At 50.7% G+C, this 226,600-nt stretch carries 240 protein-coding genes, 9 tRNA genes, 1 other RNA gene, 1 riboswitch and 1 other annotated feature; of the genes, 211 read left to right on the plus strand and 39 right to left on the minus strand.

Annotation, left to right across the window (positions count from 1 at the left end; all coding sequences use genetic code 11):
- The 13 genes from FYJ52_RS00005 to FYJ52_RS00065 form a co-directional block, all read left to right on the plus strand.
- The coding region (locus tag FYJ52_RS00005) for a transposase (protein ID WP_154575218.1) at nucleotides 1-518 on the plus strand (518 nt) is incomplete at its 5' end.
- 263 nt (nucleotides 519-781) lie between these two features.
- Entirely contained in the window at nucleotides 782-1,312 is a 531-nt protein-coding gene (locus FYJ52_RS00010; protein WP_235901438.1) for a GNAT family N-acetyltransferase, read from the plus strand.
- Between the two features lie 138 nt (nucleotides 1,313-1,450).
- Nucleotides 1,451-1,600 (plus strand): 50S ribosomal protein L33, encoded by a 150-nt coding sequence (gene rpmG / locus FYJ52_RS00015; RefSeq protein WP_154575219.1) that lies wholly within the window; start codon nucleotides 1,451-1,453, stop codon nucleotides 1,598-1,600.
- Between the two features lie 27 nt (nucleotides 1,601-1,627).
- Complete coding sequence (gene secE, locus FYJ52_RS00020; protein WP_235901439.1) at nucleotides 1,628-2,125, plus strand: preprotein translocase subunit SecE; 498 nt, start codon at nucleotides 1,628-1,630, stop codon at nucleotides 2,123-2,125.
- Between the two features lie 18 nt (nucleotides 2,126-2,143).
- Entirely contained in the window at nucleotides 2,144-2,680 is a 537-nt protein-coding gene (gene nusG / locus FYJ52_RS00025) for a transcription termination/antitermination protein NusG (RefSeq protein ID WP_154575220.1), read from the plus strand.
- Between the two features lie 121 nt (nucleotides 2,681-2,801).
- Entirely contained in the window at nucleotides 2,802-3,227 is a 426-nt protein-coding gene (rplK, locus tag FYJ52_RS00030; RefSeq protein ID WP_154575221.1) for a 50S ribosomal protein L11, read from the plus strand.
- A gap of 84 nt (nucleotides 3,228-3,311) precedes the next feature.
- Nucleotides 3,312-4,001 carry a 50S ribosomal protein L1 gene (rplA, locus tag FYJ52_RS00035; RefSeq protein WP_154575222.1) on the plus strand — a complete coding sequence of 230 codons (690 nt, stop codon included), beginning with the start codon at nucleotides 3,312-3,314 and terminating at the stop codon, nucleotides 3,999-4,001.
- A gap of 58 nt (nucleotides 4,002-4,059) precedes the next feature.
- Nucleotides 4,060-4,182 (plus strand) — a sequence feature (ribosomal protein L10 leader region).
- 58 nt (nucleotides 4,183-4,240) lie between these two features.
- On the plus strand, nucleotides 4,241-4,771 hold the full coding sequence (gene rplJ, locus FYJ52_RS00040) for a 50S ribosomal protein L10 (protein ID WP_154575223.1): 531 nt from the start codon (nucleotides 4,241-4,243) through the stop codon (nucleotides 4,769-4,771).
- 51 nt (nucleotides 4,772-4,822) lie between these two features.
- The gene (gene rplL, locus FYJ52_RS00045; protein WP_456238972.1) at nucleotides 4,823-5,203 is read left to right on the plus strand and encodes a 50S ribosomal protein L7/L12; all 381 of its coding nucleotides are present in this window, start codon (nucleotides 4,823-4,825) and stop codon (nucleotides 5,201-5,203) included.
- A gap of 152 nt (nucleotides 5,204-5,355) precedes the next feature.
- The gene (locus FYJ52_RS00050) at nucleotides 5,356-6,015 is read left to right on the plus strand and encodes an NUDIX hydrolase (protein WP_154575225.1); all 660 of its coding nucleotides are present in this window, start codon (nucleotides 5,356-5,358) and stop codon (nucleotides 6,013-6,015) included.
- Between the two features lie 36 nt (nucleotides 6,016-6,051).
- Nucleotides 6,052-6,318, plus strand: an RNA gene (ffs, locus tag FYJ52_RS00055) — signal recognition particle sRNA large type.
- A gap of 170 nt (nucleotides 6,319-6,488) precedes the next feature.
- The gene (locus FYJ52_RS00060; RefSeq protein ID WP_154575226.1) at nucleotides 6,489-7,652 is read left to right on the plus strand and encodes a 1-propanol dehydrogenase PduQ; all 1,164 of its coding nucleotides are present in this window, start codon (nucleotides 6,489-6,491) and stop codon (nucleotides 7,650-7,652) included.
- Between the two features lie 115 nt (nucleotides 7,653-7,767).
- Entirely contained in the window at nucleotides 7,768-9,921 is a 2,154-nt protein-coding gene (locus FYJ52_RS00065; RefSeq protein ID WP_154575227.1) for an ATP-dependent helicase, read from the plus strand.
- Here FYJ52_RS00065 and lspA read toward each other — a convergent pair.
- On the minus strand, nucleotides 9,904-10,365 hold the full coding sequence (lspA, locus tag FYJ52_RS00070) for a signal peptidase II (RefSeq protein ID WP_154575228.1): 462 nt from the start codon (nucleotides 10,363-10,365) through the stop codon (nucleotides 9,904-9,906). The two genes, FYJ52_RS00065 and lspA, sit on opposite strands and share 18 nt — an antisense overlap.
- Before the next feature lie 150 nt (nucleotides 10,366-10,515).
- On the opposite strand from lspA, the gene hisS reads away from it, so the two are divergent.
- From hisS to FYJ52_RS00115, 9 genes are all read left to right on the plus strand, one after another.
- Nucleotides 10,516-11,763, plus strand: a complete 1,248-nt coding sequence (gene hisS / locus FYJ52_RS00075; protein WP_154575229.1) for a histidine--tRNA ligase — start codon at nucleotides 10,516-10,518, stop codon at nucleotides 11,761-11,763.
- Nucleotides 11,764-11,766: 3 nt separating this feature from the next.
- Nucleotides 11,767-12,948 carry a THUMP domain-containing class I SAM-dependent RNA methyltransferase gene (locus FYJ52_RS00080; protein ID WP_154575230.1) on the plus strand — a complete coding sequence of 394 codons (1,182 nt, stop codon included), beginning with the start codon at nucleotides 11,767-11,769 and terminating at the stop codon, nucleotides 12,946-12,948.
- Nucleotides 12,938-13,753: a 23S rRNA (guanosine(2251)-2'-O)-methyltransferase RlmB gene (gene rlmB, locus FYJ52_RS00085; protein WP_154575231.1), complete on the plus strand. Its 816-nt coding sequence runs from the start codon at nucleotides 12,938-12,940 to the stop codon at nucleotides 13,751-13,753. The genes FYJ52_RS00080 and rlmB overlap by 11 nt, the downstream gene beginning before the upstream one ends.
- Entirely contained in the window at nucleotides 13,740-14,312 is a 573-nt protein-coding gene (locus FYJ52_RS00090) for an NYN domain-containing protein (protein ID WP_154575232.1), read from the plus strand. Before rlmB ends, FYJ52_RS00090 begins: the two co-directional genes overlap by 14 nt.
- 250 nt (nucleotides 14,313-14,562) lie before the next feature.
- On the plus strand, nucleotides 14,563-15,366 hold the full coding sequence (locus FYJ52_RS00095) for a transketolase (protein ID WP_154575233.1): 804 nt from the start codon (nucleotides 14,563-14,565) through the stop codon (nucleotides 15,364-15,366).
- A gap of 26 nt (nucleotides 15,367-15,392) precedes the next feature.
- Entirely contained in the window at nucleotides 15,393-16,328 is a 936-nt protein-coding gene (locus tag FYJ52_RS00100) for a transketolase family protein (RefSeq protein WP_154575234.1), read from the plus strand.
- Nucleotides 16,329-16,400: 72 nt separating this feature from the next.
- Complete coding sequence (gene fsa, locus FYJ52_RS00105) at nucleotides 16,401-17,057, plus strand: fructose-6-phosphate aldolase (RefSeq protein ID WP_154575235.1); 657 nt, start codon at nucleotides 16,401-16,403, stop codon at nucleotides 17,055-17,057.
- 119 nt (nucleotides 17,058-17,176) lie between these two features.
- Nucleotides 17,177-17,261, plus strand: a tRNA-Tyr gene (locus tag FYJ52_RS00110).
- 2 nt (nucleotides 17,262-17,263) lie between these two features.
- Nucleotides 17,264-17,339 (plus strand) — tRNA-Thr (locus tag FYJ52_RS00115).
- Between the two features lie 144 nt (nucleotides 17,340-17,483).
- Here the strand turns inward: FYJ52_RS00115 and FYJ52_RS00120 are convergent.
- From FYJ52_RS00120 to FYJ52_RS00140, 5 genes are all read right to left on the minus strand, one after another.
- On the minus strand, nucleotides 17,484-18,563 hold the full coding sequence (locus FYJ52_RS00120; RefSeq protein WP_154575236.1) for a tyrosine-type recombinase/integrase: 1,080 nt from the start codon (nucleotides 18,561-18,563) through the stop codon (nucleotides 17,484-17,486).
- Between the two features lie 289 nt (nucleotides 18,564-18,852).
- Nucleotides 18,853-19,830 (minus strand): DUF3644 domain-containing protein, encoded by a 978-nt coding sequence (locus FYJ52_RS00125; RefSeq protein ID WP_154575237.1) that lies wholly within the window; start codon nucleotides 19,828-19,830, stop codon nucleotides 18,853-18,855.
- A gap of 110 nt (nucleotides 19,831-19,940) precedes the next feature.
- Nucleotides 19,941-20,360: a type II toxin-antitoxin system HicB family antitoxin gene (locus tag FYJ52_RS00130; protein ID WP_154575238.1), complete on the minus strand. Its 420-nt coding sequence runs from the start codon at nucleotides 20,358-20,360 to the stop codon at nucleotides 19,941-19,943.
- A gap of 33 nt (nucleotides 20,361-20,393) precedes the next feature.
- Nucleotides 20,394-20,591 carry a type II toxin-antitoxin system HicA family toxin gene (locus FYJ52_RS00135; RefSeq protein ID WP_154575239.1) on the minus strand — a complete coding sequence of 66 codons (198 nt, stop codon included), beginning with the start codon at nucleotides 20,589-20,591 and terminating at the stop codon, nucleotides 20,394-20,396.
- Nucleotides 20,592-20,893: 302 nt separating this feature from the next.
- A complete protein-coding gene (locus FYJ52_RS00140) occupies nucleotides 20,894-21,511 on the minus strand; it encodes a LexA family protein (RefSeq protein ID WP_205960703.1) in 618 nt (205 codons plus the stop codon).
- Between the two features lie 164 nt (nucleotides 21,512-21,675).
- On the opposite strand from FYJ52_RS00140, the gene FYJ52_RS00145 reads away from it, so the two are divergent.
- Entirely contained in the window at nucleotides 21,676-21,918 is a 243-nt protein-coding gene (locus FYJ52_RS00145) for a DUF739 family protein (protein WP_154575241.1), read from the plus strand.
- 236 nt (nucleotides 21,919-22,154) lie between these two features.
- Here the strand turns inward: FYJ52_RS00145 and FYJ52_RS00150 are convergent, their stop codons facing one another.
- Nucleotides 22,155-22,517: a DUF2513 domain-containing protein gene (locus FYJ52_RS00150; protein ID WP_154575242.1), complete on the minus strand. Its 363-nt coding sequence runs from the start codon at nucleotides 22,515-22,517 to the stop codon at nucleotides 22,155-22,157.
- 204 nt (nucleotides 22,518-22,721) lie between these two features.
- Nucleotides 22,722-23,408 carry a hypothetical protein gene (locus FYJ52_RS00155; protein ID WP_154575243.1) on the minus strand — a complete coding sequence of 229 codons (687 nt, stop codon included), beginning with the start codon at nucleotides 23,406-23,408 and terminating at the stop codon, nucleotides 22,722-22,724.
- Between the two features lie 53 nt (nucleotides 23,409-23,461).
- On the opposite strand from FYJ52_RS00155, the gene FYJ52_RS00160 reads away from it, so the two are divergent.
- The 14 genes from FYJ52_RS00160 to FYJ52_RS00225 all read left to right on the plus strand — a co-directional run bounded on the left by FYJ52_RS00160 (nucleotide 23,462) and on the right by FYJ52_RS00225 (nucleotide 30,806).
- Nucleotides 23,462-23,731 (plus strand): hypothetical protein, encoded by a 270-nt coding sequence (locus FYJ52_RS00160; RefSeq protein WP_154575244.1) that lies wholly within the window; start codon nucleotides 23,462-23,464, stop codon nucleotides 23,729-23,731.
- Between the two features lie 14 nt (nucleotides 23,732-23,745).
- Nucleotides 23,746-24,045, plus strand: coding sequence for a hypothetical protein (locus FYJ52_RS00165; RefSeq protein ID WP_154575245.1), 300 nt, complete (start codon nucleotides 23,746-23,748; stop codon nucleotides 24,043-24,045).
- Nucleotides 24,042-24,215: a hypothetical protein gene (locus FYJ52_RS00170; protein WP_154575246.1), complete on the plus strand. Its 174-nt coding sequence runs from the start codon at nucleotides 24,042-24,044 to the stop codon at nucleotides 24,213-24,215. Before FYJ52_RS00165 ends, FYJ52_RS00170 begins: the two co-directional genes overlap by 4 nt.
- Nucleotides 24,216-24,433: 218 nt before the next feature.
- Nucleotides 24,434-25,396 carry a YqaJ viral recombinase family nuclease gene (locus FYJ52_RS00175; RefSeq protein WP_235901441.1) on the plus strand — a complete coding sequence of 321 codons (963 nt, stop codon included), beginning with the start codon at nucleotides 24,434-24,436 and terminating at the stop codon, nucleotides 25,394-25,396.
- A 4-nt stretch (nucleotides 25,397-25,400) separates the two neighbouring features.
- Nucleotides 25,401-26,267, plus strand: a complete 867-nt coding sequence (locus tag FYJ52_RS00180) for a recombinase RecT (RefSeq protein ID WP_154575247.1) — start codon at nucleotides 25,401-25,403, stop codon at nucleotides 26,265-26,267.
- Nucleotides 26,268-26,279: 12 nt separating this feature from the next.
- The gene (locus tag FYJ52_RS00185) at nucleotides 26,280-27,185 is read left to right on the plus strand and encodes a DUF4373 domain-containing protein (protein ID WP_154575248.1); all 906 of its coding nucleotides are present in this window, start codon (nucleotides 26,280-26,282) and stop codon (nucleotides 27,183-27,185) included.
- Nucleotides 27,186-27,198: 13 nt separating this feature from the next.
- Complete coding sequence (locus FYJ52_RS00190; protein ID WP_154575249.1) at nucleotides 27,199-27,756, plus strand: replicative helicase loader/inhibitor; 558 nt, start codon at nucleotides 27,199-27,201, stop codon at nucleotides 27,754-27,756.
- A gap of 10 nt (nucleotides 27,757-27,766) precedes the next feature.
- Nucleotides 27,767-28,180 carry a hypothetical protein gene (locus tag FYJ52_RS00195; RefSeq protein ID WP_154575250.1) on the plus strand — a complete coding sequence of 138 codons (414 nt, stop codon included), beginning with the start codon at nucleotides 27,767-27,769 and terminating at the stop codon, nucleotides 28,178-28,180.
- A 71-nt stretch (nucleotides 28,181-28,251) separates the two neighbouring features.
- The gene (locus FYJ52_RS00200; protein ID WP_205960704.1) at nucleotides 28,252-28,398 is read left to right on the plus strand and encodes a hypothetical protein; all 147 of its coding nucleotides are present in this window, start codon (nucleotides 28,252-28,254) and stop codon (nucleotides 28,396-28,398) included.
- Between the two features lie 358 nt (nucleotides 28,399-28,756).
- Nucleotides 28,757-29,038 (plus strand): hypothetical protein, encoded by a 282-nt coding sequence (locus FYJ52_RS00205; RefSeq protein ID WP_154575252.1) that lies wholly within the window; start codon nucleotides 28,757-28,759, stop codon nucleotides 29,036-29,038.
- A gap of 100 nt (nucleotides 29,039-29,138) precedes the next feature.
- Nucleotides 29,139-29,507 carry a hypothetical protein gene (locus FYJ52_RS00210; protein WP_154575253.1) on the plus strand — a complete coding sequence of 123 codons (369 nt, stop codon included), beginning with the start codon at nucleotides 29,139-29,141 and terminating at the stop codon, nucleotides 29,505-29,507.
- The gene (locus FYJ52_RS00215) at nucleotides 29,494-29,973 is read left to right on the plus strand and encodes a hypothetical protein (protein WP_154575254.1); all 480 of its coding nucleotides are present in this window, start codon (nucleotides 29,494-29,496) and stop codon (nucleotides 29,971-29,973) included. The genes FYJ52_RS00210 and FYJ52_RS00215 overlap by 14 nt, the downstream gene beginning before the upstream one ends.
- Entirely contained in the window at nucleotides 29,951-30,577 is a 627-nt protein-coding gene (locus FYJ52_RS00220) for a hypothetical protein (RefSeq protein WP_154575255.1), read from the plus strand. Before FYJ52_RS00215 ends, FYJ52_RS00220 begins: the two co-directional genes overlap by 23 nt.
- Complete coding sequence (locus tag FYJ52_RS00225; protein ID WP_154575256.1) at nucleotides 30,570-30,806, plus strand: hypothetical protein; 237 nt, start codon at nucleotides 30,570-30,572, stop codon at nucleotides 30,804-30,806. Before FYJ52_RS00220 ends, FYJ52_RS00225 begins: the two co-directional genes overlap by 8 nt.
- 150 nt (nucleotides 30,807-30,956) lie before the next feature.
- Here FYJ52_RS00225 and FYJ52_RS00230 read toward each other — a convergent pair whose 3' ends face one another.
- Complete coding sequence (locus FYJ52_RS00230) at nucleotides 30,957-31,154, minus strand: hypothetical protein (RefSeq protein WP_154575257.1); 198 nt, start codon at nucleotides 31,152-31,154, stop codon at nucleotides 30,957-30,959.
- Nucleotides 31,155-31,573: 419 nt separating this feature from the next.
- Here FYJ52_RS00230 and FYJ52_RS00235 point away from each other — a divergent pair, with 419 nt between their 5' ends.
- From FYJ52_RS00235 to FYJ52_RS00255, 5 genes are all read left to right on the plus strand, one after another.
- Nucleotides 31,574-32,632: a DUF4417 domain-containing protein gene (locus FYJ52_RS00235; protein ID WP_154575258.1), complete on the plus strand. Its 1,059-nt coding sequence runs from the start codon at nucleotides 31,574-31,576 to the stop codon at nucleotides 32,630-32,632.
- Entirely contained in the window at nucleotides 32,619-32,906 is a 288-nt protein-coding gene (locus FYJ52_RS00240) for a hypothetical protein (RefSeq protein WP_154575259.1), read from the plus strand. Before FYJ52_RS00235 ends, FYJ52_RS00240 begins: the two co-directional genes overlap by 14 nt.
- Before the next feature lie 8 nt (nucleotides 32,907-32,914).
- The gene (locus FYJ52_RS00245) at nucleotides 32,915-33,316 is read left to right on the plus strand and encodes a hypothetical protein (RefSeq protein ID WP_154575260.1); all 402 of its coding nucleotides are present in this window, start codon (nucleotides 32,915-32,917) and stop codon (nucleotides 33,314-33,316) included.
- A gap of 133 nt (nucleotides 33,317-33,449) precedes the next feature.
- On the plus strand, nucleotides 33,450-33,872 hold the full coding sequence (locus tag FYJ52_RS00250) for a hypothetical protein (RefSeq protein WP_154575261.1): 423 nt from the start codon (nucleotides 33,450-33,452) through the stop codon (nucleotides 33,870-33,872).
- An 18-nt stretch (nucleotides 33,873-33,890) separates the two neighbouring features.
- Complete coding sequence (locus FYJ52_RS00255; protein ID WP_154575262.1) at nucleotides 33,891-34,277, plus strand: DUF6883 domain-containing protein; 387 nt, start codon at nucleotides 33,891-33,893, stop codon at nucleotides 34,275-34,277.
- Between the two features lie 215 nt (nucleotides 34,278-34,492).
- On the opposite strand, the gene FYJ52_RS00260 is transcribed toward FYJ52_RS00255, so the two are convergent.
- Nucleotides 34,493-34,630: a hypothetical protein gene (locus FYJ52_RS00260; RefSeq protein WP_154575263.1), complete on the minus strand. Its 138-nt coding sequence runs from the start codon at nucleotides 34,628-34,630 to the stop codon at nucleotides 34,493-34,495.
- A gap of 117 nt (nucleotides 34,631-34,747) precedes the next feature.
- On the opposite strand from FYJ52_RS00260, the gene FYJ52_RS00265 reads away from it, so the two are divergent.
- The 39 genes from FYJ52_RS00265 (at nucleotide 34,748) to FYJ52_RS00455 (ending at nucleotide 68,594) form a co-directional block, all read left to right on the plus strand.
- A complete protein-coding gene (locus FYJ52_RS00265) occupies nucleotides 34,748-35,185 on the plus strand; it encodes a helix-turn-helix domain-containing protein (protein WP_154575264.1) in 438 nt (145 codons plus the stop codon).
- Nucleotides 35,172-36,413: a PBSX family phage terminase large subunit gene (locus tag FYJ52_RS00270; RefSeq protein WP_235901443.1), complete on the plus strand. Its 1,242-nt coding sequence runs from the start codon at nucleotides 35,172-35,174 to the stop codon at nucleotides 36,411-36,413. The genes FYJ52_RS00265 and FYJ52_RS00270 overlap by 14 nt, the downstream gene beginning before the upstream one ends.
- Before the next feature lie 3 nt (nucleotides 36,414-36,416).
- Nucleotides 36,417-37,883, plus strand: coding sequence for a phage portal protein (locus FYJ52_RS00275; RefSeq protein WP_154575266.1), 1,467 nt, complete (start codon nucleotides 36,417-36,419; stop codon nucleotides 37,881-37,883).
- Nucleotides 37,883-39,562 carry a phage minor capsid protein gene (locus FYJ52_RS00280; protein ID WP_154575267.1) on the plus strand — a complete coding sequence of 560 codons (1,680 nt, stop codon included), beginning with the start codon at nucleotides 37,883-37,885 and terminating at the stop codon, nucleotides 39,560-39,562. Before FYJ52_RS00275 ends, FYJ52_RS00280 begins: the two co-directional genes overlap by 1 nt.
- On the plus strand, nucleotides 39,528-39,773 hold the full coding sequence (locus tag FYJ52_RS00285) for a hypothetical protein (protein WP_154575268.1): 246 nt from the start codon (nucleotides 39,528-39,530) through the stop codon (nucleotides 39,771-39,773). The genes FYJ52_RS00280 and FYJ52_RS00285 overlap by 35 nt, the downstream gene beginning before the upstream one ends.
- 66 nt (nucleotides 39,774-39,839) lie before the next feature.
- Nucleotides 39,840-40,403 (plus strand): ParB/Srx family N-terminal domain-containing protein, encoded by a 564-nt coding sequence (locus FYJ52_RS10000; protein ID WP_205960707.1) that lies wholly within the window; start codon nucleotides 39,840-39,842, stop codon nucleotides 40,401-40,403.
- A complete protein-coding gene (locus FYJ52_RS10005; protein WP_205960708.1) occupies nucleotides 40,390-41,022 on the plus strand; it encodes a DNA-methyltransferase in 633 nt (210 codons plus the stop codon). The genes FYJ52_RS10000 and FYJ52_RS10005 overlap by 14 nt, the downstream gene beginning before the upstream one ends.
- 48 nt (nucleotides 41,023-41,070) lie before the next feature.
- Nucleotides 41,071-41,775 (plus strand): hypothetical protein, encoded by a 705-nt coding sequence (locus FYJ52_RS00295; RefSeq protein WP_154575269.1) that lies wholly within the window; start codon nucleotides 41,071-41,073, stop codon nucleotides 41,773-41,775.
- On the plus strand, nucleotides 41,772-41,957 hold the full coding sequence (locus FYJ52_RS00300) for a hypothetical protein (RefSeq protein ID WP_154575270.1): 186 nt from the start codon (nucleotides 41,772-41,774) through the stop codon (nucleotides 41,955-41,957). Before FYJ52_RS00295 ends, FYJ52_RS00300 begins: the two co-directional genes overlap by 4 nt.
- Nucleotides 41,958-42,135: 178 nt before the next feature.
- Entirely contained in the window at nucleotides 42,136-42,519 is a 384-nt protein-coding gene (locus tag FYJ52_RS00305; RefSeq protein WP_154575271.1) for a hypothetical protein, read from the plus strand.
- Between the two features lie 15 nt (nucleotides 42,520-42,534).
- Entirely contained in the window at nucleotides 42,535-43,539 is a 1,005-nt protein-coding gene (locus tag FYJ52_RS00310) for a type II toxin-antitoxin system antitoxin SocA domain-containing protein (RefSeq protein WP_154575272.1), read from the plus strand.
- 136 nt (nucleotides 43,540-43,675) lie between these two features.
- A complete protein-coding gene (locus tag FYJ52_RS00315; protein ID WP_154575273.1) occupies nucleotides 43,676-43,924 on the plus strand; it encodes a crAss001_48 related protein in 249 nt (82 codons plus the stop codon).
- Nucleotides 43,925-44,105: 181 nt separating this feature from the next.
- The gene (locus FYJ52_RS00320) at nucleotides 44,106-44,441 is read left to right on the plus strand and encodes a hypothetical protein (RefSeq protein WP_154575274.1); all 336 of its coding nucleotides are present in this window, start codon (nucleotides 44,106-44,108) and stop codon (nucleotides 44,439-44,441) included.
- 275 nt (nucleotides 44,442-44,716) lie between these two features.
- A complete protein-coding gene (locus tag FYJ52_RS00325) occupies nucleotides 44,717-45,352 on the plus strand; it encodes a phage scaffolding protein (RefSeq protein ID WP_205960709.1) in 636 nt (211 codons plus the stop codon).
- 6 nt (nucleotides 45,353-45,358) lie between these two features.
- Complete coding sequence (locus FYJ52_RS00330) at nucleotides 45,359-46,252, plus strand: capsid protein (RefSeq protein WP_154575276.1); 894 nt, start codon at nucleotides 45,359-45,361, stop codon at nucleotides 46,250-46,252.
- Between the two features lie 10 nt (nucleotides 46,253-46,262).
- Complete coding sequence (locus FYJ52_RS00335; RefSeq protein WP_154575277.1) at nucleotides 46,263-46,400, plus strand: hypothetical protein; 138 nt, start codon at nucleotides 46,263-46,265, stop codon at nucleotides 46,398-46,400.
- Nucleotides 46,387-46,797, plus strand: a complete 411-nt coding sequence (locus tag FYJ52_RS00340; protein WP_154575278.1) for a head-tail connector protein — start codon at nucleotides 46,387-46,389, stop codon at nucleotides 46,795-46,797. The genes FYJ52_RS00335 and FYJ52_RS00340 overlap by 14 nt, the downstream gene beginning before the upstream one ends.
- Nucleotides 46,775-47,101: a DUF6751 family protein gene (locus tag FYJ52_RS00345; protein WP_154575279.1), complete on the plus strand. Its 327-nt coding sequence runs from the start codon at nucleotides 46,775-46,777 to the stop codon at nucleotides 47,099-47,101. The genes FYJ52_RS00340 and FYJ52_RS00345 overlap by 23 nt, the downstream gene beginning before the upstream one ends.
- Nucleotides 47,098-47,427: a minor capsid protein gene (locus FYJ52_RS00350; protein WP_154575280.1), complete on the plus strand. Its 330-nt coding sequence runs from the start codon at nucleotides 47,098-47,100 to the stop codon at nucleotides 47,425-47,427. Before FYJ52_RS00345 ends, FYJ52_RS00350 begins: the two co-directional genes overlap by 4 nt.
- Entirely contained in the window at nucleotides 47,424-47,858 is a 435-nt protein-coding gene (locus FYJ52_RS00355; RefSeq protein WP_154575281.1) for a chloramphenicol resistance protein, read from the plus strand. The genes FYJ52_RS00350 and FYJ52_RS00355 overlap by 4 nt, the downstream gene beginning before the upstream one ends.
- A gap of 1 nt (nucleotide 47,859) precedes the next feature.
- Nucleotides 47,860-48,387 carry a hypothetical protein gene (locus FYJ52_RS00360; protein WP_154575282.1) on the plus strand — a complete coding sequence of 176 codons (528 nt, stop codon included), beginning with the start codon at nucleotides 47,860-47,862 and terminating at the stop codon, nucleotides 48,385-48,387.
- A 74-nt stretch (nucleotides 48,388-48,461) separates the two neighbouring features.
- The gene (locus tag FYJ52_RS00365) at nucleotides 48,462-48,824 is read left to right on the plus strand and encodes a hypothetical protein (protein WP_154575283.1); all 363 of its coding nucleotides are present in this window, start codon (nucleotides 48,462-48,464) and stop codon (nucleotides 48,822-48,824) included.
- The gene (locus FYJ52_RS00370) at nucleotides 48,821-49,459 is read left to right on the plus strand and encodes a bacteriophage Gp15 family protein (protein WP_154575284.1); all 639 of its coding nucleotides are present in this window, start codon (nucleotides 48,821-48,823) and stop codon (nucleotides 49,457-49,459) included. Before FYJ52_RS00365 ends, FYJ52_RS00370 begins: the two co-directional genes overlap by 4 nt.
- The gene (locus FYJ52_RS00375) at nucleotides 49,434-50,306 is read left to right on the plus strand and encodes a hypothetical protein (RefSeq protein ID WP_154575285.1); all 873 of its coding nucleotides are present in this window, start codon (nucleotides 49,434-49,436) and stop codon (nucleotides 50,304-50,306) included. The genes FYJ52_RS00370 and FYJ52_RS00375 overlap by 26 nt, the downstream gene beginning before the upstream one ends.
- A 201-nt stretch (nucleotides 50,307-50,507) precedes the next feature.
- Nucleotides 50,508-51,077: an NUMOD4 motif-containing HNH endonuclease gene (locus tag FYJ52_RS00380; protein WP_154575286.1), complete on the plus strand. Its 570-nt coding sequence runs from the start codon at nucleotides 50,508-50,510 to the stop codon at nucleotides 51,075-51,077.
- Nucleotides 51,078-51,529: 452 nt separating this feature from the next.
- On the plus strand, nucleotides 51,530-55,393 hold the full coding sequence (locus tag FYJ52_RS00385; protein WP_154575287.1) for a peptidoglycan amidohydrolase family protein: 3,864 nt from the start codon (nucleotides 51,530-51,532) through the stop codon (nucleotides 55,391-55,393).
- The gene (locus tag FYJ52_RS00390) at nucleotides 55,383-56,315 is read left to right on the plus strand and encodes a phage distal tail protein (protein WP_154575288.1); all 933 of its coding nucleotides are present in this window, start codon (nucleotides 55,383-55,385) and stop codon (nucleotides 56,313-56,315) included. Before FYJ52_RS00385 ends, FYJ52_RS00390 begins: the two co-directional genes overlap by 11 nt.
- Nucleotides 56,316-60,458 (plus strand): Gp37-like protein, encoded by a 4,143-nt coding sequence (locus FYJ52_RS10270; protein ID WP_154575289.1) that lies wholly within the window; start codon nucleotides 56,316-56,318, stop codon nucleotides 60,456-60,458.
- Nucleotides 60,459-60,461: 3 nt separating this feature from the next.
- On the plus strand, nucleotides 60,462-62,327 hold the full coding sequence (locus FYJ52_RS00400) for a DUF859 family phage minor structural protein (RefSeq protein WP_154575290.1): 1,866 nt from the start codon (nucleotides 60,462-60,464) through the stop codon (nucleotides 62,325-62,327).
- Nucleotides 62,328-62,339: 12 nt separating this feature from the next.
- On the plus strand, nucleotides 62,340-62,789 hold the full coding sequence (locus FYJ52_RS00405; protein WP_154575291.1) for a hypothetical protein: 450 nt from the start codon (nucleotides 62,340-62,342) through the stop codon (nucleotides 62,787-62,789).
- 1 nt (nucleotide 62,790) lies between these two features.
- Entirely contained in the window at nucleotides 62,791-62,910 is a 120-nt protein-coding gene (locus FYJ52_RS10185) for a CD1375 family protein (protein WP_268892563.1), read from the plus strand.
- Between the two features lie 2 nt (nucleotides 62,911-62,912).
- A complete protein-coding gene (locus FYJ52_RS00410; protein ID WP_154575292.1) occupies nucleotides 62,913-64,142 on the plus strand; it encodes a hypothetical protein in 1,230 nt (409 codons plus the stop codon).
- Between the two features lie 9 nt (nucleotides 64,143-64,151).
- Nucleotides 64,152-64,553, plus strand: a complete 402-nt coding sequence (locus tag FYJ52_RS00415) for a hypothetical protein (RefSeq protein ID WP_154575293.1) — start codon at nucleotides 64,152-64,154, stop codon at nucleotides 64,551-64,553.
- 17 nt (nucleotides 64,554-64,570) lie between these two features.
- Complete coding sequence (locus tag FYJ52_RS00420) at nucleotides 64,571-64,873, plus strand: hypothetical protein (protein ID WP_205960710.1); 303 nt, start codon at nucleotides 64,571-64,573, stop codon at nucleotides 64,871-64,873.
- A 126-nt stretch (nucleotides 64,874-64,999) separates the two neighbouring features.
- Nucleotides 65,000-65,296, plus strand: coding sequence for a type II toxin-antitoxin system RelE/ParE family toxin (locus FYJ52_RS00425; RefSeq protein WP_154575294.1), 297 nt, complete (start codon nucleotides 65,000-65,002; stop codon nucleotides 65,294-65,296).
- A 14-nt stretch (nucleotides 65,297-65,310) separates the two neighbouring features.
- A complete protein-coding gene (locus tag FYJ52_RS00430) occupies nucleotides 65,311-66,363 on the plus strand; it encodes a helix-turn-helix domain-containing protein (RefSeq protein ID WP_154575295.1) in 1,053 nt (350 codons plus the stop codon).
- A 67-nt stretch (nucleotides 66,364-66,430) separates the two neighbouring features.
- Nucleotides 66,431-66,754, plus strand: a complete 324-nt coding sequence (locus FYJ52_RS00435) for a phage holin (RefSeq protein ID WP_154575296.1) — start codon at nucleotides 66,431-66,433, stop codon at nucleotides 66,752-66,754.
- Entirely contained in the window at nucleotides 66,751-67,797 is a 1,047-nt protein-coding gene (locus tag FYJ52_RS10070; protein ID WP_235901445.1) for a peptidoglycan-binding protein, read from the plus strand. The genes FYJ52_RS00435 and FYJ52_RS10070 overlap by 4 nt, the downstream gene beginning before the upstream one ends.
- Nucleotides 67,798-68,396: 599 nt before the next feature.
- Nucleotides 68,397-68,594 carry a DNA-binding protein gene (locus FYJ52_RS00455; protein WP_154575297.1) on the plus strand — a complete coding sequence of 66 codons (198 nt, stop codon included), beginning with the start codon at nucleotides 68,397-68,399 and terminating at the stop codon, nucleotides 68,592-68,594.
- Between the two features lie 210 nt (nucleotides 68,595-68,804).
- Here the strand turns inward: FYJ52_RS00455 and FYJ52_RS00460 are convergent, their stop codons facing one another.
- Nucleotides 68,805-72,230 carry an EAL domain-containing protein gene (locus FYJ52_RS00460; protein ID WP_205960711.1) on the minus strand — a complete coding sequence of 1,142 codons (3,426 nt, stop codon included), beginning with the start codon at nucleotides 72,228-72,230 and terminating at the stop codon, nucleotides 68,805-68,807.
- 288 nt (nucleotides 72,231-72,518) lie between these two features.
- Between FYJ52_RS00460 and FYJ52_RS00465 the strand changes: the two genes are divergently transcribed.
- Nucleotides 72,519-73,538, plus strand: coding sequence for a DUF4373 domain-containing protein (locus FYJ52_RS00465; protein WP_154575299.1), 1,020 nt, complete (start codon nucleotides 72,519-72,521; stop codon nucleotides 73,536-73,538).
- On the plus strand, nucleotides 73,535-74,077 hold the full coding sequence (locus tag FYJ52_RS00470; protein WP_154575300.1) for a replicative helicase loader/inhibitor: 543 nt from the start codon (nucleotides 73,535-73,537) through the stop codon (nucleotides 74,075-74,077). Before FYJ52_RS00465 ends, FYJ52_RS00470 begins: the two co-directional genes overlap by 4 nt.
- Here FYJ52_RS00470 and FYJ52_RS00475 read toward each other — a convergent pair.
- The gene (locus tag FYJ52_RS00475; protein WP_154575301.1) at nucleotides 74,043-74,441 is read right to left on the minus strand and encodes a helix-turn-helix transcriptional regulator; all 399 of its coding nucleotides are present in this window, start codon (nucleotides 74,439-74,441) and stop codon (nucleotides 74,043-74,045) included. The genes FYJ52_RS00470 and FYJ52_RS00475 overlap by 35 nt on opposite strands.
- Before the next feature lie 156 nt (nucleotides 74,442-74,597).
- Here FYJ52_RS00475 and FYJ52_RS00480 point away from each other — a divergent pair, with 156 nt between their 5' ends.
- The 13 genes from FYJ52_RS00480 (at nucleotide 74,598) to FYJ52_RS00540 (ending at nucleotide 87,998) form a co-directional block, all read left to right on the plus strand.
- A complete protein-coding gene (locus FYJ52_RS00480; RefSeq protein WP_154575302.1) occupies nucleotides 74,598-75,350 on the plus strand; it encodes a hypothetical protein in 753 nt (250 codons plus the stop codon).
- Nucleotides 75,351-75,540: 190 nt separating this feature from the next.
- Nucleotides 75,541-76,989 (plus strand): chromate transporter, encoded by a 1,449-nt coding sequence (locus FYJ52_RS00485; RefSeq protein ID WP_154575303.1) that lies wholly within the window; start codon nucleotides 75,541-75,543, stop codon nucleotides 76,987-76,989.
- A 43-nt stretch (nucleotides 76,990-77,032) separates the two neighbouring features.
- Entirely contained in the window at nucleotides 77,033-78,682 is a 1,650-nt protein-coding gene (locus FYJ52_RS00490) for an adenylyl-sulfate reductase subunit alpha (RefSeq protein ID WP_154575304.1), read from the plus strand.
- A gap of 3 nt (nucleotides 78,683-78,685) precedes the next feature.
- Nucleotides 78,686-79,000, plus strand: a complete 315-nt coding sequence (locus FYJ52_RS00495; protein ID WP_154575305.1) for a 4Fe-4S dicluster domain-containing protein — start codon at nucleotides 78,686-78,688, stop codon at nucleotides 78,998-79,000.
- A 35-nt stretch (nucleotides 79,001-79,035) separates the two neighbouring features.
- The gene (cysD, locus tag FYJ52_RS00500; protein ID WP_154575306.1) at nucleotides 79,036-79,935 is read left to right on the plus strand and encodes a sulfate adenylyltransferase subunit CysD; all 900 of its coding nucleotides are present in this window, start codon (nucleotides 79,036-79,038) and stop codon (nucleotides 79,933-79,935) included.
- Nucleotide 79,936: 1 nt separating this feature from the next.
- Nucleotides 79,937-81,586, plus strand: a complete 1,650-nt coding sequence (locus FYJ52_RS00505) for a sulfate adenylyltransferase subunit 1 (RefSeq protein WP_154575307.1) — start codon at nucleotides 79,937-79,939, stop codon at nucleotides 81,584-81,586.
- Nucleotides 81,587-81,602: 16 nt separating this feature from the next.
- The gene (locus FYJ52_RS00510; RefSeq protein ID WP_235901447.1) at nucleotides 81,603-82,505 is read left to right on the plus strand and encodes a LysR family transcriptional regulator; all 903 of its coding nucleotides are present in this window, start codon (nucleotides 81,603-81,605) and stop codon (nucleotides 82,503-82,505) included.
- A 272-nt stretch (nucleotides 82,506-82,777) separates the two neighbouring features.
- Complete coding sequence (gene pdxA / locus FYJ52_RS00515; RefSeq protein WP_154575309.1) at nucleotides 82,778-83,794, plus strand: 4-hydroxythreonine-4-phosphate dehydrogenase PdxA; 1,017 nt, start codon at nucleotides 82,778-82,780, stop codon at nucleotides 83,792-83,794.
- 18 nt (nucleotides 83,795-83,812) lie between these two features.
- Nucleotides 83,813-85,159: a four-carbon acid sugar kinase family protein gene (locus tag FYJ52_RS00520; protein ID WP_154575310.1), complete on the plus strand. Its 1,347-nt coding sequence runs from the start codon at nucleotides 83,813-83,815 to the stop codon at nucleotides 85,157-85,159.
- A 58-nt stretch (nucleotides 85,160-85,217) separates the two neighbouring features.
- Nucleotides 85,218-86,303 (plus strand): 2-keto-3-deoxygluconate permease, encoded by a 1,086-nt coding sequence (locus FYJ52_RS00525; protein WP_408003665.1) that lies wholly within the window; start codon nucleotides 85,218-85,220, stop codon nucleotides 86,301-86,303.
- Between the two features lie 35 nt (nucleotides 86,304-86,338).
- Complete coding sequence (locus FYJ52_RS00530; RefSeq protein ID WP_154575311.1) at nucleotides 86,339-86,902, plus strand: YcxB family protein; 564 nt, start codon at nucleotides 86,339-86,341, stop codon at nucleotides 86,900-86,902.
- Nucleotides 86,903-86,929: 27 nt separating this feature from the next.
- On the plus strand, nucleotides 86,930-87,715 hold the full coding sequence (locus FYJ52_RS00535; protein WP_154575312.1) for a DeoR/GlpR family DNA-binding transcription regulator: 786 nt from the start codon (nucleotides 86,930-86,932) through the stop codon (nucleotides 87,713-87,715).
- Between the two features lie 115 nt (nucleotides 87,716-87,830).
- On the plus strand, nucleotides 87,831-87,998 hold the full coding sequence (locus FYJ52_RS00540; protein WP_154575313.1) for a hypothetical protein: 168 nt from the start codon (nucleotides 87,831-87,833) through the stop codon (nucleotides 87,996-87,998).
- On the opposite strand, the gene FYJ52_RS00545 is transcribed toward FYJ52_RS00540, so the two are convergent.
- The gene (locus FYJ52_RS00545) at nucleotides 87,995-88,327 is read right to left on the minus strand and encodes a hypothetical protein (protein ID WP_154575314.1); all 333 of its coding nucleotides are present in this window, start codon (nucleotides 88,325-88,327) and stop codon (nucleotides 87,995-87,997) included. The genes FYJ52_RS00540 and FYJ52_RS00545 overlap by 4 nt on opposite strands.
- A gap of 472 nt (nucleotides 88,328-88,799) precedes the next feature.
- Between FYJ52_RS00545 and FYJ52_RS00550 the strand changes: the two genes are divergently transcribed.
- From FYJ52_RS00550 to FYJ52_RS00590, 9 genes are all read left to right on the plus strand, one after another.
- Nucleotides 88,800-90,266, plus strand: coding sequence for an anthranilate synthase component I family protein (locus FYJ52_RS00550; RefSeq protein WP_154575315.1), 1,467 nt, complete (start codon nucleotides 88,800-88,802; stop codon nucleotides 90,264-90,266).
- Nucleotides 90,263-90,838, plus strand: a complete 576-nt coding sequence (locus FYJ52_RS00555) for an anthranilate synthase component II (protein ID WP_154575316.1) — start codon at nucleotides 90,263-90,265, stop codon at nucleotides 90,836-90,838. The genes FYJ52_RS00550 and FYJ52_RS00555 overlap by 4 nt, the downstream gene beginning before the upstream one ends.
- Nucleotides 90,839-90,848: 10 nt before the next feature.
- Nucleotides 90,849-91,868, plus strand: a complete 1,020-nt coding sequence (gene trpD / locus FYJ52_RS00560; RefSeq protein ID WP_154575317.1) for an anthranilate phosphoribosyltransferase — start codon at nucleotides 90,849-90,851, stop codon at nucleotides 91,866-91,868.
- Nucleotide 91,869: 1 nt separating this feature from the next.
- Nucleotides 91,870-92,655: an indole-3-glycerol phosphate synthase TrpC gene (gene trpC / locus FYJ52_RS00565; RefSeq protein ID WP_154575318.1), complete on the plus strand. Its 786-nt coding sequence runs from the start codon at nucleotides 91,870-91,872 to the stop codon at nucleotides 92,653-92,655.
- 1 nt (nucleotide 92,656) lies between these two features.
- The gene (locus FYJ52_RS00570; protein WP_154575319.1) at nucleotides 92,657-93,280 is read left to right on the plus strand and encodes a phosphoribosylanthranilate isomerase; all 624 of its coding nucleotides are present in this window, start codon (nucleotides 92,657-92,659) and stop codon (nucleotides 93,278-93,280) included.
- A gap of 19 nt (nucleotides 93,281-93,299) precedes the next feature.
- Nucleotides 93,300-94,490: a tryptophan synthase subunit beta gene (gene trpB / locus FYJ52_RS00575; protein ID WP_154575320.1), complete on the plus strand. Its 1,191-nt coding sequence runs from the start codon at nucleotides 93,300-93,302 to the stop codon at nucleotides 94,488-94,490.
- The gene (gene trpA / locus FYJ52_RS00580) at nucleotides 94,483-95,274 is read left to right on the plus strand and encodes a tryptophan synthase subunit alpha (protein ID WP_154575321.1); all 792 of its coding nucleotides are present in this window, start codon (nucleotides 94,483-94,485) and stop codon (nucleotides 95,272-95,274) included. Before trpB ends, trpA begins: the two co-directional genes overlap by 8 nt.
- A gap of 107 nt (nucleotides 95,275-95,381) precedes the next feature.
- Nucleotides 95,382-96,545 carry an Mbeg1-like protein gene (locus FYJ52_RS00585; RefSeq protein WP_154575322.1) on the plus strand — a complete coding sequence of 388 codons (1,164 nt, stop codon included), beginning with the start codon at nucleotides 95,382-95,384 and terminating at the stop codon, nucleotides 96,543-96,545.
- 111 nt (nucleotides 96,546-96,656) lie between these two features.
- Entirely contained in the window at nucleotides 96,657-96,932 is a 276-nt protein-coding gene (locus FYJ52_RS00590) for a helix-turn-helix domain-containing protein (RefSeq protein WP_154575323.1), read from the plus strand.
- Between the two features lie 123 nt (nucleotides 96,933-97,055).
- Here the strand turns inward: FYJ52_RS00590 and FYJ52_RS00595 are convergent, their stop codons facing one another.
- Complete coding sequence (locus FYJ52_RS00595; RefSeq protein WP_154575324.1) at nucleotides 97,056-97,280, minus strand: hypothetical protein; 225 nt, start codon at nucleotides 97,278-97,280, stop codon at nucleotides 97,056-97,058.
- A gap of 302 nt (nucleotides 97,281-97,582) precedes the next feature.
- Here FYJ52_RS00595 and FYJ52_RS00600 point away from each other — a divergent pair, with 302 nt between their 5' ends.
- The 5 genes from FYJ52_RS00600 to FYJ52_RS00620 all read left to right on the plus strand — a co-directional run bounded on the left by FYJ52_RS00600 (nucleotide 97,583) and on the right by FYJ52_RS00620 (nucleotide 101,713).
- The gene (locus FYJ52_RS00600) at nucleotides 97,583-97,804 is read left to right on the plus strand and encodes a FeoA family protein (protein WP_154575325.1); all 222 of its coding nucleotides are present in this window, start codon (nucleotides 97,583-97,585) and stop codon (nucleotides 97,802-97,804) included.
- 27 nt (nucleotides 97,805-97,831) lie between these two features.
- A complete protein-coding gene (gene feoB, locus FYJ52_RS00605) occupies nucleotides 97,832-99,997 on the plus strand; it encodes a ferrous iron transport protein B (RefSeq protein WP_154575326.1) in 2,166 nt (721 codons plus the stop codon).
- A gap of 64 nt (nucleotides 99,998-100,061) precedes the next feature.
- Nucleotides 100,062-100,271 (plus strand): FeoB-associated Cys-rich membrane protein, encoded by a 210-nt coding sequence (locus tag FYJ52_RS00610; protein ID WP_154575327.1) that lies wholly within the window; start codon nucleotides 100,062-100,064, stop codon nucleotides 100,269-100,271.
- 384 nt (nucleotides 100,272-100,655) lie between these two features.
- Nucleotides 100,656-100,865 carry a FeoA family protein gene (locus FYJ52_RS00615; protein ID WP_154575328.1) on the plus strand — a complete coding sequence of 70 codons (210 nt, stop codon included), beginning with the start codon at nucleotides 100,656-100,658 and terminating at the stop codon, nucleotides 100,863-100,865.
- A 302-nt stretch (nucleotides 100,866-101,167) separates the two neighbouring features.
- Nucleotides 101,168-101,713 carry a DUF3793 family protein gene (locus tag FYJ52_RS00620; RefSeq protein WP_205960712.1) on the plus strand — a complete coding sequence of 182 codons (546 nt, stop codon included), beginning with the start codon at nucleotides 101,168-101,170 and terminating at the stop codon, nucleotides 101,711-101,713.
- Nucleotides 101,714-101,787: 74 nt separating this feature from the next.
- On the opposite strand, the gene FYJ52_RS10275 is transcribed toward FYJ52_RS00620, so the two are convergent.
- Nucleotides 101,788-103,080 (minus strand): LCP family protein, encoded by a 1,293-nt coding sequence (locus FYJ52_RS10275; protein WP_205960713.1) that lies wholly within the window; start codon nucleotides 103,078-103,080, stop codon nucleotides 101,788-101,790.
- Between the two features lie 468 nt (nucleotides 103,081-103,548).
- Here FYJ52_RS10275 and FYJ52_RS00630 point away from each other — a divergent pair, with 468 nt between their 5' ends.
- Nucleotides 103,549-105,021, plus strand: coding sequence for a hypothetical protein (locus FYJ52_RS00630; protein WP_154575331.1), 1,473 nt, complete (start codon nucleotides 103,549-103,551; stop codon nucleotides 105,019-105,021).
- 115 nt (nucleotides 105,022-105,136) lie between these two features.
- On the opposite strand, the gene FYJ52_RS00635 is transcribed toward FYJ52_RS00630, so the two are convergent.
- On the minus strand, nucleotides 105,137-106,414 hold the full coding sequence (locus FYJ52_RS00635; RefSeq protein WP_235901449.1) for a glycosyltransferase family 2 protein: 1,278 nt from the start codon (nucleotides 106,412-106,414) through the stop codon (nucleotides 105,137-105,139).
- A gap of 243 nt (nucleotides 106,415-106,657) precedes the next feature.
- On the opposite strand from FYJ52_RS00635, the gene FYJ52_RS00640 reads away from it, so the two are divergent.
- Together FYJ52_RS00640 and FYJ52_RS00645 are read left to right on the plus strand one after the other, a co-directional pair.
- Nucleotides 106,658-107,293: an ECF transporter S component gene (locus FYJ52_RS00640; RefSeq protein ID WP_154575332.1), complete on the plus strand. Its 636-nt coding sequence runs from the start codon at nucleotides 106,658-106,660 to the stop codon at nucleotides 107,291-107,293.
- A 66-nt stretch (nucleotides 107,294-107,359) separates the two neighbouring features.
- Entirely contained in the window at nucleotides 107,360-109,075 is a 1,716-nt protein-coding gene (locus tag FYJ52_RS00645) for a DEAD/DEAH box helicase (RefSeq protein WP_154575333.1), read from the plus strand.
- Nucleotides 109,076-109,110: 35 nt separating this feature from the next.
- On the opposite strand, the gene FYJ52_RS00650 is transcribed toward FYJ52_RS00645, so the two are convergent.
- The 3 genes from FYJ52_RS00650 to FYJ52_RS00660 form a co-directional block, all read right to left on the minus strand.
- Entirely contained in the window at nucleotides 109,111-109,485 is a 375-nt protein-coding gene (locus FYJ52_RS00650; protein WP_154575334.1) for a desulfoferrodoxin family protein, read from the minus strand.
- Between the two features lie 142 nt (nucleotides 109,486-109,627).
- Complete coding sequence (locus FYJ52_RS00655) at nucleotides 109,628-110,197, minus strand: DUF5662 family protein (protein ID WP_154575335.1); 570 nt, start codon at nucleotides 110,195-110,197, stop codon at nucleotides 109,628-109,630.
- A 13-nt stretch (nucleotides 110,198-110,210) separates the two neighbouring features.
- The gene (locus FYJ52_RS00660) at nucleotides 110,211-111,569 is read right to left on the minus strand and encodes an MATE family efflux transporter (RefSeq protein ID WP_154575336.1); all 1,359 of its coding nucleotides are present in this window, start codon (nucleotides 111,567-111,569) and stop codon (nucleotides 110,211-110,213) included.
- Between the two features lie 248 nt (nucleotides 111,570-111,817).
- Between FYJ52_RS00660 and FYJ52_RS00665 the strand changes: the two genes are divergently transcribed.
- From FYJ52_RS00665 to FYJ52_RS00740, 16 genes are all read left to right on the plus strand, one after another.
- Entirely contained in the window at nucleotides 111,818-113,626 is a 1,809-nt protein-coding gene (locus FYJ52_RS00665; protein ID WP_205960714.1) for an acyltransferase family protein, read from the plus strand.
- Between the two features lie 250 nt (nucleotides 113,627-113,876).
- Nucleotides 113,877-114,572 (plus strand): F0F1 ATP synthase subunit A, encoded by a 696-nt coding sequence (locus FYJ52_RS00670; protein ID WP_154575338.1) that lies wholly within the window; start codon nucleotides 113,877-113,879, stop codon nucleotides 114,570-114,572.
- A gap of 73 nt (nucleotides 114,573-114,645) precedes the next feature.
- Nucleotides 114,646-114,870 (plus strand): ATP synthase F0 subunit C, encoded by a 225-nt coding sequence (atpE, locus tag FYJ52_RS00675; protein ID WP_154575339.1) that lies wholly within the window; start codon nucleotides 114,646-114,648, stop codon nucleotides 114,868-114,870.
- A 53-nt stretch (nucleotides 114,871-114,923) separates the two neighbouring features.
- A complete protein-coding gene (locus tag FYJ52_RS00680; RefSeq protein ID WP_328598743.1) occupies nucleotides 114,924-115,349 on the plus strand; it encodes an ATP synthase F0 subunit B in 426 nt (141 codons plus the stop codon).
- On the plus strand, nucleotides 115,333-115,851 hold the full coding sequence (locus tag FYJ52_RS00685) for a F0F1 ATP synthase subunit delta (RefSeq protein ID WP_154575341.1): 519 nt from the start codon (nucleotides 115,333-115,335) through the stop codon (nucleotides 115,849-115,851). The genes FYJ52_RS00680 and FYJ52_RS00685 overlap by 17 nt, the downstream gene beginning before the upstream one ends.
- A 4-nt stretch (nucleotides 115,852-115,855) precedes the next feature.
- Entirely contained in the window at nucleotides 115,856-117,370 is a 1,515-nt protein-coding gene (atpA, locus tag FYJ52_RS00690; RefSeq protein ID WP_154575342.1) for a F0F1 ATP synthase subunit alpha, read from the plus strand.
- Between the two features lie 5 nt (nucleotides 117,371-117,375).
- Entirely contained in the window at nucleotides 117,376-118,266 is an 891-nt protein-coding gene (gene atpG / locus FYJ52_RS00695) for an ATP synthase F1 subunit gamma (RefSeq protein ID WP_154575343.1), read from the plus strand.
- Between the two features lie 7 nt (nucleotides 118,267-118,273).
- The gene (gene atpD, locus FYJ52_RS00700; protein ID WP_154575344.1) at nucleotides 118,274-119,671 is read left to right on the plus strand and encodes a F0F1 ATP synthase subunit beta; all 1,398 of its coding nucleotides are present in this window, start codon (nucleotides 118,274-118,276) and stop codon (nucleotides 119,669-119,671) included.
- 12 nt (nucleotides 119,672-119,683) lie between these two features.
- A complete protein-coding gene (gene atpC, locus FYJ52_RS00705; RefSeq protein ID WP_154575345.1) occupies nucleotides 119,684-120,082 on the plus strand; it encodes an ATP synthase F1 subunit epsilon in 399 nt (132 codons plus the stop codon).
- A 93-nt stretch (nucleotides 120,083-120,175) separates the two neighbouring features.
- Nucleotides 120,176-120,835: a histidine phosphatase family protein gene (locus tag FYJ52_RS00710; RefSeq protein ID WP_154575346.1), complete on the plus strand. Its 660-nt coding sequence runs from the start codon at nucleotides 120,176-120,178 to the stop codon at nucleotides 120,833-120,835.
- Nucleotides 120,836-120,844: 9 nt separating this feature from the next.
- Complete coding sequence (locus FYJ52_RS00715) at nucleotides 120,845-121,882, plus strand: PhoH family protein (RefSeq protein WP_154575347.1); 1,038 nt, start codon at nucleotides 120,845-120,847, stop codon at nucleotides 121,880-121,882.
- The gene (gene ybeY / locus FYJ52_RS00720; RefSeq protein ID WP_154575348.1) at nucleotides 121,869-122,384 is read left to right on the plus strand and encodes an rRNA maturation RNase YbeY; all 516 of its coding nucleotides are present in this window, start codon (nucleotides 121,869-121,871) and stop codon (nucleotides 122,382-122,384) included. The genes FYJ52_RS00715 and ybeY overlap by 14 nt, the downstream gene beginning before the upstream one ends.
- The gene (locus FYJ52_RS00725; protein ID WP_328598731.1) at nucleotides 122,381-122,737 is read left to right on the plus strand and encodes a diacylglycerol kinase family protein; all 357 of its coding nucleotides are present in this window, start codon (nucleotides 122,381-122,383) and stop codon (nucleotides 122,735-122,737) included. The genes ybeY and FYJ52_RS00725 overlap by 4 nt, the downstream gene beginning before the upstream one ends.
- Before the next feature lie 22 nt (nucleotides 122,738-122,759).
- Entirely contained in the window at nucleotides 122,760-123,665 is a 906-nt protein-coding gene (gene era / locus FYJ52_RS00730; RefSeq protein WP_328598732.1) for a GTPase Era, read from the plus strand.
- Nucleotides 123,666-124,421 (plus strand): DNA repair protein RecO, encoded by a 756-nt coding sequence (gene recO, locus FYJ52_RS00735; RefSeq protein WP_154575350.1) that lies wholly within the window; start codon nucleotides 123,666-123,668, stop codon nucleotides 124,419-124,421. It begins immediately after the preceding gene.
- 23 nt (nucleotides 124,422-124,444) lie between these two features.
- Nucleotides 124,445-125,821, plus strand: coding sequence for a tripartite tricarboxylate transporter TctB family protein (locus tag FYJ52_RS00740; protein ID WP_154575351.1), 1,377 nt, complete (start codon nucleotides 124,445-124,447; stop codon nucleotides 125,819-125,821).
- A 77-nt stretch (nucleotides 125,822-125,898) separates the two neighbouring features.
- On the opposite strand, the gene pepD is transcribed toward FYJ52_RS00740, so the two are convergent.
- Entirely contained in the window at nucleotides 125,899-127,332 is a 1,434-nt protein-coding gene (gene pepD, locus FYJ52_RS00745; RefSeq protein ID WP_154575352.1) for a beta-Ala-His dipeptidase, read from the minus strand.
- Between the two features lie 116 nt (nucleotides 127,333-127,448).
- Between pepD and FYJ52_RS00750 the strand changes: the two genes are divergently transcribed.
- From FYJ52_RS00750 to FYJ52_RS00770, 5 genes are all read left to right on the plus strand, one after another.
- Nucleotides 127,449-128,051 (plus strand): HdeD family acid-resistance protein, encoded by a 603-nt coding sequence (locus FYJ52_RS00750; RefSeq protein ID WP_154575353.1) that lies wholly within the window; start codon nucleotides 127,449-127,451, stop codon nucleotides 128,049-128,051.
- A gap of 18 nt (nucleotides 128,052-128,069) precedes the next feature.
- On the plus strand, nucleotides 128,070-129,179 hold the full coding sequence (gene mnmA / locus FYJ52_RS00755) for a tRNA 2-thiouridine(34) synthase MnmA (protein WP_154575354.1): 1,110 nt from the start codon (nucleotides 128,070-128,072) through the stop codon (nucleotides 129,177-129,179).
- A gap of 12 nt (nucleotides 129,180-129,191) precedes the next feature.
- Nucleotides 129,192-130,241 (plus strand): NUDIX domain-containing protein, encoded by a 1,050-nt coding sequence (locus tag FYJ52_RS00760; protein ID WP_235901451.1) that lies wholly within the window; start codon nucleotides 129,192-129,194, stop codon nucleotides 130,239-130,241.
- Nucleotides 130,242-130,323: 82 nt separating this feature from the next.
- On the plus strand, nucleotides 130,324-130,854 hold the full coding sequence (locus tag FYJ52_RS00765; protein WP_154575355.1) for a macro domain-containing protein: 531 nt from the start codon (nucleotides 130,324-130,326) through the stop codon (nucleotides 130,852-130,854).
- A gap of 24 nt (nucleotides 130,855-130,878) precedes the next feature.
- A complete protein-coding gene (locus tag FYJ52_RS00770) occupies nucleotides 130,879-131,547 on the plus strand; it encodes a GDSL-type esterase/lipase family protein (protein WP_154575356.1) in 669 nt (222 codons plus the stop codon).
- Here the strand turns inward: FYJ52_RS00770 and FYJ52_RS00775 are convergent.
- Nucleotides 131,533-132,207, minus strand: coding sequence for an HAD family hydrolase (locus FYJ52_RS00775; protein ID WP_154575357.1), 675 nt, complete (start codon nucleotides 132,205-132,207; stop codon nucleotides 131,533-131,535). The two genes, FYJ52_RS00770 and FYJ52_RS00775, sit on opposite strands and share 15 nt — an antisense overlap.
- Nucleotides 132,208-132,289: 82 nt before the next feature.
- Here FYJ52_RS00775 and FYJ52_RS00780 point away from each other — a divergent pair, with 82 nt between their 5' ends.
- The 5 genes from FYJ52_RS00780 to FYJ52_RS00800 all read left to right on the plus strand — a co-directional run bounded on the left by FYJ52_RS00780 (nucleotide 132,290) and on the right by FYJ52_RS00800 (nucleotide 136,960).
- Nucleotides 132,290-132,727 carry a PaaI family thioesterase gene (locus FYJ52_RS00780; RefSeq protein ID WP_205960716.1) on the plus strand — a complete coding sequence of 146 codons (438 nt, stop codon included), beginning with the start codon at nucleotides 132,290-132,292 and terminating at the stop codon, nucleotides 132,725-132,727.
- Between the two features lie 14 nt (nucleotides 132,728-132,741).
- Nucleotides 132,742-133,908, plus strand: coding sequence for an aldo/keto reductase (locus tag FYJ52_RS00785; protein ID WP_154575359.1), 1,167 nt, complete (start codon nucleotides 132,742-132,744; stop codon nucleotides 133,906-133,908).
- 152 nt (nucleotides 133,909-134,060) lie between these two features.
- Entirely contained in the window at nucleotides 134,061-135,386 is a 1,326-nt protein-coding gene (locus tag FYJ52_RS00790) for a ClC family H(+)/Cl(-) exchange transporter (protein WP_154575360.1), read from the plus strand.
- A 33-nt stretch (nucleotides 135,387-135,419) separates the two neighbouring features.
- Nucleotides 135,420-136,763, plus strand: a complete 1,344-nt coding sequence (locus FYJ52_RS00795) for a cation:proton antiporter (RefSeq protein WP_154575361.1) — start codon at nucleotides 135,420-135,422, stop codon at nucleotides 136,761-136,763.
- Nucleotides 136,764-136,873: 110 nt separating this feature from the next.
- Nucleotides 136,874-136,960, plus strand: a tRNA-Leu gene (locus tag FYJ52_RS00800).
- Between the two features lie 58 nt (nucleotides 136,961-137,018).
- On the opposite strand, the gene FYJ52_RS00805 is transcribed toward FYJ52_RS00800, so the two are convergent.
- Both FYJ52_RS00805 and FYJ52_RS00810 read right to left on the minus strand, forming a co-directional pair.
- The gene (locus FYJ52_RS00805; protein WP_154575362.1) at nucleotides 137,019-137,594 is read right to left on the minus strand and encodes a shikimate kinase; all 576 of its coding nucleotides are present in this window, start codon (nucleotides 137,592-137,594) and stop codon (nucleotides 137,019-137,021) included.
- A 54-nt stretch (nucleotides 137,595-137,648) separates the two neighbouring features.
- Nucleotides 137,649-138,404: a type I 3-dehydroquinate dehydratase gene (locus tag FYJ52_RS00810; protein ID WP_154575363.1), complete on the minus strand. Its 756-nt coding sequence runs from the start codon at nucleotides 138,402-138,404 to the stop codon at nucleotides 137,649-137,651.
- Between the two features lie 90 nt (nucleotides 138,405-138,494).
- On the opposite strand from FYJ52_RS00810, the gene FYJ52_RS00815 reads away from it, so the two are divergent.
- Nucleotides 138,495-140,867 carry an HAD-IC family P-type ATPase gene (locus tag FYJ52_RS00815; RefSeq protein WP_154575364.1) on the plus strand — a complete coding sequence of 791 codons (2,373 nt, stop codon included), beginning with the start codon at nucleotides 138,495-138,497 and terminating at the stop codon, nucleotides 140,865-140,867.
- A gap of 26 nt (nucleotides 140,868-140,893) precedes the next feature.
- A complete protein-coding gene (locus FYJ52_RS00820) occupies nucleotides 140,894-141,409 on the plus strand; it encodes a hypothetical protein (RefSeq protein ID WP_154575365.1) in 516 nt (171 codons plus the stop codon).
- A gap of 69 nt (nucleotides 141,410-141,478) precedes the next feature.
- On the opposite strand, the gene FYJ52_RS00825 is transcribed toward FYJ52_RS00820, so the two are convergent.
- Nucleotides 141,479-142,222, minus strand: a complete 744-nt coding sequence (locus FYJ52_RS00825; RefSeq protein WP_205960717.1) for a TVP38/TMEM64 family protein — start codon at nucleotides 142,220-142,222, stop codon at nucleotides 141,479-141,481.
- A 288-nt stretch (nucleotides 142,223-142,510) separates the two neighbouring features.
- On the opposite strand from FYJ52_RS00825, the gene FYJ52_RS00830 reads away from it, so the two are divergent.
- From FYJ52_RS00830 to ribH, 19 genes are all read left to right on the plus strand, one after another.
- Nucleotides 142,511-143,260: a nitrogenase iron protein NifH gene (locus FYJ52_RS00830; RefSeq protein WP_154575367.1), complete on the plus strand. Its 750-nt coding sequence runs from the start codon at nucleotides 142,511-142,513 to the stop codon at nucleotides 143,258-143,260.
- Nucleotides 143,257-144,570, plus strand: a complete 1,314-nt coding sequence (locus FYJ52_RS00835) for a nitrogenase component 1 (RefSeq protein ID WP_154575368.1) — start codon at nucleotides 143,257-143,259, stop codon at nucleotides 144,568-144,570. The genes FYJ52_RS00830 and FYJ52_RS00835 overlap by 4 nt, the downstream gene beginning before the upstream one ends.
- Nucleotides 144,567-145,601, plus strand: coding sequence for a nitrogenase component 1 (locus FYJ52_RS00840; RefSeq protein ID WP_154575369.1), 1,035 nt, complete (start codon nucleotides 144,567-144,569; stop codon nucleotides 145,599-145,601). The genes FYJ52_RS00835 and FYJ52_RS00840 overlap by 4 nt, the downstream gene beginning before the upstream one ends.
- Nucleotides 145,594-147,936, plus strand: a complete 2,343-nt coding sequence (gene hypF / locus FYJ52_RS00845) for a carbamoyltransferase HypF (RefSeq protein WP_154575370.1) — start codon at nucleotides 145,594-145,596, stop codon at nucleotides 147,934-147,936. The genes FYJ52_RS00840 and hypF overlap by 8 nt, the downstream gene beginning before the upstream one ends.
- 20 nt (nucleotides 147,937-147,956) lie before the next feature.
- Entirely contained in the window at nucleotides 147,957-148,169 is a 213-nt protein-coding gene (locus FYJ52_RS00850; RefSeq protein WP_154575371.1) for a HypC/HybG/HupF family hydrogenase formation chaperone, read from the plus strand.
- Nucleotides 148,166-149,236, plus strand: a complete 1,071-nt coding sequence (gene hypD, locus FYJ52_RS00855) for a hydrogenase formation protein HypD (protein ID WP_154575372.1) — start codon at nucleotides 148,166-148,168, stop codon at nucleotides 149,234-149,236. Before FYJ52_RS00850 ends, hypD begins: the two co-directional genes overlap by 4 nt.
- The gene (gene hypE / locus FYJ52_RS00860; protein ID WP_154575373.1) at nucleotides 149,233-150,249 is read left to right on the plus strand and encodes a hydrogenase expression/formation protein HypE; all 1,017 of its coding nucleotides are present in this window, start codon (nucleotides 149,233-149,235) and stop codon (nucleotides 150,247-150,249) included. Before hypD ends, hypE begins: the two co-directional genes overlap by 4 nt.
- A gap of 11 nt (nucleotides 150,250-150,260) precedes the next feature.
- A complete protein-coding gene (locus FYJ52_RS00865; protein WP_154575374.1) occupies nucleotides 150,261-150,521 on the plus strand; it encodes a TM1266 family iron-only hydrogenase system putative regulator in 261 nt (86 codons plus the stop codon).
- Entirely contained in the window at nucleotides 150,518-151,285 is a 768-nt protein-coding gene (locus tag FYJ52_RS00870) for a nucleotide-binding protein (protein WP_154575375.1), read from the plus strand. Before FYJ52_RS00865 ends, FYJ52_RS00870 begins: the two co-directional genes overlap by 4 nt.
- Nucleotides 151,279-152,613 carry a nitrogenase component 1 gene (locus FYJ52_RS00875; protein WP_154575376.1) on the plus strand — a complete coding sequence of 445 codons (1,335 nt, stop codon included), beginning with the start codon at nucleotides 151,279-151,281 and terminating at the stop codon, nucleotides 152,611-152,613. The genes FYJ52_RS00870 and FYJ52_RS00875 overlap by 7 nt, the downstream gene beginning before the upstream one ends.
- The gene (locus FYJ52_RS00880) at nucleotides 152,610-153,785 is read left to right on the plus strand and encodes a nitrogenase component 1 (protein WP_154575377.1); all 1,176 of its coding nucleotides are present in this window, start codon (nucleotides 152,610-152,612) and stop codon (nucleotides 153,783-153,785) included. The genes FYJ52_RS00875 and FYJ52_RS00880 overlap by 4 nt, the downstream gene beginning before the upstream one ends.
- Nucleotides 153,772-154,965 (plus strand): [FeFe] hydrogenase H-cluster maturation GTPase HydF, encoded by a 1,194-nt coding sequence (hydF, locus tag FYJ52_RS00885; protein ID WP_154575378.1) that lies wholly within the window; start codon nucleotides 153,772-153,774, stop codon nucleotides 154,963-154,965. The genes FYJ52_RS00880 and hydF overlap by 14 nt, the downstream gene beginning before the upstream one ends.
- Nucleotides 154,949-156,016, plus strand: coding sequence for a [FeFe] hydrogenase H-cluster radical SAM maturase HydE (hydE, locus tag FYJ52_RS00890; protein WP_154575379.1), 1,068 nt, complete (start codon nucleotides 154,949-154,951; stop codon nucleotides 156,014-156,016). Before hydF ends, hydE begins: the two co-directional genes overlap by 17 nt.
- A 21-nt stretch (nucleotides 156,017-156,037) precedes the next feature.
- The gene (locus FYJ52_RS00895) at nucleotides 156,038-156,541 is read left to right on the plus strand and encodes an NAD(+) diphosphatase (protein ID WP_154575380.1); all 504 of its coding nucleotides are present in this window, start codon (nucleotides 156,038-156,040) and stop codon (nucleotides 156,539-156,541) included.
- 17 nt (nucleotides 156,542-156,558) lie between these two features.
- Entirely contained in the window at nucleotides 156,559-157,638 is a 1,080-nt protein-coding gene (thpR, locus tag FYJ52_RS10315; RefSeq protein WP_205960718.1) for an RNA 2',3'-cyclic phosphodiesterase, read from the plus strand.
- A 61-nt stretch (nucleotides 157,639-157,699) separates the two neighbouring features.
- A riboswitch (FMN riboswitch) is annotated at nucleotides 157,700-157,816 on the plus strand.
- Nucleotides 157,817-157,891: 75 nt separating this feature from the next.
- Nucleotides 157,892-159,007: a bifunctional diaminohydroxyphosphoribosylaminopyrimidine deaminase/5-amino-6-(5-phosphoribosylamino)uracil reductase RibD gene (gene ribD / locus FYJ52_RS00905; RefSeq protein ID WP_235901453.1), complete on the plus strand. Its 1,116-nt coding sequence runs from the start codon at nucleotides 157,892-157,894 to the stop codon at nucleotides 159,005-159,007.
- A 21-nt stretch (nucleotides 159,008-159,028) separates the two neighbouring features.
- On the plus strand, nucleotides 159,029-159,682 hold the full coding sequence (gene ribE / locus FYJ52_RS00910) for a riboflavin synthase (RefSeq protein ID WP_154575382.1): 654 nt from the start codon (nucleotides 159,029-159,031) through the stop codon (nucleotides 159,680-159,682).
- Nucleotides 159,683-159,708: 26 nt separating this feature from the next.
- Nucleotides 159,709-160,983, plus strand: a complete 1,275-nt coding sequence (locus tag FYJ52_RS00915) for a bifunctional 3,4-dihydroxy-2-butanone-4-phosphate synthase/GTP cyclohydrolase II (protein ID WP_154575383.1) — start codon at nucleotides 159,709-159,711, stop codon at nucleotides 160,981-160,983.
- Between the two features lie 34 nt (nucleotides 160,984-161,017).
- The gene (gene ribH, locus FYJ52_RS00920; protein ID WP_154575384.1) at nucleotides 161,018-161,485 is read left to right on the plus strand and encodes a 6,7-dimethyl-8-ribityllumazine synthase; all 468 of its coding nucleotides are present in this window, start codon (nucleotides 161,018-161,020) and stop codon (nucleotides 161,483-161,485) included.
- A 62-nt stretch (nucleotides 161,486-161,547) separates the two neighbouring features.
- Here the strand turns inward: ribH and FYJ52_RS00925 are convergent, their stop codons facing one another.
- The 3 genes from FYJ52_RS00925 to thrC all read right to left on the minus strand — a co-directional run bounded on the left by FYJ52_RS00925 (nucleotide 161,548) and on the right by thrC (nucleotide 165,019).
- Nucleotides 161,548-162,420, minus strand: coding sequence for a phosphoribosylaminoimidazolesuccinocarboxamide synthase (locus FYJ52_RS00925; protein ID WP_154575385.1), 873 nt, complete (start codon nucleotides 162,418-162,420; stop codon nucleotides 161,548-161,550).
- 108 nt (nucleotides 162,421-162,528) lie between these two features.
- Nucleotides 162,529-163,467, minus strand: a complete 939-nt coding sequence (gene thrB / locus FYJ52_RS00930) for a homoserine kinase (RefSeq protein WP_154575386.1) — start codon at nucleotides 163,465-163,467, stop codon at nucleotides 162,529-162,531.
- Nucleotides 163,468-163,504: 37 nt separating this feature from the next.
- Nucleotides 163,505-165,019: a threonine synthase gene (gene thrC / locus FYJ52_RS00935; protein WP_154575387.1), complete on the minus strand. Its 1,515-nt coding sequence runs from the start codon at nucleotides 165,017-165,019 to the stop codon at nucleotides 163,505-163,507.
- Nucleotides 165,020-165,153: 134 nt separating this feature from the next.
- Here thrC and FYJ52_RS00940 point away from each other — a divergent pair, with 134 nt between their 5' ends.
- Nucleotides 165,154-166,398: a homoserine dehydrogenase gene (locus FYJ52_RS00940; protein WP_328598733.1), complete on the plus strand. Its 1,245-nt coding sequence runs from the start codon at nucleotides 165,154-165,156 to the stop codon at nucleotides 166,396-166,398.
- Nucleotides 166,399-166,409: 11 nt separating this feature from the next.
- A complete protein-coding gene (locus FYJ52_RS00945) occupies nucleotides 166,410-167,621 on the plus strand; it encodes an aspartate kinase (RefSeq protein WP_154575388.1) in 1,212 nt (403 codons plus the stop codon).
- Between the two features lie 58 nt (nucleotides 167,622-167,679).
- Here the strand turns inward: FYJ52_RS00945 and thyX are convergent, their stop codons facing one another.
- A complete protein-coding gene (thyX, locus tag FYJ52_RS00950) occupies nucleotides 167,680-168,450 on the minus strand; it encodes an FAD-dependent thymidylate synthase (RefSeq protein WP_154575389.1) in 771 nt (256 codons plus the stop codon).
- Between the two features lie 82 nt (nucleotides 168,451-168,532).
- Here thyX and FYJ52_RS00955 point away from each other — a divergent pair, with 82 nt between their 5' ends.
- On the plus strand, nucleotides 168,533-169,090 hold the full coding sequence (locus FYJ52_RS00955) for a M48 family metallopeptidase (RefSeq protein WP_154575390.1): 558 nt from the start codon (nucleotides 168,533-168,535) through the stop codon (nucleotides 169,088-169,090).
- 91 nt (nucleotides 169,091-169,181) lie between these two features.
- On the opposite strand, the gene FYJ52_RS00960 is transcribed toward FYJ52_RS00955, so the two are convergent.
- Genes FYJ52_RS00960 through FYJ52_RS00975 form a run of 4 tightly spaced genes read right to left on the minus strand, consistent with a single transcriptional unit; the run spans nucleotide 169,182 to nucleotide 172,103 of the window.
- A complete protein-coding gene (locus tag FYJ52_RS00960) occupies nucleotides 169,182-169,661 on the minus strand; it encodes an S-ribosylhomocysteine lyase (RefSeq protein ID WP_154575536.1) in 480 nt (159 codons plus the stop codon).
- A gap of 9 nt (nucleotides 169,662-169,670) precedes the next feature.
- On the minus strand, nucleotides 169,671-170,216 hold the full coding sequence (locus FYJ52_RS00965; protein WP_154575391.1) for a Holliday junction resolvase RecU: 546 nt from the start codon (nucleotides 170,214-170,216) through the stop codon (nucleotides 169,671-169,673).
- Between the two features lie 21 nt (nucleotides 170,217-170,237).
- Entirely contained in the window at nucleotides 170,238-171,182 is a 945-nt protein-coding gene (locus FYJ52_RS00970) for an RluA family pseudouridine synthase (RefSeq protein WP_154575392.1), read from the minus strand.
- Nucleotides 171,183-171,185: 3 nt separating this feature from the next.
- Complete coding sequence (locus tag FYJ52_RS00975; RefSeq protein ID WP_154575393.1) at nucleotides 171,186-172,103, minus strand: class II fructose-bisphosphate aldolase; 918 nt, start codon at nucleotides 172,101-172,103, stop codon at nucleotides 171,186-171,188.
- Between the two features lie 143 nt (nucleotides 172,104-172,246).
- Here FYJ52_RS00975 and FYJ52_RS00980 point away from each other — a divergent pair.
- The 6 genes from FYJ52_RS00980 to FYJ52_RS01005 all read left to right on the plus strand — a co-directional run bounded on the left by FYJ52_RS00980 (nucleotide 172,247) and on the right by FYJ52_RS01005 (nucleotide 176,992).
- Nucleotides 172,247-172,322: transfer RNA gene (locus tag FYJ52_RS00980), tRNA-Thr, on the plus strand.
- Nucleotides 172,323-172,396: 74 nt separating this feature from the next.
- On the plus strand, nucleotides 172,397-172,825 hold the full coding sequence (dut, locus tag FYJ52_RS00985; protein WP_154575394.1) for a dUTP diphosphatase: 429 nt from the start codon (nucleotides 172,397-172,399) through the stop codon (nucleotides 172,823-172,825).
- Nucleotides 172,822-173,793: a hypothetical protein gene (locus FYJ52_RS00990; protein WP_154575395.1), complete on the plus strand. Its 972-nt coding sequence runs from the start codon at nucleotides 172,822-172,824 to the stop codon at nucleotides 173,791-173,793. Before dut ends, FYJ52_RS00990 begins: the two co-directional genes overlap by 4 nt.
- Nucleotides 173,794-173,963: 170 nt before the next feature.
- Complete coding sequence (garR, locus tag FYJ52_RS00995; RefSeq protein ID WP_205960719.1) at nucleotides 173,964-174,854, plus strand: 2-hydroxy-3-oxopropionate reductase; 891 nt, start codon at nucleotides 173,964-173,966, stop codon at nucleotides 174,852-174,854.
- A 2-nt stretch (nucleotides 174,855-174,856) separates the two neighbouring features.
- Complete coding sequence (locus FYJ52_RS01000) at nucleotides 174,857-176,278, plus strand: four-carbon acid sugar kinase family protein (protein WP_154575397.1); 1,422 nt, start codon at nucleotides 174,857-174,859, stop codon at nucleotides 176,276-176,278.
- A 21-nt stretch (nucleotides 176,279-176,299) separates the two neighbouring features.
- Nucleotides 176,300-176,992, plus strand: coding sequence for a cyclase family protein (locus FYJ52_RS01005; RefSeq protein WP_154575398.1), 693 nt, complete (start codon nucleotides 176,300-176,302; stop codon nucleotides 176,990-176,992).
- A gap of 33 nt (nucleotides 176,993-177,025) precedes the next feature.
- Here the strand turns inward: FYJ52_RS01005 and FYJ52_RS01010 are convergent, their stop codons facing one another.
- Complete coding sequence (locus FYJ52_RS01010; protein ID WP_205960720.1) at nucleotides 177,026-177,688, minus strand: GntR family transcriptional regulator; 663 nt, start codon at nucleotides 177,686-177,688, stop codon at nucleotides 177,026-177,028.
- Nucleotides 177,689-177,776: 88 nt separating this feature from the next.
- On the opposite strand from FYJ52_RS01010, the gene FYJ52_RS01015 reads away from it, so the two are divergent.
- The 21 genes from FYJ52_RS01015 to FYJ52_RS01115 all read left to right on the plus strand — a co-directional run bounded on the left by FYJ52_RS01015 (nucleotide 177,777) and on the right by FYJ52_RS01115 (nucleotide 192,848).
- Complete coding sequence (locus tag FYJ52_RS01015) at nucleotides 177,777-177,989, plus strand: hypothetical protein (RefSeq protein ID WP_154575400.1); 213 nt, start codon at nucleotides 177,777-177,779, stop codon at nucleotides 177,987-177,989.
- 247 nt (nucleotides 177,990-178,236) lie between these two features.
- The gene (locus FYJ52_RS01020) at nucleotides 178,237-179,256 is read left to right on the plus strand and encodes an ABC transporter substrate-binding protein (protein WP_154575401.1); all 1,020 of its coding nucleotides are present in this window, start codon (nucleotides 178,237-178,239) and stop codon (nucleotides 179,254-179,256) included.
- Nucleotides 179,257-179,391: 135 nt separating this feature from the next.
- Nucleotides 179,392-180,420, plus strand: coding sequence for a FecCD family ABC transporter permease (locus FYJ52_RS01025; RefSeq protein WP_328598734.1), 1,029 nt, complete (start codon nucleotides 179,392-179,394; stop codon nucleotides 180,418-180,420).
- Nucleotides 180,420-181,196 carry an ABC transporter ATP-binding protein gene (locus FYJ52_RS01030; RefSeq protein ID WP_154575403.1) on the plus strand — a complete coding sequence of 259 codons (777 nt, stop codon included), beginning with the start codon at nucleotides 180,420-180,422 and terminating at the stop codon, nucleotides 181,194-181,196. Before FYJ52_RS01025 ends, FYJ52_RS01030 begins: the two co-directional genes overlap by 1 nt.
- Before the next feature lie 271 nt (nucleotides 181,197-181,467).
- Nucleotides 181,468-182,712: a DNA polymerase Y family protein gene (locus tag FYJ52_RS01035; protein WP_154575404.1), complete on the plus strand. Its 1,245-nt coding sequence runs from the start codon at nucleotides 181,468-181,470 to the stop codon at nucleotides 182,710-182,712.
- Between the two features lie 31 nt (nucleotides 182,713-182,743).
- On the plus strand, nucleotides 182,744-184,123 hold the full coding sequence (locus FYJ52_RS01040; protein ID WP_235901455.1) for a Mur ligase family protein: 1,380 nt from the start codon (nucleotides 182,744-182,746) through the stop codon (nucleotides 184,121-184,123).
- A 13-nt stretch (nucleotides 184,124-184,136) separates the two neighbouring features.
- Nucleotides 184,137-184,871: a type 1 glutamine amidotransferase gene (locus FYJ52_RS01045; protein WP_154575405.1), complete on the plus strand. Its 735-nt coding sequence runs from the start codon at nucleotides 184,137-184,139 to the stop codon at nucleotides 184,869-184,871.
- A gap of 29 nt (nucleotides 184,872-184,900) precedes the next feature.
- Entirely contained in the window at nucleotides 184,901-185,644 is a 744-nt protein-coding gene (locus FYJ52_RS01050; protein WP_154575406.1) for a class I SAM-dependent DNA methyltransferase, read from the plus strand.
- Nucleotides 185,645-185,726: 82 nt separating this feature from the next.
- Nucleotides 185,727-185,802 (plus strand) — tRNA-Val (locus FYJ52_RS01055).
- Between the two features lie 19 nt (nucleotides 185,803-185,821).
- Nucleotides 185,822-185,898: transfer RNA gene (locus tag FYJ52_RS01060), tRNA-Asp, on the plus strand.
- Nucleotide 185,899: 1 nt separating this feature from the next.
- Nucleotides 185,900-185,975 (plus strand) — tRNA-Phe (locus FYJ52_RS01065).
- A gap of 9 nt (nucleotides 185,976-185,984) precedes the next feature.
- Nucleotides 185,985-186,059 (plus strand) — tRNA-Gly (locus tag FYJ52_RS01070).
- 11 nt (nucleotides 186,060-186,070) lie between these two features.
- Nucleotides 186,071-186,145: transfer RNA gene (locus FYJ52_RS01075), tRNA-Cys, on the plus strand.
- Nucleotides 186,146-186,216: 71 nt separating this feature from the next.
- Complete coding sequence (gene ruvA, locus FYJ52_RS01080) at nucleotides 186,217-186,834, plus strand: Holliday junction branch migration protein RuvA (RefSeq protein WP_154575407.1); 618 nt, start codon at nucleotides 186,217-186,219, stop codon at nucleotides 186,832-186,834.
- A 9-nt stretch (nucleotides 186,835-186,843) separates the two neighbouring features.
- Nucleotides 186,844-187,896: a Holliday junction branch migration DNA helicase RuvB gene (gene ruvB / locus FYJ52_RS01085; RefSeq protein WP_154575408.1), complete on the plus strand. Its 1,053-nt coding sequence runs from the start codon at nucleotides 186,844-186,846 to the stop codon at nucleotides 187,894-187,896.
- Nucleotides 187,883-188,923, plus strand: a complete 1,041-nt coding sequence (gene queA, locus FYJ52_RS01090) for a tRNA preQ1(34) S-adenosylmethionine ribosyltransferase-isomerase QueA (protein WP_154575538.1) — start codon at nucleotides 187,883-187,885, stop codon at nucleotides 188,921-188,923. The genes ruvB and queA overlap by 14 nt, the downstream gene beginning before the upstream one ends.
- 7 nt (nucleotides 188,924-188,930) lie before the next feature.
- Nucleotides 188,931-190,067, plus strand: coding sequence for a tRNA guanosine(34) transglycosylase Tgt (tgt, locus tag FYJ52_RS01095; RefSeq protein ID WP_154575409.1), 1,137 nt, complete (start codon nucleotides 188,931-188,933; stop codon nucleotides 190,065-190,067).
- Nucleotides 190,060-190,500, plus strand: coding sequence for a preprotein translocase subunit YajC (yajC, locus tag FYJ52_RS01100; RefSeq protein ID WP_154575410.1), 441 nt, complete (start codon nucleotides 190,060-190,062; stop codon nucleotides 190,498-190,500). Before tgt ends, yajC begins: the two co-directional genes overlap by 8 nt.
- Nucleotides 190,501-190,520: 20 nt before the next feature.
- Complete coding sequence (scfA, locus tag FYJ52_RS01105) at nucleotides 190,521-190,667, plus strand: six-cysteine ranthipeptide SCIFF (protein WP_154575411.1); 147 nt, start codon at nucleotides 190,521-190,523, stop codon at nucleotides 190,665-190,667.
- 60 nt (nucleotides 190,668-190,727) lie between these two features.
- Nucleotides 190,728-192,110: a thioether cross-link-forming SCIFF peptide maturase gene (scfB, locus tag FYJ52_RS01110; protein ID WP_154575412.1), complete on the plus strand. Its 1,383-nt coding sequence runs from the start codon at nucleotides 190,728-190,730 to the stop codon at nucleotides 192,108-192,110.
- Nucleotides 192,111-192,401: 291 nt separating this feature from the next.
- Nucleotides 192,402-192,848 (plus strand): GTP pyrophosphokinase, encoded by a 447-nt coding sequence (locus FYJ52_RS01115; RefSeq protein WP_328598735.1) that lies wholly within the window; start codon nucleotides 192,402-192,404, stop codon nucleotides 192,846-192,848.
- 49 nt (nucleotides 192,849-192,897) lie between these two features.
- On the opposite strand, the gene FYJ52_RS01120 is transcribed toward FYJ52_RS01115, so the two are convergent.
- Nucleotides 192,898-193,782 (minus strand): LysR family transcriptional regulator, encoded by an 885-nt coding sequence (locus FYJ52_RS01120; RefSeq protein ID WP_154575414.1) that lies wholly within the window; start codon nucleotides 193,780-193,782, stop codon nucleotides 192,898-192,900.
- Nucleotides 193,783-193,885: 103 nt separating this feature from the next.
- Here FYJ52_RS01120 and FYJ52_RS01125 point away from each other — a divergent pair, with 103 nt between their 5' ends.
- From FYJ52_RS01125 to FYJ52_RS01135, 3 genes are all read left to right on the plus strand, one after another.
- Nucleotides 193,886-195,640, plus strand: coding sequence for an ABC transporter ATP-binding protein (locus FYJ52_RS01125; RefSeq protein ID WP_154575415.1), 1,755 nt, complete (start codon nucleotides 193,886-193,888; stop codon nucleotides 195,638-195,640).
- 4 nt (nucleotides 195,641-195,644) lie between these two features.
- On the plus strand, nucleotides 195,645-197,390 hold the full coding sequence (locus tag FYJ52_RS01130) for an ABC transporter ATP-binding protein (RefSeq protein WP_154575416.1): 1,746 nt from the start codon (nucleotides 195,645-195,647) through the stop codon (nucleotides 197,388-197,390).
- A 192-nt stretch (nucleotides 197,391-197,582) separates the two neighbouring features.
- Nucleotides 197,583-198,119 (plus strand): ECF transporter S component, encoded by a 537-nt coding sequence (locus FYJ52_RS01135; protein ID WP_154575417.1) that lies wholly within the window; start codon nucleotides 197,583-197,585, stop codon nucleotides 198,117-198,119.
- A 67-nt stretch (nucleotides 198,120-198,186) separates the two neighbouring features.
- On the opposite strand, the gene FYJ52_RS01140 is transcribed toward FYJ52_RS01135, so the two are convergent.
- From FYJ52_RS01140 to FYJ52_RS01160, 5 genes are all read right to left on the minus strand, one after another.
- The gene (locus tag FYJ52_RS01140) at nucleotides 198,187-199,989 is read right to left on the minus strand and encodes an ASKHA domain-containing protein (RefSeq protein ID WP_154575418.1); all 1,803 of its coding nucleotides are present in this window, start codon (nucleotides 199,987-199,989) and stop codon (nucleotides 198,187-198,189) included.
- Nucleotides 199,990-200,104: 115 nt separating this feature from the next.
- Entirely contained in the window at nucleotides 200,105-202,237 is a 2,133-nt protein-coding gene (locus FYJ52_RS01145) for a heavy metal translocating P-type ATPase (RefSeq protein WP_328598736.1), read from the minus strand.
- A 38-nt stretch (nucleotides 202,238-202,275) separates the two neighbouring features.
- The gene (locus FYJ52_RS01150) at nucleotides 202,276-202,602 is read right to left on the minus strand and encodes a hypothetical protein (RefSeq protein ID WP_154575419.1); all 327 of its coding nucleotides are present in this window, start codon (nucleotides 202,600-202,602) and stop codon (nucleotides 202,276-202,278) included.
- 197 nt (nucleotides 202,603-202,799) lie between these two features.
- Nucleotides 202,800-204,782, minus strand: coding sequence for a sodium-translocating pyrophosphatase (locus FYJ52_RS01155; RefSeq protein ID WP_154575420.1), 1,983 nt, complete (start codon nucleotides 204,780-204,782; stop codon nucleotides 202,800-202,802).
- A gap of 157 nt (nucleotides 204,783-204,939) precedes the next feature.
- On the minus strand, nucleotides 204,940-206,325 hold the full coding sequence (locus tag FYJ52_RS01160) for a glycine--tRNA ligase (protein ID WP_154575421.1): 1,386 nt from the start codon (nucleotides 206,323-206,325) through the stop codon (nucleotides 204,940-204,942).
- A gap of 247 nt (nucleotides 206,326-206,572) precedes the next feature.
- Between FYJ52_RS01160 and FYJ52_RS01165 the strand changes: the two genes are divergently transcribed.
- The 18 genes from FYJ52_RS01165 (at nucleotide 206,573) to FYJ52_RS01250 (ending at nucleotide 226,589) form a co-directional block, all read left to right on the plus strand.
- Nucleotides 206,573-208,294, plus strand: coding sequence for a Na/Pi cotransporter family protein (locus FYJ52_RS01165; RefSeq protein WP_154575422.1), 1,722 nt, complete (start codon nucleotides 206,573-206,575; stop codon nucleotides 208,292-208,294).
- 77 nt (nucleotides 208,295-208,371) lie between these two features.
- Nucleotides 208,372-209,316, plus strand: a complete 945-nt coding sequence (locus FYJ52_RS01170) for a P1 family peptidase (RefSeq protein ID WP_154575423.1) — start codon at nucleotides 208,372-208,374, stop codon at nucleotides 209,314-209,316.
- A gap of 74 nt (nucleotides 209,317-209,390) precedes the next feature.
- The gene (locus FYJ52_RS01175; protein WP_154575424.1) at nucleotides 209,391-211,064 is read left to right on the plus strand and encodes a formate--tetrahydrofolate ligase; all 1,674 of its coding nucleotides are present in this window, start codon (nucleotides 209,391-209,393) and stop codon (nucleotides 211,062-211,064) included.
- A gap of 2 nt (nucleotides 211,065-211,066) precedes the next feature.
- Nucleotides 211,067-211,912 carry a bifunctional 5,10-methylenetetrahydrofolate dehydrogenase/5,10-methenyltetrahydrofolate cyclohydrolase gene (locus tag FYJ52_RS01180; protein ID WP_154575425.1) on the plus strand — a complete coding sequence of 282 codons (846 nt, stop codon included), beginning with the start codon at nucleotides 211,067-211,069 and terminating at the stop codon, nucleotides 211,910-211,912.
- A gap of 22 nt (nucleotides 211,913-211,934) precedes the next feature.
- Nucleotides 211,935-212,585 (plus strand): cyclodeaminase/cyclohydrolase family protein, encoded by a 651-nt coding sequence (locus tag FYJ52_RS01185; RefSeq protein ID WP_154575426.1) that lies wholly within the window; start codon nucleotides 211,935-211,937, stop codon nucleotides 212,583-212,585.
- 14 nt (nucleotides 212,586-212,599) lie between these two features.
- Nucleotides 212,600-213,346, plus strand: a complete 747-nt coding sequence (gene larB, locus FYJ52_RS01190; protein WP_154575427.1) for a nickel pincer cofactor biosynthesis protein LarB — start codon at nucleotides 212,600-212,602, stop codon at nucleotides 213,344-213,346.
- 120 nt (nucleotides 213,347-213,466) lie between these two features.
- A complete protein-coding gene (gene rsmH, locus FYJ52_RS01195) occupies nucleotides 213,467-214,426 on the plus strand; it encodes a 16S rRNA (cytosine(1402)-N(4))-methyltransferase RsmH (protein ID WP_154575428.1) in 960 nt (319 codons plus the stop codon).
- 2 nt (nucleotides 214,427-214,428) lie between these two features.
- A complete protein-coding gene (locus FYJ52_RS01200) occupies nucleotides 214,429-214,917 on the plus strand; it encodes a hypothetical protein (RefSeq protein ID WP_154575429.1) in 489 nt (162 codons plus the stop codon).
- Nucleotides 214,918-215,044: 127 nt separating this feature from the next.
- Nucleotides 215,045-217,351, plus strand: coding sequence for a penicillin-binding transpeptidase domain-containing protein (locus FYJ52_RS01205; protein WP_328598737.1), 2,307 nt, complete (start codon nucleotides 215,045-215,047; stop codon nucleotides 217,349-217,351).
- 24 nt (nucleotides 217,352-217,375) lie between these two features.
- Nucleotides 217,376-218,737, plus strand: a complete 1,362-nt coding sequence (locus FYJ52_RS01210) for a UDP-N-acetylmuramoyl-tripeptide--D-alanyl-D-alanine ligase (RefSeq protein ID WP_154575431.1) — start codon at nucleotides 217,376-217,378, stop codon at nucleotides 218,735-218,737.
- A 38-nt stretch (nucleotides 218,738-218,775) separates the two neighbouring features.
- The gene (gene mraY / locus FYJ52_RS01215; protein WP_154575432.1) at nucleotides 218,776-219,744 is read left to right on the plus strand and encodes a phospho-N-acetylmuramoyl-pentapeptide-transferase; all 969 of its coding nucleotides are present in this window, start codon (nucleotides 218,776-218,778) and stop codon (nucleotides 219,742-219,744) included.
- Between the two features lie 25 nt (nucleotides 219,745-219,769).
- The gene (gene murD / locus FYJ52_RS01220) at nucleotides 219,770-221,146 is read left to right on the plus strand and encodes a UDP-N-acetylmuramoyl-L-alanine--D-glutamate ligase (protein ID WP_154575433.1); all 1,377 of its coding nucleotides are present in this window, start codon (nucleotides 219,770-219,772) and stop codon (nucleotides 221,144-221,146) included.
- Nucleotides 221,146-222,333, plus strand: coding sequence for an FtsW/RodA/SpoVE family cell cycle protein (locus FYJ52_RS01225; protein ID WP_235901459.1), 1,188 nt, complete (start codon nucleotides 221,146-221,148; stop codon nucleotides 222,331-222,333). Before murD ends, FYJ52_RS01225 begins: the two co-directional genes overlap by 1 nt.
- Entirely contained in the window at nucleotides 222,330-223,451 is a 1,122-nt protein-coding gene (murG, locus tag FYJ52_RS01230) for an undecaprenyldiphospho-muramoylpentapeptide beta-N-acetylglucosaminyltransferase (protein WP_154575434.1), read from the plus strand. Before FYJ52_RS01225 ends, murG begins: the two co-directional genes overlap by 4 nt.
- A 25-nt stretch (nucleotides 223,452-223,476) precedes the next feature.
- Nucleotides 223,477-224,262: a cell division protein FtsQ/DivIB gene (locus tag FYJ52_RS01235; protein WP_154575435.1), complete on the plus strand. Its 786-nt coding sequence runs from the start codon at nucleotides 223,477-223,479 to the stop codon at nucleotides 224,260-224,262.
- Nucleotides 224,263-224,473: 211 nt separating this feature from the next.
- Nucleotides 224,474-225,592 carry a cell division protein FtsZ gene (gene ftsZ, locus FYJ52_RS01240; protein WP_328598738.1) on the plus strand — a complete coding sequence of 373 codons (1,119 nt, stop codon included), beginning with the start codon at nucleotides 224,474-224,476 and terminating at the stop codon, nucleotides 225,590-225,592.
- A 7-nt stretch (nucleotides 225,593-225,599) separates the two neighbouring features.
- A complete protein-coding gene (gene nrdR, locus FYJ52_RS01245) occupies nucleotides 225,600-226,052 on the plus strand; it encodes a transcriptional regulator NrdR (RefSeq protein WP_154575436.1) in 453 nt (150 codons plus the stop codon).
- 3 nt (nucleotides 226,053-226,055) lie between these two features.
- The gene (locus tag FYJ52_RS01250; protein WP_154575437.1) at nucleotides 226,056-226,589 is read left to right on the plus strand and encodes an NUDIX hydrolase; all 534 of its coding nucleotides are present in this window, start codon (nucleotides 226,056-226,058) and stop codon (nucleotides 226,587-226,589) included.
- Nucleotides 226,590-226,600: the final 11 nt, after the last annotated feature.

The raw sequence follows: 226,600 nt of genomic DNA on the forward strand, positions 1-226,600 counted from the left end.
AAGGCATCCCGTCACTTCCAGCGAATCAAACTACCAAAATGCTTGTAGAAGAAGCAGCTGATGTGCTGAAAAGAGCCAATGAGGCTCTGATTAAAATAATAACACGAATTAAAACAATCGCCAAGAGTCTTCCTGAATATCAGGTTGTACGAGATATGGGTGGAGTCGGCGACACACTGGCACCGCGTCTGATCGCCGATATCGGCGACGTCAGACGATTTAAAAGCGCCAAAAGTCTGGTCGCCTACGCCGGAATCGACACACCGCCGTACCAGTCCGGACAGTTCATAGGAACGAGACGGCACATCTCCAAAAGAGGATCATCGGCCATACGAAAAACCGGCTACGAAGTCATGCGCTCACTCAAATCACACGCAGAGCCGAAGGATAACGCGGTTTATCAGTTCATTCTCAAAAAAGAAGCTGAGGGCAAACCGAAGAAAGTCGCCAACATAGCCGGGCTGAACAAGTTCCTAAGAATTTATTACGCCCGTGTGATGGCCGTTTACGGCTGCTGATCGCGGTTCAAACAAATATTTCTTTTCAGATCGGGTTCACGTCCGGTCTTTTTGTGATGCAGGAAATCAGCATTAAATTATTTTTATTTTACGCTTGACTTTTGTTAGCAGGTTTTTATTAGGAAGCGTCTCATTTTGAAATCGTCTTAATGGGGATTCTGCGCCAAAAGCGTTGCGCGGCCGGGCACTTTTGGGTATACTAAAGCATAAATTTCAATGACAGATTGGATCAGTTGATTGACGATAGAAAGAGAAACACAAAAATGATGCATGCAGCAAACACAGAACCAGCGGCCGCCCCAGTAGGGGTCCGCCTTTTTCGCCCTGAGGATGAACCGGCGATTCTCGATATTTTGAACCAGTCTATCGTCGAGCGCAAGGTGACGGCGCAGCTCACGCCGGCGACCATGGCGGCGCGACGCGGATGGTTCGCCATGCACAGCGCGAGACGCACGCCGCTTTTCGTCGCAGAATCAGGGGGCGACATCCTCGGCTGGATTGCCGTGACGTCTTACCGCGGCGGCCGCGAAGGCTTTTTAAAGACCTGCGAGCTCAGCTATTACCTGGACCGCCATTGCCGCCACCAGGGCATCGGCTCTCAGCTCATGGCCCACGCGCTGGAGGCGTGCCGGGATCTGGGCTACCGCCACGTTTTGCTGATCATTTTCGAACACAACCTTCCGTCCCAGGGGCTCGCACATAAATTCGGTTTTTCCCTTTGGGGACGCTTCCCGAATATCGTCGATATCGACGGCCAGATTCAGGACTGTCTGCAGATGGGGCGGGATCTGTAAAAAATGCAAAAAAGGCTTGATCTTTCGGGCCCGCGTTGCTATAATAAATTCATAAAGGCTTTCCGCCTTTTTTTATTGTGGGCGAAAAGCGTAAAACCACGAAAAATCAAGAGTCAAACCATACACGGAGGTCATCTGATGAGAACTAAAGTCACATTAGCCTGTACAGAATGCAAACAGCGCAATTACGATACGATGAAGAACAAGAAGAACAATCCGGATCGCATCGAATTAAAGAAATATTGCCCATTCTGCAAGAAACACACGTTACACAAAGAAACACGCTAATTTCGCGTAATCGAGAGCACGCAGATTATGGCGAAAAAGAAAAAGAACAGACAGGAACGCCGGGCTGAAGAAGCCCGCCGGACTGAACTGGCGCAAAAGGCAGAAGCCAAAGCTGCAGAAAAACAGGAAGCCAAGATGGAAGCCGCCCGCGCCCGCGCCATGCAGCGCGAAACCGGGCAGAAGGCAGACACCACTGCAACCACCCATGAACCGGTGAAGGCGAAGGATCCGAAATCGTTCGATTACGACGAAAAGGCCGTTGCGAAAGCTTCTAAAGAAAAACGTGCAGCCAAAAAAGCCGCTGTCAAAAAGGAAAAGAAGCAAAAGAAACCCGGCTTTTTCAGAAGAATCGGGATCTTTTTCGGCGAAGTCGGCGTAGAACTGCGCAAGGTCAACTGGCTGACTCGGGACGAGCTGGCCCGCTCTAGCGGCGTCGTTTTCGGCATTGTCGCGGTTTTCACCCTGCTGACTTGGCTGGTCGACAGCGGTTTCGGCGCACTGGCCGCATTTTTCCTGGGACGATAACCCAGAGGGAGGCAACAGATGGAATACGAAAACGCAGATCAGCCGCAGTGGTATGTTGCCCATACCTATTCGGGATACGAAAATAAAGTCAAGGACAGCATTGAAGCGACCGTCGAACACCGCAACATGCAGGATGTGATCTTTGAGGTTCAGGTGCCGGTTCAGGACGTCGTCGAACAGAAGGACGGGAAGAAAATTGTCAAGGAAAAGAAACTTTTCCCCGGCTACGTCATCGTCAAGATGTTCATGACCGACGAATCCTGGTACGTGGTGCGCAACACCCGCGGCGTCACCGGTTTTGTCGGCCCCGCGTCCAAGCCCGTGCCACTGTCTGAAGACGAATTGAGAAAGCTCGGCATCCGCCGCACTACTTATAAAGTCGATTTTGAAATCGGCGACAAGGTGAAAGTGCTGTCCGGACCATTTGAAAGCTTTGCCGGCGAAGTCACTGACATTAACGCCGAACAAGGCCGCCTGACAGCCAACCTGGAAATGTTCGGACGGGAAACGCCGACCGAATTGGAATTCGACCAGGTCGAAAAAATTAACGCATAATTTAAATTGTTTTATTCGCTCTTTAACAGGGCGTTTAAATATAACACTTAAGGGAATCCATTCTTCAACCTTACACATTTTGACCGATCTTCAGGATCGAGACTAAAGAGGAGGTGTCACTATGGCTAAAAAAGTAATCGGACTGATTAAACTTCAGATCCCGGCAGGCAAAGCGTCTCCAGCGCCGCCAGTTGGGCCGGCTTTAGGCCAGCACGGTGTCAATATTATGGGCTTCTGTAAAGAATTCAACGCGAAAACAGCGGATCAGGCAGGGATGATCATTCCTGTTGTTATCACCGTTTTCCAGGATCATTCTTTCACGTTCATTACCAAAACACCACCTGCAGCCGTTCTGCTTAAAAAAGCGGCAGGCATCGACAAAGCATCTGGCGAACCGAACAAGAACAAGGTCGCTTCTGTGACCATGGATCAGGTTCGTGAAATCGCTCAGACCAAAATGCCGGACTTAAACGCTGCTGATTTGGACGCAGCTGCCAGCATGGTTGCCGGAACTGCACGTTCAATGGGCATCACTGTCGAAGAATAACATATAGATTAATTCATTTTTAAAGATTTTTGAAGAAGAACCTTAAGTGGGAGGATTCAATCCGTTATGACCACAGGAGGAAAGATGAAAAAAGGTAAAAACTACCAGGATAAAGTGAAGACTTACGACAAGTCTGAACTCTTTGATCTGGATGCCGCTGTGGCTCAGGTCAAAAAAATGGCAACTGCCAAATTCGATGAAACCATCGAACTGCACGCACGCTTAGGCGTCGACTCCCGCCACGCTGACCAGCAGGTCCGCGGCTCTGTCGTTCTCCCGAACGGCACCGGGAACACCGTCCGCGTTTTGGTTGTCGCAAAGGGCGAAAAACTGAAAGAAGCGGAAGAAGCCGGCGCAGATTACTTCGGCGAAGACGAAATCATCGAAAAGATCCAGAAAGAAAACTGGTTCGACTTCGACGTGTTGATCGCAACACCGGATATGATGGGCAAGGTCGGCCGCTTGGGCCGTATCCTCGGGCCGAAGGGCCTTATGCCAAACCCGAAATCCGGCACGGTCACCATGGATATCGCTAAAGCCGTTCAGGACACCAAGGCTGGGAAAGTGGAATACCGTCTGGACAAGGCGAACATCATCCACGTTATCATCGGCAAGGCGTCGTTCACCGAAGAACAGCTGACTCAGAACTTAGACGTTCTGCTTGACGCATTGAAAAAGGCAAAACCGGCTGCAGCAAAAGGCCAGTACTTCAGAAGCGTCACCCTCGCTTCGACCATGGGCCCTGGCGTCAAGATTAATCCGGCAAGAATTTAACGAATCGGCTTGACATCCGAAAGGGTTTTTGATAATATACTCAAGTCTGAAATAGGCAAAACAGAATATCATTCATCCATAGACAGCAGGGACTGTGTTTAAATATCCTGCCGAGGGTGTCGCAAGCACGAATACAAGGGCTTTCTTCACCTGGGTGAAGGAAGCCTGATTTTTTGACAGCAAATGTCAGAAAGCCTTCTGCATCTGATTTTTGTAAAAATCTAAAAAAGGAGGAGAATATGCCCAATCTGGAAGCAAAAAAAGCGCTGGTCGCTGAAATTGCGGAAAAATTAAAAGCATCACAGGGTACAGTCGTCGTTGACTACCGCGGCCTTAACGTCGAAGAAGTCACCGAACTGAGAGACAAAGCCCGTGAACAGGGAATCGAATACAAGGTCTACAAGAATTCGAGCCTGCGCTTTGCCGCAAAAGAAGCGGGACAGGAAGGCCTTTTGGAATCCTTAAAAGGACCGTCCGCCATTGCGTTTTGTGAAGCGGATCCCATCGCTCCGGCTAAATTAATGTCGGATTTCGCGAAGGATCACGAAAACCTTGAAATCAAATCCGGCGTCGTCGACGGCAAAGTCGTCAGCGTCGAAGAAATCCAGGCACTCGCAAAACTCCCGAGCCGCGAAGAACTCGTCGCGATGACATTGAGAGGTCTCAATGCACCGATCACTGGCTTCGTCAACGTGCTCAACGGTACGATCAAGGGATTGGTCGTCGCATTGTCTGCGATTGCCGACAAGAAAAAAGAAGAAGCTGCATAAGCGGTTTCCGCGGAACACGAAGTATTTTAATTTAAATCAATTAGGAGAAATATCATGAGCGAAAAAGTAGAAAAGTTAATTGAAGACGTTAAAGCCTTAACCGTTCTCGAATTATCAGAATTAGTATCTGCATTAGAAGAAGAATTCGGCGTCAGCGCTGCTGCACCTGTCGCTGTTGCTGCTGCACCGGGTGCTGCTGGTGGCGAAGCTGCTGCTGAAAAGACTGAATTCGACGTCGTCCTGAAGGAAGTTGGCGATCAGAAGATCAAAGTCATCAAAGTTGTTCGCGAACTGACAGGTCTCGGCCTGAAAGAAGCAAAGGCTCTGGTTGACGGCGCACCGAAGACTGTCAAAGAAGGCGTTGCTAAAGAAGAAGCTGAAGAAATGAAATCCAAGATCGAAGAAGTCGGCGCAACCGTCGAACTCAAATAATTCGGTTTTGTATAACATCTTTAATCAAGGGACCTGCCTGCGGGCGGGTCTTTTTTTATTGTTTTTACTTGGTTCGTTCGTAAAATTACAGGATATTTCCCGGAAAATATTTTATAATAGGTAATAAACAATTTGTACAAGGAGGCCGGCAGATGGCAGACAGAGACAATCCGACGCGGGAGAGCGATCAGATCGAACCGAAACAATGGGTGAAATGGGCGCAAACGCTGCAGGCAGAGGCTCAGAGCGGCCTGGCCTATGCGACCAATCCCTTTGATATCGAGCGCTACGAAAGACTCAGAGACCTCTCGGTGGAGATCATGAATACCTACACCGATGCGGGGATGGAAAAGGTGCGCACGATGTTTGCGAATGAAACGGGATATCAGACGCCGAAAATTGACGTGCGCGGCGCGGTGGTGAAAAACGGAAAGATCCTTCTCGTTCAGGAAAAGCTCAATGCAGACCGCTGGTCATTGCCCGGGGGCTGGGCCGACGTGGGTCTCTCCCTTAAAGAAAACATCGAGAAGGAAGTGCGCGAGGAGGCCGGACTTGAGGTGAAAGCGACACGCCTCGTCGCGATTTACAACTGGCTGAAGAGTTATGTGGACGCGCCTTTTTCCATGTACAAGATGGTCATGCTCTGCGAGCCGGTGGGCGAGGGGCATTTCGTCGATAATGCCGAAACGGAAAACGTCGCCTACTTCAGCCTCGGGGAGCTGCCGCCGCTGACACGGAAAGTCAGCCGGGATTTGATCGTCCGTTGCCTCTCCGCCTCAAAGGATTGGGACCACACCCCCTACATTGAATAGGCTTGACAAGGCAAAGCCCTTTCGTTTATAATGACATCGCACTAGACGGGGAAGTAGCGGCTCCCTGTAACCTGAAATCCGCTATAGCAGGGTTGAATTCCCCAATGCGGGAACCGTGCTCGATGCCCAGTTAGCGAGTAAGTGGCGTTGAAGGCTGGACTCTGCGCAATAAGACCCTGTGAATCCTGTCAGATCCGGAAGGAAGCAGCAGTAAGCAGGCAACCTTATGTGCCGCAGAACCATCTGGCCCGAGTTAACTGCTCGATGGACGGTCGAAATCGGTTTTCAAAGCGGGGTGTGCTTTTTTTGTGCCTGCAAGCACGCGGATACAAAACGGACAAAAATGAGCAAATTATTGTCAACGTGTTTTATTCCCTCGGGCTTCCTGTTATAATTTATTTGGATTAAGCTGTGATAAACGTTATCATCATGGTTCGCCATGATGCTGTGTTCTCAAAATAAAGGGGGTAGCTATGAGCAAAATGAATACCGTCCGCGGATTTCAAGTGAAACCGCAAATTTGGTACGGTATTGGATCCTTAAAAAAACTCGCGGACTTTGATTATCAAAAAGTCTGCATCGTAACCGATAAAGACATGGTAAAGTTTGGCCTTTTGGACATGGTGACGGATATTCTCGACAAAGCCGGTGTGACCTATCACATCTTTGACGATGTCAAACCGAATCCGACGTCCGATATCGTCGAAAAAGGCGTGGCCCATATGCTGACACAGCGCCCGCAGGCGCTCATCGCTTTGGGCGGCGGCTCGTCGATCGATACCGCCAAGGGCATCATCTATTACACCAACAATTTCAAACGGATTTTCCTCGACCCGCAAGTCGTTACGAATCCGCATTTCATTGCGATTCCGACAACCGCTGGGACAGGTTCTGAAGTCACGGATTACGCCGTCATCACCGACGTGGACACCGGCACGAAGATTCCGCTGAGCGAATCGATGATGATGCCGGATACGGCGATTCTCGCCCCGACGTTGATCGAATCCGTGCCGGCCGGCGCCACTGCTGCGACAGGAATGGATGTCCTGACTCACGCCATCGAATCTTACGTCTCCACGGGAAACAACCCGTTCTCGAGATGCTACGCGTCCAAGGCGACCGAACTGGTGTTCAAGAGCCTCAAGGCCTGCTACGATGACGGCCACGATCTCGAAAGCAAGGCCAGCATGCAGATCGCCTCGACGATGGCCGGCATCGCGTTTAACAGCGCGGGCCTCGGCATGGCGCACGCCATTGCCCACACCATCGGCGCCCAGTACCACATGCCGCACGGCCTGGCCTGCGCCATCGCGCTGCCATACGTCATTTCCTACAACGGCATTGACGCCCGGGCCGAACACCTTTACGAACGGCTGCTGCACGCCATCGGCGTCCACAAGGACGAAGGGCGCACGGCTTCGGCCACCTTTGTCAGAATGATTGTCAAGCTGATGAAGTCGATGAATCTGCCGATCTGCCTCGACGAAAGCCGTTCGGATACGTCCGATTACGACGAAGTCCGCCCGACGTTAATCAAGAAGGCCATGGCCGACGCGACGCTGAAGACCAATCCGGTTCAGCCGAGCGAAGACGATATGGGCAAGATCCTCGATCTGGTCTGCCACGGCGTCTTCTAAAAACGGTTCAATTCATCCTTTTATTGGGGTTCGCCCTGATAAAAGGATTTTTTTGTGTTAAAATGGGAGTTCAAGCCCGAAGCATTTAACAGTCAATTGAGAAAGGAGGCGCAGGATGAGCCACATTGAAGAAGTGGATCGATTTTTGAAAAACGGCGGCATCGCCCGGCCTTTGGCTCTGGGAGAGCAGCAGCTGGAAGCGGCGGCCCGCACCGAGGGGCAGACCCTTTTGCTCGCTGTGCCAGGCAGCGGCAAGACGACGGTCGTCATTTGCCGCCTGGCCTACATGATCGGCGCCCTCGGGGTGGACCCGGACACCATCCTGACGCTGACCTTTTCTCGCTCGGGGGCAGCTGACCTTTCGGCGCGTTACCGGGAGCTCTGCGGGACGGGCCTGGCCCGGCCGCGGTTCTCGACGATCCACAGTTTCGCGCTGTCGGTGATCCGCACCTACGAGCAGATGTACCAAAAGAAAGCCTTCGACGTCCTCGAGGACGGGGGCCAGATCGTGCGCGAGATCTACCGGGAGCTTTACCATTCCTGGCCAACGGACAGCGACATGTCGGACATTCAGTCGGCGCTGTCGCTGATTCAAAACAAGATGCTCACCCGCGGTGAGATCGCCGAGGTCAAGGCCGGGGATTTGCCTGTCGAGAAGCTTTTCGGTGCTTACAGCCGCTACAAGCGCCGCCGTCACCTGATGGATTTCGACGACATGCTCGTCTACGCCTATCGGCTGCTCAAAAAGCACAAACGGCTCCTGGCCCATTTTCAAAACCAATACCGTAGTCTCAACATTGACGAAGCCCAGGATACCTCGACGCTGCAGTTTGCGATCATCGGTCTCTTGGCCGGGAAGGACGGCAATCTGCTCGTCGTCGGAGACGAGGACCAGAGCATTTACGGTTTTCGGGGGGCGAGCCCCAAGGCCCTCCTGCAGTTCAAGAAGCGCTACCCCAAGGGGCGGGTGCTGCTCATGGAGACGAATCGGCGCTCGACGGCCGATCTGGTGGCCGCGGCAGACCGGTTCATCCGGCTCAACAAAGAGCGTTACCCGAAACACATGGTCACCGAAAACCCCAAAGGGCTGCGCCCGGTGCGCCGGGTGGTGAGCTCGGTGGAGGCCCAATACAATTACCTCGGGACGGCGGTGCGTCAGGAGGGGAAGAACACGGCGATTCTCTACCGCAACAACGATTCGGCGATCCCGCTGATTGATCGGTTCGAGCGGGAGCATCTGCGCTACCGCCTCAAGGAGCATAGTCCGCTGTTCTTTTCCCATTTTGTTGTGCGGGACATCGCGGATTTCTTCGCCCTTGCCCAAGACCCGACGAATTACGAGGTGTTCACGCGGATTTATTACAAGATGGACTGTGCCATCTCCAAAAAGCAGATGCAGCTGGTGGGCCGCAAAGCGCCGGAGACCTCGGTGTTCGATGCTCTTTTGGCCCTGCCCGATGTGGCGGACTGGATGACCGAGAAATGGGCTGACGAGGCCGAGGGCTTCGAGCGGCTTTCGGCCATGTCCCCCGGCCCCGGCGTGCATTTCATTGTCGACGAGCTGGGCTACCGGGAGCATCTGGCCTTTCGTGTGCATAACGGCTACCGGGAGGAAACCCTGGTGCAGAAGCTCAACATTCTTCAGATTCTTGCGAGCCGAGAGGCGACCCAGACCGCGTTTTTTGCCCGCCTGGACGCGCTGAAGGCGATGATCGCCCACCACGAGGTGGATCATACCGGCGCGGTGACCTTGTCGACCATCCACTCGAGCAAGGGCCTGGAATTCGACAAGGTCTATCTCATCGACGCGGTGGAGGGGGAATTCCCGTCCCAGGCGGCTCTGGAAGATTCGGAAGAGGGGCGGACCCTTTTCAACGAGGAGGTGCGCCTGTTTTACGTCGGGGTGACCCGGGCGCGCACCGAGGTCGAGATCGTCAGTGTGCGCGGGCGGAAGGAGTCCCGGTTTGTGCCGGTGTATTTAGGCGAAAAGAAGCGGAAAAAGAAAGCAAAGCCCAATAAAAAAACGCCCATCGGGGCGGTGCGGGCGGCCATGGACCGGAAACGGGATTTGAAGCGCCTGCGGGACGGCAACGTCGAAAAGGCGAAGCGCTGGCGCCAGGGCGATCATCTGGTGCACAAAAAATTCGGGACGGGCACCATCGTGAAAATCGACGGCCCGACGGCGGCGGTGCTTTTCGCGGGCGAGCGCAGCCCCCGGCAGATCGATTTGGCCATCTGCGAAGGGCGCCATTTAATCCGGCGCGTTTAGGGAGCGGATCACGACCTGAATCATGATCAGGATGCAGCCGACGACGACGAAACAATCGGCGACGTTGAAAATCGCGAAGCCGATGAGCCTGAAATCGAAGAAATCGACGACGTAGCCGAGGCGGATCCGGTCGATCAAATTGCCGATGGCGCCGCCGATGACCAGAGCAAAAGCGGTGTTGAGGGTGAGATACCCCCGGGTTTTGGGCAGCTTCAAAAACAGCCAGATGAGCACGGCGATCAGCGCCGAGGTGAGCGCGATGAGAAAAACGGATTTGCCGGCGAAAATGCTGAAGGCGGCGCCGTTGTTTTCGATATAAGTCAGGTGGAACACCCGCGGAATGATGGGCACCGTCGTCACAGGAGCGAGAAAACGCACGGCCAGCGCCTTGACGATTTGGTCGAGGGCGACGCAGACGGCGATGACAATGGCGTAAGACAACATGGGAAGACCTCCTTGTTCGTCAGTTTTTTAGCGGTTTCAATCGCCCGGAGCGGGCGTAAATCCTTTCGGGTTTATTGAAATGCTCTGGATAAAATGATACACTAGCAACAGTCAAAAACCAATACTTTTTAGAAGGAATGCAATACAATTATGGAAAAAATATCATCAAGCCCGGTTCGCGGCACCCGCGACATTCTCCCTGAAGAAATGCGCGTGCGCGACGAGCTGGAACACACCATTGCGGGCATTTACCGTGCCCACGGCTTCTCTCGCATTGAAACGCCGGCGCTCGAAAACATCGATCTGCTCCTCGGCTCCGACGGCGGCGACAATTTAAAGATGCTCTTCACCGTGCTCAAGCGGGGCAAGAAATTTAAGCCGACGGCTGAGTCGACCCCGCACGATCTTTGCGATCAGGGGCTGCGCTACGACTTGACCCTGCCGCTGTCCCGGTTTTACGCCAACAACGCCGACCATTTGGAAGCGCCTTTCAAGGCGATCCAGATCGGCAACGTCTTCCGCGCGGAACGCCCCCAGAAGGGCCGTTTCCGCTCCTTCAAGCAATGCGACATCGACATCATCGGCGACCCCAACGTGACGGCGGAAATCGAGCTCATCAACACCACGGCGACGGCGCTGATGGCGGCGGGCTTCTCCGATTTTACGATCAAGGTCAACGACCGGCGGCTGCTCACCCAGTTCATCATCCAGGCGGGCTTCAAGGCCGAAGATGTGGGCTCGGTGTGCATCTCTTTGGACAAGGTGGACAAAATCGGCACCGACGGCATCAAGGCGGAGCTGGTGGAAAAGGGTTACGACGCCGGGATGATCGACCGTTTTGTCGACGCGGTGGCGGACGTCAATCTGGACAACGTGGGCGACAAGGTGGACGCGCCGGAAGCGGTGGCGGATCTGAAACGGGTGGTCGACACGATCACGCGATTGGCTCAGGGCCGCTACAACATCGAATTTGACTTCAATTTGATCCGCGGCATGGGTTATTACACCGGCGAGGTCTTCGAAGTGCGCTGGGGCGATGTGGGGTATTCCATTGCCGGGGGCGGCCGCTACGACAACATGATCGGCAAGTACATGAAGCAGTCGGTGCCGGCGGTGGGCTTCTCCATCGGGTTTGAACGCATCGTCGGGCTTCTCATGGAACGGGGCACCCACAAGCAAGGCGGGCGCAAGCGCGTCGCGCTGTTCCACCAGAAGAACGCCGACATGGTCGACGTGATCGAAAAGGCCGATAGCTTAAGAGCTGAAGGCTACGATGTCAATTTGATCGTCGAGAAGAAGAAGGTGGGCAAGCAGATTAATCATTGCGAGGAACAGGGCTACGCCGGGTTCATGGTTTACGGCCGGGATACGGATATCCGCTTCTTCGACGGTGAGTAAGGGATGTTTGAACTCATTGCGACGACGGCCTTCGGACTGGAGAGCGTCGTCAAGCAGGAAATTAAAGATTTAGGCTACGCGATCACGGCGGTGGAGGATGGCCGCGTCCACTTCGAAGGGGACGCGGCGGCCATCGCCCGGGCCAATCTCTGGCTGCGCTGCGCCGACCGGGTGCTGCTCACCGTGGGGGCCTTCCGCGCGGTGACTTTCGACGAGCTTTTCGAGAAGACCCGTGCCTTGCCTTGGGAAGACTATATCCCGCGGGACGGGGCTTTTCCGGCGGCGAAGATTTCGTCGGTGAAGTCTCAGCTTTTCAGTAAATCGGACGGACAGCGCATTGTTAAAAAGGCGGTGGCCGTGCGCTTGGGTGAGGCCTACGGCCTTCGCCAGCTGCCGGAGACAGGCGCCGCCTACCCGATTTTCATCAAGCTGCTCAAGGACCAGGTGACCTTGGCCATCAACACCAGCGGGGAGGGGCTTAACAAGCGGGGCTACCGCGCCCACGGCAATGGCGCGCCCCTTAAGGAGACGATGGCGGCGGCGCTGGTAAAGCTGTCCCGGTGGCGGCCGGACCGCTTCTTTTTGGATCCGCTGTGCGGCTCTGGGACCATCGTCATTGAGGCGGCCATGATCGGCCGCCGTCAGGCGCCGGGGAGAAACCGCCATTTCGACGCCGAGGCTTGGCCTCTCGTCGGGAAAAACCCTTGGGCACAGGCCCGGGAAGAGGCGGCAGACGTCCTCGCGAAGAGCCCGTCTTTTCGAGTGTTGGGCAGTGATATCGATCCGGCTGCCCTCAAACAGGCACGAACCAACGCGGCGCTGGCCGGGGTGAGCGATTATACGGCCTTTCAGCGCCTGCCGGTGCAGCAGGTGCGCACCCACCGGCGTTACGGCGTCATTGTGACCAATCCGCCCTACGGTGTGCGCTTGTCGGATCAGCCGGCGGTGGCCAAACTCACCCGGGAGATGGGCACAGTCTTTCGGGCGATGCCCGACTGGTCCTATTTCATTTTGAGCGGCTACGAAGATTTTGAGCGGGATTTCGGCCAGAAGGCGACCAAGAACCGCAAGCTCTACAACAGTATGATTAAAACGTATTTCTACCAGTATTACGGCCCATTGCCGCCGAGAAAGGGACGCCTTCAGGCGATGGCCGGAGAAAGGGAAACAAGCCATGAAACATGACAAGGGCAGCCGCCCGCGCAAAAACCACAGAGGCAGCGCCTGGAGTGAGGCGCCGGCGGAAAACGACGGCTTTGTGATCGTCGGGAAAAACCCCGTGCGTGAGGCCCTCCGGGAGGGGCGGCAGATCGACCGCCTGGACGTGATGAAGGACAACCGCGACCACGTCCTCGGGGATATCGTCGCCCAGGCGAAGAAGCGGGGCATTGTGGTACGCTCGGTGGAAAAGCAGAAGCTCAACCAGATCGCCAGGGATGCGGGCTTTGAAAACACCAATCACCAGGGGATCGCCGCGATGATGGCGCCCTTTGATTACGTGAGCCTCGACGCGGTGCTCAGGCCTGAGGAAGACCAGCTCATCGTGATCCTCGACCACATTCTCGATCCCCACAATTTCGGGGCCATCGTGCGCTCGGCGAATTTGTGCGGGGCGTCGGCGGTGATCTTCCCAGACAGACGCTCGGCGTCGGTGACGGCGGTGTCCATGAAGGCGTCGGCCGGGGCGATGAACGCCACGGCGATGGTGAAGGTGGCCAACCTCACCCAGGCCATTGAGACCCTCAAGGACGCGGGCTTCTGGATCGCGGCGGCGGACATGGACGGTCAGCCATACGACAAGCTGGATTGGCGGGGGAAGATGGCCCTGGTGGTCGGCAGCGAAGGCGCCGGGGTCAGCCCCAATGTGAAGAAGCACTGCGACTTCATCGCCTCGATCCCCAATTACGGGACAGTGGATTCCTTTAACGCCTCGGTGGCGGCCGGGGTGCTGCTCTGCGAAGCGGCCCGTCAGCGCCATGGCGGTCAGTAAGCCGACCCTCATCGTCGACGGCTACAACGTGATCCATGCCCGGGCTGATGGGGCGAACCGCCCGGTGGGTGACTTGGAGAGCGAGCGGGATTGGCTCATCGCTGCGGTGGCGGATTACAGCGGCTACCGCGGGGTCTCGGCGGTGGTGGTTTTCGACGCGTACAACCGCAAGGATCTCGAGAACCGGGAGACCACGGTCAGCGGGGTGCAGGTGGTGTTCACGAAGTTTGGCGAGACGGCGGATACTTACATCGAGGCGCTGGTCTACGCGATCATGGGCAGCCACCCCGAAGCGCGGCGGAGCCGCCGCAACCGCCGGGTTGAGGTGGTCTCGTCGGACAGTGCGGTGCAGCAGCTCGTCCTCGGGGGCGGCGCGACGCGGATGTCCGCCCGGGAGTGGCTGATCGATGTCAAACGGGTGAAAAGGCGCTCAGCCCACCTGAAGCAGGAGAAGGTGCCGGTGCAGCACAACCGCCTGTCGGAGACGGTGAACGCCGACGTGCACGCGACGCTCGACGCGATGCGCAAGTCGGACGTGGCGGTGAATCAGAAAAAATGACGCCATGGGACAAGGCCTTTAAATTTGCTTAAAGGCCTTATTTTTGTGTTCGTTTGATCCTGCGGGGATGTGAACAAAACGTTTTCTCGGGTCAAATATGAAATTATGTAAAAATACGAATTTCTTGCACATTGGCGTGGACAAGGGAAAAACAGCGGTGTATAATACAAATAAAAGTTGTCAGGGTTTACTGAACTGAAATAATGTAACAATGTAAAAACCCAAAATTGTGAGATTAAAGGAGATTTTTATGGAAGATCTGAAAGCCATTGCTAAAGAAATCCGTCGCGATATCGTCAAAAGCATTGGAAAAGCGGCTTCTGGCCATCCGGGCGGCTCGCTGTCGGCTGTGGAAATGCTGACCCTTTTGTATTTTGAAAAGATGAATGTGGATCCGAAGAACCCGACCAAGGCTGACCGGGACCGCTTCGTTCTCTCTAAGGGCCACGCGGCACCGGCTCTTTACGCGACACTGGCGAACCGCGGCTTTTTCCCGAAGGAAGAGCTGGACCACCTGCGTCAGGTCGGTGCGAACCTTCAGGGGCATCCGTCGATGCACACCCCGGGCGTCGATATGGCGACTGGCTCTCTCGGCCAGGGATTTTCCACGGCGGTGGGCATGGCCCTCGGCGCAAAGCATCAGGGCGCCTCATGGCACACCTACGCGATCCTCGGTGACGGCGAAATCGAAGAAGGCATCATCTGGGAAGCGGCGATGGCGGCTTCCAATTACGGTCTGTCCAATTTGACGGCCTTCGTCGACAACAACAACCTGCAGATCGACGGTCAGGTTTCCGACGTCATGAACCCGTACCCCATCGATGAAAAATTTGCGGCTTTCGGCTGGAACGTCATCAACGTCGCGGACGGGAACGATATTGACCAGCTCAGAGCGGCCCTCGATCAGGCCGAAGCCTGCACGGACAAGCCGTCAGTGCTCGTCTGCAAGACAGTGAAGGGCAAGGGCGTTTCCTTCATGGAAAATGAAGTCGGCTGGCACGGCAAGGGACCGAATCCGGAACAGGTCGAACAGGCCCTGAAGGATTTGGCGTAATCGGGTTCCAACGAGGAGAGTAGAACATGGAAAAAATCGCTACAAGAGAAGCATACGGCAAATACCTTGTCGAATTGGGCAAGAAGAATCCGAAAATCGTCGTGTTCGACGGGGATTTATCCGGCGCGACGAAGACCTCGTATTTTAGAGACGCTTTCCCGGATCGTCATTTTAACGCCGGGATCGCTGAAGCGGATTTGATGGGCATGGCCGCCGGGATTTCGACGACGGGCCTGATCCCCTTCGCGTCGACCTTCGCCATTTTCGGAGCGGGACGCGCCTTTGAAATCATCCGCAACAGCATTTGCTACCCGAATCTGAACGTGAATATCTGCTGCACCCACGCGGGGCTTTCCGTTGGGGAAGACGGCGGCTCTCACCAGTCGGTGGAAGATATCGCCCTGATGCGCGTGCTGCCGAATATGCACGTTTTCGTCCCGGCTGACGCGGTGGAAACCCGCCGGATGCTCGACGCGGCGCTGACCATTGACGGGCCGGTTTACATCCGCCTGTGCCGTCTGGCGACCAACGTCGTCCTGCCGGAAGATTACGAATTTGTTCCGGGCAAGGCTGTGGAACTGAAGTCCGGCGCGGACGTGACGATCATGGCGGTCGGCCTGATGGTCGAACGGGCCTTGGAAGCGGCGGAAGCCCTCAAGGCGGAAGGCATTAACGCCCGCGTGCTCAATATGGGCTCCATCAAACCCATCGACCGCGACGCCATCGAAGCGGCGGCGAAGGAAACCGGCGCCATCGTCACGGCGGAAGAACACTCGGTCATCGGCGGGCTCGCCGGTGCGGTTTGCGAAGTCCTCGCGGAAACGACGCCGTGCCCGGTGGAAAAGGTCGGCATCAACGACGTCTTCGGCCAGTCTGGCAAGGCGCCGGAAGTCCTCGAAGCTTACGGCCTGACGGCGGATCACATCGTCAAAGCCGCCAAGGACGCCATCGCCCGCAAATAATCCGTTAAACCCCCGGCAGCCGCCTGAGAACGGGCGGCCGCCTGTTTATTTAAAATTAAGAGGAGTGACATTATGAAATTTTTTCTCGATACTGCGAATGTAGATGATATCCGCCGCGCCAACGACATGGGCGTGATTCAAGGGGTCACGACCAACCCGTCGCTGATCGCCAAGGAAGGGCGCGATTTTAACGAAGTCATCAAGGAAATCACCTCGATTGTCGACGGACCGATTTCCGGCGAAGTCAAGGCGACGACTACCGACGCCGAAGGCATGATCAAAGAAGGGCGCGAAATCGCCAAAATCCACCCGAATATGGTTGTCAAGATCCCGATGACCGAAGAAGGGCTGAAGGCGACGAAAGTCCTGTCCAGCGAAGGCATCAAGTGCAACGTGACCTTGATTTTCTCACCGGCGCAGGCGATCCTCGCGGCGCTGGCCGGTGCAGCTTACGTTTCCCCGTTCCTGGGCCGTCTCGACGACATCGCAACGCCTGGGATCGAATTGGTCCAGACCATTGCGGAAGTGTTCGAAGTTCAGGGCATCGAAACGGAAATCATCGCGGCGTCCATCCGCAACCCGATCCACGTGGTCGACTGTGCGGCAGCCGGCGCGGATATCTGCACGATCCCTATGAAGGTCGTCGAACAGATGACCCATCATCCGCTGACCGATATCGGCATTAAGAATTTCCAGCGGGATTACATCGCGGTATTCGGCGACAAGTAAGGCAAAAACAGCCTGGATCTCCAAAAGAAAACAGGGCCGGCGCACGCCGGCTCATTTTTTTTAAAATTGTCCTTGACTTTGAGGATGATTTTCGGTAAACTATAGAAGTTCTCAAGTGAGGGGAAATGCCCGAGTGGCTAAAGGGGGCGGACTGTAAATCCGTTGACTTAGTCTACGATGGTTCGAATCCATCTTTCCCCACCATTGCTATTGTAGCTCAGTAGGTAGAGCACCACCTCGGTAAGGTGGGGGTCACCGGTTCAAATCCGGTCAATAGCTCCAGTGAAAATAACGCCCGGATGGCTTAAATCCGGGCTTTTTTATTGATTTTTTCAAGGCTGAAATTCAGGTCTCTAAAAATAGAAAAACCGGAGATTTCATGCTTTTTTTGTACTTTCATTCGTATATTTTTCGTAAATTGTCGTACTAAATCGTAGGGAAAATGATGCGCGATTTGAGATCATCCACGGTATCATGAACATAAATTTTCCGTGTCAGCTCCAGGCTGCTGTGGCCCATCACTTTCGCGATGGCCTCGAGCGGGGTATGGAATCGGTACAGCATGGTGCCGTAGGTGTGGCGAAGCTCGTGAAGACTCAAGACGGGATAACCTGTTTCGTTTGAAAAATCTGTGATGAATCGATGATAGTCACGCCGCGCGTAATTTTTCGGATCGGTGTGATCGCTCTGGCCGTGACCGACGACACACGGCGATTTCCTTTCAGTGGCAGCTAGAAAATCGGCGGTTTCAGTGTCAATGGGGATTTGTCTGACAGCGTTTCGCGTTTTGCCTTGTGTGATAATCATGCTGCCATCTTTAAACGTGACGGCGCGCCGAACGTTTATGATCTTATTTGGCAGGTCAATATCGCTCCAGCGAAGTGCACAGAGTTCACCGCGGCGAAGACCGGACTTGAGAATGATAAATGGTCCGAGTCCGTCTGGATGCATTTTGGCGAAGGCGATGCATTTAAAGTACGCCTCCTCGTCGTAGGCCTGCTTTTGTTTTGGCGGCTTGCCATATTTTCGGATGTCGATAAAAGGCGTTTTGACGATGAGATCGTTTTGAATGGCGTAATCAAAGGTATTTTTTAGAATGTAATAGAGCTTGTCGATGGCCCATTTATTCCGCCCTCTGTTGGCGACAAAGAATTTCTGAATATCGGCCTGTTTTACCTTGGCGATCGGCTGATCCTCAAAATAGCGCGTGATAATCTTTAAGCTGTATTCATAAGTCTGAGTATAGGTTAGATCAGAGACAACGGGGCGCTTGCAGTTTTCCATCCAATGCTCACAGACGGCGGCGAGCGTCTCATTTGATTCGGCGATCAGCTCTTGATTGAGCATGAAAGCCTTGTATTTTTCGTCGATTTGTTCTTCAGCGCGGCGGCCGCGGCCGTAAAAGCTGTGATAGATTTTTTTCCCGGTCATCGGATCCACGCCGATGACTTTTTTGCGCTCGATCAGGCCGGTTTCTTTTTCACGTTTGGTTTTTGTGCGTCTCATGGTATCATCCTTTCTGCTTCAGTTCGGGCAGATTTTGCCCGAGGTTGAAATACTTTGGATCAGATGATACAATGAATATGCTAGTTTGTTGGATCATCTGATCTGACCGATTATTATTTTCCACCCGTCTCTGTGTTGGCGCGCAGAGGCGGATTTATTTTTCTTAAATCAATTGATTTTTCATGGAAAATTGTTATAATATATGTAAAGTTAACTTGTGAAGGAACAACACTGGGTCCCAGAATGGGGTAAGCGATGTTATCGCCGAGCAATTCCTATGTGCCTGGGGTTAACTTTTTTTCTTTGATTTTTTTAGACTTGCAACGAATTTGTCAGGATTCTTTTTTATTTCTTCTACAATGAAATCTACGAATTGTTGAGAATATGTATAACTTTTTAATTTTCCAATAACGTGTTTATACGCGAATTTTTTATTAGATTTAACATCATAGAAATCCATAATTAAATTAAGAATATATGAATTAAATCCTTTTTCATAATCGATTCGAATGTTTTCACGTTTTAATCGATTAGAAACAATTGAGATTACAGTATTATACGAGAGCTTGTGAGTATTTGAAGGGTCTTTCAGATCTTTGACGATAGTGACTTTGTTGTCGGATTGATTTGCAATGGATACGGTAAAGTCTGCATCTTTGCGTTTTTTTGTTATATATAGATTTTGTTTAAAATTGATTGAGAATTTGTCAGAATGGTATTCTTTTTCTAAAGCCTCAAGATCATTCGTTTGTTGGATGAATTTTTCTGCAATTTCTGGAGGATATTTTGCTTTTACCTCTTGATTTGTCAACGGGTCAATATTAACGGAAAGTGTTAAAAAGTTTGGAGCAATATAATCTGAAATATCGATATGATGAAACCGGAGCATTTCATTGGCATAGTTAAGTACACATGCTTGAAAAAGCGGGACATACTTAAGTTCATAGTCTTCAGTGATGTAATGTGTACTGATATTTCGCAGTTCGATTATTTTTTCGAGATTTTGCCGAACGCGGGTCGCTTTGTCTGAATATATTCTGCGAATGGTTTCTTCTAAACTAATTGTCCGATCGGGTTTATCTTTGTAATAAATTGATATGTCTCTTTTGATCAGCTCGGCTTTTAGCATTAGTTCCCATGCGTTTACAATAAAGAAGCTAAATCCCTCTACACGGTATTTTATAGTCGGCTTATTATAAACTTCAAGACCGAGAATAAAGGCTTCGACGCTTTTCTCAGTCAGTCTCTTGATTTCTTCAGTTTTCATTTAGTCACCTTTTTTCTTGTTTCTCCTTGCGTAAATTTACTCATTTTTACTCACGCGCCCACGCGAGGCGCGACTATAACGTTTTGTTGACCTCAACAAAATGTTCGAGGTTATGCCCGTTTCCTTTCATCCGAATTTACATCTAGATAATCCATCAGAGCACTTTGAAAGACTTTTGAGAAATTGACGCCTTCTTCATCAGCTTTGGACGCGAGCCAAGCGGGAAGTGAAAGCGTCTTTTTAACGTAACGTGTTTTCATTTTGTCGCGGATCGTAGGCATGAAAACTTCGATCAAAACCGGAACTTCATTTTTTTCGAGATGAATTTTATCGATCGGTGTCGGGTCGGGAATAGGTTCATCGTCCTGCTCCATTCCCCATAGATGCAGCCCCATCGCTTCTTTCGCGTTTTTCATGGCTTCTTCTGTCGTCTGTGCGCAGGGCAGACACCCGGGAAGATCAGGAAACGAAATCGAAATGCCGTCGTCGTCATAGTGGAAAACGGCGATATATTCATATCTTTTTTTCATATTTTTCTCCCTGTATAGATGATTGCTCAGGGCTTACTTGAATTTCAGCCCTGATTGTTTTTCAATGCTTTTTAATGTGGCCATCGGAATGTCTTTGACGGGATGGGTAAGGGTTACTCTTCCTTTTTTCGTCGGATGCTTGAATTGGTGATGATCGCCGATACATCCCACTTCATACCAACCGTCTTTTTTCAGTATTTTGAGCACTTCTCTTGATGAGTAACTTTTCATTTTTCCCCCTTTCATGACATTATTATAATACATAATTTATTACGTGTCAACATTGAAAGTAAATAATTTATTATGTATTAAAGATTTTGCAGCAGTTATATTTCTTGGTTCTCCTTGCGTGAATTTACTCAAGAATTACACATTTACTCAAGATTTACTCAAGTTAATTGAGTTTTCCCGAGTTAATTGAGTTTTCCCGCGCTGCATTTCCGCAGCTGTTGCATTTTCCCACCACCTCACGGCGTCCTGATCTGCTGGACGACGGGCCCGAGGATCTGGATCGGCGCGTCGCTGGGGCCGTTCTAGTCAATTTTATGATAAACGCCGACGAGCAGACCGACGACGTAAAGATCGACATAATCCACAATGATCGGTTTATATTCTTTATTACAGGGTTGTAAGATGACGGTTTTGCCGTCGCGGTACAGCTGCTTAAGAGTCGCCGAATCTTCTGCACCAAAAACGACGGCGTATATCTCGCCGTCGATCAGCTCAAAGTCTTTCTGTAAAAATGCAATGTCGCCGTCATATATGCCAGCGTCTATCATAGAATCGCCGTGTACTATTAAACAGTAATCGGCTTTAACAGATTGGTCAATGAAAAACATGCCCTTGAAATTTTCCTCGCCATATACGCCGTCGCCCGCACATATCTCGCCCAAGATCGGAATGGGAATTGCACCAGGGGTGATGATATTAGAGGGGATGCAGCGTTTGTGCTCATAACCCATCAACCAAGCAGGACTTACATTTAAAGCTTGTGCTAACCGATCAATTTTATCTTGTTTAGGTTCATATTTTCCGGTTAAATAGTCAGAAATAGAAGATGCCCTTATACCGGATTTTCTCGATAATTCCGCTGCTGTCATATTATTTTTTTCCATTAACATTTTTAACCGGCTTATTAATTTTTCCTTCATAATAATTATTTCTCCTAATGATGATGGCTTTATTATATACGGAAAAACGGACATAATCAACGAAATATTTAAAAATCATACAGAAAACCGTTGACAAAGCAAAGGCAAAGCGGTAATATAATTTTAGAAATACGGAAAACCGTAAAGAAAGGGATGATAAAATATTGAAATACGATTATTCATACTTAAGAGGGTTTATTAAACAACATTTTGGCAGGAACCAAGATTACGCTGATTACCTTGGAATTAGCGCAACATCACTATATGATCGGTTATCTAATCGAACGCCATTTAGTCAAGATGAAATTGATAAAACCGCACAATTCGATGATTTGTCTGGAGATGACTTAATGCGTCTTTTTTTTACCAAGGAAAATACGGAAAACCGTACAACACTTGCAAAATAAAAGCTTAAGAAAATGTACAGATTGAGACGTTCTTGAAGAAGTGAGGAGGAAACGTAATCAAAATAGCAATCATTATACTATCAATCACTACGATCATATCCGTGTTGCGCTGGCTTAACTGGAAGGTCGCAACAGCCGCACTGTTCTACTATATGGAACAGAAAAAATACACGTCCCCGGATAATGAAGAAATGAAGACGTGTATGGCTTGGGTTATGCGGATGATGATTAAAGACTTATTTCATTGCCAATGAATTAATCGCTTGAATCAACGCCGGAATTGAATTAATTACGGCTTCAGGCAATTTTGACTTAATCTTGGCCCATACTGTTTTGTCGCGAATTTTATTTATAAATTGGTGGCCTTCACTTGTCAAATCCATTATTCGACTAATACCTGGGACGCTCATATTAATGTACGTGTAAATTTGGCATTCAATAAGATTAGCTTCCGAAAGCTTTAAGCAGGTATAAGTCAATTCATCTTCGGAATATTGAGGATAAGCGTTCAACAAATCCGGTATTTCGAGAGTTTGACCAAATGAAAGACCTTCAATGCATAGCAGAATATCGCGAACGCAATCGTTATTAAGTTTCATATAAGTACCTCCCTTCTATAAGATTTCACCCATTTTGATGATATCAACATTATAGCATTGTGGGGGCGCATAAAAATAGGCCGACAAAAGGACGGCCTGTAAAAATTAATGATTATGAGGAGGAAGGATGACATTCGAGATATTTAAATGGATTTACTGTACGGCGTGCTTAATCATCAGCTTTATCGCCTTGATCCACAGCTATCAGTAATGAAAGCCGAGATGGTTTTTATCCCGATCAGCAGCTTCTTGATAAGACGTTCCAAGAATCGGTCGTGTTTTCTTGGCTAACTCAGCCCATCCGGTAACATTACAGACTCGGAATTCGGAACGGAAGGATTTGAAATTATCCTGGCAATACGGATTACGTCTTGCAAATGGGGGCTTTTTCATCGCGACGCAAAAAGAAACAGCAATGTGCTGAGTGTCTTCGCCGGCACGGACGAATAAATCCCATTGCGTGACTGCATTCGCTTTAAGAACGCCACTTATTCCCTCCGGCATGTGATGAACAGAAGGAAGCAGCGGATTTGTCTGATTTTCGCGATAGAAAATCATATCGCGAAAGCGGGGAGGCATGCTTCTTCTGGTAACCAAGGGAAGCAGCTCATGAGTATCGGCATCTATTACGACGAGGTCGAAATAGCCAATATCAACAGGGGATGTGTTAACAATATCAATACTGAAGTTAATGCCATAGCCGACAGCAGATTCAGGAATAAAATGACCGCTGGTGTCATTGCAGTAAACGGCACTATCGAGATAATAATCGATCTGATCGTTGAAGAATACTCGATAACGCTTGCTCGTACGCCAAAAAGACAAGATGGAAAATATCAACGCAATTGTTGAAAGGATGACAGGAAAATACTGGGTAATGAAAATCTTCACAATAAAGACCTCCTGGGTTTTTATCCATTATAGCAGACTAGAAAGGAGAGCGAATGAACGAATTCACAGATATTGTATACGACAATTTGATCGCCGGTAAGGCGTGGGAACGATGCGAAAAATACATTGAGGATTACAATGATCTGTCGCTGCTATTTGATGAACTTTATGAATCTTTTATCACAGCAGCCAACACTATCGATAGTGATATCGCACCGATGGCGGTCGAAATGATCGATGAAATTTTCGATCAGATCGACACTGAAGAGGTTTTAACGAGCGCGATTGATAAGTACCGGATATTACATCCAAAACAACAGTAAGGAAGGAGAACGGCATGAAAGTTACGATTGATCTTCCAGACAGCATCGCCAGGCGGATCGATGAACTCACATCGCTTGTGGAAGCCAATGACAAGCGCAATTACATTCGGACAGAGGACGCCGCACGGTTCTGCGGAATGGATGCGGAATCGTACAGAAACGCGGCACTTCGGGGCGCGGTTCCATTCGCGATTGCTTACCGAAAAACGGCAGGCGCAAACGCCTGCGTTCGGACGGCGATCTTGCCCTTCTATTTATCCATGATGAATATCAACGGGCAGGACATTATCAATGCGATGGGGGTCGCAAAATGAAACGAAAAGTTTTGCGCTTTATGGATTTTACAGCCATTATGACGCTGTTAATCGGCGCTTCGGCTGCAGACTGGTCGCCGATCGGAATCGTTGCGGCCATGATCCTGATCCCGTGTGGGTACATCTGGGTTAGGCAATGGGCAGAAAGGAGCATGAATGAAAGAAATTAGCATGAAAAAAGCCGCGGCCGTAAGGCCCGCGGCAAGAACGTTTAGCAAGTCTATTTTAGCCCCTTCAAGGGGATGCGTCAAGCCCAAATCCTCCTTCTTTAAAATTGATGATAAGCATTAAATACACACACTTCAGATCATTTGTATAAGTCCAACGATAACGATAGATAACGATATAAATGGGCTTGACGCATTTTTATTTAGAGAAAGCAGCAAACATGAAAAAAAATATCAACGCAATTGATACCCGGGACATGACCCGGGAAGAATGGCTCAAAGCGCGGCTCATCGGCATCGGCGGCAGCGACGCCGGAGCCATCGCCGGGCTGAATCCTTACCGCTCACCGGTATCCGTCTGGGCGGATAAAACCGGGCGGACGAAGGACAGCCCTGACAACGACGCCATGCGCATTGGCCGCGATCTGGAAGATTATGTCGCCAGGCGGTGGTGTGAGGCCACCGGGAAGAAGTGCCACCGCCGCAACGCGATCCTGGTCAATCCAGATTATCCGTGGATGTTAGCCAATGTGGACCGCATGGTCACCGGTGAGGACGCAGGCCTGGAAATCAAGACGGCTTCGCCTTTCGCAGCTGATCAGTGGAAGAACGGCGAGATTCCGCCGTCCTATGAAATCCAGTGCCTGCACTACATGGCTGTGACCGGCGCCAAGCGCTGGTATCTGGGAGCACTCATCTGGCCTCATATTGAAACCCGGGTGATCGAGCGGGATGAGGACGAGATCCAGACCCTGATCAAGATCGAGCAGGACTTCTGGAATGATTACATCGTCCCGAACGTGATGCCGCCGGCAGACGGTTCTAAGGACTGCGGCGATTTTATCGCGACCCTCTACCCTGAGGGCGAAGCCCAGGAAACGCCGACTGATCTATCAAAATTCAAGGACAGCTTCGCGCGGATCCGCGAGATCGACGCGCTGGCTGATCGACTGAAACAGGAGAAGGAAGCGATTAAGCAGCAGATTCAACTGGAGATGCAGGATAACGAAACCGGCATCTGCGACGGCTGGAAGGTGTCCTGGAAGAACACAAAGCCGAGGGAAACCCTCGACACCGGAAAACTCAAAAAGGAACACCCGAAACTGTACGGCATGTTGTTCGACCGGTACAGAAAAACGGGCAAATCGTCCCGCAGATTCACGATTAAGGAAATGGAGGTCTAAACATATGGCTGTAAAGGATGCCCTCGAAAAAAGGGCAAATCAGAGCGCACAGGGTGCAAGGCATGCGCCCCAAAGCATTAAGGACTGGATCAAGGTGATGGAACCGGCGATCAAGAAGGCGCTGCCTTCGGTGATCACGCCGGAGCGGTTCACCCGAATGGTGATGACCGCAGTTTCAAGCAATTCCAAGCTGGCAGAATGTACCCCGGCGAGTTTTTGCGGGGCGATGATGCAAGCGGCACAGTTGGGCTTAGAGCCTAACACGCCATTGGGTCAGGCGTACCTTATCCCATACCGCAATCACGGCAAACTGGAGTGCCAGTATCAGACCGGCTACAAGGGGTTAATCACGCTGGCGTACCGCTCTGGGCAGTTTAAAAGCATCTACGCCAAGGAAGTGTACGCGGCGGACGAGTTCAGCTACGAGTACGGCCTGGAGCCGCACCTGAAGCACATCCCTTCGACCGATCTCGACCGCGGGGAGGTTGTGTATTATTACGCCGTCTTCACGCTGATCAACGGTGGTTTTGGCTTTGAAGTCATGAGTAAGGCGGCAGTGGACGCCTTCGCCCGGAAATACTCCCAGGCGTACAAGAAAGGGTATACCAGTCCATGGCAGACCAACTTCGATGAAATGGCAAAGAAGACCGTACTCAAGCGCGTGCTGAAATACGCGCCGCTGTCCACGGAGTTCGTCAAAGAAGTCAGCGCCGATGAGACGATCAAGACGACGCTGGACGCCAATATGGTTGATCTGCCGGATGAAACACAGTATGAAATGGTTGATGAGGAAGAAGAGGATTCCTCGGCTGAAAGCAGCCAGGAAGAAGCTACGGTCGAACAGACCGTAATTGATGCAAGGTTAAAGTAAAGGTTGAAGTAAATGGCAAGACCGCAAAAAGAAGGACTTGATTACTTTCCTCTTGATTGCGGGTTCTTTCGGGATAAAAAAGCCAGGCTTGTTAAGGCAAAGTTTGGTGCAAAAGGCTTAGTGGTTCTCATTCATGTGTTCTGTGAAATCTATGAGAACCACGGCTATTATATGACTTGGGATGAAGACGACTGCCTCATGATGGCGGAAACTGTCGGTTGCGGCGCTTCACCCGAGTTGGTGTCGCAGGTTATTGAATTCTCGGCTGCGCGGTCACTGTTCGATTACACACTTTTCAGTCAGGAACAGATTTTAACCTCCAGAGGCATACAAAAGCGTTTTATTAAAAGTGCCTCAAAACGCGACAACATCCGTATGCGCAAAGACCTGTTTTTGCTGGATGAAAAAGAGATTCCGAAAGGGTCTCTGGTTAAGCTCGACTTTTTTTCGGTTTCCGGGGAGAAAACCCATGTTTCCGAACCGGAAACGTCAGTTACCGGAGAATCAATCCCTAAAGCAAAGGAAAGTAAAGTAAAGCAAAGTAGAGTAAAGAATATATATATGTCGGACAAAGCCGACATTGCAGGCGCTGACGCGCCGCACTTCGATTATCAACTCTATGCTGATTACTGGAATCATCACGTCGCAGAACCAACAGGGATCGCAGCAATCAGAAAAGCAGACAAGTGGAGCAGTACCCGCAAAAAGAATCTGAGAGCCAGAGTTAAAGCAGAAGGTGCTAAGACTGTGATCGCTGTTTTCGATCTGGTTAGTGCATCCGATTTCCTTAGCGGACGGAGCGGTAAATGGCAGGCTGATTTTGATTGGGTCCTCAAAGATGGGAACTTTCAGAAAATTATCGAGGGTAAGTTTAATAACCGGAACAGCCCGATCATGAAACATTTTACGATAGATTAGCACGAGGTGAGATATGAATAAGTTAGAGACAGGCCGGATCATGAAGATGATCAAGGCTGCTTATCCTAATTTCGATACAAACGGAGACGCTAAAGACATCACGGCGCTCTGGGCGTGGCGGTTCAAAGATGTGGACTTTAAGACCGTCCTTGAAGCTGTTGGCGACTACATCGACGGTGATCACGCTTTCGCGCCAACAGTTGGTGAGATTAAGACGATTATTAAAGGCAAGCAGCCCAAACTATCGGCGATAGATGGATGGCATGAGATTGAAAGGGCGTTAAGGGACTCCCTGACTAACGCAGAGAAAGAATTTCGTAAGCTTTCTCCGCCGGTTAAGGCTTACGTTAAAGACCCGCAGACGCTCAGGACCTTAGCGGGGTGTGATATGTCAGGCCGGTATTTCGCCGATTATCAGGAGCGCTTCTTCAAGCTCTTCTCTGCCATGCAGGAAGACACGACGCCAGACTATCCGGCACTGAACAAGCCAGAGAAATCGGTGATTGCAGAGAACAGCCGCGCGGATCGGCTGATCGAAGGCATGGCCGATCATTTTAAGATGCCAACGTGAAAGGAGAACCATGAGCAAGCAAGAGAACCCGATCCAAGCCACGAACTTAAGAGCCGTAAGCCGTGACTTAAGAGGTATCAAGGCTCGACACCCTTATACAGCGGAATCGATCGACCAGGCCGTGAAGGTCTTGGAATTTATGGACAAGCAAAAGCGCATGCGCCTTGGGCCCAAGCTTTTGATCAACGGGCTCAAGATTCCATTGATGCCGCATAGAACGTCAAAGACGTTTAAGACCGAAAATGGCATTTATTACGAGTCTGATACGATCAAGGGACTCACGTTCTACATCAACCGCCAAAAGGGCCATATCGGCATTTTTGATAGAAAGAGCGGCATTCTTGAAGTTGACTTTGACCGGCTGCCAGCATTTATCTCTGAGCTATTGGATATTGATTACATGTATGTGGATAAGGAGGATTAATTGTGGACAATTGGGTACAGTTTAGGGATTTAGAGATCAACGAGATGTTCATACACGATGGGAGCATCTGGATGAAAACCTATGAGCGAGCAAGACAGGAAGGCGGGGCGCTCAACGCCTTCGATATGCGTTTAACGTCAGCAAACTTCAAACATTTTGACGATGATGAGGCGGTGCTCACTTACAGGCCGAAGATGAGAAGAAAAGTGATGGCTTGAGATGAATAAGACAACCGCCGCCAGCGCTGGGCACTGAGCTAGCCTTATAGCAAGAAAGGAGGGAAGATTAATTAATTTCGGAATTTTTAAGTTAGTGAATGGGTTACGTCAATTATTGAGTCAGTTTCAACTGTTCGGAAAATCCGAACAGTTAGCAATATAGGGCGAGCGAGCGAATCCGGCTTTAAGTATTCAATATTAGTTTGTGATGGAAATGAATGCTGGGCAAAAGAGCAGCGGGAATAAATATGTCTGGAGAAAGTGGACATAAGAACCTCTATTTATAATTTCGTGTCATTTTCGCAAATCTATGATTCGCGCAGCGCCCAGCACTGACGGCGGTTGAGAGGAGATTAAAATGATTACTTTACAGATGTTTGACACACGAGAAGATTTATGCAAACTGACCGGGCTTAGCGAAGATGCCTTGTGGGATAAAGGATTTGAGCCCGAGGATTGGGACGTCGGATTTTGCAGTGACCAGGCGCTAACTTATACCGAATTCGATAAAGATTGCGGAGAATGGGAAGAACCGGTCTCAGGTGCTTACTGGTTGGTTCGTCAGATGGAAGATTATTGCATTGGCTATGATTGTGTAAAATTCGGCGGGAAGTACTATTACATGGTACATCACGCATAGGGGAACATTATGATTTTTATTTTATTTTTTGTTGTGCTGCCGGCGCTGATCGCGGCGGCGGTATCGCTGATCATATGCGAATGTGAAAAGGACAAGCGAGATGAAAAGAAGCTTTAATCGAGATGAGTTTGTCGGCAGTTTAGACTCTAGGCAGAAGGGCGCCCGCTATGAGCGCGAACTGGCTCGGAAGTTCCGCGCCGAAGGATACGACGCCCGCCGCGGGCAGCAGTACTGCGGCGCCAACGGGGACGCCGACGTCGTCGGTTTGCCCGGGATCCACGTCGAAGCGAAGCGCGTGGATCGGCTGCAGCTGCAAAACGCGATGGATCAGGCGGTCCGGGATGCCAGGCCGGGAGAGCTGCCGGCTGTTTTTCATCGGAAGAACAATTGTAAAACATTGGTGACGATGCGGATCGACGACTGGTTTAAGATTTATCGTGAGTGGGAGGCAGGAAATGAAGTTGATTGATAGCGACAAGTTGATTCGCGAGTTATATAAAGAATGGAGGAAAGCGAGCGACTTTGCAGATAGACGTGATAAAGAAGTTCAAATCTATGAAGACTATTGTTCTGGCTATGCCGACGCAATGGAAAGGGCAACTTTAAAAACTCTTACAGCGCCGATTGTTAGGGCCGCGCCCCAATGGATAAAGACAAGCGACGCGCTCCCGCCTGATTATTGTTATGTTGCTTTTTGCGCGAGAGAAGAGCCGATCCCAAGATTTGGATTTTTTGACAGAAAAGTGTTGTCATGCAGTTGGGATGAAAGAAAACCGACGTTTTTTGCGTTGGGCTGTTATGACATTGCAGGAACGCTCAAGAAATTTAATGCTGATGAGGTGGAATGTTGGCTCCCGGTTGAAAATCCACCAACTGGCTATTTCACACATAAAGCTTACATGGGATATAGAGATGATGAAATGGAAAAAAACTAAAGAAGAACTGCCGCCATTAAATAAGCCTATCCTGTTTAAAAACGAAAAAGGCGGAATTGTCTTAGGCACGCTGAGGACTGACACTAGAACAAGGGCACTATTATTTTATAGTTTTGAAAGTGAATGGCCGTATTTCATCGATGATGTTCAATACTGGCTATTGATTCCAGAACTACCAAAGGAGGGCGATGATGAATCTGATAAAGGCCCTTTAACTGACAGAAGAAGAGGAGAAGAAAGCATGAGACTCATTGACGCGGACGCACTTTGGGAAGAGATGGAAAAGCTTCAGAATCTCGATGGAAAGTTTGCCAACAGCTTTACAAATTCAGCTGGGCACAGATCGATCGAATTTGATCGATTGAGAGATTACATTGACAATGCGCCGACGATTTCAGAAGGAGAGAGGGGGAGCGATGGCGACGAGCAGGACGATCAGGGAGGAACAGGCATACATCCGGGATCGACGGAAATTTCTGACAAAGAAGCGCGAGAGGCTGATCGGCAGCGCCGGGCCAAACAGCTACGGGAAAGGGCAATCTTATGGGGACGCCGATGCGATCCGAGCCGATCATCATCAGGAAGCGGAAAGCGTGATGACTGAGCTGATGCGCGTCAATCGTGATCTGAAGGATCTGCGCAAATATGAAAATGATTTGAATAACCATTTGGACACAATTCATGCCATCGTCATGAGTAACAATGATCTCAATTTTAAAATCCGTGTCTTACACGATATCATTGGCCTAAACCTTCGGGAAGTAGCGGAGGAACTGGACATGTCTTATGACTATATCCGGCATGTGTCGGCAGAAATGAATGAAAAAAATTAAAATAGCACAGTTAACACCACAGTCAAGTTGAAAAATGCTGATAAAATTTTTATAGGGGAACGACTACAGATAACATTGTCTTAAATTTACCTCCCCCAATGGAGCCGGGCAGGCTCCATTTTTTATGGCAAACACATAAAAAAGCCACGGTTAATCCGTGGCTTTAGGCTGAATGATAATGCGATGGTGCTCTGAATCGATGATCTTTTCAAGCTCGACAGGTTCATCATCATTCGGTGGGATAAGGCCGCATTCACGCGCTTCAGCTGTTCCGATATTCACGGAGTAACTGGTGACGTAGCCTTTCCCATTCTTCTTTTTGGAGAGCCGGATCGGCTTTGATTTCATGTTAATCATCCTTTCTGCGTTTAAGTACGTTTACGAGATTGTAAACTGAAATGCAAAGCGCGACGATACTGATAATAAGAGCTAATTGTTGCATATTGTTCGACAATGATTTATAATTTAAGCAAGATATTCGGGGGAAGGGATGAGCTTCCCCCGTCGGCTATTTGCCTTTGTCATTAACCTGAAAGATAGCGACGATGAGGTTGATCACAGCTGTTATCAGGCTAATGACTTCGCTTAAATGAATTTTCATTGCCGATGCCTCCTTTCCTTTAGGATGATTATATTATAGCGTAACGCTAACGATTTGTAAAGGGTCTGGGGGTATTTTTATTACAAAATAATCGAATCAATTATTGCAAAACATCGGGAGACCGGTGTTTTTTTCATGCCTGAAAATGGGAAGAAAAGGGATAACCATGAAGATTGAAAATATGAACATTTACCAAGTCAAACCTTATGCAAACAATCCGAGAATCAACGACGAAGCCGTCGAATATGTAGCCAATTCTATCAAGCGCTTTGGCTTCCGCTCTCCAATCGTAGTGGATAAAAACAATGTGATTATTGCAGGACACACCAGGTTTAAAGCTGCACAACGATTAGGGTTGACTCAAGTCCCGGTGATTTGCGCCAAAGATTTGACCGACGATCAAGTGAAAGCGTATCGATTGGCGGACAACAAATCGGCAGAGATCTCAAAATGGGATTTTGAGAAATTAGATATCGAGTTGGACGACATCGATATGGATATGTCACAATTTGGATTTGATGAGATGCATTTTGATCTGGACCTGAAAGATTCAGGAGGCGATATTGATCAAGAAGACGAAGATGATGGCTATTATGGCGACGCCCGGGAAAATACATACAATCAGTACAACTTGAATGATTATGATCCGAATCGAACAGATGGGCGTTTTAACATTCCAACTTTAGCGCCGATTGATTATATGCCGGACGAATTATTAGGTTTCAATTACGCCACAGGGAGCGACGAATACGAAAAAGGCGTTCATTTTTTCATCGACGATTACCAATTTGAACGCTTATGGCGTCAGCCCAAAAAATATTTTGAGATTCTATCACGATTTGACTGTATGTTGACGCCGGATTACAGCCTTTATCTGGATATGCCTATGGCAATGAAAATCTGGAACGTGTACCGAGCGCGGATGCTCGGGCAAATGGCACAAGATCGGGGCATCAAAGTGATCCCGACACTCATGTACGCTGAACCAGACACTTATCAGTTCTGTTTCGACGGGCTGCCGAAACATAGCACTTATGCGACTTCAACAGTTGGCGTAATTCGGGACGAGGAAGCTAAAACCATTTGGATCGAAGGCATGGAAGCGGCAATCAAACGGCTTGAGCCGAAGAATTTACTCATTTACGGGTCCCCGATTGATTTTAATTACGGCGATATTAACGTGAAACACATCGAAGCGAGGAAATTTGAAAATGGTAAAGATTGATTTACAGTTGTTTGGAGGACGCGGAAGCAGCTCAGGGCGTAGACATTCTGGGGGGGCATTAGCTGCCTTTAAAAGTAATGCAAAACAATTTAATAATGCTATCCACGAAGGCCGAAAGAGATCAGCTGCGATTGTGGAATACACAGATTTGTTTGGGAAAATACATAAACGTTACTGGAACGGTGTCACTTATACTGACCGGAAGTCGTCGTTATTTACAAATGGTGATAGATATGCTCATAAAGGTGTGTATCAGGCAAAGTACAAAGAATAGGCAAAGCAATGGGTGGAAGAGGTGCGAGTAGCGGGATATCAAAAAAAGGAAATAAATATGGTTCTCAATACAACACGATACGGAAAAAAGATAAAAAGCCGTTACAAGTAGGTAACATCAAATTCATTGCTAAAAATAATCGGCAGTCAGAAACGTTGATGGAAACCATGACTAAAGGCCGTGTTTATGTTACTGTTGCCGGTAAAAATGTTTTGAGAATTACAATGTTTGATAAAAATAATCAGCGTAATAAAGTTATTGAGAAGGATCATCGAACAGGAAAGTGGCATGTGCACCATGGCTATTTGCATCGAGAATACAGTGAGAAAAAACACGACCCATTAACGCAAAACGATAAAGCGTTACTTGACAAAGTGTTGAGAATATGGAAAAATGATGAAAAGGGATAAGCGGCCGAACCGAAATCCAACGAGTATAGTGTCAAGTCAGGGAGCACGCACGAAAGTGAAGTCCGGGTCCAAATCCCGGTACGAGGGGAAGAGATGCAGCGATGCGTCTCTTTTTTTATTAGGAGGAATTGAAATGGGTGGAAGAGGAGCAAGCTCCGGAAAAAAAGGTAGGAGTAATGGCGGATCAGGATCTTCAATTGAAAAGTTAACTGCGCGAATCGAACGGTTGCAAAAACGAGAAGAGAAATTGGAAGCACAACAAAGAGCGATTTATCGCGCTTCATGGAACCCTTTTAAATTACGAATGGAAGAAAATGCTTATCAGAAATGGTTAAAACTTGGAGATCAGCAACGTGCATTTAGGAAAAAAAGAGCAGAATTAACGGAAAAACGTGCCGAACTCAGACGGCAAGCTGAAGAAAAAAATCAGTCACCGAAGAAAAAGCTTAATGGTTACGGAGAAGCCACAAGTCGAGATATTACCTCAACCACTTATGAGAGAGCACAAAGAAGGCTGCAAAGAGATGTTGCAAATTTTATTGGCCGAAATAGATAAGTAAAGGCAGTATCATCTATGGGTGGACGCGGTGCGAGTAGTTATCGGGTTATCAAACGGTTGAAAAATTACCAAAGAGCAACTATCCCGAGGCATAAAATGACAGATTATTTATTAAATCCTAATGGAGATAAAAATAAAGCTGATTTCTTTAAAACCTTGGGCTATAATATGAAAAATAGAGAGCGGTTGAAAAAAGATATTTTGGCAAAATTGAAAATGAACAAAGCGCTTTCTTATGGGAAAAATATAAATGGCGATGAAGTTTTTCAAGTTAACATGCTTTTAGGCATTAGTAAAAAGCGTATGGTGGCAACTGGATGGGTTATTCCAAAGGGGAGTAAGGCGCCAAGACTTGTGACAGCGTACCACAATAAAAAACTGAAAGGCAGATCAAAACAGTGATTTTTCATCTTCATGATAAGGTAAGAATAAAAGAAACTGGAGAGATAGGTTTCATAGTCTGGGTCAGTGACAGTTTAAAAGATGATTGTTATCTTGTAGAAATAATGGGCAGAAATGAAATGCCGAAATTTTATGGAGAAAACCAAATTGAAATTGTTCAAACTTTTGAGGAGTGGAACAAATGAGAAGGAGCAAAATGATGGCAGTGTTAAGGATCAAATATGTTCTAAAGAATCAATTGCTTTATCAAAACGCTCTGCGGATATTCCAAGGCAAGACATACAATCAACATCTAACACTTCATCATCATGCGATTTGAGATAATCACAAATCTGTTGTTCGGTATGGTTCATAACCTTATCCTTTCCATTTGATTTCACTACGGAGATAGTGATGAAATCATTGTAGCACAGGAGAAGTTTAAGCACTCGGAAGCGGGTGCTTTTTTTGTATTCAAAAATGGGTGAAATATGGCCAAATCAATCATGAAAGAATGGACAGACGAAGCCCATTTGACACTTTTGAAAGAGTGTAAACGCAAGGGCATGACGGATGCCCAAATTGCAAAAGAGATTATTGGAATCAGTAACACGACTTTATACAGTTGGAAAAAGAAGAATGTGAAGATTCTGAATGCCTTAAAAAAGGGCAAAGATTTTTACGAAGCAGAAGCGGTTTTCACGCTGATCGACACCTTTAAAGGGCATTACGTTGACGAAGAACGCGAAGAAATCTGGGCAGACGGCGAGGGCAAGCTCACGTCCAAGCACAAAGTGGTCACCAAGCGATGGATCGAGCCCAACATGACCGCCATCATCTTCTATCTCAAAAGCCAGGCGGGGTGGCGGGATAAAGCTCTAGTACAAGTAAATGATAATGAGGAGGTGCAAATCGTTGACGATATCTAAGTTGAGATTGAGCGAGATGATCAGCCCCGCCTTTTACGACATGCACCGCGACATCAAAAAACACGGTCATCAGGAATATGTACTCTATGGCGGCAGAGGCTCGACTAAATCATCTTTCATCTCAATCGAAGTGGTCCTGCTGATCAAAAAGTATGAAAACCTGCACGCCGTCATCTTAAGAAAAGTCGGCAGCACCATCAGAACCTCGGTATTTAATCAATACTTGTGGGCCATTGACGAGCTTGGTCTCACATCAGAATTTAAAGTCACCAAAGCCCCGCCAGAGCTCACGCGGCTGAAAACCGGCCAGAAAATCATGTTTTTAGGGTTGGATGATCCACAGAAATTAAAATCGCTTAAAGTGCCCTTTGGCTATGTCGGCATTTTGCACTTTGAAGAATTGGACCAATACGCCGGGCCGGAAGAAGTCCGAAATGTTGAGCAGTCTGTACTTAGAGGCGGAGATGCCTTTTATTCTTTTAAAAGCTTCAACCCGCCCATCACGATGAGTAATTGGGCCAATCAATACGTGCAAACGCCAAAACCGGACTGCATGCTCAACCATTCCACCTATCTCACCACACCAGCGCAATGGCTTGGGCAAAAATTTATTGACGATGCGGAATTTCTTAAAGAAAAAAACGAACGGGCATATAAGCACGAATACTTAGGCATTCCGACTGGGACCGGTGGCAACGTGTTTGAAAATGTGGAAATCAAGGCGATTACAGACGATGAGATCAAAGGATTCGACCGCATTTTCAAGGGCATTGACTGGGGGTGGTATCCGGACCCCACCGCCTTTGACGAAATGTATTTCTCAAGCGCAAAGCGGGAGCTCTATATCTTCAAAGAGCTGCACGTGAATAAGATGCGTTCAACTGATGTAGCAGCCAATCTCGAAAAAATCGGCGTCAACAAGTATGAGCGGATCACAGCAGATAAAGAGTTGGAAACCATAGCCGATTTCAGATCGTGGGGGTGGAACATGCGCCCGGCGGTAAAAGGGCCGGGTTCCATCACATATGGGATGAAATGGCTGCAATCTCTCAATAAAATCATCATCGATCCGATAAGATGCCCACACACCAAAGAAGAATTTATTAAGTATGAATATGAGCGAGATCGGAACGGCGACGTTATTTCTGGTTATCCCGACAAGGATAATCACCACATTGATGCCGTTCGTTATGCACTTGAGCAATATTGGAGCAGACGAGGACAATAGACCATGTTTGACAGATTAAAATCATTGATACAGGGGGTATTTGGGAATATGATCGGCCGGCAGGATATTCAAAACGCGTTTCATATCGACGCAGCCATGACCACAGAAATGGAAAACGCGATTGCGTTATGGGCTGCCGCTTATCGCGGCGAAGCACCTTGGCAGCTAGAAAGCAACGCTAAATCCCTAAACTTACCCGTCAGCATCTCAAAAGAGATCGCGCGGCTTGTCACTGTTGAATTCTCTTCAGAAGTCTCGAATGATCCATGGTTGAACGAACAATATCAAAAGGTCACCGCGCAGCTGAGAAACCGCATTCAGCGCGGCATCGCCTTAGGCGGAATGATCTTCAAGCCCTATCTGATTAATGGCGAAATTGCCATCGATTATGTGCCAGAAGGCTATTTTGTGCCGACGCGATACAGCTCGACCGGCGAGATCACAGGGCTTGTGCTGCCAGAGTATAAAACCATCGGCGAATATACTTATACACGGCTCGAACATCACGAATTTGACAAACAAGCCAAAACGTACACCATTGAAAATAGAGCGTACAAAAAGTATCAAACCGCAGCAGATCACATTTTAGGGACGCCGTGTGCCTTAACTGATGTTGAGGGCTGGGCAGATTTACAACCCAAAAGTACGTATACGAATGTTTACGCCCCGTTATTTTCGTACTTCCGGATGCCGGGAGACAACATTATCGACAGCGTAACCCCACTCGGCGTGTCGATTTACGCCGATGCGCTGCCGCTCATTGAAGATGCAGACCGGCAATATTCAAGAATTGACTGGGAATACACCGCAAAAGAAGCCGCAATCGACGTCGACCGTTCAGCCATCATGCAGGATGCAAAAGGCCGGCCCATTTACCCGGCTGGAAAAGAGCGACTGTTCAGAACGTTAGACTTCGGAACCGGTATCGGCGATACCTATCACGTATACGACCCGCCGATTCGCGACGCGTCTCTATACAACGGCCTCAACGAAATATTAAGACGCATTGAATTTTCCTGCTGCTTGGCTTACGGGACACTTTCAGATCCCAATGATATTGAACGGACAGCGACGGAAATCAACTCCAGCCGTCAGCGCTCATTCTCTCTTGTCAAAGATACACAAATGGCCTTACAGCGAGCACTTGAAGGGCTGATCGAGGCCATCAACTGCTGGGCGCAGATCGGCGGTATTCAGCGTTACAATCCCAAGCTGGAAATCACGTTCAATTGGGATGATTCCATTGTCATTGATAAGCAAACCGAATTAGCTGCCATGCAGGCTGATGTGGCTGCAGGGATTTTGAAACCGGAGCTGTATCTTATGAAAAAATATGGGGTCAGCGAAAAAGAAGCCCTTGACATGATGCCGGAGAAAGAAAATCCAATCGAAACGCTTTTGCAAGGGGCAGAAACAGAGGCCGAAGGCAAGCCGCCCGACGAAAACAAAACGAACGGATCTGAAACCTGATGTTATACCCAAAAGATTTAGACCGACTGACCGAAAGCATCTACGATGAGAGCTTTGAGGATTACTGCCTGAAGAAATATGCAAAAGTTCTCTCACAGGCCGACACCATTACAGATGAACAGATCATGCAGGCCGCCAACGAGGTCAAAGCCGAAGCCGACCGGAGAAAAAGACAAACCGAGCGCAACACATTATCCGCCTTGTGTGCGCTTTTTTTGTTGTCCAAAAAACGGGACAAGAAACTTTACCAGGCAGCAGAAAAAGCGGGTACCATCACCAAAGTTGACGGGCAGTACAAGAAAGTCCTGGCACAGGATGAGCTTGTGGGCACCGTCACAGGTGAGACGATCCCTTCAAACTTCAGCCGCATTACCAAGCAAGAGCTCAGGACGGTTATCGCCCCCTCTTATAAAACCGCCAAAAATGGGATTGAAGCAGCTTATCAAAACGTGGGGTATCAATCCCATGTGCGTTATGGGAAGGTGGAATATAAGCCCGTATACAAAGCGTATGCGGACGCCGTGGCCATCGCCAGAAGACAGGTACAATCCGGGGTGAAGGCGTACGAGCAGGCCATCAGTGAGGCGATTGATGCGTGTGAAGGGCTTAAAGCCATTCAATACGATTCCGGCGTGAATACGTCCATTGAAGCGGCGGTGCGACGGGCTGTTATGACCGGCGCCAATCAAATGGCTCAGGACATGAATGACAAAAGTATTGAAGCGCTTGGCGCGGAGTACGTTGAAGTCTCTGCCCATGAAGGTGCGAGACCGTCCCACGCTGAATGGCAGGGGAAAGTTTATAAGATTCACGGACGGGATAAAAAGCACAAGAACCTCTATGAGGCCACCGGACTCGGCACTGTCACCGGTTTGCTCGGCGCTAACTGCCGTCATACCTATTATCCATTCTTTCCAGGCATTTCAGAGCCGGTATACTCTAAAGAGGAATTGGCGAGCCTTGATCCGCCACCGGTTACATACAACGGCAAAACCTATTCCTATTACGAAGTCACCCAGCGTCAGCGGGCCTATGAACGTGCGATCCGCAAGACCCGCAAGCGGATCATGATGAAAGAAGAAGCTGGACTCGATCTGACGAAAGATAAGGCGCTGCTTCAGAAGCAGATGAAAAATTATAAAGTCTTCTCCAAGGCCACAGGCCAGTGGGCGAAGTGGGGAAGGACGAGAGTAGGGAAAGTAATGAGCAAAACAACCAATAATATTGTCGTTTCTGGCGCAAGAATTACAAATCCTTATAGCAAGAAGGCACAAGCATTTGCGAACTCTTTCTATTCTGAAATCATGAAAAAATCAACAGACTGTAAAAAGATTGCTGATAGGCTGGGCTATCCCGAAGAAGATATTAAATCTATCAAAAACTATTTGTTTTCTGGTGAGCCAAGATGGTATAATGAATTTACAGGAAAGATGGAGCCATTCATTCCCGATTGCGCGATTGCGCAAAGTTGGCAGCGCCTTGCAGAAGGTAAGGAAAAGGATATTAAGCAGCATGATCGAACACTGATCAACCATGAAATGCTTGAGATGAAAATAAAAAGAGAAAATCCAGGAATTGATCATACGGTGGCGCATGAAATGGCGAGTACTAAATACAATTATTCTAAGGAGTCTGGAGAGTATTATGATTCGCTTGCTAAACTTAAAAAAAACAGGTGATTTAATCACAGGTGATTATTGCTATGAGGACAAAAACGATATTGGCAATTTTCAGTATAATATCAAAAATGACAGCTATGATTCCGTGAAATATAACGCTCAGGACGAAAAATATAATGCCGCATATGGTTTTGGAAGAATCATTCAGATCTTGCGGCAAATGGTGAAATACAACAGGTATCCCGACCATATGGTTTATATGTGGTATTGACAGTAAAGGAGACTTATAAGCACTCAGAAATGGGTGCTTTTTTAGTGCAATGAAACAGGAGAGCACATGGAAAAGTTAAAGATTGAATATTTGCCAGTTGATGATTTAGAACCGTATGAAAACAACACACGTCGTCATGAGGATTATGATGTGGAGCAGATCGCGACAAGCATTAAGAAGTACGGCTTTGACGATCCGATCGGCATCTGGAGCGACCACAACGTCATTGTGGAAGGTCACGGCAGGCTGGAAGCGGCAAAACGCCTCGGCATGGCAGAAGTGCCGGTTATCCGCCTTGACCACTTGACTGATCAAGAGCGCCGGGAATATGCCATTATGCACAACAAAACGGCGGAGCTGTCAAACTGGGATTTTGAAGCACTGGACATGGAACTGGAGGATTTGGATTTTGGCGATTTTGAGGTGGATTTCGGAGATTTCTCTTTTGACAACAATGAGGCAAATGTTCAAGAAGATGAGTTTGATGAAGAACTACCAGAAGAACCTAAAACAAAACCCGGCGATATTTATCAACTCGGCAGACATCGTTTGATGTGTGGTAATTCCCTTGATATAAATAATGTAAAGAATCTCATGGGGGGGGGCGAAAGCCGACATGTTCTTAACTGATCCACCCTATAATGTGGATTATACTGGCAAAACTAAAGACATGTTAAAAATTGAAAATGATAAATTTGAATCTGACAATGCTTTTAGGCAATTCCTCCGAGACGCTTTTTCAAATGCAGACAGTGTTATGAAGTCTGGTGCTGTCTTTTATATCTGGCACGCCGATTCAGAAGGATATAACTTCCGAGGCGCTTGCAAAGATGTTGGCTGGCAAATCAGGGAGTGTTTGGTATGGAATAAAAACGCTTTTGTCTTAGGCAGACAAGATTACCAGTGGAAACACGAACCATGCCTTTACGGATGGAAAGATGGTGCACCCCACTTGTGGACGTCTGATAGAAAGCAGGCAACCGTAATAGATTTTGACCGGCCAAATGTATCTAATTTACATCCGACGATGAAACCCATCGGTTTGTTTGATTACCTCATAAGAAATAATACTAAAGATCGGGATATTGTGCTTGACCTGTTCAGTGGAAGCGGAACGTCGATCATGGCTTGTGAGCAAAACGAGCGCGTGGCGTATGGTATGGAATGTGATCCAAGATACGTTGATGTCACTGTCGAACGTTGGCAAGAATTCACTGGCGAAAAAGCTAAATTGATTAGACGAACATGATGACGCACATCACAAGCGAAATCTGGCGACAGTGGCTGAAATGACAAGGTGCTGATCGAAAAACAGATGCGCCAATGCAAAGTCTTCTCCAAGGCCACAGGCCAGTGGGCGAAGTGGGGAAGGACGAGAGTAGGGAAGAACAATACAAAGAACACTATAAGTGTGAATATGCCAGCTTATTTAAATCAAGTCAGAGGATCGAAGAAATTCCAAGGCGATTTCACGCAGTATTTTAAAAGCGAATTGAGCAGAATTCCAAAATTACATGCCGATGCGCTGCAGAATTATGTAAAAGAAATCAGGGTAGTTGATGAAAATGAACCATCACGATATAATAGAAAAACAAGGATTCTATATCTTAAAGCCACCGCCGGAAAAGGTGATTTGACACACGAACTCGGTCACGCCCTTGAAACGATGCTTGAACTTTACAACGATCCTGAATATAAAAAAGTTAGAGATAGCGGGCTGTCTGAAAAAATAAGTGTCTTTTCCAAGGAGATTAAAACGGAAGTCCGAGAAGGTAATCGAGAAATCCGGTATCTTGATAACGAAAAATTTCTATCAACCTATCAGGGATTTATTAACAAAGTTGATTCGCAGGGAAACGAATGGATAACAAAAGATGGAAATCTAAATACCAATGTTTTAATTGAATATTTTTCGGAAGGGTATCGTTATTACTGCACGAATCCTAAATTATTAAAGAAAAAGGACAAAGCTTTGTTTGATTTTATTGCGGGGATATCATGAATAAGAAAGCATATGAAGAAGCACTGAAAACAGATTCCGCTTTAGAACTTGTGCGTATTATGTATAAGAACGGTTACAATTTGCCGGAAATTAATCAATGGCCAAAGGAACTTCGAGAAAGATATGAGAATTTAACAGCGCACCTTAGCAATGATTTTAATATCGTTAAGGAATTTTTCTAGGTATAATAAAGTGTGAGAATATGAAAAAGAAGGAGATAACTCATGAATGAAGAGCTGCGATAGACAAAAATTGAAGCATTTGTGACTTTTCGTAAAAAATCTTAAATCAATGATAGAATATTTACAAAATCCAATCATTTTATTATAATATCCATAGAAAAATAAATTGGAGACTTTCTTGATCGGCAAAAACGAAGTCAAGCAATATTTATTAGTTGTATGTGAACTGGTTCGCAAAGGCCAGTACCATATTGAACGCAATGAAAACAGAGAAGCAAATGACGCATTGTTTCTCAATTATCTGATTGATGAACGGAAAGCGGCGGAGATCATCACACAGCTTGAAGTTAATGATTTTTGTGGACGTGTAGAAGACCGTTCGCTTCAGTCGAGCGAAATGTTATATATATTTGGCAGAAATGTGACGCTTCAAAAACGATTTGAAGATGGTTTTGACGAGGTCGAACTTTATATCAAACTAAAAAAGACCAAGAACCATTTTGTGGTTGTCATTTCTTTCCATGAAAGCAAATATCCGATGGAGTATTATTTTGAAAAATGAGAAAGGAGAATCGCGATGAATAATAGAAAATATACATTTTGTTCGTTTTGCGAAAATGAAGTCTCTTATTCTCTTCAAAAGAAAACTGTTAAAAGAACAATCCGAGGAAAAGATTACCAATTCGTTATTACCGAAGCGTACTGTGATAAATGTGGTTGCCAAGTTACGCCACGCGGTTTAATTGATCAAAATGTTAGAGAAATAGACACACAATATCGGAAAGAAGAAGGTATTGTTTCAGTTGATGATATTCAAAAGTTATCTGATGTTTACAATATTGGGAAAGAACCATTATCATTAGCGCTTGGTTTCGGAAAGGTAACGATTAGTCGTTATCTTGACGGTCAAGTTCCATCAAAAGAATATTCTGATGTAATACGTCGTGCACTCGCTTCGCCGAGTTATATGAAAGAAATGCTTCAGGCGCATAAAGAAAGTATCAGTCAGATCGCTTTTGAGAAGTCGGAAAGAGCAATTAATAATCTTATGCTGACGGCAAAAGTGCCAGAAAAAACGCGTAACGTGATCACTTGTATTTTTGAAAAATTAGAAGAAATTACGCCGTTATCTCTTCAGAAATTATTATATTTCGTTCAAGGTATTTCGCTTGCGACAACTGGGCTGGCAATTATTGAAGAAGATTGTGAAGCATGGATTCATGGCCCCGTTTTTCCAGATGTTTATAATTTATTTAAGAATTTCAAATATAATCCGATTGATGATGAGAGATTTCCGTATGTTAAATGGTCTGACGGGCAACTAAATGATGTTGAGAAACAGATCATTGACTTGGTTGCCAAAACGTTTGGACAATACAGCGGAAAAGCGCTTGAGGGTATAACGCATAAAGAGATACCATGGATAAATGCTAGACGTGGTTACGCTTCAGATGAACGATCGAATGAAATCATAAGTAAAGAGCAGATAAAGCAATATTTTTTGCAGGTGTATGATAATTTTGATATGTTGTCAGTTGAAGGTATCAATCATTATATAGCTCATATGCGGAAATCGGCATAATATTAAGATAAAATAGCATCGCTTAGGCGGTGCTTTTTTAGTGCCTGAAAGGGCTTACCAAGGGCTTAGTAAGGGCTTACCAAGGGCTTAGTAAGGTGTTACCAAGGGCTTAGAAAGAGGTTGAAAGGAAGAAAAAATGAAAGAATTAAAAGAAACAATTGCGGACATGACTAGCACAGATTACAGAAGACGTATGGCAGCAGAATACAATCAGTTGAAAATCCGAGTGGAGAAACTTGAAAACATGCTTGATGATTTGGACGCAGGGACACTGCCATTTACGCCAAGATGTCCACGCAGTCTGTTATACTGTCAGTACCGCGCTATGTTGAAATATTTGAATGCACTGGAACTCCGCGCAGCGGTAGAAGGCATTATGCTATAACAAGGCAGGATAACAGGAGAATTATGAAACTATTCTTTACAATTGTCGGCGCCATTCTAGCGGCCGACGCCATTAAATCGCTCATTACGCTGGCTATTGCCGCAATTGTCACATTAAAAGATTGAAATTTCACAACGCTGAAAGGCGTTTTTTTATTGTTTACAAATAAGGAGAAAACACGATGACATTGAGCCCAGGCCGAATTTGTGCTGCTATGAGTTGTTTTTCGTTCAAAGGATTAACCGATGGCATGAGAGGATATGCTTGGGAGCAGAAACAAGCCAATACTCGATTAAAAAATGTATTTGATGAAGGAAAGATCGTAAAGCCACGCACAGTTAAAAAGCTCAAGAGGCAAAATGTATATCAAAAGTCTTGCGAGAGAAAACGTGAGAATAGGGTATTTGACACCCTCACAGATTATACACGACTAAAGAAGGAGCGGGAATATGGGTACCTAAAAGAAGCCGGATTAGGAGACATGGCAGACTATTTTGATTGTGATCCACGGCGATAAGGAACTCAGTAAGAAAAATGATAGAGAAGGACGCATAACCATTTTAACCCTGACGATTTTAATTAAATCGTCACAGTTACGAATTTAACCGCGACGAAATTAACCAAAACGTCGTGGTTTTTTATTGCCCTGAGCATGGCGGTTAAAAGGCTTCGTCCTGTCACATGACGTTAAACCGCGTCACATTTTCGGCTTGGCGCAAGCCGGTTAACATGCGCTCCGATAAGTTGTGGAGTGAACCACGGTTAAAAAATCGATTCGGGAAAGGAAGATTTATGGCATTAAAGGACATCTTAACTAAAGCATTTGACGGCCAGGCATTGACACAGGATCAGTTTGAAAAGGCGCTCGAAAAACAGAATGCGAAACTGTTTGATTTGAATGACGGTGAATTTATCGCAAAAGATAAATACGATCGCAAAGTCAATGAGCTGAAAGACACGCAGAAAGAAACGCAGGAAGCGCTTCAGAAACAGCTCGATGACGCCAATAAACAGATCAAAGCGTTTAATGACATGGACATTGACGGAATTAAACAGGCCACAAAAGATTGGGAAGAAAAGTACAATACCGATACCCAGGCGCTTAAAGACCAAATGGCAGCGCGAGAAAAAGAATACGCGGCGCGGGATTATTTGGGACAGTATCAATTCACATCCGATCTGGCTAAAAAAGCGGCTTTGTCTGAATTTCTTGCTCAAGATTTCAAATATGACGGCGGTAAATTTTTAGGTGCCGACGATTATATGAAACAGATGCAGGAAACGCAGCCCGGCGCATTCGTCAAAGAGCAAACGAAACAAGATGGCCCGCAAGCCGCGTCAGCGCCCACCATGACAGAGGATACAGAGGGCGTAAATAAAGGCGGCGGCTTTAATTTCCACTTCACAGGTGTAAGAAAAACGAGGTAATGACTTATGGCAGTTAATTATGCAGAACAGTATGCACAGGCATTAGCGAATGCTTTTCCAAATGTGTTGCATTTCGGTGCGCTTTATAACACAGAAAACAATTCGCAGTACAAATTTATCGATGCAAATACGATAAAAGTTCCGGTTGTAAAAACAGGCGGCCGTGTAGATGGTACGCTTGATAAGATTGAATCCTTCACACGTAATTATCAGAATGAATGGGAAACCAAGACGCTTGATAATTACAGAAAATGGAAAACACTTGTACCACCTGAAGATATTCAGTTCTCTAATCAGGTGTTGTCCATTCAAAATATCACAAAGTCGTTTAATGAATTTCAAAAATTTCCTGAAATGGATGCCTATTGTGTCTCGAAAATTTATGCGGATTGGGTGGCACAGTCCAAGACAGCGTCGACGACCGCCTTAACCGTTGACAATGTATTATCAGAATTTGACAAGATGATGCAGGCTGAAACCGAAGCGAACACGCCTGAAATGGGGCGGATCCTCTATGTCACGCCGCAGACGTCAACACTGATCAAACAGGCAAAAGAAGTCACACGGGCGATCGATATCAAGGACGCAGGGACGTCAATCAATCGCCGCGTCACAGACATTGATTTGGTACAGGTGGAAGTCGTTCCCTCTGAATTGATGAAAACCGCTTATGACTTTACGGCCGGTTATAAAGTGGGCTCAAGCGCGCAGCAGATTAATATGATGCTGATTCATCCGCAGGCTGTCATTACACCGGTTGCCTATACGTACAGCCAACTCGATGCGCCGTCCGCCGGATCCGAAGGTAAATATCTGTATTACGAAGAATCTTATGAAGATGTCTTCATTCTCAATCAGAGAGCGGACGCAATTCAATTTAACGTCACAGCGACTGCTTAAGGGGTGAAAAATGATTCATGTAATCAAAGCCAATAAAGAACTCACAATCAATGAAAGCGAGCTCGATTATTACAAAAGCCGGGGATATGAAGAAATAAAACCGGAAAAGCCGAAAAAACGGGCGGCAGCGAAAAATGCTGACGGCTGACTTTGATTTTTATCAGTCTGTCTATGGCGGCTTTTCTGATGAGGCCGCCTTTAACCGGCTGATTAAAAGAGCATCGCGGATTTGCGATTATTATTGTTTTGGCCGCATTGCCAAGCATGGAGATAGCTTCACAGAAAACACCGCAGATAACGTTAAATTAGCGGAATGCGCAGTATTTGACAAGCTTATCGCAGAAGAGACCCAATTACAGGCGCATGATGGGCGTGTGATTGCAAGTGAAGGTATTGGGGATAAAAGTGAATCCTATGTGACGCCGTCGGCACAAGAATTATTGACTTACAATGCACAGGCCTGGTATCAAGCGGTGAAACCCTATTTGATGGAAACAGGTTTAATGTACCGGGGGTTTGAAGGTGAAGGCGACAATCTTTCATAAAACGTGGGATGCCGCGGAAGAATGTGATCGTTATGACAAAACGGTCGTGAACGCGCTTCATATCCAAAATGAGCAGGCTTTGATCATCAGCGGTAAAACGGTTTATTCAGGCGATCAGTTAATTTTTTATTTGCCGATCGGCACGACGGTCGATAAAGAAGACATGATTGCCAAAGGTGAATGCCCAATAGAAGGTGAAACGAAAGCGGAGCTTTTAGATGCGGGGTGTTTGCTTGTGACATCTGTGCACGTCTTAGATTATGGATCAGCACACATGCAGCATATTAAGGTGATAGCAAAATGAGTAAAGTCAACATCGATACAGCGCGGATTTTATCATCACGTGGATTGTCTAAAGGTGGTTTGGCACAGCGATTTTTCACCAGCACGATGCGCCGTCATATGGATAAATACGTGAAGAAAGATAACGGCGTTTTGAAGAATACCGCGGTTGAATCCGTGGATTCAATCACATTTGTCACCCCATATGCACATAGGCAGTACACGACAGAGAACACCCGTGAGGGCAAACCGGTACGCGGCCCATATTGGGATAAGCGATGCTGGGCAGCGGAAGGCGAGACGATTACAAAGGAAGTGGCACGCTTTGTAGGAGGTAAAGCCAAGTGAGCGAAAGCATATTGAAAGCAGTTCGGCTTTTTATCAAGAACCAATGCCCTTGTCTCGGGACGTATAAAAAAGGGATTGGTGTTGATCAGCTTGGTGCGGATCCGATCGCTTATGTAATCGAGCCTTTGCCGGTCAATCCGATTGTGAAGCAGTATATCAATGGCGACAGCGTACGCCGCTTTTCTTTCGTGTTTGCGTCAACGCGTTATTATGGCAGCGATGTTCTCACCAATCTTGAAAATTCCAATTTTTTCAGCGAGTTTTCCGATTGGCTGGAAAAATGCTCAAGAGAGGGCACCTTGCCTAACCTAGGCGAGAAAAAAGAACCGTGGGCGCTCAAAGCGACGGACACGGGCTATCTCATGAACGAACAGGCTAATACAGCTCGGTACCAAATCGAGTGTGAATTACAATATTATCAGGAGGCATAAAATGGAGAATAGATCACCAATTATCAGACATCAAATTGCAGATTACTTGGATGTTGGCAAATCAGGCGCATCCGATCTTCAGCTTTGCGGAACGGGTTTTACTTCTTTGGATGAAAGCCCTTCGTCAAAATCGGACAGCACAACGTATATTAACGAATCTTCGAGTTCATCGGCCATTACTGGCTATGAAGGACAATTCCCCTTTGAAACAGATTTTGTTAAAAGCCAGGAAGTGATTCAGTACATCTATAATATCGGGGCCAAACAGCTTACCGGTGAAGATGCTGAAACGGATTATTACAGAGTCGATCTGTTTAACAAAAATGAAGATGGATCGTATTTTGCCCGTAAATTCCACGTCAATGTTGAAGTGTCGGATATTAAAGGGGATGGCGGTGAAAAAGTCACCATGAGCGGCAACTTAAACCAGGTTGGTGATGTGGTGCTTGGGAAAGCCACCATTAAAGACGGTAAAATGACATTTACTCCAGACAGCGCAACAACCACAAGCACAGGAACAGGGGCATAATTGATTAGTATCATGGACGTTTAAAAGGGCTGCGTATCAATCCAGCCCTTTTATTTTTGTATGGGGGCAAACTTATGGCAAAGAGATTTAGATTTGAAAAGAAATTTATCGATTTCGGTGATATTTGTGGCAAGACGTATAAAGTCGAACATAATCAGGTAATTTTTGATAAAAAAGATGAAATTGGCAAGCAGATGGAAGCTTACCAGAAAAACATTGATAAAATCACAGACAGTAAGAAAGGTTTAGAGGAGTTAGACGCTTTTCTTAAAGAATCGGTTGATACGTTTCTGGGCGCGGGCGAATACGACACCATCTTTAAAGATCGTGAATTTGATATCTACGAACGGATGGACCTGGCGACGTATGTGCTCAGCATTGTCGGCATGGCTGACCGAAAACGTATGATGAAAGTTTCGGAATATGCAGCAAAATGAACATCTTAACCGATCCACTTCCTGAATCCGTTTGGATCGGCGATGTTGAATATCCAATTGACACCGACTTTAGAACCTCAATCAAAGTTGCGGCCTTGTTCGAAGATCCATCATTGGAAGAGTGGGAAAAAACGGCACAAACGCTTGAACTTTATTTTGGCGGCATTCCGTCAGATGTTGAAACAGCGGTTGAGGCGGCACTAGCTTTCTTTGAATGTGATCGGGAGGTACACGGCGAGGGCTCAAAAAAGGCGGTGCTTTCCTTTGAGTACGATGCACCTTATATTTTTGCCGCTTTTTTTGAGCAGTATCACATTGATCTCACCGAAGTGGCTTATATGCATTGGTGGAAATTTAAAGCACTGTTTGACAGCCTAAATGCCAACACCAAAATCATGGAGATTGTGTCTTATCGTGCGACCGACACGAAAGGAATGAGTAAAGAAGAAAAGCGGCAAATCGATAAGCTCAAAAAAATGTATCGATTACCTTCACCACACGATCGGATGAGCGATGAAGATAAAGCGTATCAAGACGCTTTAGACGAGGCACTAATGAACGGCGGTGAATCTCTCTCAATTTGGATTATAATTCAGAAAGGAGGCCATTATGGCGGATGGAAACATAGTCATTGAAACCAGCTTAGATACTTCCGGCATAGAAGCAGGCCTTAATCGAATGCGCCGCGCACTCGGAGGATTTGGCGATGCTAAAGTAACTTTTTCTTTCGACGATGCGGAAGGCACAAGAAAAATCTCAGCTCTTCAGAAGCAGGTCGCGACGCTTGACGATACAGACGCGGATGTTGAAGCAAGTGCGGATACTTCAGAAGCTGAAGAAGCCTTAAACCGCGTGTCGGATCAAGCGGATGCGATTAATGGACAATCTCCGCATATTGAGGCCAGCGCGGACACATCGGACGCAGAAGCATCCTTAAAGCAAGTCGAAGAAACCGCAAAAGCTGTTGACGGCACTGATCCGAAAGTTGATGTGAATGTCGACACGCATGGCGCGGCGTCGGCTTTGTCAACTTTACGCGATTCAATCAACGGCTGGTCACAGGAATACAGAAACGGAACCGATCAAGCCAGCGCAGGACTCGAAAAAATGCGAGCAGTCGCTGGAAAACTTGGCGGGGTGCTGGCGGGTGTGTTCTCTGTTGGCAAAGTTATTGAATTTGGAAAAGCAGCGGCAGACGCTTTTTCAAAATATCAGCAATTAGTCGGCGGTGTGGATACGATCTTTAAAGACAGCTCCAAGCGTGTTCAAAGATATGCAGACAACGCTTATAAAACCGCTGGAATGTCTGCCAATCAGTATATGGAAAATATAACGGGGTTTTCTGCCTCGTTATTGCAGGCTGTGCACGGCAATACCAAAGCCGCCGCGAAAGTCGGGGATATGGCCGTCAAAGACATGGCGGATAGACATCAAATTGTCCGCTCGAAACACATTGAACTCTACCAGAGGTGTGCAGCTTAAAGCTGTGCTAACGGTGAAACCCCTAACGTAAAGACGAGGGCAACACCGTGTCAAGCTCCGAATAATCGGGGAAGATGTAACGACTATTCCTTTATGGAAGTAGGGTCACTATTGGTACGCGGCCTGAAGCGGTGTGATCAATTTAAACTATAAATTTGTTGTATAATACACCTATATTGACAAGAAAGGTGTACATACAAGATGTGGAAAGCCATTATTGGATTTGAAGATTTTTACGAGTTATCTGATACAGGAATTGTAAGAAGCAAAGACAGAATGTGCGTTGATTCATTAGGACGTAAAAGATTTAGAAAAAGCCAAGTGCTACATCCGGATATTGCGCCGAATGGCTATTATAGAGTTACGCTTGCAAAGAACGGAAAAAAGACACAAAAGTACCTGCACAGGCTTCTTGCTGAATATTTTATTCCGAATCCGGATAATCTTCCACAGGTAAACCACAAAGACGGGAACAAGTTAAATTGTTCACTGGATAATCTTGAGTGGGTTTCTGTACAAGATAATGTTATACACGCCTATAAGCATGATTTAATTAATCATGTGCGAGGAAAAAGACACCCAAATTACGGTAAGTGTGGGCGTAATAGTAAAAGGGCTTTAAAGGTTAAAGCCATAAATGTAAAAACTGGAGAATCAAAAGTTTATGGTGCTATCGTAGAAACAAAGGTAGACGGATTTTTACCGTGTGAAGTTTCTAGATGTGCTAAACATGGTGGAACACATCATGGATTTATATTTAAGTTGATATGAGATAGTCTACTCCCCTAATAAATATCGGGAAACCGAGGGTATAAAGGAACGCGAATAAGATGGGCACCTCAATGGCTTCTATTGAGTGGGCCTATCAAGGGTTCGCAAAGCAAAATTACACGATGCTGGATAACCTTAAACTGGGTAAACCGTGCCAAATTGCTCAGTATAAACCTCGTGAAAACGGTGAAGGGCTCGAGAAAGCAGCTTGAGCAAATACCGTGCGAAGCCGCGGAAGCGGAACGAGTAACGACTAGCGAAACAGAGAAAACGTCCTGAATGGGCGTTTTTTTAATGGAGTAGAGTACATTCAAGCGAATGGAAGCGCGAGGCAATCTAAAAGATTGAAGAGATAGTCTGAACTATATGGCGACATATAGCAGTTCGTAAGAGAACGGGCTCAAAAGTAGCGAATTGAGTTGAACATATTGTACGGCGGCACAAGAGAAGAAATGAAACGCTTGCTTGCTGATGCAGAAAAGCTCACAGGCGTTCATTATGACATTAACAACTTAGATGATGTTTTTAAAGCCATTCACGCCATTCAGGTTGAAATGGGCTTCACGGGAACGACGGCAAAAGAAGCAGCCGGCACCGTTGAAGGCTCATATAATTCAATGAAAGGCGCGTGGGAGAATTTTCTCACGGCGCTTGGCACAGGCAACAGTCAAAAGATTCGCAAAACGACAGAAGAGTTATGCGATTCGATTGTTGCGAACTTTAGAAATATTATGCCGGTAATTGGGAATATCTTTGAAGGTGTTGGCCAAGTCATTGAAGAGTATACCGGGCTTCCGGTCAATGATCTATTTAAAGGCATTGTAGGATTGATTAATAGCAGCGTGATTCCAGCAATTAAAGATGCAACGCAGTTTTTATCAAAGCACAAAGAGCAGGTTAAAGAACTGACGCCACTGCTTGTCGGCTTGCTCGGGGCATTAATGGCGTTTAAAGCGCTGAGCGCTTTAGCCGGAATTATCAAGGGCATTCAAACTTTTTTCACAATTTTGTCAATGATAAAAAGTTTTGCGGGCCTTGTTGCATTTATTAAAGGTCTTGGCGGTGCAATAACCGGCGCATTTGGAGGCCCGGTTGGACTTGCAATCGTTGCGATTGCCGGATTAGTTACGGCTTTAATCACGCTGTACAATACCAACGAAAAATTTCGTGATTTTATCAATGGCGTGTGGAACGGGATCAAGACGGTTGTGCTGACCGTTATTAACGCGGTTAAAACAGCGTTTGGAGCAGTAGTTCAGTTCTTCCAAGGAAGAATTCAACTGGCGCAGCAGCAATGGCAAGCTGTCCGCAGTGCGTTTGAAGCGGTAGGAAACGTCATATCGATTGTCTTCAACACAATCGAAAATGTCATTACAGTTGTATTGATGACCATCGGAAATATCATCGAAGCGTGGATTCAGCTGATCTTGTTACCTTTCCAATTTATTTGGGTCAACTTCAAAGATCAAATCATTGCAGTTTGGAACGCAATTGTTGGCGCTGTTCAAACAGCAATCAACGTAATTGCCAGTGTTATTCAAACGGTTGGGATGGTAATACAAGCTGTATGGAGTTTCATTTGGGGAGGCATTTCCATTTCTTTTAGAACTGTGTGGAATGGAATGGTTGCATTCTTTTCACCAATTATCAATGGAATCGCTTCGGTAATTATGGGATTCTTAACGGTTGTTCAAAGTGGCTGGAATATTGCATGGGGCGCTATTAGCACAGTGTTTACATTAGCTTGGCATGGAATGCAGGTAGTATTTCTGCCGATTATCAACGCCATTCGAGCAGTAATTTTAGGAACAATTAACGTAATTAGAGGTGCCTTTAGCGCTATTGTTAATTTTATTAACGACCGGATTCATCTAGCAGAAAAGCAGGCGCAGTTCATTGCTGATGTCATGAGCAGAATCAGAGATGCGGTTATGATTCCTGTAAATGCCATTCGGGATGGTTGGAGCCATGCGGTTGATACTGTGAGAAATGCGATTGATCGGATTCGAAGTTTCTTTCATTTCAACTGGGAATTGCCAAAAATTAAATTGCCACATTTCAAGATCAAAGGCAAGTTTTCACTCAATCCACCTGAAGCTCCAAAATTTTCTGTCGAATGGCACGCAAAAGCCATGGACAATCCCTATATGTTCACAAATGCCACGTTGTTTGGCGCAGGTGAGGCCGGAGATGAAATCATGTACGGCCGGCAAGCCCTCATGCGCGATATTAAAGAAGCGGTGGGCAATCAGGATATCGTGGGTATTGTCCAGGCGCTTAATGCGATAGCGTTGGCGATCGAGGAGATCGCGGCGATCTTCAGCCAAATTGTTTCGAGTGGGACGAATTCAGGATCGGCTTCAGCCATTGGCACACAAGCTCCTCAAGGTTCGAGCATGCAGACGGCAGCCAGCAATACGTATGGCGTATTAGCGGATCAGGCGCATACTGCCACACAGAGCGCACAGACAGATATCGTAACGAGTATGACTCTCCAAGTGGCAGACATTCAAAACACCGCACCGCTCATGCAGATAGCGGCGCAGGCGGTATATTCACCCATTTCGCAAAACGCCATCAATGCGACAGGACAGGCGAAAAACACGGTATTGACCAATATGCAGATGATGGCTATCTTCATTGCGTCGTTATTGGGTCAATTCCAGGCGTCATCTTATAGTACATTTAATGCGGTCGCGCTCAGCGCCACAGACCGAACGAACGCCGCAAAAAGCAGTACACAGACGATAATTATTGCATTAGAGGGGTGGATACGTGGCCAATATAGCGCATTTTACGCGCTTGGCGTATATACGATGCAGGGCTATAATAACGGGTTATTAGCTGAAAAAGCCACTGTTGTCGGTACCACCAATCAGTTAGTTGATGCGGTCAAAAAAGCTTTCAGAACAGGGCTCGGTATTGCGTCACCATCAAAGGTTGCCTTTGCGTATGGCCGTTATACCGGCATTGGGTTTATCAACGGCTTGAACTCCACGGAACTCGGAAAATTCACGAGGTCGACTGTCAGTGACATGAAAGGCGCGTTTGCCAAACAAAAGTTCAGTGCAGATGCGAATGTCAATTATATGGATGACGACTCCATGAAAGAAGTCAACTGGATGCGCAAGTACGACGGCGGCTCCGTCGTCGGTGGCTCTGGAGACGGTAAACTTGGGCGTTTTGTCTCCAATATGCTGAATCTCGTTAATAATGACAGCCATGGTTACTCACAGTCTAATCGATGGGGGCCAGACTTTGACTGCTCAAGTTCGATTATTTACTCCCTGAGAAAAGCGGGTTTCGATACGGGATCGGCGTCGAGTACACATAATTTATCGACGAATCTGACAGCGCGCGGCTGGTCAAGGCTGCCTTATGCGAATCCAAAACGTGGTGATATCCTTTTAAACGACGCGACGCATGTTGAAATGGCACTCGGTGGCCTGATAAACGCCGGGTTTCATAGTGCTCACGGCCATCCTGAACCAGGCGATCAGGCACACGAAGCTTACGTCGGGCGCGATCCTGGGCACTGGGCCGCAATTCTCCGTTATAAAAATGGCCTGGGCAACAGTTTAGCTGATGCCATTGAGGAGGCGTATAACTTTAAGAAGTACGGTTTTGGTACGATGGATGCAGAAGGTGACGACGAGGGAGCAGCGGCCAGCGGGAAACTTTCCGACTGGGTCAGAGCTGCGCTGAAACTTACCGGTCAGTCTGAATCGCTGGCAAGCGGTCTCATCCGTGCAGCTAAAGCCGAATCCGGCGGCAATCCGAGAGCAGTGAATAATTGGGACATCAACGCCAAACTTGGGCACCCCTCTAAGGGGGTCATGCAGATGATCGACTCGACCTTTAACGCATATAAGCTCCTGGGCCATGGTAATATTTGGAATCCGATCGACAATATAGTCGCCGCAATTCGCTATATGATCGCGAGATATGGCTCGGTTGAGCGTGTATTAAAGCCGCGGTCTAAGCACTGGTACGGCTATGCGGTTGGGTCACGGTTTATCAGTCGCGATCAGTTTGCAAAGATCCACGCCGGAGAAGCTGTTATTCGCAAGAGTGAAAACCCGTACGCAAATTCACGTGGCGGATTTGTCACAACGGCATTGCAAGAAGGGATTAACGCGGTCATGTCGGATTTCGCCAATAAAGTAGCGGTAACGGCTGCTGGCGGCATGACGACGGTCACGAATAACAACGACATGACACAGAACGTGTATTTCCAGGAAACGCCAAAACAGCCATCCGCATTTCGGGCAGAGCTCAGACAAGCGGGAAGGAGTCTTGCTTTCAATGGCAACTAAATTTTTCACGATGAAATTTAATAATGGGGTTGATGGCGATTTGCTCATCGGCTCCGGCCCTGATATCAAGACAGGATTTAATATCATTGACGTGTCAGGGTTTGATGGATCAGATTACGACCTAACCACAGAGGATTACAATTTCGACGGCGGTTATGTGAAAAAACAGCGCATGGGCGTTCGCCAAATGGGGATTCATTTCGATTACAAGAACGATGATTACGCCATACATGACAAGATCATGGGTTATTTCACGCCATACAAACCGGGACGGCTCACCGTCACGCGTAAAGACCGTGGTATTACACATGTAAGGAGCATTGATTACGAAGTTAGTAAGCTTGAAGATAAGCAGGATAATTTTTTTAAAAAAGTCGAATATGAACTTCAGCTTAAAGGTTTAAATGGTTATTTTGAAGATGATAAATGGCAGCTTGTGGCGTTGTCCGAATGGGCCGGTGGCTTTTCACTCCACGATGAAACGCAGAACGCCTACAGCCCGACGTCGACAACTCCGGCAGGAGCAGCACAGGATGGTTCGCCGTTTTATCTCAGACACCGTGTGATTGGGGATAAGAGCATTTTCAATGACGGCCACGCAGCGGCGCCGTTGTGGATCACATTCAAAGGCCCGGCTAAATATCCGAAGGTAAAGAACCTGATCACAGGGAAAGAAATTCAGATATTAAAGGAAATGGCAGTGGGGGAAACGCTCAATATCATGACGGGTATGAATAATCCGCGGCTTTACATTGAAGATAGTGCTGGAAATCAAACGAATGCTTACCCTTATTTGACCACCCATTCAGATTTGGAATTTTTTCTCGAACTTGGGGACAACATCTTTCATTATGAGACGGCGGACGCGAATCAAGTTAACGAGGTAAATATCTTGTACAAACGGTATTTTACGGGGGTTTAAATGGATAGACGTATTATTAAACCGACTGTGCGGGTGTACGATGTTAAGGATGACAAGCTGGAGTTGATTGGCATTGTCAATAAAACCACGTCGATCATCTGGAAACGGGTATGGTCAACGTACGGCGATTTTGAGCTGCATATGGGCGAACCGAATGCACTGCTCAAGAACGGGCGCTTTGTGATGGTCAACGACGATGTGAACAAGTTTGGCATCATCGAAAAGCCTGTCGATGATTCTGATGGGTTTGCGTACAATTCGACACAAGATTTTACGGTGCATGGGTATACGGCGGATTTCATACTCAGTCAGCGCATCACCATTCCATCTGACAGCGACAATAAGAATCACGACGGTTACATGGTATGGGACAACACACCGGCTGAAACCATTATGTACGATTTAGTGGATCAGCACGTTGTGAACCCAACAGACAGCAATCGCAAAATTCCGCTCATTACGATCGCAAAACACGGGACCCCAACTGAACATAAATTATCATTTCAAAGTCGATTTAAAGCCTTAACCGCTGATTTAAATACGCTCAGTATTCACAGTGGTCTGGGCTTTTCTTTAATTCCGGACTTTGGGACGGGCAAGCTGGTTTTCACAGTATTGACCGGCGTGGATCGTACACAGCATATCGAAACGTATAAAGATGGTATTGAAACCGCGTCGATCAATCCAAATGCGTACATTTTTACCACTAACAATAAAACGGTTAAAAAGCACATGTATACGCATGATACGAGCGCATACAAGAACATGGCCTATGTTGCGGGTGAAGGTGACGGTGCAAAGCGGAAAATTGTTAAAGTCGGTGACAATTTCAAAGGTTTGGAACGACGGGAGGTCTTAGTCGACGCGCGGGATATTCAAACAAAGTACACAGCAGAAACAAAGACGGTCACGGGGCGGCTGTCCTCAGGAGATGAGGAATCAAGCAGTTCATCGTCTGGCAGTTCCACGGAAAAAACACGAACAGACGCTGAAGTCACGAAGCTTATGGAAGATAGAGGCAATGAAAAGCTGCAAAGTGAGCATCGCGATGTCATGTCGTATGAATATGAGGTCTATACGACTGATTACCGCGTGTATTGGGATTTAGGCGACATCTGCACTTATATCGACAAAGCAAATGGAGTCACAATCGACCAGCAGGTGACAGCGGTTGAAGAGACGTATGAAGGCGGCGACCTGACCATCACACCGACGTTTGGTTACACAGAAACCACCGTTTCAGGCGCGATCACCAGCGCTCAGGAAGCTGTTGTAGTCGAACGCAATGGCATCACTAAAGAATTTGACAAAATTAACGCGAACGTCACCAATACGAATGAGCTCTTCGCCAAGCACGCCTATATCATGGGACTGGACGTGGACGACGCAACCGTGAAACGGTTAGAAGCGGACATGGCCGATTTTAAGACCCTGACCGCGCAGCGGACATCAACGCAGAACCTCATCGCTAACGAGGCGTCGATCACGGAACTGAGCGCGGAGAAGGCGGATATTGATGAGCTGACCGCCGAGAAAGCGAACATCAAAGATTTGACCGCGAAAAAAGCCGAGATTTTAGATTTAACCGCGGCAAAGGCAGATATTGACGACCTTGTGGCGAAAAAGGCCACCGTGGACGATTTAGACACCAACAAGGCCACCATCGACGAACTCATCGGGAACAACGCGTACATCAAGGCGCTGTTTTCCGATAAAGCCACTTTCAATGAAGCGACGGTCGGCAATCTGTGGGCGTCCTGGGCAAATATTAAGACGCTGCTATCCAATCGCATATTTGCCGGATCGGCCGACATCGACAGCCTGGACGCCGAACAATTGAGCGCGATATCCGGGTGGATTACTTCGGCTATGATCGCCAGCTTGACGGCAGATAAAATCACCTCGGGCGAGCTGGACACCAGCAAGGTGAAGATCAAATCAGAAGACGGCGGCCTGTCGATTTTCGGGCCGACCCTTCAGATCGCAGACAAGAGCGGCACGGTCCGGGTCCAGCTGGGCCGGGATGCGAGCGGCAACTTTACTTTTGTTCTGTATGATTCAACGGGCAAAGGAGTGCTTATCGACGCTGACGGCATCAAACCGGCCTCGGTTCCGAACGGGCTGATCGTCGACAAGATGGTGGCAGACGACGCCAATATCGCGGGCTCCAAGTTAGACGTTGACAGCGTGGTCGAATCCATCAACACTGACGGCACGAAGACCATCAACATGGCTAAGATTTATTTAGATCAAACCCACGGAACACTTTCAGAACTGTTATCTACCGTCGATAAAGGCGGCGGATTTGTGACGACCAATCAGCTGACTAAAACTTCGGAGGGCTTACAATCGTCGATTTCAAAAACCATGGCCAGCGTGACGCCGAGTTACTACCAATCCACCAGCGCCACCGAACTTGCGGGTGGCGATTGGCAAGAGACCGCACCGACGTGGACTGCGGGCAAGTACATCTGGCAGAAGAACATCATCACGTACCAGGACGGTACGACGACGGAGACGACGCCGGTGTGCGTTCAGAGTGAGAGCGGCGCCTACACACGCATCGAAGTGAGCGCGTCGGACGGCTTCACTTTCAAGAATGGCACCGGCACCACCACACTCACCGCCGCGGTCTATCACGGGGCGGAAGATATCACCGACACGCGCATTGTCAAGTGGTTTAATGATGGCGCTTTAATCGCAACGGGCACATCGGTCACAGTTGACGCCAAGGACATTAACAGTAAAGCGGTGATCACAGCGAACGCTTACGCGCCGGAAGAGAATCTGCTTACCGGCTGGGATACACCGAACAACGGAAAAGACCCGCAAGGCTACCCGGTCGGGCAGTATGATTTAACGAGCAACATCGTATCCGGGAAGAATTACATTTGGTCCGTCAAGATCAAGACTGGAGATGACGGCGATAAGTCTAAAATTGCTATGTATTTCGGCGGTGGATCGTACGGCACCGATTGGATCAGCACAACCCCATCGACGGAACAGACGATCACGGGCACGTTCACGGCCACAGATGATATGGCCGCCGCGGCGTTTGCAAGGGTTTACTATCGCAATATCTATACAGAATATGAAAATACCGGTTATTGCCTTGTCGAATGGGCGAAGCTGGTGGCCGATACGAGCGAACCGGAAGTAACAAAAACTGTGGATGTCCTCAACGTTACCGACGGCGCCCAAGGTGCACAAGGCCCGAAGGGCGACACTGGCGCCACTGGACCGCAGGGCCCGCAAGGCGAAACAGGCGCGCAAGGCCCAAAAGGCGAGACAGGAGAACAGGGACCTCAGGGGAAAACCGGCGCGACGGGGGCAACCGGTCCTCAAGGTCCTCAAGGTGAAACCGGCCCTAAGGGTGCAACGGGTGCCACTGGGGCGACAGGGCCGCAAGGCCCGACTGGTGCAACAGGCGCCCAGGGGGTCGGCGTCAGCAAGGTGACACCGGAGTATTATCTTTCTACCTCAAGCACCGCGCTAAATGGCGGCAGCTGGACGGAAACGCCCGCCGAATACGTCGAAGGCCGGTATTATTGGACGCGGACAAAAAGCGCGTACAGCAATGGCTCGACCGGGTATTCGACGGCGGTACTGGACAACGAGCTGAACGATGTGTGGGATACGACTGACAACTTGCAAGATCAGCAGGATAAAGCGTCTGAATCGATTAAAACCATGGCCGACGATGCGGCGACGCTAAAAAACCGGGTGTCTAATAATGAAAAGAACATTGCCGCGCAAGGGAACACCATCACGAATGATTTGGTAACCAAGACGGATTTTGCCCAGAAGACTGACAGCCTCAGCGCCAATGTCACGACGCTGCAAAGTGTCACGAATGCACAGGGGACGACGTTAAAAGAAATCAGCGAGTCCCTCACATTTGACAAGAACGGGCTGACACTGACCGACAGCAGCAGCGATGAGAAAAGCAAACCGGCAAGTGTCAATCTGAAAGGTAAGGCCATGACCTTCCGCAATGCCTCCGGCCAGGTCATTGCGACCTTTTCCGACAAAGTGGATATCGCTGACTTGACCATCCGACAAGGCGGCACGTTCACTATGGGCAATTTTGGGTTTATTCCGCGGTCAAATGGCAATCTATCGATTAAATACATAGGAGGATAATGGATGGCATCTGGTTCAATTTCAGGCAGTACAAGTAATCGATACATCGTGGCGCAGATCAACTGGCAGGCCAGCGCCAATGTCAGCGGCAACTACAGTGATGTATCTGCGCAATTGTTTTACCGCCGTACTAACAGTGGGTATACCACCTCCGGCACGATCGGCGGCGTCATCGATATTGACGGCACAGATTATGGCTACGGTGGCCATGTCTCCATCGGTACCGGCTGGGTGCAGGTCGCCTCAGCCTCCAAGCGGGTGTATCACAATAACGACGGTACCAAGGGCATCTGGATTGGCGCGACAGGTGGCATCTCCGGCACGTCTATGTCTTCCACGTCGTGCGGGTCAGGCGTCAACCTGGATACCATCCCCCGTGCGTCAGGCATGTCGCTGTCCACGTCAAACGTTGCGGCAGGCGGCAGTTTTACGGTGAATATCAGCCCGCACAGCAGTGGATTCTCTCATTGGATTGATATTACCGGCGTCGGGGATCAAATCACGTATGAAGTCGCGGCTGGCGTCACCTCATGCACCTGTACCATCCCGAAGAAACGAGTGACGACGTTTCCGAACAGTCAGAGTGCGCAAGCTACCGTCTTTCTTAATACGAAAACGGGATCTGGGCACGACACAAAAATAGGAGTAGTGAGTCAGGCAATTACTGTCACCGTACCGAGCGATGTGAAGCCGTCGATCGGAAGCGTGACCCTGGCGGATGCCACAAAGGCTTACAGCGTGATGGGCGCGTATGCAGCCAGTTTCTCACAGGTGACAGCCACCGTACCGGCGTCGGTGTATCATACCGATTTCACCGATACGGCGACAATCAAATCAGTGAGCGCGGTGTACAACAGTACGACGTATGACGCCACAAGCGGCACTTTTAAGTTTTATCCGAATGCTGCCGGGACGGCCAACATGACGATCACGGCCACGGATAGCCGGGGCATGACGGCGATCGTCACGAAGGCGATCACGGTGAAGACGTACAGTCCGCCAACGGTCAGCGTTAACGCGTCCCGGTGCACGTCTTCAGGCACGGCGGACGATACCGGCGCCTACGCTAATGTCACCATTCCGGCAACGCTGGACAGCACCAACGTGTCCGGCAACAGCGCAACGGTGACGCTCCAATATCGTCCGATCGGCAGTACGTCGGCGTGGACGTCGGTTAGTGTGGGGACGATCACTAAGACACAGACGCTCACCAAGCGGATCAGTGCCAGCGATACCCAGGCCTTTGATTTAGTCGCGTCGATTACGGACAAAATCACGTCCAACAGTGCCGCAATGACGCTATCTAATGCGCAGGTACCACTGGATTTCTTAAAAGGCGGGAAAGGCATTGCTGTCGGCAAGACGGCAACACGCGAAGGACTGGACATCGCTTTTCCTATATACGTCGAAGGCAGAAAGGTATATGTGGACGGGAAGACGATTCTAGATAAGTTTTTCCCAATTGGCAAGACGTGGATTTCAACTGACCCAACGTCCCCTGCGTCGATTGTCGGTGGAAGCTGGGAGCAGATTAAAGACAGATTTTTACTTGCGGCCGGCAGCACTTTTTCCGCAGGCAGTACAGGTGGAAGTGCGACGCATGAACATTGGTATGGGTTTGTCCTCTGTGGGTACTACGGAAACTTTGTTGGCGAAAACGGACCAGTAGGCGCACTACAGCGCGGGGAGAATGGAAAACCAGCAGGTATGAGTAATAGACTCGCCGACGTGACAGTAACGATAAACAATGGAACACAAAAATCTACCCATTCAGACAACTCAGCCAGGTATGAGTCGCGAGCTGTAACAAGCTCTAACAGTTCGATGCCGCCATATTTTGTCGTCTATATGTGGCAACGCATTGCTTGAGTGAGGTGAAAAATGAGAATTTTAGATCAGAATAATAACGAAATTACAAATCCAAATTTGGAAAAAGGCCATCTGGAAATAGAGCAGATCGTCACCAACCATCACGACGCAGTGTCGGCATCCCTCGGAAAATCCCACATCGAAGTGGTGAAAGAGTACCCCAATGGTGGCAAAGACGTGATCACGGTCTGGGACGAAGAGCCGGTCGAAGCTAAAGCAGCATATGATGAGACGGAGACGATTCAGCGGTACATTCCGTATACTGAAGACGAACTAAATGAACTTGCTGAACAGGCTGAGGCTGAACATAAATCCAGATTGACGCCAACAAATAGTGAGCTGTCTGACGCAATGGTCGATTTAGCCCAATCTGTATCTGATAACGGTGACGGGTTAGCCGACCTCGGCGCGTTGGTGTCGGGATTAGAGGAACGGATAACAGCATTAGAAGGAGTGAAATAATATGGCAAAAATTTACTACAAGCGTATTTTAGCAGGAATTATGGCAATTGATGATGTGCCGGCTTTCTGGAGAAAGAAAGTGCAGGCGCTTTTGGACGCTGACACCAGCAAGGAAGGTTAACTATGGCCAATTCAATTATTCAAAACAGTTTCTTTTGGAATGGCAACGCCAGCTACGGCCAGGAAGAGCTGGACGCGGTGTTTTACGCATCCATCCGAAATGGCGTAAACATTTACGACGACGGCACCATGGGCGGCGCCGTCATGAAAGGAACCGGTCAGGTCAAAGTCGCACCGTTCATCGCCCACGTCGATGGCGCCTGGTACTATAACCAGAGCGATAAGGCGCTGACCATCGACGCGGAAAACTCCAGCTTGACGCGCATCGACCGCGTGGTGGTAACGGCGGACTTTTCCGCCAGGGAAACCCGTCTCGAAATCCTCAAGGGAACGGCCAGTGCTATCCCCGCCGCCCCGGCGCTGACTCAAAACCACTGGGTCAAGTGGCAAATCTCTTTAGCCCGCGTCACTGTTACGGCGAACGGCATTACAGCGGTCGCCGACGAGCGCACCGACACAAAGCTGTGCGGCGGGATCCGTATGCGCGGCGTCTCGGAATTCGACACATATTTCAATCACATCAAAAACGATTATGAGACCTGGTATGCCCAGGCCCAGGGCGACACCGGCAAACGTCAGATATACGTCCAAACCACTGCACCGACGTCTTCAGACGTGACCGACGGCGCGTTCTGGATTCAGACCGGAACGGACGGGAAGGCGTTTACTTTTAACGTCAGATCAGCTGGGGCATGGCAGACATTATCCCCGAATACGTTGGCGTCTTTAGTCAGTGTCACCGACCGCTGGAACAAGGCGACACGGACTTTAAGCGACTGCGTGCCGACGATGGTGCTCGGCGTCTATCAGGGCTCAGACCAATGGGTCAAGCCTGGCGAGTATCACGCGGTCAAGTTCAAGAATCCGCGGGTCATTGACGGGATGGCGATGGATGCCGGTTATGCCTACTATCAGGATGGCATTGTACATATCCGAAAGGCTGGCGTGTACCGGGTGGACGGGTCCCTTCACCTCCGTAACCTCTACCGCGCCAACGCTGTTCACGTCGGGCTGAGAAATCACGGCGCAACCAATGTGGCGGAAAATTATGGCTATCCCGACCCCTTTGGCAATTTCTGCACCACATCCTTTTCTGGCGTTGTCAGATTGCACGATAACGATACGTGCAGCATTTACTTAAGGTATGAAGGTGACCGTAACATGATGATTATGAATGGCGGGCAGGCTCCGACACAACTCACAGTCACCCCGGTTTACTTCATCGACGAATAGGAGGAGAGCATGGATTTTAGTATTAACCACGGGCGCGAGATCGTCCCGATGGATGCGGCCGGAACGGTCGAGGTTCAGCACGACACCAACACGACGACAGCCAACTTCATTGTCTCGGCGACAGATATATCTGATTTTTACGAGGACACACAGAAGGTCTTCGCCGTGTACAAGCCGCCCGGCGGCGAGGTGGCGTATAAGGCCTGCACAGTCACCGACGACCATACAGACGGCACCACGGCGACACAGTACACCTTCAGCTGGAAGATCGACAAAAGCGCTACCTCTCAGTCTGGCACCGTTAAGGTGCAAATCGTGATCTGTGACGGCGACGATCCGACGGCGGAGAGCGCCACGGTCAGATGGTCAAGCTTAATTTACAGCCTGGCGATTCAGCCCAGTATTTACTAAGGGCAGGTGGTGACATCATGTGGCGAATTGACCCGAATCTCGTTTTAAACCTAATCGGCACGGTTGCGCCGGTGGTGATCGCGCTGGTCGCGTCCAGCAAGGCCGCCAAGGCGCACCAGGAACAGATTAACAGTCAGCTTCAGCTTTTGCTTTACCGATTTGATCAGCTTGAGAAAAAAGTTGAAAAACACAATCAAATCGTGGAGCGGACGTACCGCGCGGAGCAAGATATCAGCACCGCCTTTAAGCGGTACGACGAGCTGAAAGAAAGAGTTGAACGGATTGAAGAATGGGAAATCCACGAAGGAGGGAAAAGATGAATTATTGATACTTACCGAATGAAAGATAAGACGATTCTTAATTGAGGATGCTAAGATGATAAGCAAATTGACTTTCAACCAAAAAGCATTTATAATTTACCTATAAGGTAAATTTAGGAGTTTACTTTGAATGTAACATATTCGACAAAAAAACTTAAAAAAATTTGTACAAATGCTTCAATTGCTCGAAAGAAATACGGCCCACAAATGGCTCAAAAAATTCAACAACGCATTGATCAAATTCATGCAGCGGAAAATGTAGAAATGATGGTTCAATTTAATATTGGGCGTTGCCATGAATTAAAGGGAAATCGAAAAAATCAATACGCTGTTGATTTGGTTCATCCGTACCGTTTAATTTTTAGCAAGATTGGGCAAGAGATTCAAATTGCAAATATCGAAGAAATAGTGGATTATCACTAAGAAAGGAGTTTCAAATGGTTGAAAGCAAAACATATATTGCCACGCCGCCAGGTGCCACCATCAAGGAACAACTTTCAGATCGTGGCATAACTCAAAAAGAATTTGCAGCTCGAATGGATATGTCAGAAAAACATATCAGTAGGCTGATAAATGGTGAAGTCCATTTAACGCCTGAAGTGGCTGAACGGCTGGAGTATGTTTTAGGCATTCCAGCAAGCTTCTGGAATAAGTTGGAATCCATTTATAGAGAAAAACTTGCAAAGGCCAAAGACGAAAATAAAATGGATGAAGACATATCATTTTCAAAAAAGATTCCATATAAAGAGATGTCAAAGCTTGGATGGGTGCCGAAAACGTCAAACTTAAAAGAGCGCGTAGTGAATTTACGAAAATTTTTTGAAGTGGCGCGATTAACTTCGGTTACAAATAAGAGGATTACACGCATAGCATGGCGAAAGCTTGGAAGCAGCAAAAAAAGTGATTATGCATTAATGGCATGGGCACAGCAAGCCAAGATCGAAGCTCGTAAAATGGAAGTATCTCCTATCAATCTTCAGGGGTTATTTGAAGAAATTCCTCAATTGCGTGAGATGACGAGACAAGAGCCGGAAAAATTTTGCCCCGCTTTAGTTGATTTGATGGCGAGGCATGGTATCGCGCTAGTATTCTTGCCGCATTTAGGAGGTTCATTTCTTCACGGCGCGACGTTTTACGACGGTGGGAAAATCGTCATGGGCTTGACCGTTCGAGGCGCTTATGCTGATCGTTTTTGGTTTAGCTTGTTCCATGAATTAGGGCATATCCATTATGGACAAATTGGAAAGGATGACGCGCTAACATCCGAAGATGAAGAGAAAGCAGATTTATTCGCTAGAGATCGTCTTATTTCTTTAGTAGATTACCAAACATTCGTTCAGAATGGTGATTTTTCATCAAGAGCACTTTCCAGTGCAGCTGATCACATGGGCATTGACGTTGGTATTCTTGTTGGAAGATTGCAAAAAGAAAATATCATTCCATATTCAAAGGGAAATCAATTAAAAAAGAAATATAGTCTTTCTGCTTAATGTTTAATTTAATGTAGGAGTTATCACTTTTTGGGGTAACTCCTTTTTTGATGCAAAGGGGAGAAATATGAATTTCACATTACGACTCAAAAATAAGGCCACGTTGACGGCGCTGATCGCCGCGGCGGTGGCCTTTGTTTATCAAATTTTAGGTATCGTCGGGGTGATACCGGCGATTTCACAAAGCGATCTCACGCAGCTGCTCGGCATCGTGATCAACCTGCTCGTCGGTCTCGGCGTGGTCGTAGACCCTACAACGCAGGGCATTCGCGACGGAGAAAAAGCCGCCCCGGCGATCTATGAAGCGGACGCGGTGGCCGGTATGGTCACCGATCAGCCGACGACTGACGCTGATATCGCAGCAGAAAAAGAAAATGGAGGTGCAGCATGAGTATTTTATCAGTGGCCCAGTCCCAAATCGGAGTTAAGGAAAGCCCCTCTGGGTCAAATCGAGTCAAATATTCTCAGTGGTACGGTCTCATTGGCCCCTGGTGCGATATGTTCGTGTCCTGGTGCGCCAACATGGCCGGGGTCGGCAATGTGGTCGGCAAGTATGCTTACTGCCCTTCACACGTCAATTATTTTAAATCAAAAGGCTGGTGGCACGGGCCGGAATATCAGCCGCAACCTGGAGACATTATCTTTTTCGGTCGCCGCGGTGTGGCTTGTCACGTCGGCATTGTTGAGCGTCGGAACGGCTCTTATTCAGTCACCACAATTGAAGGGAATACGTCTGTGAGCTCCAGCGATAACGGCGGCGCGGTCATGCGCCGGGTCCGTACTTACGGCAACCCTTACGGGTCATGGGGCATTCTCGGTTTTGCAAGTCCTCCATACCAGAACGGCAACGGCCACGTGAGTGCACCCGCCGCTCGGTCGTGGTTGCAGAAAGGCGACTATGGGCTGGAAGTGACGGAGTTGCAGAGCAAGCTCATCTCATTGGGCTACTCGTGTGGCAAGTCCGGCGCAGATGGCGAGTTTGGCACCGATACCCTCAACGCGGTGAAGCGTTTCCAGCAGGAACATGGCCTTGTTGTCGACGGGGAAGCCGGGGTCAACACGATGAGTAAAATCAATGCGCTGCTGTCGAGCAAAAGTAAGCCCACTGCCTCTAAGACGCATTATGACACGTGGATCGCAGCACTTCAGAAAGAATGCAACCGTCAAGGATATTCACACCAGGTGGTTGACGGGGTGGCTGGCCCGGCGACCCTGGCCGGATGCCCGACAGTCAGGCAGGGCGCCCGGGGTGGTATCACCCGGCTGATTCAGCAGCGGCTCATCGCCTGGGGCTATCCTTGCGGCCGATCCGGTGCAGATGGAGATTTCGGCCCCGGCACACGGGCCGCGGTGAGGGTCTTCCAACAGAAACGCGGATTAACAGCTGACGGCATTGTCGGGAAGAACACCTGGCGGAAATTGCTCGGTTTGTAATTAAAAAGCTCAGTCTGTCATTGACAGGCTGGGCTTATTTTTTTGCAGTTTTTTATGATTTTCAAAAGATAGCCAAAAGATAAAAACCGCGTAAAATAGCGGGTTTCAGGAAATTTCAAAAGATAATAAAAAGTTATAAAAAGATAAGATTTTTGTCAAAAGTACTTGACAATACGCTTATAAAGGCGTATAATATAATCAGAAGTTGAGATAAGACTTCTAAATCAAAGGAAAGGAGAAAAATCGATTAAGCTAAAAGACATAATAGAAGTTGGATTGCTTGCCTTCAACAGTGTGATCGCTTTTCTAAGCTATCTTGACAATCACAGGCAAACAAAAAACCGCAAGCCAAAACGCAGACCCAAAAAGCGAAAAAGCAAGCGGTAGATTCAAAGGGCGGGGCGCTTGCCCTTCCCTTTTATGCTTTTAGTTTAAGTCGAAAATGAAACGATGTCAAGAAAATCCATTGTTTATCTTATTTTGTGCTTGTCGTTTATCGGAATTACCTTCTTATGCTCGTCAACGGTTGCACGGGTATTATCAATTGTGTGTGCAACATTTTGGGCGTTGTGCTTGATTGAAAATAGGAGGAAGATGAGATGACAGAAGAACTTATCAGCCTGACAGAATACGCGAAACTTCACGGTAAATCTCCCAGGACGATTCGGCAGAAAGCACAGGCGGGCGGCTTCAAAACCGCCCGCAAGATCGGCCGGAATTGGGTGATCGACAAGAATGAGCCCTACACGGACAATCGTGTGAAGTCGGGGAAGTACAAAGGCTGGCGGAAGAAATAGGCGGGCTTCATTCGTATATTTTTCGCAAGTGAAAAAAATAGCCGATATTGTCAGTATTCCTAAATCCTCGGTAAGGTGGGGGTCACCGGTTCAAATCCGGTCAATAGCTCCAGTGACAACCCAACCCGAAGCGCAGGCTTCGGGTTTTTTATTGCGTTTTTTTAATATCCCAAAAAAACAAAAAAAGCGCGGGGTGTGCCCGCGCATGGCTTAAATCGTCTCGTGGTCATGGGTGTTGAGAATCACCTGAGCCAGGTTTTTTAAATAAGTATTTTGCTCCGCGATGACCATATCGGCGTAGGTGGCAGTGATGACAGGCTTAAGGTCACCGCGCCAGGGGCCGGTCTGACGCATGGCGGTGATGGCCCCGCGGATGTTCAGGGCCAGCGCCCGCACCTCTTCTTTACAGGTGAAGGCGGTGATCAGGGCGAAATGGCTGCCCTGGGTGCGGCCGACGACGCAGCGGTGGCCGGCGCAGTTGGTGATGGCGGCGCCGACGCGCTTCAGGAGGGCGTTGCCCGAGGCGGCGCCGTACAGGTCGACCACTTCCCGGTATTCGGGCACGGTGATATCCAGCATGGCGAAGGGGGCGCCGGTGCGCCAGTGTTCTTCCAGATAGGCCTGAAGGCCGTCGGAGAGGCCCCGGGTGTTGGCCAGGCCTGTCACCGGGTCAGTGGCGGCCAGGCGGTGTTCTTCTGAGAAGAAGGCGAAGCTTGCCTCCGCGTCGACCACACTGCCTAGGAGGCCGACGATTTTGCCGTCCTGATACACGGGGACTTTGCTGGCGATGATGTCCCGGTTGGTGCCGCCCACGAGGCAGTGGCCCCGGCGGCAGTAGAGCTTCTTGCCGGCGGTGAGCACGGCCTCTTCGTCCTGCTTAAAAGGCCCCGGGTCGATGTGCCAGCCCATGTCCTCGTCGGTTTTGCCGAGGAGCTCGCCTAAATGTTTCACGCCGAAATAATCGCAGAAACTTTGGCTCGCGCCGAGGAAGCGGCGGTGGGTGTCCTTCCAGAAATACATGCGCTTGGCGTTGAGGATGAGATTGTTCCAGAGCAGCGCCGCGGAAATGCCCGTATCTTCAGGCGCCGACTCAGCGTCGAGGGCGTCGGCGACTTCGAGGATCCCCTTCGAGCTCACGTCGGCGTCGAGGGTGACGTGCACGGCCCAGCTGAAGCCGCTGCGCTCGACCGGGAGGATCAGGTGGAAGCGCCACTTGTAGTCCCCCTCGGGGGTGAGGCTGCGGAACAGCCCGGTCAGCGGGCGCCCGCCGTTTTCTTTCAGGCGCGCCTGCAGGGTGTTAAGGTCCATAAAGGCGGCAAACCGCGCCCGGTCCGGCGGGTAGCAGAAGGCCTTGATCCAGGCGGCGACGACGGCGTCCACGTCGTGGTGTTCGACGCCGACGCCCATGGGCTGGCTGTAGAGCGAGGATTTAAGCCCCGCCACCGTGTGGGCGTTGAGGTCGTAGTGGGCGATGTCCCGGCAGGCGTAATACAGCTCGCTGGTGGTCTCGAAGCGGACCTGCTGGGTGTCGTCGACGTTGAGGCTCACGTAGCGGATCTGCAGGGTGTAGAGATAATGGTCATCCTGAACGGCGGCCACGGTGCCCGTCAGCTGCATGTAGTGGTCCCCCGAGGGGTAGAGCGTCGTCTGGGGCCCGGGCAGGCGCCTGAGCTGCTGGTCGGCGTAATGGCGGTGCAGGGTGTGGATGGGTTCGCCCGGGGTGTTGATCACCCGCTGCCAGGCCAGAAGGTCGTCCACGTGGTCCTTGTGGAGGGCCGCCTTGTAGGCGTCGTTGGCGAAGAGGATGTCAAAGGTCGTGCCGTCGTCGTTCACGATGCACAGGGGCTCGTCGGTGAGGGTGTCGATGCGGCTGAGCCGCGTAAAATAGGCCCGCCACTTGGTCGGCTCGACGCGGATGCCCCGGGTCTTGAAATGATCGCCTAAATCGTCTATGGGCATGGGCCGCGCGAAATAATACCCCTGAATCTTTTCGCAGCCGATTTTTTTGAGGAAATTGAACTGGGCCTCTGTCTCGACCCCTTCGGCCAAGGTGGAAATGTCCAAATCCTTGGCCATGCGCACGATAGCGGTGAGGAGGGTCTTGGCCTTGTCGTCGAAATCCGCGAGGAAGGACATGTCGATTTTCAGCTCGTCGAAGGCGTATTTCTTCAAAACCGACAGGGAAGAGTAGCCGGTGCCGAAATCGTCCATCCAGATGTGGTAGCCCAGCTGGTGGAGCCGGCGGATGATGGGCTCGACCTTGTTAATCTGGGTGACAAAGGCCGACTCGGTGATTTCTAAATTGGTAAACTCCCGGGGGACGCCGTAGGCCGAGGAAATCTGGTCCAGAGTCTCAGGGAGGTCGTCCTGGAGGAAATCCCGCCGGGAGAGGTTGATCGACACCGGGATCGGAATGTGCCCGTCGGCCTTGAGCCGGACGTGATCCTGACACACCTGCTCGAAGACGTAAAGGTCCAGCTCGGTGATCTGGCCCGTTTCCTCGAGGACGGGGATGAACTGCCCCGGGGAGAGGGGCCCGTGCACCGGGTCGATCCAGCGCACCAGGGCTTCCCCGTTGCAGACGGTCTGGGTCATGGCGCGCACCACCGGCTGATAATACACCTTGATCCACCCGTGGGCCATGGCCTCGCCTAAGTGGCGGATGATGTAGGTGCGCAGGGCGTTTTCGATCCGGAGGCGGTCGTCAAACCAGAGGAAGGCCGAATCCTCCCCGTTCGGGATGGCAGCTGCCGCCTGGCGGGCCCGGTCGCAGGCCTCGCCCAGCCGGGTGTCGTCGTCGGGGAGGGCGTACAGGCCGACCTTCACCGCGAGATTGGCGCCCTGGCCGTGGGCCTTCATCTGGGCGAACAGCGCCTGAAGGCGGCTTTCCAGATGGCGGTTTTCCGCGTAGGCGGCGAAGTGGTCGCTCTCGAACCGGGCCGCGCAGTCCCGGCCGAAATACCGGCCGATGAGCTCCGCTAAGGCGCAGATCTGCCGGTCCCCGGCGTCGAAGCCCATGCGCCGGTTGTAAGTCTTTAAGTCCCGCAAATCGAAATACATCAGCACCGGGGTTCCCCCCGTCTCCTGGATGCGTTTAATGCCATCGCCGGCGCGTTCCAAAAAGTGGGCCATGTTGGCCAGGCCCGTCAATTGGTCGAAATGGGCGTGGTAGGCCGGGCTTTCTGTCGGGGCGTACTGGGCCGAGAGGGTGGAGAGCACCGCCTTCACCATCTGGTCATTTTCGCTCCCGGCCGTCTCGTCGGTGTAGGTGATGAAGGCCATGGGCGTCCCGTCGATTTTGATGTATTGGCCCGTCCCGTGAATGATGTGGTAATCCGCCTGATCTGCCCGTTTATTGCGAAAGAGCATGTCGTAGGTGCCGCCGTTCGGCGTCTTCGCGAAAGCCAGAGAGGCCGCCTCCATCCGGGGGATATCTTCGGGGTGGACGTTGTGGTACAAATCAGTGCGCAGGGTGTAGCGGGCCGATTCGAAGCCGGCGTGCCCGAACAGGGCCAGATAGGCCTGGGACACCAGAAGGGGCGTAATGGTGCCGTCGACGTATTGATAAATCGCCAGCGCGATGGGAATGTGCTCGATAAACGCGCGGGTTTCGGGCGAAAAGGTATAAGGCTTCACGGGAACATCTCCTTCAAATTTCATAACTCAAGGGTAAAATCACCCCATTTTTAGTTTATTTTCTATTGTATCGCCTTTTGTGACTTTTTTCAAGGAGACCGCGCCCTTAATGTGAAAATCGCGGACAAAATTTTATCTTTATAAGACAAAAACTTCTCGATCTTTTTCGGAATTGCCCCATGATTTCAGTGAAAAATTTTTTGCCGAAAGTTAAAAATTTTTGTCCCCCAAATTGCCCAAACTGCGCATTATATAAGTGAGACAAATTTTAATCAAAAGGAGAAGTGTATGGCAAGCAAAAGAGGAAGGCCCCGCAAGACGGGGCTGGATTGGTTTCCCTTCGAGCTGGGACTGCTCACAGACCGAAAATTCAGGGTGCCGAGAGCCCATCACGGGCCTGCGGCGGCGCTGACCTATCTCGCGCTTTTGACGCTGATTTATCAGGACAAGGGCTATTACCTGGACTACTGCGAATCCGAGCGGGAGGATGTGGCCCTGGACGTCTCGGACCTCATCAGCGGGCGTGACAGGGTGAAGCCGGAAGAAATTATGGCCATCATCGAAGAATTGGCCGAGCGGGCGCTGTTCGACAAGGACTGCTTCGCGGCCGGGGTGCTCACCAGCCGGCGCATCCAAAAAACGTATTACAACGCGGTCAGTGAGCGCAAATCGGCGAACATCAACTGGGACATCTGGCTGTTAAGCGAGGCCGACATGCGCGACATCAATCAGACGGGGCTCATTTTGAAGTGCTATTTGCAGGCCCACGAAAAATTGGAAATAGGAAATAATCGGCCGAATAATTCACAGAGTAAATTAAAAGAAAAGATAACAAACCAAACAACAGTACAAAACAAAACAACAAAAAATACCATACCAGACAATCTTACAGAAGATGAAGTAGTAGAGAACGATGAGGAAATATCCGTCATGCCGCCAAGCGGCATTTCAGGCGCTGTCGCGCCGCACGACAACGGCCTCCAAAAAATTGCCGATTTGTGGAATTTTCACGTGGCACAGGTCACCGATTTGGCAACGGTTAGAGATGTCGATCACTGGAGCCGCAAACGGACAAAGCAGGTGCGGGCATTGGTTGAGAGCGAAGGCGAAGCGAACGTTTTTGACGCCTTTGACCAAGTGGCGGCGTCAGACTTCCTGACCGGCCGATCGGGCAAATGGCGCTGCGATTTCGATTGGGTCATCCAGCCCGACAACTTTCAGAAAATTGTCGAAGGGCGCTACAGCAACGCGCAGACGGTGGAGCCGAAGGGCACGTTTTACGATCGATTAGCGAGAGGTGAAATATGAATTTAAACGAAACCGCACGGATTATGAAGATGATTAAAGCGGCTTACCCCAAATTTGACAGAAATGCGAATGAGAAAGACATCGCCGCCCTGTGGGCGTGGCGGTTCAAGGACGCGGATTTCAAGGCGGTGTTTGCCGCGGTGGGCGATTACATCGACGGGGACCACGCCTTCGCGCCGACGGTGGGGCAGATCAAGGCGATCATGAATGACAAGGTCCCGAAGCTCTCTGCCGCCGATGGCTGGGCCGAGATCACGAAGGCCCTCAAGGATTCCCTGAGCAACGCTAAGGCCGAGTTCGAGAAGCTCTCGCCGCCGGTGCGCGCCTACGTCGAAGGCCCCGAGACCCTGCGCATGCTCGCCGGCTGCGACGTCGCCGGGCGCGCCTATCAGGACTACCAGGCGCGGTTTTTCAAGACCTTCGCTCAGATGCAGGGGAAATTCACTGAGCGCCCCGATTACGCGGCCTTAAATGCGGCAGAGGCAAAAGCCCTCGGCCAATATACTAGTGATTCCGGCGTCCCCGGCTCATCCGTCTGAGCATCTCGGCGGCCATGGCGATGTCCTCGGGGGCGGCGTCGCGGCAGGCGTCGAACAGATCGCGCAGCGGGGGGTGTCCCTCGACCTTCAGGGCGATTTTGCGGGCCTCGGGGTCGATGTAATACACGTCGTCATCGTCGGGGTTGTTTGTCGGGTCGGCGAAATCGTGGCGGACCAGATCGTCCAGGGTGACGGCGAAAAGCTCAGCGAGGTCCGCGGCGGTGGCCAGGCTCGGCATCGAGCCCCCCGACTCCCATTTCTGGACGGTGGTCAGGGAGCGAAAGCCCAGGGCGTGGGCGAGCTCGGCCTGGCTCATGCCGGCTGCCCGGCGCAGAAAACGAATATTGGCAGATAAGGTGGACATGGTGCCGCCTCCCTTCAAAGTAATCTAAACCCATTGTACGCCTGTTGGGGAGGGGGTTCAAGTCCGCAGTGGATCCGTTGTGAAAGAGAAAAAGGATTGAAGGGCCGCCCGCCTTCCTTTATAATAATGAAAAAAATCACGCAAAGGAGCAGAACCATGAAACACAGCAAAACCCTGAGCCGCATCGCCATCGCCCTGTTCGCGCTCTCCGCGGCCATTTACGCCGCCCAGATTTTAATCTTTCACGACCCCCGGACCACCGCCTTCTATATCTTTCAGGATTTCGCCTTCCTGCCGGCGTCCATCGCCATCGCCACCGTCGCCGTCGGCGCCATCCTCGACGAGCACGACCGCCGGGAGGCCCTGGCCTCGACCCGGATGCTCAGAAGCCAGTTCTTCACCGGGGTCGGCGCGCCGATGCTCATGCAGATCGAGTATTGCGCCCGGTGCAGCGCCAATCTGGCGCGGCTGACCGTCATCGACGGGGACATGAGCACGAGACGGGCGAGACGGCAGATGCGCCGGGAAATCGCGGCGCGCCAGAAGAAAATCGAGAGCCTGACCCTTCAGGTCCACCTGACCCGCGCCGCCTACGACGGCGTCCGGGACATCCTCGAGGAAAGCCGCATGGAGCTGCTCATCCTCGGCTCGACCCACAATTTAAACGAGGCCGAGCGCTTCACCGAGATGCTCTGGGGCATTTTCCACATCATGGACGAGTACCGCCTCCGGGGCGACTGGGATAATTTAAGTCCCACGGATATCGCCCATCTGGAGACCGACTTCGCCCAGGTGCTCAGGCTCATGCTCGCCAACAGCGTCAGCAACAACGTCTACCTCAAGGCCACTTACCCTAATTTCTACGGCGCCGCCGCGGAAAAACTCATGGAGCGCCGCCGCGAGGACTGACCTAAAACCCCCGAATCCAGCCGGACTCGGGGGGTTTTTGGCGTTATAAGCTCTGGGCATAACCGACTCTAGCAAATCGGTATAGCCTATTTAACAAATAGGAATTGACAGGATTCTGGCCCGGCGTTACAATGAGGACATAATCATATTAAACATATTTATGCACTAAGTTTTAACGAAGGAGGCCGAGATGACCACACAGACCAGCACCCAAACCGCCGGGCGAAAGACCCGCCGGGATTTCTTCCTGACCCTGCTCAAAATCGGGATTATCGGCTTCGGCGGCGGCACCGCGCTGATCCCGGTGATCGAGGATGCCGTCACCGGAAAGGACGGCTTCGTCTCCAAAGACGCCTTCGACCGGGACGTGGTCGCCGCGGCCATCACGCCCGGGGCCCTGCCTGTGGAAATCGCCGCGGGGCTGGGGCGCACCGTCGCCGGCCCCTGGGGGATGGTCCTCGCCGCGATCCTCATGGCCGCACCCGGGGCGCTGATGACTTTCGTCATCCTCGCCGTGCTCTCGGGGGTCAACCGGGTGGTGCTCACCCTGACGGACTGCCTGTCCATCGGCATCACCGCCTTCATCTGCACGCTCTTGGTCGCCTACGTGGTCAAGACCGCGCGGGAGGGCGGGGACAGGTGCATGACCGCCGCCGTCATCGCCGCCGTCTTCATCCTGACCTGCGGGAAAAACGTGTACGGGATTCTGGGCCTTTCCGGTTCGCCCTTGGTGAGCCTGTCGACCCTGTCGGTTTTCGCCCTGGCCTTTTTCGTGATCTTCACCACCAAGGGGCGCATCACCCAAAAGAACCTCCCGGTGGTTGCCGCCGTCGGCGCCGTGTACCTCTTCAGCCGCGGGGCGGTGCACACCGCATCGGCCCTGGTCATGGCGGCGCTGAGTGTCCGGGGGATCGCGCAGGATTTAGGGAGCGCCCGCCGCAGCATCTCGGTGAAGGCCTTCGGGCGGCGCTGGGCGAAGGAGATGGCCCTCTGGGCGAGCCTTGTCGCCGTGGCGCTCATCCTCACCGCCGCCGTCACCGGGCGGGCGCCGGTCTTCGTTCTCAGGGGGCTGCTCTCGTCGCTGATGTCCTTCGGCGGGGGCGACGCCTACCTCTCGGTGGCCGAGGGGCTCTTCGTCCAGAGCGGGACGATTTCCGCCGCCCATTTCTACGGCAATTTGATCCCGGTGGCCAACCTCTTGCCCGGGTCCATCCTCTGCAAAGTCCTCTCCGGGGTCGGCTACTACGTCGGGCTCGGCGCCGGCCATTCCCTGGCGGCCGCCGGGGCCCTTTGGCTTGCGGGGCTGCTCGTCGCCGTCGCCGGCAGCGGCATGACCTTCGGCACCGTGCGCCTGGCCTACGCCGCCCTCGCGGAGCTGGACACCTTCGTCTGCCTGTCGAAATGGATCCGGCCCATCGTCGCCGGGATGCTGCTCAACATCGGCCTGACCCTGATCCGCCAGAATCTGGCCACCGGCGTCACCCTCGGGCTGCCCACTGGGGCCGCCGCGGCCATCACCGCCGGGATTCTCGCCGTCAATCTGGCTCTGCTCGGGAAGAAGCGGGTCCAGTCCGGCGCGATGATCGTCTTCTCGGCCCTGGCCAGCGTCGCCGCCGCCGGTTCCCTGGCGCTGCTGTAATGAAAAAATACTTTAAACCTTGAAAATAGAAAGGGAGAATACCATGCCCAAGCCCAATCTGACCTGGAAGCCCCTCAAGACCGACGTCCTCATCGTCGGCGGGGGCACCGCCGGCTGTTTTGCCGCCGCCGCCCTCGGGAAAACCCCTGGGCTTTCCGTCCTCATCGCCGAAAAGGCCAATATCGAAAGAAGCGGCTGTCTGGCCGCCGGAGTCAACGCCCTCAACGCCTACATCACCCCGGGCCACACCCCGGATTTCTACGTCGACTACTGTACGCGCGACGCCGACGGCATCGCCCGGCGGGACTTGCTCACCTCCATGGCCGGCCGCCTCAACGCCGTCACCAAAACCCTCGAGGACTGGGGGCTGGTCATTTTAAAGGACGCCGACGGCCATTACGTCACCCGGGGGCCGCGCAACATCAAGATCAACGGGGAGAACATCAAGCCCCTGCTGGCCCGCGCCGCCACCGAAAACGCGAATGTCAAAGTGCTCAACCACGTCAACATCACCGACCTGATGATCCGGGACGGCCGGGTGGTGGGCGCCTACGGCTTCTCGGTGAACGAGCCGGTGGCCTACGCGATTTCCGCCCGGGCCGTTTTCGTCGCCACTGGCGGGGCCGCCGGGCTCTATCGCCCCAACAACCCGGGCTTTTCCCGCCATAAGATGTGGTACCCGCCCTTTAACACCGGGGCCGGCTACGCCATGGGCATCCGGGCGGGGGCGGAAATGACCACCTTCGAGATGCGCTTCATTGCCCTGCGCCTGAAGGACACCATCGCCCCCACGGGCACCATCGCCCAAGGGGTGGGCGCCGCCCAGGTCAACGGAAAAGGCGCGCCCTACGAAGCCGCCTACGGCCACACCACCTCCGAGCGGCTCTACGGCACCGTCTCTGAAAACCGCGCCGGCCGCGGCCCCTGCGTCCTTGCGACCCAGGGCATCGGGGAGGACGCGGAAAAGGATCTCTACAAGGCCTACCTCAACATGGCGCCGAGCCAGACCCTCAGGTGGCTGGAGAGCGGGCGGGGGCCTGACACCGAAAACGTCGAGATCGAAGGCACCGAGCCCTACATCGTCGGCGGGCACACCGCCTCGGGCTACTGGATCGACGACGGCCGCCGCACGACCCTCCCGGGGCTTTACGCCGGAGGCGACGTCGCCGGGGGCGCGCCCCAGAAATACGTCACCGGGGCCCTAGCCGAAGGGGAAATCGCCGCTGAGACCATCCTTGAGGATTTAGCTCATCTGGATTTCGCCGGGGAAGACGAGACCGCCCGCCCCGATTACGCCGCTTATCTTTCGCGGCCGGCGGGGCTCATCGACACCGAACAGCTCGAGGAAGCCATGCAGAAAGTCATGGACGAGTACGCCGGGGGCATCTCCCGGGGCTACCAGTACAGCGGGGCGGAGCTCGATATCGCGGCCCGGCGCATCGCCGATCTGGCCAAGCTCAGCGAAAGCCTGTCCGCCTCGGATATGGACGATCTGCTTCGCATCTACGAGCTCACCGACCGGCTCACCGTCTGCCCGGTGCTTATCGCCCACCTGAAGGCCCGCAAAGAAACCCGGTGGCACAGCTTCGCCGAAAACGCGGACTATCCAGAGAAGGATCCCGCCTACGCCTGCTACATCAACTCGGTCACCCGGGACGGCAAGACCGCAATCATCAAACGGAAGCTGAGGTAAATCATGAGCATTGCAATTAATTCGAAAAAATGTGTCGGCTGCGGGCGCTGCGTCGAAGCCTGCCCCGGCAATCTCATCAAAATGGACGGACAGGGCCGCGCGGTGCAAAGACACCCCCGGGACTGCTGGGGCTGCACCGCATGCCTGAAGGCCTGCCCGGCCGGCGCCGTGGATTTCTTCCTCGGCGCCGACATCGGCGGCCGGGGGGCCACTCTGCGCCTGAAACGGGACAAGGGGCTGATCCACTGGCAGGTCGCCCGCCCCGACGGCACCACCCGCACCGTCACCATCGACCCCAAAGACGCTAACCGCTACTAACGAATTTACTTATATACTTACAAAGGAGAATGACCATGGCCAACTTATCCCATTTGGACGCCCTCGAGGCGGAAGCCATTTACATCATCCGCGAAGTCGCCGCCGAATGCGACAACCCGGTGATGCTGTATTCCATCGGCAAGGACAGCTCCGTCATGCTGCACCTGGCCCTCAAGGCCTTTTATCCCGAAAAGCCGCCCTTTCCGTTTTTGCACATCGACACCACGTGGAAATTCCGCGAGATGATCGCCTTTAGAGACCGCATGGCCAAGGAAAAGGGCATCACCATGCTCACCTACACCAACATGGACGGCGTGCGCAAGGGCGTCAACCCCTTCGACTACGGCAGCGCCTACACCGACATCATGAAGACCCAGGCTCTCAAGGCCGCCCTCAAGAAATACGGGTTCACCGCGGCCTTCGGCGGCGGGCGCCGGGACGAAGAAAAATCCCGGGCCAAGGAACGCATCTTCTCGTTCAGAAACGAGGCCCAGGCCTGGGATCCGAAAAATCAGCGCCCGGAAATGTGGCAGCTCTACAACACGCGCCTGCACAAGGGCGAATCCATCCGCGTCTTTCCGATCTCCAACTGGACCGAAAAGGACATCTGGGAATACATCCGCCGCGAACACATCGAGATCGTCGATCTCTACTTCGCCAAGGAACGCCCGGTGGTCTACCGCGACGGCAACATCATCATGGTGGACGACGACCGGATGCGCCTCAACCCCGGCGAAAAACCGGAAATGAAGAAGATCCGCTTCAGGACCCTCGGCTGCTACCCGCTGACCGGCGGCATCGAATCCGACGCCGACACCCTGGACAAAATCATCGACGAGACCCTGGCCGCTGTCGAATCCGAACGGACCAGCCGGGTCATCGACCACGAGGAAACGGGCAGCATGGAACGACGGAAGAAAGAAGGCTATTTCTAAAATGAACGATTTACTTAAATTCATCACCTGCGGCAGCGTCGACGACGGGAAATCTACCCTCATCGGCCACATTCTCTACGACTCCAAGCTGCTCTACGCCGACCAGGCGCGCGCCCTGGAGCTGGATTCCAAGGTCGGCTCCCGGGGCGGGGCCATCGATTATTCCCTCCTCCTCGACGGGCTCACCGAAGAGCGGGAGCAGGGGATCACCATCGACGTGGCCTACCGGTATTTCACCACCGACGCTCGCTCCTTCATCGTCGCCGATACCCCGGGCCACGAGGAATACACCCGGAACATGGCTGTCGGCGCCTCCTTCGCCGATCTGGCCGTCATCCTGGTCGACGCCTCCCAGGGGGTGCTGATCCAGACCAAGCGCCACGCCCGCATCTGCGCCCTCATGGGCATCCGGTACTTCGTCTTCGCCATCAACAAAATGGATTTGGTCGACTACGATCAAGCCCGGTTTGACGCCATCGCCGAAGACATTCAGGCCCTGTCAGAAGAACTGGGCCTGTCCCACGTGACCCTCATCCCGGTTTCCGCCACCGAAGGGGACAACGTCACCAAGAAAAGCGCCAATATGCCCTGGTACAAAGGCCCAACGATCTTGGGTGAACTGGAAAACGTCGACGTGGCCGCCGAAAAAGAAACCGGCTTCGTCCTGCCCGTGCAGCGGGTCTGCCGCCCGAATCACGCTTTTCGCGGCTTCCAGGGGCAGATCGCATCGGGGCGGATTCAAGTCGGCGACACCGTCGTGACCCTGCCCTCGAAAGAAAAAGCCCAGGTTAAATCCATCCTCGTCGCCGGGCGGGAGGCGGACGCTGCCGAAACCGGCCAGCCCGTCACCCTCTGCCTGACCAAAGAGGTGGATGTCTCCCGCGGCTGTGTCCTCGTGGATGACGCCGCCGGACTCCAGGTGTCCTCCGGGGTCAGCGCCGAAATCCTCTGGATGGATGACGCCCCTCTGACGCCGGGCACAGGCTTTTTCGTCAAGCTCGGGACCAAGCTCATCCCTGGGGAAGTGACGGCCATCGACTACAAAATCGACATCAACACCGGCGCCCACGAAGACGCCGAGGGCTTAAAGAAAAACGAAATTGCCGCCGTCACCTTGCGCTTCGCCGACAACGTCGTGGTCGACACCTTTGCGCACCACCAAAATCTCGGGGAATTCATCTTAATCGACCGGGTCACCAACGCCACCGCCGCCTGCGGCGTCGTCACCGAAGTGGCCAAAGAAGCCTGGAAAGAAACGACCATCAACCCCGAACTCAGACGCCTGCAGAAGGGGCAGAACGCCATCACCGTGGCCTTCCCGCTGCGGCGCGAAGGCATCACCGAAGGCCTCATCCAGGACGTGGAAAAACGGCTTTACCACGCCGGGCGGCACACCTATCTCTACAAGCCCAATTTCGAGGACGCCCCTAACGTCGTGCGCCACCTCAACCGCGCCGGGATCATCGTGCTTTTGGCTCTGGACACCGACACAGTCCCGACGGAAAAATTCGCCGAAATCCCGGGCTTTCTCGCCGGATGGGAAGACAAGACCGCCCTCACCGCCGGGGCCATCGCCGACTTCATTCTGGAACAATCTGACCTGGACCTTGCCGCCAGTGCCGCCTACCGCGAGCCGGCCATTCTGATTTAAGATGACCCTGCAGCAAATGGCCTACCTCCTCGAGGTGGCCAAAACCGGCTCGATGAACAAAGCCGCGGAGAAGCTTTTCATCTCCCAGCCGACCCTCACCAAGGCCATCAAAGAAGCCGAGGCGGAAATCGGCTTCGCGATCTTCACCCGCAACAACCGCGGCGTGACCCTGACGCCCCGCGGCGACGACTTCATCGCTGACATCCGCCAGGTCTACCACCACTACCAGGCGTTGATGGACAAATACCAAAACGACGAGGACAAGGACAAGAAGAAATTCGGTGTCTCGACCCAACACTACTCCTTTGCGGCCAAGGCCTTCGTCGAGATGGTGCGCCAATTCGGGACCTTGCACTACGATTTTGCCTACCGGGAAACCACCACCGCCGCCGTCATCGACGACGTCGCCACCGGGCGAAGCGAAATCGGCATTCTCTACCGCTCGCCCTACAACGAGCGGGTCATCGACCGGCACCTGCTCGAAAACAACTTGAAATTCACCCCCATCGTCAAAAGCCGCGCCTACGTCTATCTCTGGAAGGGCCACCCCCTGGCCGGGAGAAAGGCCATCCGCTTCGCCGACCTCAAGGACTACCCCTGCCTGTGCTTCGAGCAGGACGGGGAAGAGACCTCTTATATGGCCGAGGAGATTCTAAGCGATCGGCTCTATCCAAGGCGGGTCGTCGTCCGGGACCGCGCCGCCATGCTTAACCTCATGGTCGGCCTCAACGGCTACACCCTGTGCTCCGGCATCATCCACGACGCCTACAACGGGGCGGACTACCGGTGCATCCCCTTCCAGCCCGAGCCGGGCTTTCCCAATCAAGTCATGGAAATCGGGCTCATCACGCGTATCGACACCACCCCCAGCGAATCCGCAGAGGTTTTCATCAACGCCATACGCCAGTTCTTTCACTAAATGACCGATCAATATCTATAATCATCTATAAAGCTGATGGACAGCCATCGGCTTTATTTTTTTTGCTATATTTTTGAAAATGCTTCAGATAGATTATGATAAACTTTCGATAATTGCCACAAAAAGAAAGATAAAAGAAAGAAAATAAGCAAAATAAGAAAGAAAAAGACAAAAAAGATCTTGACAAGCGAAATGAAATGCTTTACGATAGAGTCACAAAACGATTGCAAAAGAAAAACAACAAAAATAAACGAAAGGAAACGAAAGAAAATATGGAAGAACAATTTAAACCTGTCATGGCCATCACCATGGGCGATCCGGCCGGCATCGGGCCGGAAACAGTGGTAGGCACCATGCTCGCAGATGAAATTCACGCGTGCTGCAAGCCCTTTGTCATCGGCAGTATCGCCATTCTCGACAGAGCGGCTAAGGTGTTAAACAAAGCCGTCAAATTCAACAAGATCTCAGATCCTGCGGAAGCGAAATACGAAAAAGGCGTCATCGACGTCATCGAAACTGGCGACTACGACACCGATTCGATCCAATGGGGAAAGGTGCAGAAACTGGCCGGGCAGATGGCCGTCGACTTCATCATGAAATCCATCGAATTGGGCATGGCCGGCAAGGTCGACGCCGTCTCCACCGCGCCGATTAACAAACAGGCGATCAAGCTCATCGGCGTGAAGGAACCGGGCCATACGGAAATCTATCAGCACGAAACCCACTCACCTTATGCGCTGACCATGTTCTCGTGTCACAAGCTGCGCGTCTTCTTCGTCAGCCGCCACATGTCCTTGATCGACGCGGTGCATTACGCCACGAAAGACGTGGTCCTGTCTTACATCGAAAATATCGACAAGGAACTCCGGGGTGTCGGCATCGAAAACCCACTCATTGCGGTGGCCGGCATCAACCCCCACAACGGCGACAACGGGCTATTCGGCCGCGAAGAAATCGACGAAATCGAACCGGCTGTCAAGGCGGCCCAGGCCAAGGGCATCAACGCCGTCGGCCCGATTCCGGCGGACTCGATCTTCAACATCGGCAAGAGCGGAAAATTCGACGCCATTTTATCCGAATACCACGATCAGGGCCACATCGCCTGCAAGACCTTAGACTTTGAAAAATCGGTCACGATCACCTGGGGCCTGCCCTTCATCCGCGGCTCCGTCGACCACGGCACCGCCTTCGACATCGCCGGCAAAGCCATGGCCAACGAAGTGAGCCTGATCGAATCCACCAAAGTCTGCGCGGAATATGCCACTCGCAAACACAATATGGCGAAATAGGGAAAAAAGGGGAGAAAAATGGCAAAAATAGGAGTAGTTGCCGACGATTTGACCGGCGCGACGACCACCGGGGTGCTGCTGGCGCGGTCCAAGGCCAAGACGGCCGTGTTCTTCGATGACGCCGCAGCCGCGAAGTACGAAGGCATCGGGGATTTGGACGCAGTGCTCATCAGCAGCAATTCCCGCCCGCTGCCCAAGGAAGACGCCTATCAGCGGGTGAGCAAAGCGACGGCGGTTTTAAAGAACGCTGGCGTTCAGTATTTTTCCAAACGCATCGATACCACCCTGCGGGGCGGCATTGGCACCGAAATTGACGCCATGCTCGACGCCCTCGGGGAGGACGCCGTCGCCGTCATGGTCCCGGCCATGCCCCAGTCTCGGCGGATTGTGGTCGGCGGGTATTCGGTCATCGACAATGTCGCCCTGATTAAAACGCCGGTGGCTCAGGACGTGCGCACCCCGGTGAAGGAAAATTACGTGCCCAAGCTGATTCAGTCCCAGAGTAAACAGGACGTCGCACTGATCGAGCTGGAAGATGTGCTGGCCGGGGAAGACGCCATCGCGGCGGCCATGACCAAACAGCTTGACGCCGGGGCCAAGATCCTCGTCGTCGACGCCATTTCCATCGACGACGTCGAAACCATCGCCCGCGCGGCTATCACCTTGGATCGTCCGATTCTCGCCGTCGATCCAGGGCCTTTCACCGCGAAGCTGGCCTTTTGCCACGGCATCATCGAAGTGGAACAGCCCAACCTGCCGGACGTCAAGCCGGTGAGCGGCAAAACTGTGCTCATCGCCGCCGGCAGCGCCACCCCGGTTACCAAGCACCAGATGGCCGTCCTCTGTGAAGACAGCCAGGTCCGCCGCATCGAGGTCGATCCCTTGGCGCTGATTCATGGGGCCGATTCGGCTAACGCCGAAATCGCCCGGGTCGTCAAACAGGCCGTGGCCATGTTGGCCGAAGCGCCCCAGCCCAAAGCCATTCTGATGGAAACGGCGCTGCACGGCGATCTGCTCGATCTGGACGCGGAAGACAAGCGTCACGGCTACGCCCAGGGCATGAGCGCCGAAAGCATCAACGGCGGTCTCGGCGCCATCGTCGCCGCCATTCTCGACGAAGTCGGCCGGGACAAAATCGCCGGGCTCTACGCTACCGGCGGGGACACCATGGTCAACGTCTGCTATCATCTCGGCGTCGGATGCCTGGAAATGATCGATTACGTCATCCCCCAGACGGACGTCAGCTTCCTCACCGGGAAATATGGTGGGTTGCCCATCGTCGGCAAGGGCGGTCTTACCGGTGACGACCACATCGCCGAAAAAATCATTGAACGCCTGTGCCTCGAAGCGGCACGGGTTCGTTGACATCACGGTTTATGGCAATTAAAACAAAATACAATCATTTATAGGAGAGTAGGAGAAAATGAACGAAAACGAAGTGAAAACGCCAAACAACCAGCCAGAAAGCGCCCCGGCGCCTGAACAGAAGAGACGGGATTTCCCGATTCTTAAGAAAATGAGCGAGCTGCCCGGGGGCCTCGTCATCATCCCCTTGGTCATCGCCGTGGTCCTGTCCACTCTGGTGCCCCAGTTCTTCCAAATCGGCGGCTACGTCACCGCCTTGTTTTACGAAGGCAACGCCTGCATGATGGGTTTCTTCTTAATCGTCTGCGGGTCCATGATCGACATTAAGCAGGTCGGGATGCCTTTGTACAAAGGGGTCGCCATGACCGGCGTCAAATTTGTCCTCGGCGTTATTGTCGGCCTTGTCGTCGGCAAGCTCTGCGGACCGGCCGGCTTCCTCGGCATCGCGCCCTTTGTCTGGATCGCGGCCATCACCAATTCCAACGGTTCTTTGTACATCTCGCTGTCTTCCCAGTTTGGGAACGCCACCGACACCGGCGCCATTTCCATTCTGTCTTTGAACGACGGCCCGTTCTTCACCCTCGTGGCCCTTGGCGCCACCGGACTGGCCAGCATTCCGTTCATGTCCCTCGTCGCCGTCATCATTCCGATTTTGATCGGCTTCGTCTGGGGCAATTTAGACAGCCACTTCAGAGCCGCCTGCAAGACCGCTCAGCCGATCGTCACCTTCTTCATGACCATTTCCATCGGTGCCAAAACCGATTTGAAGACGATTTTGACCGCCGGCGCTTCCGGGATTGTCCTCGGGCTCTTCTCAGCCGCAACCGCCGTCATCTTCTTCTTCATCATCAATCTGCTTTTGCCGAAGAAAGAACGCAACGCCATGGGCGCCGCTATCGGGACGACCGCGCTGAACTCCGCCATGACCCCGGCCGCTGTTGGCGAAGCCGACCCAACCATGAAGAAATACACCGGCATGGCCACCGCACAGTGTGCGACCGCTTCCATCATCACCTTGTTCCTTTGCCCGTTCATCACCGCGGCCTTCGACCGCTACATGATGAAACACCAGAAGGGCATCTACAGCCCCGAAGGCTGGGCCTATGAAAAAGGCTTGGAAACCATTGCTGATTTGGCCAAATAATCGCAGGTATGATTTAAAATAAAAAAGGAATCCAAATGAAACCCTCTCTCGCTTCGAAAGCAAACCCGCAATCCATCCCCATTCCGGAAACCATTCCGGACGTGACCTTTCAGGTCAAAATGAACACTACCTATTTGTTTGACTTTTTCCTGTATCACGCCTATTCCAAGCTCAGCGGATTCTTAGTTAATCTGCTGGGCCTGGCCGTGGCCTTCATCGGCCTCTTTCAGTACGCGTACCACCAAATCTCCCCCTTAGCGTGCGGCGCGTACGTCGCTGCGGCCGCGGTGTTTCTCGGCTACACACCGCTGATGCTCAAGCTTCGCGCAAAAAAAGTCATGCAAAATCCAGACCAAAATGAAACGACCCAGGTGACACTGTCCGAAAAGTATGGTATGATTAAAAAACAAGGTGAAAAAACGACCCAATACCGTTGGGACGAAATGGAACGGGCAGTGGTGACCCCGAAAACCGTCGGCATTTACTTAAAAAACGATGAAGCCATCATCGTGCCGAAGCCGGATTTCGGCGACCAATTCGTGCCCGCCTTTATGATGATCACCAAACAGTTAGGACTCAAAAACGTCAGAATGAGATAGAGAGGTTTAGAAGCGGCAGAGGTGGATTTGGACGACAAAAAGAGAATCATATTACAAGAACTTGAAGCAAAGGGGCACGTCAGTGTCAACGCCCTCAGCGAGACCCTCGGGTGCTCCAAGGTGACCATCCGGACGAAGATCCGGGAATTGGCCGATGCGGGCAAGCTGGAGCGCGTCCGCGGCGGCGCCGTCCGCAAATCAGAGGCGTCGGAGAGCTACTGTGCCAAATACAACAGCCAGCATCTGGAGCAGAATGCCGGCGAAAAAAAAGCCATCGCCAGGCAAGCCTACCGGCACATCGCCGATCGGGATGTCATTTTGCTCGACGATTCGACCACGAGCTTTTACCTGGCCGTGTACATCAAAAATCATCGGGACAAGCGCATCGTCGTGGTGACCAATTCGCTGCCGGCGGCCAACGAGCTGTCCAGCGCCGACCATGTCGAATTGTACATGATCGGCGGCTACGTCGACGGCTTCCTCGCGGCGTCCATGGGCGACACCGCCGTGGAAAGCATCAAGCGTTTTAAAATCGACAAGGCCTTCATCGGCGTGCACAGCATCAACTTCGACGTCGGCCTGACCTCCATCGCGACCCCGCAGATGCAGATCAAGCAGGCCATCCTCGCGGCCTCCGAGCACGTCGTCGTGCTGGCCGACAGCAGCAAATTTGAAAACGGCTATCTGGCGGTCATCTGTCCGATTAACGCCGTCGATCTGATCATCACCGACGACAAAATCTCAGAGAAAAACCGCCGTCTGGCGGAGGGGGAAAACGTCCCCTTTGAGATCGCCACCACCGACCAGCCTTAAAGCAAGAGAAAGGCGGCTCCCCGTTTCGGGAGGCCGCCTTTTGTGTTATAATAGGGGATAGTCGAGAGATCCCGGCTGAAAAAATTGACGTAAGTCATGCCACAAAGGAGAAATTATGCAGCAAGACCCCAAAGACAGACGGAATTTGTTCATCGTCTGCCTCGTATTGTTTTTTGCACTCATCGGTCTGGCGGCCTTCCGCCACTTCACGTCGACGTCGAAAAAGTCGGCCAAATCGGCGCAGGCGCCGGTGCCAGCCGTCGTGCGTACGGTTCAGATTTAACGGCGCAACAGCCCGTCAGCTGCGGTCAACACCCAGCTGATTTTTTTTGCCGTCACCGCCGACGCCAGCCCAAAGACGAGAAAAACCAGGGTGAGCAGCAGCGAGATGAGCCAGACGACGCCGCAGGCGCGGAAGGTCTTGACCTCCGTTTCGTTTCGGCTCAGGGTGAACAGCCAGAACATGCCCGCCGCCACCACCGCCGCGACGAAGATAAAGCCCAGGATGATCAGCGGGCGGTTCATCGCGCGAATCTGCGCAAAGGTGAAGGCCCCGCCGAGCACTGAGAGCACGCCGAAAAGAATAGAGACAAAAATCGATTTAGATTGCATCATAACCTCGTTGAATAATAAATTTAAAATATGATTTTATTATACACAAAAGGGGAAGAGCCGGCTTAAAAAATTTTGAATCGGCATTTGACAAAGGAAAAATTTCGTGCTATATTGTATACAAATTTAATAAGCGACACCAAACCGTCGAGACGGAGATAACGTCAGTGATGCTCATACAGAGACTCCGGGGGGCTGAGAGCCGGGGAGAAAACAAGCTGAACAAATGGACCGTTGAGGGCGCAGTGAAAGGCGCGAGCCGAGTATTCTGCGACGTGTGGGCATACGTTAGTTGCCGGGAGTATGTTGGTACTTCGCTAAGGGCACAGGGTCATACCTGTGAATCAAGGTGGCAACGCGGATATTTTAGAATGATTCGTCCTTGACAGAAAATACTTCTGTCAGGGACTTTTTTATTACAGAAAAATCCGGGACAGAAAACGTCGCGACACTTATCCAAAGGAGAATGAAAATGGAAGTCTACCCAAAGCTTACGGAAGTGAAAGCCATTGCGGCCTCCGGGAAATACCGGGTCTGTCCGGTGAAAACCGAGATTCTCGCCGATCGGTGCACGCCCATCGAGGCCCTCAAGATTTTGAAAAACGTGTCCGCCCACTGCTACGTCCTCGAGTCAGTGGTCCACCGGGAAAACTGGGGACAATACACCTTCCTCGGGTTTGATCCGAAGCTGGCCATCACCTGTAAGGACGGCCGTATGCAGGTCGGGGACGTCAGCCTGACCACCGACGACCCGAAGGCGGTGCTTAGGGACGTGCTCGCGAAGTACAAAAGCCCGAAGCTCGAGGGCTTTCCGTCCTTCACCGGCGGGCTGGTGGGCTATTTCGCCTTTGAAAGCTTCGGCTACGCTGAGCCGTCCATCCGCACCGCCCAGGCCGACCCGGAATCCTTCAACGACATCGACGTGATGCTCTTCGACAAAGTCATCGCTTTCGACCACATCGCCCAGAAAATCATTTTGATTGCCAACGCCGATTTAAAGGATCCGGAAACCGGCTACAGAAAGGCCGAAATGGACGTGAAGCATTTGGCCGAGCTCATCAAATGCGGCGTCAAGAAGAAAGAACCGGCCGGCCGGCTCAAGGGCGAGCTCACCCCGATGTTCGACAAAGCCAAGTACTGCGACATGGTCGAGACGACCAAGGCCCACATCCGCGAAGGGGACATCTTCCAGGCCGTCATCGGCAATGGCCTCGTCGCCCCGTACGAAGGCAGCCTGCTCAACACCTACCGGGTGCTGCGCACGACCAACCCTTCGCCCTACATGTTTTATTTCTCCGGCACCGACGTCGAAATCGCCGGCGCCTCGCCGGAGACGTTGGTCAAGCTCAAGGACGGCGTCCTGCACACCTTCCCCCTCGCCGGGACCCGTCCGCGGGGCGCGACGGAGGCCGAGGATCAGGCCCTCGAGGCCGACCTGCGCCAGGACGAAAAAGAGCTGGCAGAGCACGACATGCTCGTCGATCTCGGCCGCAACGACCTGGGCCGGATCTCCAAATTCGGCACCGTCAAAGTGGAGAAGCTTCACGTCATCGAGCGCTACTCCCACGTCATGCACATCGGCTCCACCGTCCGCGGGAAAATTCAGGACGATAAGGACGCCCTCGACGCCATCTCGGCGGCCCTGCCCGCCGGCACCCTGTCCGGCGCGCCGAAGATTCGGGCCTGCCAGATCATCGGCGAGCTGGAAGGGCAGAAGCGCGGCATTTACGGCGGCGCCATCGGCTACATCGATTTTACCGGCAACATGGACGTCGGCATCGCGATCCGCCTGGCCTACAAGCGGGGCGGCAAGGTCTTCGTCAGAAGCGGTGCCGGCATCGTCGCCGATTCCGTCCCGGAAAAGGAATATCAGGAATGCTTGAACAAGGCCAAGGCGGTCGTCGAGGCCCTGAAGCTGGCTGAGGAGGTCAACGCATGATTTTACTCATCGATAATTACGACAGCTTTTCCTACAATCTGTACCAGGTGGTCGGGAGTCTCGACCCGTCGATCACCGTCATCCGCAACGACGACAAAACCGTCGCCGAGATCGAAGCGATGGCCCCGGACGCGATCATCCTCTCGCCCGGGCCGGGGCGCCCGAAAGACGCCGGCGTCATCGAGGACGTCGTCCGGGAGCTCGGCGGCAAGATCCCGATCCTCGGCATCTGCCTCGGCCATCAGGCCATCGGCGAAGCCCTTGGCGCCACCGTCACCTACGCAAAACGCCTCATGCACGGCAAGGCTTCGGCGGTTAAAGTCGACCAGGCAAGCCCCCTGTTTGCGGGCTGCCCGAAGGTGATCCAGGCCGGGCGCTACCACTCGCTGGCCGTCGACCGCAGCACGCTGCCGGACAATCTCAAGGTCATCGCCGAAACCGACGACGGCGAGGTCATGGCCATCGCCGACGAGGCGAAAAAAATCTACGGTATTCAATTCCATCCGGAGTCGATCTTGACCCCCAAGGGCAAACAGATTTTGAAGAATTTTTTAGCGATTGCAGAACAGTAAAGGAGACCCCATGATAAAAGAAGCCATTATCAAAATCGTCAGCAAAGAAGATTTAACCTACGACGAAGCCTACGCCGTGATGAACGAAATCATGAGCGGGAAGACCACCCCGACCCAGAACGCGGCCTTCCTCGCGGCGCTGTCCACCAAGAGCACCCGGGCCGAAACCATCGCGGAAATTTCCGGCTGCGCGGCGGCGATGCGCGAACACGCGACACCGGTCCACTTCGACGAACCGGTGCTGGAAATCGTCGGCACCGGCGGCGACAACGCCCAGAGCTTCAACATCTCGACGACGGCGGCCATCATCTCGGCGGCCGGCGGGGTCAAGGTCGCCAAGCACGGCAACCGCGCCGCCTCCTCCAAATGCGGGACGGCCGACTGCCTCGAAGCCCTCGGCGTCAACATCGAACAGGACCCGGACAAGGTGAAGGAAATGATCGCGAAGGCGAACATGTGCTTCTTCTTCGCCCAGAAATACCACACGTCAATGAAATACGTCGGCGCGATCCGCAAGGAGCTGGGCTTCCGCACCGTATTCAATATCTTGGGGCCTTTGACCAACCCGTGCCGGCCGGACATGCAGCTCCTCGGCGTGTACGACGGCTATCTGGTCGAACCCCTGGCCCAAGTCATGACCCAGCTGGGCGTCAAGCGGGGCATGGTCGTCTACGGCACCGACAAGCTCGACGAAATCTCGATTTCAGCGCCGACCAAGCTCTGCGAATTTAAGGACGGCTGGTACCGGACGACGACCATCGCGCCGGAAGACTTCGGCCTGAAGCGCGGCACGAAGGACGACATCCGCGGCGGCAGCCCCGAAGAAAACGCCCAGATCTTAAGAGACATCCTCGCCGGGAAGGAAAGGGGACCGAAGCGCGGCGCGGCGGTGCTCAACGCGGCAGCGGCCTTGACCATCGCCCAGAAGACCGACACGATGGCCGAAGGCGTCAAGCGCGCCGAAGAACTGATCGATTCCGGCGCGGCGGCGGCCCAGCTTCAAACCATCATCGAAACGAGCCAGGCGTAAGATGAAAAACATTCTGGACCAATTGGCGGATCACGCCCGGGCGCGCGTGGCCGAGGCGAAAACACAGGTCAGCGCGGCGGCCATGCGCGAGGCTGCGGACAGCCTGGCCCCCGGCCATTTCGAATTTGAGCAGGCCCTCAAAAAGCCGGGCCTTGCCTTCATCTGCGAGTGCAAGAAGGCCTCCCCCTCGAAGGGACTCATCGCCCCGGATTTCCCGTATCTCGACATCGCCAAGGCTTATGAGACAGCCGGTGCCGACGCGATCTCATGCCTGACCGAGCCCAAATGGTTCTTAGGCCAGGACGCTTATCTCGAAGAGATCGTGAAAAACGTAAAGATTCCGGTCCTTCGAAAAGATTTTACGGTCGATGATTACATGATCGACCAGGCGAAAGTCATGGGGGCCTCGGCGGTGCTCCTCATCGTCGCGATCACGGAACCTGAAGAGCTGCGCCGCTACCTTAAGCGTTGCGACGCCCTCGGGCTTTCGGCGGTGGTGGAGGCTCACGACGCGGCAGAAATCCAGACGGCCCTAGCTGCCGGCGCGCGCATCGTCGGGGTCAACAACCGGAACCTCAAAGATTTTTCGGTCAATACCGACAACAGCCGGGCCCTGCGGGATCTGGTGCCGGAGGACGTGGCCTTTATTTCGGAATCTGGCGTCAAAACGCCGGAAGACGTCGAAAATATCCGGGCCTTTGGCGCTGACGCCGTGCTCGTGGGGGAAGCCCTGATGCGGGCGGCGGACAAGACAGCGGCCCTCAAGGCCCTCAAAGGGGAGGCGTGACATGCACACCCACATCAAGCTCTGCGGCATGATGCGCCCAGCGGACATTGAGACGGCCAACGCGCAAAAGCCCGACATGATCGGCTTCATCTTCGCAGAAAAGAGCCGCCGGTACGTGAGCCGGGAAAAGGCCTTAAGACTTAAAGCGCAGCTGGCGCCGGGCATCCGGACTGTCGGCGTGTTCGTCGACGCGGCGCCTGAAGCCATGGCCGCCTATATTAAAGAAGGCATTGCCGACGGCATTCAGCTCCACGGTCATGAGACGAATCAAACGATTCAAGCACTCAGGGCGCTGATTCCCGAAGGCACACCGGTTCTTCAGGCCGTCGCCGTGAGAAACGCAGAAGATGTGAAGCGGGCCGAAGCCAGCGCCGCAGATCTCATTCTCCTCGACGCCAAGGGCGGCGGCAGCGGCGAAACCTTCAACTGGAAACTCGCGAAAGACGTCAGCCGGCCTTATCTTCTGGCCGGGGGACTCTCGCCTGAAAACATCACAGAAGCCCTTAAGACCCTGTCGCCCTGGGGCGTCGACGTCAGCTCCGGCATCGAAACGAATGGCCAAAAAGACGGGACCAAGATCCGCCGCTTTGTGGATCAGGTCCGGCATTACGATCACATGAAATAGAACAGAAAGGAAAAACATTATGACAAATCCAAGGGGACGCTTTGGCATTCACGGGGGACAGTACATCCCGGAAACATTGATGAATGCCGTCATCGAACTTGAAGCTGCCTACGATCACTACAAAGACAACCCGGCATTTAACCGGGAGCTCAACGATTTAATGGTCAATTACGCGGGGCGGCCATCCCTGCTTTACGAAGCGAAGCACATGACCGAGGACCTCGGCGGCGCGAAGATTTATTTAAAGCGCGAAGACCTCAACCACACCGGCGCCCACAAAATCAACAACGTGCTCGGGCAGGCGCTGCTCGCGAAGAAAATGGGCAAGACCCGGCTCATCGCTGAAACCGGCGCGGGCCAGCACGGCGTCGCGACGGCGACGGTGGCGGCCCTGCTCGGCATGGAATGCGTCGTCTTCATGGGCATTGAAGACACGAAGCGCCAGGCCCTCAACGTCTACCGGATGCGCCTGCTCGGCGCGGACGTGGTGCCCGTCACCTCCGGCACCGGCACCCTCAAAGACGCGGTGTCCGAAGCGATGCGCGAATGGACCAGCCGGATCGCCGACACCCATTACTGCCTCGGCTCGGTCATGGGGCCCCACCCGTTTCCGACCATCGTCCGGGATTTCCAGGCGGTGATTTCCAAGGAAATCAAGGCCCAGATCCTCGACAAGGAAGGCCGGCTGCCTGACGCCGTCATCGCCTGTGTCGGCGGCGGTTCCAACGCCATCGGCTCCTTCTACAACTTCATCGACGACAAGGACGTGGCCCTCATCGGCTGCGAAGCGGCGGGCCGCGGCATCGACACCTTCGAAACGGCGGCGACGATCAACACCGGCCGCCTCGGCATCTTCCACGGCATGAAATCCTATTTCTGCCAGGATAAATACGGCCAGATCGCCCCGGTGTATTCCATCTCGGCCGGGCTGGACTACCCGGGCATTGGGCCGGAACACGCCCACCTGCACGACATCGGCCGCGCCCAATACGTCGCCATCACCGACGAGGAAGCCGTAGAAGCCTTTGAATACCTGTCTCGAATCGAAGGCATCATCCCGGCCATCGAATCGGCCCACGCGGTGGCCTACGCCATGAAAATCGCGCCGAAAATGGACAAAGACCAAATCATTGTCATCACCATTTCCGGGCGCGGGGACAAAGACGTCGCCGCCATCGCACGCTACAGAGGGGAGGATCTCCATGACTGATCACAAAACCAATCGCATTGCCAAGGCCTTTGATCACGGCAAGGCCTTCGTCGCCTTTATCACCTGCGGCGATCCCGATCTTGAAACCACCGGCAAAGTGGTGCGCCAGGCGGCAGCGAACGGCGCCGATCTCATCGAGCTGGGCATTCCGTTCTCTGACCCGACGGCGGAAGGCCCGGTGATTCAGGGCGCCAATATCCGCGCCCTCGCCGGCGGCGTCACGACCGATAAAATTTTTGAATTTGTCGAGGATCTGAGACGCGACGTGGACATTCCGATGGTGTTCATGACCTACGCCAACGTGGTCTACTCCTACGGCACGGAAAAATTCGTCAAAATCTGCAGCAAAATCGGCATCGACGGGCTGATCCTGCCGGACGTGCCCTACGAAGAAAAAGCTGATTTTCAGCCGATCTGCCAGCAATACGGCTTGAGCCTGATCTCGATGATCGCGCCGACCTCACACGATCGCATCGCGATGATCGCCAAGGAAGCGGAAGGCTTTCTCTACATCGTCTCCAGCCTCGGCGTCACCGGCGAGCGCCAGGCAATTACCACCGATATCGGCGCCATTGTGGACGTGGTCCGGCAGAACACGGACATTCCCTGCGCCATCGGCTTCGGCATTTCGACGCCGGAACAGGCCAGAACAATGGCTCAGAAGGCCGACGGCGCCATCGTCGGCTCGGCCATTGTCCGCAGGCTCGAGCAATACGGGCGTGATGCGGCAGAACCGGTGGGCGCCTACGTCAAATCCATGAAAGACGCCATCGCCGATCTTTAACTCGGGAAAACCTTAAGGATTCAAGCGCTTTTGCGGCAGTTCAATGCCCCGAAGGCGCTTTTTTGATATAATGGAAAGCCAAGAATAAGAGGGGAAGGAGGGCCGCTGTGGCCAATCTTTTTGATTATCTGAAATGGCGGGGCGATATCCAGATGGAAATAGACGGATTTAACGCCGTCGACAATTTGATTTTTTCAGAGCTGGTTTACGTCGATTTGGAAGACGCCGTGCCGGAGGCCTGGGAGGTCGGCGTCACCCTCGCAGAAGCGGCAGCGCGCTACAAAGCCGGCGAGGATGAGAAGCAAGCGGCGTCCTTTTCGGTCTACAAACAGAAAGCGGTTTCGCTGCTCCTCGAAGCCGCAAGGACAAGGCGCTTCCGGGATGTGCTGATGCGCGCCTTTGTCAGCCGCGTGAGCGATTCGGCAGAGGGGCAGATGGCGGCAGTCACCTTTGAGATGCCTGACCAACACCATTACGTGGCTTTTCGCGGCACCGACGACTCCTTTGTGGGCTGGAAAGAGGATTTCAATCTCTCCTATCTGCCCGAGACGGAGGGCCAGCGCCAGTCAGCCGCCTATCTGAACCGCCACTTCGCAGGGCGCGGGGATCATCTGATGGTCGGCGGCCATTCCAAGGGCGGCAATTTCGCCGTGTACGCGGCGGCCATGGCCGCGCCGGGGGTGAGGGCCCGGATCGACCGCATCTACAGCAACGACGGCCCCGGCTTTCGGGAGGCCTTCGTCAGCCGGGCAGGCTATCTGGCGGTGCGGGACCGGATTGTACACCTCATTCCGTCGGCATCGGTCATCGGCGTGCTGATGTCCGGCGACACGCCCCACACCGTTGTCGAAAGCGACGCCCAGGGCATCGTCCAGCACGACGGCTTCAGCTGGCAGGTCCTTGGGAAAGACTTCGTTCCCGGCGGGCGCACCGCCTTAAGCCTGTACATCGAGGACACCTTAAGCCGGTGGATTGAGGGCGAGAGCGACGCCGACCGGCGGCATTTCGTCGACAGCCTTTTCAGCATTTTCGGCGAGAGTCTCGATCAGATGGACGATCTGGCGAACAAGCGCTTCGTCTCTCTGGCCAAATGCGTGCGCGCGCTGAAAAATATGCCGGAGGCCGCGCGCCAGCAGTTCATCAAGGTCACCCTCGACCTTTTGAAACAAGGGGGCGCCGTCGCCGGCGAAAAATCTGAGCATTGGCTCAAGGGCATCGAGGACAAACTCCCCGAGATGAAGCTTTCACTGCCTGATAAACTTAAAAAATAATAAAAATCAAGCGGATGATATTGTCTTTTTACGATAAAATTAATATAATATATAACAAGATCATGAATAAAAACGGTTGAGTCATTAGGAAAACGACAAAGGAAGCACAACATGAAAACAAGTGAAACAATAGATTGGACACTGAGTGATGAATGGCCGGGATTGATCGAACAAATCAGCCAGGGCATTATCAACAGCCGGCACGCATTGGGCATGACCCAGAAAGAGCTCTCGAAACTGACTGGCATTTCCCAGAGCGATATCAGCCGGATTGAAAACGGCAACGCGAACCCGTCCGCCAAGACGTTAATGCGGCTCGCCAAGGCGTTGAACCGGGAAATCCGTCTCACCTTTGAACCCAAGGCGGACGACGGCGAGGAAGAATAAAAATTAATCCGACAGCAAAACCCACTTCGCGACAAGCGCGGTCTGCACCCTGCCCGGCAGGGCAGCAGATTCACAATCGCAGGAAGTGGGTTTATTTTTTTCTTATTTTAATTTTCGGCGGGTTTATCCTTTGACGATTCCGCCGTGGATTTCCATATTGATTTCAGCGATTTCCTTTTCGCCCGCAAAATAGGGCTCGTACATCGATTCCAGCCGGCCGCTGCCGAGACTGCCGCAGCCATTGCAGAAATTGCAGGAACCGCCGCAGACGCTTAAGGCCCGGGCGACAATGCGTTCCCGTTCTTCACGGGTCGTATCTTTAATTAGAATAGATTGTGGTTGTTTCAATGGGATGACCTCCTTAGAGAATGCTGAATTTATGATACCAATTTTTCAGTAGGTTATAAAGATTTAAGCGGTTTTATTTTACATACCCAACCTTAATTTAGACTGATTTTAAACTAAAGGAAATTTGCTTGTTCATTCGAACAAAATAGCATAAAATACCTTGACAAGAGAAATTAGGGATGCTAAACTCTGTTTGCCGTTAGGACAGACGAACATAGTTTGATAAGACAAAATGTGTTTGATTTGACAAACGACATCAGCATTGAATAAAAGATTGTACAGCAGAAAAAGGAGGCAGATTGATGGCAACGCTCAAAGACGTTGACGTGGGGAGCACGGTAAGAATTAAAAAAATTCACGGGGCAGGCCCGATTAAAAAGCGCATCATGGATATGGGGCTGACGAAGGGTCAGGCGATCGTCGTTCGAAAGGTCGCGCCCCTCGGGGATCCCATTGAAATCACGGTGCGCAACTACGAACTGAGTCTTCGCAAAGAAGACGCGGGCATGGTCGAAGTGGAATAAAAAAGGAAAGAGAAAGGGAGTCATAACATGTCAAAGATTATTGCCTTGGCCGGCAATCCGAACTGCGGGAAGACCACTTTGTTCAACTCGCTGACCGGCGCCAACCAATACGTCGGGAACTGGCCGGGGGTTACCGTTGAAAAGAAGGAAGGCCGGCTGAAAGGCCATAAAGAGGTCACCATCACGGACCTTCCGGGGATTTACTCACTGTCGCCTTACACGCTCGAAGAAGTGGTCGCCCGGGATTACATCATTCAGGAGCGGCCCGATGCCATCATCAACATCATCGACGGCGCCAACCTGGAGCGCAATTTGTATTTAACGACTCAGGTTTTGGAATGCGGCATTCCGACGGTGATCGCCGTCAACATGCTCGACTTGATCGAAAAAGCCGGCGATAAAATAGATTATAAAAAGCTATCCAAAATCACCGGCTGCCCGGTGGTGCCGATTTCGGCGCTGAAGGGCCGCGGAGTGAACGAATTGGTCGAAACGGCGTTGCAGCTCGCGGAATCAAAGAAAAAATACGTGCCGGCCCACCGCTTCTCCGGACCGGTGGAACATTGCCTGGCCCATATCGAAGAGGCTCTGCTCCACGATTTGCCGGAGGAAGAACAGCGCTGGTATTCGGTCAAAGTTTTTGAAAATGACGAAAAAGCGCTGGCGCCCCTTCATCTCGATCCTAAAAAGGTCGCCCACGCGAGAGAAGACGTCATTGCCTGCGAAAAGGAATTGGACGACGACGCCGAATCCATTATCACATGCGAACGCTACGACGTGATCGCCGATTGGGTTAAGGACACGTACGTCAAGAAAAACGCCGGCAAATTGTCCGTTTCGGATAAAATAGACCGGATCGTCACCAACCGCATTTTGGGCCTGCCCATCTTTGTTGGGATCATGTTCCTCGTTTATTACGTTTCGATTACGACCATCGGCACGATGGCCACGGACTGGGTCAACGATGTGCTCGTCGGCGACTGGATCACCAACGCCGCGCGCGGCGCTATGACTGCCGCCCATGTGGCGCCGTGGCTGACAGGCCTCGTCGTCGACGGGATCATCGCCGGGGTCGGCTCGGTGATCGGCTTTCTGCCGCAGATGATGGTTTTCTTCTTCTTTCTAGCTCTGCTGGAAAGTTGCGGCTACATGGCGCGGATTGCCTTTGTCCTCGACCGGGTATTTAGAAAATTCGGCCTGTCGGGCAAATCCTTCATTCCGATTTTGATCGGCAGCGGCTGCGGTGTTCCGGGCGTCATGGGGACGCGGACCATTGAAAACGACCGCGACCGACGGATGACCATCATGACGACGACGTTCATCCCGTGTTCAGCTAAACTGCCCATCATCGCGCTGATTTCAGGCGCGGTCTTCGGCGGCAGCGGCGCGGTGGCGACCTCGGCTTATTTCATGGGAATTGCCGCCATCATCTGCTCGGGGATCATTTTGAAGAAAACCAAATGGTTCGCCGGTGATCCGGCCCCCTTTGTCATGGAACTGCCGGCCTATCACTGGCCGCGTCTGGTGGATGTGCTCCGCTCGGTTTGGGATAGAGCCTCCCACTTCTTGAAGAAGGCCGGCACGATCATCACCCTGGCCACCATTTTGATTTGGTTCCTCCAGGCCTTCGGCGTCGAAGGCGGATCCTTTGGGATGGTCGAAAACATCGATCACTCGATTTTGGCCGCCATTGGCAATGGCCTCGCTTTTATCTTCATCCCGCTGGGATGGGGAACGTGGAAACCGGTTGTGGCCACGGTGACCGGCCTCATCGCCAAGGAAAACGTCGTCGGGACCTTTGGGATTCTCTACCACGCGGCGTCCAGCGCGGAAGCGGGAAGCGCCCATCTGTGGGCGAATGTCGCAAAATCCTATACGCCGATTACCGCCTATTCCTTCCTGGCTTTCAACCTGCTCTGCGCCCCTTGCTTTGCAGCTATCGGCGCCATCCGCACGGAAATGAACTCCGGCAAATGGACCGCAAGAGCGATCGGCTACGAATGCCTGCTCGCTTATCTGGTGGCGTTGGTCATCAATCAGCTCGGCGGACTCATCGCCGGCGCACACGGTTTCGGCTTCGGCCCGGCAGTGGCCATCCTGATTGTGATCGGCTTCGTTTATCTGCTCGTCAGACCGGACCCCAACAAAAAACTTTTAGACGCCGCACACGCAGAAGACGTGTCCATTGGCTGAGCTTCTGAAATAGAAATTTAAATTGAAATAGTTTCTTCATTATAATATAGAAAGGTGGATCAATATGTTAGGTTCAATCATTGTGGGTCTCATCGTCATTTTGATTGTTGTCGCCGCGGTGAGGTCCCTGTATCGATCTGTCAAAAACGGCGGCACCATCCAGTGCGGGAACTGCCCCAGCGCTGGGGCCTGCCACGGCAGCTGCAAGAGCGGTCCGACGCCGGAACAGCGGGAATGGATCAACACCTACAGCAGCCGAAAACACAAAGCATAATCGCTTTCCCTGTGGATTCTCCACATGATATATAAATATGCAGGCGGAAAACCGCCTGTCCTCCTTCTTTGATGATTAAAAAGGGAAAGACCGCTTCAATCAACGTCTGTGCGAAAAGCACACGCATGGCCCAACGCGGGTTTATTTCATCGCCGTGAGCATTCACGCGATTCCTCTTCTTTCAGCTTACCGCAGAGGCCATAAGGATCTGAAAAATTCAAACACCTTATCCATCGATCCGAGATCCCCGCTGATTTTAGCGAAGGAGCCGCCGGTCTTGCCTCGTGGATAATGTGGACGGGAATTAGTGCCTCCCCGAAGTATTTGGGGAAGATCGGCTGTTTTTATTGGATGTGAAAAGAAAATGAAAAGGAGTGAATGGCGATGCCTTTATCACTTGTTGATCTCAATCAGGAGGTCATAATTAAATTTATCCGCGGCAACGACAAAGTCATGAAACACATGAACGACTTGGGCTTTGTCGTCGGTGCGGTGGTTAAGCCCGTTCAAAAACTGGGCGGCAATTTGATCGTTGCGATCAAAGACAGCCGGATTGCCATCGATGAATCGATGGCGAGAAAGATTATCGTCTGAGTACGGTCGCGCGGCAAATCGCTGCGCCGCAAAACATCATGATGAGGCGCCCCGGTTTTGACCGGGTGCGCGATTAAATCAATGCCAGCACGTTGCAATCGTGCCGCCTTGTTTAGAGGCGATAGGAGTGTGGCGTGCTAAAAAAACCACAAAAAGTTAGATAAAACTAATAAGGAGTATCATTATGGCTAAATATGCAATTGTATTTTGGAGCGGTACCGGCAACACAGAAGCGATGGCCGGGCCGATTGCGAAGCGCTGGGCAAGGCGTTAGTCGAAGCCTGAAAACGCGTGAAGCAGCCATGTCCGATTTGCAGTTGATCCGCAATTGTGCGCCGACTCTGGCGGGAATGAAGGTCGGCAGTCTGTTTAATGTCATGGAAAAGGAAGAAGCCCAGGTGAATTTCTGGCTCGAACGATGGAACGCGCTGCTCAACGGGAAAGGGGTGCATGTCCGATGTTTGAAGTACACCGGAAGTGCTGCCTTGATGTACGTCTACAGGATGGAGGCGCTCGATGAACAGCTGAGCCAGCCAGCGGTGCAAGCCTTGATGCGGCAGATGAACTATCCGGCTGGCGGAAGCGTGCGCCAAATCGATCATTTGGCGGCGCACCTTAAAAATCATTCCGAATTTCCCCACGAGATTGGGCTTTTCCTCGGCTATCCGCTGGAGGATGTCTGGGGATTTATGTGCAAAAAAGGGAGAGACTACAAATGCTCGGGATGTTGGAAAGTGTACGGCGACGCTGAAAAGGCAAAGGCGTGCTTTGCAAAATACCGCCGTTGTACAAATCATTTCGTCAAGCATTATAAGAATGGCGTCACGCTGTGCCAGCTGACCGTTTAACATACTGGTCAATGAATAAAAGCGCAAAAAAGACGGCTTATTCTGCAAATAACTGCAGAACAGGCCGTCTTTTGTCATTGCTGCCAGACCGTATCGATGTGCTCGCTGATGTCCTGGGTTCGTGTTGAAGGCGAATAGGTGTGTTCGTAGATGAACCGGTGCAGGGTCTGCACGTTTTCGCTTAACGACATCGGGAAGACGTAGGACTGCCCCTTAAGGTAGCCGAGACTCAGCTGGTTCGCGTCCGGAATCTGCTGCTGCTGAAAGTCGGCATTTCGAATCAGCGCGATGTTAAACAAAAATTTAAAAATTCGGGCGTTGGACATATTGGTTTTTATGTAGGGCTTGATCGTTTTGTAGAGCCGGTACTGCTTCGACAGGCTCATTTTCTTCGCCTTGTTTAAAACCTTTTGCATGACGGTGCGCTGGCGCTGCGTGCGCCCGAAATCCCCGTTGCCGACGTAGCGGATGCGCGAATATGCCAGCGCCTGGACGCCGTTTAAATGCTTGGTGCCGCTGCCGGTGATGTGCTTCGCGCTGGTGTTGTTGGTCCGGTTGATGTTGTCGACATAATCGTTCAGGACTTTGACTTCAGCGGACGAGAGATCGACGTCGACCCCGCCGACTGCATTGACCACCTTAATGGTGCAGTTGAAGTTGATGACGATGTAATCGGTGACTGCCGTGTCGAAATTGGTGTTGATAGTCTTGAGGGCGAGGGTCGGGCCGCCGTACGCGTAGGCGGCATTGAGCTTGCCGTAGTCGTGCCCTGGAATTTGGACGTAGGTGTCGCGCATCAGCGACGTGGCCTTGATTTTCTTGTGCTTGTTGTCGCTGGTCACGATCATGATGGAGTCGGAGCGCGCACCGGCGACGTCAGAACGCGAATCGATCCCAAAGACGGCGACGTTCATAATCCGCTTGCCGCTGGCTTCAGTGGCGGCCTTGAGGCTGATGCCCCGGGAGGGACTGACGGTCACGAAAACCGGCCAGATCAGCACGACGTAAGTGGCGACGAGAAGCGCAGCCAAAAGGGCCGCCAAAGAAAGCCAGAGTTTTTTTCGGCTTCTTTTTTTAGGAAGCGGGGCGGAAGGGCCGCCAGTTCGGTATCGGGGGTGACCCGCTGGCCGGCGGTGTCGGGCGCCGTTGGGCTGGCACCGCAGCTTTTCTGGCGCTGCAGCCGCGCTCGGGCGGCGCTGTGCGTTAGATGCGGTGCGTCTGCGGGGCGGCTGGCCTTGGCGCGCACCCTCAGGGCGCTGAATGCGGCCGGTGGTCCGGCGGACGACCCGCGGCCCTTCGCAGGGCGTCTGCCGTTTCGGCGGTTGAGCACTTGCTCGGCGCAGGGTGCCGGATGATGGGGGTCGCACGGTCCTTTTTCGTGGCGGCTGCCCTGTGCCCTGGGTTGAAGGCCTTCGGTGCATTTGGGGTTGAACAGGCCGTTTCGTCGGGCGGCTCTGCGTCGCATCAGTGCTGTAACGCCGCGGCGGTCTGGCAGCATTGCCCTGGGTACTGCCGCTGGATGGCCGGGACGGGTATGTGCGATGGGTGGTTGAAGATCTTTGAGCAGATCGTTGAGCTCCGGAACGTTCAGCCAGCCGTCTTCGGCGGGCCAGTTCAGCGCGTTCGCTTTCGGTTAAAGGTCTTCGCTGTTTTGATCGATGATTCAAGATACTTCTCCATACGTTAAAATTTAACTGACTTATTATATCACGAAGTGTCAAGTATCGCCTTGAATCGCAAAAAAATGCATAAATTGTGATTTATAAATATAAAAAATACACATTCGAGAAAACATTTGTTATAATAACACTATCTCAAACTGAGGAGTTGAATTTATGACAGATCAAGAGAGCCGAAAATGGCTTTTATATATTTTTGACTGTATCGCGTTGGCGGTCGGGAATTTCGGCATGCTGGGCGTATCCAAATTTGCCTTTCACGCGGAGATCAGGACCGACTTAATCGTCGTTGTGCTGTTTATGCTCTGCATCCGCCTGCTGATCGTAGCGGTGGGCGATTTTACGGGCTTTTGCGATAAGCTTTGGCACACCGTGGTGATTGTCGCCGTCGCAGAAATGGCGGTGGTCATCGTCGAATACGTGATGGTTTACGGCTTGTCCCAGCGTTTTTTAGGCATGACAGCTGCGGCCGACTTGATTCTCATCATGCTCGTTCACATTTTCTGGCGGCGCAGACAGCGCCGAGCCCTTTTAACGGACGGCGCCGATCAGGCTGAAACGGCGAGCGCCGCTGCGGCACAGCAGGGAACGGTTGCCGATGCAGCAAATGAAGCGCCAGAGGGCGAATCGGAAGATGATCGGGACAGCAAAGTCAGCTGGCTGCTTCGCGGCAGCGTGTTGGACGAACCCGAAGCGTCTGAAGATATCGAAGAAGATGACGAAGGGGCTGAAGCGTCTGCGGCGTCAGAAACGCCAGAGGACGAAGAAGAAACGGACAGCGGCACGGCCCTCGATTGGCTGTCCGACGATGACGATTTCGAGACGGAAGGATCGGCGCTGTTCACCTCAGAGGATGATGAACCAGACGAAGCTGAACCTGAAACAACGTTAGATGAAGTATCGCCCGAACCGGAAGACACGCCGGCATTCGGCGAGACAGAAGTGCCGAATAAGGCAGTTTTTGAAGAAAATGACGAAACTGAAATAGGCGAAGCCGAGCCGGACGAAAGCGTCCTTGAATCCGACGAAGCTGAAACGGCTGAACCTGAAGCGGAAGAAAGCGAAATTCAGGAAGCGGAACCGGAAGAGGCGGAAGGCGAAAGCCAAGAAGCCGTTTTTGAACCTGAATCAACAGCCGCTGAGACTGCAGCAGATGACCAGATAAATCGACAAGAAGCCGCTTATATCAATGTCGAAGATGATTTGAACGATTTTATCGACGGCTTAAGCGCGGATGTCTCCGACGATATCTACAAAGAAACGGCCACCCGGCTTAGGACTTCCCTCGAGCAGCTGCTTGCGTTTAGAACCGATGAGCCATTCGTCTCGACGAGCCGCGAGCTTATGGAACAGCTGAAAGCCACCAAGACCCGTGAAGATTTAAGCGCTGCCGCCATCGACAACGTCATTGCCGTGGCCCAGCAGATCGATTCCATCGAACAGGTTGAAGATGTCATCGAAGCGCCGGAAGCGACAACTGAAAAACCAGTTGAAGCGCATCGCGTCCAACAGCCGGATTACAAGATTCAGGATGACGAAATCCTCCTTGACAGCGGCGATTCAGAAATCATCATCTCAAAAGAAGACCTGGAACACATTCGCCGTTACATGAAAAATCGTCGAAAATAATAAAATAAAACGCGAACCTTTATCTCTAAAAAGCGGGATAAAGGTTCTTTTTTTGCCATGAAAAAAGCACAGCCGATTCCATTCAGCTGTGCTTTGATCTATTTTGGATTGATGATCAATTAGAAGAATTTTCGATCTGCAGATTCGATTTAAGCTGCGACAGGGTGAAACTTTCCGTGTGGGCGATGGGTTCCCAAGTGGTCAGCGGCTTGAGGATGCAGGCGAAATTGATGACCGTCCAGGACACGATGAAGAACCAGAACGAGAAATAAGAAGCCGTTCTAACCGAACTGTTCTTGTGGTGCTCGTGGCGGACCAGCCAGTGGGTGAACTGAATCGTCAGCAGAATGCCGATGACACTTGACGCAATGGTGAAGTAATTCTGCGTCTGCGGGATCTGCAGGTTGATCGAAATCATCATCGTGATGATGAACGATACGAAGCCGTAAATCGTAGAGATGACTTGAAGCAGCGGCGCCGACAGGTAAAGGATCATGTCAAGGCAGGCGAAGCGGCGGGTTTCCTTAAAGCTCTGCCAGAGCTTCGGCGCGTAGTGGGAGAAGCACTGAATGGTGCCGGTGGACCAGCGCTTGCGCTGTTTCCAGGACGTTTTAAAGTCGATGGGATGTTCGTCGTAAGTCCGGGCGTCGGGAATCCAAGCGATGTCCTGCCCTTTAATGATGTTCTGTGTCGTGAATTCAATGTCTTCGGTCAGACTGAAGGTTCGAAAGCCGGAATTGTCCTTCTTTAAAACTTTGGCCGAAACCATAAATCCGGTGCCGTTCAGCGCGGCGGATAAGCCGACGTTTTGCCGGGCCTGGTTGATAAAGCGGTTGACCATGTAGTAGAAAATCGTCTGACAGCCCGAAACCCACGAGGTTTTGGGATTTTTGCTTTCGCGGTAGCCCTGACCGATTTCCACACCGGCGCACATGGCGTTGTTCATGGCCTGAAAAAAATCCTGCTGAACCAAATTGTCGGCATCGAAAATGCAGAACGCGTCGTAAACGTCGTTGTGGGCAAAGGTGTGATCGAAGAATTCTTCGAGGGCGCCGCCCTTTGAGTGCACCGCAGCAGAGCAGTGGAAGGTTTTGGCGCCGTGGGCCAATGTCACCTCTTCGGTATTGTCGGTGCAGTTGTTGGGCAGAACGTAAATGTCGTAGAGCGCTTTGGGATAATGCTGCTCTTTGAGCGAGTCGATGAGATTGCCGACCACGCCGGCTTCGTTTCGCGCGGCGATTACCGCGGCAAATTTTTTCTGCGGCGGCGCCTGAGGGTAAGCCTTCGATTTGAATAATCCCATGACACCAATGATGATGTAATAGGCGCCGTAAATTGTAAAGGGCAGACCCAGAATGATTAACGCAGTCTGGATCGCATCTTGTACCATCATAGATAACCTTCCTTTTATATCCTTATTTTATTGAGTGAATTCATTTTCTGAGGAGGATGAGAAATATTGTATTTTCCCCAAATTCCGGTGTTATTTTATCATCATTTCGGGATTTTGACAAGAAAGCCGGGAAAATATAGGGAAATATTAAGATTGACAGAAGGGCTTCGATATAATACAATACCCTTGTTTTAAAAATACACACTTTATTCGGAAAGACCGAAAAGGTAGTGAGGAGTAAAAATGAAACAACAAAATAATTCAAAGCAGAAGACCCGTTGGCTGGTCACGTTGGCTATGTTTGCCGCAATCATCGTATTGCTGGCTTTCACACCGTTGGGATTGATCCCGCTTCCCTTTATTAAGGCGACGACGATTCAAATACCGGTCGTTATCGGAGCCGTTCTGCTGGGGCCCTTGGCTGGCGGCATCTTAGGTGGCGTCTTTGGCATTTGCTCGATGGTCAACGCAACGGTTGCGCCGACACCGATGAGCTTTGCCTTTTCTCCGGCACTTGCGATGAACGCAAGCGGTGCAGTCAAGGCGGTTTGGATCGCCCTCGGATGCCGAATCTGCATCGGAATCGTCGCCGGATGGATCTGGCGCGGACTGAAAAAGGTCAAGATGAACGACATCCCGGCTCTCGCCATTACAGGTGCGGCCGGCGCGATGACCAACACAGCCCTTGTCATGGGCAGCATTTATCTGCTGTTGGCTCAGGAATATGCCAAAAGTATCGGCAGTTCCATGAGTGCAGTGTTTAAGGTGATCATGGGCGTAGTGGCTGGCAACGGCATTCCGGAAGCCATCGTCACAGCAATTCTCGTGACCGTTATCGGCAAAGCGCTTCTGGCGCTGATCAAGCGGTCGACAAAATAACAACATAATATTTGGCAAGGCGTCAGGCGTTTGTCTGACGTCTGTTTTTTTATTCAAAGGAGATTTATGAAATTCAATACATTGGCCATTGGGGAAACGACACGGCAGGCGATCGATCAAATGGGATTTTCGGAAATGACGCCCATTCAGGAGCGCGCGATTCCTGTGCTTTTAGACGGCAAAGACGTCATCGGCCGTTCACAGACCGGGACAGGGAAGACCCTTGCCTTTGCCATTCCATCGGTCACAACCATTGATGCCGCACGCCGACAGCCTCAGGTGCTCGTGCTGCTGCCGACACGGGAGCTGGCCATTCAAGTCGCCGGGGAATTTGACAAGCTCACGGCCTTTGATGACGCCCTTTCTGTGGCGCTGCTTTACGGCGGCGAGCGGTTTGACCATCAGCTGCGGGCGCTGCGCGGTGGCGCGCAGATTGTTGTCGGCACGCCAGGCCGCACCTTGGACCATCTGCGGCGCGGCACCCTGCGCCTCGACCAGTTGCGCATCGCCGTTCTCGACGAAGCCGATGAAATGCTCGACATGGGCTTCCGGGAAGACATCGAAGGGATTTTGTCTCAGATCGGCCATCCAGTTCAGACGGCGCTGTTCTCGGCGACCATGCCAAAGCCCATTCTCGAACTGGCCGGCCGCTTTCAGCGCAACCCCGAAAAAATCGAAGTGGCGCCAAAACGCATCGTCGCTTCGGGGATCGATCAGAAAGTTTTCGTCGTCAAGAAAGGCATGAAGCTTGAAGCCCTGATGCGCCTGCTTGAGGTGTTTGAAATGCAGAAAGCGCTCATTTTCTGCAACACGAAGCGCGCCGTGGATACCGTCGCAATGCAGCTGATCGATCAGGGGTATCCGGTGAGCAAGCTCCACGGCGACATCGATCAATCCGCCAGACAGGCGGTGCTCACGCGCTTTACCCGATCGAAGCACGGGGCCCTTGTCGCGACGGATGTTGCGGCCCGCGGCATCGACATCGACGATATCGATCTCGTGATCAATTACGACGTGCCGGAAAATGTCGAAGACTACGTCCACCGGATCGGGCGCACCGGCCGCGCCGGGCGAAAAGGAACGGCTCTGACCTTAGCGCAGAACCGCGATCGCTTCCACCTTGAAAAGATCGAAGCCTACACGAAAAAGAAAATGACCCGGGAGATGATCCCGACGGGATCCGACATTCAAGTCCTCAAGCGTCAGCAGATGACAGAAAAGCTCGCTTCGGATTGCAAGGCGGCCCGCGGTCAGGCTGAAAACGGCGAGTCGGACGGCATTTACAGTGAGATTTTAAATACGCTTAAGGAGACTGGGTTTTCAAGCGACGAGATCGCCTGGGCGCTGCTCAAGCAGTGCATGCCGCTGACCGCTTACGATGAGACGGATCTCAACGATCAGATTCAGACCGTCGGCATGGGAAAGAAAGGCACCAGCAGCCGGAAACGCCGGAAGGGCCGCGGACATCAAGATCCAAAATCGGGTGTGCGGATCATGATCAGCGCGGGGAAAAAGGACGGCGCGAAAAAAGGCGATATTCTCGGCGCGATTTGCGGCGAGTCGGGGATTTCCAGCGATGAAGTTGGAGATATCGCCGTGTTCGGGCATTTTTCAACGGCGGTTGTGGCTGACGACCAAGTGGCGAAAGTCATTGCGAGCTTGGAAGGGGCGCGGATTAAGCGCAGCGTCGTTTCAGCCTCCATCGCAGGGAAAAAGAAAGATAAAAAGAAAAAAGGGCACCGCCCGGGCAAGCATCACGGCAAAAAGAAAAAGTCGAAGTGAGTTTCACTTCGACTTTTTTTATACGCTTTTGATGATTACGCTTCAGCCTTCCATAATCCGTGGAGATTGCAGAATTCGTAAGCCGCGATCAGTTTATCATCAGCGGTTAATTCAAAAGAAGCCTTTGGCGCTTCGCCCGGTTTTAAGTATTTGACCTGAACGCCCTGAGCGGTTTCGATCGCGATAAACTGGATATAATGTTTTTCGATCATGGGGTGTTCCACTGAACCGACAACGACGTCAACGTGGGTGCCGTCCTGTGTAATGACCGGAACGTGTTTTTCTGTTGCTGCATCTGTTGTGTTGGCGGTTAATTCGTTCATATCAACGCCGCAGCAAACTGGGGTGCACGGTGAATCCTGGAGTACATAAACCATCTGTCCGCATTTCGAGCATTTGTAAATTTTCATATTGGCCTCCTTCTATGTGCAATACGATTTCATAGTTTTATTATAGAGCTTAACTTTGTTTTTGTAAAGGAAGGGGCGCGAAAATAAGCCCGTCTTAAGATAAGATTTGTCGCATCACATATTAGAATCAATCAACAAAAGATCAATCGTAATAATCCTTCGCCTTTTTCCGCCGCTTGAGCTCAGCCTTTAACCAGGCAAAGGTCGCGTCTTCGCCTTCGTCCCTGAGCTTTTTGAGCAGAAATTCCAGCTCTTGGTGGGTCGTGGGGTGCATGTAGGGGGAATCCTTCATGTGCTGGTAATAGTCCCAGGGGTGATGCTCAGTGTATTTGTCTTTCAAATAGATTTTGCTGGCAGCGACCCGGTCGCAGAACATTTCGGCCACGTATTTGTAAGGCATTCGGAAGCCAACCATTTTGGTGTGATCTTTGAGATCTAAATCGATCCAGTATTCAAAATGGTGTTTGTTGCGCCCCTTGTGGTGCAGCCAGGCCCGGGAGATGCCGGTTTGGCGGCGCGCTTCCGCGTTGGGGCTGTGGGTGCCGGTAAAAAAGCGCACCCCTGTCGAAAATTCAGACCAGCTGTATTTACTCATGTCGTGGAGCAGCCCCTGTTTGTAGAGGCCGACTTTAAAACAATGCTGCATGACGAGCCATTTGTGATGGGTGATGGTCTTGAAATGGCCCCACCCCATAGAAAATGCGTTTTTCATAACAAACCTTCTTTTAAATATAATGGAGATCATTGGATTTTTTGGCGATGTCGCGGTACATCCAGACGAAAATCAAAATGGACATGACCCCGGCGAGCAGCCACGCGGCCGGATCGCACGCGCAGGACACGGCGTAGGAATGGAGGTGAATGCCGAGAGCGGCTGTGCCGCCCCGCGCAGCCAGCTCTGTGAGGCCGCAAATCAGCGGCAGCATTGCGTAGCCGCAGCCTTCCATGCTGCTGCGGAAGATGAAAATCATCGCCAGCGGAATGTAGCAGGGAATGGATATTCTCGCGTAGGTCAGCGCCCAGGGCATCATCCGGGATAAGTCGGCGCCAGAGGGGAAGAACAGGCGCATAAAAATGTGCAGCGGCAGGAGCATCAGCATCATGGCCGCTGCCGAGTAAATGACTTCAACGATGACGGAGATTTTGATGCCTTCGCGTATACGGCCGAGGTCCTTCGCGCCGGCGTTTTGACCGCAGAACGTTGCCATCGTCTGGCCCATGGCGATCATGCCCTGCATGAGGATATTTTGAATTTTTGAGGCCGCGGTAAAGGAAGCGACGGCGTCCGCGCCGAACAGATTGATCGCCGCCTGCATGATCATGATGCCCGAATCGGTAATGGCGTACTGCAGCGCCATGGGAAGGCCCATTTTAATTTCGAAGAGAATAGGTTTTCGCCGGGGGCGCCAATGGGTGCGCCTCGGGATCAACACCGGGACGCGCATCGCTGAATATATGGCGCAGAGCACAGCTGATATCCCCTGTGAAAGAATCGTCGCGGCGGCGGCGCCGTTGACGCCGGCGTGAAACTTGATGATAAACAGCAAGTCGAGCCCGACATTGAGACAGGCGGAAAACACGAGAAAGTAGAGCGGTGCCCGGCTGTTGCCGACGGCGCGCAGAAAAGCGGAGAACAGGTTGTAAAAAACCGTGCACAGCGTGCCAAGGCAGATGATTCGAATATAATCAAGGGCCATGGGAAAGACGGAAGCCGGCGTATTCATCAGCCGTAAAATCTGCGGCGCGAAAGCCCAAAATAAAAAGGTTAGAATCACAGACAAAGCAAAACCGAGCTCAATCCCTGCAGCGACGGAAACCTTTACGCCGTCGCGGTCGCCGGCGCCGTAGCGCTGGGAGGTCAGAACCGTGAAGCCGGCGGTAATGCCGATTGCGAAACCGCCGATCAAATACATCAGGCCGCCTGTTGAGCCGACAGCCGCCAGCGCATCTGCGCCGACGAACCGCCCGACAATGATCGTGTCGACCATGTTGTAGAGCATTTGAAAGACATCGCCGATCAAAAGGGGAATCGTGAATTTAATGATGAGCGGGAAAATATTCCCTTTGGTCATATCCTGTTCCATTGGGTCCTCCTTTGATTTGTAATTTTTGACAATGTTCATTATTATATCACAAGCAGAAAAAATGCCAATGCTAAAAGGTGTGGCCGGCCAGATTGACAGGCGTCTTCGAGGTTATTATAATAATTGTAAAAATTACAATAGATATTAAACAGAGATATAAAATTAATGGCGAAAAAATGCAACATACAAATAATAAAACTGACAAAACAATCATAACACACAAAACTCAAGGAACACACCTTTATGGTTTGGATGGGCTGCGGGCCCTTGCCATTTTTGGCGTCACTTTTTTTCACTTAATGCCCAATGTGTTTGCGGGCGGCTATTTGGGCGTCCTTTTATTTTTTATCATCACGGGTTTCCTTCTGGCCTATACGACGGCTGAGCGCGACCGCTGCGGCACGTACACGGTGAGACGTTTTTACGGGAAACGAGCGAAACGGCTGTATCCGGAGCTCATTTTTGTCGTTCTCTTTTCCGTTGGCTGCATTCGCTTTCTTGTCCCTTGGGCGGTTCAGGGCATTCGGATGGAGGTGGCGAGTGTTTTTCTGGGGGTAAACAACTGGTGGCAGATCGCGCAAAACGCTGATTACTTTACGAGGATTGCCAGTGCCTCGCCCTTTACCCATTTGTGGTTTCTCGGAATTGAAATTCAATACATTTTGATTTGGCCACTCCTTTTTACGGGTTACAAAAAAATAAAAAATCAGCGCAGCTTTTTCGCGGCGTGGTCTTTTGTGTTTGGCATGTCCCTTGTCAGTGCGGTGTGGATGCCGTTGTGCTACAACGTGACGCACAACGTAACACGCGTCTATTATGGCACCGACACCCGCGCTTTTGCATTACTCTTTGGCGCCTGCCTCGGGCTTTTTAAATACGAAAAGGATGCCGCGCGAAAGCGTCGGCCGAAACCTCACAAAGCAGGAAAGACGACATGGACGGTGTTTTTGGGCATCCTCGTCGTTGTGCTGGCCAGCTACGTTTTGGTCAAGGGGCAGCTCGCCTTTGTTTACGACGGCGGCATGGCGCTGTATACGCTGGTTTTTGGCGTTTTGCTTGTGCTCGTTGTGGACGAGCATCTGCTTTTTGGCAGGGGCCTCGACCGCAGCGCCGTCCTCAGCTGGATTGGGCGCCACAGTTACGGGCTGTTTCTCTGGCAATATCCAGTCATTTTTGTTTTCAACAACAAAACCTGGGGCCATCATGTATGGGGGAATATCGCAGCGCTGGTTTTAATTGTGCTGCTTTCAGCTTGGTCGGGATGGCTCGTTGACTTTGTACTGAAAAGGAAATGGCACAGTGGTTTCAAAACCCACAGCTTAAAAATAGCGGCGATTGTGGTGACTTGTGTTGCGGCAGCGGTCTGTGTACTGGGGGTTTGCACAACGGTAACTTCAAAGAACAGCCGTGCGGCGGCGCAGCAAGCGTTGAAATCCCGCCTTGAAAAAAATCAGAAGCAAAACACACAAAAAAAGGGAGAAGCGCCCACTTATCCCTGGATGGATCCGCCGAAAGCCAAGCAGAATTACCGCAGAACAGGCAATGCGGCGAAGGTTTCATTTCAGAATGTAACAATTATCGGGGATTCAGTGACGCTCGATGCGACGCCAGAATTAAAATCAACATTCGGTGAGGTGACCATCAATGCGAAACAATCCCGTCATATCGGCGACGAATTGAATTGGGTAAAGAAACGGCGCAAAGGCCATCACCTTGGCCGCACCGTCGTGATCGCGTTAGGGACCAACGGCGAGCTTTACGAAAAACGCGTCGAGGCACTTTTAAAAGTGCTGGGTCCCAACCGGTCTGTATTCTGGGTGAACGTATACGGCCCGAACTTAGAATGGACAGAAGCGAACAACCGCTACTTAAATCAGCTGGCCGCGAAGCACCCTAATGTCACAGTAATTGATTGGCAGAGCGAATTATCTGCGCATCCTGAATGGCTGTGGGAGGATGGCATTCACCCGAACCCAGATGGTTCAAAGGCATACGCCGAAACGATTTATCAGAAAATCCATCAAATTCAAAATAAGCAAGACCACATGAATAAATAAAATTATGAAAAGCAATGAGATGAAAATAAGTTGAAAATAATATAGAAATCTTTTCGACATTTTAGATGTTTTTCAGTAAATTTTCAAAAAAAGCTTGCAAAAAAAATAAATAGGCTTATAATAAGCACAGTTCAATTTTAAAGGGTTGAACGCACAAGGTAAGAATGATTTAACCGAAGGCCAACGAGGGCACGCAGGCGTAAGTCGGTGTGCCTTTTTTTGTAAAAAAATTTTGAAAGGAAGTGGTAATTTGGCAAATCTTTCGAAGGATCTGGGTGAGTCACTGGCCGTCAAAACGGCATTCAGCTTCAAACTCGGCGCTCACACAATCGGTGTGTCAGAATCCGTTGTGGTGACGTGGATCATCATGGCGATGCTCGTTTTTTTAGCGATTTATTTGACTCACGGCCTAAGGGCTCAAAATCCAGGAAAAAAACAGATCTTTCTCGAATCAGTCATGTCCGCCGGATACAATTTATTTCACGATATCCTTGGGGACAATGGTACAGCCTACATTCCATATTTGCTGACGGTGATGTTTTATCTCGGTTTTGCCAATCTGATTGGGATTATCGGTTTTACACCGCCAACAAAAGATATTAATGTCACAGCGGCGCTGGCGCTGATGTCCATTGTACTCATTGAGTATTCCAATGCGCATCACAACGGCGGCAAAAAATTTTTCAAGAGCTTTGCTGAGCCGCTTCCGCTGATGACACCGATTAATATTATGGAAGTCGGCATTCGGCCATTGTCGCTGTGTATGCGGCTGTTCGGAAACGTTCTCGGCTCATTCGTCGTGATGAAGTTATTGGAGATCATCTGTCCGTTACTTCTTCCGATTCCGTTCAGCATGTATTTCGATATTTTCGACGGATTGATTCAAATGATCGTGTTCGTCTTCCTGACGGCGCTGTTCATGCAGGAAGGTTTGACGGACGAATAATTCAAAAAATGAGTATGAATGCATATCATTCATGAATTGGTAGAAAAATATATTTATAAAGGAGAATTTTATTATGGCTACACTTATTGCAATTGGCGCAGGTATTGCGGTTTTAACAGGGATTGGCGCAGGGATTGGTATTGGGATTGCGACAGGCAAAGCAACAGAAGCGATCGCACGTCAGCCGGAAGCAGAAGGGAAAATCCAGAGAAACTTGCTTTTGGGTTGTGCATTGGCTGAAGCAACGGCTATCTACGGGTTCGTTATCGGGCTTTTGATCATCATCATGTTAAAATAATGGAAGTGCGGTGATACACTGTGCTGAAAATAGACATTAATTTGGTCTTCACCGTGATTAATGTCATTGTTCTGTATCTTTTACTTCGAAAATTTCTTTTTAAGCCGTTCAGCAAGATGCTGGCGAATCGTAAAAAAATGATACAGGATGATTTCGACACGGCCGCGGCAGCTAAAACCTCTGCCGAGGATATGAAGGCACAATACGAAAAGCAAATTCAACAGATTCAAATTGAACGCGATCAGATTTTAACTGAAGCGAAAAAACAAGCGGACCAGGTTTATAAGAAGCGCATGGCGGATGCGGAAGCAGACGCAAAGGCGTTGGCTGAAAAAACACGGCGCCAGCTTGAGGAAGAACGCAGACAAACGGAAAGAGAACTGCAGGATGCCGTTGCAGATCTGGCCATGAAGGCGACAAAGAAAGCGCTGGAAAGCGGTGCACCTTTATCGGAGGGGCGTTATGGAACGCTTCGTTAATCAGACGATTATCGATGATGCCCGTGTGATTCGAGATCAGCATTTCCCGGACGAGACCCTTAAGGAATGTCAGGCGATTCTCAATCAGAATCCGAAACTCATACAGGTTCTGTCGGATCCGACAAAACGCACGAAAGCGAAGACCAACGTGATCGAACAGATCTTTCCAAAAGAAATCGTGCCGACATTTTCTGTACTCTGCCGTCACGGACGATTCAAGGATATTCAAAAGATTCTTGAAACCTGTGACAATCTGGCTGAAATTGAAGCTGGTACTGGGCACGGAACTTTGTGGTATGCTGGCGAAAAGCCGGCAGAAAAACCGCTGGAACAGCTGGTGTTCGATAAATTCGGCGTTCGAAATATTAAATGGAAAGTGGTCCAGGACTCATCGTTGATCGGCGGATTCCGCATCCGGATCCGCGATTTCGTGTACGATCATTCGGTAGCGGGCAGCTTTAAGGAATTGAATGCATTGATAAAAACACATAAACGGAGGTGAGAACATGAACTCAGAACATATCGTCCGCGTTTTAGAGGACGAAATTAGAAACTTTAAAAAAGATGACAGCGTTCAGGAAGTCGGGACAGTTCTCACCGTTGGCGACGGCATTGTCTCTGTATACGGCATGCGCCGCGCCTTTTACGGCGAAATTGTTACCTTCGAATCCGGCGATCGTGGCATGGTCCAGGATATCGGGGAAGATTTGACCCGCTGTATTTTATTCGGCCGGGATGCCGATATCTCCGAAGGCATGGAAGTGCACCGGACGGGTCAGGAAATGTCGGTGCCGGTTGGCGATGACTTCTTAGGTCGTGTTGTCAACGCTTTGGGTGACCCCATTGACGGCAAAGGGCCGATCGAATCGAGTGAACGGCGCCCGATTGAATCGCCGGCGCCGGGAATTCTTGATCGTCAGGCTGTTGATACACCAATGGAAACGGGGATTCTGTCCATTGATACGATGTTCCCGATTGGTCGTGGCCAGCGAGAGCTGATAATCGGCGACCGCCAGACCGGGAAAACGTCAATTGCCGTTGACACAATGCTTAATCAAAAGGGCAAGGATACTATCTGCATCTACGTGGCCATCGGCCAAAAAGCTTCGTCCGTTGCGCAGCTGGCCAGGACCCTTGAAGATTACGGGGCGATGGATTACTCGATCATCGTCAACGCTTCAGCAGCCAACACTGCGTCAGAACAGTACATTGCCCCATATTCAGGAACGGCAATTGCAGAATACTTCATGCATAAGGGTAAGGACGTGTTGATTGTTTACGACGATTTATCCAAGCACGCCGTGGCTTACCGTGCACTTTCTCTGCTGCTCGGGCGCTCCCCGGGGCGTGAAGCTTATCCAGGGGACGTTTTTTACTTGCATTCGCGGCTGCTCGAACGTTCGAGCCATTTGAACGATGCTCTCGGCGGCGGCTCCATCACAGCACTGCCAATTGTCGAAACCCAGGCCGGAGACGTTTCTGCTTACATTCCAACGAATATCATTTCTATTACGGACGGGCAGATTTTCCTTGAATCGTCACTGTTTCACTCGGGTATGCGCCCAGCTGTCAACGTTGGGCTGTCAGTATCCCGTGTCGGCGGGGACGCACAGACCAAGGCGACAAAAAAAGCGACCGGGACGATTCGTATTGACTTGTCCCAGTACCGTGAACTTGAAACCTTCACGCAGTTCTCGTCAGATTTGGACGATGAAACCCAGGCACAGCTGGCGTATGGCGAACGGCTGATGGAAATGCTCAAGCAGCCGGTGCACCAGCCCATGTCCATGGCAGATCAGGTCATTTCATTGGTCAGCGCGGAAAGCGGCACATTCAATAAGATTCCGGTCGCCGATCTGAAAAGCGTCCAGCGTGCGCTGCTCGACGACTTTAAGGTCAAGCACCCGGAAGTCATCGACCAACTCAATGAAACCAAAGATTTGGACGACGCCTTGAAGCAGCAGATTGTCGATGCTTCTAAACAAATCATCGCGGGATTGGATCAGAGAGCAGCGAGGTAGGAATCATGGCTTCACTCAATGAATTGAAAACCCGGATCGCCTCGGTCCAGGACACGATGAAGATCACCAACGCCATGTACATGATCTCCAACAACAAAATGCGCAAGGCGAGAAAAGCCTGGCAGGATACGCTGCCGTATTTCGACACACTGGAATCCGTCCTGGCCTTGGCTTTGCGTCATTTACCAGATGACGATGCGGAACATCCGTTTTTCGACAGCCGTCCGGAAATTCCGGTCGAAGAGCGAAAGACAGGGTACATTGTCATCACAGGGGATAAAGGGCTGGCCGGCGCCTACCATCAAAATATTTTCAAAGTTTTGGAACAATCGCTGAAGGAAACGGCGAATAACCAGATCTTTGTCGTCGGGCAGGTTGGCGTGCATTATCTGCGCCAGCGGCGGATCCCTTACGATGTCAACTTCATGTACACCGCGCAGGATCCGACTTTGGGCCGTGCCCGAGATATGGCTTATCGCGTTTTTCAGGCTTTCCATCATCACATGCTTGACGATGTATATATCATTTACACAAAAATGATTAATTCCGTCACCATGGAGACGACGAAGACCAAAGTTCTGCCGTTGGAACCAAAAGATGTCCTTGAAACGGCTGATCCGATTCATACGGAATTTGAACTGTATCCGACGCCGAGATCGGTCGTTAACACGGTTATCCCGGATTATACAGTTGGTGAAATCTACAGTGCGTTGGTTGAGGCCTATTGTTCCGAACAAAATTCCAGAGTAATGGCCATGGAAAACGCGACGGATTCGGCGAAAGATATCTTGTCGAATCTCAAACTTGAGTACAATCGTGTCCGTCAAGCCAGCATCACTCAGGAAATAACGGAAATCGCCGCAGGCGCAAGGGCACAGCAGAAAGGAAAGAGCTAAAGAATAGATGAAAGGGAAAATTACGCAGGTTATGGGTGCCGTCATCGACGTGGCCTTTGAAGGTGGAAAACTGCCGAAGGTCAAGAACGCGCTGAAGGCCTCCCATGGCGGTAAGCAATATACAATGGAAGTTTCCCAGCATATTGGCGACGACACGGTACGATGCATTTTGCTCAACGCCGCAGAAGGTTTGTGCAGAGGCATCGAAGTGGAAGACACCGGCGCCAGTATTGCCGTTCCCGTCGGGGAACAGGTTCTGGGCAGACTCTTCAACGTCACAGGGGACGCGCTGGATGATGGTGAAGACATCAGCGACGCACCACATTGGGAAATTCACAGAGAACCACCGGCATTCGAAGACCAGAGCCCGGCTGTCGAAATGTTTGAAACGGGCATTAAAGTCGTCGACTTGCTCGCTCCGTACGCCAAGGGCGGGAAAATCGGCCTGTTTGGCGGTGCCGGTGTCGGCAAAACCGTATTGATTCAGGAATTGATCCACAACATTGCGACTGAACACGGCGGATACTCTATTTTCACAGGGGTCGGCGAACGCTCCCGTGAAGGGAATGAACTTTACACAGAAATGAAAGCTTCCGGCGTTCTGGACAAGACTGCCCTGGTTTTTGGTCAGATGAACGAACCGCCAGGATCCCGTATGCTGGTTCCGGAAACGGGGCTGACCATGGCTGAATATTTCAGAGATCAGATGAATCAGAACGTGCTGCTTTTCATCGATAATATCTATCGATTCACGCAGGCCGGTTCAGAAGTTTCAGCGCTGCTCGGCCGAATGCCGTCAGCCGTTGGCTATCAGCCGACGCTGGCCAACGAAATGGGCGCGCTGCAGGAACGGATCGCCTCGACAAAGAAGGGCTCCATCACATCCGTTCAGGCCGTTTACGTGCCGGCCGATGACATCACGGACCCGGCGCCGGCGACAACGTTTACCCACCTCGACGCGACGACGGTGTTGTCTCGTAAAATCGTTGAACAGGGGATTTATCCGGCTGTCGATCCGCTGGAATCCTCCTCTCGAATTCTCGAACCTGACGTCGTCGGAGAAGAACACTACAATGTAGCCAGAAGGGTTCAGTCGGTGCTGCAGAAGTACAAGGAACTCCAGGACATCATCGCCATCCTCGGGATGGAAGAATTGTCTGATGAAGACAAAGTGACAGTCATGCGTGCCCGTAAGATTCAGCGTTTCCTGTCCCAGCCGTTCCACGTCGCCGAAAAATTCACAGGCGTTGCCGGTGCGTACGTTCCGGTTAAGGAAACGGTCAAGGGCTTTAAAATGATCCTTGACGGCGAGCTGGACGATCTGTCTGAAGCCGCTTTCTTCAACGTCGGGACGATCGAAGACGCCATTGAAAAAGACAAGCAGATCAAAGCAGAAGCGAAGTAAGCGGGTGATCCTATGGCGTTATTTGATTTGAAAATTGTAGCCAGCAACCGTTTGTTTTACGAAGGCAAGTGCCAGTCCCTCACGATTCCGTGTACCGACGGCGAAAAACAGGTGTTGGCCCATCACTCGGCAATGCTCATGGCGATGACCAACGGCACGCTGCGTTTTACCGACGAAGCCGGCAGTGAAACGATTGCCGTTTCCGGAACGGGGTTTGCCGAAGTCGCCGACAATCAGGTGACCGTGATCGTCGATACGGTCGAACGGCCGGAAGAAATCGATGCAAACCGCGCCAAGGCAGCAGCAGAACGCGCACAAGAACGTCTGCGTCAGCGCAAGAGCCTGCAGGAATATTACAAAGGTCAGGCGGCCTTATCCCGTGCGATGGCGCGTCTGAAGGTCAAGCGGTAAACGCAGATACAAAAAAATTGAGTCTCCGAATTCAGAATTTTTTCTGGTTCGGAGGCTTTTTTGTTTACGCGCAGCTGTGAGAAGCGCATAAATATGATGTTATCCGTTTATTTTTTCGTGATGATTCGTTATAATAAAACCATGAAACTGACAATGATCCGGCATGCCCAGACCCGCGGCAATGCCGAAAAACGCTATTTAGGCACAACAGAATCCGAACTGACTGAAGTGGGCGCGGCACAGCAGGCCAAGGCCTTGGCGCACTTCGAAGGCACACCGATTGACGCCGTGTATGCCAGCCCCACAGGGCGGACGATGGCCATGGCTGAAGAACTGGCACAGGCCAAGCAATTGCCAGTCCACCAGGACGACAGGCTCAGGGAGATGGATTTCGGCATTTTTGACGGCTTGACTGCGGCGGAAGCCGAAAAAAAAGATCGCGGGGTTTGGAAAGCCTGGCTTGCCGATTTTGATCGTTACCGTCTGCCGGAGGGCGAAAGCTTTCAGGATCTTAAGACCCGATTCGCCGCATTCTGGCAGGCGATTAACAGACAATACGGCGACAGCGCCCACGTTGTCCTGGTCACCCACGGCGGTGTTTGCCGTGCGGCGCTTGCGGTGCTCTGCAGCCTGCCTGACGCGGTGAGCTGGCATGTCGAAACTCAGCCTGCGTCCATTATGCAAATTCATATGATCGGCGATTACGGCGTACTCTGCGGGCTCATTCCGCCCGATCAATTACAAGTGTTTTAGGAGAGTTATTTGGAAAAAGTTAAACGTGAAATTTTAATCGATTCGGCAGACGTACTGACACCGCTTTTCGGGAAATACGACAGCAACGTCAAGCAGATTGAAAAGAGTTTCGGCGTTCATATCAACGTTCGGGATTCAAAATTAACGGTGACCGGCGAAGCGCCCGGCGTTGAAGGCGCATTGGCCGTCATCGGCGACATGGTCGGTGTGATCAAGAAAGACAAAGACATCAGCGCGGACACCACCCATTATCTGATCGAAATGCGCATGAAGGGCATCAATAGCCAATATGCAGAAATGATGGATGATATCATCTGTTTCACCACCCGAGGCAAGCCGATAAAAGCGAAAACCCTCGGCCAGCACCGATACATCGACGCCATTCGCCACAAAGACATCGTCTTCGGCATCGGCCCGGCCGGCACCGGCAAGACCTATCTCGCGATGGCGATGGCCATCACTGCCTTTAAAAACGGAGACGTGAGCCGTTTGATTTTGACGCGCCCGGCCGTTGAGGCCGGTGAAAAACTGGGCTTTCTGCCTGGCGATCTGCAGGATAAAGTCGACCCGTACCTGCGTCCGCTTTACGACGCCCTTTTTGAAATCATGGGGCCGGAGGCTTTCGAGCGCAATATGGAAAAGGGGCTCATCGAAGTGGCGCCGTTGGCTTATATGCGCGGCCGTACCTTGGAAAATGCGTACATCATTTTGGATGAAGCCCAGAATACCACGCCGGCTCAGATGAAAATGTTTTTGACCCGTTTTGGCGCAGGCTCAAAAGTCATTGTGACTGGGGACGTCACCCAAATCGACCTGCCGTCCGGGAAGCATTCGGGCTTAATTGAGGCGCAGCGCGTCTTGAAGGGTATCAAAGGTATCGACTTCATCGAATTTGATTATTCCGATGTGGTGCGCCACCGTCTGGTGCAGCGCATCATCGAGGCCTACGAAAAATACGATCAGATCCATGGCGCCCATCAGGAAGCGGATACAGATGAAACGGAGCGCGAATCGCCCCGCCGGAGAAACAAACATGATCACCATTGATTTTGAAAACCAAACCGCATACAAGGCTGAGGAAAAGTGGCTGCCGGAAATTGAAGCCTACATCAAAAAGACCCTTGTCACAGAGGGGATTGATCTTACCCTCAATACCTATGAAATTTCGCTGACTTGGGTGGAGCCGGACACGATTCACCGCTTAAATGCCGAGTATCGCGGCATCGACCGGGAAACTGACGTGCTCTCCTTTCCGATGTATAATTTTCCGGAAGATCAGGACGTGCTGTCGACGCCGGCGGACGTGCCGGTGCTCCTCGGCGATATCGTACTCAATCCTGCCCGAGCAAAGGCGCAGGGAGAAGAATACGGCACCGGGATGGAGCGGGAAATGTGCTATTTATCGGTCCATTCGACCCTGCATCTGCTGGGCTACGATCACATGGCGCCGGAAGACAAAAAGAAAATGCGCGCTCGGGAAAAAGCCGTCATCGGCGACGTGGGCACACCGCTGGCATCACAGAACATTCAAGAAGGAGAAAACCAGTGAAACGGCTGCGGAAAAGTTTTCATTACGCCTTTGAAGGCCTTGGCTACGTTATTAAAACCCAGCCGAATATGCGCATTCACTCGGTGATGGCGCTGATCGCCATCGCGCTGGGGTTCATCTTTCACGTCAGCCACGCCGAATGGCTCGCGCTGGTTTTGGTCATCGGATTCGTGATGATCCTCGAAGTTATCAATACGGCCGTTGAAACGCTGGTCGATCTTTACACCGAGGAGTTTAACCATCTGGCCAAGATTGCAAAAGACACGGCCGCCGCAGCTGTTTTGTGTATGGCGATCGTCTCGGTCATCGTCGGCATTATCATTTTTGCACCGAAGGTGCTGGCGCTATTTTAATGAATACAAAAGTGAGGTCAATGTGAATCAATTTAAATCGGGATTTGTGGCGCTGATCGGCCGCCCTAACGTGGGCAAGTCGACACTGCTCAACGCGCTGATCGGAGAAAAGCTGGTGATCACCTCGCCGCGGCCCCAGACCACGCGCAACGCCATCCGCTGCATCCGGACGGACGACACCAGCCAAATGGTCTTTGTGGATACACCGGGGATTCATCAACCCCAGAACAAACTCGACGAGGCGATGAAACAGGCAATCAAGGACACCCTTGAGGATGTGGACGTGGTTCTTTACTTGATGGACGGCGCCGCAAAGAAAAGCTATCCGGAGGATCAATACATCCAGCGCATCGTACGGAAGATGAAAACACCGGTGATCCTCGTGATCAATAAAATTGACCAATTTTCGAAGCCAATGCTGCTCGAAAAGATCGACCGGGCCAAATCCCAGGGCATATACCGGGAAATCATTCCGATCTCCGCGGTTAAACGCGACGGGGTCGCGTCGCTGATCGAGCGGATCAAGGTGCTCTTGCCTGAAGGGCCGATGTACTTCCCCGATGATATGGTCATCGATCAGAGCGAGCGCTTCATCGTCTCCGAAATCATCCGGGAGAAGGCGCTCAAGCATCTGAGAGATGAGGTGCCCCACGGCATCGCAGTCGAGGTGACGAAAATGCATCCGCGCAAGGGCAAACACGGCAAGACCGTCGTGGATATCGAGGCGGACATTCAATGCGAAAAGAAGAGCCACAAGGGCATCGTCATCGGCAAGGGGGGCAGTATGCTCAAGGCTATTGGCAGCGACGCGCGCCAGGACATTGAAGCGTTTTTGTCGCAGAAGATCAACCTGCAGCTGTGGGTCAAGGTGCGCCAAAAGTGGCGCGAGGACGACATGGCCCTTAAAGATCTGGGATACCGATATTAAATGGCTTCGGTTAAAACGAAAGCCCTCGTCATTCGGGAATCGCCTTACCAGGATAACGATAAGCTATTGACGCTGTTTACTGAGAAATACGGCAAGCAGCGGGCAATCGCCCGCGGCGCAAGGCGGCGCAAGGGCACGCTGCGGAGCGTCACGCAGCTTTTTACCTACGGTGACTTTATGTATTTTGAAGGTAAGAATTTTGCGAACATTTCCGACGCGACGCTGATTGAATCCTTTTACCCCCTGCGGGGCGATATCGTCAAGGTGACGCTGGCGTCCTACGTCGCTGAGCTTTTGGACGCGTTCTACGATTTTTATCAGGGCGATCCGGAAATGCTGAAGGCCGTGACGCACATTTTTTATTACTGGTCGGAACATCAGGCCGAAAATGACGAGGCCCTGGCCGTCTGCTTTCAGCTGAAGCTCACGCGCATTCAAGGCCTCGGGCCAGAGCTTACGCATTGTGTACGCTGCGGCAAAAGGGAGGCGCTTTCAGGTTTTTCCATTCAAGACGGCGGGGCCGTCTGCAAGGACTGCTTAAAACCAGGAGATGTACCGATTGAAGGCGCCTTGATCACAGAAATGCATCGGTGGATGTGCGAGCCGATCAAAACGGTGTGCCACACGAAATGGGATGACAGACGGGTGCGTCAGGGGCTCGATCTGATGGACCGCTACATTACGGCACAGCTTGGTCGGCGGACCAAGAGCTATCAATTTTACAAAGAATTATCGGCCCAAAGCAGCAGGCAATGAAATCCAAATAAAGGAGGACAACCATGATAGAGAATCTTTCAGCACCCGGCGAATTGGAACAATGGTCCGAAGGCTGTATAGAAGCGCTGCAGAAGGGTGATTTCACCCGAATCCGCGTGCGCAATCACCGCCATCTGATCCTGGCGGAGTACGGGGCAGACGATATTTTGATTGATTTGTCGAAAAAGGGGGCTGGCCGGGTGTATTTGCACATCGAGTCGACCTCCAAAGAAGTGCTTCGCTGGTTTAAATCCTGTGTGACGGATGCGATGATGAATGTTCGGCCCAACCTCAATCCAAACGCCGAGCGCAGTCAGAGCAGCTACGCACAGCATCCCCAAAACGGCAGCCCGAGATCCTCGGCGCAGCCCAGCGGTCAGAGCGCTTTCGATCAGGCTTACCGCAAGGCGCAGGCGGCTCGGCGCCAGGCCTCTCAGGAGGAACAGACGGCGAAGGCGCCTGATCTGGACGCAACGCGTATTGCGCCGGGGGTGTACCGGGAAGATCCTCTCGATTTAGACGCAACGCGTATTGCACAAAGTCCTTTTGAGCGGGCCAGAGACCGGCAGACGCTAACCCAACAGGCCGCGCAGGATGTCGAAATAGCAGCGGATGCTGCATATGATACGGACCCTTATGCCGACGAGGTCTTCTATGACGACAGCCCTTACGACGATTACGAAGATCAAACTGCGGACTTTGCGCCGGTCGATTACGGCGATGAGACGCCGGAAAGCGCAACCCAGTATCTCGATTACCCTGAGGAGGATCCCTACACAGCGGATGACGACTACGCTGACGATTTTGACGATGGCTACGCAGCAGATGATGGCGGTGTCTACGATGACGGGTACGCAGACGATGCAGGGTACGATCCAGATGGCGCTGTGTACGACGACCCATACGGCGACCCGGTCTATGAAAACGAGGCAGACGGCTACGATGAAGGGTATGAACCCGAGGCGCCTCAAACCCTTAGAGAAAAATGGGAGGCATTGACAGAAAAGACCTGGTTCTTAATTTTAATGCTCGCGGTTTTTCCGCCCTTGGGTTTGTATTTGATCTGGCATTACAGGCGATGGACCGGCGGCAGGCGCGTGCTGGCGACGGCGATCGGCGTTGCGTATTTTCTGTTCGTTTGGCTCGGTTTTCTCGGCGTGAATACCGGAATCAACCGCGACACCTTTACCAATCTGCGAAGCCAGACGAGCCAGTCCACCGGCAGCAATGTTCAGGACACGCCGGACACCGGTTCGGATTCGACGGACGCGTCAGATAGTGCCGATACGGCGGCTTCTGATACGACAAATTCGTCAGATACCACCGCCAACGATAACAATACGGTATTGGAACAGGCCGTCACCCAGTTCAATAACTGGGTTTCAAATCTCGTTCCGTAAAAAATCTCCAATCTCTGAAAAAATCAGGGATTGGAGATTTTTTTGATAATTTTAGGCCAGCGCCTCGACAGCAGCCTTTAAAAATCCGTAAGTCCGTTGGAACGACGAAATGAACATGTGTTCGTTGGCCGTGTGGATGTCGATATTGTCCGGGCCGATGGATACGATGTCGAGATCCGGCAGCGCGTTAGCGAAAAGGGAACATTCGAGACCGCCGTGGATGACCAGCGGTACGAGGGTTTCGCCCGTCTGCGCCTTCCAGATGGCGGACAAGGTGTCAAGCAGGGGAGAGGTTTCCCTGCAGTCCACGCGGGGTAAGAACCGGATGCTTCGGTTGTGCCGCCGAGCAGATCGATGAGACGGGTTACCCGTTCGCAGATGATATCTCGGGCGGTGTCGCGGTCGCTTCTGACGAGAAAGATCAGAGACAAAATCTTGTCCTCTGTTGCGGCGACGCCAAGGTTGAGGGAAGTATTGACCGCGCCGGCGACCGAACGGTTCATCGCGACGACGCCGCAGGGTGCTGCGGCAAGGGCACCGAGCACACGATTTTCAGAATCCGGGTCAAGGACAGCCGCTTCAACCGATTCGGGCTCTGGAAAGTCGAGGGTGAACGTCAGATTTTGATCCCGTTCTCCGGCGATGGCGCGAAAAGTCTGCTGCAGGGTATTGACCATTTGGTCGAGGGTCACCCGTTCGCCCGGCGCGATGAGCAGGCGCGCTTCTGCCGAGGTCGGGATCGCGTTATCGCGTTCGCCGCCCTTAAAATCGACGATGGAGAAATCGATATCCTTCGCGATGGTACAGAGCGCGTCGGCAAGCACCTTGACGGCGTTTAAGCCGAAGCAGTCGACTTCGTCGCCGGAGTGGCCGCCGGCCAGACCCGAAACAGACAGCACTGCCGCGAGGCCCTTGGCTTTAACGCGGCGGATCGGCAGTGTGCTGGTCATGTGGGTGCCGCCGGCACAGCCGATCGTCGCCGTGCCTTCGTCTTCGGAGTCGAGGTTGATCATAGAGCGGGCGTCGGCAAATTGCTTGTAATTCAACGCGTAAGCGCCGTCCATGCCGACTTCTTCTTCCGTCGTGAAAACGAGGTACAGTTTTGGATGAACGAGGTCCGGCTCGTCGAGCAGGGCCAGCGCCATGGCAACACCTGCACCGTCGTCGGCGCCGAGTGTGGTGCCGTCGGCGTAAAGGTCGTCGCCTTTGACGACAAGGGTGATCGGATCGCTGTTGAAATCGTGAATGACGCCGGGTTTTGCGACGGTCACCATGTCCAGATGCCCTTGAAGAATGACCGGCGCGGCGCCCTCGTGGCCAGGGCTGGCCGGAACGGTAATGACGACGTTGCCGGCGCCATCTCGCGTGGCGTCCAGGTGCTTTTCTTCAGCGAAGGCCAGGATGGCGTCCGAAAGCTTTTCTGTATGGTAAGAGCCGTGAGGAATGTCCGCGATGGCTTTAAAATGCTTGAATAAATGTTCAGGTTTTAAATTTTTAAGTGGATCAGACATCTTGATCCCTCCCTTCAATTCATTTCGGCTATTATATCAAATGCGCGCCGCGCCTGCTTGCTTTTACCCCCTATTTTTCATATAATAAAGGAAATTTAAATTATGGGAGAAATTCAATGTTTTCAACAAATAAAGATCAAAAGCAGAGTTTGAGCTTTTTCGATCGCTTATTCGGCCACTGGTGGATGATGTTTATCGAAGGGATTTTGATGATCGCGGTGGGCATTGTGATTGCGGCTGTGCCCGGTTTTCGGACCTTGACGATTTTGATCCGCCTGGTCGGGATCGAACGGCTGATTGTCGGCTTTTTCTACTTGATTTTGAGCCTGCGCGATCCGATCGCGGGGATATTAATTTCCGGACAGGCCTTGGCGAATTTGATTCTCGGCTTTTTCCTAGCACTGATGCCGGGCTTTTTCTTAAGCATTTTCATTTTCTTAGTTGCGATTTGGGCGTTTATTTCCGGAATCGGTATGCTCGTTCAAAACCGCGGCCCGCAGCGGTTGACGAGCCGGACGGTTGTCGGCATCCTTTTGATCGCCTTTGGACTTTTTGCCGGCATCAGTCCGGGCCATACGGCCAACGTGCTCGTGCTGGTATTCGCTGTGATGATTATCGTTTTTGGCGGCTACCTGTTGAATCGTTCTACGGACATGCGTAAAACCGAAAAGAAAATCGCAGAAGATGAAAAAGGCTACGACGATTACACGATTGAATAAGACGGGAGCAAGTGTATTATGAAAATTGTAGTAGGGATGTCCGGCGGTGTCGATTCCTCTGTGGCGGCGCTGCTCTTGAAGCAGGCCGGGCACGAAGTGATCGGCATTTTTATGAAAAACTGGGATGAAACCGACGAAAACGGGGTCTGCACCGCAACGGAGGATTACGAAGATGTGCGGCGCGTCTGCGAAAAAATCGGCATTCCGTATTATACAGTCAACTTTGAAAAAGAATATCAGGACCGTGTCTTTCAGGATTTTTTAGATGAATACAAGCGCGGACGGACGCCGAACCCGGACGTTTTGTGCAACAAAGAAATTAAATTCAAGGCTTTCCTCGACTACGCGATGAAAGTGGCCGGGGCCGATAAACTGGCAACGGGGCATTACGCCCAGATTCGGAAAAATGAAACCACCGGCCGTTACGAAATGCTTAAGGGGGCAGACGGCAACAAAGATCAAACGTATTTCCTCTGCCAGCTGGGGCAGGCGCAATTGTCGAAGACACTCTTTCCGATCGGCCATCTCGACAAGCGCGAAGTGCGCCGTCTCGCCGAGGCGTACGATTTATCTACAGCCGGTAAAAAGGATTCCACGGGGATTTGCTTCATCGGCGAGCGCAATTTTGGACAGTTTTTACATCAGTACATGGCCAACGCGCCCGGGCTAATCAAGGATTTGGACGGCAACGTCAAAGGCCGTCACAATGGCCTGATGTACTACACATTGGGGCAGCGGCGCGGCCTCGGCATTGGCGGACAGGGGACGGGCGAGCCTTGGTTTGTCGTCGAAAAGGATTTATCCACCAACACCCTTTACGTCGTGCAGGGCGACAGCCATCCGGCACTTTACTCGAAGGCATTGACCGCGTCGAAGATGAGTTGGGTTGCGGATGTTCCGCCGTCAGACAAACAATTCAAATGTCAGGCGAAGTTTCGGTACCGCCAGCCTGATCAGGGCGTTGCGGTTACCGTTAACGACGCGGAACACATTGAAGTCCGCTTTGATCAGCCGCAGCGCGCTGTGACACCGGGCCAGGAGGTGGTGCTGTACGACGGCGAGGTCTGTCTCGGCGGCGGCACCATCGACGCGATCACCAAGCTTGACGGCCGTATCCAAACCCATTGATTGGAGGCGGCTATGGCAAAAGACATGCACGCAAATCTGTCGACCCTTGTCTACATCGAGGACCCGGCGACACACAAGATTTTGATGCTCCACCGCGTGAAAAAAGATCACGACGTGAATCACGGCAAGTGGATCGGCGTCGGCGGCCATTTTGAAGCCGATGAAAGCCCTGAAGAATGTCTGCTGCGCGAGGTGTGGGAAGAAACGGGACTGACGTTAAAGCGCTGGCAGTTTCAGGGAATCGTGACCTTTGTTTCAGGCGACGGCGTGACAGAATACATGCACCTGTTTACAGCGGATGATTTTTCGGGAACCCCTCATCCCTGCAACGAAGGGGTGCTCAAATGGGTCGACAAGGATCAGATCTTAAATCTCAATCTCTGGGAAGGCGACCGAATCTTTTTTCGATTGATCCTTGAAGATCCGGCATTTTTTTCACTCAAGCTGGTGTACGATGGGAAGGGCGGACTCGTCGAAGCCGTTCAGGACGGTCATCCCCTTGAGTTGTTTGATGTGTTAGACGAAGACGGTCAACCGACTGGCATTGTCCGGGAACGGGGCGTCTGTCATCGAGACGGGAGCCTTCACGGCACAGTCCACATTTGGATTCTGCGCCGACATCACGGAAAATGGCAGGTGCTTCTCCAGAAGCGGGCGGCTTGCAAGGACTCTAACCCGGGATGCTATGATATTTCTTCGGCAGGTCACATCTCAGCCGGCGATACGCCGCTGCCTTCGGCGGTGCGCGAGGTGGGAGAAGAGCTCGGACTGAAGCTCACAGCTTCCGATCTTGTCGAAATCGGCCGGCACCGCGCCGGTTTTTCGTCCCATTTTCACGGTAAGCCCTTCGTTGATCAGGAGCTGAGCACGGTGTACCTGTGCACCAAAGCTTTTGACGCCGCTGACTTCAACCTCCAGGCCTCCGAGGTTGAGTCGGTCAAATGGTTCGATTTCGATGAAGCGGCGTCCGGTATCCGGGATGGCCGTATTCCCAATTGTATTTATGCCGATGAGTTCGATATGGTGGCAGATGCACTGTCTGCCCGTGATTTTCTGAAATAATACGGGAAATGGCAAAGACTTTAGCAGAAGATACAGTCGGGATTCGCTATAATGAATAGAAAATGGAAAGGTGGCGGTAGAAATGAAGAAGAATCCAATCGGTAGAATCGTCGTCCGCCGAGGCAGTGTGGCGGAATTGGCGGTGCCCTGCATCGTCTCGCCCACGGATCCGCAGCTTTCAGGAAAGGGCTTGACCGATCAGGCTGTACAGAAAGCCGGTGGACGAAAACTCGTCGAGGCTTGCCGCGAAATCGGTCATTTAAACGTCGGTGAAGTCGCCATGACAGATGGTTTTCAAAGTGATGCCGACCATATCATCTTTACAGTCGGTCCGCAGTATACTGGAAAGCCTGAAGATATCAAGGATTTGGCGGCGTGTTATCTGAATATTCTCGAGATGGTCAAAGAAAAGGACATCCACCAAGTCGTCATTCCGGCTATCAGCTGCGGCGGAGGAGGCTTTCCCATTGAGAAAGCGGCACCGCTGGCCATCGAAACCATCCGGAGCTGGCTGCGCCTCAACCCGGATTATTCCATTATCGTATTTGTCATCGGCATTATCCCGGTGGTTTACGAAGCTTATTGGCAGTATTTAATGGATCATCCGTATTAATAAGATTTATCAAGGAACAAAGCAATGACGAAAATCATTTGTTATGGGGATTCCAATACCTATGGCTACGATCCGCGGATGGGGGGCAGCGGTCGCTACGACGCGGCGCATCGATGGCCAGAAGTCATGGCGGAGCGGCTCAGCGCTGCGGGAAAGACGGTCGACGTCGTCAACGCCGGTTTTCCAGGGCGGACGCTGTCGACGATTCTTTACCCGGATTATTACGGCCACGGAGTGGATTTATTTACGACGTCAATGCGCGGATACGCGCTTTTCGACTGGCTGTTTGTTATGCTGGGCAGCAACGATGTTTTAAGGCCGGACTCAGTCGAATGTGTGACCGGCCGAATGGCCGATCTCATCGACGAAGCGGCCGCCTCCAATTGGTGGACGGACGGGTCACAGATTCTTTTGATGGCGCCGCCGCAGATCGGCAGAGAGGTGGACGCGCCGGCGGACGCTTTTTTGGGCGGCTATTGTTCGGCCCTAGGCGAGACGACGCTTGACGGTTTTGCAAAGAAAAGCCGAAAGCTCAGAGCGGCGTACCGCAGACTGGCTGAAGCGAAAAACGTTCACTTCTTTGACGCAGGCGAAGTTGCTGAAACGGGTCAGGTCGATTATATTCATTTGACTGAGAAAAGCCAGCAGCAGCTTGGCCAGGCGATGGGGCAAGTGGCTCTAAATTTGATTTAAACAAACGCCTTCAAGGGAGCGGACGGCTGCATCTGTAATACACACGATTTGCGGCCAGTCGCTTTGATTGGCCGGATCGTAGACTGCAAGCGTTGGAAAGCCCGCGGTGTGCGCGGTTGTGAGGGCGGTCAGGTTATCTTCGACGACAAGGGTTGACGAGGGTTTTGAATGAATGGCCTCAGCGGCAGCAAGAAAAATTTTCGGAGAAGATTTGCCGGCGCGGATTGCCGGATCCTGATCGGTGAGAATGGCAGCGAAGCAATCTAGGATATTCAAGCGCGAAAAGGCTGCGCGGATCAGCGCCCGATCGCCGACAGAAGCCACAGCAAGGGGCATCTGCGCCGCAAGGGTCTGCACAAAGTTCAGGGCGCCGGGCTTGAGCGGCGCTTCCTTTCGGTAGAAGGCGGCGATTTCGTTCAAGATCGCCTGCTGAATGGCATCGATGGACAAACTTAAGCGGTAGTGTTCTTTGAGATAAGCGCTGCTTTGATCGAGGGTCATGTCAAACAGCAGCTCCCCGAGTCCAGGCTCTGGTGTGATGCCGAGTGTACTCAAAACGCGGGCACCGACGTCGTGCCAGATAGGCATGGTGTCGAGCAATGTGCCGTCCACATCTAGAACCGCGCCGGTGAGACCATTTAAATTTATTTTCTTTTTCATGATTTTCTTTTCTTTCTTAATCTTTTGCGGTATGGTAGATACAAATAGTTTATCAAAAAAACTGAATAAAGTAGGGCTTATTATGAAAACTTCAAAAGAAAATCAAGTCGATATCCAGGAACTCAAAAAAATTCTTGAGATCCGGAACCAGGAAAATGCGTTTTCCAACGAAATGGGCATTCGGGGAACGGTTATCAAAAAAGGTTACGCGGAAACGGAACTGGTCCTTGCGCCCAAGCACTTTAATTTAAATCATTCTGTGCACGGCGGCTGCCTTTATACCTTGGCAGATAATGCCGGCGGCGCCTGTGCCTCCTCCCATGGGCAGCGGGTGGCGACGCTGTGCGGCGATCTTCAATTCATGCGTCCGGCCATCGACTGCAAAAAATTGACGGCTGTCGCGCGGGAAAAGAAAGCGGGCAAGCGTGTCATTGTTGTGGACATCAGCATTTATGACGAAGAAGGTACTGAAATTGCCTGCGGCTTGTTTGATTACGCGAAAATGAAGATGAAATACTGAAAGGAGAGGAAAATATGCTCTATCAAAATTTCCAAAACGTTTCCTTATCGGCGTTGGGATTCGGCGGGATGCGGCTGCCGGTCATTGACGGCGACGACGCCAGAATCGATGGCTTAAAGGGCGCTGAGATGGTCGATTCCGCGATTCGCGCGGGGATCAATTATTTCGACACGGCCTGGGGTTATCACCACGGAAAATCCGAAAAGTTTTTTGGAAATGTGTTGATCAATTATCCCCGGGACAGTTATTTCTTAGCGTCCAAATTTCCGGGATACGACACGACGAATTTCCCGAAGGTCCGCGAAATTTTTGAGGAACAGCTCAAAAAATGTCGGACGAAATATTTTGATTTTTATTTATTCCACAACGTCAACGAAAGTAACATTGATTTTTACTTAGATCCAAAATACGGCGTACGGGATTATTTGGTCGAACAGCGGCGCAGCGGCCGTATCCGGCATCTGGGATTTTCTGCGCACGGCGAACTGCCAACGATTAAACGCTTCCTCGAAGCTTACGGCGACGATTTAGAATTCATGCAGATTCAGTTAAACTGGATCGACTGGACGTTCCAAGACGCCAAGGACAAGGTGGCACTGGCACGGGAATTCGATCTGCCCATCTGGGTCATGGAGCCCCTGCGCGGCGGCAAGCTGGCTCAGCTGTCAGACGAGGCCATGGCCAAGCTCGAGGCGCTTCGTCCGGAAGTCTCGGCAGCAGAATGGGGATTCCGCTTCTTGCAGACCATTCCGGAGGTCAAACTCATCCTCTCTGGAATGAGCACCCTCGGCCAGCTGGAACGCAACTGCGCGATGTTCTCCGATGAAAAACCGCTGAATGAAGAAGAATGGAACGCGCTTCAGCAGATTGCACGTGAAATGATTGAAAAAGAAGAAGTACCGTGCACAGCCTGTCATTATTGTGTTGAGCATTGTCCGAAGGGTCTCGATATTCCAAAATTGATCGCGCTTTACAACGAACAGCATTTCACTGGAGGCGGGTTTATCGCACCGATGCGCTTGTCGACGATGGGGGAAGGGCATCTTCCCTGTGACTGTATTGCCTGCCACAGCTGTGAAAAGGTCTGTCCGCAGAATATCAAGATTTCCGAAGTGATGAAAAAGTTCACCGATGAGCTGCTTCAAAACGACAGATTTCAGGCCGCGAAAGAAACTGTGTAAAAATTAGGACAAGCTCCAAATTTCGGGGCTTGTTTTTTTAAAATAAAAATGACTGCAATAATCTGAATAATTTGAAAGAATTTTAAATGAATGGTTAAACATTTAAAATAAATTATGTTAAACTAGATAAAGTAAAAGAATGGAGGAAAAAAATGCCGACGAGGAAGAGAAAACCGAAATTGGTGGCGACCAAAGGACGCTATCAAAGAAAGCTGATCCTGAAAAGTACAGCGGGTGGCTTGCTTGTCGGTTTGATCGCCGGCGGCGTTTCTGTTGTTTACCGTTCTGCGAGTACACTATTCCAGGGGAGTCAGGCCTTTATGCTGGCCCATGCGACCAATATCCCGCTTATTGTCGTCTATTTTTTCGCGCTCCTGGTCTTGGCCTTTCTGGTCCGCAAAATCATCACCTGGGAGCCGTTTACTGCAGGCTCGGGTATCTCAGAAGTTCGCGGCGAAGTGCAAGGCTATTTCGACATGGATTGGATTAAGGTGCTCATCGGCAAATTTATTGGCTGCCTGCTTACAATGGCCGGCGGATTGTCCCTTGGGCGGGAAGGTCCGTCGGTTCAGCTGGGGGCGATGGCCGGCAAGGGACTGTCCAGAGTGACTCACCGCGGCAAAAAAGCTGAGCATTATTTGATCACCTGCGGCGCCAGTGCCGGGCTGTCCGCCGCATTTAACTGTCCACTGACCGGCGTAATGTTTGCCCTTGAAACCTTTAACGCGGAGTATTCGGTGAATCTTCTGTTCACCGCGTTGATCGCTTCGGTCACAGCGGATTTTGTCTCAAAAGTATTTTTTGGAATGAGTCCGGTGTTTGCCGTTCCCCTCGATCTGTTTCTACCGCTTTCAACGGTGGGCTTCGTGATCGCGCTCGGGGTGATCTGCGGGGTGACAGGGCAGATCTTTTACCGGTCCATACACATCGCAAAGAAGTTCTACGACAAATTATCCCTTCCTGAAAATACTGAACCGGTCATTCCCTTTTTGCTGGCTGGCGTTTTGGGATTGACACTTCCGGGCGTGCTCGGGGACGGACATCTGATCTTGGAGCAGCTGGTTCAGGGAGAAATCGCAGTGCGGATGATTGCATTGCTTTTGGCGGTGAAATTTGCATATTCGATGCTGTGCTTCACTTCAAAATCGCCAGGCGGGTCACTGGCGCCGATGATCGTGTTAGGCGCTTTCGTCGGTGGGCTGTACGGCCATTTGGCTGTGCGCGTTCTCGGCCTGGACGCCATGTTGATTAATAACTTTGTCATCCTCGCCATGGCCGGATACTTTGCGGCGATTGTGAGAACGCCGCTGACGGCTGTTGCACTGGCGTGTGAATTGACCGGCAGTTTCAGTCATTTAATTTATTTCGGTATTGTTGTCACCGTAGCCGAGGTCGTCTCGTCGATGATGAAAACAGAACCCATGTACGAAGCTGGGATGCAGAATTTGCTGATTCAGCATCACATCATCAGCGAATAAAGACAATTCAAGAAAGGCAAATGGAGGTAATCGATGCAAGGCTATAAGTTTCTCTTAGATTTGGCACTCATACTATTGTCGACAAAGGTATTGGGCCTTTTAACTAAGCGGGTCCAAATGCCGCAGGTGGTTGGCGCGCTTTTGGCTGGACTGATTTTAGGACCGGCAATGCTCAATGTCATTTCCGAAACGCAGTTTATTAAAGATTCAGCGGAAATCGGTGTGATTGTACTGATGTTCACCGCAGGGCTTGAAACGGATGTTCAAGAATTGAAGCGAACGGGGAAAGCATCTTTTGTCATTGCGCTGATCGGTGTCATTGTGCCGTTGATCGGGGGCTACTTTGTCGCTCAGTATTTCAATCGCCCCGGCATGATGAGCTCTGGGCTGTCGACACCGGTGTATCTGCAGAACCTGTTCATCGGGGTCATTCTGACGGCGACTTCGGTTTCCATCACCGTCGAAACCCTTAAGGAAATCGGCAAACTCAACACCCATTCGGGCAATGCAATTCTCGGCGCTGCGATCATCGACGACGTGCTCGGCATTATTGCATTGACGATTGTGACGTCTATGGCGGATACGTCGGTGTCGATTGTGATGGTGCTGCTCAAGATCGTCGGCTTTTTCGTCTTTGCCGGTGTAGCGGGTTTCTTCTTCCTGAAATTTTTCCGCTGGTGGACGCAGAAATCGGAAAAGGGCCTGAGACGTCACACGATCATCGCTTTCGTTTTTTGCCTGCTGATTTCCTACTGCGCTGAAAAATTCTTTGGCGTAGCCGATATTACAGGGGCTTTTATTGCGGGGTTAGTCATCTCAATGACGCCCAAACGCGAATACGTGGCCAATCGATTCAGCACGCTCTCTTATCTCTACCTCTCACCGATTTTCTTCGCGAGTATCGGTTTGGAAGTGGATCTGCCGTCAATGAACGCAACGGTGGTTATGTTCTCGGTCATTCTTGTGGTGGTCGCCATTGTGACGAAAATCATCGGCTGCGGCGCTGGCGCGCTGGTTTGCCATTACAAAAAATATCAAAGTCTGCGCATCGGCGTCGGGATGATTTCCAGAGGAGAAGTGGCTTTGATCGTTGCAAGCAAGGGCCAGTCCCTTGGACTGATTTCTAATGCCTTTATCGGACCGGTTATTCTGGTTGTCATCATTACGACAATCGTCACGCCGATCATGCTTAAATCTGTATTTGCCCGAACGATGAAATACACGCCCCAGGGACTGGCTGCGCAGGCTGCAGCAGTCGATGTAGATCATATAGATGTGGAAAACAATCTGGCGCGAACCTACGAAAACATCAATGCGATGCAGGAAAGCGGAAATGGTCTTCCAGACGATGCCAAGGATTCGAAGCACACGCGATAATCACACAGACATTCAAAACTCCGGCCTTTCGGTCGGAGTTTTTTGACGCAGTTTTTAAAAAAGCACTTGCTTTTTTTGCGTGTCTTTGTTATTATAATCGAGTCAGCAATGCCGAAGTGATGGAATTGGCAGACTTGGCGGACTCAAAATCCGTTGGTAGCGATACCGTGTGGGTTCGAATCCCACCTTCGGCACCAGATAAAAAATAAAAGTGTTTCTGATTTTTCAGAAACACTTTTTTATTTTGTATAAAATTTACAACTGTGCGATACGTTCCTGGCGGTCCTGCCACATTTCAGCGAACAGCGCAATGGAATCGAGCACATCTTCTAGAGATAGCACATCGGTTTCGGTTTTGATATCCGATGCGGCGTCGTAATAGGCTTTGCGTTTGGCTTTCATTTCGCCGATTTTCTTGACGAGATCGTCGTGAGAGGGTGCGTCGGCGAGAAGCGGACGGATATCGGCACCGTCTTTTTCGATGCGGTCAGCGAGGATGTCGTCGGCGCAGATCAGCTCAACGGTGAAACAATTATCTTTTAACAGCTGACGGTTTTCTTCGGAGAGGGGCAGGCCGCCGCCGCAGGCGATGACACAGCCAGCCGGATGAGACGCATTTAATACATCCTTCAAAGTCTGGGTTTCCATTTCACGGAATGCTGGTTCGCCGTCTTCTTCAAAAATCTTTTCAATGGTTTTGCCTGTGCTCTGAGCAATTATGGCATCGGTATCGTAGAATCCGTAATGGAGTTCATGGGATAATGCCCGTCCGACGGTCGTTTTGCCGACGCCCATGTAGCCGATCAAGGCAATATTTTTTGGCATAGTCATATGAATAATGGCCTCCTGTTTGTGTAGGTTTTCTATGATGATAACGGAGAAGGCTTAAAGGTGCAAGTCTTTTCTGAAACGGCGGATCGTGTCGGGGGTGAGTTGTCCAGGCGCCGTCGCGTCAGCATCAGAAAGAGCTGCGTAAGTCAGGCTGCCGCCAAAATATTCCGGCGCGACGCGCAGCAGTTTTCCAGGTTCGCCCATCATGATGAAAATAATCGGCTTTTTCCAATGCCCCTTCTGAAGGAAACGGAGCATCACGGAAGCAGACTGCAGAATATCGCCTTTATTTTCAGCCCACATGGCGACTTTAATGACATCCGGGCCAAGTTCGGCGATGTCGTAGAGTTTTTGCTTGAAGGCTTTGGGCTTCAATGTCTTTTTAAAATTGTGATAGGATAAAATTAAACGCTTGCCCTGGCTGTGCGCTGCCTTCCGAAGAGGTTTGATCATTTTTTCTGAGCTGCCGGCCTCGATGTCGATGTAAGCGACAGCAGGATGGGCAAGGGCTTGCATCGTGGCTTGACAGCGGACATTTTCACCTGCTTCGGCGCAAGCGCCGCCTTCTTCAAAACTTCGGAAAGTGTAGAGGAGTGGTACCTGTTTTTCAGCCAATGCATTGAGACATACAGTTTGCTCGTCGTCGCTCATCAAGCCGAGGGCATCCCGGCGCCATTCGATTAAATCAGGTTTCAATGCTGCGGCCTGTTCGGCGTAAGCGGGCAGGACGTCTTTCTGATTGGGACCAATGGGAATACAAAGCGCAAAAGTATTGGGCGCTAAAATAAAAGATTGACTTAAAGATTTCATAATTTAAGTTTACGCCTCATCCGATAAATTTTCAAGTTGTGTTATAATAAAAATCAATTCAAACACGCTGCGCAAAAGGAGGAAAGTCAGATGACAGGTTTATCATCAAAGCAAGCCGCAAAATTAATGGCTGACGGCAAGGGCAACACCCAGGTTTCAAAGTCAGCGAAGACGGTCAAGCAGATCATCAAAGAAAATACGCTGACGTACTTCAACTTGATTTTCGTCGTCCTGGCGCTGCTTTTGGTGGTGAGCGGCGCATGGAATTCGCTGACCTTTCTCCCGGTGATTATCGCGAATACGTTCATTGGAATTATCCAAGAGGTTCAAGCAAAAAGGGTACTGGACAAGCTGACCATCATGAATGCACCGGTATCGGTCGTGTACCGCGACGGAAGGCCCAAAAAAATGCGGACAGAGGAACTGGTCTTAGGGGATGTGATCGTGCTGGAAGGTGGCGTGCAGATCCCCGCGGACGCTGAAGTGATCTCCGGCGAGATCGCAGTGAATGAGGCACTGCTGACAGGCGAGGCTGACGAAATTACGAAACAGCCTGGGGACGAACTCATGTCTGGCGCTTTTGTGGTGTCGGGGAAATGCGTGGCGCGGCTGACCCACGTCGGCGCTGACGCCTACATCAACAAGCTGACGCTGAAGGCCAAGGCCGTCGAAACCGACGACCGTTCCGAAATGGTGCGCGCCATTGACGGGATCGTCAAACTTGCCGGAATCGTAATCATCCCGATTGGCATTCTGCTCCTTTACCAAAGTATTGGGGTGGCGGGCAACTCGTTTACCAGTGCGGTGCCGTCGATGGTTGCCGCCGTGATCGGCATGATTCCAGAAGGGCTGTATCTGTTGCTTTCCGTGACACTGGCGGTTTCTGCAATGCGTTTGGCGCGAAAACAAGTCATGCTTCACGATATGAAGAGCATTGAGTCGCTGGCGCGCGTCGATGTGGTCTGCGTCGACAAGACCGGGACCATTACAGACAACGCGATGCTCGTGGCCGACGCAGTGCCGGTGCGGCAGATGAACCGCGCGCAGATGACACGTGCGGGGGATTTGGTCAGCCGCTATTTGGGCGCTTTAGACGATAGCAACGCGACGTCTGAAGCGATGATTGATTATTTCGGCGAGACGAAAGCCGCAGATGCGGTCGAGACCCTGCCCTTTTCGTCGCGCTACAAGTACTCGGCCGTACGTTTCAGAGAAGGTGTTTTCGTGCTTGGCGCGCCAGAAATCGTCCTTAAGCGTCATTTTCATCTTTATCAGGACGAAGTCAATGGTTACGCGTCCAAAGGGTATCGCGTGGTGGTCTTCGGGCAGGTGATGGACAGGGATGCTATTCCGGAAAACGGGCTGGATCAATGCGATGTCGATCCGATTTTCTTCGTCATGCTTCAGAACCCGATTCGGGAAAACGCAGCCCAGACCTTTGAGTATTTTGCGAGTCAGGGCGTGACGGTGAAAGTGATTTCCGGCGACAACCCGGTCACCGTTTCGGAGGTGGCCAAACGGGCGGGGATTGCCGGTGCAGCGCATTACGTCAACGCCCAAACGTTGGATTCTCCCCAAGCGATCGACGAGGCAGTTAAAAACATGACGGTGTTTGGCCGGGTCACCCCGGAGCAGAAACGCGAAATTGTTCACGCCTTGCAGGCTCAGGGGCACACGGTTGCGATGACCGGCGACGGCGTCAACGATATTCTGGCGATGAAGGATTCGGACTGCTCGATTGCGATGGCTTCGGGATCCGAGGCAGCCGTTCAGGCGGCGCAGGTTGCTCTGCTCGATTCCGATTTTTCCCACATGCCTCAAATCGTTTCTGAAGGCCGCCGGGTGATTAATAACATCGAACGTTCAGCGACGCTGTTTTTGGTGAAGAATATCTTTTCGTTTCTGCTCTCGATCTTTACGATCGTCAGCATCATGAAATACCCGCTGACGCCGTCGCAGATTTCCCTTGTGTCGATGTTCAACATCGGGATTCCGGCATTCTTCCTCGCGATGGAATCAAACAACCGGCGCATTGAAGGCCATTTTATCCAGCGGGTCATGCTCAGGGCCATGCCGGCCGCATTGACGGACTTCTTTATGATTGCGGCACTGGTCATATTTGGACAGACCTTTGGCGTCGGCAACGAGGACATTTCCGTAGCCGCGACGTTTTTGCTGGCCATTGTCGGTTTCATTATTCTGTACAATATTTCCAGGCCGCTCAATCCGTTCCGCGCCATTGTGATCAGCGGTTGTATTGCCGGATTGGTTGTTTTGGCGGTGACGATGAATTCGCTGTTTGATATTCAGTTCGTTTCGGTAAAATGTGTGATGCTGTTCGTGCTCTTTGCGATTGCAACCGTGCCGTGCATGCAAGTGCTGACGAAATTTTTTATCTTGATCGATCATTTGATCGCGAAGCGTACGGGCAGAAAAACCATCGCTTATGAAAATATCACCTAAAAACAAGAAAAAGGGAGGAATTTACAATGAAAATGATTGGACCATCAGCAGACGCACTTTTAAAAATGTGCGTGATTGCAAAATCTGACGAAGAAAAAAAGGAATTGGAAACAAAGGGACAGGTCGATCCCAAAGTTCTGGAAGCGTCGCCTCTAAACGAACATGATAGCAGCATGAACCAAAACCGCTATACCCTTGAGGTAGGCGTCAACCCGAACCTGGAGTACGATATCACCGGCGTGATGCAGACCTTGGAAAATCTTGGAGATGCACCGGATTATCACGTGGTGGACTGGAACAGCGCACAGGTATTCATGGCTACGGTCATGCGGATCGCGACGCAGAACGCCTTGGCAGATTTTGCCCAAGGCGATTCGAGCAAATTGATGCTGACGGAAAAGGAAGATCTTTCCGATGTGGTTCAAAAGGTGCCGGAAATCTGGGTGATGAAGCAGTTTTACGACGCGTGTTTCGATGATTTAGACCGCGATTTTACAGACAATACCTTTGCTGTCTCGTTAAAGACAATTGAAGAAGCGTAAAGAGAAAAAATAAAAAGGCCTTCCAGAGCGATCCTTGCGATCGCTTGTGGAAAGCCTTTTTGTTTAACGTTACATTTTCGATAAGAACCAATCCCGCTTCCAAAGCATGAAAAGAATGAGCGCGATTTGTGCCGCAAAAGAAAGCACGACAAATCCGTATTTGCCGCGAATCAAGAAAGAACCGGCCAGGCAGTTCAGAACGATTTGAATCCAGCTGGAGGCAGCCACAGCCGCGCCAAAACCGACGGCAGAAATGGATGTCGACGAAGCGATATAGGGAATGATGCCGTTGGGAATGCCGGGAATGAGGCAAGCCATGCCGAAAACAAATTCGGGATTGGCCGAATTGATTTTACTCATGATCCAGCTGCTTTCGGTTTTCTTCTGGAGGGAGCCGGATAATTTACGTCCCAGCGCTGTTTTTTCCGCAAAGCGATTGCCGATTCTGCGAGCGAAGACGAAAACCATGCAGTTGCCGGCGACAAAGCCGACGTAGCACAAAATAAAAGCAACCCACCATTTGTAAATCAGCCCGGCGGCGACCTGAATAGCCATCCCTGGGAAAACAATGCTGATCACCTGAATGATTGAAAAGAGAATAATCGTGAGAAAGCCGCGCCACCGTCCCTGTTTTGCCAAATAGGCGGCAATTTCCTCTTCATCGCCCTTTTGCAGCAATTTGACGAGCATGGGGAAGGACTTTGCGGCGTTACCGAACGCGATATAAATCATCCAGATAAAAACGGCTACGGTTGCGATCACGACAAGATTTTTCCAATGCTTTTGTAAAAAAGACTTGAACGAATGATTCATACGCGCATCCTTTATATATGATGTTTTTATCTTATTTGTAAAGTCGAAATAAATCGAATATAAGTAACCATTATAATATCTCAATCCTTTAAGGATTGTCAAGACAACCGGTGAAATAAACACCATAAGATTGACGGTATGCCCCATTCCATTTATAATGATAGCAGACTGACGTGGAAAGAATAGGATCTTAACAGGGAAGTCAGAACAATGGTGATTTGAACTGACTTTTATTTTAATTGAATGAAATTAAGGTAAAAGTCTTTTTTATTTAATGAAGGAGAAAAGATGTTAAAGATTGCCGTTTACGGAAAGGGAGGCATCGGCAAATCGACGGTGACCAGCAATTTGGCTGCCGCTTTTGCCAGTCGAGGGAAAAAAGTCATACAGATCGGCTGCGATCCGAAAGCAGACTCGACCATCAATTTACTGCACAATCAGCCGGTGACGCCAGTGATGACGCTGCTGCGTGAAGGGAAAGAGCCGGAACATCTTGAAGATTTGTCAGCGGTCGGCTACGGTGGCGTCGTTTGTATCGAAACCGGCGGGCCGACACCTGGGCTGGGCTGCGCAGGGAGAGGCATTATCGCGACCTTTCAGCTCCTCGAAGAACTTGAACTCATTGAAACGGTAAAGCCCGATGTGATTCTGTACGATGTGCTCGGTGACGTCGTCTGCGGGGGATTCGCTGCGCCGATTCGAGAAGGCTATGCTGAAAAGGTGCTGATCGTGACTTCTGGCGAGAAGATGGCGCTGTACGCGGCGAACAACATCAACACGGCAGTTAAAAATTTTGAGGACCGCGGCTACGCGTCGGTAGAGGGATTGATTCTCAATCGGCGCAACGTGCCGGATGAAAGGTCAAAAGTCGAAGCCTTTGCGGCGCGCTGCGGCCTGCCGATTGTTGCAGACCTGCCACGAAGTGACGCGATCAATCGCTTCGAGGACTGCGGCATGACCGTTGTCGAGGGGGACCAGACCCTCGATATCGCTCAAAAATTTATCGCCCTGTCTGAGCGGCTGGAGGGTGAAAGATGAGCGTGGGGCGGACGGTTCAATCGATTGTCAGCGCGGGAAAAGCGGCGCTTCAGTCGCAAATTGCCGATACGCGGCAGTTGATTTACTCTTCACCTGCAACGCTGGCTTACAATTCACCGGGTGCAGAAGGCTACGGCGTCAAGCGGGCCGGGCTCGCCATTCCAGGTTCGATCATGCTCATCGTTTCTCCTGGATGCTGCGGGCGAAATACCTCAGCGCTTTCGGAACGGCCGGAATATCGCGGTCGTTTCTATTATTTGACAATGGACGAGACCGATTTGATCACAGGCCGTCACCTGACGAAAATTCCAGAGGCGGTAGAAGAAGTGGTGGCCTTTCTCTCAGAAAAGCCGTCTGTGGTGATGATTTGCATTACCTGTGTGGACGCGCTGCTCGGGACGGATATGGAACGGGTTTGCCGAAAGGCGGAGGAGGCCGTCGGCATTCCCGTCCGGCCCTGCTACATGTACGCGTTGACCCGTGAAGGCAGGCGGCCGCCAATGGTGCACGTCAGACAATCGCTGTATTCGCTGCTTGAAGAAAAACAGCGGCAAGTCGATGGCGTCAACTTACTCGGTTATTTTGGCGGCGTCGACCGCAGCAGCGAAATTTTCGAGTTGTTGAATGCTGTCGGCGTCCGACAGATTCGACAAATTGCCGAGTGTCAAAATATGGAAGCATTTCAAGAAATGGCGGCAGCCAATTTCAATTTGGTGCTAAATCCAGAGGCATTGCCGGCAGCGGAAGACTTGCACAAACGCTTAGGCATACCGTTCATCCAGATGAACCGCTTGTATCAAATCGATAAAATCGCGTCGCAGTATCAGGCCCTCGGGCAGGCGCTTGGCGTGACATTTAAGATAGCGTCATCCCAGGAAAAGGCCAAGGCGGCGATGAATAAGCTCGTGAAACGAACGGCGGGATGGACCTACGCCGTTGGGGAAGTGGCCGACGCCAATCCCTTTGAATTATCGCTGGCCCTGATCAGGGCAGGCTGTGAGGTCCAAGCGGTTTACGGTACGGCTGCCGCTGAATATTGGCCGTGGCTCGAGAAGCTCTCGGCGCTTAAGCCGGCGCTCAAGATTTACGATAACGCCGATCCGCAGATGGTGCGCTACGTGCCGGAGGATGGCGGACCGGTCATCGCCATTGGCGAGGATACCGCGTATTATTATCGTGGACGCGTCAATACGGCTGTGGTGCCGTGGCGTGGTAAAACGCAGCCCTTTGGATTTGAAGGCGTGATCAAGCTTACCCAGGCGGTTTGCGAAGCAGTCGATCGGGTCGAAAAGAAAGGAGTCGTGGCATGAAGGGGCTCAGAAAGGTATTGACGCCATTTGCGCCGGATCAGTCCGGGGCGGTTTCCATCCTCTACGCGCTGGGCGGCGCCGTGATTATCGTTGACGCCGGCGGCTGCACAGGCAATATCTGTGGATTTGATGAACCCCGATTCGAAAGCGAGCCTGCTGCAGTTTTCAGTGCAGGGCTGAGAGATATGGATGCGATTCTCGGGCGCGATCAGCTTTTAGTCGATAAGGCGGTTGGTATTGCCGAGACCCTGCGTCCGAAATTCGTTGCCCTCGTTGGCACGCCAGTTCCGGCCGTAATCGGAACGGATTTAAAATCGCTGTGCCGTCTGATCGAAAAACAAAGCGGCGTGCCGGCTTTTGCTGTAGAGACCAACGGTTTCAAACTTTACGATGTGGGCTGTGAACAAGCGTATCTCGCGCTGTTTAAAAAATTCTGCACGAACCGGCCGCATGCAGCGCCAAAGGGCATCGGTATCTTAGGGGCGACGCCCTTTGACTGTGACACGGATGCGCTGGGTGCCTTTTTGAAAGCGCACCCGGCATATACGGCGGTGGGCTGGACTTCGGGATTGGAGACACTTGTCAAAGCGGCCGCCGCTGAGCGCAACATCGTTGTGGCGCCAGATGGGCTTAAAGCCGCAAAATGGCTGAACGCGCATTTCGATGTGCCGTACACTTTAAGGGATCCGATGGCGGCGCAGTTTGCCGAATTGGTTCCTGACGTATCGGGCAAGCGCATTTTAGCGGTACATCAACAGGTAGCATTGGATTCGGCGCGGAAGGTTTGGCTCGACCGCGGGGCGTCTTCGGTGACAGGGGCGACGTGGTTTATGCGGCTTAAGGCATTAGAGCAGCCCGGAGACCTCAGACTGACAGAAGAAGACGATTTTGAGCGGGCTGTCGATGCGGGCGGTTACGACATCATTGCGGCAGATCCGATGCTGAAGCCGTTGGCGAAGCATTTCACAGGGCAATGGATTGATTGGCCCCATTTTGCGGTTTCCGGAAAGCGGTTGAATCCCCATGAATGATGTTAATATTACACACCGGATCCGATTGTACGGCATCGTGCAGGGCGTCGGATTCAGACCGACGGTTAGCCGATATGCAAAAGCCCTTGGCATTTGCGGTCAAGTGAGCAATCGTGGGGCCTGGGTGGAAGTTCTCGCGCAAGGCACGCCTGAGCAGGTCACGGCGTTTGAAAAGCAAATCGAGAATGCGCCGCCGGAGCGGGCCACCGTGATGAAGACGGAAATTAAAGCAGTCGATCGACCGATTTATTTTGATGATTTTCAAATTGTCGACAGTGAAAAAGTGAAAGGGGCAATTTTCGTCTCACCGGATATTGCGATTTGCGATCAATGCAAAACAGAGCTTTTTGATCCGGACAATCGGCGATATCTTCATCCTTTTATCAACTGCACAAACTGCGGGCCGCGTCTGACGATTCTCGACGAGCTGCCCTATGACAGAGAGCGGACGAGCATGAAGGATTTTCCGATGTGTTCGGACTGCGCCGAAGAGTACACCGATCCGGCCTCCCGCCGCTACGATGCGCAGCCGGTCTGCTGTCCGAGCTGTGGCCCGGAGCTCTATCTGCTCGGCCGTGCGGAGCGAGGACACGAAGCGATGACAAAGACGCGCAGGATCATTGCCGACGGCGGCATCGCGGCAGTTAAGGGCATCGGCGGTTTTCACCTCTGCTGCGACGCGGAGAATGCGGCGGTCGTCGCCAGACTGCGTCACCTCAAACATCGGCCCCACAAGCCTTTAGCGGTCATGATGCGGGACGAAGCGGCGGTGCGGCGGGAATGCGTCATCGACGCTGGGCAGGCGCGCATCTTAACCGGGCATCAAAAACCCATTTTACTTCTCGAGAAAAAAAAGGGCGGACGATTGTGCGAGGGCATCGCGCCGGGACAGTTAACCGTCGGCGTCATGCTGCCTTATGCGCCGGTCCAGTGCTTATTATTTGATTACGATGACGGGATTGACATGCCGGACAGTTTGGTAATGACCAGCGGTAATGCGGCGGGGGCCGCCATCTGCCACAACGACGCGGAAGCACAAAGGGAGCTGTCGCATTTTGCCGATGTGATCCTTTCCAACGACCGGCCCATTGTCACCCGCGCTGACGATTCGGTAATGGATTTTGTCACGGTTGACGGCAGGCGTCAGCCTTACATGATCAGACGTTCCCGAGGATACGCGCCGCTGCCGTACCGGGTGTCGCTGCCGATGCACGGGCAGATTCTAGCCGTCGGCGGTGAACTGAAAAACACGTTCTGTATTGGGCACGATCAGCTTTTTTATCCCTCGGCTTACGTTGGGGATTTGGCCGATGTGCGGACACTCAACGCCCTTAAGGAGAGCACGGCACGGATGCTGACCCTTTTGAAGGTGAAGCCCCAGGCTGTCGCCTGCGACCTGCATCCGCGGTACCAGTCGACGCGGTTTGCCGGGACCCTTGGCTTGCCGGTCATGCCGATTCAGCACCACTACGCGCATATCGTGGCCTGCACCGCGGAAAATGATGTGGACCGCCCGGTGATCGGCTTGGCCTTCGACGGAACGGGATACGGCGATGACGGCACAATTTGGGGCGGTGAGCTATTCATCGCGGACTGGCAGCATTACAAACGCGTCGGCCATATCGAATCCTTTTGGCAGTTGGGCGGCGACGCCGCTTCAAAAGAAGGATGGCGGATTGCCGCGGCGCTCTTGATGGCAGAACATCCAGATCCCGAGGAATGGGAGGCGCTCGTCTTATCACTCGGGCTGTGCGACGTTAAACAGGCCAGGGTGCTCAAAATGATGGCCGAGAGAAAAATCAACGCGGTGCGCTCGACGAGCGCCGGACGGCTATTCGACGGCGCAGCGGCGGGGCTTGGCATTTGCCGCGAATCGACCTTTGAAGGGGAAGCGGCGATGGCGCTGGAGACGGCTGCCGAAATGTACGAAGCCGTCCATCCCGATGAAGCGGCTCATTTATCTCCGGCAGTGACAGAAAATGCCAGCGGGCAGGTGGTTCTGCCGACGACAGCGTGGTTTAATGATTTGATTGCCCGAAAGGCCACGGGGGAAGAGACGGGCCGTTTGGCCTATGCCTTCCATATTGAATTGTCGGAAATGATGATTTCGGCCTGCTGCCGGATTCGAGAACGGTGTTCAATCGACACCGTGGCACTCAGCGGCGGCGTGTTTCAAAATAAAATGTTGACGCGGCTGACAGCCGAAGGCTTAAAGGCGCGCGGCTTTGAGGTGCTGCTTCACAAGCTGGTGCCGCCCAATGACGGCGGCATTGCCTTGGGGCAGGCGGTAGCGGCGATGAGCCGTCTGCAAAATACGACGGATCAACAGAAGTAAAGAAGAGAAAGGAATTTGTTATGTGTGTAGGATTATCAGCAAGAGTGGTCAAATTGACCGATAAAGGGACGGCTGTTGTCGACGCATCAGGCGCGAAGCGGGAAATTTCGGCAAAGCTCCTTGATGGCTTAGAACCGGGCGATTACGTCATGGTGCATGCGGGGACAGCCATTGCCAAAATCACCGACGACGACAGCCACGAAACAGAAAATCTACTGGACCATCTACTATGACGAATCATCAACACGGACTCTCGGATTCGCTGAAAAAAGCGATCCAATATCTTAAGACTTACGACGGGCCGCCGGTGCGGATCATGGAGGTCTGCGGCACCCATACCCACGAAATATTCAGACAGGGGATCCGGCAGATTTTATCGCCGAAGATTACACTGATATCCGGCCCGGGCTGTCCAGTCTGCGTCACACCGGGCGGGTACATCGATCGGGCTGTCGCGTTGGCGGAGGACTGCGGCGCAACGGTCTGCACCTTTGGTGACTTGATGCGAGTGCCGGGAACGGACAAAAGCTTAAGCCAGGCCAGGGCAGACGGCGCTGACGTCCGGATTGTGTACGCGCCGGAGGATGCGGAAAAAATTGCAGTCGAAAATCCAGATCGGTCGGTAGTTTTTCTCGCGGTGGGGTTTGAAACGACAACACCGTCGGCCTGTCTTGCCGTCGATCATGCGATCGCAGACGGTGCGGACAATTTTTCGATCTTGACGGCCAACAAAACGATGCCCGCGGCGTACGAAGCGATGAAAGACAGCACGGATATCTTTTTGTATCCGGGCCACGTGCACGCCATTACAGGGATGGCGGACTGCCGGAAAATGGAAAAAGAAGGCGTCAGCGGCGTGGTGGCCGGCTTTACGGCCGGCGAATTGATCAGCGCTTTGACCATCGCCGTCAAAAAGTTTGAAGCCGGCGAGACGTTCTGCGTCAATGCCTATCCGCGGGTTGTCACGGAGACGGGAAGTCTGGAAGCGCAGAAGCTGGTCAAAAAGGTTATGGAACCCTGTGACGCCTGGTGGCGGGGCATCGGTAAAATTGCGAACTCCGGTATGAAGCTGCGCGAGACTTTTTCAGATTACGATGCGGCTGTACGTTTTGACTTGCCTGAGACGATCGGAAAGGACAATCCGGGCTGCCGCTGCGGCGATGTGCTTCAGGGGAATTGCCGTCCGGTGGACTGCCCGCTATTTGGGAAAGTCTGCACGCCGGAACACCCGACAGGTGCGTGTATGGTGTCAAGCGAAGGCACGTGCTCGGCTTATTATTTGTATGGAGGTGTAAAATGACAGAAAAGCTGCCGAATCAGATCACGCTGGCTCACGGAGCGGGCGGCAAACAAACCTCAGCGCTGATTCACGAAATTTTTGCAAAATATTTTGACAATCCATTTCTGACAGCAGATGACGCGGCGGTACTGCCGCGTCCCGGTCGCAAGATAGCCATGTCAACCGATGGATTTGTGGTTTCACCGGCTTTTTTCCCGGGAGGCAATATCGGCGAACTGTCGATCTGCGGAACGGTCAACGATTTGACTTGTATGGGTGCAAAGCCGTTGTATTTGACTTGCGCGTTTATCATCGAAGAAGGCTTGGAAACGGCGAAGCTCGATCAAATTGCGAAGGCGATGGCCGAAACAGCCCAGAAAGTCGGTGTCGTCCTCGTGGCCGGGGATACGAAAGTCGTCGGCAAGGGCCAGGCGGATCAGGTTTTCATCACGACGACCGGTGTGGGCGAATTGCTGTCGGGCGTCCAACTGGCTGGCGCAGAGGCGAAACCAGGCGACGCCGTTTTGGTTACAGGCGATGTGGGCCGACACGGCTGTGCCGTCCTGCTCGCCCGGGACACGTACGGGATCGACGCCCATGTGACGAGCGACTGTGCGCCGCTTTGGCACCCGGTTTCGGCAGCGCTGGAGGCTGCGCCAGATATTCACGTGATCCGGGATGCGACCCGAGGCGGCGTCGGAACGGTTTTGTACGAAATTGCCCATCAGAGCCATGTGGGGATTCGGCTGAACGCTGAAGACATTCCTGTTGATCCGGCGGTTGCCGGTGTCTGCGGCATGCTCGGTCTTGAACCGCTCTATCTGGCCTGTGAAGGGCGCATGGTGATGATCATGCCGCAGGAAAGGGCCAATAGGGTGATCGACGCGATGTCGGCCTATCCCGACACGCAAGGGGTCTGTCAAATCGGTGTGATCACCGAGGACAATCCAGAACGGGTCGTGATGGAAACCGCGATCGGCGCGCAGACTTTTCTGCCGGAGCCGGGGACGGAGCTTTTGCCAAGAATTTGCTGAGGAGAGAAGGAATGAAAACAAGAGTTGCGGTCATTTCAATTATTGTGAGAGACAAAAATGAAGTAGAAAAAATCAACGAGCTGCTTCATGAAGCGTCAGATTATATCATCGGGCGTATGGGAATCCCCTACCGTCAAAAAGATATTAACTTGATCAGCGTTGCAGTCGATGCCCCGCAAAACGTGATTGCGACACTGTCCGGCGGCATTGGTCAGCTTCCCGGCGTGACGGTGAAAACTGCGTATTCGGATGTTATCACGGAAGCGCCATGATTCAGCTGGCGTTTTACGGAAAAGGGGGCATCGGCAAGTCGACGACAGTGTCCAATCTTGCGGCAGCGCTGGCTGAGCGAGGGCAGCGCGTCGTTCAGATCGGCTGCGACCCCAAGGCGGATTCGACAATGAATCTCTGCCATGGTCAGAAAATGGTGACGGTGATGGACATGTGCCGGCAGGTCAACGATGCCTTCGATCTAGAGGACGTTGTCGTCCGGAGCGAAAGCGGCGTGTATTGTGCCGAGACCGGCGGCCCGCTGCCGGGCGTCGGCTGTGCCGGGCGCGGTGTCATTACGGCGCTGGAAAAGCTGACGGAAAAGGGGCTTTACGAAAAGCTTGCGCCGGACGTCGTGCTTTACGATGTGCTCGGCGATGTGGTCTGCGGCGGCTTCGCGATGCCCATGCGAAAAAAATACGCGCAGTCGGTGTACATCTTAACTTCCAGTGAAGCGATGTCGATTTATGCGGCGGCCAATATTGCAATGGCGGTCGATCATTTTAAAGCACGGCACTACGCAAAACTCGGCGGTTTCATCTTTAACCGCAAACAGGAGGGAGAAAAAGCGTCCGCAGTTCAAAAGCTGGCAGCCGATTTTCACAGTACCGTCGTCGGCACGCTGGCCGATTCTGAAAGGGTCAGAGCTGCGGACGACGTGCACCGCATTGTGATGGAGACGGAACCAGATTCAGAGACGGCCGCGGCCTACCGGCAGCTGGCCGAGACGATATACCTTCGCGAAACCGGGGGTGAATCATGTTAAAGCGTGTGGGCGCCGGCGCTGATTTTTCCAAGGCGTCGATGCCGATATCCAAAGCGCAATTCCCCAACCCCTTTGATGCCGGATTGGAGTTCAACACACCGGAGCACAGTCACTGGAATATTGTGCACATTGGGATGCAATTACCAGAAAGCCGCCAGATTTACATCTGCGCGGATAATTGCATGCGCGGCGTGGTGATGACGGCTGATGAAATGGACGCGGGCGACCGCTTTGGCATGGTGCTTCTCGAAGAAAAGGATCTTTTGGACAGCGACTTGACGGACGTCACCCTTCAGGGGATTATCGGCTGTATCGAGAAATGGAAGACCCGCCCCAAAGCAGTGCTGGTCTTTCCCGTCTGTCTGCACCATTTCGTGGGGACGGACATAGATCAGGTTTACGAGGTGCTCGAAGCCAAATACCCCGATATTTTTTGGCTGAGGTGCTGGATGGATCCGATCATGCAAAAGCGCGGCACCACGCCGGACGAACGGGAGCGTCTGGAAATGACGCGGCCGCTGTACGACTTGCCGCCAGATTGCACACAGGTGAACCTGATTGGCCCGGACACACCGGCCGGTTCAGTACAGACAAACGATTTTGCCAATCTATTGGAACGCGGCGGCATTCGCCTCAATACCATGAGTGCCTGCCCGGATTTTGAAACTTACCGAAAAACCGGCGCAGCGGCTGCAGAAATTTTCGTCTCACCTTTTGCAAAGCTGGCCGCGGAAGGGCTCGGCAAGCGGTTGAATCGGCCAGTCTTCAATTTAAACGTTGGCTGGCGAGACGCAGAGATCGACGCGTCCCTCGACGCGCTTGCGAAAGATTACAGCTGGCAGTTATCTGAGTGGCGCGCCTCCAAAAGGAAAGCGGCCGGAGAAGCGGTCCAATTTGCAAAAGCGCGCATTGGACAGATGCCCATTGCGATTGACGCGGTTGGGGTCTTTAGGCCCTTGAGCTTGGCACGGTTTTTAATCGAATCAGATTTCAATGTGGTGCGCATCTACGCGGATGGATTTTTGCCTGAGGAGCAGGCAGATTTTGAATGGCTGCAAACCCACGCGCCGTCTCTTGTCCTTTGTTCGACGCTGCGCCCAGAAATGCGGCGCTGGCCGAATCCTAAGGAAAAAGTACTGGCCATCGGACCGAGAGCCGCCTGGTTTGAAAAGAGCACATACTTTGTGCAAATGGTCGCAAACGGCGGCCTATGGGGATACAGCGGACAGCGAACCCTCATGCAGAGAATGTGTGACGCGCTGGATCATCCTAAAGAGGCGAAGCCGGTGATCGCGCAAAAAGGATGGGGGTGTACCTGCGTCTTATGAGACAAGTTTTTACGCAAATTCCCTGCTACGCTGGGGACGTGTCAGGTGCGGCCTCTGCACTTTATGAATTGGGCGGCATGGTCGTGATCCACGATCCCTCCGGCTGCAATTCGACGTTCAACACCCACGACGAAACGCGGTGGGCCGATCGGGAAAGCTTGATTTTCATTTCAGGCCTTAACGATATGGACGCGATTGTCGGCAACGACGAAAAATTTGTCGACGACGTGGTTGAGGCGGCTCAAAATCTCCAGCCCCGGTTTATTGCCCTGTGCAATTCGCCGATCCCGTACATTATTGGGACCGATTTCGAGGGGCTTTCCGAAATGATCGAGGATCAAACTGGCGTGCCGGTGTTCTACATTCCGACCAATGGTCTTCACGATTACGTCGACGGTGCAAGCCGGGCTTTTGAAGCTGTGGCCAAAGTTTTAGTTGCGGATTCAGACGCCGTAAAACGGCCCCGCAGCGTAAATATTCTCGGTCTGACACCTTTGGATTTTGATGTGTCGGGCAGTGCCGCCTCTCTGGAGCGCAAGCTGATTGAGGTCGGATGGCAGATTCAGTCGAACTGGGCCCTCGATTGCGATCCCGATCAGATCCGGCGGGCAGGCGGTGCAGCCGTTAACCTCGTGGTTTCTTCGACCGGGTGGCGCGCGGCAAAGGTGCTGCAGGATCGGTTTGGAACGCCGGCAGTGGCGGGATGTCCGGTCGGGGCTTTTTCAGAATCGGTGTTTGAGGCCCTCGAATGCAGCGCGCGAGACGCTCAGATCCGATTGCCTTACCGCGATCAGATTCAGAGCTCAAAAGCCACAGAAGGGCAGATTGCAGTCATCGGTGAAGCAGTCCAAGCCGGTTCGATCGCGGCGGCGCTAACGGCCACACAAGAGAAGCCGGTTCGTGTGATCGTCCCGACGGAAGGTGCAGACGCGCTGGTACCCAATGCGTCGATGCGCATCAAAGGCGAAGCGGAAATCAAGGCATCCCTTGACGGCGCGCGGATCGTTGTCGCAGATCCGCTTTACGCCCCTTTGGCGCCCAAGGGGGCGCAGCAGATTCCGCTGCATCATTTTGCTTTTTCCGGGAGAATTGGGTTCAATCAAGCGGTTAATCTTTTTGACGATCAGGCATTCAGCAATTTAGAAAAGGAGATAGAAGATGGCAACACTTAACGAAACGCCGGCAGGCGAACGGCTCCACATTACATTTTTCGGGAAACGCAACGCCGGCAAATCCAGCGTTGTCAACGCGGTAACCGGTCAGGATCTGGCCGTGGTCTCAGAAAAAGCGGGCACGACAACGGATCCGGTGGAAAAAACCATGGAAATACTGCCTTTGGGGCCGGTGTTGATTGTCGATACGCCCGGGACAGACGATGTCGGTGAATTGGGCGCCAAGCGCGTTGCACGAAGTTATCGAGAGATGGAACGCACCGATATCGCGGTGTTAGTCGTAGACGGCGAACGCGGGCTTTCCCGAGAAGACCGGTCATTGATCGAGCGTTTTAAAGAAAAAAATCTGCCCTATCTCGTGGTGTACAACAAGGCGGACCTGAACACAGTGCGGCCGGAACGCGGCGAAAACGAAATTGACGTATCGGCCAAAACCGGCTGGCATATCGATGCCCTCAAGGAAAAAATCGCAGCGCTGCAGCCGAAAACTCAGGATCAGCCGATTATCCGCGATTTAGTCGCCATGGGCGACGTAGTGGTACTGGTGATTCCAATCGATGAATCGGCGCCAAAGGGACGACTGATCCTGCCGCAGCAGCAGGTGCTCCGCGAACTGCTTGACATTGGCGCGATAGGCATCTGCTGCCGGGAAACGGAACTGCCTGAAACCTTGAACGCGCTTCAAAAGCCGCCGGCACTCGTCGTAACCGATTCCCAAGCCTTCAAGAAGGTGGCGTCGGTGGTGCCGCGCTCGGTTCTGCTGACATCCTTTTCGATTTTAATGGCGCGGCACAAGGGATTTTTAAAGACGGCGGTCGACGGTGTCCGACAGCTGGATCGATTAAAAGACGGGGACAAGATTTTAATGGCCGAAGGCTGTACCCACCACAGACAATGCTACGATATCGGAACGGTTAAACTGCCCCATTGGATTCAGAAGAAAACGGGGATGCATCTCGTCTTCGAAACGTCGTCGGGCAAAAGCTTTCCGGATGATCTGAGTCCGTACGCGATGGTGGTGCATTGCGGCGGCTGCATGCAAAGCGGTACAGAGATCAAATCCAGAATGAAAAAGGCCGTCGAACAGCACGTGCCCTTTACGAATTACGGTACCATCATCGCTGAAATCAACGGTATACTGGACCGCAGTCTCGAGGTGTTGGATGGCCACGAAAAATGAGGCGCGGATCAAGCAGCTGGCTGAGACCCGGGATCTTTCGAGGGCGGATTTAAAGCTTCTTCTGCGCACGATTACCGACGCAGAGTCTGAAGAACTTTACGCCCAGGCGCGCCGTGTCCGGGAAGCGGTATACGGCAAGGCGGTCTATCTTCGCGGCCTCATCGAATTTACCAATGTCTGCAAAAATAATTGCTATTACTGTGGTATTCGGCGGGACAATGCGCACGTTGAACGTTACCGTCTGGACGATGCGACGATTCTGGAATGCTGTGACCGGGGCTACGATTTGGATTTCAGAACCTTTGTACTGCAGGGCGGGGAGGACCCGACGTATTCCGATGCGCGAATCTGCAATCTGGTACGGGAAATTAAAAGACGCCATCCGGACTGTGCGGTGACCCTCTCCATCGGAGAAAAATCGGAAGCCAGCTACCGCGCTTATTTTGAGGCCGGAGCGGACCGGTATCTGCTGCGTCATGAGACGGCCAACCCCGAACATTACCGCACACTGCATCCGCCGGAGCTGTCCGGTGAAAATCGAAAGCGCTGTCTCAAAACGTTAAAGGCCATCGGCTATCAGGTCGGCGCTGGGATGATGGTGGGCGCACCGGGACAGACCCTCGATTATTTGGTCGACGATCTTGTATTCATGCGGGCCCTTCAGCCGGAGATGATCGGCATTGGCCCGTTCATTCCTCAAAAGGATACGCCCTTTGGCGGTCAACCGTCCGGAACCTTGAAGATGACACTTCACCTTTTGGCGATCATCAGGCTGATGCAGCCGGACGTCCTGCTGCCGGCGACGACGGCGCTCGGCACGATCGACCCGCTGGGACGGGAGAAGGGCATTTTAGCCGGAGCCAATGTTGTCATGCCCAATCTTTCGCCGACGAGTGTCCGCGGCAAATATCTGCTTTACGATGGAAAGATTTGTACCGGAGATGAGGCGGCCGAATGCAGACGGTGTATGGCGATGCGGATCGAAAAAACAGGCTACCACGTCGCAGTCGACCGCGGCGATCACATCGCGCTATCTAACGGGATAAAATAATGAGAGAAGGGGGAAATCAAAATGTCTGTACCTGAAATGACCCATTGTATGCACTGCGGTGCAACGCTGCTGCATCGTTATTTAAAGGATGAGGGCATTGTGCCCTATTGTCCAGTTTGCGAGGCGTATCGCTTTCCGGTATTTAATACGGCGATCAGCACCATTGTCATGAATGAGGGTCAGGACCACATTCTGCTGATTCAGCAGTACGGCAGACCAAGCTATATTTTAGTAGCGGGCTACGTGAACCGCGGAGAGGATGCCGAACACGCGGTTTGCCGAGAGGTGAATGAAGAGATGCAGCTGGAAGTTCAGAAGCTGAAATTCAATCGTTCTCATTATTTTAAGCCCACGAATACGTTGATGCTCAATTTTACAGCGATTGTGAAGGGAAAACCGGAACCGAACTGGGAAATAGACAGTTGGAAATGGTTCACGATCGAAGAGGCGCGGCAAGTGATTCGGCCAAACAGTCTAGCCAGAGATTTTCTGTTGGGTTATTTAGACGGCACGTATCCCTTTTAAATTCGACGGAGGCAGCTATGCGGTTGTTTATTGGTATCCATCTGTCAAAAATGCAGTGCCAGGCCATTGCCCGGGCTCAGGCCGATCTGAAACGCCAAGGCGTCAGTGGGCGTTTCGTCCCAGCGTCTCATCTGCATTTGACATTGGCCTTTCTTGGTGAATGTGATGCAAATGAAGTGGACGCTGTCGAACGGGTCCTAAAAAAGATACGGTTTACGCCATTTCACCTCAAGCTCAAAACCAATGGACGGTTTGGAGATTTGGTTTGGGTGGCGCCGGCGCCGCAGCCAGCCCTCGATGATTTGGACAGCCGGCTCAGAACCGCGCTGAAGCGCATCGGCGTAGCGTTTGACGAGAAACCCTTTAAACCGCACATCACGATTTTGAGAAAGGCCAAGAGCGCGAATGCTTTCGCTGTGCATTTAGACTCGGCAGACGGTGTCGTCTCCCGCATCGCCTTGATTCAGTCTGAACGGGGGGCGCAGGGCGCGCGCTACACGGATTTATTCACGGTGGATGGCCGTGGGCGCACGCACAAAAGCAAGCCGCTGACGCCGGAAAAGCGGATGACCCGAGACAGCAAATTTTTAAGCCTTGTGCTTCGGCATCATCCGGAGAAAATCGGCGTGGCTCTAGACCATCACGGATGGGCAGATGTAGACGAGCTCATCGCCGGCATGGCGAAGACCCGCGCCTTTGACCGACCTTACCTTGAAAAAATTGTCCGATGCGATGCGAAACAGCGTTACGCATTCAACGCCGACGGGACAAAAATCCGAGCGAACCAAGGTCATTCGATTTCAGTGGATGTGGAGCCCGAGCAGCGTGTCCCGCCCGATATTTTGTGGCACGGGACCGGGGAAAAATCAGTGGCGCGCATATTGGAAGAGGGCCTTCAACCGATGGGACGCCTCTACGTACACCTGTCAACAGATCCTCAGACGGCGGAAAAAGTCGGCAGCCGCCACGGCAGACCGGTTGTCTTTAAGATTGATGCCGGCCAAATGGCAAGAGATGGTTGTCACTTCTATCTGTCGGCCAACGGCGTCTGGATGACGAAAAAGGTGCCGCCAGTGTACCTCAAAATATTTTTGTGATCGTCTTGACAGACGTTTACTTATTATCTATACTAATGTTGTCAATTAAATAATTCATTATTTCAATCTTCAGGGTTGGGTGAAATTCCCTATCGGCGGTAAAGTCCGCGAGCCTTTTTGGCATGATCCGGTGAAATTCCGGGACCGACGGTTATAGTCCGGATGGAAGAAGATCGAACTGCTTTGTTATAGCTCGACGCCCTGATTTTTCAGGGCGTTTTTTTATTGGCGTCCTGGTAGAAAGGAATCCAATATGGAAGAACCAGAATTGTCATTTGAAGAGGCCATGATGGCCAAAGCTTTAGCCCTCGCTCAAAAAGGCGACGGACGCACTTCGCCCAATCCGATGGTAGGCTGTGTAATTGTTAAAAATGGACAGATCATCTCCGAGGGCTACCACGAACATGTCGGCGGCTATCACGCGGAGCGCAACGCGCTGCTGCATTGCGCCGAAGATCCGGCGGGCGCCGATTTATACGTGACCCTCGAGCCTTGCTGCCACACAGGCCGCACACCGCCGTGTACGGATATTATTATTGAAAAGAATATTGCCCGGGTCTTTGTCGGGGCACTGGATGTCAATCCAAAGGTCGCCGGTAAAGGCGTGAAGCAACTGCGCGACGCCGGCATTGAAGTCATCACTGGCATACTTGAGGACCAATGCCGCAAGTGCAATGAAGTCTTCGAATATTACATGACGACCCATTTGCCCTTTGTCGATGCAAAATACGCGATGACACTGGACGGCAAGATTGCAACGGTGTCGGGCGACTCACAATGGGTCAGCGGCGAAGCGTCTCGGCAGGCGGTTCACCGTCTGCGCCGACATTACAAAGGGATCATGTGCGGTATTGGTACCGTACTCAGCGACGATCCGATGCTTAACTGCCGCATCGCAAACAGCATTGATCCTGTCCGAATCGTTTGTGATACGCATTTGCGCCTGCCGATAGACGCTGCGCTCGTTCAGACGGCGAGTGACATCCCGATGTGGGTCATCGCCGGCCCAGAAGCTGATCCTGACAAAAAAAGCGTCTTGGAAGATTGCGGTGTTCAAGTCATCACGTGCGGGTTGGATAAAAATGGCCAGATCGATTTGAAGCAAGCCTTGAGGATTTTGGCAGATCGGGAAATCGACGGCATACTTCTTGAAGGCGGCAGTACGCTGATGGGCGCAGCTTTCAAAGCTCACCTTGTGAATAAGGTGCACGCTTTTATCGCGCCGAAAGTGATCGGCGGAAGTGGTGCACCGTCGCCGGTCGGCGGTACTGGTGTCGAAAAGATGAGCCAAGCGGTGCAGTTAAGGAAGATGACGCTTACGTCTTATGACCGTGATTTTTGTATCACGGGTTGCCCGCAATATGTGTAAGAAAAATAGGAAGGCGTATGTATGTTTACAGGGATTGTAGAAGAAATCGGTACGATTCAGAGTATCAAAAAAGGGGCAAGGTCGTGTATTTTGACGGTCGGTTGCAAGACTGTGCTAGCGGGAACGAAAATCGGAGACAGCATCATGACCGATGGCGTTTGTTTGACGGCAACGGCAGTCGGCAGCCGGTATTTCACGGCGGATGTCATGTCCGAAACCCTGAACCGCAGTGCACTGGCGAAACTGAAAGTCGGCGACGGCGTCAATCTCGAACGGGCAATGCCGGCAAACGGCCGGTTCAACGGCCATATGGTGGCCGGGCACATTGACGGCATCGGCATCATCGTCGACAGGCGGCGTGACGACAACGCGGTGTGGTTCACTGTAAGGACATCTAAAGACATATTAAATTACATCGTTGAAAAGGGGTCGATCGCGATGTCTGGCATTAGTTTAACCGTGGCCAATGTTGACGACACAGCTTTTGAAGTTTCGATCATCCCGCACACCCTCGAGGTGACCGCGCTGGGAGAAAAAGATGTTGGCGATGCGCTCAATCTCGAATGTGACATGGTGGGAAAATACATCGAAAAATGGTGCGAGCGAATGTTTCGGGACGAAAAACAAAAGGACAGCGGCTTAAGCCTTGAATTTTTAAAAAAATACGGCTTTTAATCAATAAATAGAAAAGAGACAATAAAATGGCAAAATCAATCGGAACCATTGAACAAGCAGCGCAGGATTTAAGAGATGGCAAAATCATCCTGTGCATTGACGATCCGGACCGCGAAAACGAAGGGGACATGATCTGTGCGGCGGAATTTGCAACACCGGAAAATGTGAATCTGATGGCGAGCGAAGCCAAAGGGCTAATTTGTATGCCGATGAGTGAAGCGTGGTGCCGGAAGCTGGATCTACCGCAGATGGTTGATGAAAATTCAGACAACCACAGCACCGCCTTTACCGTTTCCATCGATCACGTGGACACGACAACAGGCATCTCCGCTTATGAACGATCATTGACGGCGATCAAAACGGTTGCGGACGATGTGAAACCTGAAGATTTCAGACGGCCGGGACATATGTTCCCGCTTCAAGCCCGACGCGGCGGCGTTCTGACCCGCGGCGGCCACACCGAAGCGACGGTCGACTTGATGCACATTGCCGGCTTGAAACCTGTCGGACTCTGCTGCGAGGTCATGCGCGATGACGGCACAATGATGCGCACCTCTGAACTGTTGGATTTAGCGGAAAAGCACGATTTCACAGTGGTGACCATCGACGATTTGATCAAATACCGCGTCAAAAACGACACGATTATGGTCAGAGAAGCGGAAGCGGATCTGCCGACAGCTTATGGCAATTTTAAAATTTTTGGTTACCGCAACAAAATCAACGGCGAGCATCACGTTGCCTTGACGATGGGCGACGTCGCTGACGGCGAGCCGGTGCTCTGCCGCATGCATTCCGAATGTCTGACCGGAGATGTCTTTGGCTCTTCGCGCTGCGACTGTGGGGATCAGCTGCATCAGGCCATGCGCCAGATTGCAAGAGAAGGCCGGGGCGTCTTGGTCTATTTGAGACAGGAAGGGCGAGGCATCGGACTCATCAATAAAATCAAGGCCTACGCCCTCCAGGAACAGGGCTACGATACGGTCGAAGCCAATATTAAACTGGGCTTTCCGCCGGATTTGAGAGATTACGGCGTCGGCGCGCAGATTCTTCGGGATATCGGCGCGAAACGCCTGCGCCTTCTGACCAATAATCCGCAGAAAATTACAGGGCTTTCCGGATACGGCATCACCATTGAGGAACGGGTGCCGATTGAAATCGAGGCTCAGCCCTACGATTACAATTACCTCATGACGAAGCAGAAGCGGATGAACCACATGACCCATTACGAACACGACCGCCATGTACACGCTTACCCGATCAGCTACAGCAAGGTGGAAGAAGCTAAAAAGAACGAAGAATAAGAATTATTAAGAAAGTAAGAAAGAAGGAAAAATCATGAATAAATTAGAAGGTAAGGTCGTTGCACAACAGATGAAAGTCGCCGTGGTTGCGGCGCGTTTCAATGAGTTTATCGTGTCAAAGCTGGTTTCCGGTGCCCAGGACGCGTTGATTCGCCACGGGGTCGATGATGACAACATTGACATCGCCTGGGTGCCCGGCGCTTTTGAAATTCCGTTGATCGCCCAAAAATTTGCACAGTCCGGCCAATACGACGCGGTAATTTGTCTGGGAGCGGTCATCCGCGGCGCAACCAGTCATTACGATTACGTCTGCAACGAAGCGAGCAAGGGCATTGCACAGGTCAGCTTGAACACGGGCATTCCAGTGTTGTTTGGCGTGTTGACGACGGAAAACATCGAACAGGCCGTCGAACGCGCGGGGACAAAAGCCGGCAACAAAGGCTACGACGTGGCCTGCTCGGCGATCGAAATGGTTAATTTGATCAAGACGATCGAAAAATAATTGAAGCAAATAAAAAACAGAGAGGTTTGAATCCTTCAAATCTCTCTGTTTTTTTGATCCCGTTAGTCGATGGTTTTATCCGTCAACAGATGATAAGCTTCTTTGTATTTGTCGATGGTCTTGTCGATGACATCCTGGGGCAGATTGTAGTCGGAATCTGGATTGGCCTTGAGCCAATCGCGGACGAACTGCTTGTCGAAAGACGGCTGTCCTTGACCTGGCTTGTAGCCTTCGAGCGGCCAGAAACGGCTGCTGTCCGGTGTGAGCATTTCATCGCCGATGACGAGGGTGCCGTTTTCGTCGAGGCCGAATTCAAATTTGGTGTCGGCGATGATGATGCCTTTGGAGAGGGCGTAATCGGCACATTTTTTGTACAATGCGATGGTGTTGTCGCGCAGCGCCTTTGCGTACGCTTCGCCGTGGCCCGGGAAGTGTTTTTCTAAAACGTCAATGCTCTGTTCAAAGCTGATGTTTTCATCGTGATCGCCGAGATCGGCTTTGGTGCTCGGGGTGTAAATGGGTTCCGGAAGCTTGTCGCATTCGATCAGGCCGTCTGGCAGTTTAATGCCGCAGACGGTACCGTTTTCTTGATAGCTTTTCCAGCCGCTGCCGGTGATATAGCCGCGGACAATGCATTCGATCGGCAGCATGGTCAGTTTTTTGCAGAGCATACTGTTGCCGCCGTATTTTTCATTTTGGAAGAATTCCGGCATGTCGGCCGTGTCGACGGAAATCATGTGATTGGGGATGATGTCTTCGGTGTAATCAAACCAGAATTTCGACATCTGAGTCAGAACGGTGCCCTTTTTCACAATTTGATTTTTTAAAATAACATCGAACGCGGAAATACGGTCGGTGGCGACCATGACCAAGGCATCGCCAATATCGTAAATTTCTCGAACTTTGCCTTCTTTGACCGGTTGATAGGTTTTCATGAAAAGCCTCCTGTAAATTTTCAAGAATACGTTGATTATATCAGAAAGAATGGGGAAGCACTATCCCCGAATTCGTAAATTTATTCCCTCATTTGTACAAAATTCAGATCATAAATCGACTTCAACGTTGAAATCGATGGTGGTGCCTTCGTTATCGGGCGATAAATCGTAGTACAGCCAATTGGGTTCTTTTTTACTCAAGTAATCCCGCATGTGTTCAGAAAATGCAGACAGATTGTTTTTCTGGGTGATGGCCAGCATGGTCGGTCCGGCACCGGAAATGCAGACACCCAGTGCGCCGTAGCGTAGAGCAGTGCGTTTGACGGCGTCAAAGGAACGGATCAAATGTTTGCGGTAGGGTTCGTGCAGTTTGTCGTTCATGCTGTTTTTCAAAATATCTGGGCGTCCCTCCGAAAGGGCGAGATAAGTCATTGTCGCGTGGGCGACATTGAAGACGCCGTCCTTTCTTGGAATATTGTTGGGCAGTGCCGCGCGGGCGGCCTTGGTCGAGAGTTCAAAATCAGGAACGATCAAATGGAAAGCGAATGAATCGGCCACTTCTTTCTTGATGTATTGATAATGCTGATGGCTGCCAATTGAGCAGACGAGACCTCCGAACATCGCCGGTGCGATATTGTCGGGGTGGCCTTCCATATCGACCGCAATGTCGAAGAGTTCGTCCTGTGAAAGAGGGCTGCCGCAAAGGGCGTTGGCCCCAACGAGACCGCCGACGATGCATGTGGCGGAGGAGCCAAGCCCTCGGCTGACCGGCACACCGGTTTCAGTATAAATGTAGAGCCCTTTCGGGTAGTGATGAACGCGGTTGAAGACACGCTGCATGGCACAGTAAACCAGATTGTTGGTGCCCTGGTATTTGCGTGAAACGCCGCGGATGGTCAGTTTGCCGTCGTCTTTTTCCATAAAAGTAAAAGAATTGTAGAGGTTGAACGCGAGACCAAAAGCATCAAAGCCCGGCCCGATGTTGGCGGAAGTACCGGGAACCTTGACTTGAATCCCGCGGTTGTGAAGCAATGGATGATCAGTCATTTTCGATTCCTTTTATTTCTTTTCTATTTCGATAAAATTATTTCAATCGGCTTAAAAAGTCCTGTAAGCTGCCGCTCATTTCGTCGACATCGCAGACGTGGTTGTGGCGGTTCGGGCGGTCAGCAAGACCTGCCAGCGGCTTTGGAATGGCGGTCGATGTAGCGTCAGACAAGGCGCTTAACACGCCAAAATCGTCGAGATGTTCAGGAATATCGCCGTAAATGCTTTTGTAAACATTTGTCGCGAATTTATACGGGCTGGCCGTGGACAGCACAATGGTCGGCGTTTCGTCGCCGGTGGCTTTTTGGTACTGGTCGTACACACAGCTTGCGACGGCGGTGTGCGGGTCGATCAGATAGCCGTGGCTTTTGAACATATCGGCGATGGCCGCTGAGGTTTGATCTTCATCGGCGAAGCCGCCCCAGAATGCTTTCTGTGTCTGAGCCTTGATGGCATCCGGAACAGTGTAGCTGCCGTCAGATTGGAGAGTGCCCATCCATTGGGCGACAGTCTCTGGATCTTTGGAGACGTCGTAGAGCAGACGTTCGAGGTTGCTGGAAATGAGAATGTCCATGGAGGGGGACATCGTCTTGTAGAACGGACGCTTGCGGTCGTATTCGCCGGTTTCAAAGAAATCTGTCAGGACGCGGTTAGCGTTGGACGCGCAGACAAACCGATTCACCGGCAAACCGGTGAGCGCCGCGTAATAGCCAGCCAGAATATCGCCGAAGTTGCCAGTCGGGACGACAAAATTGACCGGATCGCCGCAGGCGATGGCGCCCTGGCGGACCAGTTCACAATAACTGTAAAAATAATAAACAACTTGCGGCAGCAGACGGCCGATGTTGATGGAATTGGCTGAAGAAAGCTGGAAGCCCTTGGCGTTGATTTCAGCGTTGAGCGCCTGATCAGAGAAGATGGCTTTGACGCCGTTTTGAGTGTCGTCAAAATTGCCGCGGACGCCGACGACACAGGTGTTCTGTCCGGGCTGGGTCAGCATCTGCTTTTCCTGAACCAGAGAAACACCGTCTTTTGGATAATAGACAATGATGTCGATGCCCGGCACATCGCAGAATCCAGAAAGGGCCGCTTTGCCGGTGTCGCCGGAGGTGGCCGTCAGGATAACGATTTCCCGGCCAATGTTTTGAATGTTAACGGCATTGGTCATGAAATGGGGCAGAATGGTCAGCGCCATGTCTTTAAAAGCGCAGGTCGGTCCGTGGTAAAGTTCTAGGAAATAACGGTCTTTAGCTTTTTGAACGCGGACTGGATAGGTGTTGTCTTCAAACAGCCCCGTTTGGTAGGCGTCGTGGACGCACTGGGCTATCTGTTCGGGACTGAAATCGTCGAGAAACGCATTAAACACGGTCTGTGCGACCTGGCTGTAGGATTGGGGCAGCATGTTTTTAATATCAAAATGACAGTCCCGTATAAAGGAAGGCACGTACAGTCCGCCGTCTTTTGCCAGGCCGGCGATAATGGCCTGAGAGGCAGTGATATTCTGCTCGCTTCCGCGGGTGCTGACATAGTGGTCTCGGTAGTCGATTGGCATAAAGCTCCTCCAAGGTTTAAAAAATCATAGAATGCACAATAAAAAATTGCGGCGCAATCTATTTCTATGATAGAATGATTTAAATTGAATTACAAGAAAAAATTGTATTTAAAATCAAGAAATGAGGTCATATCGTGAATATTGCACTACTTGGATTCGGAACGATCGGTACAGGGGTTTACGAATTAATCAACCTGCACAAGGGCCGTTTTGCTGACAATTTAGATGAACCTATTTATATCACTAAGATTTTGGATAGAGACCCGAATAAAAAGGTCGATCCGTCGGATCATCATTGCGAAATTGTGACCGATCCCGATCTGATTATGAACGATCCGGAAATCAAAATTGTCATTTCGCTTCTGGGCGGGATGGAATTTGAATACAAGATGATTAAAACCGCCCTCGAACACGACAAAAACGTGGTCACGGCGAGCAAGGCTGTTTTGTCCGAATACTTTGCAGAACTCAACGCCATTGCCGACGAACATCACGTGTTCTTAAGATACGAAGCGGCAGTCGGCGGCGGTATTCCGATTATCGGTTCTTTGAACGAGGAACTGAAAATCAATCATATCGATGAAATTATGGGGATCCTCAACGGGACGACCAACTTCATTTTGTCGAATATGACGGAAAATAACGCCGATTTTGATGAAACTCTCAAATTAGCTCAGAAAATCGGTTTTGCTGAAGCGGACCCGACGGCCGATATCGAAGGCTACGACGTTTCCCGGAAACTGGCCATCTTGTCGACTTTGGCGTACGGCGGTATCATTCGCGACGAAGACATTAAGAAGCGCGGCTTGTCAGACGTTGAAGCCGTTGACGTGGAAATGGTTAAATCCATCGGCTATGTCATCAAATATTTGGGGCATTCGAAGCTGCTGAACAAAAATCAGGTTTATACAACGGTTGAACCGGTGCTCTTCCCGAACGAATCGATGATGGGCCATGTGGATTCTGAATTTAATATCATTTCCATTAAAGGGGATGTCATCGGGGAACTTCAGTTTTATGGAAAAGGAGCCGGTAAAGATGCGACAGCTAACGCAGTTGTCGGCGACGTGCTTTACGTGATCAACAGTCTGAAGGAAGAACGCAACCCGCATTACAAAACGCTGGATAAGGATTTGCACAAAATGGGTAATTCCGGTTTTTCCGGCCGCTACTATCTGCGCGTTCACGTGACAAACAATGACGAATTGGCTTATGTTATGTCTGTGATGAATGCGGACAAGGGCAGAGGACAGATCGTGGTGAGCGGCGACGACGTGTTTTTCACAACATCCGAAATCCAGGCGGACGTCTTCGATTCGCTGGTTGAACGCCTTAAGGAACGGACGCCGAAATTGTTCTACGCGCGTATTTACGAATAAGCAGGCCTGAAATGGAAAATTTAATCGTACAAAAATACGGCGGTACTTCGGTCGGATCAGTCGAACGCATCAAAAAAGTCGCAAAGCGCATCGTTGAACGAGCAGATGAAGGTAAAAAAATGGTTGTCGTCGTTTCGGCGATGGGCAAACAGACGGATCATTTAGTAGAAATGGCGAAGTCGATTAACCCCAATCCGCCCAGCCGCGAATTGGATGTGCTGATGGCGACAGGGGAACAGGAGAGCATCGCGCTTTTGGCCATGGCCATTCAGGCACTTGGGCATTCCGTCATTTCACTGACCGGCGCACAATGCGGGATTAAAACGTCAGAAGTGCACAAAAAAGCGCGAATCGAAGGCATTGACACGAGCCGTCTGCAGCGGGAAATTGCCACCCATCAGGTGGTCATTGTCGCGGGGTTCCAGGGCGTTGATGACCGAGAAGAAGTGACGACCCTTGGTCGAGGCGGTTCGGATACATCGGCTGTGGCATTGGCAGCTGCCCTTAAAGCGGAAAGCTGTGAAATCTATACCGATGTGGACGGGGTGTACGATGCCGACCCGCGAATCGTGCCGGACGCGAAAAAAATCGACGAAATTTCATATCAGGAAGTATTGGAAATGGCGAGCCTCGGAGCAGGCGTGCTGCACACCCGCTCTGTTGAACTGGCTGAAAAATATAAATTACCCTTGGTTGTCAGATCATCTTTTAATGACAATCCGGGTACATTGATTAAGGAGGAAGTTAATCGCATGGAAAAGGTATTAATTCGCGGCATTGCGCTCGATGAAGATATTGCAAAAATTTCAATTTTAGAGGTTCCAGACAAACCCGGGATTGCCTTCCGGCTCTTTTCTTCCCTGGCGTCCCAAAACATTCACGTCGATATGATCGTTCAGAATGTCAACCGGACAGCGGTCAACGATATTTCATTCACGGTCAATGTTGACGAACTTCAAAAGGCAGTGGAAGTTTCCCAGAAATTTGCTTTCGACGTCGGCGCTCAGAAGGTCGAATTCGATCAGGGTGTGGCGAAGCTCTCTATCGTCGGCACGGGTATTGTCGCCAATGCAGATATTGCGAGCCAATTTTTTGAAGCCCTCTACGAATTGGGGATTAACATTTTGACCATTTCAACTTCGGAAATTAAAATCAGCTGCTTGATTGACAAAGAAAGAGCCAAGGAAGCGATGGTCCACATTCACAAAAAATTCGAAATGTAAAACTTTGTTTTAAACAAAAGAGCTCCTTTTTGCGGGAGCTCTTTTTAGTATTCTGATTTTACAGTTTTTTAAAGGTTTCGCGTACACCTTTGATATCACCGCAGTACATGGCGCCTTCAGGGCAAGGACCCTCGAGGCAGGAAGGGCCGGCTGAGGCGAAAAGCGTCGGCGCGACGGGCTTGACGAGTTTTAACATTTGTGTGGCGCACGCTCTGATTTCCCACTGCGCGCGGTTGCAGCAGCGCAGATTGAAGAAATGCAACAATTCCCGCGCATTCATGGTGACGATGATTTTGGTTTCACAGGCGTTAGGCAGGACATAACGTGCATCCTCAAAGGCCCTTTTCTGGGCTGCAGCCAGGGCATCCTTTTCAGATTTGCCCTGTTTCATTAATTTGGATTTGTGACTTTCGGTTAGGCGTTCAACCAGCTTGTCGTAGGCCTTTTGTTCCGCTTCCATGGTCTGAATGTAAAGGGCTTTGGCTTCGGGGATGTCGGCGATGGCCGGCGGGACGATGTAGTCGAACTGCCCTTCGGCAACGTAGCGCTGGGATTTTTGGCTGTAACTGGCCAGACGGTGACGTACCAGCTGATGAGTGAGGGAGCGGCTGATCCCTTCGATGCCAAAAGTAAAGCTGATGTGCTCCACCGGCGACATGTGGCCGTAGTTGGAGAGCCGTTCCAAAAATGATTGAACTTTTTCAGGCGTCTGCTTTTCGGTCAGCGACTGAATGTCCGATGCCGAATAGCAGAGCTTTGCGGCAGAAGCGACGACCTTTTCGGGATCAGGGGTGTGGGATAATAAAATAACATTTAATTTTGATTCCATATGTTTTCCTTTTCTTATCTTCGTACAATAATTTATCGGCATCAGCCAATTAATTGAGTTCGTTTTGGTTTATAATTATAACATGAAACTCGAACAAACAAAATTTCCGTATAAAATTATTCCGGAACACGAAAAAAAATATCGCTTCACCACAGGTGAGCTGCATAAATACCGCGGTCATTATTATCCGCTGCTTGTCAAACCGTCGGCGGATCCCTCACAAGATACAGCAGAAGTCCGCCAAGGCCATTTGGTGTTGCATTCCTCAAATCCCAATAATCCTGTGAGCAATGCCGCGGTTCTCGATGAATGGTATTACAATCAGGCGAAGGCGCTTTTCGCGGGAATGGTCGCCAAAGCGATGCTTAACGCCGCACCTTACGTTAAAGGCAAAATGCCGCGGCTGAGAATTAAGCGCATGCTCGATCAATGGGGGGCCTGCAACCCGAGAACGGGCCTACTCATTTTAAACCTTGAATTGATTAAGGTGCCCGACGAATGCACGGCCTTCGTGGCCCAGCATGAGGTGATGCACTTGAAATATCCAAGCCATAACAACGCGTTTTTCGCGGCGATGAAAAGCGTGATGCCCGATTGGGTCGAGCGGGAAAAAATTCTTAAGACTTATTATCCAGTTTAATCATTATCAGATTTGATTATAAGAAAGCGTGCCTTCAAGTCAATGAGATTTGAGGCACGCTTTTATTATATATAAATTGTATATAAAAGGATTAATTCGGATAAATCAGCCGGCTGTCATCGATGTTGTCGAGCACTTCGTGTAAAAACTTCTTCGATTCGTATTTGGCCATGTTGAGGTTTTGATCGAGGTAATTGCCGCAGTCTCTGGCAGCAGCACCTGGAATGTCTCCTTCGAAACCGGCCATGAACGCGTAAAGCTCTTTCACCAGTGGCACGATGTCCTTCGATTCCAGGTCGCCTTTCATGACCAGGTAGTACCCGGTGCGGCAGCCCATTGGCCCGAAGTAGATGATCTGGTCGGATATTTTCGGGTCGTTGCGCAGATATGTCGCCCCGAGATGTTCGATGGTGTGGCATTCTGCGGTGTTGAGAACGGGTTCTCTGTTCGGCGCCTTCATACGGATGTCAAAAGTAGTGACGATTTGGTCGCCAACCTGATCTTTTCGGGACACGTAAATGCCGCGTTTTAATTTCAGGTGGTTGACGGTAAAGCTTGGAATTTTTTTCATTTCTGCCATTTATTGGCCTCCTTTGTTCAAATTAACTAAATAGCGGTTAAGGGCTTCGAGGTAGTGAAGCTGGATGCTGCCTTCCGAATGAATTAAATACTGAGGGTCAAAAGCGGAGAGCGGAATCGATTTGCGCCCGCCTTTTTTTGCCCCATTCCAATAGTGCATGAGCACCTCGAAGGGCAGCAGAAAATACTGATCGGTCTGCTTGAAATAGACGATTAAAAACGTTAAGCCGTCCTGCTTTTGGAAAGCGTCCATAAACGCAACTTGATGTTCGTGGATGTTGTAGAGCGGCAGATTTTTCAGATTTGTTTCTTTGGCGTCGAAGCAGACGGGAATGCCCTGCACGTTGCCGACGTAATCGACCGTGCTTTTGGCATCGAAATACGCGAGCTTGATCACGCCTTTCTGCTGGTCGAGCTCGACCGGTGTGATGGCCGTCGGGATCTTTTGCATCACGGCCAGGCCGTGGGCCATGTAATAATGATTGCTTTGGTTGATTAAGTCTTCAAGAACAGACCCGCGAAGTCCCCGGGTATGCCAGTAACCCATACCATTCTCTCTTTCTACAGTTTATACATTAAAATTCAATGCGTCTAAAATTACTCGAAACGCGGGATCGTCAATGGGGGCGCGAATATCGAAGCTTAAGGTCGGCGTGTTCAGCGTGTAGTGTGCCGCGTGCAGCAGAGGATGCCCTAAGTGGTAACGCGTCTTCAATGTTTGGTTTGATTTTTCTGAACCGTATTTGACATCGCCGACAATCGGGTGACCGATGTGTGCAAGCTGCGCGCGGATTTGATGGGTTTTTCCGGTAAACAGATCGACTTCCAGCATGGTAAAGCCGTTGACGGACTGAACCGGCCGGTAGCGCAGCGCGGCGTCAGTGCCTTTTTCAGTGTCGGAAATACGGGTCTTGTTCTGTTCGCGAATCAGGCGGTTGTCGCAGCGCCCGGAATGTGTAACCGTGCCGAAAACCAAAGCGAGATAGGTTTTGTGTGCCTTTCGTTCCCGAATCGATTGGAGTAGTTTTTTCTGCACTTCGTAATTCTTCGGGATTAACACGATGCCGGAGGTGCCGCGGTCCAATCGATTGGCCGGCGCAGCGTGGAAAGTCCCGTCGGAAAAAAGGGCAGCGAGATCAGAGACGGAGGGGTCACCGGTATGGTCTGGCTGGGTTAGCAGCCCTGCGGGTTTATTGACGGCGAGAATTTGCGCGTCTTCGTACAGCGGGGGATGAATCAGTGTGCTGAGCGTTTCGGGAAGGGGATTTTGGGTCGGTGTGTGCCCGGCCGTCTCGCCTTTGAATTTGGCGTAAGTTTCGTCCGAAAAATAGAAAGTCAAGGTATCGCCTTCTTGAATGGTGTCCTTGGGCGCAGCGCGTCGGCCGTTGAGCTTAATGCGTTTTTTTCGTGTCATTTTCATCAAAAGCCCTTTGCCGGCTTTGGGCATAAACTTGACAAGAAATCGATCGAGGCGCTGGCCGGCGGCATTGGCTGGAACGCGGTAGGTGATCATCGATTAAATCCTTTTGCTGCAGCCGAGAACATGGCGCATCTTGTGAATGACCATGGAACGAATCGCTCGTCGGCCCGGTCCAAGGTATTCGTGGGGGTCGTAGGATTCGGGATGTTCCACAAAAAATTGTCGGATACAGGCCGTCATAACGAGATTTAAATCTGTCTCGATATTGATTTTGCAGATCCCCATGCGCGACGCATCGCGAAGTAAATCTTCCGGAACCCCCTGCGCGCGTTCAATGGCAGCACCGTACTGGTTGTTGAGATCGACAAATTCCTTTGGAACGGATGAGGCGCCGTGCAGCACCAGCGGCAGGTAATTTAAATAAGTTGTCAAATCTTTCAGACGTTCAAAAGCCAGCGTGGGTTCTGTCTTAAATTTATAAGGACCGTAGCAAGTGCCGATGGCGACGGCGAGGGAGTCGACGCCTGTTGCTTGCACGAAGTCCGCCGCTTGTTCTGGATTGGTCAGGGAGAAAGGGATATCGGAATCGGTATCGCCGTGAATATCGCCAAGGCCCCCTTCGACGACGACACCGTGATCGTGGGCGTAGGTGACGACTTGTTTTGTCAGCTTAACGTTATCTGCGTAGGGCAGGCGCGAGCCGTCAATCATTACGGACGTAAAGCCTGAGTCGATACAGGCGACGCAAGTGTCGTAATCCGGTCCGTCATCGAGGTGAAGGCAGATGTCGATGTTAGAGGTCTCGACCGCCGCTTCGACCAATTTTAAAACATAAACAGGATTGGTATAAATTCGTGATTTTTCAGAGACCTGTAAAATGACGGGACAGCGCTCGTGTTCTGCGGCCGCGACGATGCCCTGGATGATTTCCATGTTGTTGGCGTTAAATGCCCCGATGGCGTAATGCCCTTCCAAGGCGTCTTTAAACATTTGAGTGGATGTCACTAAAGGCATGAGTCTCCTCCTTTTTCTTTTATATGCTGTATTATAGAACTAATTTATTATTATAAGATTAAGATTTAAGGATTTCAATAAAAAAGAATCGGAAAAGGTCTTGCAAATGAAACGGTCTTTCGGTATAATAGCAAAGTATTCAAGCTGGGATGGCACAGTTGGTAGCGCAACTGATTCGTAATCAGTAGGTCGCCGGTTCAAATCCGGCTCTCAGCTCCATTAAAAAATCAAGCAGGCTCTAATGCCTGCTCTTTTTATATACATAAATAGCATAAATAACGAAGGAGAGCGGTATGCAGATCAAAAAAATAAGACCAGGGGCGAAAACACCCCTTCGCGGTTCAGAATACGCGGCGGGTTCGGATTTATTTGCCTGCCTAGACGCACCGATGACCATTGCACCTCACGACACAGCCATGATTCCCACAGGATTAGCCATCGCGCTGCCATCCAGTACCTTTGGCGCTGTCTTTGCCAGAAGCGGCTTGGCTGTGAGAGAAGGGCTTCGCCCGGCGAACTGCGTCGGTGTGATCGATGAAGATTATCGCGGCGAACTGACGGTAGCCCTTTACAACGATAGCGGCACAGACCGTATCATTGAACCGGGAGAACGCATTGCGCAGTTGGTTGTCCTGCCGTACATCATGCCGGATTTTGAAGTGGTGGACGCGCTGGATCAGACAGCTCGCGGAAAAGATGGATTTGGATCGACAGGAAAATGACAGAGCAAGATATTCGAAAGCAACTATCGGCACCATTGATTGATTTTATCGGCAGGGAAATCGCACCGCAGGATTTAGAAGGACGGCTGAAGCAAACCCTGGCTGAGACAGAAAATGCGCGGATGACGTATTTCGGTTATTTGTATGAAAATCGAGCGATTAAAGCGGCTTCGCGTTTTTTGAACGGGCAGGATATCTCGGAAGATCTGCTTCGTCGGGAAATGATCGACATCCTCTTAGAATTTCGAGAAACCGCTTATCACGCAGATGACGACGAAGCGGAAGACGTCGATTTCGAGCTGCACGATCTGCCGGTTTGGCAAATTCATTATTACGATGTCGCTGGACTTTATTATCATCGAAAGCAGCTTAAGCAGCTTGGCCGGATCAATCCAGATTACGAAATGCGAGAGGCGCAGCTCATTGAAGATGATCAAGTCGACGTGGAGATTCCCAAATTTTGTTTTGATCGCACAGAAGCCGTGTTGATTCCGGAGCCGGAGAATCTGCACGATCCTCACGCGATTCGTATCGAGATCGAAAACGAAACGATCGGCTATATAAAAAAGGGCCAGACCCAGGAAGTTCAGGCACTTCTTGACGCAAATCGCGTAGGGAATCTGAGCTGCCAGATCTCGGGAGGCCCCTTTCGCATTCTTTACAGCGGGTACAGTCCGGTCAGGGACAAACCGATTTACGAAAATGTGGACAAGCCGCAGGCCGCTTTTAAGGGCGAACTTCGACTCTGCGTCGGACCAAAATTCGACATGTACGATTTGGTCGGTAAACGAGTGGCGATCACCAGTGAAGAACACGAAAAATGGTTCGGACGTGTCTATTTGTACTTAAGTTCTGGCGACGACATTAAGGGGCAGGAATCGCTGCTGCTCGATGTGGCGGGCGTTCCAACGATCTATCGCATTCCTATTCACGATATTTTACGCATCGAAGTGATAGACGAAGTGTAAAAAATGAGATGAATAAGCATAATTTGTGAAAGAATAAACTTTCATAAGTTATGCTTTATTTTTTTTGATTTGTGTAAACTTTTTCTTGATTAATATATCGGTATATCGTATAATATTAAAAGTGATATATCGGTATACTAAATCAGGTCTGAATGAGGGAGGAAGGACAAATGAATAAAGTAGGATTTATTGGTTTGGGAATCATGGGAAAACCCATGGCAAAAAATCTTCTGGAAAAAAGCGTTGAATTGATGGTCAACGACTTAAATGCAGAAGCGATTAATGAACTGGTGAAAGCGGGTGCCGCGTCAGGATCGTACACAGAAATCGGGGATCAGTGCGATACCGTGATTTTGATCGTACCGAACGGTAGTATCAGTCAGCAAATTTTATTTGATAAAGGTGGTGTGGCGGAAAGGCTCCACTCTGGCGCCATTGTTTGTGATATGAGTTCGGTGACGCCAGTAGAATCGAGGACTTGTGCAGAAAAACTCGCCAAAAAACAAGTGAATTTTATCGATGCACCTGTATCTGGAGGAGAACCGGGCGCAATTAATGGCACCCTAGCCATCATGTGTGGCGGCCAACAGGATGTATTTGATGCGATGCAGCCGTATTTTGACATCATGGGTTCGACCGCAACTTTGATCGGCGATGTTGGCAGCGGGTCTGTTACGAAATTGGTTAATCAAGCCATTGTGAATAATACCATTGCGGTTGTTTCCGAAGCTTTTGTCCTCGGTACCAAAGCGGGGGCCGATCCAGAAAAAGTTTATCGAGCGATTCGCGGCGGTCTGGCGGGAAGCGCGGTGCTCGATGCGAAGATCCCAATGATTGTCGAACGGAATTTCAAACCAGGCGGCAAAATTGCCATCAATCATAAGGATATCAAAAATGTGGTCAACACAGCGCACGCTTTAGATGTGCCGATTCCGTATACGGCGCAGTTGTACGAAATCCTGCAGACTTTGAAAGTTCACGGCCATATGAATGACGATCACGGCGGCATCGTTCAATATTTTGAAAAACTAGCCGACGTTAAAGTCAAGAAAGGCGAATGATGATGGCAGTTAATGTTAACGTATTAAAACAATATCCGGCGGTAGACGAAGCGGCGGTCGATGCGCTGTTAAATCAACTGATTTTAGAAAACGATAAAAAAATTGTCGTTCTTGATGATGATCCGACGGGTGTTCAGACGGTACACGACATTTCAGTTTATACAAATTGGAAACCAGAGACACTTCAAGAAGCCTTTGCCGAAAAGAATAACTTATTTTACATTATGACCAATTCTCGCGGCATGACACAAGATGAAACGACAGCGGCGCATCATGAAATTGCGTCGGCCGTCAACGCGGCATCAAAGGCATCTGGAAAAGATTATCTCTACATCAGCCGTTCGGACTCAACATTGCGCGGCCATTATCCGTTAGAAACCATTCTTTTAAAAGAAGCCTACGAAAAGGATACCGGTCGGAAAATCGACGGAGAAGTGATGTGCCCGTTTTTCAAAGAGGGTGGCCGCTTTACCATTGGCGATGTGCATTACGTCCAGGAAGGGGATCAGTTGACGCCGGCGGCAGAAACTGAATTTGCAAGAGACAAAACCTTTGGCTATACCAAAAGTGACATCAAAGATTATATTGAAGAAAAGACAGGCGGTGCGTACAAAGCAGCTGACTGTGTCGGAATTGCCCTTGAAGATTTGAGAGCCTGTAACTACGACAAAATTGAAAACCAGCTGCTTTCAGTCCAGAATTTCAACAAGGTAATTGTCAACGCGATTGACTATGTCGACGTGAAGGTCTTTTGTGTCGCGTTGTACCGCGCGATGGCAAAAGGCAAAAATTTTATGTTCCGATCTGCAGCTGCGCTGGTTAAGGTTATGGGCGGCGTTACCGATCAGCCGCTTTTGACTCGCGGAGATATGGTGGTTCAGGAAACTAATAACGGTGGTATCATTGTGGTTGGCTCGCACACCCAAAAGACCACAGCTCAGTTGGAACAGCTTAAAACACTGCCGGGGATTGAATTTATTGAATTCAATGCAACCTTGGTTCGAGATGAGAAGGCTTTTGAAGCTGAAGTAAAGCGGTGCCTTGACGAAGAGGAAAAAGCCATCGCTTCGGGAACGAGCGTATGTGTCTATACGACGCGACAGTTGATTACAGCAGATACGGGTAATAAAGAGGATGAACTCAGACTTTCGATAAAAATTTCGGACGCGGTTCAGTCTCTCGTTGGCAAACTTCATATCACGCCGGCCTTTGTTGTTGCGAAAGGCGGCATCACCTCGAGTGATGTTGGGACAAAGGCGCTTGCCGTTACAAAAGCCAATGTCCTTGGGCAGATTGAACCGGGAATCCCAGTTTGGCAAACGGGGGACAACAGCCGATTTCCGAAGATTCCTTACGTCATTTTCCCGGGAAACGTCGGCGGAGAAGATACATTGAAAGATGCAGTTGGTAAATTAATGAAGTGATTTTTGAGGAGGAGTAATATTATGGCATTTCAATTTTTATCTCACATTTTAGATCCTGATGGTTACGCATGGCCGGGAGAACCTGTCGTCAAAGTAAAGCAGTGCACGGATGTTTCGGAAGATTGTCCATTTTGCAGCTTTATTTCTGAATTGCCGAATCATTTTGGCACGCACATGGATGCGCCGCGTCATTTTGTGAAAGACGGCCTTTCCATTAATGAGCTGCCGATCGAATACTTTACGCACACCAAGGTGGCGCTGATTGATATTCCAAAAGGACCGGCCGAAGGGATTTACAAAGAAGACCTTGAACCCTTTGCCGATATTCTTTCGACAGTGTCTTGCGCCTTGTTCCGCACAGGTCTCGAAAAATATCGCGATACTGATCAAAATATTTATCAGAATGAAGGTTCCTTCATCGCACCGAGTGCTGGCGATTATTTGACTGAAAATTTCCCGAATCTGAAGACAATCGGCATGGATTTCTTGGCCATCGGTTCAGCTTCTGAAAAATGCAAAGAAGGTGAACTGCCGCCAGACTGCCACCGTCACGTTTTGGGTTATTATTCCGGGAAATTTGTCACAGGCATCGAAGACATGCATTTGTCAGACATTCCGAAAGGAGCAGCGATCAAATTCTTCACCAATGCGCCTTTGAGAATTAAAGGGTTGGATTCCAGTCAAGTGGTCTGCATTGCGGATGTTGAAGCTTAATATCAATTCGTTTATTTGTGCAAAAAGCCAGGATCAATTTTGATCCTGGCTTTTTGTTTTGATGATGTGTAAATTGATTGCCTTAGCAGTCCGCGTTTGTGTAAAAATAAGTTCATTGATTTTTGAGATATTTTTTTCTTTGACAGCGGACATAATCGCGATGTGTTCGTTTAAAGCTTCTTCCATGCGCCCAGTTTTCTCAAAAGAGAGGCCCGTGAGCTGGGAAATGCGGTACATGAGTTTGCGGTAAAAACTGAGCATCATGGCGTTGCCGACATATTGGATCATACTTCGGTGAAATTCGTAGTCTTTTTGGGCAAAAGCCTCATGATCGCCGGTGGACTCGAAGATTTCCCGTTGAGCGTCGATTTTAGACTGCAGCTTGTTCCAATAATATCGGCCCCGCTCAGTGTCTAAACCTTCGCTGAGTTCTTCTAGACAATAGGATTCAAAGGCTTCCCGGATTTGATAGGTCTCAGTAATTTCCTGCTCGGATAACTCGTGAATACAGAATCCTTTGCTCGGTACCAGATCTAAATATCCTTCTTCGTCGAGGCGGAGAACGGCATCCCTCAGAGGTGTTTTGGAAAAATTAAAATCCTTGCTAAATTGATTCAGCGAATAGAATTTGCCATTTTCCAATTCGCCGTTTTTGATTTGTTCGATTAAAAAATTGTAGGCTTTGTCTTGTAACATCTGTGTATTTTTCATCATATTGTTATTTTATGCTTAGTGACGGAAAATAACAAGATGGTGTATAAAATTATCTGTCAGTTAAAACACGTTGCTAAGCGTAAAGGAAATCAAGGTAACAGGCTCTTGGACCTATCAGGCAAAAGACTGGATCCAGGCTTGTGAAGTCCTCAAAGAAGCGCAAAAAGATGGTTTGCCAGTTGAAAAACTTTTGTCTCATAAATACGCGCTTGCCGATATTAATGAAGCCATGGAAATGAATATGAGCATGAAGGGGCTTAAGATTGTCGTTAAAGGTGAATGATCGCAATCTTAGATTTGCTATATAGAATTTACAGACAAATATAATAAAGAAGGTAGGCTTTCGCATGTGCGGAGCCTCCTTTTTTAGTTTGACCAAGTTTAAAAATTCAGATAAAAATGTAAAATCAAATACAATAAAAAGAAACTACAAAATAATATATTTTAATATCGTATTTTTACCTATCTGCAAAAAGGACCCGCCTCGTATACTTAATTAAGTGTTAGTTAAGACTATTAGGAGGCTTATTATGAAAAAACAATTGGCATGCGCAGGGCTGGCGGCGGCGCTCGCTTTGACGACATTGGCGGGGTGCGGATCGAGCGCGTCTTCAAGCGCAAGCTCAAAGTCGAGTGCTTCTGACAAGCATTACAAACCGGTCACGATTGAAATGAATTTGGAAAGAAGCGGTCTTGGGACGAATTACAAGCATACGTTCAAGAAAAAACCGACTAAAGTGGTTGCCGACGGGGACCAGATGGCAGATATTTTCTTCGATCTGGGGTTAGCGGACGATATGGCAGGCTACACAGAAGGGGCCTGTGTTGACACCGTCAAGCAGTATCCGGGCGAAAAGAAGGTGAAACAACTTGCGAAACCAGGTGTGAATCTTCGCTCGGTTTCTAAAGAAAAAGTGTTGGCGACGGGCTGTGATTTTCTTGTCGGCTGGGATGATTTATTTTCAGACAAGAATTTCAGCTTGAGCTTCTGTAAGAAAAACGGCATCACGCCGTATTTCCCGTATGTCTGCTCAGACAGTGCGACCTTTGATGATTTGTACAAAGATTATGAAACACTCGGCAAGATTTTCCAGGTGGAAGACACCGCCCAGAAGCGCATTGCGAAGATGAAGCGTACGCTGGATTCTGTCCACCAGACATTGGGCGATGAAGCTTATCAGAATCCGGTCAAAGTATTTGTTTACGATTCCGGCGAAGATGCTCCATTTACAGCGTGTCAAGGGATGCCGGGCGATACCCTCAAACGCGCTGGCGCGATCTCAATTTTCAACGACATTAACAAAGGCTGGGCGACGCCCTCATGGGAACAGGTGGCAGAAAGAGATCCTGACGCCATTCTTATCTTAGATTACAATCACGATACGGCAAAGAAAAAGAAATTTTTAAAAACCAACAAATACACCAAGAATCTGCGCGCGGTCAAGGAAAACAAAATTTACTCCGCAAACTGTGCGATCATGCAGGGCTCAGCGGGCTCGGCAGATCTGGTTAAATCCATTGCCAAACAGCTCTATCCAAACAAATTTTAAATATTCAATAAATGAGAACAGGAGAGACTTTCGCGGGACATTTTCGTTGAAAGTCTCTCTTTTCATGATAGAAACGAGGTAAAATTATCGATGAAATTCAGTTCACGTCTGCCAATTCGGAAGAGGGGGAACTTTGTGCTGTTTTGTATCGGCCTTTTTGTTCTTCTCATTCTGGTTATTATTTTGGCGGTTTTTTCCGGCAGTGTCTCCATTCCGCCGGATGTGGTTTGCAAGGTGCTGCTCAATCACCTGATGGGTCACGAAATATTCAAGCCGACCTGGAATGCTTCCCTTGAAACCATTATTTGGACCATGCGCTTTCCGCGGGTGCTCATGGCGCTGATGGTTGGGGCGGGGCTGTCCCTCTGCGGTATTTTAATGCAGGCCATGACGCGGAATTCACTGGCCGACCCGTACGTTCTCGGGATTTCTTCGGGGGCATCGGCCGGTGCCGTGGCGGTGATTATGTACGGATGGTTCGGCTTTATGGGGCAGTTTCATATCGCGTTTGGCGCAGCCATCGGCGCGTTTCTTGCCATTTTTATTGCGATGAAGGTGTCATCGGTCAGCAACAGAATCACATCGACCCAGCTGGTATTGGCAGGGATTGCCGTATCCACGCTTTTTCAGGCAGTGACCAATTTTATGATTTACTACAATCAGACTGGAGACGACAAGGTGAAGACGGCGGTTTATTGGATGATGGGTTCACTTAGCGGCGCTAACTGGAGCACGGTGCTGTATGTCTTCATTATTTTTATCATTTGCACAGTGATTCTGTTCTTCTTCACAGACAGCTTAGACGTTTTAATGTTAGGGGACGACGCAGCGACGACGCTCGGTGTAAACCTGATGCGTATCAAGGTGTCAATCATTGTATTATGCACGATCTTGACCGGCGCGATCGTTTCAGTTTCCGGCGTCATTGGTTTTATCGGACTGATTATTCCGCACATCACGCGTTCTCTTGTGGGTTCGAAGCACAGCCGATTAATGCCTGCATCGATTTTGCTCGGTGGGGTTTTTACTATTTTGTGCGATTGGATTTCCAGGATTGTTGTCATTCCGGAAGAATTGCCAATTGGTGTTCTGACGGCGTTATTTGGGGCACCGTTTTTCTTGTTCCTGATTCGAAAGAGCCGTTCGAAATTCGGAGGTGCATGATGACAAAGCTCAAAGTTGAACATTTAGACTTTTCAATCGACAAGACGCAGATTTTAAAGGCTATCGATCTGAATATTCAAAAGGGAGAATTTGTCGGTTTAGTCGGACCAAACGGCTGTGGCAAATCGACGCTTCTCAAAAATATCTACCGGATCTATCAGCCGGATCACGGTAAAATATATTTAGGTGGACAGTTGGTCGATCAAGTCAATGATAAGGCATTTGCCAAGAAAATGGCCGTCATGGTTCAGGAAAATACCGTTGAATTTGATTTGACGGTCATCGATATGGTCATGCTTGGGCGCTACGCCCACAAGCGTCTGCTGCAGGATTCATCCGAAAAGGACCGTGCGATCGCAGAAAAGTATCTCGATGAAGTCGGGCTGAAGGGATATGAAGAACGCAGCTTTTTGAGTTTATCGGGCGGTGAGAAACAACGGGTGCTTCTCGCCCGCGCCCTTTCTCAGGAGGCGGAGCTGATCGTCCTCGATGAACCGACCAACCATCTGGACATCAAGTATCAATATCAAATCATGAATATTTTGAAACGCCAGGATATGACAGTCTTTACCTCAGTGCACGATTTAAATATTGCAGCGCTGTACTGCGACCGCATCGTCGTGTTGAAAAAGGGAAAACTGGTTAAAATCGGCACGCCGGAAGAAGTGATCACACCGGAGATGATTCGTTATCTATACGGAATCGATAGCGAAGTGCACATGAGCGAGACGACAGGGCGGCCTCAAATTCAGTTTCTGCCGAATTTTGATTTATAGATGCAGATTAGAACAAAAAAATACCAGAATAAAACTAAAAATAACGGTTCTTTTTTAATTGTTAAAATAAGAATTAAGGTTTCATTTAAAAATGTACTGTATAATTTTTAATGACGAGTGAAAATGAGCAATTGTAAAGATTGATTTTTTTCACGAGTGTCTCTCTCTTTTTTCCTTGGCCTCCCAAACGGGAGGCTTCTTTTGTTTTTAATGGGTTTAATCGAAAATGGCACAAAAAGAGGGGGGAATCAATAATAAGAAGGAGTTTTCCATGGGTGATGAACGGCTGATCTATCATGTGGATGTCAATTCGGCGTATTTATCTTGGTCGTCAGTGGACCGGCTTGCCCGGGGAGAATCGGACTTGCGGCTGGTCCCGGCGGTTGTGGGCGGCGATGTGGCGAAACGTCACGGTGTGGTTCTTGCAAAATCAGGACTGGCGAAGGTCTACGGCATTCACACCGGCGAGCCCCTTTCCGACGCGTTGAGAAAATGCCCAAACCTCATTTCTATTCCGCCGGATTTCAGAATTTATCAGCATCTCAGCAGTGAATTTAAAGCCATTTGCAAAACTTACGCCACGGCAGTTCAGGATTTTTCGATCGACGAGTGCTTTCTCGATGTTACGGAGACGACGGCTTATCACCATCCTGTCGAGACAGCCTGGGAGCTTAAGGAACGTATCAAAGCGGAACTTGGCTTTACTGTGAACGTGGGCGTTGGCCCCAATAAACTTTTGGCGAAGATGGCCGGGGATTTCGAAAAGCCAGACAAGGTACACACCCTTTGGCTCGATGAAATCCGGGAGAAAATGTGGCCCCTTCCAGTTAGACGCCTCCTTTCTGTTGGTCAGAAAACCGCGGACAAGCTTAATTTGTACGGCATTCGGACGATCGGTGATCTGGCGCATTGTAAATGCGATCATCTCAAACAGGTATTAGGGAATAAACAGGGTGAACACCTTTACCGCTACGCCAACGGATGGGATGACAGTCCGGTATTGGACGAGCCTCAGGAAGAAAAGGGCTACTCGGTCTCGATTACGCTGCCCCAGGATGTAAAGACGAAAACAGCAGCGCGACAGGTCATTAAAAAGTTGGTGGATTTTGTTGCCAGACGTCTGCGGCGTAAACATCGGTTGGCGAAGCGCGTCAGCGTTCAGATTCGCTCATCATCGTTTGTGGATCGGTCGCATCAGCGGACGTTGGACCGCGCCACGGACATTACGCGTGAAATCGAAACGACCGCGTTTCAGCTTTTTGACGAGCTATGGGATGGCGAGACACCGATTCGACTGATTGGCGTGGCGCTCACGCAGATCGAAAACGGCAATATCTCACAGATTTCGATGTTCGATACGCGCACTCTTGAACGGGAGCGCCATATTGATCAAGCTCTCGATGCCATTAGAAAGCGTTTCGGAACTGACGCAGTCAGTCGGGGAATTGCCGATAAAAATCTGCCGAGCGTCGGGAAAAAATACGAGGCGCGCTTTGAAATGGACAGGGATAAATGAAGATTGTACATCGTGAAAAGAAAGTGATATAATGCTAGCCATGAAATTTAAAACATTTTTATCTATTGTAATGGCGAAAATGACCAAGTCGCTGCTGCGCCTGATGGGGCGCGGCGGCACGGATTTTCCGGGCCGCGTGGCGATGAAACTGGATCACAAAGTTCTGGCTCGATGCGCGAAAGGAGTCAAATGTATCGTTGTGACGGGAACCAATGGCAAGACCACTAGTTCCAGAATGATTGAGCAGACTTTGAATGATCTCGGCATTTCTTTTTTCTGCAATAAATCCGGTGCCAACCTGATTACTGGGATTACCGCAGAATTCATCACAAATTCAACCTTAAGTGGGCATTGTAAGTACGACTATGCCCTGATTGAATGCGACGAAGCGGCGTTTAAAGAAGTGTCGACGATGATTGATGCCAGAGCGATCGTGGTCACCAATATTTTCAGAGATCAGCTGGACCGCTACGGCGAAGTGACCCACACCCTTGAGAGCATTAAGATCGGGATCAGCCACAGCCCAAAAGCGACGCTGTGTCTCAATGCAGACGATTCAATGGTCGCATCGATTGCGGATGATTTCAAAAATAAAGTTTTGTTCTACGGCGTCAATGTCCCTATTTACAAAAAACGTGTTCAGGAAGTATCGGATGCACCGTTTTGTATAAAATGCAAGCACGAATATGTGTACGACTATGTGACGTACGGTCATTTGGGCGGGTATCGCTGCCCGCATTGCGGCTACCACCGTCCGGAACCGGACATTGCAGTAACGGATGTCATCCAAAGTGACGCGTCAAAATCAGTCGTCGACATTTTAGTTGATGGACAATCTTACAGGACGACGATCAATCTGCCGGGCGGTTATAATATTTATAACGCCTGCGGCACTGTCGCAGTGGGCAAAGCGCTTAAATTTGATATTCCGACCGTGATTCGGTCTCTTTCTGAGTTTGCACCCGGTTTTGGCCGAATGGAAAAACTCGTTCTCAACGGAACGCCGATCCGCATGATTCTGGTGAAAAATCCCGCAGGCTGCAATCAAGTCCTCAATTTCGTCACCAACGTAACGGATCCGTCCGTCTTTGTGGTCTGTCTCAATGACCGTGACGCCGACGGCACCGATGTGTCGTGGATTTGGGATGTCGATTTTGAACAAATTGCCGAAATGGGGGACAAACTCAAAGGTTTGTTCCTTTCGGGCATTCGCGCGGAAGACATGGCGCTGCGCTTCAAATACGCTGGTATTCCGGAAGACAAGATGAAAGTGATCAAAGACTACGAGACGTTAATGAAGACCTGCGCGGCGCAGGATTACCCCGTTTATATTATGCCGACCTACACGGCGATGATGGACCTTCGGAATAAGATTACAAAAATGTACGATGTGAAAAATTTCTGGGAATAAGGAGAGCAAACCCATGGAACAACCACTTAAAATTTGTCATTTGTACCCGGATATTTTAAATCTCTACGGTGACCGCGGCAATGTGCTGTGCTTGAGCCGCCGTCTCCAATGGCGGCAGATCCCTGTCCAGGTAGACCGTGTCTGTGTGGGGGAACCCCTTAAAGCTTCCGATTACGATTTGTTTTTCATCGGCGGCGGACAGGATTTTGACCAAGAAGTGTTATTGCCGGACTTGTTCTCGGGGAAGGACAAGGAATTAAAGGCTGCGATCGAGGATGGCAAAGCGGTTTTAGCCATTTGCGGGGGTTATCAAATGCTCGGCCAATATTATAAGACTTGGGACGGCAAGCAGATTGATTTTACCGGCGCACTGAACTTTTACACCGAAGGAGTCAAAAAGCGGATGATTGGCAATTATGTGTTTACATTTGACGATCAGCCGGGCGTGAATATCATCGGCTTTGAAAATCATTCTGGGAAAACGTATTTGCAAGACGGTGTCAGACCGATGGGAAAAGTGCTCAAAGGTTTTGGCAACAACGGCGAAGACGGCACGGAAGGCGTGCGCTATAAGAATGTGTACGGGACGTACAGCCACGGCTGTCTATTGCCTAAAAATCCGGAAGTGGCCGACGCGATATTATCAGCGGCACTGGAGCGCAAAACAGGACAGGGAATGCTGCCGCCGCTGCCGGATCGCTTTGAAAAACAAGCACATGACAATATGGAAAGAAGACTTTTAGACTAATTGCAACGAATAATTAGAGGGGGGATACGATGTACGAAGACTTTGCGAAAGTTTACGACGAATTGATGCAGGAAATCAATTACGATGAATGGGCCGATTATATTTTCAGAATGACCCTCAATTCGTCAAAACCGGTTAAAAAAATCTTGGAATTCGGCTGCGGGACTGGGAATGTGACGCTGCGGCTGGCCCAAAAGGGATTCGATATGACGGCAGTGGACCTTTCAGAAGACATGCTGACAGTGGCGGACGAAAAGGCAGAGGCTCAGGGGATCGAGAATGTGCGCTTTTTTAAGGGGGATATGAGCAATTTTCAAATCGGAGAAACCTTTGATGCGGTGATCGTCTGCTGCGATAGTTTCAATTATTTGAAAAGCTTAGACGAAATCGAATCGTTCTTAAGCTGTTCAGCCGAAGCGCTCCGACCTGGTGGGCTATTGATGTTCGATATGAATACGCCGGAAAAGTATAAGGAAACGATTGGCGACAACACCTTTGTCTACAATTTTGACAATGTCTACTGTGTGTGGGAAAATACTCTTCATCCGGATGAAGACAAGGTCGATTTTGATTTGTCGTTCTTTGTGCGCCGTGAAGATAATTTGTACGAACGTCTTGAAGAACAGCAGAGCCAGTACTATTATTCCGTTGAGGATATTTTTAGACTGTTGAAGGTGCCGGCGTTCAAGAACCAGAAAATCTACGATTTTGGGACTTTTCTGGCGGGCGGCGCCTTAAGCGACCGCGTGCAATACGTCGCAGAAAAGAGATAAATAAAAAAATTGTAAAAAAATCGAAAAAAGGGTTTGACAAGCACAGGGTTCTAGCGTATAATAATGCCTGTGCTTGAGATTTGGTCGCTTAGCTCAGCTGGGAGAGCATCTGCCTTACAAGCAGGGGGTCACAGGTTCGAGCCCTGTAGCGACCACCAGATAGCAACATTATTTATTGGCCAGGTAGTTCAGTTGGTTAGAATGCCAGCCTGTCACGCTGGAGGTCGTGAGTTCGAGCCTCATCCTGGTCGCCATGCCCAGATAGCTCAGTCGGTAGAGCAGGGGACTGAAAATCCCCGTGTCGGTGGTTCAATTCCGCCTCTGGGCACCATTTAACGGTGCGGAAGTGGCTCAGTGGTAGAGCATCGCCTTGCCATGGCGAGGGTCGCGAGTTCAAATCTCGTCTTCCGCTCCATTTTATTTTGCGGTGGCATAGCCAAGCGGTAAGGCAAAGGTCTGCAAAACCTCTATTCCCCAGTTCGATTCTGGGTGCCACCTCCATAATAAGAAGGCAAACGCTAAACCAGACATTGTGTTGGGTTTAGCGTTTTTTATTTAGTGGGAGGACAATTTTGTTCGAATATATCAAAGGGGTATTGGAAGCGGAACGTGCCGACGGTGTTGTCATTGAAGCCGGCGGATTTGGGTATTGGATCCGCACATCCATGACGACCAATGCGGCATTGCCGGCGCTGCATCAGCCGGTTAAGCTCTTGCTCTATCCAGCTTTTAGAGAAGACGATGTGACGCTCTACGGATTTTCGACCGAGGAAGAACGGCAATTGTTCGTGACGTTGATCGGTATTTCCGGCATTGGGCCGAAAGCTGCGATGAGTCTGCTTTCGCAATTTGATGAGGCGACGTTCATCCATCACATCAAAAACGCAGATGCAAAGGCCATTTCGAAGGCCCCGGGTGTTGGCAAAAAGACGGCCGAACGCATTATTCTTGAATTAAAAGATAAGTACAAAGATTTTGAAACGACAGATAATGTGATCGACGGCGCTGAAGGCGGTGCGACCAAACGTATGCAAACGGCTGATGCGCTGTACAACGAAGGCATCAATGGTTTATTGGGTTTGGGTTACGCTTACCGCGAAGCCTCGGATCTTATCGATCAGGTGATTGCACCGGGGATGAGCATCGAAGAGCTTTTAAAAGCGGCGCTGACGGCCGCTTCGAAATCATAAAGGGACATTATGAAAGATCGGATTATCACAACAGAATTTTCAGAGCCGGATGTTGAGATCGAGCACTCACTGAGACCCCAAAATCTCAATGAGTACATTGGTCAGAAACGGGTTAAAAAGCAAATGGGTATTTTTATCAATGCGGCAAAGAAACGCGGAGAGCCGCTTGATCACGTGTTGCTCTACGGCCCGCCAGGATTGGGCAAGACGACGCTGGCCAATATTATTGCCAATGAAATGGGGACGAAAATCCGCATTACATCAGGTCCGGCCATTGAAAAACCGGGAGATCTCGCTTCGATTTTAACAACACTCAAGGCTGGCGATGTGCTGTTCATTGACGAAATTCACCGAATGCAGCGGCAGGTCGAAGAAGTGCTTTATCCAGCGATGGAAGATTTCGCGCTCGACATCATCATCGGGAAGGGGCCGGGTGCGAAGAGCATTCGTCTTGATTTACCGAAATTTACTTTAGTTGGCGCGACGACCCGAGCGGGGCAGCTGACGGCGCCGCTGCGTGACCGGTTCGGCGTCGTACAGCGTCTGGAGCTGTATGCACCGGATGAACTGGCATCGATTATCAAACGCTCTGCCGGCATTTTGGGCATCGGCATTGACGATGCGGGTGCGAGAGAATTGGCCCGCCGTTCTCGGGGAACACCGCGTGTGGCGAATCGATTGCTTAAACGGGTCCGCGACTACGCCGAAATGGAGAGTGAAGGCGTCATTGATCTGGAAACGGCCCAAAAAGCTCTAACCTTATTTGAAGTGGACGACGTGGGTCTGGACGAAAACGACAGATTGATGCTCAGGACGATCGCTGAGAAGTTCGACGGCGGCCCGGTGGGGCTCAACACGCTGGCGGCATCGATCGGCGAAGAGTCCAACACGATCGAGGAAGTCTACGAGCCTTATCTGATGCAGCTGGGATTTCTGGCCAGGACGCCGAGCGGGCGTGTGATCACCTCGGCGGGCTGCGCGCATTTAGGACTGAAGGCTGCACAGGCCCCAGCCAATCAAATTAGTCTGGAGGAATTGACCAATCATGATGAAGAAATCTGATTTTTATTACGATCTGCCGGAAGCATTAATCGCCCAGACACCGGCGGAAAAGCGGGATATGTCGCGATTGATGGTCATTAATCGCAAGACAGATCAAATAGAAGATCGGCATTTTCACGACATTGTCGCGTATTTAAAGCCGGGGGACCTTTTGGTGATGAACGACACGAAGGTGATGCCGGTGCGCATTTACGGCCATAAAAAGGAAACCGGGGGCAAGGTTGAACTACTTCTATTAAAACGCCTGGATGACAACCGATGGGAAACGATGGTTAAGCCGGGGCGAAAGGCTAAACCCGGTGCCATTTTGGAATTTACGGATCAGGATGGCAGCGTTGTTCTTGAAGGCACTATTGAGAAAACCATTGACAACGGCCTGCGCGTCATTGCATTTCAATACGACGGTGTTTTTGAAGAAATCTTAAACCAAATCGGCACCATGCCGCTGCCGCCGTACATCCATGAAAAACTGAGCGATCCATCCCGTTATCAAACCGTCTACGCGAAGTACAACGGCTCAGCCGCAGCACCCACAGCCGGTTTGCATTTCACCGAAGCGCTGCTCGATCAGATTCGCGCAATGGGGGTGAAGACGGCAGCTGTGACGCTGCACGTCGGCCTTGGGACGTTTCGCCCGGTCAAAGAAGACAATATTTTAGATCATCAAATGCATTCAGAGCAATACAGTGTTTCTCAAGAGACTGCGGATCTGATTGAAGCGACGAAAGTCAATGGCGGGCGTGTCATTGCAGTGGGCACGACGACAGTTCGGACGCTGGAAAGCGTGGCAGCCCGTCACGATGGTAAAGTGGTTGCAGAGCACGGGGCGACGTCGATTTTTATTTATCCGGGCTTTCATTGGAACGTGATCGACGGACTGATTACCAATTTCCATCTGCCCGAATCGACGCTTCTGATGCTGGTTGCTTCTTTTTACGATAGAGAAAAAATATTGGCGGCTTATCGTCACGCGGTCAAAGAAAAATACCGATTTTTCAGTTTTGGCGATGCGATGTTCATTCAATAGGAGAATTATGTTTCGATACGAACTCATACATCAGGAAAAATACACGGGTGCACGGCTCGGCCGGATCATAACGGATCACGGTGAAATTCAGACGCCGATTTTCATGCCGGTCGGCACACAGGCGACCGTCAAGTCGATGGACAACGCCGATCTGCACCGGATGAACGCCCAGATTATCCTTGGCAATACCTACCATCTGTATTTGAGGCCGGGGGAAGAAGTCATGAAGGAAGTTGGCGGGCTTCACCGCTTTATGAATTGGGACCGCCCTATATTAACAGACTCTGGCGGATTTCAGGTATTTTCTCTCGGGGCGATCCGAAAGATCACAGAAGAAGGCGTTAAGTTCATTTCGTATTTGGACGGCTCTCGCCATTTTATGCGGCCGGAAGATTCAATCCGCCTTCAAAACGTTATCGGTGCAGACATTATCATGTGTTTTGACGAATGTGCTCCGGCTGACGCGGACTACGAATACACAAAGCATTCGATGGAAATGACGACACGCTGGGCGAAGCGATGCCAACAGGCCCACGCGAATCCGGAACATCAAGCTTTATTTGGCATTGTACAGGGCGGAATGTTCGACGATTTGAGGCGAAAAAGCGCTCAGGATTTAGTCGCGATGGATTTTCCAGGTTACGCCATTGGCGGCCTTTCTGTTGGAGAATCCCACGAAAAAATGTACCACATGCTCGATGTGACAACGCCGCTTCTCCCGAAGGAAAAGCCGAGATATTTGATGGGAGTTGGCTCGGTCGACGCTTTATTTGAAGGTGTACTCCGCGGTGTCGACATGTTCGACTGCGTCCTTCAGACTCGTATCGCCAGAAACGGAACGGCCATGACCTCTGAAGGGAAAAAGGTGATTCGAAATGCCACTTTCGAAAGGGATTTTTCGCCGATTGATCCCAATTGTGATTGCCCGGTCTGCCGCCACCACACCCGTGCCTATGTGAGACATTTGATTAAATGTAAGGAAATATTGGGCGCTAGATTATTGACATATCACAATTTATATTTTACACTATCCCTAATGGAAAAAATGCGGGAAGCAATCGCGCAGGACGCGCTGCTCGATTTGCGAACCGACGTTTTTAAAAATTATGGAATAAAAAAGATTGGAGCTTATCAGAATGATTAATCAGATTTTGGGCTTGACCCTTCAGGCATCACAATCAACTCGAAACAATATGGCCAGCATCGCGTCGGTCATCATTTTGTTTGTATTTCTGTACTTCCTGATGATTCGCCCGCAGCGCAAGCGTCAGAAACAGGCCGATGAAATGCACAACAATATGAAAATTGGCGATGAAGTTCTGACAGCCGGCGGGTTTTATGGTATAATCAGTGCATTAGATGACAAGAACGTCGTCATCGAAATGCTTCCGGATTTCCACAAGATGATGATCCGCAAGGAATCCATCGTCCGCGTCATTAAACAAGATGATGTGGAAGCGGAAGAAGCTGCCGAAACAGAAACAGCAGAACCGGTCGAAAAGCCGGAAAAAGCTGAAACAGAAGCACCAGCGGCCGTAAAAACCGATGATGCCGAAGCTCAGGCAAAAGATGAATAATTTGAAAGGGGTAGATTCCAATGAAACATATTCAAGTTGTTAACAAAGGTCGTTTGTGCGATACGAAAAATAAAGGTTGCGGCGAATGCCAGACCTCATGCCAGTCAGCATGCAAGACTTCTTGCACCGTTGGCAATCAGCACTGCAAGCAGGCTCAGGCCAAATAATGATTTTAAAGAAACGGGCAGGCGCGAAGCCTGCCTGTTTTTTTACTGAAAGAAATACATATGAAAAATACACATTCTCAAATTCATAAATTTTATCTCAACCAGCATTATATCGTGCTTGACGTGGCCAGCGAATCGCTGTTTAGCGTCGACAAAATGACTTATGACATTTTAGACGATTATCACGAAAAGCCCGACAGCGCCGTGATTGAAAAATGGCAGGACATATATTCTAAATCAGAAATCGAAGAAGTATTGGAAGAACTGCACGCGCTGGAAGATCAGAACATGCTTTATGCGCCAGACAACTACGACCCGATGGAATACAAAAACTACGATTTGATTAAATCGATGTGTTTGAACGTGGCGCACGACTGCAATTTAAGATGCAAATATTGTTTTGCCTCTCAGGGAGATTTTAACAGCAAGCGCGAAGTCATGCCTTACGAAGTTGGGAAGAAAGCACTGGATTTTCTTGTCGCCCAGTCCAAGAACCGCCACAATCTGGAAGTCGACTTCTTCGGCGGCGAACCGATGATGAATTTTGATGTCGTCAAACGTCTGGTGACCTATGGTCGGAGTTTGGAAGAGCCTAACAACAAAAAATTTAAATTTACGATGACAACCAATGGCATGCTCCTGAACGACGAAAATATGAAATGGATCGACGAAAATATGGGCAATGTCGTTTTGAGCCTTGATGGGCGCAAAGCCGTGAACGATCGGATGCGGCCGACGGTTTCTGGAAAAGGCTCCTACGACATTATTTTCAACCACATTAAAAAAATGTGCGACATCCGCGAAGCGAGCGGCGGAGAATATTACGTCCGCGGTACGTATACGAAAAACAACTTGGATTTCGGCCGCGATGTTGAAGATTTAGCACGCCAGGGTTTCAAGAGCATTTCAGTGGAACCGGTGGTGACGGACGCGTCTAAACCCTACGCGATTCTGGAAGAAGACGTTGACGCGATTAAAAAAGAATACGATAGGCTGGCCATTGCTTATCTGAATCAAGAAGACGAAGGCCTGGATTATCTTTTCTATCATTTCATGGTCGACTTAAACGGCGGTCCCTGTGTGTACAAACGGCTTTCCGGCTGCGGAGCAGGCAGAGATTACGTCGCGGTCACTCCCAAGGGCAATATTTACCCTTGTCATCAATTTGTCGGCCAGCCTGAATTTATCATGGGCAACGTCGATGAAGGCATCACAAAACCGGAAATTAAGGATCAGTTCATGGAGGCGGGATTATTAAGCAAACCTTCATGCCGGGACTGCTGGTGCCGGTATTTCTGCGGCGGCGGCTGCCATGCGAACGCGTGGAATTTCAATCATACAGTAATGAAGCCCTACGAAGTGTCCTGCGAAATTGAACGCCGCAGAGTTGAAAATGCGCTGATGATTAAAATCGTTCAAGATGAACGGGCTAACGCTGATTGACAGAAATCATAATATTTTTTATAATGAAGATGTTCCGAGCTGTGGTTGAAAGTCGAGGCCAGTCGCAGGCAAAACGATCCACGTAAGGTATTTAATAATATAATAATCGATCATGGTGCGGCCTAGATGTAAGTCCAGCCGGCGAAAGCCGAGAGGAGGAAAAGTGAGATGATATCAGGCGAAACTCCCAGCTGGCGGGTGTGGGGGCAAAGACCAGGTCAGTCGGAACGAATGGATTCATTTTTTTAAATGGATCCTTTTTTATTAATGAAAAAATGGAGGGGCAGGGTCGTGATTTACACAGCGATGACAAAAAAAGCGATGATTTTGATGTATAAAGTTCATCAAAATCAGCGTGACCGAGGCGGCATCCCATACGTCTTTCATCCATGGCATGTCGCAGAGCAGATGGACGACGAGAATTCAACAACGGTGGCGTTGCTTCACGACGTCGTCGAGGACGGGGCAGTGAGCCTGGATCATTTAAGAGGAGCCGGATTTGCAGAAGAAATCATAGAGGCGCTCGCGCTGTTGACGCGGCATAAAGGTCAGAATTATTTTGACTACATTGAAAAGTTGGCGCCGAATCCGCTCGCCAGGCGCGTGAAGCTCGCCGATTTAGCACACAATCAAGACGTCAGCCGCCTTGACGAAGTGGACGCGGCGGCGCGCAGGCGGATAAAAAAATATCAAAAGGCGCAGCGATATCTGGAAGCGTTCGAAAAAAACGATCAATAAAATAACCATAACAGATCTTTTGGAATTTGCTCTCAAGCGGGCAAAGCCATCAGGTCTTTTTTTTATATCGATTTTCAAAAAGCTCAAAAAAATGGTAAGCATTTTGTGAAATCGGCGCGTTTTTTCGTCGGACGAGCCGAAGTTCTGAATCGAGGGCCGGCGCATCAAGCTGTACGGCCTTTAAATTTGGAAAGGACAAGGCAATCGACATGGGCACTAACGCCACGCCGACTCCTGACGCTGCCCATTGCAGCGAAGTGCGGGCATCGTCATTAATGCAAATGATATTTGGATCGATTTGAGCCTGTTGAAAGGCCTGGCGAATGGCAGGCTCCCATCTCCGGTAGAGGATCAGCGGATAATGGGAAAGCTTTTCTATTTTGATTTTGTCCTCGGTCCTAAATTGATCGACGAAAAAAGCGGCAGTGCAGACGGCGGCAAAGGGGTCCTCACGCAGGGTCAGGGCTTCGAGATCCTGGCGGCGGTAGGGAGTGCGGATAACAGCGAGCTCGATTCGGCTGTTGTCGAGCTGAGTCAGAAGATCAAAGGTGTTGCTTTCGAAGACGTCGAAGACCACGCCGGGGAAATGTTCACGGAAGGCCAGGATGCCGTCAAAAAGCTCCTTTGAAGCGCAAGAAGAGATCAGGCCGATGCGAATGGACCCTTGCTTGCCGGTGCGCAGGTTTTGCATTTCCGCCTCGGCAGCCTTTTCCATCGACAGAATTTGAACGGCGTGGCGGTACAACAGGCGTCCGGCCTCGGTCAGGGTGATGTGGCGGGCGCCCCGCTCAAAGAGCGTAACGCCGCATTCCGCTTCCAACGCCTTGATTTGTGTAGACAGCGGCGGCTGAGAAATGTGGAGCTTGCGCGCTGCCTCTGAGATCGTCCCATTGTCGACGACCGCGGTAAAATATTGGAGCTGACGGATGTCCATAATGCCTCCTGATATACGTAATTGATATGGTTATTAAATCTTTCAATATTATTCATATACTTTGTTTCATGATATCATAAAACCATGAAAGGAAGGGAATCCAATGAAGAAATTGTTCGCGTATTTGAAAGATTATCGTCGGGATGCGATTTTGGCGCCGACCTTTAAATTACTGGAGGCGTTCTTTGATCTGCTGGTGCCGCTGGTTGTGGCCAGGATCATCGATGTGGGGATCGCCCAGAATAATCACACGTATATTGTGCATATGGTGACTGTGATGGTGATCTTGGCTGTTGCCGGCCTGACGAGCAGCATTACCGCGCAATTCTTTGCGGCGCGGTCCAGTGTCGGCTGTGTGACGGATATGCGCCAGGGATTGTTTGACCACATTCAAAAATTCACGTACAGTGAGTTGGATCAAGTCGGAACCGATACGCTGATTACGCGGTTGACCAGCGACATGCAGCAGGTTCAAAATGGTTTGAATATGGCGCTGAGACTCTTGCTTAGAAGCCCTATTGTCGTTTTGGGGTCCATGATCATGGCCTTCACGATTGATGTGAAATGCGCCCTTGTATTTGTCGTGGCGATTCCGATCTTGAGTCTTGTCGTATTTGGCATTATGCGCATTTCGATTCCGATGTTTCGCGGCGTCCAGAAAAAGTTGGATCGGCTGCTTGGCATCACCCGCGAAAATCTGACAGGTGTGCGCGTGGTGCGGGCCTTTGGCCAGGAACAGGACGCGGTAAAAACTTTTGATGCCGACAATGGAGATCTGACGCGTTGGAATGAAAAGGTCGGACGATGGTCGGCGGCGCTCAATCCGCTGACTTACGCCATTGTCAACATTGCGACGATTGTGCTGATTCAAGTGGGCGCGGTACGGGTAAACTTAGGCGGCATTCAGCAAGGGCAGGTCGTCGCGCTTTACAATTATATGGCACAGATGATCATCGAATTGATCAAGCTGGCGCAATTGATCGTCTTGATCAATCGTTCCATCGCCTGTGCGGAACGGATTCAATCGGTTTTTGAAATTGAACCGGGGATGTCTTTTCCAGTGGATAAGGCCAATACGAAAGAAGCAGGAGATTTGGCAGTGGCCTTTGATCAGGTGACATTTACGTACCAAAACGGCGGGGCACCGGCTTTAAAGGATATTAGTTTTCAAGCGAAAAAGGGAGAAACCATCGGGATTATCGGCGGGACAGGATCCGGCAAATCGACCCTTGTGAGTTTGATTCCGCGGTTTTATGATCCAGAGGGCGGAACTGTATCGGTACTTGGAGAAAATGTTCGGGATTATCCGGAGGGGACACTCAATACAAAAATCGGTTATGTGCCCCAGCGCGTAACCTTATTTGAGGGCTCCATTCGCGATAATTTGAGTTGGGGAAAGGCCGATGCCGGAAGCGATGAAATGGATCGCGCCCTGGCGACAGCCCAGGTGAAAGATGTGGTCGACCAAAAGCCGGATGGCCTCGATTTTTACCTGCAGCAAAACGGGCGCAACCTCTCCGGCGGTCAGCGCCAGCGTTTGACCATTGCACGGGCGCTGGTCAGAAAGCCTGAGATCTTGATCATGGACGACAGCGCAAGTGCTCTAGATTTTGCAACGGACGCGGCCCTTCGCCAGGCCATACACAGCCTGCACCGCGATATGACGGTGTTTATCGTCTCTCAGCGGACCGCCAGTGTCATGAGCGCCGATCAAATTCTCGTCCTCGACGAAGGCCGTCTCGTCGGGAAAGGGACCCACGAAGAGCTGCTCGCACATAACCAGGTCTATCAAGAAATCTATTATTCTCAGTTCCCCAAAGACGACCATACGGCCGCAAATACAGCACAGGAGGCATGATCAGATGAAAAAAATGAATATGAATTCGAAGAAAACGCTGAAGGAAGTGCTGTCCTACGTTGCACACTACAAAGGGCTGCTCGTATTATCCCTTGTGACGGCGGCGGTGAGCGTTGTTCTCCAGCTCTACATCCCGATTTTATTTGGTCGGATGATTGACGGCATCATTGGCAAGGGACACGTTAAATTTGCATTGATCGCCCATATCGGCGTGCGTGTCGGCATTGCCGTGATCATTGCCGGTGCAGCGACATGGATCATGAATCTGGTCAACAATAAATTGTCATACAGTGTGGTTCGGGATATTCGATCTCAGGCGATTCGTCAAATTCAAGATTTGCCGTTGTCTTATCTCGACAGCCACCCGTCAGGCGATATTGTCAGCCGCATGATCACCGATGTGGATCAGCTTTCGGATGGGCTTTTGCTCGGACTGACGCAGCTGTTCTCCGGTCTTGTGATGATTGCCGTGACCATTGGCTTCATGCTCAGTATCAATATGCCGATTACGCTCTTTGTTGTCGCGATGACGCCGGTGAGTTTTCTCGTGGCGCGGTTCATCGCCTCCCGTTCGTTTACGATGTTCAGAAACGTCAGCGACACACGAGGGCGGCAGACGGCGCTCATCGAAGAATTAATCGGCGGCGAAAAAGTGGTGAAGGCCTTCGGGTACGAAAAACGGGGTTCGGCCCGTTTTGCCGAAGTCAATCAGGAGATGCAGCAATACAGCCAGCAGGCTGTTTTCTATTCAAGCCTTACTAACCCGTCCACCCGTTTTGTTAATGGCATCATTTACGCTTTTGTGGCTTTGATCGGTGCTTTTACGGTGCCGAGCGGATCGCTGACTGTCGGCGGACTGGCTGCGCTTTTGACCTACGCGAATCAGTATATGAAACCCTTCAATGATATTTCGAGCGTCGTGACCGAATTTCAAAATGCCCTCGCCTGTGCGGCCCGGGTCCTTGAATTTATCGACGCGCCGCCCCAAACACCGGATCCGGAAAAGATATTGCCGAAGGCATCAGGGAAAATCGATATCGACCATTTGTATTTCAGTTACGATCCGAATAAAAAATTGATTCAAGATTTTTCCCTACAGGCAAAGGCGGGTACACGGATTGCCATTGTCGGGCCGACCGGCTGCGGAAAGACGACGTTGATTAATCTCTTGATGCGTTTTTACGATGCGGATAGCGGCACCATTGCGATTGACGATCAAAACGTGTACGCTGTTTCCAGACCGTCGCTGAGACAGAATTTCGGTATGGTGCTCCAGGACACTTGGCTCAAACACGGGACCGTCCGGGAAAATATCGCCTTTGGCAAACCGGACGCGTCGGATGACGAGATTTGGCGTGTTGCGGCAGCCTCTCATTGCGATACGTTTATTCATCAGATGCCAAAAGGCCTCGATACGGTCATTGATGACGGCGATTTGAGCCAAGGACAGAAACAATTGCTCTGCATCGCCAGGGTGATGCTCGTCGATCCGCCGATGCTGATTCTCGACGAGGCAACCTCCAACATCGACACACGAACAGAGCTTAAGATTCAGGCGGCTTTTGACAAATTGATGGCCGGCAAGACCAGTTTCATCGTTGCCCATCGACTGTCGACGATTCGCGACGCGGATATCATTCTGGTCATGCGGGACGGCCAGATTGTCGAACAGGGCAACCACAGAAGCCTGCTCGCGAAAAATGGCTTTTACGCCAAGCTGTACAATGCACAGTTTGAATTGACCAAATAACGAGACCTCAATTCAATCAATTTTTTAAATATGAGTACAAGGAAGAAAGAGAAAAATAAAAGGTCAATCAGGTCAGTTTGGCTATTTTCGCGAGAGACTGACCTTGAAAAAAGCGTGCAGATTGAATCTTTAATTCAGGAATTTGATGGGCGATAATAGAGACAGACTTAATGAGATACAAAGGAGCAGCTTATGAAAAATACGAAATTGCACGATTTGGTCATTACCGCAGCTTTTATCGCACTGACTTATGTATTTACCTTTATTAATGTTCGTCTGCCGATCGCAGCCAACGGCGGATTGGTGCATCTCGGCAATATTCCGTTGTTTTTCGGCGCGATTATCTTTGGCAAACGCGTCGGCGGACTGGCTGGTGGCGTTGGCATGGGGCTATTTGATCTCCTGGGCGGATGGACGGCTTGGGCGCCTTTTACCTTTGTGATCTGCGGCCTCATGGGGCTTACAGTCGGTGCGATTTGCGAAAATCATCATGACTATCTCCACTACGTATTGGCGCTCATTGCCGCGTGTGCCATTAAAATTGTCGGCTACTACATCGCCGAAGGCGTCATTTACGGCAACTGGATTGCGCCGGTCTCCTCGATTCCAGGGAATCTCGTTCAGGTCGGTCTTGGTGCCGCAGTGACACTGATCGTTGTGAATCGTCTGTACAAGTTAGCCAATCACATGGGACTGACCCATCACGAAAAGCGTCAGCAGCCAGCTTAATCAGATATTTGAACAAAAAGATAAAATAAAAAATGCAGCAGATTGATTTTTAATCCGCTGCATTTTTTTATTGGGGAGATAACGTTGTGTTGGCGACGAGATGGGTGTTGAAGTCGGTGTCGTTAGTCAGGTTGATGACGTTGCATTGCATGGCCATCCCTTCGGTTTGCTTTTTGGCGTCAAGGGACAGCAGACAATGGATCGCGCCAGAGCCTGCACCGTTTCCGACCGGGACGATTTTCATCTGTCCGGTGGGGAGGAGACCGATTTTTTGCGCAGAAGGAATTGAAATGTAATTGCCGAAGGCACCAGCGAGATAAATTGTGTCAATATTTGCTAAAGAAACTCCAGCTGCTTTTAAAAGCAGATCGACGGCGGTTTGAATTGCAGCTTTAGCCAATTGGATGGCGCGGATATCTTTCTGTGTAAGGACGATCGCATCCGCGCCGCCGTTTTCTTCAGCAGTCAGCAGCACGAACTGCCGGATTTTGCCGGAGCGGGTCAAACGGGTGCCGTTGGGGTGTGCAGCGGCGGCTTCGTCAGAGATGAAGCTGCCATCGGGCTTTAATAACCCGCTGTCGAGCAGTGCCGCAATGGTGTCGATGACGCCTGAGCCGCAAAGTCCTGTGGCCGGAGGGTCACCAATCATTTGACAGTGAAATTGTTTTGTTCCCGGATCGTAGCTGGTTTTTTCAATTGCGCCTTCCGCTGCGCGCATGCCCATGGTCAGCCCGTCGCCTTCAAGCGCCGGCCCACAGGGTGCGGAGCAGACCGTGTAGTGTCCATTTTGTCCGACAGCGATTTCCGCATTCGTGCCCAAATCAATGACGAGGCGCGTTTCGTTTTGTCGGGGCAATGCCGCGAGCAGCGCGCTGGTGTCCGAGCCGATATAGGAGGCGATCGGCGGCAAGAGCGTCAGCTGAGCGGCCGGGTGAAGGTCGAGGTGCCAGCGGCTGGCCGGCCCTTCGATTGGGGCGTCGATTTGCGAGACAAAGGGCGCTGTGCCGAGGGATTTGGGAGAGACGCCCGCGAGTAGGTGCAGCATCGTCGTGTTGCCGCAGCAGACGACGGAAATAATTTGACGCGCTTTTAAGGCGCCAGCTTTCTGGCAAAGTTCCTGGATTAAATTGGCAAGGGTTTCGCAAATGGCGTCGTTGAGCGCAGCGAGCTTGCCGTCTTCAGCCGCCGCAATGCGGGAGATGACGTCGGCGCCGTAAGCGGCCTGACGGTTTTTTGAAGAGGCGGTCGCATACAAATCACCGCTCTCGAGGTTGTATAGATAACCGACAACAGTAGTGGTGCCGACGTCAAAGGCGGCACCGTATTCGGGAATGCCGCCAATTTCCGGAGTGACGCCGAGCAGTGTGCCGGTTCGGGCGATGAAAGCCGATGGATCCGTTTCGTAAACGGCTGCAATGACGTCGACAATTGGAACGGGATTTTTTCGCACCGCCTCGAAACCGGCAATTAAAATGTCAGGTTCGCCGCAAGTCAAATCGATGGGCAGGACCGCGTTGATGGAACCGAGGAAGGCGTTAGCGTTCTGCAAATTGAGACTTTCAAAACTGACAGGAAAACACCGAACCGGCGGATCCAGTCTCAGCGGGTCAAAGTCGACGTGCCGATCGAGAATCTGCTGGTGAGCTTCGGCGTCAGTTAGAATTTCCATTTCGTCGAAGACAGGATATTGGCAGGCCAGGACTTCCAGCGTGATGCCGTGGTTTTTGATCAGGATTTTACATTGTCCGCAGCGTCCGGTTCCGCCGCAGACCAGATCGAGGGGATGGCCGGCTCTGGCGCAGGCCTCTGCCACAGTTTCACGCGTGTCTAAATATTCAAGATCGAGATGTTCGTTGGGAAAATGAATCATAAATGGGACCCTTTCGTGTGGATTATCGTAAATTGTCTTCAGTTTATCACAAATTGATATAAAAAAATACAGCTCCGTCCCGTTGGGATGAAGCTGTAAAACATCGTGCGGCTGTTTACGCGACAGCTGGCTGAGGCAGCAGAGCGGTGTCCGTTTCGTCTTCTTCAGATGTGGAAAGATCTTGCATATTTCTGAGACACAGCCCGATGGTTGAGGCGTTGTGTAAAACAGCACCGATTCTCGGAACAATCAAACCGCTGATGCCGAAGACCAGGATTGAACCGTTTAAGACATTGCCGATCACGTAAGTCGAATGCATACGCTGCATGAGTTTATCTGAGAGCACGCGCAGGTTTACGAGCTGGTTTAAATCAGAACCGGAGATGGTGACGTCTGCGATTTCCTGGGCGATATCGGCCCCTTCTTTAATGGCGATACCGACGTCGGCGGCGGAGAGGGCTGGCGAGTCGTTAATGCCGTCGCCAATCATAATGACCTTTTCGCCCCGCGATTTGATTTTCTCAACGTAGCGGGCCTTGTCTTCCGGCAAGACTTCGGCATAAAACTCGGTAATGCCGGCCTGTGCGGCAATGGCCTTCGCTGTTTTTTCACTGTCGCCTGTCATCATGACGATGTTTTTAAAGCCGACGGCCTTGAGATCCCGGATAACATCCGGGGTATTTGCCTTTATCGGGTCGGAAATGGCAATCACGGCAACGAGCTTCCCGCCAATCGCCATGTAGAGATGCGAATATTCTGCCGGGATTTCGGCGAGACGTTCACGATCCGATTCGTTTTCAAAGGTGACGCCTTCGTCTTCAAAGACAAAATGATAAGAGCCGATGACTACGCGGTCTTCGCCGATACTCGACGCGATGCCGTGGGCGACGATGTACTCGGCCTTGGTCTTCATGTCGTAATGTTTTAAGCCCTTTTCTTTGGCAGCCCGAACCACAGCATTGGCCAGCGAATGAGGGAATTGTTCCTCCAGACAGGCGGCAATGCGCAACATGTCGTCGGGATCATTTTCGCCGAAGGCGACGATTTCCTGAACGACTGGGGTTGCCCGGGTCAAGGTACCGGTTTTGTCAAAGACGATGGTATCCGCTTCGGAGATGGCTTCGAGGAATTTGCCGCCCTTGACGGTGATGTCGCGTTTGCCGGCTTCGCGCATGGCCGAAAGCACGGCAATGGGCATGGCTACTTCGACAGCACACGAGAAGTCAGCCATCAAGACAGAAGCAGCCTTCATGACGTCGCGGGTCAACACGAAGGCCAGTAACGATGCGCCGAAAGTCCAAGGGACCAGCTGGTCGGCAACAGAGACCGCCTTCATTTGGGTGAGGGCCGCTAGATTTTCGGAGTTCTCGATCATTTTGACAATTTTATCGTACCGGGTTTCACCGGATGAGGAGCGAACCTCGACAATGAGTTCGCCTTCCTCGAGAACAGTCCCGGCGTAGACAATAACTCCGTCGTGTTTGCGGACGGCTAAGGGTTCTCCGGTCAATGCCGCCTGATTGACCATCGCTTCACCGGAAACGACTTTCCCATCAAGAGGAATCATATTGCCCATGGTGACCTTGAAGCGATCGCCGTTGTGCATGTGGTTCAAAGACACTTGGGCAACGCTGCCGTCTTCGCTTACTTTCCAGACCTTTTCAACATTTAACGACAGAGATTGTGCCAAATCATCGACCGATTTTTTATAAGTCCATTCTTCGAGGATATCGCCGATTTCGGTCAGGAAGACGACGGAAGCGGCGGTGTCGAATTCACCGGTCAGAAGCGCTGCTAAAACCGCTGCGGCGTGAATGATTTCCGCAGACATATTTTTCTGGAATAAATCCTTAAGACCGCGCCAGACAAAAGGCACTGCTTGATAAATGGTCACGGCCGTTCTGACAGGGAGGGGCAGGAAGAGCCATTTGCCAACCCGCAGCATCACCTTGTCGAGAATTTTGTTCTTATACATTTCGTTGGTGGCCCGGGCTGAAACGGTAGGGACATTGTCCAAAAGTGTTGGATCGGAAAGATCCATATCTGAAATATAGTCTAATATTGCTGATTCGACGCCGACGTAGCGCACTGTGAGCTGCGCGCTGCGCTGGTACACCTTGACATTTTCGATACCGGGAAGGTCGATGAGTGAGTAGTAGAGCGCATCTGCTTCTGTTTCACTCAAGCGCCGCTGCATCAAATCAAGATGAAATCGATTCGGCGTCCGCTGAATAAGTCGATAAATCAAAACAGCATCCTTTCAATAGTTAAACGGGTTTTAGGCGCTTACGCGTCAGCGTTTTTCTTTTCTTCTTCTACAATTTTGTCATACGCAGGTTTTAACGCTTCGTAATCTGCCTTGATTTTTTCGCGATAATTTTCGTCCTTTTTATTGAAATGTTCTTCTTTGATGATATCCGCTTCGGCAGCAGCGTTGCTGCAGCTGGCCTGGCATTTTTCAAAACCGTCTTTGATGCTGTTGCCTGCAATTTTTGCGCCGGCAATAATGTGGACGCCTGCTGTCTGAGCTGCCTTGCTCTTTAAGAATTTTCCGCCAAAAGCACCCACTAAGATGCCGCCGCCGATTTTTAATATATTAGATTTTACTGACATAATATTGAACCTCCTAGAATTTAAAACATGAATGTATGTTCATTTATTGGTTCTATTATACCCCCATAGGTATATGACGTAAAGGGAAAATACAACACTTTTAATCATTTTTAAAGCGAAATTTGTCAAATTCAGAATAACTAATAGATTTTATAATAAAAAACACAGCCGATTGCTCGGCTGTGAAAAGAAAAAATTTATAACAAACCGCCGATTGAAGCGATGAGCGGTGCAAAAACGAGGGAGACGATGGTCATAAGCTTAATTAAGATATTGATCGACGGACCGGAGGTATCTTTGAACGGATCACCGACTGTGTCTCCGACAACGGCTGCTTTGTGGGCTTCACTGCCTTTGCCGCCGTGAGCGCCGGATTCAATGTATTTTTTGGCGTTATCCCAGGCACCACCGGAATTGGCCATAAAGATCGCTATGGAGACACCTGTAATGAGCGCACCGCAGAGCAGGCCGCCGAGGGCATCCGGACCAAGCAACAGACCGATAACAATGGGAGAGGCGACGGCCATGACACCGGGGACGAGCATCTGTTTCAGCGCAGAATTCGTCGCGATACCGACACAAGTTTTATAGTCAGGGCGGTCCGTCCCTTCAAGAATACCCGGCATTTCGTGAAATTGCCGTCTGACTTCTTCAATCATTTTAAATGCTGCTTTTGAAACAGAAGACATTGTGAAGGCGGAGAACAAGAAGGGCAGCATACCGCCGATGAGCAGGCCGATGGTAACGCGGTTGTTCAAAATATCAATTGCTTTTAAGTGAACGGCTTGAGCGTAGGAGACAAAAAGGGCGAGGGCAGTCAGTGCGGCGGACCCGATCGCAAAGCCTTTCCCCATGGCCGCGGTGGTGTTGCCGACGGCGTCAAGGCGGTCCGTCGTATCCCGGACGGAGTCGTCGAGGTGCGACATTTCTGCGATTCCGCCAGCGTTATCGGCAATCGGGCCGTAGGCGTCGACGGCGACGGTGATGGCGGTGGTCGACAGCATGCCGACAGCAGCGAGCGCAATGCCGTAAAGGCCGGCCGTCTTGTAAGCGATGAAAATCGCAACACAGATCAGCAAAATCGGAAAAGCTGTGGATTTCATTCCGACGGCGATTCCACTGATAACGGTTGTACCGGCGCCGGTTTCGGATTCTTTCGCAATTTCCTGAACCGGTTTATAGTCATCGGAGGTGTAATATTCTGTCAATAGTCCAATGATGACACCGACGACGAGTCCAGAGATAATGGCTGCCGCCTGTCTAAACCCGCCAAAAAACTGTTTGCTGAGCACAAGTGAAATGATGATTATTAATCCGCTGGAAACGTAGGTGCCTGTTTGCAGTGCGCGCTGCGGATTGCTGTCGCGGCTGACGCGAACGATGAGCGTGCCGATAATCGAAGCGAGTAGGCCAAGACCGGCAAGAAGCAGCGGAAAGACGATGCCTTTAAATTGATACAACACAACGCCGAGTGTTAAAGCCGAAACCAATGCACCGACGTAAGATTCGTACAGATCAGCGCCCATTCCGGCGACATCGCCGACATTATCGCCGACGTTGTCTGCGATGACGGCGGGATTGCGTGGATCATCTTCTGGGATGCCGGCTTCGACTTTGCCAACTAAGTCAGCGCCGACGTCAGCCGCTTTGGTGTAGATGCCGCCGCCGACTCGCGCGAAGAGTGCAATTGAGGAGGCGCCGAGGCTGAAACCGGCCAGTACGTCGACATCTTTTGTCAGCAAGTAAATCACACTGACACCGAAAACGCCAAAACCTGCGACACAGAGTCCCATGACAGAGCCACCTGAAAAAGCGACTTTAAGCGCCTGCGACATTCCTTTTTCCTTGGCCGCATTCGTCGTTCTCACGTTTGCCTTTGTCGCGACACTCATGCCGAAGTATCCAGCCAGCGTCGAGAACAAACCGCCGATGATGAAGCTGACCGCAGTGAGCCAGTTCTTGAGAAATATGCCGATTAAGATAAACAAGACGGCCATAAAGATAATCAAGATGCGATATTCGGAGAAAAGAAATGCGTGAGCGCCCTCGCTGATTGCGGAGGCGATTTCTTTCATGCGCGCGCTGCCAGGGTCTTGTCTGCTGATCCATACGGCGTAGCAGAGCGCGACTATTAATGCAATCAGGCCAATAATAGGAATGAAAAGTAGATAATGTGACATTAAAAAGCCTCCTTCCATACAAAAAAATATAGAATTATTATATTACGATTACATTTATAATTCAGCTACATTATAACACCTTTTCCGGAAAAGTAAACAGCAAAATAAGAAAAAAGCCCATCGAAAAAATTTTCGATGGGCGGAAGTAAAATCGTACTTAAAATTTAATACGTTCTTCGATGTAATTTTTAACTTGGTCGATGGGCATTCTGACTTGTTCCATGGTGTCGCGGTCGCGAACGGTGACGGACTGATCTTCCTGAGTGTCGAAGTCAACGGTAATGCAGAACGGTGTACCGATCTCGTCCTGGCGGCGGTAGCGTTTGCCGATGCTGCCGGTCTGATCGTAATCGACGTTGAAAGACTGGGCGAGATCAGCGTACACGGCTTCAGCCTGGTCAGAGAGCTTTTTCGAAAGTGGCAGAACGGCGGCCTTGTAGGCGGACAGGAAAGGATGGATTTTCATGACAGTTCGGGTATCGCCGTTTTCCAGCTCCTCGTGCTGCAGGGCATCGCAGAGAAAAGCGAGGAACATGCGGTCAGCACCGAGTGACGGTTCAATGACGTACGGAATGTATTTTTCATGAGTCACGGGATCCTGATAGCGCATGTCTTTGCCGGACACGTTTTGATGTTGGGTTAAATCAAAGTCGGTGCGGTCAGCGATGCCCCAGAGTTCGCCCCACCCAAAGGGGAATTTGTATTCCACATCGGTCGTCGCGTTGGAATAATGGGAGAGTTCCTCCGGAGAGTGATCGCGGAAACGCAGATTTTCGCTTGTCATGCCGAGGTCTGCAAGCCATTTTTTGCATTGATCCTTCCAGTAAGCGAACCATTCCAAGTCGGTGCCCGGTTCGCAGAAAAATTCCAATTCCATTTGTTCAAATTCTCGGGTTCTGAAGATGAAGTTGCCCGGGGTGATTTCATTTCTAAAGGATTTACCGATCTGGCCAATCCCAAAGGGGACGCGCTTGCGCGTGGTCCGCTGAACATTTTTGAAATTGACGAAAATCCCCTGGGCAGTTTCTGGTCTCAGATAAAGCTGAGAAGTGGAATCTTCTGTAACGCCCTGGAAGGTTTTAAACATCAAATTGAATTGACGGATTTCGGTGAAATCAGATTTTCCGCATTCTGGACATGGGATTTCTTTTTCTTTAATGAAAGCTTCCATTTTTTCGTTGGACCAACCGTCAACGACGACTTCTTCACCGTGTGCTTTGAAATAATCTTCGATGAGTTTATCCGCACGGAAACGGGACTTGCAGTGTTTACAGTCCATCAGCGGGTCATTGAACCCACCGACGTGACCTGAAGCGACCCAGGTTTTCGGGTTCATCAGAATGGCGGCATCCAGGCCGACGTTATAAGGCGACTGCTGGACGAATTTCTGCCACCAGGCACGTTTGACGTTGTTTTTCATTTCGACGCCAATTGGGCCATAGTCCCAACTGTTGGCGAGCCCATCGTATATTTCCGAACCTGGAAAAACGATGCCGCGCATTTTGGCAAGACTGACGATTTCGTTCATTGTGAACTGCGACATGTGTAATCCTCCTGATTTTTACAATACATAATTTTTTAATATTTTATCATACTTGTTCTTTTTCCGCAGTTTTATTTTAGAAAATAAAATGGAAATGCGTTGAATCAATTTTAAAATTGTGTTAAATTATCCACGGCTTTTCTAAAAGAATTTACATGATGTTTATATAGATTTTACGGATTGACCATGATAAAATAATAAGAAATTAAATATAGCTGGTATTTCATAAGAGAACTAAGGAGATTGTATGGGAATTCAGATCATTATAGGCTTAATCGGTGGGTTAGGTCTGTTTATTTATGGTATGCAGATCATGAGCAACAGCCTGAAGGTTGTTGCGGGTGACAGAATGAAGCGCTTGCTCGAGGTTTTAACGAGCAACCGTCTAAAAGCCATCATTTGCGGGATCGTCGTTACCATTATGGTTCAGAGCTCGAGTACGACGACGGTCATGGTCGTCGGTTTTGTCAACGCTTCGTTGATGAACTTGACGCAGGCGGCTGGCATCATTCTGGGCGCGAATATCGGGACAACGGTGATGGCTCAGCTGATTGCCTTTAATGTTGATGCGATCGCGCCGATATTGATTGGGATCGGCACCGTGATGTCGGTGTTTGGAAAGAAAAAGAAAACCCGGGATATTGGTACCATTTTATTGGGAATCGGGATCCTTTTCTTCGGGATTTCGACCATGAGTACGACCATGGAACCGCTTAAGGACAATCCGGTTTTTAAGAGCTGGCTGATTACTTACGGGCGCAACCCGCTGTTAGGTCTTTTGATCGGTACAGTAATTACCGGCATTATGCAGAGCTCAGGTGCGACACTAGCCATGCTCCAGGCGCTGGCGATATCTGGTATTTTCGCAGATGTATCTGGAACAGCGGCCATTCAAATTTGTATTCCCATGATGATCGGCACCAACATCGGGACCTGTGTAACGGCATTACTGTCGAGTATCGGGACCTCTAAAGCAGCTAAAAACGCGGCCATCATCCATTTGAGCGTGAATATTTTCGGCGCAATTTGGGTCATGGCACTGCTTGGAATATTTAATGCGGTCCTGCCGGTTAATCCGGTTTATCAATTCCTGGTTGATATTTCAGGAACAATGAAAACTGCCAGCGGCAAAGTGATTCCCAATGTTGCCAGACAAATCGCCATGTCGCACACCTTCTTTAATGTGGCTAATATGTTTGTGATGCTGCCTTTCATTGACAAGCTTGTGCACTTCCTTGAAACGCACGTCAAAGACGATGAAGAAGAAAGCGACCGTGGTCTTCAGCTGGATGACCGCCTGCTCAACAACCCGGCTGTTGCCATTGGCCAGCTTGGCAAGGAATTGGTCCACATGGCTGGAATGGCTGAAAAGAATTTGAAGCTTGCGGGTAAAGCCCTGGTTGAAGGCGACGAAAAGGCGATAGAAAAAGTGTACCAGCGCGAAGAACGGATCGACGAACACGAAAAAGGCATTATTGATTTCGTCATTCGTCTTTCGAATTTGAACGTCTCTCAGGAAGAAAACGATCGTTTGGCCAGTTATCTGCAGATCGCCCATGACATCGAAAGAATTGGCGATCACGCCGAAAATATCGTCGAATTGGCAGAAAATAAAATTGAAAAAGATGTCGAAATGACAGACGAGGCGCGCAACGAACTTCTGGAATTGCTCGACTTGACTTATTCGATTGTCAAACATATCAGAGAAGCACTGGAAAGCGAAGACGATGCAATATGCATGAAGATCTACGAAGAAGAAGAACGTTCTGATGATCTGACCGACGAATACAAAGATCGTCACATTAAACGTCTGTCGGAAGGTGCGTGTCAGGCGAATTCTTCTGCAATCTATTTTGACTTGCTCGTCGATTTGGAACGTGTTGGCGACCACGCCGCGAATATTGCCGAACACATTCAAAGTCTGCATCCGAGAAAGCAGATTAATGAATTACAAGGTGTTGTACATTAATGATTTAAGCAGCTTCGGCTGCTTTTTTTGTTAGAATCAAAAAAACGAAAAAGACTTAAAAGTAGAGGAGCATAAACATGCAGATCGATGGATTTTTAATTGGAACAACAGAAAATAAAACGGCCGGAACGGGTGTAACCACTTTGATCTGTCCGGATGGTGCCTCGGCGGGTGTAGACGTTCGAGGCGGTGGACCGGCGACGCGCGAGACGGATTTGTTAAAGCCGGAAAATACCGTGCAGGCGATTCACAGTGTGACCTTGTCCGGTGGCAGTGCCTTTGGCCTCACGGCGGCTTCAGGTGTGATGGCGGTTCTTGAAGAAAAGGGCATTGGCTTTGAAACGGGATACGGCAAGGTGCCGATCGTCTGCGGTGCGTCATTATTTGATCTGCCAGTTGGCAACGGCAAAATCAGACCGGATATCACCATGGGACGAGCCGCGGCTGAAAACGCCTTTAAAGGGCAGAACGTCCTGTCGGGCAATGTCGGCGCGGGTACCGGCGCAACCGTCGGCAAGTATAGGGGAGCAGCCCGCATGATGAAAAGCGGGCAGGGCATGAGCATGACCGCTTTTGGCGATCTTCAAATCGGCGCGGTTGTGGCTGTCAATGCCCTTGGTGATGTATACGATGGCGAAAAAAAAATAGCGGGGCTGCTTGATGAATCGGGCGAAGGCTTCGGCAAGACGACTTATGAGGAAATGCTCGAGGATGTTAAGCACGACCACCCGATTTTTCCAGGGAATACGACGATTGCCTGTATTCTGACAAACGCAAAGTTAAGTAAGGCGCAGTGCCTGAAAATTGCGTCGATCGCTCACGACGGCTACGCCAGGGCAATTTCGCCGGTGCACACGTCCGGTGATGGCGACACGATTTTTGTCATGGCTTCAGGGAAGATAGAAGGAGATTTTGACGCCATTGCGGCGGTTGCGGCGGAACAAATTCGGTTGGCCATTCTGGACGGTGTACGCTCAGCGACGCCCCTCTTCGGCCTAAAAACTGCCAGTGAATTAAATTGACACCGCTTACTTACGATGATAGACTTAATCATAAGTATTCATTCGAAAACGACTAAAACGAAACGGAGGACGATATGAAAAATAAATCAGATATTGAAATTGCGCAAAGCTGTACGCCAAAACCGATCAGTGAAATTGCAGAGGCACTGAACATCGAACCGAAATACGTCGAACAGTACGGACCGATCAAGGCGAAAATCGACTACAATTATTTGACAGACCACCCGGCCGAAGACGGCAAATTAATTCTTGTGACGGCGATTAATCCGACCCCGGCCGGCGAAGGCAAGACGACGACGACGATTGGTCTCGCAGACGGCATGAAGAAAATCGGAAAGAATGTCGTGGTCGCCCTTCGGGAACCCTCCCTTGGGCCGGTATTCGGCATTAAAGGCGGCGCGGCCGGCGGCGGCTACGCCCAGGTCATCCCAATGGAAGACATCAACCTTCACTTTACGGGGGATTTTCACGCGATCGGCGCGGCAAACAACTTGCTGGCAGCGATGATCGACAATCACATTCACCAAGGAAATGAACTGAACATTGACCCGCGTAAGATCACTTGGAAGCGCGCAGTGGACATGAACGACCGCCAGCTGAGAAACATTGTCGATGGCCTTGGCGGTAAAAAGAACGGTGTGCCGCGGGAAGACGGTTTCGATATTACCGTCGCTTCAGAAATTATGGCAGTGCTCTGTCTGGCAACGTCGATTCCAGATTTAAAGGCGCGTCTGGGCCGGATGATTATCGGCTACACCCGCGACGACAAACCGGTTACCGCGGCGGATCTGAAGGCACAGGGCGCGATGACAGCCCTCTTAAAAGATGCCCTCAAGCCGAATTTGGTGCAGTCGCTCGAAGGAACGCCGGCCTTTATTCACGGCGGCCCATTTGCCAATATTGCTCACGGCTGCAACAGTGTTATGGCGACGCGAATGGCCATGAATTTAGGAGATTACGCGATTACAGAAGCCGGATTCGGCGCGGATCTCGGTGCTGAAAAATTCTTTGACATCAAATGCCGCGCGGCTGGCCTCAATCCAAGCGCTGTAGTGGTTGTCGCAACCGTTCGCGCTCTGAAACATCACGGCGGTGTTGCGGTCAAAGACCTTAACGAAGAAAACCTCGACGCGCTCAAAAAAGGCCTGCCCAATTTGCTTCAGCACGTAGCGAATATTAAGGACGTCTATCATTTGCCTTGCGTGGTGGCGATCAATGCCTTCCCGACGGATACGAAAGCAGAGCTGGATTTAGTCGAAGCAGAATGCAAAAAACTCGGCGTCAACGCGGTCTTATCCGAAGTTTGGGCCAAAGGCGGAGAAGGTGGCGTCGCGCTAGCCAAAGAAGTGGTTAAGCTTTGCGAAGAACCCAATGATTTTTCATTCGCCTACGATATCAACGATTCGATTGAAGGCAAACTCGATGCCATTGCCAAGAATGTCTATCACGCAGACGGCGTTGATTTAACAACAGATGCCCGTCAGCAGATGGAACAGCTCGAATCCCTCGGCTTTTCCAATTTGCCGATTTGTATGGCGAAAACCCAGTATTCATTTTCTGACGACGCGTCCCTGCTCGGCGCACCCAAAGGTTTCAACATTACCGTCCGCAATCTCAAGGTCTCTTCTGGCGCCGGCTTTATTGTTGCGCTGACCGGCGACATCATGACGATGCCAGGGCTTCCGAAAGTGCCGGCTGCAGAAAACATCGATGTCGATGAAACAGGGAAAATCACAGGATTGTTCTAAATATGGCGATTGAGTACACAGCAAAAGCGGTTAACGCCGGTATTCAAGACGGTTGGCGGGGAGATTTAAAAGCCCTCGCTGACCGCGGTATTCAGCCTACATTAGCGACCGTGCGTCTGGGGCACAAGGGTGCGGACATTTCCTACGAAAAGGGCGCTACAAAAAAGATGCAGCAGTTTGGAATCGGTGTTAAAAACATCGTGATGGACCCGCCGCCATCAGAAGAGGCGGTGATCGCGCAGATCGAAGCGCTTAATAGCGACCCATCCGTTCATGGGATACTGCTCTTTCAGCCGCTGCCGGAGGGCTACGATGACAAATGTGTGATTCAGGCGATCGATCCGAAAAAAGATGTGGACGGTGCAACCGATCAGAATCTGGCGGACACTTTGTCCGGCAGATTAGATGGTTTTGCGTACTGCGCACCGGAGGCCGTGATGGCACTGCTCGACCATTATCATATCGATGTGTACGGCAAGCGTGTGGTCATTATTGGATGCGGCATCGTTGTGGGGCGCCCCTTGGCGAGTATGCTACTCAAACGGCGCGCGACGGTGACGATGTGTAATACCGGGACACAGGATTTGGCAGGTGTCGCCAGAGGGGCGGACATTCTCATCGCAGCGACGGGCCGCGTCCACATGATCACGAAAGATTTTGTTAGCCCCGGGCAGATCGTGATCGACGTGGGGACGACGTTCCAAGACGGCAAATTATACGGCGATGTGGACCTCGAAGAGGTGGCGCCGGTTGTCGATGCGGTGACACCGACACCGGGCGGAGTCAGCGGGATCACGTCGACGATTTTGGCGAAACACGTCATTACTGCGGCAAAAAAATTAAATTGAGCTTGACGATTGGAGAACGTTTTTGTCAGAAAAAAAAGATTTAATTCAGAGAAGCTGTACGTCTTTTGCAGAAGTTTTAGCTTCAAAATCAGCGGTTCCCGGCGGTGGCGGCGCGGCAGCGCTGGTTGGCGCCCTCGGGTCTGCCCTCGGCATGATGTACTTGAATTTAAGCATTGGCAAAAAGAAATACGCGCAGTATGAAGCCGATTTCCAGAAAAAAGTTGAAGACCTCGATCTTATTAAAGATCAACTGCTTCGCTGTGTCGATGAGGATGCAGCGGCTTTTAGACCTTTAGCTAAGGCGTACAGTATGCCAAAGGACACGGAGACTGAGCGGAAACGCTACCTGGAAACTTTGGAAGCAGCGTTGTACATGGCGTGCAGTGTTCCGGAAAAAATTATGGATCTGTGTGAAGAAGCACTGGATGCGATTGAAGCGGTCGCTGGGAAGGGCAGTGAGTTGGCGAAAAGTGACGCGGCGGCTGCAGCGATGCTTTGCATGTCGGCGATCAATGCCGCACACTTGAATGTGCTGATCAATACGACCAGCATGTCGAACCGTGCGGAAGCGGAAGCCATCACAGCGCGCTGTGACAGCAAATTGATGCGCAATAATATCCGCGCGTCGGAATTGATTGACACACTTCGAGACGAAATCAGACAGTCCGAATAAAGAAAAGGAAACCGATGGATCAAAAAGAAGTTTATCACCTTCTTGAACAGGTAAAATCTGGAGAAGTATCGATTGATCAGGCGATTCTGGATTTAAAGGAAGCACCGTATCAAGATATTGGTTACGCGAAAATTGACACGCACCGGGGCCTAAGGCAGGGGATCCCAGAGGTGATTTATGGCGCGGGCAAGACAGCCGACCAAATTATCGGGATCGTCAAAGAAATGACAGCACATCATCAGAAACATATCATGATTACGAGGGTCAGCCCGGAAAAAGCCGTGCACATCGGAGACAAAGTCCCGATGATTTATCACAAATTGGCTCGATTTGGCCAGATTGGTGAGATGCCAGAAAAATCCGGTAAGGGGCGTATATTGGTCGTTACCGGCGGCACCAGCGATCTGCCGGTTTCCGAAGAGGCGGCATTAACTGCCGAAATGCTTGGCAATACGGTGGACCGGCTCTACGACGTTGGTGTTTCCGGCCTGCATCGCCTCCTCGATCATCTTGACAGCATTATGAACGCGCGGGTCATTGTGGCCGCAGCTGGCATGGAGGGGGCCCTCGCCAGTGTCGTCGGCGGGCTGGCAGATTGTCCGGTGATCGCCGTTCCGACGTCAGTCGGATACGGCGCCTCGTTCGGTGGATTATCGGCGCTCTTGTCGATGCTTAATTCCTGTGCAAGCGGTGTGAGTGTTGTGAATATCGACAATGGTTTTGGCGCCGGTTATTTGGCCAGTATGATCAATCATATATAATGCGAGAATAAATCTTAAAAGCCGTAATTCTAAACTTTACGGCTTTTTATTTTTGCATTAAAATAAGGTAGCCATAAATCTATGGTATAATATTTTAATCATTTCAAATTGGAGCTCAAGATGAAATCAAATGACAAACATATCAGCGTATTGCTCAACGAAACCATCGACGCCTTAAATGTTAAGCCTGATGGCTGTTACGTCGACTGTACTTTAGGCGGCGGCGGGCACTCTGAGCAGATCGTCAAGCGTTTGTCTGATCAGGGCCGTCTGATCGGCATCGATCAAGACGATTACGCTATCGCCAGAGCCGGGGCGCGCCTTTCGGATTATCCGTGCCGGAAGGATTTTGTTCGAGATAATTTTTCCCATCTTCCCGATATTCTCGATGCGCTTCAAATTTCAGCTGTGGATGGTGTTGTCTTTGACCTCGGCGTTTCATCTTTTCAATTTGATCAGCCCGAACGCGGCTTTTCCTATCATCACGATGGCCTCCTCGACATGCGGATGGATCGGCAGCAGGAGCTGAGAGCTGCAGATGTGGTCAACACCTATTCAGAGCAGGCGTTGAAACAAGTGATCTTAGAATACGGAGAAGATAAATTCGCTGGCCGAATTGCACGGGCGATTGTCAGCCGGCGGCAGAGGCAGCCGTTTACACGGACGTTGGATTTAGCCGATGTGATTCGTGAGGCTTATCCTGAAAAGTTTAGACGGAAAGGACATCCGGCCAAGAAAACCTTTCAGGCGCTGCGCATCGAAGTCAACGGGGAGCTGCGAATTTTGACACAGGCTGTCAAAAATGCGATCGCGCGAACGAAGCCGGGTGGGCGAATCTGTGTCATCACCTTTCACTCGCTGGAAGACCGTCAGATCAAGCAGTTGTTTAATGAACAAGCCGACCCTTGTATTTGTCCACCGGAATTTCCAGTGTGCGTCTGCGGCAGAAAACCGACGATAAAAAAAATAACGCGCAAGCCCATCGCCCCTTCAAAAGAAGAACTGCAGGATAACAGACGGGCAAGAAGTGCCAAGCTCAGGGTTGCGGAACGCTTGAAATGTGAAGAAACCGAAGGATAAATATGCCAAACGCGAATCAAAGTCATTCGAAAACGTCTCGATCAAAAAGTCGAGGAACATCATCTCAGAAAGAAAAACAACAGACAAAATCAGCAGATGCGTCGAAACGGCGCAGGCGATCAAAAAAAAGGCAGCGTTCAAGGAAAAGGCTCAGGCCAGACGTTCTGATCATTATTGTTTTTTTTGCCATTGCCTTTGGGGCGCTGGTCCAGCAGGCGGCTATTCTGAGACTCGATCGACAGATCAGTAATCTTCAAAGTCAGGTCAATACCCAGAAATCCCTCAATGATTCAAAAGAGGGGAAAATTGTCAGTTCGCACAATCTCGCGAAAATTGAGAAAAAAGCGCGCAGTTACGGCATGCGCGAACCGAGTGCAGATCAGTATGTGTACATGGTCCCCAAACATCAGCAAAAACAGAAAACAAATTTCGATTATTTAATCGACTGGTTTAAGGCAAATCTTTCAAAATATGGAATCCTCAAGAAATAAAAAAAACACACACAAATCAAAAAAAAGTTTCCAAAAACCAATGACTTCATCTGCGAGGCGCCGGCGTCTTCAAAATAGACGTGTCGCTTTTATTTTGGTTGTATTTTTCATTCTCGCGGTGATCATTGTGGGAAAACTGGTTTATCTGCAGGTGATTGACTCGTCAGATCAATATGCCAGACAGGTCGACCAAGTCGTTGATCAAGTTCAGGTACAGGCTTCCCGCGGCAACATCTATGACCGCAACATGAATATTTTGGCTCAAAATTCGTCGGCGAAGGCAGTTTATATCATTCCCGCGGAAATCACGGATGAGGATAAGCTGGTGGATGAACTTTCCAAGCAGTTAAACATTAAGCCGCAAAGCTTGAGAAAAAAGGCTGAGCAGCTTGAAAATGATTATGTCATTGTGAAAAACAGTGTCTCGGAGAGCCAGGGCAGGCGCGCGCATGCCCTCGAGCCTAAAGGTTTGAAGTATCGCGACGGCACACTTTACGCTTATCCAAACAAAATTGATGATGCGAAAGGCACGGCGAGATCGTTGGCGGCGATTTTTGACAACCTGTCTTATAAAACAGCCCTTGGCTATCTGACAGAGAAAGAAAATTCAGCGATACTCATTAAAAGCCAAGTGGATAATTCGTTGGCAAACAAAATTCTTAAGGATATGACTGTAAAGAAAAACGGTGAGGTTCAGTCGACGAATGGGGTTGAACTCATCGACGACAGCCGCCGTTATTACACCAACGGAAATTTTGCTTCTTATATTCTGGGGTTCACCAATCAAAACTATCAAGGGGTCAATGGGGTCGAAAGCACTTATAATAGTTGGCTTTCGGGTCAGAATGGGTTGGCCTATCTTCAAAAAGACGCGTCAGGCAATACGTTGCCGTCATTGACAAAGGTCGTAAAGCAGCCCAAAAAGGGAAAAGATCTGGTTCTGACCATTGACAGTAACATTCAGATCATGGCCGAAAAAGCCCTGAATGAATCGATCAAGGAATGGAAGGCCAAGCGCGGCACCGCCATCGTTATGGATGTTGACACAGGTGAAATCCTTGCGATGGCAACTAAGCCGGATTACAATTTAAACGACCCTTACAGCTTGAATAAGGCCTACGCGAAACACTACAGTAAGCAGCTTGAAGGCAAGTCGAATGCGGATAAGCTGAATTTAATGTGGAGCAATCCGGCTGTTAGTTTCACCTATGAACCGGGCTCGACTTTTAAGCCGATCACGGCCTCGTCTGCTTTTGAAGAAGGCGCGATCTCGCCGTCAGATAAAGTGGTGTGCAACGGGTCGATTAATATCGACGGTGTAACGGTCAATTGTACGGCGACGCACGGCGTGCAGACTGCAGCAGAAGCCGTATCGAATTCGTGCAATCCAGGATTAGTGCAGATCATTCAAAAACTGGATCCAACTTTGTTTTACCGCTACGCTTACGACTACGGATTCGGAAAAACGACAGGGATCGAATTGCCGGGTGAAGAAGCTGGGGTGATGACCCGCGTGTTTAAATCGGGCAATGCCATTAATTTGCTTGATTATTCTAACTTATCTTTTGGACAAGGATTGATGACCACACCGATTCAATTGCTCAGTGCGTTGAACAGCGTCATCAACAATGGATATTATATGCGCCCGACGGTGATCTCATCTAAAAATAAAAACATCAGTTCCAACGCGTCGACAAGCGCGTCAAAACAGATTATTTCCAAGGCGACGTCAAAAGAAATGCGGCAGATTATGGAAAAAGTTGTGACAAATAATCCGGAGCTTGCGGCATTGGCGGGGGATTACAGCATCGGCGGCAAGACGGGAACGGCGCAAAAAGTTGAAAACGGTGAATACTCCCACACAAAACACGTCACGTCATTTTTTGGCTTTACACCGGTAAAAGATCCAAAATACGCAGTGTTAGTGGTCATCGATGAAGCACAGAACGGCGCCTCCGGCGCGCAGTCTGCAGCGCCGGCAGCGATCAAAATCCTGCAGCAGACGTCAGATTATATGAACCCGAGCAGTAAATCATCGACGAAGATGACGAAAAACACAGTAACGGTTCCGGATGTGACAGGACAGGAATTGGATTTTGCAAAACAAATTCTCAAGGAAAAGGGGATTCGTTATAAAGTTGATGACAGTGCGGGCGGAAGTGTTGTTACAGCTCAGAGCTTGAAAGCCAAATCGACGTACAAGAACAGTCAAACAATGGTTTTAGTTACGGGCAAGAGCGCGGACGATACCAACGCGAAGGTGAGTGTCCCCGATCTAACCGGCATGAACATTCAGGAAGCGAATGAAATGCTGACAGGACTGGGGTTGAAAATTAAAGTCAAAGGCTCAGGTTTTGCGACGAGTCAAAACCCGAAAGCGGGAACAAAGCTCAAACGCCATTCGACAGTCACAGTAACTTTTAAACAGAAATAAACATGAGGAAAGAAGGAGCGTATAATGGGATTTAGACCATGGACGGCAGAAGAAACAGCGCAGATTGTAGGCGGGGAAATAACAAAAGGCAGCGGAACACAGCTGGTTAACGGTGTGGTGATCGACAGCCGAATTGTGAAACCCGGCGATCTTTATGTGCCAATTATCGGAGAAAATAACGACGGCCACCGTTTCATTGAAGCAGCTTGTGCAGGCGGTGCGTCGACGTATTTGTGTGATGTGGATCATCAGAATCAGTACAGTGCGGTGGATGCTGTCAAGATTGTCGTGCCCTCAACAATGGAAGCGCTCAGACAATTAGCGGCGGCCAACCGCGCGCGGTATGACATTCCAGTTGTCGCCGTGACCGGCTCTGCCGGCAAAACGACGACGAAGGATTTGATTGCCTCCGTACTTGGCGTGAAGAAAAATGTGATGAAGACGCAGGGAAATTTCAACAACGAGATCGGTGTGCCGCTGACGCTTTTCCAACTGACACCTGAACACGAAGCCGCTGTTGTCGAAATGGGGATGAACCATTTAAAGGAAATTCACCGTTCGATTTTTGAAGTAAAGCCACACATCGGCGTCATCACCAATATTGGTTCGGCGCATCTTGAAAATCTCGGGTCGAAAGACAATACCCTCAAAGCAAAAAAAGAGATTTTTGAGACCATGGGACCGGACGATATTGCATTGGTGAACGGTGATGATCCTTATCTGCGCAAGGTCGTGCCTGATCCCTACCGCGTGATGCGTGTCGGGATTCACCAGGCAGATGTAGATTTCCTCGCAGAAAACATCGAACAGGACGCAGCCGGATCAACTTTTACCGTTGGCAATAGTCTGTACCATTTTAGATATCCGGGCGAACATAATATTTATAATTGTTTGATGGCGATCGGCGTTGGATTGATCTGCGGTTATACGCCAGAGGAGATTCAGGCGGGGCTTGACGCTTTTGAGCCGAGTGGCAATCGGATGAAGCGGGAAGAGATCGCGGGGCTTCACGTGATCGACGATTCGTACAATGCTAATCCGGAATCGGTCAAAGCGGCGCTGAATACCATCTCAGCTCAGGCAGATAGCCGCGTTATCGCCGTTTTAGGCGATATGCTCGAAATTGGAAAGGACAGCGAGGCGAAACACCGGGAAACAGGTGCGTATGCGGCGACAAAAGCAGCTGTTGTTATTGCTGTCGGCCCCCTTTCAGAACATACGGCACAGGGCGCAGAAAATAACGGTGCTGAGGTTTACCGAGCGGAGAACGTCGAGGCGGCAGCCGAAATTTTAAAGGCTGTATCTAAACCGGGAGACACTGTTTTGCTGAAAGCTTCTCACAGTATGCATATCGGCAGCGTCGCCGATCAGTTAAAATCGCATTAAAACCCGCTAGACTAAAGGATAAGGAGTAAATTTAAATTATGGAAAGCATACACGCTGCGTTTGTTTCATTGATTATCAGTTTTGTACTGGTCTGGATCGGCACAAAATTATTTCTGCCGGTTCTGCATAAGCTCAACTTTGGCCAGGCGATCCGCGAAGAAGGTCCGAAAAGCCATCAAAAAAAATCGGGCACGCCGACAATGGGCGGCATAGTGATTCAAGGCGGCATTTTAATCGCAATGATCGTCTTTACGTTTATTGTTGGGAAGGATCTGCTGTTCCCGCTGATCGGTATGATCGCCTTTGGTGCAATCGGGTTTATCGACGATTTTATTAAGGTAACAGCCCATCATAATTTAGGGTTGCGCGCTTGGCAGAAGCTGGTGCTCCAGATTGCCGCGGCGGTTGTCATTGCGATTTACGCCGGGACAAATCCTGATATCGGCACGCAGCTGGTGATTCCTTTCAGCCACAAACTCATCGATTTGGGGTGGGGATTTTATCCCTTTACAGTATTTGTCATCGTAGCGGTGACTAATGCAGTAAATTTGACGGACGGACTTGACGGACTTTGCGCCGGTGTGACGGCTTTCGTCATGATTTTCTTCATGACGGCGGCCATTACAGTGAAGGATCCAGAAATTGCAGCCTTTGCCGGAGCAGTCGTAGGCGGCTGTTTTGGATTTTTACGCTGGAATTCCAATCCAGCAGATATTTTTATGGGAGATACCGGCTCCCTCGCGTTGGGTGCGGCGGTTGCCGTGACGGCCATTACTTTAAGACTTCAGATCTTTATTCTGATTGCAGGCTTCATTTATTTCCTTGAAGCCCTTTCAGTGATCATGCAGGTCACGTATTTTAAGGCAACGCACGGTAAACGGATCTTCAAAATGACGCCGATCCATCATCATTTTGAACTGTCAGGATGGAGCGAACCCCGCGTTGTGACGGTGTTCTGGATTGTGACAGTCATTTGCGTCAGCGTTGCTATGCTGGCCATTTTCTAAAATCAAAATTGGGAGGGAAATCAATATGAAAACTTATTTAGTCATTGGAGCGGAACGCAGCGGCATTGCGGTGACACAGGCGCTTTTATTTAATAAACAATCAGTTATTCTGACGGATACAAAAGATTTTAATGTGATTGCCAAGGCTTCGCCTGCGATTGCGGAAGCTTTTGAGGCCTTGCCGAAAACCCATCTGTCTTGTTTTTTTGGCAGCCAGATTCCAAAAAGCGTCGTCAATGGCGTTTCGGCTGTGATTCCAAGTCCGGGTGTGCCGTTGACGATTCCCGTCATTCAAGAAGCTTACAAGAAAAATATTCCAGTGATCAGTGAAGTTGAAGCGGCGTACCGCATGACCCAAACCCCATTCGTTGGCATCACTGGAACAAATGGGAAGACCACGACGACTTCGCTGACCGGGGAAATTTTTAAGCTGGACGATCGTTATCCCAATGTTTATGTGGTCGGCAATATCGGCAACGCTGTGACACATTACGTCAATACGTCAACTGCTGCAGACCTTTATGTCGCGGAGTTATCAAGTTTCCAGCTGGAAACCACGGCATCTTTCAGACCGAAGGCAGCTGCGATTTTGAACCTCTCGCCGGACCATCTCGATCGTCACGGAACCCTCGACAATTATTACAAAGCGAAAGCGAAGATTTTTAAGAATCAAACGCCGGAAGATCTTCTCGTCATTAATGCCGACGACGACAATGTCGTGAAATATACAGCGGACGCAAAATCCAGAAAAATCAGCTTTAGCATGAAAAAACGCGTCGTGCCGGGGATTTACCAAAAAGAAGGCAAGGTATACATCGCGGAAACGGACGACCCAGAAAAAGATGTACTGGTCACTTCTATTTCAGACATTACGATCAAAGGACCGCACAATGTGATGAACGCGATGGCGGCAATTGGACTCACTTATTTTTCTGGTGTTTCTCTCGAGAATATCCGCAAGGGATTAAAAGATTTCAAGGGCGTTGAACACCGTCAGGAATTTGTTGCGACAATTGATGGCGTGGATTACATCAACGACTCCAAGGGAACGAATACCGACGCGACGATTACGGCCCTCAAGGTGATGGAAAAACCGACGATTCTTATCGCGGGCGGATACGACAAAAAAGAAGACTACTCCAAATTGATGGGGTTCATCAAAGATAAGGTGAAGTTGATGATTTTGCTTGGCGACACAGCAAAAAACATTGCATCGACAGCAGATCAGTGCGGCTACAAAGACTACATTTTCGTCAAGGATTATCCGGAAGCGGTGAAAACCGCAAAGGAAAAGGCGGTTTCCGGAGATGTCGTGCTGCTTTCGCCGGCCTGTGCCAGTTGGGATATGTTCGCCAATTACGAAGACCGCGGTAACTTATTCAAGCAGCTTGTAAAAGCATAATGGCCAGTCAAAAACAGAGAAGGATGCGCCGCTGTTCTGGACGCCGGTATTGGAGTCAGCCCGACCGCGCTTTTACATTGGCGCTGCTCATTCTGACGATCTTTGGTTTGCTGATGGTTTTCTCAGCCAGTATGTACACGTCGTCTGTAAGGAGCAAAACAGGAAGTGGCTATACCCAGTTCATCAAACAGGCGGTTTATGTGGTGCTCGGGCTGGGGACACTGTGGCTCAGCAGTCGATTCGATTACCGTAAATTCGATAACGTCCGTGTGGCGAAGTATGCGATTATTGTCACCGCATTGCTGTTGGGACTGGTCCTGGTTGTAGGTTCAGAGGTTAACGGTGCGAAGCGGTGGCTGGCCATTGGACCACTCACGTTTCAGCCTTCAGAGCTTGCTAAATTAACAGGGATTATTTATGCCAGCAGCATTGTTTCCCAAAAAAAGGAAGTTTACACTAGTTTTTGGAAATTCACAGGGTATTGTATTCTTCCAATGGTCGCACTCTGTGGCCTTGCAGCTGTGGAGCCGTCCCTATCTGCAGCAATGGCCATTGGGTTTGGGATGCTGTGCGTTTATTTCTTTTCCGGGATTAAGTTCAGGTATTTTGTCCCGTACATTCTGTTGATCATTGCAGCAGTCGGCCTGGCTTTAATTTTACAGCCCTTTCGTCTCGATCGCATTCGCGTTTTTATGGGGAAAGGCGGCGCGGACTACCAGATCAGACAGTCCATTCTCGCTATTGGTTCCGGTGGTATCTTCGGCAGAGGTCTCGGCAACGGCAAACAGAAAATGCTGTTTTTGCCTGAACTTCAGAACGATTTTATTTTCGCTAATATCGGAGAAGAATGCGGGCTTGTCGGCTGTGTTTTACTTCTGATTTTGTACGGCTTTATTATTTATAGAGGCATAAAAATCGCAAAGCACGCGAAAACAAAGTTCGGATACGTTTATGGCTGCTCGGTCATGGCACTGCTGGGTTTTCAGGTTATTGTCAATGTGGCAGTTGCGACGAATATCATGCCAGTTACCGGGATGGCGCTGCCCTTTATCAGCGCTGGCGGCACGTCGATGATCATCCTCTTCTTTATGATGAGTTTGATTGTCAATATGTCAAGAAAACCGGGCAGAAAGGTCAATCCGCCCAAAAGGATTCAGCATCAAAAAACGGAGGGGAAAAAAGCATGACAACAGTTTTTATTGCAGCAGGCGGAACCGGCGGACATATTTATCCTGGTTTAGCCATTGCGGCCTGTCTCAAAAAGCGCATGGCGGACGTCGAGATCGTATTCATCGGTTCACACGTCGGCATGGAAAAAAATATTGTGCCGCGCTACGGTTACCCGATGGAATTTATCAACGCTTCGGGTTTTCAACGCGGCTTTGTCAAGAAGGTGATCGCAGCGAAAAATCTGCTTAAAAGCGCCAGCGATTCCAGAAAGCTTCTGAGACGCTATAAACCAGCGCTTGTGATCGGAACGGGCGGGTTCACGTCGGGGATTATTTTGAGAGAAGCGGCGAAAAAGGGAATTCCTACGCTGATTCATGAGCAGAATGCTTTCCCCGGAAAATCTAACCGTTGGGCGGCGAAAAAGGCTGATGCAGTCTGCTTGACTTTTAATGAAGCAGCACAATATTTTCCGGCAAATAAAACAGTGCTCTGCGGCAATCCGGTCCGCGACGCCTTTAAACATGTTGATCGCGCAGCCATGCGGCAGAAAATGAAGCTTGGACAAGATGAAAAGATGATTTTGGCAATGGGCGGCAGCCAAGGCGCTGCGGCTATCAATCGTGCGATGCAGACGGTCATGAAAGAGTGGGGCGCCCGCGAAGACATTCAAATTTATCAAATCACTGGACCGAAACAGATCGATAAGGTTTGCGCTGCGCTGGATGAAGTGGGAATTTCGTACGACAAAGAATATTTTGGCCCAACGCATTGCCACGCGATTGCTTATTCAAATGAAATGGAAATGCTTATGGGCGCTGCGGATATCATTATCGGCCGTTCAGGTGCGTCATCGATTTCTGAAATGGCAGCATCCGGCACACCGTCAATCCTCATTCCGTATCCCTATGCGGCGGGCGATCATCAGCGGTTTAACGCAATGGCAATGAAAAACGCCGGCGCGGCTGAAGTGATCGATGAAGACGACTTAAACGGCACGCTGCTTCTAACGAAATTGTCAACGCTGTTAGCGGATCCGGCTTATCTTGAATCCATGTCGGAAAATGCGAAGGCATATGCAAAAATTGATGCAGACGAAAGAATCGTCGATCAAGCTGTAGCTTTAATCCATCAATAAATTATATAATGAAGAGGAAAAATGCGTGAAGGATGAAAAAAAGAATTTAAAAATATCCAAAACACTCAAGAGACGAAAACGCAGACGCTTGGCACGGCGCATCGCAGCCATTTTGATTGTGGCTGCAATCCTCTGCGTCGGCGGCTTCTATCTTTCGCGCGTGCTCACCGATGCCAGACTGAAAGTCAAGCAAATTGAAGTTACGGGTAATCCTTCAGCCGATACTCATCTTTTAGATCAGGTGACCGGATCATTAATCGGGCAGAATATCCTGACAGTCGATATGAACAGCTTGTCCAATCAGGCGAAAAAGACTCTGCAGACGGACCAGATCAGTGTTTATAAAAAATGGCCAGATACACTGATCATCAAGGTTGGCCAAGTTGAAGCCCTTGGCGCGGTGATGGCCGGCAACAGGGTGATCTACATCGATCAGAAGGCCCGTGTTGTCAATCGAGCAGATTACTTGACTAACGTCAATTTACCGATTATCTCTGGTATAAAAGGAGTGGACATGCTTCAAAAGGGAGGTCGGCTGTCCTCAAGCAGCAGGGAAAAACTTATCGACGCTTTGGATATCTTATCAGACCTTCAAGACAAGGGACTGCTCGACCGGATTTCGGAAATTCATTGGACGAAGTACAATACTTATCGCATTATCACGAAAAACAATTCGGTTTTTGAAGTGAGTGGAATCGATAATTTTAAGAAAAACGAAAAGTACATTGAGACATTTTTAATAGAAAATCGATCCAACGTCGAAGTGGACCTGCAAATTGACCATCAAGCTATATTAAAAAATCGGTCTTGACTAATAATATAGGTTATAATCAGCAAAACGACGAACTTAAAATAATTGAAAACAAAGAATTTTTATTGCAAAGTTGTGGAATAAAGGGTATCATATTATAAAGTATTGTGAGAATACTATGAGAAGATGACATCATCTTCCCTTTATTATTTATGAATAAAAACATATACTTGATATAGAGTAGTCTATGTGAGAACCAGGAGGAAGAAAAGTGATAGAACTGGACAACTACAACGATAATTTTGCGCAGATTCGTGTAGTCGGTGTCGGTGGCGGTGGCAATAACGCTGTTAACAGAATGATTGAATCGGGCTTGAAGGGTGTCGACTTTGTGTCGATTAATACAGATAATCAGGCTTTGGCTCTGACTTTGGCAGAAAAAAGATTGCAGATTGGCGAAAAGACAACTGGCGGTCTTGGCGCCGGCGGCAACCCGGAAATGGGTCAGCGATCCGCTGAAGAAAGCCGTGATGCAATTTCTGAAGTCATCCAGGGGACAGACCTTTTGTTTGTCACAGCTGGTATGGGCGGCGGAACAGGCTCCGGTGCAGCACCAATTATCGCAAAAATTGCGCAGGAAATGGGTATTTTGACCATTGGGGTTGTGACGAAGCCGTTCTCTTTTGAAGGACGTGTCCGAATGCGCAATGCACAAATCGCCTGTGATTTCCTCCAGGAAAATGTCGATGCGTTGGTGACGATCCCAAATGACCGCTTGCTTCGCATGGCTGATAAATCGACATCGCTGCGGGAAGCCTTTAAACTCGCCGATGACGTTTTGCTTCAAGGGGTCAAGAGTATCTCAGACTTAATTTCTATGCCGGGTCTGGTCAGCTTGGACTTTGCTGATGTTAAGACCATCATGCAGGATGCAGGCCTTGCACATATGGGGGTTGGCCGTGCAACTGGCGAAAACCGTGCAGAAGAAGCGGCAAAAGAAGCTATTTTAAGCCCGCTCCTCGAAACGGAAATCACCGGAGCGACGGGTGTCCTGCTGAACATTACAGCTGGAGACGATTTGTCCCTGTTTGAAGTCGATAAGGCTGCAACCATCGCACGTGAAGCCTGCGACGAAGATGCCAATGTCATTTTCGGGGCGACCATTGACGAAAACATGGGCGATGAAATTCAGATTACGGTGATTGCGACAGGCTTCCTACCTGCTGAAGAGAGTGAAGACGTCAAGGATATGAAAGAAAAGATGTCTGCGCGTCCGGCGAGAAGCAGAGTGCCGAAAGAAGCACCGGTTCAGCCAACAAGCTCTGCGAAACCCAAAACAGATTCAAACGATTTGTTTACCATTCCAACATTTTTAAATAAAGAAGACTAATTTTAAGATGAAATGTCCGTTTTGTAATCATAATGGCAGCAAAGTCGTTGATTCCAGGCCGGTTAACGATCAAACCATGATCCGAAGACGCCGCGAATGCGAAAAATGCAAGAAGCGCTTCACAACTTACGAGCGAATTGAAAAAATTCCGCTAATGGTGGTTAAACGGAATGGACAGCGGGAATCTTATGACCGGAATAAAATTTACAGCGGCATCTTAAAAGCCTGTGAAAAGCGGCCGATTTCAGTCGAACAGATTGAAGCGATGGTCGATCAAATCGAAAAACAGCTTTATCAGCTTGAATACAAAGAAATTTCTTCTGTATATATCGGCGAACGGGTGATGGAAGCTCTGAAGCCGGTCGATGAAGTGGCCTATGTTCGATTTGCATCTGTCTACCGGCGCTTTAAAGATGCAGGTGCGTTTATTGAAGAACTCAATAAGTTGATTAAGGAGTAAGGATTGGCCAATAAGGTTTTAGATTCGAATCGCATTTATGAAGGCAGAATATTAAATTTACGGGTTGATTCAGTCGAACTTCCTAATGGCGTGCAGACCAAGCGAGAGATTGTCGAACACAAAAACGGGGTTGGTATTCTTCCAATTGATCACGCGATGATGGTTTTTGTGCAGCAATATCGTGACGCGGTGGGAACAGATTTGTTGGAAATTCCGGCAGGTCTTGTCGAAGTCGGTGAAGATCCGAAAGAGACAGCAGTGCGCGAGTTACAGGAGGAAGTTGGACTCAAGCCGTTAAGTTTAGAACCCTGCGGATTCGTTTATCCAACACCAGGATGCTGTGACGAGAGGACTTTCCTTTTTATTGCGAATCAATTTGAGGCCCATTGCCTCAAGGCAGATGACGACGAATTTATTCATGTGGTCAGACTTCCCATTGAAACCGTCAAAAAAATGTACGATCATCACGAGTTCATTGACGCCAAGACGGTCAGCGCATTGGGCTACTATTTCTCACATCATAATATGAACGAATAAAGTCAAGGGTG

This window comes from Pseudoramibacter porci, from assembly GCF_009696145.1.
GTDB lineage: Bacteria > Bacillota > Clostridia > Eubacteriales > Eubacteriaceae > Pseudoramibacter > Pseudoramibacter porci.

Bases quoted from the DNA above. Each gene is read 5' to 3' on its own strand.
- FYJ52_RS00010 (WP_235901438.1), top strand. From the start codon at position 782: ATGATGCATGCAGCAAACACAGAACCAGCGGCCGCCCCAGTAGGGGTC.
- rpmG (WP_154575219.1), top strand. From the start codon at position 1,451: ATGAGAACTAAAGTCACATTAGCCTGTACAGAATGCAAACAGCGCAAT.
- secE (WP_235901439.1), top strand. From the start codon at position 1,628: ATGGCGAAAAAGAAAAAGAACAGACAGGAACGCCGGGCTGAAGAAGCC.
- nusG (WP_154575220.1), top strand. From the start codon at position 2,144: ATGGAATACGAAAACGCAGATCAGCCGCAGTGGTATGTTGCCCATACC.
- rplK (WP_154575221.1), top strand. From the start codon at position 2,802: ATGGCTAAAAAAGTAATCGGACTGATTAAACTTCAGATCCCGGCAGGC.
- rplA (WP_154575222.1), top strand. From the start codon at position 3,312: ATGAAAAAAGGTAAAAACTACCAGGATAAAGTGAAGACTTACGACAAG.
- rplJ (WP_154575223.1), top strand. From the start codon at position 4,241: ATGCCCAATCTGGAAGCAAAAAAAGCGCTGGTCGCTGAAATTGCGGAA.
- FYJ52_RS00050 (WP_154575225.1), top strand. From the start codon at position 5,356: ATGGCAGACAGAGACAATCCGACGCGGGAGAGCGATCAGATCGAACCG.
- FYJ52_RS00060 (WP_154575226.1), top strand. From the start codon at position 6,489: ATGAGCAAAATGAATACCGTCCGCGGATTTCAAGTGAAACCGCAAATT.
- FYJ52_RS00065 (WP_154575227.1), top strand. From the start codon at position 7,768: ATGAGCCACATTGAAGAAGTGGATCGATTTTTGAAAAACGGCGGCATC.
- lspA (WP_154575228.1), bottom strand. From the start codon at position 10,365: ATGTTGTCTTACGCCATTGTCATCGCCGTCTGCGTCGCCCTCGACCAA.
- hisS (WP_154575229.1), top strand. From the start codon at position 10,516: ATGGAAAAAATATCATCAAGCCCGGTTCGCGGCACCCGCGACATTCTC.
- FYJ52_RS00080 (WP_154575230.1), top strand. From the start codon at position 11,767: ATGTTTGAACTCATTGCGACGACGGCCTTCGGACTGGAGAGCGTCGTC.
- rlmB (WP_154575231.1), top strand. From the start codon at position 12,938: ATGAAACATGACAAGGGCAGCCGCCCGCGCAAAAACCACAGAGGCAGC.
- FYJ52_RS00090 (WP_154575232.1), top strand. From the start codon at position 13,740: ATGGCGGTCAGTAAGCCGACCCTCATCGTCGACGGCTACAACGTGATC.
- FYJ52_RS00095 (WP_154575233.1), top strand. From the start codon at position 14,563: ATGGAAGATCTGAAAGCCATTGCTAAAGAAATCCGTCGCGATATCGTC.
- FYJ52_RS00100 (WP_154575234.1), top strand. From the start codon at position 15,393: ATGGAAAAAATCGCTACAAGAGAAGCATACGGCAAATACCTTGTCGAA.
- fsa (WP_154575235.1), top strand. From the start codon at position 16,401: ATGAAATTTTTTCTCGATACTGCGAATGTAGATGATATCCGCCGCGCC.
- FYJ52_RS00120 (WP_154575236.1), bottom strand. From the start codon at position 18,563: ATGAGACGCACAAAAACCAAACGTGAAAAAGAAACCGGCCTGATCGAG.
- FYJ52_RS00125 (WP_154575237.1), bottom strand. From the start codon at position 19,830: ATGAAAACTGAAGAAATCAAGAGACTGACTGAGAAAAGCGTCGAAGCC.
- FYJ52_RS00130 (WP_154575238.1), bottom strand. From the start codon at position 20,360: ATGAAAAAAAGATATGAATATATCGCCGTTTTCCACTATGACGACGAC.
- FYJ52_RS00135 (WP_154575239.1), bottom strand. From the start codon at position 20,591: ATGAAAAGTTACTCATCAAGAGAAGTGCTCAAAATACTGAAAAAAGAC.
- FYJ52_RS00140 (WP_205960703.1), bottom strand. From the start codon at position 21,511: ATGAAGGAAAAATTAATAAGCCGGTTAAAAATGTTAATGGAAAAAAAT.
- FYJ52_RS00150 (WP_154575242.1), bottom strand. From the start codon at position 22,517: ATGAAACTTAATAACGATTGCGTTCGCGATATTCTGCTATGCATTGAA.
- FYJ52_RS00160 (WP_154575244.1), top strand. From the start codon at position 23,462: ATGAACGAATTCACAGATATTGTATACGACAATTTGATCGCCGGTAAG.
- FYJ52_RS00165 (WP_154575245.1), top strand. From the start codon at position 23,746: ATGAAAGTTACGATTGATCTTCCAGACAGCATCGCCAGGCGGATCGAT.
- FYJ52_RS00170 (WP_154575246.1), top strand. From the start codon at position 24,042: ATGAAACGAAAAGTTTTGCGCTTTATGGATTTTACAGCCATTATGACG.
- FYJ52_RS00175 (WP_235901441.1), top strand. From the start codon at position 24,434: ATGAAAAAAAATATCAACGCAATTGATACCCGGGACATGACCCGGGAA.
- FYJ52_RS00180 (WP_154575247.1), top strand. From the start codon at position 25,401: ATGGCTGTAAAGGATGCCCTCGAAAAAAGGGCAAATCAGAGCGCACAG.
- FYJ52_RS00185 (WP_154575248.1), top strand. From the start codon at position 26,280: ATGGCAAGACCGCAAAAAGAAGGACTTGATTACTTTCCTCTTGATTGC.
- FYJ52_RS00190 (WP_154575249.1), top strand. From the start codon at position 27,199: ATGAATAAGTTAGAGACAGGCCGGATCATGAAGATGATCAAGGCTGCT.
- FYJ52_RS00195 (WP_154575250.1), top strand. From the start codon at position 27,767: ATGAGCAAGCAAGAGAACCCGATCCAAGCCACGAACTTAAGAGCCGTA.
- FYJ52_RS00200 (WP_205960704.1), top strand. From the start codon at position 28,252: ATGAAAACCTATGAGCGAGCAAGACAGGAAGGCGGGGCGCTCAACGCC.
- FYJ52_RS00205 (WP_154575252.1), top strand. From the start codon at position 28,757: ATGATTACTTTACAGATGTTTGACACACGAGAAGATTTATGCAAACTG.
- FYJ52_RS00210 (WP_154575253.1), top strand. From the start codon at position 29,139: ATGAAAAGAAGCTTTAATCGAGATGAGTTTGTCGGCAGTTTAGACTCT.
- FYJ52_RS00215 (WP_154575254.1), top strand. From the start codon at position 29,494: ATGAAGTTGATTGATAGCGACAAGTTGATTCGCGAGTTATATAAAGAA.
- FYJ52_RS00220 (WP_154575255.1), top strand. From the start codon at position 29,951: ATGATGAAATGGAAAAAAACTAAAGAAGAACTGCCGCCATTAAATAAG.
- FYJ52_RS00225 (WP_154575256.1), top strand. From the start codon at position 30,570: ATGACTGAGCTGATGCGCGTCAATCGTGATCTGAAGGATCTGCGCAAA.
- FYJ52_RS00230 (WP_154575257.1), bottom strand. From the start codon at position 31,154: ATGAAATCAAAGCCGATCCGGCTCTCCAAAAAGAAGAATGGGAAAGGC.
- FYJ52_RS00235 (WP_154575258.1), top strand. From the start codon at position 31,574: ATGAAGATTGAAAATATGAACATTTACCAAGTCAAACCTTATGCAAAC.
- FYJ52_RS00240 (WP_154575259.1), top strand. From the start codon at position 32,619: ATGGTAAAGATTGATTTACAGTTGTTTGGAGGACGCGGAAGCAGCTCA.
- FYJ52_RS00245 (WP_154575260.1), top strand. From the start codon at position 32,915: ATGGGTGGAAGAGGTGCGAGTAGCGGGATATCAAAAAAAGGAAATAAA.
- FYJ52_RS00250 (WP_154575261.1), top strand. From the start codon at position 33,450: ATGGGTGGAAGAGGAGCAAGCTCCGGAAAAAAAGGTAGGAGTAATGGC.
- FYJ52_RS00255 (WP_154575262.1), top strand. From the start codon at position 33,891: ATGGGTGGACGCGGTGCGAGTAGTTATCGGGTTATCAAACGGTTGAAA.
- FYJ52_RS00260 (WP_154575263.1), bottom strand. From the start codon at position 34,630: ATGAACCATACCGAACAACAGATTTGTGATTATCTCAAATCGCATGAT.
- FYJ52_RS00265 (WP_154575264.1), top strand. From the start codon at position 34,748: ATGGCCAAATCAATCATGAAAGAATGGACAGACGAAGCCCATTTGACA.
- FYJ52_RS00275 (WP_154575266.1), top strand. From the start codon at position 36,417: ATGTTTGACAGATTAAAATCATTGATACAGGGGGTATTTGGGAATATG.
- FYJ52_RS00280 (WP_154575267.1), top strand. From the start codon at position 37,883: ATGTTATACCCAAAAGATTTAGACCGACTGACCGAAAGCATCTACGAT.
- FYJ52_RS00285 (WP_154575268.1), top strand. From the start codon at position 39,528: ATGATTCGCTTGCTAAACTTAAAAAAAACAGGTGATTTAATCACAGGT.
- FYJ52_RS10000 (WP_205960707.1), top strand. From the start codon at position 39,840: ATGGAAAAGTTAAAGATTGAATATTTGCCAGTTGATGATTTAGAACCG.
- FYJ52_RS10005 (WP_205960708.1), top strand. From the start codon at position 40,390: ATGTTCTTAACTGATCCACCCTATAATGTGGATTATACTGGCAAAACT.
- FYJ52_RS00300 (WP_154575270.1), top strand. From the start codon at position 41,772: ATGAATAAGAAAGCATATGAAGAAGCACTGAAAACAGATTCCGCTTTA.
- FYJ52_RS00310 (WP_154575272.1), top strand. From the start codon at position 42,535: ATGAATAATAGAAAATATACATTTTGTTCGTTTTGCGAAAATGAAGTC.
- FYJ52_RS00315 (WP_154575273.1), top strand. From the start codon at position 43,676: ATGAAAGAATTAAAAGAAACAATTGCGGACATGACTAGCACAGATTAC.
- FYJ52_RS00320 (WP_154575274.1), top strand. From the start codon at position 44,106: ATGACATTGAGCCCAGGCCGAATTTGTGCTGCTATGAGTTGTTTTTCG.
- FYJ52_RS00325 (WP_205960709.1), top strand. From the start codon at position 44,717: ATGGCATTAAAGGACATCTTAACTAAAGCATTTGACGGCCAGGCATTG.
- FYJ52_RS00330 (WP_154575276.1), top strand. From the start codon at position 45,359: ATGGCAGTTAATTATGCAGAACAGTATGCACAGGCATTAGCGAATGCT.
- FYJ52_RS00335 (WP_154575277.1), top strand. From the start codon at position 46,263: ATGATTCATGTAATCAAAGCCAATAAAGAACTCACAATCAATGAAAGC.
- FYJ52_RS00340 (WP_154575278.1), top strand. From the start codon at position 46,387: ATGCTGACGGCTGACTTTGATTTTTATCAGTCTGTCTATGGCGGCTTT.
- FYJ52_RS00350 (WP_154575280.1), top strand. From the start codon at position 47,098: ATGAGTAAAGTCAACATCGATACAGCGCGGATTTTATCATCACGTGGA.
- FYJ52_RS00360 (WP_154575282.1), top strand. From the start codon at position 47,860: ATGGAGAATAGATCACCAATTATCAGACATCAAATTGCAGATTACTTG.
- FYJ52_RS00365 (WP_154575283.1), top strand. From the start codon at position 48,462: ATGGCAAAGAGATTTAGATTTGAAAAGAAATTTATCGATTTCGGTGAT.
- FYJ52_RS00370 (WP_154575284.1), top strand. From the start codon at position 48,821: ATGAACATCTTAACCGATCCACTTCCTGAATCCGTTTGGATCGGCGAT.
- FYJ52_RS00375 (WP_154575285.1), top strand. From the start codon at position 49,434: ATGGCGGATGGAAACATAGTCATTGAAACCAGCTTAGATACTTCCGGC.
- FYJ52_RS00380 (WP_154575286.1), top strand. From the start codon at position 50,508: ATGTGGAAAGCCATTATTGGATTTGAAGATTTTTACGAGTTATCTGAT.
- FYJ52_RS00385 (WP_154575287.1), top strand. From the start codon at position 51,530: ATGAAACGCTTGCTTGCTGATGCAGAAAAGCTCACAGGCGTTCATTAT.
- FYJ52_RS00390 (WP_154575288.1), top strand. From the start codon at position 55,383: ATGGCAACTAAATTTTTCACGATGAAATTTAATAATGGGGTTGATGGC.
- FYJ52_RS10270 (WP_154575289.1), top strand. From the start codon at position 56,316: ATGGATAGACGTATTATTAAACCGACTGTGCGGGTGTACGATGTTAAG.
- FYJ52_RS00400 (WP_154575290.1), top strand. From the start codon at position 60,462: ATGGCATCTGGTTCAATTTCAGGCAGTACAAGTAATCGATACATCGTG.
- FYJ52_RS00405 (WP_154575291.1), top strand. From the start codon at position 62,340: ATGAGAATTTTAGATCAGAATAATAACGAAATTACAAATCCAAATTTG.
- FYJ52_RS10185 (WP_268892563.1), top strand. From the start codon at position 62,791: ATGGCAAAAATTTACTACAAGCGTATTTTAGCAGGAATTATGGCAATT.
- FYJ52_RS00410 (WP_154575292.1), top strand. From the start codon at position 62,913: ATGGCCAATTCAATTATTCAAAACAGTTTCTTTTGGAATGGCAACGCC.
- FYJ52_RS00415 (WP_154575293.1), top strand. From the start codon at position 64,152: ATGGATTTTAGTATTAACCACGGGCGCGAGATCGTCCCGATGGATGCG.
- FYJ52_RS00420 (WP_205960710.1), top strand. From the start codon at position 64,571: ATGTGGCGAATTGACCCGAATCTCGTTTTAAACCTAATCGGCACGGTT.
- FYJ52_RS00430 (WP_154575295.1), top strand. From the start codon at position 65,311: ATGGTTGAAAGCAAAACATATATTGCCACGCCGCCAGGTGCCACCATC.
- FYJ52_RS00435 (WP_154575296.1), top strand. From the start codon at position 66,431: ATGAATTTCACATTACGACTCAAAAATAAGGCCACGTTGACGGCGCTG.
- FYJ52_RS10070 (WP_235901445.1), top strand. From the start codon at position 66,751: ATGAGTATTTTATCAGTGGCCCAGTCCCAAATCGGAGTTAAGGAAAGC.
- FYJ52_RS00455 (WP_154575297.1), top strand. From the start codon at position 68,397: ATGACAGAAGAACTTATCAGCCTGACAGAATACGCGAAACTTCACGGT.
- FYJ52_RS00465 (WP_154575299.1), top strand. From the start codon at position 72,519: ATGGCAAGCAAAAGAGGAAGGCCCCGCAAGACGGGGCTGGATTGGTTT.
- FYJ52_RS00470 (WP_154575300.1), top strand. From the start codon at position 73,535: ATGAATTTAAACGAAACCGCACGGATTATGAAGATGATTAAAGCGGCT.
- FYJ52_RS00475 (WP_154575301.1), bottom strand. From the start codon at position 74,441: ATGTCCACCTTATCTGCCAATATTCGTTTTCTGCGCCGGGCAGCCGGC.
- FYJ52_RS00480 (WP_154575302.1), top strand. From the start codon at position 74,598: ATGAAACACAGCAAAACCCTGAGCCGCATCGCCATCGCCCTGTTCGCG.
- FYJ52_RS00485 (WP_154575303.1), top strand. From the start codon at position 75,541: ATGACCACACAGACCAGCACCCAAACCGCCGGGCGAAAGACCCGCCGG.
- FYJ52_RS00490 (WP_154575304.1), top strand. From the start codon at position 77,033: ATGCCCAAGCCCAATCTGACCTGGAAGCCCCTCAAGACCGACGTCCTC.
- FYJ52_RS00495 (WP_154575305.1), top strand. From the start codon at position 78,686: ATGAGCATTGCAATTAATTCGAAAAAATGTGTCGGCTGCGGGCGCTGC.
- cysD (WP_154575306.1), top strand. From the start codon at position 79,036: ATGGCCAACTTATCCCATTTGGACGCCCTCGAGGCGGAAGCCATTTAC.
- FYJ52_RS00505 (WP_154575307.1), top strand. From the start codon at position 79,937: ATGAACGATTTACTTAAATTCATCACCTGCGGCAGCGTCGACGACGGG.
- FYJ52_RS00510 (WP_235901447.1), top strand. From the start codon at position 81,603: ATGGCCTACCTCCTCGAGGTGGCCAAAACCGGCTCGATGAACAAAGCC.
- pdxA (WP_154575309.1), top strand. From the start codon at position 82,778: ATGGAAGAACAATTTAAACCTGTCATGGCCATCACCATGGGCGATCCG.
- FYJ52_RS00520 (WP_154575310.1), top strand. From the start codon at position 83,813: ATGGCAAAAATAGGAGTAGTTGCCGACGATTTGACCGGCGCGACGACC.
- FYJ52_RS00525 (WP_408003665.1), top strand. From the start codon at position 85,218: ATGAACGAAAACGAAGTGAAAACGCCAAACAACCAGCCAGAAAGCGCC.
- FYJ52_RS00530 (WP_154575311.1), top strand. From the start codon at position 86,339: ATGAAACCCTCTCTCGCTTCGAAAGCAAACCCGCAATCCATCCCCATT.
- FYJ52_RS00540 (WP_154575313.1), top strand. From the start codon at position 87,831: ATGCAGCAAGACCCCAAAGACAGACGGAATTTGTTCATCGTCTGCCTC.
- FYJ52_RS00545 (WP_154575314.1), bottom strand. From the start codon at position 88,327: ATGCAATCTAAATCGATTTTTGTCTCTATTCTTTTCGGCGTGCTCTCA.
- FYJ52_RS00550 (WP_154575315.1), top strand. From the start codon at position 88,800: ATGGAAGTCTACCCAAAGCTTACGGAAGTGAAAGCCATTGCGGCCTCC.
- FYJ52_RS00555 (WP_154575316.1), top strand. From the start codon at position 90,263: ATGATTTTACTCATCGATAATTACGACAGCTTTTCCTACAATCTGTAC.
- trpD (WP_154575317.1), top strand. From the start codon at position 90,849: ATGATAAAAGAAGCCATTATCAAAATCGTCAGCAAAGAAGATTTAACC.
- trpC (WP_154575318.1), top strand. From the start codon at position 91,870: ATGAAAAACATTCTGGACCAATTGGCGGATCACGCCCGGGCGCGCGTG.
- FYJ52_RS00570 (WP_154575319.1), top strand. From the start codon at position 92,657: ATGCACACCCACATCAAGCTCTGCGGCATGATGCGCCCAGCGGACATT.
- trpB (WP_154575320.1), top strand. From the start codon at position 93,300: ATGACAAATCCAAGGGGACGCTTTGGCATTCACGGGGGACAGTACATC.
- trpA (WP_154575321.1), top strand. From the start codon at position 94,483: ATGACTGATCACAAAACCAATCGCATTGCCAAGGCCTTTGATCACGGC.
- FYJ52_RS00590 (WP_154575323.1), top strand. From the start codon at position 96,657: ATGAAAACAAGTGAAACAATAGATTGGACACTGAGTGATGAATGGCCG.
- FYJ52_RS00600 (WP_154575325.1), top strand. From the start codon at position 97,583: ATGGCAACGCTCAAAGACGTTGACGTGGGGAGCACGGTAAGAATTAAA.
- feoB (WP_154575326.1), top strand. From the start codon at position 97,832: ATGTCAAAGATTATTGCCTTGGCCGGCAATCCGAACTGCGGGAAGACC.
- FYJ52_RS00610 (WP_154575327.1), top strand. From the start codon at position 100,062: ATGTTAGGTTCAATCATTGTGGGTCTCATCGTCATTTTGATTGTTGTC.
- FYJ52_RS00615 (WP_154575328.1), top strand. From the start codon at position 100,656: ATGCCTTTATCACTTGTTGATCTCAATCAGGAGGTCATAATTAAATTT.
- FYJ52_RS00620 (WP_205960712.1), top strand. From the start codon at position 101,168: ATGTCCGATTTGCAGTTGATCCGCAATTGTGCGCCGACTCTGGCGGGA.
- FYJ52_RS00630 (WP_154575331.1), top strand. From the start codon at position 103,549: ATGACAGATCAAGAGAGCCGAAAATGGCTTTTATATATTTTTGACTGT.
- FYJ52_RS00635 (WP_235901449.1), bottom strand. From the start codon at position 106,414: ATGATGGTACAAGATGCGATCCAGACTGCGTTAATCATTCTGGGTCTG.
- FYJ52_RS00640 (WP_154575332.1), top strand. From the start codon at position 106,658: ATGAAACAACAAAATAATTCAAAGCAGAAGACCCGTTGGCTGGTCACG.
- FYJ52_RS00645 (WP_154575333.1), top strand. From the start codon at position 107,360: ATGAAATTCAATACATTGGCCATTGGGGAAACGACACGGCAGGCGATC.
- FYJ52_RS00650 (WP_154575334.1), bottom strand. From the start codon at position 109,485: ATGAAAATTTACAAATGCTCGAAATGCGGACAGATGGTTTATGTACTC.
- FYJ52_RS00655 (WP_154575335.1), bottom strand. From the start codon at position 110,197: ATGAAAAACGCATTTTCTATGGGGTGGGGCCATTTCAAGACCATCACC.
- FYJ52_RS00660 (WP_154575336.1), bottom strand. From the start codon at position 111,569: ATGGAACAGGATATGACCAAAGGGAATATTTTCCCGCTCATCATTAAA.
- atpE (WP_154575339.1), top strand. From the start codon at position 114,646: ATGGCTACACTTATTGCAATTGGCGCAGGTATTGCGGTTTTAACAGGG.
- FYJ52_RS00685 (WP_154575341.1), top strand. From the start codon at position 115,333: ATGGAACGCTTCGTTAATCAGACGATTATCGATGATGCCCGTGTGATT.
- atpA (WP_154575342.1), top strand. From the start codon at position 115,856: ATGAACTCAGAACATATCGTCCGCGTTTTAGAGGACGAAATTAGAAAC.
- atpG (WP_154575343.1), top strand. From the start codon at position 117,376: ATGGCTTCACTCAATGAATTGAAAACCCGGATCGCCTCGGTCCAGGAC.
- atpD (WP_154575344.1), top strand. From the start codon at position 118,274: ATGAAAGGGAAAATTACGCAGGTTATGGGTGCCGTCATCGACGTGGCC.
- atpC (WP_154575345.1), top strand. From the start codon at position 119,684: ATGGCGTTATTTGATTTGAAAATTGTAGCCAGCAACCGTTTGTTTTAC.
- FYJ52_RS00710 (WP_154575346.1), top strand. From the start codon at position 120,176: ATGATGTTATCCGTTTATTTTTTCGTGATGATTCGTTATAATAAAACC.
- ybeY (WP_154575348.1), top strand. From the start codon at position 121,869: ATGATCACCATTGATTTTGAAAACCAAACCGCATACAAGGCTGAGGAA.
- recO (WP_154575350.1), top strand. From the start codon at position 123,666: ATGGCTTCGGTTAAAACGAAAGCCCTCGTCATTCGGGAATCGCCTTAC.
- FYJ52_RS00740 (WP_154575351.1), top strand. From the start codon at position 124,445: ATGATAGAGAATCTTTCAGCACCCGGCGAATTGGAACAATGGTCCGAA.
- pepD (WP_154575352.1), bottom strand. From the start codon at position 127,332: ATGTCTGATCCACTTAAAAATTTAAAACCTGAACATTTATTCAAGCAT.
- FYJ52_RS00750 (WP_154575353.1), top strand. From the start codon at position 127,449: ATGTTTTCAACAAATAAAGATCAAAAGCAGAGTTTGAGCTTTTTCGAT.
- mnmA (WP_154575354.1), top strand. From the start codon at position 128,070: ATGAAAATTGTAGTAGGGATGTCCGGCGGTGTCGATTCCTCTGTGGCG.
- FYJ52_RS00760 (WP_235901451.1), top strand. From the start codon at position 129,192: ATGGCAAAAGACATGCACGCAAATCTGTCGACCCTTGTCTACATCGAG.
- FYJ52_RS00765 (WP_154575355.1), top strand. From the start codon at position 130,324: ATGAAGAAGAATCCAATCGGTAGAATCGTCGTCCGCCGAGGCAGTGTG.
- FYJ52_RS00770 (WP_154575356.1), top strand. From the start codon at position 130,879: ATGACGAAAATCATTTGTTATGGGGATTCCAATACCTATGGCTACGAT.
- FYJ52_RS00775 (WP_154575357.1), bottom strand. From the start codon at position 132,207: ATGAAAAAGAAAATAAATTTAAATGGTCTCACCGGCGCGGTTCTAGAT.
- FYJ52_RS00780 (WP_205960716.1), top strand. From the start codon at position 132,290: ATGAAAACTTCAAAAGAAAATCAAGTCGATATCCAGGAACTCAAAAAA.
- FYJ52_RS00785 (WP_154575359.1), top strand. From the start codon at position 132,742: ATGCTCTATCAAAATTTCCAAAACGTTTCCTTATCGGCGTTGGGATTC.
- FYJ52_RS00790 (WP_154575360.1), top strand. From the start codon at position 134,061: ATGCCGACGAGGAAGAGAAAACCGAAATTGGTGGCGACCAAAGGACGC.
- FYJ52_RS00795 (WP_154575361.1), top strand. From the start codon at position 135,420: ATGCAAGGCTATAAGTTTCTCTTAGATTTGGCACTCATACTATTGTCG.
- FYJ52_RS00805 (WP_154575362.1), bottom strand. From the start codon at position 137,594: ATGACTATGCCAAAAAATATTGCCTTGATCGGCTACATGGGCGTCGGC.
- FYJ52_RS00810 (WP_154575363.1), bottom strand. From the start codon at position 138,404: ATGAAATCTTTAAGTCAATCTTTTATTTTAGCGCCCAATACTTTTGCG.
- FYJ52_RS00815 (WP_154575364.1), top strand. From the start codon at position 138,495: ATGACAGGTTTATCATCAAAGCAAGCCGCAAAATTAATGGCTGACGGC.
- FYJ52_RS00820 (WP_154575365.1), top strand. From the start codon at position 140,894: ATGAAAATGATTGGACCATCAGCAGACGCACTTTTAAAAATGTGCGTG.
- FYJ52_RS00825 (WP_205960717.1), bottom strand. From the start codon at position 142,222: ATGAATCATTCGTTCAAGTCTTTTTTACAAAAGCATTGGAAAAATCTT.
- FYJ52_RS00830 (WP_154575367.1), top strand. From the start codon at position 142,511: ATGTTAAAGATTGCCGTTTACGGAAAGGGAGGCATCGGCAAATCGACG.
- FYJ52_RS00835 (WP_154575368.1), top strand. From the start codon at position 143,257: ATGAGCGTGGGGCGGACGGTTCAATCGATTGTCAGCGCGGGAAAAGCG.
- FYJ52_RS00840 (WP_154575369.1), top strand. From the start codon at position 144,567: ATGAAGGGGCTCAGAAAGGTATTGACGCCATTTGCGCCGGATCAGTCC.
- hypF (WP_154575370.1), top strand. From the start codon at position 145,594: ATGAATGATGTTAATATTACACACCGGATCCGATTGTACGGCATCGTG.
- FYJ52_RS00850 (WP_154575371.1), top strand. From the start codon at position 147,957: ATGTGTGTAGGATTATCAGCAAGAGTGGTCAAATTGACCGATAAAGGG.
- hypD (WP_154575372.1), top strand. From the start codon at position 148,166: ATGACGAATCATCAACACGGACTCTCGGATTCGCTGAAAAAAGCGATC.
- hypE (WP_154575373.1), top strand. From the start codon at position 149,233: ATGACAGAAAAGCTGCCGAATCAGATCACGCTGGCTCACGGAGCGGGC.
- FYJ52_RS00865 (WP_154575374.1), top strand. From the start codon at position 150,261: ATGAAAACAAGAGTTGCGGTCATTTCAATTATTGTGAGAGACAAAAAT.
- FYJ52_RS00870 (WP_154575375.1), top strand. From the start codon at position 150,518: ATGATTCAGCTGGCGTTTTACGGAAAAGGGGGCATCGGCAAGTCGACG.
- FYJ52_RS00875 (WP_154575376.1), top strand. From the start codon at position 151,279: ATGTTAAAGCGTGTGGGCGCCGGCGCTGATTTTTCCAAGGCGTCGATG.
- FYJ52_RS00880 (WP_154575377.1), top strand. From the start codon at position 152,610: ATGAGACAAGTTTTTACGCAAATTCCCTGCTACGCTGGGGACGTGTCA.
- hydF (WP_154575378.1), top strand. From the start codon at position 153,772: ATGGCAACACTTAACGAAACGCCGGCAGGCGAACGGCTCCACATTACA.
- hydE (WP_154575379.1), top strand. From the start codon at position 154,949: ATGGCCACGAAAAATGAGGCGCGGATCAAGCAGCTGGCTGAGACCCGG.
- FYJ52_RS00895 (WP_154575380.1), top strand. From the start codon at position 156,038: ATGTCTGTACCTGAAATGACCCATTGTATGCACTGCGGTGCAACGCTG.
- thpR (WP_205960718.1), top strand. From the start codon at position 156,559: ATGCGGTTGTTTATTGGTATCCATCTGTCAAAAATGCAGTGCCAGGCC.
- ribD (WP_235901453.1), top strand. From the start codon at position 157,892: ATGGAAGAACCAGAATTGTCATTTGAAGAGGCCATGATGGCCAAAGCT.
- ribE (WP_154575382.1), top strand. From the start codon at position 159,029: ATGTTTACAGGGATTGTAGAAGAAATCGGTACGATTCAGAGTATCAAA.
- FYJ52_RS00915 (WP_154575383.1), top strand. From the start codon at position 159,709: ATGGCAAAATCAATCGGAACCATTGAACAAGCAGCGCAGGATTTAAGA.
- ribH (WP_154575384.1), top strand. From the start codon at position 161,018: ATGAATAAATTAGAAGGTAAGGTCGTTGCACAACAGATGAAAGTCGCC.
- FYJ52_RS00925 (WP_154575385.1), bottom strand. From the start codon at position 162,420: ATGAAAACCTATCAACCGGTCAAAGAAGGCAAAGTTCGAGAAATTTAC.
- thrB (WP_154575386.1), bottom strand. From the start codon at position 163,467: ATGACTGATCATCCATTGCTTCACAACCGCGGGATTCAAGTCAAGGTT.
- thrC (WP_154575387.1), bottom strand. From the start codon at position 165,019: ATGCCAATCGACTACCGAGACCACTATGTCAGCACCCGCGGAAGCGAG.
- FYJ52_RS00945 (WP_154575388.1), top strand. From the start codon at position 166,410: ATGGAAAATTTAATCGTACAAAAATACGGCGGTACTTCGGTCGGATCA.
- thyX (WP_154575389.1), bottom strand. From the start codon at position 168,450: ATGGAATCAAAATTAAATGTTATTTTATTATCCCACACCCCTGATCCC.
- FYJ52_RS00955 (WP_154575390.1), top strand. From the start codon at position 168,533: ATGAAACTCGAACAAACAAAATTTCCGTATAAAATTATTCCGGAACAC.
- FYJ52_RS00960 (WP_154575536.1), bottom strand. From the start codon at position 169,661: ATGAAAAAAATTCCAAGCTTTACCGTCAACCACCTGAAATTAAAACGC.
- FYJ52_RS00965 (WP_154575391.1), bottom strand. From the start codon at position 170,216: ATGGGTTACTGGCATACCCGGGGACTTCGCGGGTCTGTTCTTGAAGAC.
- FYJ52_RS00970 (WP_154575392.1), bottom strand. From the start codon at position 171,182: ATGATCACCTACCGCGTTCCAGCCAATGCCGCCGGCCAGCGCCTCGAT.
- FYJ52_RS00975 (WP_154575393.1), bottom strand. From the start codon at position 172,103: ATGCCTTTAGTGACATCCACTCAAATGTTTAAAGACGCCTTGGAAGGG.
- dut (WP_154575394.1), top strand. From the start codon at position 172,397: ATGCAGATCAAAAAAATAAGACCAGGGGCGAAAACACCCCTTCGCGGT.
- FYJ52_RS00990 (WP_154575395.1), top strand. From the start codon at position 172,822: ATGACAGAGCAAGATATTCGAAAGCAACTATCGGCACCATTGATTGAT.
- garR (WP_205960719.1), top strand. From the start codon at position 173,964: ATGAATAAAGTAGGATTTATTGGTTTGGGAATCATGGGAAAACCCATG.
- FYJ52_RS01000 (WP_154575397.1), top strand. From the start codon at position 174,857: ATGGCAGTTAATGTTAACGTATTAAAACAATATCCGGCGGTAGACGAA.
- FYJ52_RS01005 (WP_154575398.1), top strand. From the start codon at position 176,300: ATGGCATTTCAATTTTTATCTCACATTTTAGATCCTGATGGTTACGCA.
- FYJ52_RS01010 (WP_205960720.1), bottom strand. From the start codon at position 177,688: ATGTTACAAGACAAAGCCTACAATTTTTTAATCGAACAAATCAAAAAC.
- FYJ52_RS01020 (WP_154575401.1), top strand. From the start codon at position 178,237: ATGAAAAAACAATTGGCATGCGCAGGGCTGGCGGCGGCGCTCGCTTTG.
- FYJ52_RS01030 (WP_154575403.1), top strand. From the start codon at position 180,420: ATGACAAAGCTCAAAGTTGAACATTTAGACTTTTCAATCGACAAGACG.
- FYJ52_RS01035 (WP_154575404.1), top strand. From the start codon at position 181,468: ATGGGTGATGAACGGCTGATCTATCATGTGGATGTCAATTCGGCGTAT.
- FYJ52_RS01040 (WP_235901455.1), top strand. From the start codon at position 182,744: ATGCTAGCCATGAAATTTAAAACATTTTTATCTATTGTAATGGCGAAA.
- FYJ52_RS01045 (WP_154575405.1), top strand. From the start codon at position 184,137: ATGGAACAACCACTTAAAATTTGTCATTTGTACCCGGATATTTTAAAT.
- FYJ52_RS01050 (WP_154575406.1), top strand. From the start codon at position 184,901: ATGTACGAAGACTTTGCGAAAGTTTACGACGAATTGATGCAGGAAATC.
- ruvB (WP_154575408.1), top strand. From the start codon at position 186,844: ATGAAAGATCGGATTATCACAACAGAATTTTCAGAGCCGGATGTTGAG.
- queA (WP_154575538.1), top strand. From the start codon at position 187,883: ATGAAGAAATCTGATTTTTATTACGATCTGCCGGAAGCATTAATCGCC.
- tgt (WP_154575409.1), top strand. From the start codon at position 188,931: ATGTTTCGATACGAACTCATACATCAGGAAAAATACACGGGTGCACGG.
- yajC (WP_154575410.1), top strand. From the start codon at position 190,060: ATGATTAATCAGATTTTGGGCTTGACCCTTCAGGCATCACAATCAACT.
- scfA (WP_154575411.1), top strand. From the start codon at position 190,521: ATGAAACATATTCAAGTTGTTAACAAAGGTCGTTTGTGCGATACGAAA.
- scfB (WP_154575412.1), top strand. From the start codon at position 190,728: ATGAAAAATACACATTCTCAAATTCATAAATTTTATCTCAACCAGCAT.
- FYJ52_RS01120 (WP_154575414.1), bottom strand. From the start codon at position 193,782: ATGGACATCCGTCAGCTCCAATATTTTACCGCGGTCGTCGACAATGGG.
- FYJ52_RS01125 (WP_154575415.1), top strand. From the start codon at position 193,886: ATGAAGAAATTGTTCGCGTATTTGAAAGATTATCGTCGGGATGCGATT.
- FYJ52_RS01130 (WP_154575416.1), top strand. From the start codon at position 195,645: ATGAAAAAAATGAATATGAATTCGAAGAAAACGCTGAAGGAAGTGCTG.
- FYJ52_RS01135 (WP_154575417.1), top strand. From the start codon at position 197,583: ATGAAAAATACGAAATTGCACGATTTGGTCATTACCGCAGCTTTTATC.
- FYJ52_RS01140 (WP_154575418.1), bottom strand. From the start codon at position 199,989: ATGATTCATTTTCCCAACGAACATCTCGATCTTGAATATTTAGACACG.
- FYJ52_RS01150 (WP_154575419.1), bottom strand. From the start codon at position 202,602: ATGTCAGTAAAATCTAATATATTAAAAATCGGCGGCGGCATCTTAGTG.
- FYJ52_RS01155 (WP_154575420.1), bottom strand. From the start codon at position 204,782: ATGTCACATTATCTACTTTTCATTCCTATTATTGGCCTGATTGCATTA.
- FYJ52_RS01160 (WP_154575421.1), bottom strand. From the start codon at position 206,325: ATGTCGCAGTTCACAATGAACGAAATCGTCAGTCTTGCCAAAATGCGC.
- FYJ52_RS01165 (WP_154575422.1), top strand. From the start codon at position 206,573: ATGGGAATTCAGATCATTATAGGCTTAATCGGTGGGTTAGGTCTGTTT.
- FYJ52_RS01170 (WP_154575423.1), top strand. From the start codon at position 208,372: ATGCAGATCGATGGATTTTTAATTGGAACAACAGAAAATAAAACGGCC.
- FYJ52_RS01175 (WP_154575424.1), top strand. From the start codon at position 209,391: ATGAAAAATAAATCAGATATTGAAATTGCGCAAAGCTGTACGCCAAAA.
- FYJ52_RS01180 (WP_154575425.1), top strand. From the start codon at position 211,067: ATGGCGATTGAGTACACAGCAAAAGCGGTTAACGCCGGTATTCAAGAC.
- larB (WP_154575427.1), top strand. From the start codon at position 212,600: ATGGATCAAAAAGAAGTTTATCACCTTCTTGAACAGGTAAAATCTGGA.
- rsmH (WP_154575428.1), top strand. From the start codon at position 213,467: ATGAAATCAAATGACAAACATATCAGCGTATTGCTCAACGAAACCATC.
- FYJ52_RS01200 (WP_154575429.1), top strand. From the start codon at position 214,429: ATGCCAAACGCGAATCAAAGTCATTCGAAAACGTCTCGATCAAAAAGT.
- FYJ52_RS01210 (WP_154575431.1), top strand. From the start codon at position 217,376: ATGGGATTTAGACCATGGACGGCAGAAGAAACAGCGCAGATTGTAGGC.
- mraY (WP_154575432.1), top strand. From the start codon at position 218,776: ATGGAAAGCATACACGCTGCGTTTGTTTCATTGATTATCAGTTTTGTA.
- murD (WP_154575433.1), top strand. From the start codon at position 219,770: ATGAAAACTTATTTAGTCATTGGAGCGGAACGCAGCGGCATTGCGGTG.
- FYJ52_RS01225 (WP_235901459.1), top strand. From the start codon at position 221,146: ATGGCCAGTCAAAAACAGAGAAGGATGCGCCGCTGTTCTGGACGCCGG.
- murG (WP_154575434.1), top strand. From the start codon at position 222,330: ATGACAACAGTTTTTATTGCAGCAGGCGGAACCGGCGGACATATTTAT.
- nrdR (WP_154575436.1), top strand. From the start codon at position 225,600: ATGAAATGTCCGTTTTGTAATCATAATGGCAGCAAAGTCGTTGATTCC.